Origin of the sequence: Methylobacterium sp. ap11 (assembly GCF_900110515.1) — a bacterium.
GTDB classification, from domain to species: domain Bacteria; phylum Pseudomonadota; class Alphaproteobacteria; order Rhizobiales; family Beijerinckiaceae; genus Methylobacterium; species Methylobacterium ajmalii.
Window position 1 is genome coordinate 1 of sequence record NZ_FOEB01000004.1, and the last position, 222,666, is coordinate 222,666.

Annotated in this window: 209 protein-coding genes, 2 tRNA genes and 5 pseudogenes (1 of these 216 only partly in view); 128 read left to right on the forward strand and 88 right to left on the reverse strand. The window is 72.3% G+C overall.

The genetic code is table 11. The features are described from left to right. Nucleotides 1-150: pseudogene (locus tag BMX97_RS31950) on the forward strand (IS66 family transposase); the annotation flags it as partial. A gap of 543 nt (nt 151-693) precedes the next feature. Here the strand turns inward: BMX97_RS31950 and BMX97_RS06625 are convergent. The 3 genes from BMX97_RS06625 to BMX97_RS06635 form a co-directional block, all read right to left on the reverse strand. After that, on the reverse strand, nt 694-1,395 hold the full coding sequence (locus BMX97_RS06625; RefSeq protein WP_091747073.1) for a tRNA (guanine(46)-N(7))-methyltransferase TrmB: 702 nt from the start codon (nt 1,393-1,395) through the stop codon (nt 694-696). A 119-nt stretch (nt 1,396-1,514) separates the two neighbouring features. Beyond that, nucleotides 1,515-2,693 (reverse strand): methionine adenosyltransferase, encoded by a 1,179-nt coding sequence (metK, locus tag BMX97_RS06630; RefSeq protein ID WP_091747076.1) that lies wholly within the window; start codon nt 2,691-2,693, stop codon nt 1,515-1,517. 98 nt (nt 2,694-2,791) lie between these two features. Beyond that, nucleotides 2,792-3,241 carry a helix-turn-helix domain-containing protein gene (locus tag BMX97_RS06635; RefSeq protein ID WP_091747078.1) on the reverse strand — a complete coding sequence of 150 codons (450 nt, stop codon included), beginning with the start codon at nt 3,239-3,241 and terminating at the stop codon, nt 2,792-2,794. Nucleotides 3,242-3,530: 289 nt separating this feature from the next. Here BMX97_RS06635 and BMX97_RS06640 point away from each other — a divergent pair, with 289 nt between their 5' ends. Further along, nucleotides 3,531-4,001 (forward strand): MgtC/SapB family protein, encoded by a 471-nt coding sequence (locus BMX97_RS06640; protein ID WP_091747081.1) that lies wholly within the window; start codon nt 3,531-3,533, stop codon nt 3,999-4,001. 91 nt (nt 4,002-4,092) lie between these two features. Here BMX97_RS06640 and BMX97_RS06645 read toward each other — a convergent pair whose 3' ends face one another. Next, entirely contained in the window at nt 4,093-4,326 is a 234-nt protein-coding gene (locus BMX97_RS06645; RefSeq protein WP_091747084.1) for a DUF6894 family protein, read from the reverse strand. Between the two features lie 245 nt (nt 4,327-4,571). On the opposite strand from BMX97_RS06645, the gene BMX97_RS06650 reads away from it, so the two are divergent. Next, nucleotides 4,572-4,946: a hypothetical protein gene (locus BMX97_RS06650; protein ID WP_091747086.1), complete on the forward strand. Its 375-nt coding sequence runs from the start codon at nt 4,572-4,574 to the stop codon at nt 4,944-4,946. 562 nt (nt 4,947-5,508) lie between these two features. Here BMX97_RS06650 and topA read toward each other — a convergent pair. Next, nucleotides 5,509-8,349, reverse strand: a complete 2,841-nt coding sequence (topA, locus tag BMX97_RS06655) for a type I DNA topoisomerase (RefSeq protein WP_091747088.1) — start codon at nt 8,347-8,349, stop codon at nt 5,509-5,511. 189 nt (nt 8,350-8,538) lie between these two features. On the opposite strand from topA, the gene BMX97_RS06660 reads away from it, so the two are divergent. The 5 genes from BMX97_RS06660 (at nt 8,539) to dprA (ending at nt 13,265) form a co-directional block, all read left to right on the forward strand. Then, nucleotides 8,539-9,486, forward strand: coding sequence for an aspartate carbamoyltransferase catalytic subunit (locus BMX97_RS06660; RefSeq protein ID WP_091747091.1), 948 nt, complete (start codon nt 8,539-8,541; stop codon nt 9,484-9,486). A 239-nt stretch (nt 9,487-9,725) separates the two neighbouring features. Further along, nucleotides 9,726-10,133, forward strand: coding sequence for an endonuclease domain-containing protein (locus BMX97_RS06665; protein ID WP_091747094.1), 408 nt, complete (start codon nt 9,726-9,728; stop codon nt 10,131-10,133). Next, complete coding sequence (locus BMX97_RS06670) at nt 10,130-11,425, forward strand: dihydroorotase (protein WP_091747096.1); 1,296 nt, start codon at nt 10,130-10,132, stop codon at nt 11,423-11,425. Before BMX97_RS06665 ends, BMX97_RS06670 begins: the two co-directional genes overlap by 4 nt. Continuing rightward, nucleotides 11,422-12,021 carry a glycerol-3-phosphate 1-O-acyltransferase PlsY gene (plsY, locus tag BMX97_RS06675; RefSeq protein WP_091747099.1) on the forward strand — a complete coding sequence of 200 codons (600 nt, stop codon included), beginning with the start codon at nt 11,422-11,424 and terminating at the stop codon, nt 12,019-12,021. The genes BMX97_RS06670 and plsY overlap by 4 nt, the downstream gene beginning before the upstream one ends. A 56-nt stretch (nt 12,022-12,077) precedes the next feature. Next, nucleotides 12,078-13,265, forward strand: coding sequence for a DNA-processing protein DprA (gene dprA / locus BMX97_RS06680; protein WP_091747102.1), 1,188 nt, complete (start codon nt 12,078-12,080; stop codon nt 13,263-13,265). On the opposite strand, the gene BMX97_RS06685 is transcribed toward dprA, so the two are convergent. Both BMX97_RS06685 and BMX97_RS06690 read right to left on the reverse strand, forming a co-directional pair. Further along, nucleotides 13,257-14,021 carry a tRNA1(Val) (adenine(37)-N6)-methyltransferase gene (locus BMX97_RS06685; RefSeq protein WP_091747105.1) on the reverse strand — a complete coding sequence of 255 codons (765 nt, stop codon included), beginning with the start codon at nt 14,019-14,021 and terminating at the stop codon, nt 13,257-13,259. The two genes, dprA and BMX97_RS06685, sit on opposite strands and share 9 nt — an antisense overlap. After that, nucleotides 14,005-14,238: a putative signal transducing protein gene (locus BMX97_RS06690; RefSeq protein WP_091747920.1), complete on the reverse strand. Its 234-nt coding sequence runs from the start codon at nt 14,236-14,238 to the stop codon at nt 14,005-14,007. Before BMX97_RS06690 ends, BMX97_RS06685 begins: the two co-directional genes overlap by 17 nt. 203 nt (nt 14,239-14,441) lie before the next feature. Between BMX97_RS06690 and BMX97_RS06695 the strand changes: the two genes are divergently transcribed. After that, the gene (locus BMX97_RS06695) at nt 14,442-15,470 is read left to right on the forward strand and encodes a polyprenyl synthetase family protein (protein WP_091747108.1); all 1,029 of its coding nucleotides are present in this window, start codon (nt 14,442-14,444) and stop codon (nt 15,468-15,470) included. A 112-nt stretch (nt 15,471-15,582) separates the two neighbouring features. Here BMX97_RS06695 and BMX97_RS06700 read toward each other — a convergent pair whose 3' ends face one another. Further along, the gene (locus BMX97_RS06700) at nt 15,583-16,470 is read right to left on the reverse strand and encodes a 4-(cytidine 5'-diphospho)-2-C-methyl-D-erythritol kinase (RefSeq protein ID WP_091747111.1); all 888 of its coding nucleotides are present in this window, start codon (nt 16,468-16,470) and stop codon (nt 15,583-15,585) included. Between the two features lie 101 nt (nt 16,471-16,571). Further along, nucleotides 16,572-18,437 (reverse strand): tetratricopeptide repeat protein, encoded by a 1,866-nt coding sequence (locus tag BMX97_RS06705; protein ID WP_244538309.1) that lies wholly within the window; start codon nt 18,435-18,437, stop codon nt 16,572-16,574. 260 nt (nt 18,438-18,697) lie between these two features. Between BMX97_RS06705 and BMX97_RS06710 the strand changes: the two genes are divergently transcribed. After that, entirely contained in the window at nt 18,698-20,755 is a 2,058-nt protein-coding gene (locus BMX97_RS06710; RefSeq protein WP_091747114.1) for a methyl-accepting chemotaxis protein, read from the forward strand. Between the two features lie 103 nt (nt 20,756-20,858). Here BMX97_RS06710 and BMX97_RS06715 read toward each other — a convergent pair whose 3' ends face one another. Beyond that, entirely contained in the window at nt 20,859-22,523 is a 1,665-nt protein-coding gene (locus BMX97_RS06715) for an electron transfer flavoprotein-ubiquinone oxidoreductase (protein ID WP_060850262.1), read from the reverse strand. 195 nt (nt 22,524-22,718) lie between these two features. On the opposite strand from BMX97_RS06715, the gene BMX97_RS06720 reads away from it, so the two are divergent. From BMX97_RS06720 to moaB, 3 genes are all read left to right on the forward strand, one after another. Beyond that, nucleotides 22,719-23,690 carry a uracil-DNA glycosylase gene (locus BMX97_RS06720; protein WP_091747117.1) on the forward strand — a complete coding sequence of 324 codons (972 nt, stop codon included), beginning with the start codon at nt 22,719-22,721 and terminating at the stop codon, nt 23,688-23,690. Nucleotides 23,691-23,810: 120 nt separating this feature from the next. Continuing rightward, entirely contained in the window at nt 23,811-24,725 is a 915-nt protein-coding gene (locus tag BMX97_RS06725; RefSeq protein ID WP_091747120.1) for a KPN_02809 family neutral zinc metallopeptidase, read from the forward strand. Then, nucleotides 24,725-25,351 (forward strand): molybdenum cofactor biosynthesis protein B, encoded by a 627-nt coding sequence (gene moaB, locus BMX97_RS06730; protein WP_091747123.1) that lies wholly within the window; start codon nt 24,725-24,727, stop codon nt 25,349-25,351. Before BMX97_RS06725 ends, moaB begins: the two co-directional genes overlap by 1 nt. Here the strand turns inward: moaB and BMX97_RS06735 are convergent. Continuing rightward, nucleotides 25,317-25,832, reverse strand: a complete 516-nt coding sequence (locus tag BMX97_RS06735) for a hypothetical protein (RefSeq protein WP_091747126.1) — start codon at nt 25,830-25,832, stop codon at nt 25,317-25,319. The two genes, moaB and BMX97_RS06735, sit on opposite strands and share 35 nt — an antisense overlap. Nucleotides 25,833-25,951: 119 nt before the next feature. On the opposite strand from BMX97_RS06735, the gene BMX97_RS06740 reads away from it, so the two are divergent. From BMX97_RS06740 to BMX97_RS06785, 10 genes and pseudogenes are all read left to right on the forward strand, one after another. Then, on the forward strand, nt 25,952-27,064 hold the full coding sequence (locus BMX97_RS06740) for a PA0069 family radical SAM protein (RefSeq protein WP_091747129.1): 1,113 nt from the start codon (nt 25,952-25,954) through the stop codon (nt 27,062-27,064). A gap of 527 nt (nt 27,065-27,591) precedes the next feature. Next, nucleotides 27,592-27,753: pseudogene (locus tag BMX97_RS32690) on the forward strand (IS5/IS1182 family transposase); the annotation flags it as partial. Nucleotides 27,754-28,186: 433 nt separating this feature from the next. Beyond that, nucleotides 28,187-28,579, forward strand: a pseudogene (locus BMX97_RS33535) (MaoC/PaaZ C-terminal domain-containing protein); the annotation flags it as partial. A 126-nt stretch (nt 28,580-28,705) separates the two neighbouring features. After that, nucleotides 28,706-29,617, forward strand: a complete 912-nt coding sequence (locus tag BMX97_RS06755; protein WP_244538311.1) for a PaaX family transcriptional regulator C-terminal domain-containing protein — start codon at nt 28,706-28,708, stop codon at nt 29,615-29,617. 244 nt (nt 29,618-29,861) lie between these two features. Then, a complete protein-coding gene (paaA, locus tag BMX97_RS06760) occupies nt 29,862-30,863 on the forward strand; it encodes a 1,2-phenylacetyl-CoA epoxidase subunit PaaA (RefSeq protein ID WP_091747135.1) in 1,002 nt (333 codons plus the stop codon). Between the two features lie 53 nt (nt 30,864-30,916). Next, on the forward strand, nt 30,917-31,201 hold the full coding sequence (paaB, locus tag BMX97_RS06765; RefSeq protein WP_060845437.1) for a 1,2-phenylacetyl-CoA epoxidase subunit PaaB: 285 nt from the start codon (nt 30,917-30,919) through the stop codon (nt 31,199-31,201). Continuing rightward, nucleotides 31,201-32,055 carry a 1,2-phenylacetyl-CoA epoxidase subunit PaaC gene (gene paaC / locus BMX97_RS06770; RefSeq protein ID WP_091747138.1) on the forward strand — a complete coding sequence of 285 codons (855 nt, stop codon included), beginning with the start codon at nt 31,201-31,203 and terminating at the stop codon, nt 32,053-32,055. The genes paaB and paaC overlap by 1 nt, the downstream gene beginning before the upstream one ends. Nucleotides 32,056-32,061: 6 nt before the next feature. Then, a complete protein-coding gene (gene paaD / locus BMX97_RS06775; RefSeq protein ID WP_091747141.1) occupies nt 32,062-32,586 on the forward strand; it encodes a 1,2-phenylacetyl-CoA epoxidase subunit PaaD in 525 nt (174 codons plus the stop codon). A gap of 209 nt (nt 32,587-32,795) precedes the next feature. Beyond that, nucleotides 32,796-33,872: a 1,2-phenylacetyl-CoA epoxidase subunit PaaE gene (gene paaE, locus BMX97_RS06780; RefSeq protein ID WP_091747143.1), complete on the forward strand. Its 1,077-nt coding sequence runs from the start codon at nt 32,796-32,798 to the stop codon at nt 33,870-33,872. A 144-nt stretch (nt 33,873-34,016) separates the two neighbouring features. Then, nucleotides 34,017-35,321: a PQQ-dependent sugar dehydrogenase gene (locus BMX97_RS06785; protein ID WP_091747146.1), complete on the forward strand. Its 1,305-nt coding sequence runs from the start codon at nt 34,017-34,019 to the stop codon at nt 35,319-35,321. A gap of 474 nt (nt 35,322-35,795) precedes the next feature. On the opposite strand, the gene BMX97_RS06790 is transcribed toward BMX97_RS06785, so the two are convergent. The 4 genes from BMX97_RS06790 to BMX97_RS06805 are packed head-to-tail and all read right to left on the reverse strand — an operon-like array spanning nt 35,796 to nt 40,376. Continuing rightward, nucleotides 35,796-36,773 (reverse strand): tripartite tricarboxylate transporter substrate binding protein, encoded by a 978-nt coding sequence (locus BMX97_RS06790; RefSeq protein WP_091747148.1) that lies wholly within the window; start codon nt 36,771-36,773, stop codon nt 35,796-35,798. After that, the gene (locus BMX97_RS06795) at nt 36,770-38,869 is read right to left on the reverse strand and encodes an acetate--CoA ligase family protein (protein WP_091747150.1); all 2,100 of its coding nucleotides are present in this window, start codon (nt 38,867-38,869) and stop codon (nt 36,770-36,772) included. Before BMX97_RS06795 ends, BMX97_RS06790 begins: the two co-directional genes overlap by 4 nt. Beyond that, on the reverse strand, nt 38,869-39,249 hold the full coding sequence (locus BMX97_RS06800; protein ID WP_091747153.1) for a Zn-ribbon domain-containing OB-fold protein: 381 nt from the start codon (nt 39,247-39,249) through the stop codon (nt 38,869-38,871). The genes BMX97_RS06795 and BMX97_RS06800 overlap by 1 nt, the downstream gene beginning before the upstream one ends. Next, on the reverse strand, nt 39,246-40,376 hold the full coding sequence (locus tag BMX97_RS06805) for a thiolase family protein (protein ID WP_091747929.1): 1,131 nt from the start codon (nt 40,374-40,376) through the stop codon (nt 39,246-39,248). Before BMX97_RS06805 ends, BMX97_RS06800 begins: the two co-directional genes overlap by 4 nt. Before the next feature lie 372 nt (nt 40,377-40,748). Here BMX97_RS06805 and BMX97_RS06810 point away from each other — a divergent pair, with 372 nt between their 5' ends. The 12 genes from BMX97_RS06810 to BMX97_RS06865 all read left to right on the forward strand — a co-directional run bounded on the left by BMX97_RS06810 (nt 40,749) and on the right by BMX97_RS06865 (nt 51,991). Further along, on the forward strand, nt 40,749-41,621 hold the full coding sequence (locus BMX97_RS06810; protein WP_177202139.1) for a tripartite tricarboxylate transporter substrate binding protein: 873 nt from the start codon (nt 40,749-40,751) through the stop codon (nt 41,619-41,621). 89 nt (nt 41,622-41,710) lie between these two features. Further along, nucleotides 41,711-43,066 (forward strand): acyclic terpene utilization AtuA family protein, encoded by a 1,356-nt coding sequence (locus tag BMX97_RS06815; RefSeq protein ID WP_091747159.1) that lies wholly within the window; start codon nt 41,711-41,713, stop codon nt 43,064-43,066. A 6-nt stretch (nt 43,067-43,072) separates the two neighbouring features. Then, a complete protein-coding gene (locus tag BMX97_RS06820) occupies nt 43,073-43,432 on the forward strand; it encodes an AtuA-related protein (RefSeq protein ID WP_091747162.1) in 360 nt (119 codons plus the stop codon). After that, the gene (locus BMX97_RS06825) at nt 43,429-44,376 is read left to right on the forward strand and encodes an SMP-30/gluconolactonase/LRE family protein (protein WP_091747165.1); all 948 of its coding nucleotides are present in this window, start codon (nt 43,429-43,431) and stop codon (nt 44,374-44,376) included. The genes BMX97_RS06820 and BMX97_RS06825 overlap by 4 nt, the downstream gene beginning before the upstream one ends. Before the next feature lie 2 nt (nt 44,377-44,378). After that, nucleotides 44,379-44,834: a tripartite tricarboxylate transporter TctB family protein gene (locus BMX97_RS06830; protein WP_091747168.1), complete on the forward strand. Its 456-nt coding sequence runs from the start codon at nt 44,379-44,381 to the stop codon at nt 44,832-44,834. A 4-nt stretch (nt 44,835-44,838) separates the two neighbouring features. Then, nucleotides 44,839-46,422, forward strand: coding sequence for a tripartite tricarboxylate transporter permease (locus tag BMX97_RS06835; RefSeq protein WP_091747171.1), 1,584 nt, complete (start codon nt 44,839-44,841; stop codon nt 46,420-46,422). 154 nt (nt 46,423-46,576) lie between these two features. Further along, nucleotides 46,577-47,746, forward strand: a complete 1,170-nt coding sequence (locus BMX97_RS06840) for an ABC transporter substrate-binding protein (protein WP_091747174.1) — start codon at nt 46,577-46,579, stop codon at nt 47,744-47,746. Nucleotides 47,747-47,768: 22 nt separating this feature from the next. Next, the gene (locus BMX97_RS06845; RefSeq protein ID WP_091747177.1) at nt 47,769-48,629 is read left to right on the forward strand and encodes a branched-chain amino acid ABC transporter permease; all 861 of its coding nucleotides are present in this window, start codon (nt 47,769-47,771) and stop codon (nt 48,627-48,629) included. Further along, on the forward strand, nt 48,629-49,681 hold the full coding sequence (locus tag BMX97_RS06850; protein ID WP_091747180.1) for a branched-chain amino acid ABC transporter permease: 1,053 nt from the start codon (nt 48,629-48,631) through the stop codon (nt 49,679-49,681). Before BMX97_RS06845 ends, BMX97_RS06850 begins: the two co-directional genes overlap by 1 nt. Then, nucleotides 49,678-50,448, forward strand: coding sequence for an ABC transporter ATP-binding protein (locus BMX97_RS06855; RefSeq protein ID WP_091747183.1), 771 nt, complete (start codon nt 49,678-49,680; stop codon nt 50,446-50,448). Before BMX97_RS06850 ends, BMX97_RS06855 begins: the two co-directional genes overlap by 4 nt. Nucleotides 50,449-50,450: 2 nt before the next feature. Next, the gene (locus BMX97_RS06860) at nt 50,451-51,185 is read left to right on the forward strand and encodes an ABC transporter ATP-binding protein (RefSeq protein ID WP_091747186.1); all 735 of its coding nucleotides are present in this window, start codon (nt 50,451-50,453) and stop codon (nt 51,183-51,185) included. 8 nt (nt 51,186-51,193) lie between these two features. Further along, a complete protein-coding gene (locus tag BMX97_RS06865) occupies nt 51,194-51,991 on the forward strand; it encodes an IclR family transcriptional regulator (protein ID WP_091747189.1) in 798 nt (265 codons plus the stop codon). A gap of 461 nt (nt 51,992-52,452) precedes the next feature. Here BMX97_RS06865 and BMX97_RS06870 read toward each other — a convergent pair whose 3' ends face one another. The 3 genes from BMX97_RS06870 to tsaD are packed head-to-tail and all read right to left on the reverse strand — an operon-like array spanning nt 52,453 to nt 55,387. After that, a complete protein-coding gene (locus tag BMX97_RS06870; protein ID WP_091747193.1) occupies nt 52,453-53,448 on the reverse strand; it encodes an NAD(P)H-dependent glycerol-3-phosphate dehydrogenase in 996 nt (331 codons plus the stop codon). After that, a complete protein-coding gene (locus BMX97_RS06875; protein WP_091747196.1) occupies nt 53,445-54,329 on the reverse strand; it encodes a GNAT family N-acetyltransferase in 885 nt (294 codons plus the stop codon). Before BMX97_RS06875 ends, BMX97_RS06870 begins: the two co-directional genes overlap by 4 nt. Next, the gene (tsaD, locus tag BMX97_RS06880; RefSeq protein WP_091747199.1) at nt 54,326-55,387 is read right to left on the reverse strand and encodes a tRNA (adenosine(37)-N6)-threonylcarbamoyltransferase complex transferase subunit TsaD; all 1,062 of its coding nucleotides are present in this window, start codon (nt 55,385-55,387) and stop codon (nt 54,326-54,328) included. Before tsaD ends, BMX97_RS06875 begins: the two co-directional genes overlap by 4 nt. 202 nt (nt 55,388-55,589) lie before the next feature. On the opposite strand from tsaD, the gene BMX97_RS06885 reads away from it, so the two are divergent. From BMX97_RS06885 to BMX97_RS06895, 3 genes are all read left to right on the forward strand, one after another. After that, nucleotides 55,590-56,345, forward strand: coding sequence for a uroporphyrinogen-III synthase (locus tag BMX97_RS06885; RefSeq protein ID WP_091747932.1), 756 nt, complete (start codon nt 55,590-55,592; stop codon nt 56,343-56,345). Between the two features lie 122 nt (nt 56,346-56,467). Next, nucleotides 56,468-58,723, forward strand: a complete 2,256-nt coding sequence (locus BMX97_RS34150; protein ID WP_091747202.1) for a COG4223 family protein — start codon at nt 56,468-56,470, stop codon at nt 58,721-58,723. Between the two features lie 119 nt (nt 58,724-58,842). After that, nucleotides 58,843-60,297: a heme biosynthesis protein HemY gene (locus BMX97_RS06895; protein WP_091747206.1), complete on the forward strand. Its 1,455-nt coding sequence runs from the start codon at nt 58,843-58,845 to the stop codon at nt 60,295-60,297. A 257-nt stretch (nt 60,298-60,554) separates the two neighbouring features. Here BMX97_RS06895 and BMX97_RS06900 read toward each other — a convergent pair whose 3' ends face one another. Beyond that, complete coding sequence (locus tag BMX97_RS06900; protein WP_244538312.1) at nt 60,555-61,370, reverse strand: alpha/beta hydrolase; 816 nt, start codon at nt 61,368-61,370, stop codon at nt 60,555-60,557. 243 nt (nt 61,371-61,613) lie between these two features. On the opposite strand from BMX97_RS06900, the gene BMX97_RS06905 reads away from it, so the two are divergent. Together BMX97_RS06905 and BMX97_RS06910 are read left to right on the forward strand one after the other, a co-directional pair. Beyond that, the gene (locus BMX97_RS06905; RefSeq protein ID WP_091747209.1) at nt 61,614-62,825 is read left to right on the forward strand and encodes a pyridoxal phosphate-dependent aminotransferase; all 1,212 of its coding nucleotides are present in this window, start codon (nt 61,614-61,616) and stop codon (nt 62,823-62,825) included. A gap of 13 nt (nt 62,826-62,838) precedes the next feature. Then, nucleotides 62,839-63,786, forward strand: coding sequence for a 2-hydroxyacid dehydrogenase (locus BMX97_RS06910; RefSeq protein WP_091747212.1), 948 nt, complete (start codon nt 62,839-62,841; stop codon nt 63,784-63,786). Between the two features lie 441 nt (nt 63,787-64,227). On the opposite strand, the gene BMX97_RS06915 is transcribed toward BMX97_RS06910, so the two are convergent. Next, the gene (locus BMX97_RS06915) at nt 64,228-64,725 is read right to left on the reverse strand and encodes a hypothetical protein (protein ID WP_091747216.1); all 498 of its coding nucleotides are present in this window, start codon (nt 64,723-64,725) and stop codon (nt 64,228-64,230) included. Between the two features lie 394 nt (nt 64,726-65,119). On the opposite strand from BMX97_RS06915, the gene BMX97_RS06920 reads away from it, so the two are divergent. The 3 genes and pseudogenes from BMX97_RS06920 to BMX97_RS06930 all read left to right on the forward strand — a co-directional run bounded on the left by BMX97_RS06920 (nt 65,120) and on the right by BMX97_RS06930 (nt 69,309). After that, nucleotides 65,120-65,482, forward strand: a complete 363-nt coding sequence (locus BMX97_RS06920; RefSeq protein ID WP_091747219.1) for a hypothetical protein — start codon at nt 65,120-65,122, stop codon at nt 65,480-65,482. A 45-nt stretch (nt 65,483-65,527) separates the two neighbouring features. Continuing rightward, the gene (locus tag BMX97_RS06925; RefSeq protein ID WP_091747222.1) at nt 65,528-66,928 is read left to right on the forward strand and encodes a PepSY-associated TM helix domain-containing protein; all 1,401 of its coding nucleotides are present in this window, start codon (nt 65,528-65,530) and stop codon (nt 66,926-66,928) included. Between the two features lie 57 nt (nt 66,929-66,985). Beyond that, nucleotides 66,986-69,309: pseudogene (locus tag BMX97_RS06930) on the forward strand (TonB-dependent receptor). 312 nt (nt 69,310-69,621) lie between these two features. Here the strand turns inward: BMX97_RS06930 and BMX97_RS06935 are convergent. The 4 genes from BMX97_RS06935 to BMX97_RS06950 form a co-directional block, all read right to left on the reverse strand. After that, nucleotides 69,622-71,472: an ABC transporter ATP-binding protein gene (locus BMX97_RS06935; RefSeq protein ID WP_091747225.1), complete on the reverse strand. Its 1,851-nt coding sequence runs from the start codon at nt 71,470-71,472 to the stop codon at nt 69,622-69,624. 241 nt (nt 71,473-71,713) lie between these two features. Further along, nucleotides 71,714-72,643, reverse strand: a complete 930-nt coding sequence (locus tag BMX97_RS06940) for an ABC transporter permease (RefSeq protein WP_091747228.1) — start codon at nt 72,641-72,643, stop codon at nt 71,714-71,716. Then, nucleotides 72,609-73,568 carry an ABC transporter permease gene (locus BMX97_RS06945; RefSeq protein ID WP_048426105.1) on the reverse strand — a complete coding sequence of 320 codons (960 nt, stop codon included), beginning with the start codon at nt 73,566-73,568 and terminating at the stop codon, nt 72,609-72,611. The genes BMX97_RS06940 and BMX97_RS06945 overlap by 35 nt, the downstream gene beginning before the upstream one ends. A 10-nt stretch (nt 73,569-73,578) precedes the next feature. Then, the gene (locus tag BMX97_RS06950; protein ID WP_091747231.1) at nt 73,579-75,372 is read right to left on the reverse strand and encodes a peptide ABC transporter substrate-binding protein; all 1,794 of its coding nucleotides are present in this window, start codon (nt 75,370-75,372) and stop codon (nt 73,579-73,581) included. A 276-nt stretch (nt 75,373-75,648) separates the two neighbouring features. On the opposite strand from BMX97_RS06950, the gene BMX97_RS06955 reads away from it, so the two are divergent. The 6 genes from BMX97_RS06955 to BMX97_RS33550 all read left to right on the forward strand — a co-directional run bounded on the left by BMX97_RS06955 (nt 75,649) and on the right by BMX97_RS33550 (nt 81,191). Next, nucleotides 75,649-77,067, forward strand: a complete 1,419-nt coding sequence (locus BMX97_RS06955; protein ID WP_091747234.1) for a M20 family metallopeptidase — start codon at nt 75,649-75,651, stop codon at nt 77,065-77,067. Nucleotides 77,068-77,132: 65 nt separating this feature from the next. Beyond that, nucleotides 77,133-77,489 carry a tRNA-binding protein gene (locus BMX97_RS06960; RefSeq protein ID WP_091747237.1) on the forward strand — a complete coding sequence of 119 codons (357 nt, stop codon included), beginning with the start codon at nt 77,133-77,135 and terminating at the stop codon, nt 77,487-77,489. A 23-nt stretch (nt 77,490-77,512) separates the two neighbouring features. Continuing rightward, nucleotides 77,513-78,124, forward strand: a complete 612-nt coding sequence (gene ureG, locus BMX97_RS06965; RefSeq protein WP_091747240.1) for an urease accessory protein UreG — start codon at nt 77,513-77,515, stop codon at nt 78,122-78,124. Continuing rightward, nucleotides 78,124-78,906, forward strand: a complete 783-nt coding sequence (locus BMX97_RS06970; RefSeq protein WP_091747243.1) for a hypothetical protein — start codon at nt 78,124-78,126, stop codon at nt 78,904-78,906. Before ureG ends, BMX97_RS06970 begins: the two co-directional genes overlap by 1 nt. Before the next feature lie 225 nt (nt 78,907-79,131). Next, nucleotides 79,132-80,355, forward strand: coding sequence for an MFS transporter (locus BMX97_RS33545; protein ID WP_244538313.1), 1,224 nt, complete (start codon nt 79,132-79,134; stop codon nt 80,353-80,355). Further along, nucleotides 80,352-81,191 (forward strand): alpha/beta fold hydrolase, encoded by an 840-nt coding sequence (locus BMX97_RS33550; RefSeq protein WP_244538314.1) that lies wholly within the window; start codon nt 80,352-80,354, stop codon nt 81,189-81,191. The genes BMX97_RS33545 and BMX97_RS33550 overlap by 4 nt, the downstream gene beginning before the upstream one ends. A 126-nt stretch (nt 81,192-81,317) precedes the next feature. On the opposite strand, the gene BMX97_RS06980 is transcribed toward BMX97_RS33550, so the two are convergent. From BMX97_RS06980 to BMX97_RS07010, 7 genes are all read right to left on the reverse strand, one after another. Next, nucleotides 81,318-82,307, reverse strand: coding sequence for a branched-chain amino acid ABC transporter permease (locus tag BMX97_RS06980; protein ID WP_091747247.1), 990 nt, complete (start codon nt 82,305-82,307; stop codon nt 81,318-81,320). A gap of 27 nt (nt 82,308-82,334) precedes the next feature. Then, on the reverse strand, nt 82,335-83,222 hold the full coding sequence (locus tag BMX97_RS06985; protein WP_048426114.1) for a branched-chain amino acid ABC transporter permease: 888 nt from the start codon (nt 83,220-83,222) through the stop codon (nt 82,335-82,337). A 79-nt stretch (nt 83,223-83,301) separates the two neighbouring features. After that, complete coding sequence (locus BMX97_RS06990; protein WP_091747250.1) at nt 83,302-84,507, reverse strand: ABC transporter substrate-binding protein; 1,206 nt, start codon at nt 84,505-84,507, stop codon at nt 83,302-83,304. A 118-nt stretch (nt 84,508-84,625) separates the two neighbouring features. Further along, entirely contained in the window at nt 84,626-85,885 is a 1,260-nt protein-coding gene (locus BMX97_RS06995) for an ABC transporter substrate-binding protein (RefSeq protein ID WP_091747253.1), read from the reverse strand. Next, nucleotides 85,885-86,634 carry an ABC transporter ATP-binding protein gene (locus tag BMX97_RS07000; protein WP_091747256.1) on the reverse strand — a complete coding sequence of 250 codons (750 nt, stop codon included), beginning with the start codon at nt 86,632-86,634 and terminating at the stop codon, nt 85,885-85,887. The genes BMX97_RS06995 and BMX97_RS07000 overlap by 1 nt, the downstream gene beginning before the upstream one ends. Further along, nucleotides 86,627-87,421 (reverse strand): ABC transporter ATP-binding protein, encoded by a 795-nt coding sequence (locus tag BMX97_RS07005; protein WP_091747259.1) that lies wholly within the window; start codon nt 87,419-87,421, stop codon nt 86,627-86,629. Before BMX97_RS07005 ends, BMX97_RS07000 begins: the two co-directional genes overlap by 8 nt. A 123-nt stretch (nt 87,422-87,544) precedes the next feature. Further along, nucleotides 87,545-88,645 (reverse strand): acyltransferase family protein, encoded by a 1,101-nt coding sequence (locus BMX97_RS07010; RefSeq protein ID WP_244538315.1) that lies wholly within the window; start codon nt 88,643-88,645, stop codon nt 87,545-87,547. Nucleotides 88,646-88,889: 244 nt separating this feature from the next. Between BMX97_RS07010 and BMX97_RS07015 the strand changes: the two genes are divergently transcribed. Further along, nucleotides 88,890-89,606 carry a DUF4142 domain-containing protein gene (locus BMX97_RS07015; RefSeq protein WP_091747262.1) on the forward strand — a complete coding sequence of 239 codons (717 nt, stop codon included), beginning with the start codon at nt 88,890-88,892 and terminating at the stop codon, nt 89,604-89,606. 88 nt (nt 89,607-89,694) lie between these two features. Here BMX97_RS07015 and glp read toward each other — a convergent pair whose 3' ends face one another. From glp to BMX97_RS07035, 4 genes are read right to left on the reverse strand one after another with little or no spacing between them, the layout of a single operon-like run. Beyond that, nucleotides 89,695-90,948 carry a molybdopterin molybdotransferase MoeA gene (gene glp, locus BMX97_RS07020; RefSeq protein WP_091747265.1) on the reverse strand — a complete coding sequence of 418 codons (1,254 nt, stop codon included), beginning with the start codon at nt 90,946-90,948 and terminating at the stop codon, nt 89,695-89,697. Beyond that, complete coding sequence (gene mobB / locus BMX97_RS07025; RefSeq protein ID WP_091747268.1) at nt 90,936-91,496, reverse strand: molybdopterin-guanine dinucleotide biosynthesis protein B; 561 nt, start codon at nt 91,494-91,496, stop codon at nt 90,936-90,938. The genes glp and mobB overlap by 13 nt, the downstream gene beginning before the upstream one ends. A 2-nt stretch (nt 91,497-91,498) precedes the next feature. After that, entirely contained in the window at nt 91,499-93,472 is a 1,974-nt protein-coding gene (locus BMX97_RS07030) for a molybdopterin biosynthesis protein (protein ID WP_091747271.1), read from the reverse strand. Then, the gene (locus BMX97_RS07035; RefSeq protein WP_177202140.1) at nt 93,469-94,557 is read right to left on the reverse strand and encodes a molybdopterin-binding protein; all 1,089 of its coding nucleotides are present in this window, start codon (nt 94,555-94,557) and stop codon (nt 93,469-93,471) included. Before BMX97_RS07035 ends, BMX97_RS07030 begins: the two co-directional genes overlap by 4 nt. Before the next feature lie 350 nt (nt 94,558-94,907). Here BMX97_RS07035 and BMX97_RS07040 point away from each other — a divergent pair, with 350 nt between their 5' ends. Further along, the gene (locus BMX97_RS07040) at nt 94,908-95,363 is read left to right on the forward strand and encodes a hypothetical protein (protein ID WP_091747277.1); all 456 of its coding nucleotides are present in this window, start codon (nt 94,908-94,910) and stop codon (nt 95,361-95,363) included. 23 nt (nt 95,364-95,386) lie between these two features. Here BMX97_RS07040 and BMX97_RS07045 read toward each other — a convergent pair whose 3' ends face one another. Together BMX97_RS07045 and zigA are read right to left on the reverse strand one after the other, a co-directional pair. Then, on the reverse strand, nt 95,387-95,671 hold the full coding sequence (locus BMX97_RS07045; protein WP_091747943.1) for a hypothetical protein: 285 nt from the start codon (nt 95,669-95,671) through the stop codon (nt 95,387-95,389). Continuing rightward, complete coding sequence (gene zigA / locus BMX97_RS07050) at nt 95,668-96,921, reverse strand: zinc metallochaperone GTPase ZigA (RefSeq protein WP_091747280.1); 1,254 nt, start codon at nt 96,919-96,921, stop codon at nt 95,668-95,670. The genes BMX97_RS07045 and zigA overlap by 4 nt, the downstream gene beginning before the upstream one ends. 136 nt (nt 96,922-97,057) lie before the next feature. Between zigA and BMX97_RS07055 the strand changes: the two genes are divergently transcribed. Then, nucleotides 97,058-98,326, forward strand: coding sequence for a c-type cytochrome (locus tag BMX97_RS07055; protein ID WP_091747283.1), 1,269 nt, complete (start codon nt 97,058-97,060; stop codon nt 98,324-98,326). Between the two features lie 3 nt (nt 98,327-98,329). Here the strand turns inward: BMX97_RS07055 and BMX97_RS07060 are convergent, their stop codons facing one another. Then, a complete protein-coding gene (locus BMX97_RS07060; protein ID WP_177202154.1) occupies nt 98,330-100,309 on the reverse strand; it encodes a 4Fe-4S binding protein in 1,980 nt (659 codons plus the stop codon). Nucleotides 100,310-100,510: 201 nt separating this feature from the next. Between BMX97_RS07060 and BMX97_RS07065 the strand changes: the two genes are divergently transcribed. The 12 genes from BMX97_RS07065 to BMX97_RS07120 all read left to right on the forward strand — a co-directional run bounded on the left by BMX97_RS07065 (nt 100,511) and on the right by BMX97_RS07120 (nt 110,700). After that, nucleotides 100,511-101,179, forward strand: a complete 669-nt coding sequence (locus BMX97_RS07065) for a biotin/lipoate--protein ligase family protein (RefSeq protein ID WP_091747286.1) — start codon at nt 100,511-100,513, stop codon at nt 101,177-101,179. Beyond that, nucleotides 101,176-101,748: a DUF6505 family protein gene (locus tag BMX97_RS07070; protein ID WP_091747289.1), complete on the forward strand. Its 573-nt coding sequence runs from the start codon at nt 101,176-101,178 to the stop codon at nt 101,746-101,748. The genes BMX97_RS07065 and BMX97_RS07070 overlap by 4 nt, the downstream gene beginning before the upstream one ends. Before the next feature lie 228 nt (nt 101,749-101,976). Beyond that, nucleotides 101,977-102,984, forward strand: a complete 1,008-nt coding sequence (locus tag BMX97_RS07075) for a DUF6352 family protein (RefSeq protein WP_091747292.1) — start codon at nt 101,977-101,979, stop codon at nt 102,982-102,984. Further along, a complete protein-coding gene (locus BMX97_RS07080) occupies nt 102,984-103,493 on the forward strand; it encodes a DUF3305 domain-containing protein (protein WP_091747295.1) in 510 nt (169 codons plus the stop codon). The genes BMX97_RS07075 and BMX97_RS07080 overlap by 1 nt, the downstream gene beginning before the upstream one ends. Further along, nucleotides 103,490-104,293 (forward strand): DUF3306 domain-containing protein, encoded by an 804-nt coding sequence (locus tag BMX97_RS07085; protein ID WP_091747298.1) that lies wholly within the window; start codon nt 103,490-103,492, stop codon nt 104,291-104,293. The genes BMX97_RS07080 and BMX97_RS07085 overlap by 4 nt, the downstream gene beginning before the upstream one ends. Nucleotides 104,294-104,422: 129 nt before the next feature. Then, nucleotides 104,423-105,019 (forward strand): TorD/DmsD family molecular chaperone, encoded by a 597-nt coding sequence (locus tag BMX97_RS07090; protein WP_091747301.1) that lies wholly within the window; start codon nt 104,423-104,425, stop codon nt 105,017-105,019. A 100-nt stretch (nt 105,020-105,119) separates the two neighbouring features. Further along, complete coding sequence (locus tag BMX97_RS07095; RefSeq protein ID WP_091747304.1) at nt 105,120-105,389, forward strand: formate dehydrogenase; 270 nt, start codon at nt 105,120-105,122, stop codon at nt 105,387-105,389. Nucleotides 105,390-105,397: 8 nt separating this feature from the next. Beyond that, nucleotides 105,398-108,340: a formate dehydrogenase subunit alpha gene (locus tag BMX97_RS07100; protein ID WP_091747307.1), complete on the forward strand. Its 2,943-nt coding sequence runs from the start codon at nt 105,398-105,400 to the stop codon at nt 108,338-108,340. 11 nt (nt 108,341-108,351) lie between these two features. Beyond that, nucleotides 108,352-108,948, forward strand: coding sequence for a formate dehydrogenase FDH3 subunit beta (fdh3B, locus tag BMX97_RS07105; RefSeq protein ID WP_048442646.1), 597 nt, complete (start codon nt 108,352-108,354; stop codon nt 108,946-108,948). A gap of 9 nt (nt 108,949-108,957) precedes the next feature. Further along, on the forward strand, nt 108,958-109,959 hold the full coding sequence (locus tag BMX97_RS07110) for a formate dehydrogenase subunit gamma (protein WP_177202141.1): 1,002 nt from the start codon (nt 108,958-108,960) through the stop codon (nt 109,957-109,959). 22 nt (nt 109,960-109,981) lie between these two features. Further along, nucleotides 109,982-110,197, forward strand: coding sequence for a hypothetical protein (locus tag BMX97_RS07115; RefSeq protein ID WP_091747313.1), 216 nt, complete (start codon nt 109,982-109,984; stop codon nt 110,195-110,197). Next, a complete protein-coding gene (locus BMX97_RS07120; protein ID WP_091747317.1) occupies nt 110,194-110,700 on the forward strand; it encodes a hypothetical protein in 507 nt (168 codons plus the stop codon). The genes BMX97_RS07115 and BMX97_RS07120 overlap by 4 nt, the downstream gene beginning before the upstream one ends. Nucleotides 110,701-110,761: 61 nt before the next feature. On the opposite strand, the gene BMX97_RS07125 is transcribed toward BMX97_RS07120, so the two are convergent. The 5 genes from BMX97_RS07125 to BMX97_RS07145 form a co-directional block, all read right to left on the reverse strand. Beyond that, the gene (locus tag BMX97_RS07125; RefSeq protein WP_091747320.1) at nt 110,762-111,844 is read right to left on the reverse strand and encodes a catalase family protein; all 1,083 of its coding nucleotides are present in this window, start codon (nt 111,842-111,844) and stop codon (nt 110,762-110,764) included. A gap of 63 nt (nt 111,845-111,907) precedes the next feature. After that, nucleotides 111,908-112,471 (reverse strand): pyridoxamine 5'-phosphate oxidase family protein, encoded by a 564-nt coding sequence (locus BMX97_RS07130; protein WP_091747323.1) that lies wholly within the window; start codon nt 112,469-112,471, stop codon nt 111,908-111,910. Between the two features lie 424 nt (nt 112,472-112,895). Beyond that, nucleotides 112,896-113,510 carry an alpha/beta hydrolase gene (locus tag BMX97_RS07135; protein ID WP_091747326.1) on the reverse strand — a complete coding sequence of 205 codons (615 nt, stop codon included), beginning with the start codon at nt 113,508-113,510 and terminating at the stop codon, nt 112,896-112,898. A 22-nt stretch (nt 113,511-113,532) separates the two neighbouring features. Further along, nucleotides 113,533-114,297, reverse strand: coding sequence for an HpcH/HpaI aldolase family protein (locus BMX97_RS07140; protein ID WP_091747328.1), 765 nt, complete (start codon nt 114,295-114,297; stop codon nt 113,533-113,535). 114 nt (nt 114,298-114,411) lie between these two features. Then, a complete protein-coding gene (locus BMX97_RS07145; protein WP_091747949.1) occupies nt 114,412-115,089 on the reverse strand; it encodes a glutathione S-transferase family protein in 678 nt (225 codons plus the stop codon). 153 nt (nt 115,090-115,242) lie between these two features. Here BMX97_RS07145 and modB point away from each other — a divergent pair, with 153 nt between their 5' ends. Both modB and modC read left to right on the forward strand, forming a co-directional pair. Then, complete coding sequence (modB, locus tag BMX97_RS07150) at nt 115,243-115,929, forward strand: molybdate ABC transporter permease subunit (RefSeq protein WP_091747331.1); 687 nt, start codon at nt 115,243-115,245, stop codon at nt 115,927-115,929. 13 nt (nt 115,930-115,942) lie between these two features. Continuing rightward, nucleotides 115,943-117,037 (forward strand): molybdenum ABC transporter ATP-binding protein, encoded by a 1,095-nt coding sequence (gene modC, locus BMX97_RS07155; RefSeq protein WP_091747334.1) that lies wholly within the window; start codon nt 115,943-115,945, stop codon nt 117,035-117,037. 76 nt (nt 117,038-117,113) lie between these two features. Here modC and BMX97_RS07160 read toward each other — a convergent pair whose 3' ends face one another. From BMX97_RS07160 to BMX97_RS07170, 3 genes are all read right to left on the reverse strand, one after another. Further along, a complete protein-coding gene (locus BMX97_RS07160) occupies nt 117,114-120,293 on the reverse strand; it encodes an efflux RND transporter permease subunit (RefSeq protein WP_091747336.1) in 3,180 nt (1,059 codons plus the stop codon). Between the two features lie 13 nt (nt 120,294-120,306). Next, entirely contained in the window at nt 120,307-121,500 is a 1,194-nt protein-coding gene (locus BMX97_RS07165) for an efflux RND transporter periplasmic adaptor subunit (protein WP_091747951.1), read from the reverse strand. Between the two features lie 220 nt (nt 121,501-121,720). Further along, complete coding sequence (locus BMX97_RS07170; RefSeq protein WP_091747339.1) at nt 121,721-122,095, reverse strand: hypothetical protein; 375 nt, start codon at nt 122,093-122,095, stop codon at nt 121,721-121,723. A gap of 152 nt (nt 122,096-122,247) precedes the next feature. Between BMX97_RS07170 and pcaF the strand changes: the two genes are divergently transcribed. The 4 genes from pcaF to BMX97_RS07185 all read left to right on the forward strand — a co-directional run bounded on the left by pcaF (nt 122,248) and on the right by BMX97_RS07185 (nt 125,848). After that, nucleotides 122,248-123,453 (forward strand): 3-oxoadipyl-CoA thiolase, encoded by a 1,206-nt coding sequence (gene pcaF / locus BMX97_RS07175; protein ID WP_177202156.1) that lies wholly within the window; start codon nt 122,248-122,250, stop codon nt 123,451-123,453. Between the two features lie 297 nt (nt 123,454-123,750). Further along, nucleotides 123,751-124,704 (forward strand): helix-turn-helix transcriptional regulator, encoded by a 954-nt coding sequence (locus BMX97_RS07180; RefSeq protein ID WP_091747344.1) that lies wholly within the window; start codon nt 123,751-123,753, stop codon nt 124,702-124,704. 77 nt (nt 124,705-124,781) lie between these two features. Beyond that, on the forward strand, nt 124,782-124,952 hold the full coding sequence (locus tag BMX97_RS34325; protein WP_348273114.1) for a hypothetical protein: 171 nt from the start codon (nt 124,782-124,784) through the stop codon (nt 124,950-124,952). After that, nucleotides 124,922-125,848 carry an SIS domain-containing protein gene (locus BMX97_RS07185; RefSeq protein ID WP_348273115.1) on the forward strand — a complete coding sequence of 309 codons (927 nt, stop codon included), beginning with the start codon at nt 124,922-124,924 and terminating at the stop codon, nt 125,846-125,848. The genes BMX97_RS34325 and BMX97_RS07185 overlap by 31 nt, the downstream gene beginning before the upstream one ends. A gap of 158 nt (nt 125,849-126,006) precedes the next feature. On the opposite strand, the gene BMX97_RS07190 is transcribed toward BMX97_RS07185, so the two are convergent. Genes BMX97_RS07190 through BMX97_RS07205 form a run of 4 tightly spaced genes read right to left on the reverse strand, consistent with a single transcriptional unit; the run spans nt 126,007 to nt 129,406 of the window. Next, nucleotides 126,007-126,585 (reverse strand): NADPH-dependent FMN reductase, encoded by a 579-nt coding sequence (locus BMX97_RS07190; protein ID WP_091747347.1) that lies wholly within the window; start codon nt 126,583-126,585, stop codon nt 126,007-126,009. Between the two features lie 57 nt (nt 126,586-126,642). Further along, complete coding sequence (locus BMX97_RS07195) at nt 126,643-127,968, reverse strand: TRAP transporter large permease (RefSeq protein ID WP_091747349.1); 1,326 nt, start codon at nt 127,966-127,968, stop codon at nt 126,643-126,645. Continuing rightward, nucleotides 127,965-128,564 (reverse strand): TRAP transporter small permease, encoded by a 600-nt coding sequence (locus BMX97_RS07200; RefSeq protein ID WP_091747352.1) that lies wholly within the window; start codon nt 128,562-128,564, stop codon nt 127,965-127,967. The genes BMX97_RS07195 and BMX97_RS07200 overlap by 4 nt, the downstream gene beginning before the upstream one ends. A gap of 50 nt (nt 128,565-128,614) precedes the next feature. After that, a complete protein-coding gene (locus BMX97_RS07205; RefSeq protein ID WP_091747355.1) occupies nt 128,615-129,406 on the reverse strand; it encodes a glutathione S-transferase family protein in 792 nt (263 codons plus the stop codon). Between the two features lie 204 nt (nt 129,407-129,610). Between BMX97_RS07205 and modA the strand changes: the two genes are divergently transcribed. Beyond that, the gene (gene modA / locus BMX97_RS07210; protein WP_091747954.1) at nt 129,611-130,399 is read left to right on the forward strand and encodes a molybdate ABC transporter substrate-binding protein; all 789 of its coding nucleotides are present in this window, start codon (nt 129,611-129,613) and stop codon (nt 130,397-130,399) included. Between the two features lie 16 nt (nt 130,400-130,415). Here modA and BMX97_RS07215 read toward each other — a convergent pair whose 3' ends face one another. Beyond that, the gene (locus tag BMX97_RS07215; RefSeq protein ID WP_091747358.1) at nt 130,416-131,417 is read right to left on the reverse strand and encodes a 4-hydroxyproline epimerase; all 1,002 of its coding nucleotides are present in this window, start codon (nt 131,415-131,417) and stop codon (nt 130,416-130,418) included. 387 nt (nt 131,418-131,804) lie between these two features. On the opposite strand from BMX97_RS07215, the gene BMX97_RS07220 reads away from it, so the two are divergent. Together BMX97_RS07220 and BMX97_RS07225 are read left to right on the forward strand one after the other, a co-directional pair. Continuing rightward, nucleotides 131,805-132,515: a carbonic anhydrase gene (locus tag BMX97_RS07220; protein WP_060849488.1), complete on the forward strand. Its 711-nt coding sequence runs from the start codon at nt 131,805-131,807 to the stop codon at nt 132,513-132,515. A 74-nt stretch (nt 132,516-132,589) separates the two neighbouring features. Continuing rightward, on the forward strand, nt 132,590-132,874 hold the full coding sequence (locus tag BMX97_RS07225; RefSeq protein WP_091747361.1) for a hypothetical protein: 285 nt from the start codon (nt 132,590-132,592) through the stop codon (nt 132,872-132,874). Nucleotides 132,875-132,923: 49 nt separating this feature from the next. On the opposite strand, the gene BMX97_RS07230 is transcribed toward BMX97_RS07225, so the two are convergent. Next, on the reverse strand, nt 132,924-134,165 hold the full coding sequence (locus tag BMX97_RS07230) for a GGDEF domain-containing protein (protein ID WP_091747363.1): 1,242 nt from the start codon (nt 134,163-134,165) through the stop codon (nt 132,924-132,926). Nucleotides 134,166-134,549: 384 nt separating this feature from the next. On the opposite strand from BMX97_RS07230, the gene BMX97_RS07235 reads away from it, so the two are divergent. Next, nucleotides 134,550-135,821 (forward strand): multidrug effflux MFS transporter, encoded by a 1,272-nt coding sequence (locus BMX97_RS07235; protein ID WP_091747368.1) that lies wholly within the window; start codon nt 134,550-134,552, stop codon nt 135,819-135,821. A gap of 57 nt (nt 135,822-135,878) precedes the next feature. Continuing rightward, nucleotides 135,879-136,406: a DoxX family membrane protein gene (locus tag BMX97_RS07240; protein WP_091747371.1), complete on the forward strand. Its 528-nt coding sequence runs from the start codon at nt 135,879-135,881 to the stop codon at nt 136,404-136,406. A 64-nt stretch (nt 136,407-136,470) separates the two neighbouring features. Here BMX97_RS07240 and BMX97_RS07245 read toward each other — a convergent pair whose 3' ends face one another. The 3 genes from BMX97_RS07245 to BMX97_RS31955 all read right to left on the reverse strand — a co-directional run bounded on the left by BMX97_RS07245 (nt 136,471) and on the right by BMX97_RS31955 (nt 139,282). Beyond that, a complete protein-coding gene (locus tag BMX97_RS07245; RefSeq protein ID WP_091747375.1) occupies nt 136,471-137,634 on the reverse strand; it encodes a PAS domain-containing protein in 1,164 nt (387 codons plus the stop codon). 492 nt (nt 137,635-138,126) lie between these two features. After that, a complete protein-coding gene (locus tag BMX97_RS07250) occupies nt 138,127-138,816 on the reverse strand; it encodes a LuxR C-terminal-related transcriptional regulator (protein WP_091747377.1) in 690 nt (229 codons plus the stop codon). Between the two features lie 157 nt (nt 138,817-138,973). Then, complete coding sequence (locus BMX97_RS31955) at nt 138,974-139,282, reverse strand: hypothetical protein (protein ID WP_143074568.1); 309 nt, start codon at nt 139,280-139,282, stop codon at nt 138,974-138,976. A 63-nt stretch (nt 139,283-139,345) separates the two neighbouring features. Here BMX97_RS31955 and BMX97_RS07255 point away from each other — a divergent pair, with 63 nt between their 5' ends. The 3 genes from BMX97_RS07255 to BMX97_RS07265 all read left to right on the forward strand — a co-directional run bounded on the left by BMX97_RS07255 (nt 139,346) and on the right by BMX97_RS07265 (nt 142,219). Then, nucleotides 139,346-140,260 carry an alginate O-acetyltransferase AlgX-related protein gene (locus BMX97_RS07255; protein WP_091747381.1) on the forward strand — a complete coding sequence of 305 codons (915 nt, stop codon included), beginning with the start codon at nt 139,346-139,348 and terminating at the stop codon, nt 140,258-140,260. Between the two features lie 117 nt (nt 140,261-140,377). Further along, nucleotides 140,378-141,760 carry an MATE family efflux transporter gene (locus BMX97_RS07260; protein ID WP_091747384.1) on the forward strand — a complete coding sequence of 461 codons (1,383 nt, stop codon included), beginning with the start codon at nt 140,378-140,380 and terminating at the stop codon, nt 141,758-141,760. A 3-nt stretch (nt 141,761-141,763) separates the two neighbouring features. Then, a complete protein-coding gene (locus tag BMX97_RS07265; RefSeq protein WP_091747387.1) occupies nt 141,764-142,219 on the forward strand; it encodes a MaoC family dehydratase in 456 nt (151 codons plus the stop codon). 22 nt (nt 142,220-142,241) lie between these two features. On the opposite strand, the gene BMX97_RS07270 is transcribed toward BMX97_RS07265, so the two are convergent. Continuing rightward, a complete protein-coding gene (locus BMX97_RS07270; RefSeq protein ID WP_091747390.1) occupies nt 142,242-142,802 on the reverse strand; it encodes a sugar O-acetyltransferase in 561 nt (186 codons plus the stop codon). Nucleotides 142,803-142,909: 107 nt separating this feature from the next. Between BMX97_RS07270 and BMX97_RS07275 the strand changes: the two genes are divergently transcribed. From BMX97_RS07275 to BMX97_RS07295, 5 genes are all read left to right on the forward strand, one after another. Beyond that, nucleotides 142,910-143,464, forward strand: coding sequence for a TetR/AcrR family transcriptional regulator (locus BMX97_RS07275; protein ID WP_091747393.1), 555 nt, complete (start codon nt 142,910-142,912; stop codon nt 143,462-143,464). A gap of 63 nt (nt 143,465-143,527) precedes the next feature. Beyond that, complete coding sequence (gene htpG, locus BMX97_RS07280; protein WP_091747395.1) at nt 143,528-145,375, forward strand: molecular chaperone HtpG; 1,848 nt, start codon at nt 143,528-143,530, stop codon at nt 145,373-145,375. 279 nt (nt 145,376-145,654) lie between these two features. Further along, on the forward strand, nt 145,655-146,392 hold the full coding sequence (locus BMX97_RS07285) for a Crp/Fnr family transcriptional regulator (RefSeq protein WP_060848031.1): 738 nt from the start codon (nt 145,655-145,657) through the stop codon (nt 146,390-146,392). Between the two features lie 231 nt (nt 146,393-146,623). After that, entirely contained in the window at nt 146,624-147,121 is a 498-nt protein-coding gene (locus BMX97_RS07290; protein ID WP_091747398.1) for a MarR family winged helix-turn-helix transcriptional regulator, read from the forward strand. A gap of 30 nt (nt 147,122-147,151) precedes the next feature. Next, on the forward strand, nt 147,152-148,813 hold the full coding sequence (locus tag BMX97_RS07295; protein WP_091747401.1) for an FAD-dependent monooxygenase: 1,662 nt from the start codon (nt 147,152-147,154) through the stop codon (nt 148,811-148,813). A 28-nt stretch (nt 148,814-148,841) separates the two neighbouring features. Here BMX97_RS07295 and BMX97_RS07300 read toward each other — a convergent pair whose 3' ends face one another. After that, the gene (locus BMX97_RS07300) at nt 148,842-151,154 is read right to left on the reverse strand and encodes a lytic transglycosylase domain-containing protein (RefSeq protein ID WP_091747404.1); all 2,313 of its coding nucleotides are present in this window, start codon (nt 151,152-151,154) and stop codon (nt 148,842-148,844) included. 393 nt (nt 151,155-151,547) lie between these two features. On the opposite strand from BMX97_RS07300, the gene dapA reads away from it, so the two are divergent. The 5 genes from dapA to BMX97_RS07325 all read left to right on the forward strand — a co-directional run bounded on the left by dapA (nt 151,548) and on the right by BMX97_RS07325 (nt 156,074). After that, on the forward strand, nt 151,548-152,450 hold the full coding sequence (gene dapA / locus BMX97_RS07305) for a 4-hydroxy-tetrahydrodipicolinate synthase (protein WP_091747407.1): 903 nt from the start codon (nt 151,548-151,550) through the stop codon (nt 152,448-152,450). Between the two features lie 69 nt (nt 152,451-152,519). Further along, complete coding sequence (gene smpB / locus BMX97_RS07310) at nt 152,520-152,993, forward strand: SsrA-binding protein SmpB (RefSeq protein ID WP_091747410.1); 474 nt, start codon at nt 152,520-152,522, stop codon at nt 152,991-152,993. 108 nt (nt 152,994-153,101) lie between these two features. Continuing rightward, a complete protein-coding gene (locus tag BMX97_RS07315; RefSeq protein ID WP_060848027.1) occupies nt 153,102-153,284 on the forward strand; it encodes a hypothetical protein in 183 nt (60 codons plus the stop codon). A 97-nt stretch (nt 153,285-153,381) separates the two neighbouring features. After that, the gene (locus BMX97_RS07320) at nt 153,382-155,169 is read left to right on the forward strand and encodes an ABC transporter ATP-binding protein (protein WP_091747413.1); all 1,788 of its coding nucleotides are present in this window, start codon (nt 153,382-153,384) and stop codon (nt 155,167-155,169) included. Further along, complete coding sequence (locus tag BMX97_RS07325) at nt 155,166-156,074, forward strand: DMT family transporter (RefSeq protein WP_091747416.1); 909 nt, start codon at nt 155,166-155,168, stop codon at nt 156,072-156,074. Before BMX97_RS07320 ends, BMX97_RS07325 begins: the two co-directional genes overlap by 4 nt. Before the next feature lie 3 nt (nt 156,075-156,077). On the opposite strand, the gene BMX97_RS07330 is transcribed toward BMX97_RS07325, so the two are convergent. Beyond that, on the reverse strand, nt 156,078-156,803 hold the full coding sequence (locus BMX97_RS07330) for a fused DSP-PTPase phosphatase/NAD kinase-like protein (RefSeq protein ID WP_091747419.1): 726 nt from the start codon (nt 156,801-156,803) through the stop codon (nt 156,078-156,080). 195 nt (nt 156,804-156,998) lie between these two features. Between BMX97_RS07330 and BMX97_RS07335 the strand changes: the two genes are divergently transcribed. Both BMX97_RS07335 and ppa read left to right on the forward strand, forming a co-directional pair. Then, nucleotides 156,999-157,505: a GNAT family N-acetyltransferase gene (locus BMX97_RS07335; protein ID WP_060848023.1), complete on the forward strand. Its 507-nt coding sequence runs from the start codon at nt 156,999-157,001 to the stop codon at nt 157,503-157,505. Nucleotides 157,506-157,746: 241 nt separating this feature from the next. Then, complete coding sequence (ppa, locus tag BMX97_RS07340) at nt 157,747-158,277, forward strand: inorganic diphosphatase (protein ID WP_091747422.1); 531 nt, start codon at nt 157,747-157,749, stop codon at nt 158,275-158,277. Between the two features lie 130 nt (nt 158,278-158,407). Here the strand turns inward: ppa and BMX97_RS07345 are convergent, their stop codons facing one another. The 3 genes from BMX97_RS07345 to BMX97_RS34155 form a co-directional block, all read right to left on the reverse strand. Next, nucleotides 158,408-158,605 (reverse strand): hypothetical protein, encoded by a 198-nt coding sequence (locus BMX97_RS07345; RefSeq protein WP_060849485.1) that lies wholly within the window; start codon nt 158,603-158,605, stop codon nt 158,408-158,410. Between the two features lie 146 nt (nt 158,606-158,751). Continuing rightward, a complete protein-coding gene (locus BMX97_RS07350) occupies nt 158,752-159,057 on the reverse strand; it encodes a hypothetical protein (RefSeq protein ID WP_143074569.1) in 306 nt (101 codons plus the stop codon). A 54-nt stretch (nt 159,058-159,111) separates the two neighbouring features. Next, nucleotides 159,112-159,909 carry a cold-shock protein gene (locus tag BMX97_RS34155; RefSeq protein ID WP_091747429.1) on the reverse strand — a complete coding sequence of 266 codons (798 nt, stop codon included), beginning with the start codon at nt 159,907-159,909 and terminating at the stop codon, nt 159,112-159,114. Between the two features lie 413 nt (nt 159,910-160,322). On the opposite strand from BMX97_RS34155, the gene BMX97_RS07360 reads away from it, so the two are divergent. Beyond that, complete coding sequence (locus BMX97_RS07360; RefSeq protein ID WP_091747432.1) at nt 160,323-161,756, forward strand: protein adenylyltransferase SelO; 1,434 nt, start codon at nt 160,323-160,325, stop codon at nt 161,754-161,756. Here the strand turns inward: BMX97_RS07360 and BMX97_RS07365 are convergent. The 5 genes from BMX97_RS07365 to BMX97_RS07385 form a co-directional block, all read right to left on the reverse strand. Continuing rightward, entirely contained in the window at nt 161,729-163,417 is a 1,689-nt protein-coding gene (locus tag BMX97_RS07365) for an ABC transporter substrate-binding protein (protein ID WP_244538317.1), read from the reverse strand. The genes BMX97_RS07360 and BMX97_RS07365 overlap by 28 nt on opposite strands. A gap of 204 nt (nt 163,418-163,621) precedes the next feature. Continuing rightward, the gene (locus tag BMX97_RS07370) at nt 163,622-166,099 is read right to left on the reverse strand and encodes a sensor histidine kinase (protein ID WP_091747438.1); all 2,478 of its coding nucleotides are present in this window, start codon (nt 166,097-166,099) and stop codon (nt 163,622-163,624) included. A 35-nt stretch (nt 166,100-166,134) separates the two neighbouring features. Continuing rightward, nucleotides 166,135-166,389, reverse strand: coding sequence for a hypothetical protein (locus BMX97_RS07375; protein ID WP_091747441.1), 255 nt, complete (start codon nt 166,387-166,389; stop codon nt 166,135-166,137). Between the two features lie 58 nt (nt 166,390-166,447). Next, nucleotides 166,448-166,753: a hypothetical protein gene (locus tag BMX97_RS07380; RefSeq protein ID WP_091747446.1), complete on the reverse strand. Its 306-nt coding sequence runs from the start codon at nt 166,751-166,753 to the stop codon at nt 166,448-166,450. 251 nt (nt 166,754-167,004) lie between these two features. Continuing rightward, entirely contained in the window at nt 167,005-167,214 is a 210-nt protein-coding gene (locus BMX97_RS07385; RefSeq protein WP_060848019.1) for a hypothetical protein, read from the reverse strand. A gap of 918 nt (nt 167,215-168,132) precedes the next feature. On the opposite strand from BMX97_RS07385, the gene BMX97_RS07390 reads away from it, so the two are divergent. After that, on the forward strand, nt 168,133-169,767 hold the full coding sequence (locus BMX97_RS07390) for a porin (RefSeq protein WP_091747451.1): 1,635 nt from the start codon (nt 168,133-168,135) through the stop codon (nt 169,765-169,767). A gap of 385 nt (nt 169,768-170,152) precedes the next feature. Here the strand turns inward: BMX97_RS07390 and BMX97_RS07395 are convergent, their stop codons facing one another. Next, nucleotides 170,153-170,440, reverse strand: coding sequence for a hypothetical protein (locus tag BMX97_RS07395; protein WP_091747454.1), 288 nt, complete (start codon nt 170,438-170,440; stop codon nt 170,153-170,155). Between the two features lie 293 nt (nt 170,441-170,733). Here BMX97_RS07395 and BMX97_RS07400 point away from each other — a divergent pair, with 293 nt between their 5' ends. Next, entirely contained in the window at nt 170,734-171,411 is a 678-nt protein-coding gene (locus BMX97_RS07400; RefSeq protein WP_091747457.1) for a glutathione S-transferase family protein, read from the forward strand. A 28-nt stretch (nt 171,412-171,439) separates the two neighbouring features. Here BMX97_RS07400 and BMX97_RS07405 read toward each other — a convergent pair whose 3' ends face one another. Then, nucleotides 171,440-171,943: a DUF2147 domain-containing protein gene (locus BMX97_RS07405; protein WP_091747460.1), complete on the reverse strand. Its 504-nt coding sequence runs from the start codon at nt 171,941-171,943 to the stop codon at nt 171,440-171,442. A gap of 368 nt (nt 171,944-172,311) precedes the next feature. Between BMX97_RS07405 and ndk the strand changes: the two genes are divergently transcribed. The 3 genes from ndk (at nt 172,312) to BMX97_RS07420 (ending at nt 175,380) form a co-directional block, all read left to right on the forward strand. Next, nucleotides 172,312-172,734 carry a nucleoside-diphosphate kinase gene (gene ndk / locus BMX97_RS07410; RefSeq protein WP_048429253.1) on the forward strand — a complete coding sequence of 141 codons (423 nt, stop codon included), beginning with the start codon at nt 172,312-172,314 and terminating at the stop codon, nt 172,732-172,734. 84 nt (nt 172,735-172,818) lie between these two features. Next, nucleotides 172,819-174,909 carry a molybdopterin-dependent oxidoreductase gene (locus BMX97_RS07415; protein WP_091747463.1) on the forward strand — a complete coding sequence of 697 codons (2,091 nt, stop codon included), beginning with the start codon at nt 172,819-172,821 and terminating at the stop codon, nt 174,907-174,909. 114 nt (nt 174,910-175,023) lie between these two features. Continuing rightward, nucleotides 175,024-175,380, forward strand: a complete 357-nt coding sequence (locus tag BMX97_RS07420; RefSeq protein WP_091747465.1) for a hypothetical protein — start codon at nt 175,024-175,026, stop codon at nt 175,378-175,380. A 115-nt stretch (nt 175,381-175,495) separates the two neighbouring features. Here the strand turns inward: BMX97_RS07420 and BMX97_RS07425 are convergent, their stop codons facing one another. Beyond that, nucleotides 175,496-175,933 carry an Lrp/AsnC family transcriptional regulator gene (locus BMX97_RS07425; RefSeq protein ID WP_091747468.1) on the reverse strand — a complete coding sequence of 146 codons (438 nt, stop codon included), beginning with the start codon at nt 175,931-175,933 and terminating at the stop codon, nt 175,496-175,498. A gap of 140 nt (nt 175,934-176,073) precedes the next feature. On the opposite strand from BMX97_RS07425, the gene rocF reads away from it, so the two are divergent. From rocF to BMX97_RS07450, 8 genes are all read left to right on the forward strand, one after another. Further along, nucleotides 176,074-177,006, forward strand: a complete 933-nt coding sequence (gene rocF / locus BMX97_RS07430) for an arginase (protein WP_210187623.1) — start codon at nt 176,074-176,076, stop codon at nt 177,004-177,006. After that, entirely contained in the window at nt 177,007-178,059 is a 1,053-nt protein-coding gene (locus BMX97_RS07435; protein WP_091747474.1) for an ornithine cyclodeaminase, read from the forward strand. A 433-nt stretch (nt 178,060-178,492) separates the two neighbouring features. Further along, nucleotides 178,493-178,636 carry a hypothetical protein gene (locus BMX97_RS32695; protein ID WP_167543931.1) on the forward strand — a complete coding sequence of 48 codons (144 nt, stop codon included), beginning with the start codon at nt 178,493-178,495 and terminating at the stop codon, nt 178,634-178,636. Between the two features lie 86 nt (nt 178,637-178,722). Further along, nucleotides 178,723-178,869, forward strand: coding sequence for a hypothetical protein (locus BMX97_RS32700; RefSeq protein ID WP_175539893.1), 147 nt, complete (start codon nt 178,723-178,725; stop codon nt 178,867-178,869). 82 nt (nt 178,870-178,951) lie between these two features. Then, nucleotides 178,952-179,098 (forward strand): hypothetical protein, encoded by a 147-nt coding sequence (locus tag BMX97_RS32705; protein ID WP_175539893.1) that lies wholly within the window; start codon nt 178,952-178,954, stop codon nt 179,096-179,098. A 55-nt stretch (nt 179,099-179,153) separates the two neighbouring features. Further along, nucleotides 179,154-180,110, forward strand: a complete 957-nt coding sequence (locus BMX97_RS07440) for an LpxL/LpxP family acyltransferase (protein ID WP_091747477.1) — start codon at nt 179,154-179,156, stop codon at nt 180,108-180,110. A gap of 21 nt (nt 180,111-180,131) precedes the next feature. Then, nucleotides 180,132-181,409, forward strand: a complete 1,278-nt coding sequence (locus BMX97_RS07445) for an HlyD family secretion protein (RefSeq protein ID WP_091747480.1) — start codon at nt 180,132-180,134, stop codon at nt 181,407-181,409. Between the two features lie 18 nt (nt 181,410-181,427). Continuing rightward, nucleotides 181,428-183,578 carry a peptidase domain-containing ABC transporter gene (locus BMX97_RS07450; protein WP_091747483.1) on the forward strand — a complete coding sequence of 717 codons (2,151 nt, stop codon included), beginning with the start codon at nt 181,428-181,430 and terminating at the stop codon, nt 183,576-183,578. 207 nt (nt 183,579-183,785) lie between these two features. Here BMX97_RS07450 and BMX97_RS07455 read toward each other — a convergent pair whose 3' ends face one another. Then, on the reverse strand, nt 183,786-185,315 hold the full coding sequence (locus BMX97_RS07455; RefSeq protein WP_143074570.1) for a TolC family protein: 1,530 nt from the start codon (nt 185,313-185,315) through the stop codon (nt 183,786-183,788). Nucleotides 185,316-185,972: 657 nt separating this feature from the next. Then, nucleotides 185,973-186,854 (reverse strand): annotated as a pseudogene (locus tag BMX97_RS07460) (GntR family transcriptional regulator); the annotation flags it as partial. Between the two features lie 201 nt (nt 186,855-187,055). Between BMX97_RS07460 and BMX97_RS07465 the strand changes: the two are divergent. The 6 genes from BMX97_RS07465 (at nt 187,056) to BMX97_RS07490 (ending at nt 192,339) form a co-directional block, all read left to right on the forward strand. Further along, the gene (locus tag BMX97_RS07465) at nt 187,056-188,207 is read left to right on the forward strand and encodes a mannitol dehydrogenase family protein (RefSeq protein ID WP_091747488.1); all 1,152 of its coding nucleotides are present in this window, start codon (nt 187,056-187,058) and stop codon (nt 188,205-188,207) included. Beyond that, nucleotides 188,204-188,887, forward strand: coding sequence for an amino acid ABC transporter permease (locus BMX97_RS07470; protein WP_091747491.1), 684 nt, complete (start codon nt 188,204-188,206; stop codon nt 188,885-188,887). The genes BMX97_RS07465 and BMX97_RS07470 overlap by 4 nt, the downstream gene beginning before the upstream one ends. Before the next feature lie 14 nt (nt 188,888-188,901). Continuing rightward, nucleotides 188,902-189,555 (forward strand): amino acid ABC transporter permease, encoded by a 654-nt coding sequence (locus BMX97_RS07475; protein ID WP_091747495.1) that lies wholly within the window; start codon nt 188,902-188,904, stop codon nt 189,553-189,555. After that, the gene (locus tag BMX97_RS07480; protein ID WP_091747500.1) at nt 189,539-190,267 is read left to right on the forward strand and encodes an amino acid ABC transporter ATP-binding protein; all 729 of its coding nucleotides are present in this window, start codon (nt 189,539-189,541) and stop codon (nt 190,265-190,267) included. The genes BMX97_RS07475 and BMX97_RS07480 overlap by 17 nt, the downstream gene beginning before the upstream one ends. Nucleotides 190,268-190,287: 20 nt before the next feature. Then, on the forward strand, nt 190,288-191,070 hold the full coding sequence (locus BMX97_RS07485) for a transporter substrate-binding domain-containing protein (RefSeq protein ID WP_091747503.1): 783 nt from the start codon (nt 190,288-190,290) through the stop codon (nt 191,068-191,070). A gap of 258 nt (nt 191,071-191,328) precedes the next feature. Next, nucleotides 191,329-192,339, forward strand: coding sequence for a zinc-binding alcohol dehydrogenase family protein (locus BMX97_RS07490; RefSeq protein WP_091747506.1), 1,011 nt, complete (start codon nt 191,329-191,331; stop codon nt 192,337-192,339). 208 nt (nt 192,340-192,547) lie between these two features. Here the strand turns inward: BMX97_RS07490 and BMX97_RS07495 are convergent, their stop codons facing one another. The 3 genes from BMX97_RS07495 to galE form a co-directional block, all read right to left on the reverse strand. Next, nucleotides 192,548-193,345, reverse strand: a complete 798-nt coding sequence (locus tag BMX97_RS07495) for an aldolase (RefSeq protein ID WP_091747509.1) — start codon at nt 193,343-193,345, stop codon at nt 192,548-192,550. Nucleotides 193,346-193,431: 86 nt separating this feature from the next. Next, entirely contained in the window at nt 193,432-194,613 is a 1,182-nt protein-coding gene (locus BMX97_RS07500; protein ID WP_091747512.1) for a lytic murein transglycosylase, read from the reverse strand. 4 nt (nt 194,614-194,617) lie between these two features. Further along, nucleotides 194,618-195,610 (reverse strand): UDP-glucose 4-epimerase GalE, encoded by a 993-nt coding sequence (gene galE / locus BMX97_RS07505; protein WP_091747515.1) that lies wholly within the window; start codon nt 195,608-195,610, stop codon nt 194,618-194,620. Between the two features lie 180 nt (nt 195,611-195,790). On the opposite strand from galE, the gene galU reads away from it, so the two are divergent. Continuing rightward, nucleotides 195,791-196,657 carry a UTP--glucose-1-phosphate uridylyltransferase GalU gene (gene galU / locus BMX97_RS07510; RefSeq protein ID WP_091747518.1) on the forward strand — a complete coding sequence of 289 codons (867 nt, stop codon included), beginning with the start codon at nt 195,791-195,793 and terminating at the stop codon, nt 196,655-196,657. 51 nt (nt 196,658-196,708) lie between these two features. Here galU and BMX97_RS07515 read toward each other — a convergent pair whose 3' ends face one another. From BMX97_RS07515 to BMX97_RS07525, 3 genes are all read right to left on the reverse strand, one after another. Beyond that, nucleotides 196,709-196,996 (reverse strand): hypothetical protein, encoded by a 288-nt coding sequence (locus BMX97_RS07515; protein ID WP_177202157.1) that lies wholly within the window; start codon nt 196,994-196,996, stop codon nt 196,709-196,711. Between the two features lie 93 nt (nt 196,997-197,089). Further along, nucleotides 197,090-198,304, reverse strand: a complete 1,215-nt coding sequence (locus BMX97_RS07520; RefSeq protein WP_091747524.1) for a type II secretion system F family protein — start codon at nt 198,302-198,304, stop codon at nt 197,090-197,092. A 243-nt stretch (nt 198,305-198,547) separates the two neighbouring features. After that, nucleotides 198,548-200,278 carry a GspE/PulE family protein gene (locus tag BMX97_RS07525; RefSeq protein ID WP_091747527.1) on the reverse strand — a complete coding sequence of 577 codons (1,731 nt, stop codon included), beginning with the start codon at nt 200,276-200,278 and terminating at the stop codon, nt 198,548-198,550. Nucleotides 200,279-200,418: 140 nt separating this feature from the next. Between BMX97_RS07525 and BMX97_RS31960 the strand changes: the two genes are divergently transcribed. Genes BMX97_RS31960 through BMX97_RS07535 form a run of 3 tightly spaced genes read left to right on the forward strand, consistent with a single transcriptional unit; the run spans nt 200,419 to nt 202,543 of the window. After that, nucleotides 200,419-201,486, forward strand: a complete 1,068-nt coding sequence (locus BMX97_RS31960; protein WP_143074571.1) for a hypothetical protein — start codon at nt 200,419-200,421, stop codon at nt 201,484-201,486. Further along, nucleotides 201,483-202,025: a GspMb/PilO family protein gene (locus tag BMX97_RS31965; protein WP_143074572.1), complete on the forward strand. Its 543-nt coding sequence runs from the start codon at nt 201,483-201,485 to the stop codon at nt 202,023-202,025. The genes BMX97_RS31960 and BMX97_RS31965 overlap by 4 nt, the downstream gene beginning before the upstream one ends. Next, nucleotides 202,022-202,543 (forward strand): hypothetical protein, encoded by a 522-nt coding sequence (locus BMX97_RS07535; protein ID WP_091747530.1) that lies wholly within the window; start codon nt 202,022-202,024, stop codon nt 202,541-202,543. Before BMX97_RS31965 ends, BMX97_RS07535 begins: the two co-directional genes overlap by 4 nt. A 44-nt stretch (nt 202,544-202,587) precedes the next feature. Here BMX97_RS07535 and gspD read toward each other — a convergent pair whose 3' ends face one another. Together gspD and gspG are read right to left on the reverse strand one after the other, a co-directional pair. Next, entirely contained in the window at nt 202,588-204,948 is a 2,361-nt protein-coding gene (gene gspD, locus BMX97_RS07540) for a type II secretion system secretin GspD (RefSeq protein ID WP_091747533.1), read from the reverse strand. Nucleotides 204,949-205,254: 306 nt separating this feature from the next. Beyond that, nucleotides 205,255-205,710: a type II secretion system major pseudopilin GspG gene (gspG, locus tag BMX97_RS07545; protein ID WP_060847990.1), complete on the reverse strand. Its 456-nt coding sequence runs from the start codon at nt 205,708-205,710 to the stop codon at nt 205,255-205,257. A gap of 186 nt (nt 205,711-205,896) precedes the next feature. On the opposite strand from gspG, the gene BMX97_RS33565 reads away from it, so the two are divergent. From BMX97_RS33565 to BMX97_RS07580, 7 genes are all read left to right on the forward strand, one after another. Further along, a complete protein-coding gene (locus tag BMX97_RS33565) occupies nt 205,897-206,934 on the forward strand; it encodes a hypothetical protein (protein ID WP_244538318.1) in 1,038 nt (345 codons plus the stop codon). After that, nucleotides 206,934-207,428 (forward strand): prepilin peptidase, encoded by a 495-nt coding sequence (locus BMX97_RS07555; protein WP_091747537.1) that lies wholly within the window; start codon nt 206,934-206,936, stop codon nt 207,426-207,428. The genes BMX97_RS33565 and BMX97_RS07555 overlap by 1 nt, the downstream gene beginning before the upstream one ends. After that, nucleotides 207,425-207,880, forward strand: coding sequence for a pilus assembly FimT family protein (locus BMX97_RS07560; RefSeq protein WP_244538319.1), 456 nt, complete (start codon nt 207,425-207,427; stop codon nt 207,878-207,880). Before BMX97_RS07555 ends, BMX97_RS07560 begins: the two co-directional genes overlap by 4 nt. Continuing rightward, complete coding sequence (locus tag BMX97_RS07565) at nt 207,877-208,275, forward strand: hypothetical protein (RefSeq protein ID WP_091747540.1); 399 nt, start codon at nt 207,877-207,879, stop codon at nt 208,273-208,275. Before BMX97_RS07560 ends, BMX97_RS07565 begins: the two co-directional genes overlap by 4 nt. Continuing rightward, complete coding sequence (locus BMX97_RS07570; protein ID WP_091747543.1) at nt 208,272-208,889, forward strand: prepilin-type N-terminal cleavage/methylation domain-containing protein; 618 nt, start codon at nt 208,272-208,274, stop codon at nt 208,887-208,889. Before BMX97_RS07565 ends, BMX97_RS07570 begins: the two co-directional genes overlap by 4 nt. Next, nucleotides 208,886-209,794: a type II secretion system minor pseudopilin gene (locus tag BMX97_RS07575; protein ID WP_091747545.1), complete on the forward strand. Its 909-nt coding sequence runs from the start codon at nt 208,886-208,888 to the stop codon at nt 209,792-209,794. The genes BMX97_RS07570 and BMX97_RS07575 overlap by 4 nt, the downstream gene beginning before the upstream one ends. Nucleotides 209,795-209,922: 128 nt before the next feature. Next, on the forward strand, nt 209,923-210,411 hold the full coding sequence (locus BMX97_RS07580; protein ID WP_091747548.1) for a hypothetical protein: 489 nt from the start codon (nt 209,923-209,925) through the stop codon (nt 210,409-210,411). A gap of 16 nt (nt 210,412-210,427) precedes the next feature. Here BMX97_RS07580 and BMX97_RS07585 read toward each other — a convergent pair whose 3' ends face one another. From BMX97_RS07585 to BMX97_RS07615, 7 genes are all read right to left on the reverse strand, one after another. Then, on the reverse strand, nt 210,428-211,378 hold the full coding sequence (locus tag BMX97_RS07585) for a class I SAM-dependent methyltransferase (protein ID WP_143074573.1): 951 nt from the start codon (nt 211,376-211,378) through the stop codon (nt 210,428-210,430). 9 nt (nt 211,379-211,387) lie between these two features. Further along, nucleotides 211,388-211,936 carry an RBBP9/YdeN family alpha/beta hydrolase gene (locus BMX97_RS07590; RefSeq protein ID WP_091747554.1) on the reverse strand — a complete coding sequence of 183 codons (549 nt, stop codon included), beginning with the start codon at nt 211,934-211,936 and terminating at the stop codon, nt 211,388-211,390. Nucleotides 211,937-211,992: 56 nt separating this feature from the next. Then, nucleotides 211,993-213,120: an apurinic/apyrimidinic endonuclease family protein gene (locus BMX97_RS07595; protein ID WP_091747557.1), complete on the reverse strand. Its 1,128-nt coding sequence runs from the start codon at nt 213,118-213,120 to the stop codon at nt 211,993-211,995. 194 nt (nt 213,121-213,314) lie between these two features. Continuing rightward, on the reverse strand, nt 213,315-214,145 hold the full coding sequence (locus BMX97_RS07600) for a hypothetical protein (RefSeq protein WP_244538320.1): 831 nt from the start codon (nt 214,143-214,145) through the stop codon (nt 213,315-213,317). 112 nt (nt 214,146-214,257) lie between these two features. Continuing rightward, nucleotides 214,258-214,656, reverse strand: coding sequence for a DUF3618 domain-containing protein (locus BMX97_RS07605; RefSeq protein ID WP_060847982.1), 399 nt, complete (start codon nt 214,654-214,656; stop codon nt 214,258-214,260). After that, the gene (locus BMX97_RS07610) at nt 214,653-215,081 is read right to left on the reverse strand and encodes a phage holin family protein (RefSeq protein WP_244538321.1); all 429 of its coding nucleotides are present in this window, start codon (nt 215,079-215,081) and stop codon (nt 214,653-214,655) included. Before BMX97_RS07610 ends, BMX97_RS07605 begins: the two co-directional genes overlap by 4 nt. A gap of 13 nt (nt 215,082-215,094) precedes the next feature. Further along, entirely contained in the window at nt 215,095-215,754 is a 660-nt protein-coding gene (locus BMX97_RS07615; protein ID WP_348273116.1) for a hypothetical protein, read from the reverse strand. A 338-nt stretch (nt 215,755-216,092) separates the two neighbouring features. Between BMX97_RS07615 and BMX97_RS07620 the strand changes: the two genes are divergently transcribed. Next, nucleotides 216,093-217,511 (forward strand): alpha,alpha-trehalose-phosphate synthase (UDP-forming), encoded by a 1,419-nt coding sequence (locus tag BMX97_RS07620; protein WP_060847981.1) that lies wholly within the window; start codon nt 216,093-216,095, stop codon nt 217,509-217,511. A gap of 136 nt (nt 217,512-217,647) precedes the next feature. On the opposite strand, the gene BMX97_RS07625 is transcribed toward BMX97_RS07620, so the two are convergent. Together BMX97_RS07625 and BMX97_RS07630 are read right to left on the reverse strand one after the other, a co-directional pair. Beyond that, a complete protein-coding gene (locus BMX97_RS07625; protein WP_091747559.1) occupies nt 217,648-218,730 on the reverse strand; it encodes a hypothetical protein in 1,083 nt (360 codons plus the stop codon). Continuing rightward, nucleotides 218,727-220,190 carry an FAD-binding oxidoreductase gene (locus tag BMX97_RS07630; protein WP_244538322.1) on the reverse strand — a complete coding sequence of 488 codons (1,464 nt, stop codon included), beginning with the start codon at nt 220,188-220,190 and terminating at the stop codon, nt 218,727-218,729. Before BMX97_RS07630 ends, BMX97_RS07625 begins: the two co-directional genes overlap by 4 nt. A gap of 137 nt (nt 220,191-220,327) precedes the next feature. On the opposite strand from BMX97_RS07630, the gene BMX97_RS07635 reads away from it, so the two are divergent. From BMX97_RS07635 to BMX97_RS07660, 6 genes are all read left to right on the forward strand, one after another. After that, entirely contained in the window at nt 220,328-221,026 is a 699-nt protein-coding gene (locus tag BMX97_RS07635) for a fumarylacetoacetate hydrolase family protein (protein ID WP_091747561.1), read from the forward strand. Nucleotides 221,027-221,043: 17 nt separating this feature from the next. Continuing rightward, nucleotides 221,044-221,514 (forward strand): NUDIX domain-containing protein, encoded by a 471-nt coding sequence (locus BMX97_RS07640; RefSeq protein ID WP_091747564.1) that lies wholly within the window; start codon nt 221,044-221,046, stop codon nt 221,512-221,514. A gap of 119 nt (nt 221,515-221,633) precedes the next feature. Next, nucleotides 221,634-221,708: transfer RNA gene (locus BMX97_RS07645), tRNA-Gly, on the forward strand. A 28-nt stretch (nt 221,709-221,736) separates the two neighbouring features. Then, nucleotides 221,737-221,811 (forward strand) — tRNA-Gly (locus BMX97_RS07650). A 167-nt stretch (nt 221,812-221,978) separates the two neighbouring features. After that, on the forward strand, nt 221,979-222,278 hold the full coding sequence (locus tag BMX97_RS07655) for a hypothetical protein (RefSeq protein WP_091747567.1): 300 nt from the start codon (nt 221,979-221,981) through the stop codon (nt 222,276-222,278). Beyond that, nucleotides 222,275-222,666 carry the 5' portion of a type II toxin-antitoxin system VapC family toxin gene (locus BMX97_RS07660; protein WP_091747571.1) on the forward strand. 43 nt of this gene lie beyond the right edge of the window, so the window shows 392 of its 435 coding nt (coding positions 1-392); the start codon lies at nt 222,275-222,277; the stop codon falls past the right edge of the window. The genes BMX97_RS07655 and BMX97_RS07660 overlap by 4 nt, the downstream gene beginning before the upstream one ends.

Genomic DNA, 222,666 nt, shown 5'->3' on the forward strand with positions numbered 1-222,666 from the left:
CGCCCGGCGGTGGTGCAGCGGAAAGTGACGAACGGCTATCGGGCCATGTGGGCGGCCGCAGGCGAGGCGGACGTGCGCACGGTCGTCGACACCGCGCGCCTCACGGGCGCCGACACCTTCGCCACCCTCCTCAAGACCATCCGCGCCTGATCGCTTCCCGGGTTCACCTCGTCCTCGACAAGGTCAGGCGGCTCGTGCACCGCGCCGAACCCCGTGGGTAATTACGCATCAGGATGAGGTTTTTCGTATGATAAAGTATATCAATCGGTAAAATAGAATATTATATCCGCACGGAAGGCTGCGAAACCGGTCTTCATTTTGGAGTAAACGGGTGCGAAATCGTTCCGAGTCTCGAACTTGAACGCCGCGACGTCCGACCGGACGGCCACCAACTCCGCTTTCATTTCGCAGCGGACGGCCGCAAACGCGTTCCGGGTCTCGACCCGGACCGCCGCCATTCCCGAGCGGATCGTCGCGAACTCGGCATGTGCCGAGCCTTCGAGGCTCTGCAGGTCGGCAGGCCGCCCTGGACCGCCTCGGCGAAGACCTACGACAGCCCCTCCGCCTGTTCGGCGGAGAGGTGCACGCGCTCGCGCTGCACCTTCGCCGATCCGAGGGTGTCGAAGCCGACCGTGGTCATGCCGCGATCCTGGCATCGGCCGGTGCGCCGCGACGGGGCCCGGCCGGAGCCGCTCACACCCGCACGAAGGTCAGGTAGGTCGGCCGGCGCCCCTCGGCGGTGGTCTTGGCCTCGTAGCGGGTGCCGGGCCATTCCGGCCAAGGGGTGGTCCAGTCGGCGCTGCGGGTCGCGGTCCAGCGCAGGGCGGCGCAGCCGGCGGCGCGCACCAGGGTCCAGCCGACGTAGTCGTCGATGTCGGAGGCGAAGCGGAACTCGCCGCCGGGCTTCAGCACCCGGGCGATCTCGGTCAGCGATTCCTCCGAGACGAAGCGGCGCTTGCGCTGCCGGCGCTTCGGCCAGGGATCGGGGTAGAGCAAAAACACGCGTCCGATGCTGGCATCGGGCAGGCGCGGCAGCAATTCCATCGCGTCGCGGTCCCAGAACCGGACGGTGTCGAGCTCCTCCTCGTCGACGGTGCGCAGAAGCTTCACCACACCGTTGACGAAGGGCTCGCAGCCGATGATGCCGGTGCCCGGATTGAGCCGGGCCTGGGCGGCGAGGTGCTCGCCGCCGCCGAAGCCGATCTCGAGCCAGGTCTCGGCGACCGGCCGCGGAAAGAGGGCGGCGGGGTCGAGGGGGCCGGCCTCGGGCAGGCGCAGGCGTGGCAGGAGGTCGGCGAGGCGCTCCTCCTGGCCCGGGCGCAGGCGCTTGCCCTTGCGCCGGCCGTAGAAGGCGCGGGCCCGCTCGGGCCCCGCGTCGGTGTCGTGGTCGTCCATGATGTCCCGATGCCGAGGAAGGGGCGTGCGTGTCGACGCCCCCTAAAGCATTTTCCGACGAAGTGGATACCGGTTCGTCGTAGAAAATGCGGCAAACACGGAACGAGAGCGGCGCCGGATCAGGCCAGGGCGCTCTTGAGCTGGCCGACGAGGTCGGTCCGCTCCCACGAGAAGCCGCCGTCGGCCTCGGGCTCGCGACCGAAATGGCCGTAGGCCGAGGTGCGGGCGTAGATCGGCTTGTTGAGGCCGAGATGGGTGCGGATGCCGCGGGGCGACAGGTCGACGAGCTGGCCCAGGACCGACTCGAGCTTGGCCTCGTCGACCTCGCCGGTGCCGTGCAGGTCGACGTAGATCGACAGCGGCTTGGCGACGCCGATGGCGTAGGCGAGCTGGATCGTGGCCTTGCGGGCGAGACCGGCGGCGACGACGTTCTTGGCGAGGTAGCGCGCCGCATAGGCCGCCGAGCGGTCAACCTTGGTCGGGTCCTTGCCCGAGAAGGCGCCGCCGCCGTGCGGCGCGGCACCACCGTAGGTGTCGACGATGATCTTGCGGCCGGTCAGGCCGGCATCGCCGTCGGGACCGCCGATCACGAACTTGCCGGTCGGGTTGACGTGCCACACCGTGCCGTCGGTGACCCAGTTCTCCGGCAGCGCGGCGCGGATGTAGGGCTCGACGATGGCGCGCACGGCGGCCGAGTCGAGCGACTCGTCGAGGTGCTGAGTCGAGAGCACGATCTGGGTCGCCTCGACCGGGCGGCCGTCGACGTAGCGCAAGGTGACCTGGCTCTTGGCGTCGGGTCCGAGCTTGGCGGCGTCGCCCGACTTCGCCCTGCGGGCGTCGGCGAGGTCCTTGAGGATCTTGTGGGCGTAGTAGATCGGCGCCGGCATCAGGGCGGGCGTCTCGTCGGACGCGTAGCCGAACATGATGCCCTGGTCGCCCGCGCCCTCGTCCTTGTTGCCGGCGGCGTCGACGCCCTGGGCGATGTCGGCCGACTGGGCATGCAGGTAGATGGCGACGTCGTTGTTCTTCCAGTGGAAGCCGTCCTGCTCGTAGCCGATGTCCTTCACGGCCGCGCGGGTCAGTTCCTCCAGGTCCTTGAAGGTCACGGAATCGGGGCCGCGCACCTCGCCGGCGATGACGATCCGGTTGGTGGTCGCCAGGGTCTCGACGCCGAGGCGGGCCTCCGGCATCACCGCCAGGTAGGCGTCGACGACGGTGTCGGAGATGCGGTCGCAGACCTTGTCCGGGTGGCCCTCGGAGACCGACTCGCTGGTGAACAGGTAGTTGGAACGCGGCATAGGATGCGAAGCCCTCAAGGTCCCGTCGAGCGCGGCGCACCGACCGACCCTGCCCGACACATCGATCCGCGAGGTTCTGGCAGCCGGAATGCCGAACGTCAATCCGATGGACCGAAGGCGTCCGGTTTATCGAACGGATGTTGCCCGGACAGCGCGTGGTCGATCGCCCGCACCAGGCTGCCGAGGGACTGGCGCCGCTCCTCGTCGAGATGGGTGTCGGCGGCGCGGGCCACGGCCTGGGCGAAGTCGGTCCATCCCGCCTGGGCCTCCAGCCGGGCCTGCGGTCGGTCGCTGAGCCCGGGGGAGAGCTGATCGCGGCCCGGCATCCCCTCGAAGAAGAAGCCGACCGGAACGCCGAGCACCCGCGCCACCACGTCGAGGTCGGTGGCGCTCAGGCGGTTGGCGCCCTTCAGGTATTTGCCGAGCTGCGACAGCGAGACGTCGAGGGGAGTGGCCAGGGCCTCGCGGCTCAGGCCGGCGCGCAGGCGCCTCTCCTCGATGAGGCTGCCGATATGGACGTCGCGGAGATCCGCGGGTTTCCCGGCCATCTGGCGGCTCGCAGGTCGGCCCGCGCGTCGCGGCGCGGCATGAAAGGCGACGCCGGATTGTTGATTCCCGACCATTGCCATCGGGTAAATGCCCGCGCTTTGGCCGAACGGTTCATCCGTCTTAGCGGATGACGGTGGGTGAACCGGACTGGGCGATCATGCCGACACCCGGCCTTAACCCGTCCCGACGGAAGGTGCGGGGGATGCCGCGCCGCACTCACGACATGCCCTCGCTCCCGACGCCTCCCGCAACCGCCGAGGCGGCCCCGGGCCCGCGCGGTCGCGGGCGATGATGGACCCCGCCGACATCTGCCTGCGCTTGGGCGCCGCGATCCTGGCCGGCGGCCTGGTCGGCGTGAACCGCGAGATGCATTCGAAGCCCGTCGGCGTGCGCACGCTCGGGCTCGTCGCCCTCGGTGCGGCCCTCGTGACCATGGCCGGGTCGGGTTTTTCCGGCGACGGCACCGACGCCAATGCGAGCCGGGCGATCCAGGGCACCATCACGGGAATCGGGTTCCTCGGCGCCGGCGTGATCGTGAAGGGCGAGGGCGACCGGGTCCACGGGCTGACCACCGCCGCGGCGATCTGGGTGACGGCGGCCCTCGGCATCCTGTGCGGGCTCGGCGCCTTCCTGCCGCTCGCGCTCGGCACCGTGTTCCTGCTGCTGACGCTGTTCGTCGGCGGTGTGATCGACCGGGCGATCGACCGGCGCCGTCGCGCCAGGCACGATCGGCCCGGGAGCGACCCGGTCCCCCGGTAGCGGCGCGCCGGACGCGACGGCCCTCCCACGGGGTGAGCGGCAAGCGGAGCCGGCCAGGTGAATGCCCAGCCGGCCAATGCCCGGTCGGGGGTCAGGCCGGTACGGTGAGGGTCAGCACCAGGGAGGCCGCCAAGACCTGCCGGCCCGAGGCGTCGCGGACGTTGGCGTGGCACCGAAAACCATCGTCCCCACACGGCTCAGCCGCGAGCATCTCGACCAGGGCGGACCGAACGTAGTCGCGGATCGCACTCGTGTCCGCAAGCTCAACTCCCACGTCGTCGAAGGTGGCGACACCATCGAACGTATCGACGTAGACGAGCGGCATTGCGTCAACCTTCGCAAGATCTAAACAGCGTCTACTACTGATCGCAACGCGAAAGGTTCCCCCGCAGGTCATGGTCGAGCGAGCGTCGGCGCCCCGGCCGCGCCTCCGGGTCGGCCGTCGCAGGCCCGCGACGCCGCGACGGCTTGCATGCCCGCGAACTTCGCACCGCGCCGAACGTAATCCCTCGGAACGCCGCGAGGCGCCGGACCGGCCGGCCTCGCCCCAACGACGAGAGAGACAGGATCATGGCCTACGACATCCCGCCCCACCTGTCGGCGCAGCGCGCCGACCCCCCGGCCCCGATCGACGCCGACAAGCCGAACACGGCGATGCTGAAGGGCGACATCGATTCCGGCCGCAGCGGCGACAAGGTCGAGGTGTTCGACCCCGGCATGGCGATGCTCGGCACCTGCGAGGAGGCGGGCGGCAACGCGCTGTCGCCGAAGGACATCGCCCGCGCCCGCCTCGCCGAGATCAAGGAGCGCTGGCGGCTGTCGCCGCGCAAGCCGGGCTACGCGCACGACCGCGCCGACCCGACGCTCGCGCTCTATGTCGGGTTCATCGGGGTCGCGGGGGTCGGGCTGTCGGCCGCGATCTGGCTCGCCAGGGCCGCCGCCTGACGGCGGATCGGTCCCGGCGGAGTGTTCAAAGATCCCGGCGGCGGAGCGTCGCCGGGGTCGGCCACCCGTGTCAGGCGCGGCGGAACGCCAGGGCGGCGCGGAACGGTGCCGCGACAAGGGTGCACAAGGCGCCGACCGTGAGGACGAGGGCCACCGAGAGGAGCGCCCCGAAGATGCCGATGAAACGCACGCTGCTGCCTCGCTGGGGTGGCTTGGGGCCGGGTCGAATCCGCGGCCTGGTCGAGGGGCAGGAGGCGCCGCAATCAAGGCAGGAGTGAGGACTCCGCATCACGCTCAAGCCGAAATCGCCTGCGGCGTCGGACCACGGATCATCCTGTGAATCTCGGGGGACGGCACCACTCGTCCGAGCGGCGGGGCACCGGCGAACGGGACCCGCCGCACGGCACCCGGGCAGCCGGCCCGGCCGCAAAAAAGCACGCCCGCCGGAGGGATAGGACCTCGGCGGGCGGACCGTCTTCGGCGAATGGGGAACCCGCCTTCGAGGAGAGAACGTGGCGCGAGCGGGGCGGTTCCCGGCGTCGCGCCACGCGTCCCGGAGGGCCTATTCCCCGGCGGCGCTCTTGGCCGCCTTGGTCGCAGGCTTGCCGGTCGCGGGCTTCTTGGCCGGCGCTTTCTTGACGGCCTTTGCCGTATCGCCCGCGTCCTCGGTGCCGGTCGCCTTGGCGGCCGCCTTCCGCGCGGCGGGCTTGGGCTCCACCTCGCCGTCCTCCGCGGCCGTGTCCTTCGCCGCGGCCTTGGCGCTCTTCGCGGTCGCCTTGCCGGCGGTCTTGGTCGCGGTCTTGGTCGCGGTCTTGGCCGTGCTCTTGGCCGGCGCCTTGCGGGCGCCCGCCTTCTTCTTCGTCCCACCGCCGGCCTCGCGCCGGGCCGCGATCAGGCGCAACGCCTCGTCGAGGGTCACGGCCTCGGCATCGGCACCCTTGGGCAGCGTGGCGTTGATCTCGCCGTCGGTGACGTAAGCGCCGTAGCGGCCGGCCTTGACGGTGACCGGCTTGCCGGTGTCGGGCGTGGTGCCGATCAGGCGGCCGGGATCCTGCGCCGGGCGGCCGCCGCCCTGCTCCTTCTGGACGATCAGGTCGATGGCGCGGTTGGCGCCGACCTCCAGCACGTCGTCGTCCTTGCCGAGATTGGCGTAGGTCTTGCCGTGCTGCACGTAAGGGCCATAGCGGCCGATATTGGCCAGGATCGGCTCGCCGGTCTCCGGGTGGCGAGCCACCTCGCGCGGCAGCGACAGGAGCTTCAGCGCCTTCTCGAGGTCGACCGCCGACGGGGCGAGCCCCTTGGGCAACGAGGAGCGCTTGGGCTTCTCCGCCCCCTTCTCGGCGGAAGCCTCGCCGAGCTGCAGGAACGGACCGAAGCGGCCGTCGCGCAGGGTCACGGGCAGGCCGGTCTCGGGATCGTCGCCGAGCACCCGCACGCCGGGCTGGCCTCCCTCGCCCGCCCCTTCGCCGTCTCCGTCGAGGCCGGTGGCGTTGAGCTGGCGGGTGTACTTGCACTCCGGGTAGTTCGAGCAGCCGACGAAGGCGCCGAACTTGCCGAGCTTGAGCGAGAGCTGGCCGCTGGCGCAGTTCGGGCAGGCGCGGGGATTGCCGCCGTCGGCCTTGGCCGGGAAGATGTGCTCGGCGAGGAGCCCGTTCAGCGCCTCCAGCACTTCCGTGGTGCGCAGCTCCTTGGTGCCGGCGATCGCCGCGGAGAAGTCGCGCCAGAAGTCGCGCAGCACCGCCCGCCAGTCGATCTCGGCATTGGAGACCCGGTCGAGCTGCGATTCGAGATCGGCGGTGAAGTCGTACTCGACGTAGCGCCGGAAGAAGCTCTCGAGGAAGCCGGTGACGATCCGGCCCTTGTCCTCCGGCACCAGGCGCTTCTTGTCGATCTTGACGTATTCGCGGTCGCGCAGCACCTGCAGCACGGCGGCATAGGTCGAGGGCCGGCCGATGCCGAGCTCCTCCATCCGCTTGACCAGGCTCGCCTCGGAGTAGCGCGGCGGCGGCTCGGTGAAGTGCTGGGTCGCGGCGATGCGCTCGCGGGCGAGGTTGTCGCCGGCCTTCATCGGCGGCAGGCGGCAGGATTCCTCGTCCTCCTCGTCGTCCTTGCCCTCCTGGTAAAGGGTGAGGAAGCCGTCGAACTTCACCACCTGGCCAGTGGCGCGCAACTCGATGCGGCGCGGGCCGACCTGGGCGGCGATCTCGACGGTGGTGCGCTCCAACTCGGCCGATTCCATCTGGCTCGCCACCGTGCGGATCCAGATCAGCTCATAGAGCTTGGCCTGCTCGGGCTCGAGGAAGCGCGCGACCTCCTTCGGCAGCCGGGCGAGGTCGGTCGGGCGCACCGCCTCGTGGGCTTCCTGCGCGTTCTTCGCCTTCACGCTGTACTTGCGCGGCGCACCCGGCACGTAGGCGTCGCCGTACTCGGCGCCGATCACCTGGCGGGCCTGGGCCACCGCCTCCGGCGCCATGTCGACGCCGTCGGTCCGCATGTAGGTGATGAGGCCGACGGTCTCGCCGCCGATCTCGATGCCCTCGTAGAGCCTCTGGGCCACCCGCATGGTCTGGGCCGGCGCCAGCCCGAGCTTGCGCGAGGCCTCCTGCTGCAGCGTCGAGGTGGTGAAGGGCGGCTGCGGGTGGCGCTTGGCGGGCTTGGCCTCGACCGAGGCGACCGTGAAGGTGGCGAGCTCCAGGTCGCGCCGGAAGGCCTCGGCCTCCTCCGCATTGCCGACGTCGAGGCGCTGGATCCGCTTGCCGTCGGCACCCACCAGCCGGGCCTCGAACACCGCGCCGCTCTCGGTCTTGAGCGTGGCGACGATCGACCAGTATTCGCGCGGCTTGAAGGTCTCGATCTCGCGCTCGCGGTCGCAGACGAGGCGGAGCGCCACCGATTGCACGCGCCCCGCCGAGCGGGCGCCCGGCAGCTTGCGCCAGAGCACCGGCGAGAGGTTGAAGCCGACGAGGTAGTCGAGGGCGCGGCGCGCCAGGTAGGCGTCGACGAGGGCCTGGTCGATCGCCCGCGGCTGGGCCATCGCGGTCGCGACCGCATCCTTGGTGATGGCGTTGAAGGTGACGCGCTCGACGGGCACGTCCTTGAGCACCTTCTTAGCGTGCAGCGCCTCGAGCACGTGCCAGGAGATCGCCTCGCCCTCGCGATCCGGGTCGGTCGCCAGGATCAGCTTGTCGGCGCCCTTCACGGCCTTCGCGATCTCGGCGACCCGTTTCGCCCCGCGATCCTCGAGCTCCCACAGCATATGGAAGTCCTGCTCGGGATCGACCGAGCCGTCTTTCGCCGGAAGGTCCCGGATATGCCCGAACGAGGCCAGCACCTCGTAGTCGCTGCCGAGGTACTTGTTGATCGTCTTGGCTTTGGCCGGCGACTCGACGACGACGACTTTCATGGACGGGCTGCCTCTTCGAAGAGCACACCGCGGCAGATCGGGCTTCAACTTGTGCGGGGCGGCCGGCGCGGGGTGTCGCGCGGCGAAGCGGACAAGTGGGTGATGAAGGAGCGGTTGTCAAATACCGGCGATGGTCCGCAGGCGATCCTTGCCGCGGGCCTGCGCCGCTCCTATAGCCCTGGTCCCAGGATGAGCACCCAGGCACCCCCCGGCTTCCCGCACCGCCACCTCCTCGGCATCGAGGGCCTCTCGCCCCTCGACATCGCGGCGCTTCTCGACCGTGCCGACGAGGCCGTCGAGATCAGCCGCCAGGTCGAGAAGAAGCGCACGACCCTGCGCGGGCGCACCCAGATCAACCTGTTCTTCGAGCCCTCGACGCGGACCCAGTCCTCGTTCGAGCTGGCCGGCAAGCGCCTCGGCGCCGACGTGATGAACATGTCGGTCGCCTCCTCGTCGGTGAAGAAGGGCGAGACCCTGATCGACACCGCCGCGACCCTGAACGCGATGCGCCCCGACATCATCGTGGTGCGCCACCACCAGGCCGGCGCGGTGCATCTCTTGGCCCGCAAGGTCGATTGTTCGGTGGTGAATGCCGGCGACGGCGCCCACGAGCACCCGACCCAGGCGCTCCTCGACGCGCTGACCATCCGCCGCAACAAGGGCCGGATCGAGGGGCTGACGGTGGCCATCTGCGGCGACGTCCTGCATTCGCGGGTGGCGCGCTCGAACATCATCCTGCTCATGGCGCTCGGCGCCCGGGTGCGGGTGATCGGCCCCTCGACCCTGCTGCCGCCGGGCCTGCCCCGCTTCGGCGTCGAGGTCTTCACCGACATGCGCAAGGGGCTCGACGGCGTCGACATCGTCATGATGCTGCGGCTCCAGCGCGAACGGATGAACGGCTCCTTCGTGCCTTCCGTGAAGGAATACTTCCGCTATTTCGGCCTCGACGGCGACAAGCTGAGCCACGCCAAGCCCGACGCCCTGGTGATGCATCCCGGCCCGATGAACCGCGGCGTCGAGATCTCCTCCGAGGTCGCCGACGGCGCGCAGTCGCTGATCAAGGAACAGGTCGAGATGGGGGTCGCGGTGCGGATGGCGGTGCTGGAAGCGCTGGCGACGCATCTGCCGAACGCGTGAGGGGTTGGGCGTAACCTTAGGGAAGGGCGCCACGACCTGAATCCTCCCCCCTCTGCGGGGGAGGGTGGCCTGCGGAGCAGGCCGGGAGAGGGGCAGCGCGACGCTGATCCAGTGAGCGCCCGTCACCACGGTCGCGACGTCTCCGGAAGCGGCGTCCCCTCTCCCGCACCACTTCGTTGGGGCACCCTCCCCCGCAGAGGGGGGAGGGGTTGAGCGGCGAGCTTTAAGAGGAGGAGTGGGTGGAGCAAGAGAAGCGAAATCCCGTCCCCGGCCGGCTCGGGGACTTTGCCAAGGATCAGCGCTCCCTTTCCACACGCGACGAAGCCCTGTTCTGGAGCCAAGTCCGCGCCGGCCGCCTCTCCGGCCACAAGTTCAAGCGGCAGGTCCCCATCACCCCGTACATCGTCGATTTTCTCTGCCCTTCCGCCCGCCTGATCGTCGAACTCGACGGGGAGCCGCACGAGACGGCCGAGCGCCGCAAGCGAGACGCCGACCGGGATGCCTGGCTCCGCCGCCAATCTTTCGAGATCATGCGGTTCACGAACGACGCCTTCCTCGGCAATCCCCAACTCGCGCTCGACACCATACTCGCCGTAGTCGAGCGACGCTCCACTACGGCCCCGCACTCCGAGCGGCTTGATCCATGACCACACTCCTCACCAACGCCCACCTGATCGACCCCGCGACCGGCCGCGAAGGCCCCGGCGCGGTCCTCGTCCGCGACGATCGCATCGCCGACGTCCACTGGGGCAAACCCGCATCCGTGCCCGAGGGCGCGGACGTGATCGAGTGCGGCGGGCAGGTGCTGACAGCCGGCCTCGTCGATCTGCGCGCCTTCGTGGGCGAGCCGGGGGCCGAGCACCGCGAGACCCTGGCGAGCGCCAGCGCGGCGGCCGCCGCGGGCGGCGTCACCACCCTGGTCTGCATGCCCGACACCAACCCGCCGATCGACGAGCCGGCGATCGTCGACTTCGTGCTGCGGCGGGCCCGCGACACCGCCAGCATCCACGTGCTGCCCGCCGCCGCCATCACCAAGGGCCTCGCCGGCCAGGTGATGACCGAGTTCGGGCTCCTGACCGAGGCCGGTGCCGTCGCCTTCACGGACGGGCTCAAGGCGGTCACCAACGCCCAGGTGATGCGTCGCGCGCTGACCTACGCCCGCGATTTCGGCGTGCTGCTGATGCAGCACGTCGAGGAGCCCACGCTCGTCGGCGACGGGGTGATGAACGAAGGCGAGATGGCCTCGCGGCTCGGGCTCCACGGCATTCCGCGGGAGGCCGAGACGATCCTGCTCGAGCGTGACATCCGCCTCGTGCGCCTCACCGGGGGGCGCTACCACGCCGCGATGATCTCCTGCGCCGATTCGGTCGAGATCGTGCGACGCGCCAAGGAGGCGGGACTTCCGGTCACCTGCGGCGTCTCGGTCAACAACCTGGTGCTGAACGAGAACGACATCGGCCACTACCGCACCTTCTGCAAGCTCTCGCCGCCGCTGCGGACCGAGCAGGACAGGCAGGCGGTGGTGGCGGCGTTGAACGAGGGCGTGATCGACGTGATCGTCTCCGATCACAACCCGCAGGATGTCGAGACCAAGCGCCTGCCCTTCGCCGAGGCCGCCGACGGGGCGCTCGGCATCGAGACGCTGCTCGCCGCCGCCCTCCGCCTGGTCCATGCCGGCGACGTCTCGCTGCCCCGCCTCCTCGCCGCCCTCTCGGCCGCGCCCTCGCGGGTGCTCGGCCGCGAGACCGGGCGCCTCGCGCCCGGCGCCCCCGCCGACCTCGTGCTGGTCGATCCGGACGCGCCCTACGTGCTCGACAAGCGCCGGCTGAAGTCGCGCTCGAAGAACTCGCCCTTCGACGAGGCGCGGCTGCAGGGCCAGGCCGCGCTGACCATGGTGGCCGGCCGCATCGTCCATCGCGGCGAGGAGGCGGGCCGATGACGCCGGACTGGACCCAGATCGCCCTCTGGCTCGCCGTCGGCTACCTGTTCGGCGCGATTCCCTTCGGGCTGATCCTGACGCGCCTGGCCGGCCTCGGCGACGTGCGGGCGATCGGCTCGGGCAATATCGGCGCCACCAACGTGCTGCGCACCGGCCGCAAGGGGCTGGCGGCCGCGACGCTCGTCGGCGACGCGCTCAAGGGCACCGCCGCGGTGCTCCTCGCCGCGCGCCTCGGCGGACCGGACGCGGCGCTCGCCGCCGGGCTCGGCGCGTTCCTCGGCCATCTCTTCCCGGTCTGGCTCGGCTTCAAGGGCGGCAAGGGCGTGGCCACCTTCATCGGCGTGCTGCTCGGGCTGTATCCCCTCGGGGTCCTGGTCTTCGCCGTGGTCTGGCTCGGCCTCGCCTTCCTGCTGCGCTACTCCTCGGCTTCGGCGCTCGCCGCCTCGGCCGCCACACCGCTCGCCCTGTGGGCGTTCGGGCAAGGGCGCCTCGCGGTGCTGTTCTGCGTGCTCGCCCTGCTGCTATGGTGGAAGCACGCGCCCAATATCCGCCGCCTCGCCGCAGGCACGGAGGGGCGCATCGGCCAGAAGGGCTGAAGGTCTGACACCGACCCTCACCCAAGGTTCGGCGGACCTTCGAGGGGAGTTGGGTCTTGCAGTTAAGCGACGCGCAGCGCCTCGACTGGCTCCGGCTGATCCGTTCCGAGGGGGTCGGCCCGCGCACCTTCCGGGGGCTGGTCAACCGCTTCGGCGGGGCGGGCGCCGCGCTGAAGGCCCTGCCGGACCTCGCCAAGGCCCGGGGCAAGCCGATCCGGGTGGCCACCAAGGCCGAGGCCGAGCGCGAGATCGCGGCGGCCGCCCGCCTCGGCGCCCGGTTCGTGGCGATGGGCGAGGCGGAGTACCCCCTGCCGCTCCAGGCCACGGCGGACGCGCCGCCGCTCATCTGCCTGCGCGGCGACGCCGCCTGCCTCAAGCGCCCCGCCGTCGCCGTCGTCGGCTCGCGCAACGCGTCCGCCGCCGGCCTCACCTTCACCGAGCGGCTGTCGCACGCCCTCGGCCACGAGGGACTGGTGATCGTCTCGGGGTTGGCCCGCGGCGTCGATGCAAGGGCCCACAAGGCGGCGCTCCAGAGTGGCACCGTCGCGGTGCTGGCCGGCGGGCACGACCGGATCTACCCGTCCGAGCACGAGGAGCTGGTCGCGCGCATCCTCGATTCCGGAGGCTCGATCGTCGCCGAGATGCCGATGGGCTGGGAACCGCGGGGCCGCGATTTTCCCCGCCGCAACCGCATCATCTCGGGGCTGTCCCTCGGCACGATCGTGGTCGAGGCGGCGCGCCGTTCCGGCTCGCTCATCACCGCCCGCTTCGCGCTGGAGCAGGGCCGCGAGGTCTTCGCCGTGCCGGGCTCGCCCCTCGATCCCCGGGCCGAGGGCACCAACGACCTGATCCGCGACGGCGCCACGCTGTGCGCCGCCCCCGAGCACGTCATGACGGTGCTGACGCCGCTGATCGGCGGGCCTGCGCCGGAGACCGGGGCCGAGGACGCGGCGGACCGGCCCGAGCCGGCGCTCTACTGGGACGAGATCGACTTCTCCGCCGAGCCGGTCACCGCCATGGCGGCCGAGCCGCCGCCGCCGCCCTTCGAGGAGGGCCCGCCGGAGCCGGCGCGGCGCGACGACCGGGCCATCCTGCTCGAACTGCTCGGCCCGTCACCGGTCCCGGTCGACGCCCTGGCCCGGCAGGCCGGTGTGTCGGCGCGGGTCGCCCAGAGCCTGCTGATGGAGCTCGAGCTCGACGGGAAGATCTGGCGGCATCCGGGCGGGGCGGTCTCGCTACGCTGACGCGGGCGGTGCCTCGCCCCGGTGCATCGCCTCGACCTCCGGCGTGAACCGCCCGTCCGGCCCGTGCAGCACCAGGGCCGGCGTCAGGACGAACGGGGCCCGGCTGCCGCGCACGCCCGCCACCAGCACCCGGATCGCCGCCGATTCCGCCCGGGCCTGGACCGGCGTGACCCGGATCCCTCCGAACCGACCCGCCATCGCGTCGAGGCAGGCCGGGAGCGCATCGGCGCGGTGGATCATCACCATGCGGCCGCCGGGGCGCACGAGATCGGCGCAGGTGCGCAGCCACGAGTCCAGGCCGCCGGACGCCGAGAAACCGTGGGCCGAGGCCTTCGCGGCGACCGGCGAGGCGCGGTGCCGGCCGGGCTCGAAGAACGGCGGGTTGCTGAGGAGCAGGTCGATCGTGTCGGGCAGGAGACCGGCGGCCCACCGCTCGCTACCCGGCGCCGTCACGTCGGCCTCGACCACCCCGACCCGGGCGGCGAGCCCGTTCGCCTCGGCGTTGATCCGGGCGAGGGCGGCGGCTGGCCCGTCCCGTTCCACCAGCATCACCCGCGCCTCCGGGCAGGCGAGAGCGACGGCGAGCCCGACCGCGCCGGTGCCGGCGCCGAGGTCGCACACGGTCTCGCCGGCCCGCGCGCCGGCCGACGCGGCGAGCAGCACCGCGTCGGTGCCGGCCCGGTGGCCGCCGCGCGCCGGCTGGCGCAGGGCGAGGCGGCCGCCGAGCCAGGGCTCGGGGTCAGGAACGGGGGTCATCGCGCAGCTCGTGGGCGAGGCCGGCCTCGACCAGGAGGCGCCTCGCCTGGCGGGCATGGTCCTCCGGCACCAGCAACCGGCGCGGGAAGGCGCCGATCATCCCCTCCATCACGCTGATGTGGTTGTCGGCGACGAGAACCGGGATGTCGGCCCCGGTCAGGAGCGATTCCGCGAAGCCGATCAGGACGAGGTCGTTGGTGCGGATGAGCTCGATCATGGTGCCGTGCGGGGTCCTGTCTCGGATCGCGGCGGCCATACCACACCTCCTGTCCGGTTGCGCCGCATCCCCAGCGCGCCGGGCCGGTTGCGGGCCTTGCGGCAGCTTGCGTGTTGCCGCCGGGGGCGCTCGCGTGCCAAAGGGGGCGGGAATGGACCGAGGTGCCCCGGCTTGTGGGGCGGCTCTCAGGAGATCGCGCGGGCGTGGGCGTCGTACTTCCCCTTCACGAGAGACCCTCCGATCCGGAGGCCAGCCTCGACGCCCTGGTGGGGCTGGTGGCGGGCGGGATGGAGCGCGTCAACGCGATGATCCTGTCGCGCACCGGCTCCGACGTCACGATGATCCCGGAGGTCGCCAACCACCTGATCTCCTCGGGCGGCAAGCGCCTGCGTCCGATCCTGACCCTCGCGACCGCGTCGCTGTCGGGCTACGACCCGGCGGGCGACGGCGACGTCAAGCTCGCCGCCAGCGTCGAGTTCATGCACACCGCGACGCTGCTCCACGACGACGTGGTCGACGAGAGCGACATGCGCCGCGGCAAGGTCGCGGCCCGGATCAAGTGGGGCAACGAGGCCAGCGTCCTCGTCGGCGACTTCCTCCTCGGCCAGGCCTTCAAGATGATGGTCGAGGTCGGCTCGCTGCGCGCCCTCGACATCCTGTCCTCCGCCGCCTCGGTGATCGCCGAGGGCGAGGTGATGCAGCTCACCGCCGCCCGCTCGACCGAGACCACCGAGGACGAATACCTCGCGGTCATCCGGGCGAAGACCGCCGAGCTGTTCGCCGCCGCCTGCGAGGTCGGCCCGGTCATCGCCGAGCGCCCGAAGGCCGAGATGGCCGCCTGCCGCAGCTACGGCATGAATCTCGGCATCGCCTTCCAGCTCGTCGACGACGCGCTCGATTACGGCGGCACCAGCGCCGACCTCGGCAAGAACGTCGGCGACGATTTCCGCGAGGGCAAGATCACCCTGCCGGTGGTGCTGTCGTTCCGCCGCGGCAGCGACGAGGAGCGGGCCTTCTGGCGCCGCACCCTGGAGCGCCAGGAGATCGAGGAGCCCCGCGACCTCGACGAGGCGATCGCGATCATGCGCCGCCACCGCGCCCTGGAGGACACGATCGAGCGTGCCCGCCATTACGGCGCCATGGCCAAGGACGCGCTGGCGCTCTTTCCGGACGCACCGATGAAGCGCGCGCTGCTCGAAGCGGTGGATTTCTGCATCGCGCGGGCGCGGTAGGCGCCCGCCTCCCGCTTGGAACGACCCCGCGACGCGGCGCGAGCCGGACGGCGAGGCTCGCCGCCTGCCGTCCCGGTCCGCCCGCTCCGCCGGCGGCGTGCGGATTCGGACTCTACCGCAGCAGCGTCGCCCGCACCCACCAGCCCGGCTGCGCCGCCGCGATGGTGCGCGCCGCCCGGACCGCCGCCGAGCGGTGGCCGAACAACCCGAACACCGTCGCCCCCGAGCCCGACATCCGGGCGAGCCGGCAATCCGCCTGGTCGCGCAGGGCCGCGAGCGTGTCGCCGATCACCGGCGCGACCGTGAGGGCCGGCGCTTCGAGGTCGTTGCGGGCCGGCGCGATGCGGGCGATCACGGCGTCGAGATCGGACAAGCCGTCGATCGCCGGATGGGTCTCGGCGGCCCGGGGATGCGCTTCGCCGACCCCGAGGCCGAGGGCGCGGAAGACCGGCGCCGTCTCGACCGGGACGCCCGGATTGATCAGCACCGCCGGCACCGGCGGCAGGGGGAGGGCGGGGCCCACCGCCTCGCCGGCGCCCCGCATCATCCGGGCCCGCGGATCGAGGCAGACCGGGACGTCGGCGCCGGTGCGGCGCGCCGCCGCCATCAGGGCAGGGTGGTCGGGCGAGAGGCCGTTGAGGCGGCCCAGCAGCCGCAGCGCCGCCGCCGCATCCGACGAGCCGCCGCCGATCCCCGCCGCCACCGGCAGTCGCTTGACGAGATGGAAGCGCCCGACCGTCAGGCCCGGCACCTCGGCGGCGAGGTGGCGGGCCGCCCGCACCACGAGGTTGTCGTCGAGCGGACCGGCCGGGCCCGCGGTCGGGCCGGTGACCGCGAGATCGAGCGCCGGTCCCGGCTCCAGGCTCAGGAGGTCGCCCGCGGAGGAGCCGGCGAAGACCACCAGGCTCTCCAGGGCGTGGTAGCCGTCGCCGGGGCGCCGGCCGAGGACGTGCAGGGTCAGGTTGATCTTGGCGGGCGCGCGGGTGGCGAGGGGCAGCACGGCGACGTCTCTCGAACGGCAGGTCTTCAACGGCGAAGGGGCGCGGTGCCTGTCCGGCACCGCGCCCGCGGTCGTACATCCGATGGAGGAGAGGGGGGGCGTCAGCCCCCGCTCTTCGTCTCGGTGCCCATCGCCGGCGGCTCGGTCGGCGCCGGGGCGCCCTTCGGCATCTCGGGCTGGGGCGCCGGGGCGGGCTGGCTCTCGGCGGTGGCGGCGGGTTTCTCCAGCTCCGGCAGCCCGTCCTTCAGCTTGGCCTCGATCTTCGCCAGGTCTTCCGGCTCGGGGTTCAGGTCCTTGGCGTGCTGCCACTGGAACTTGCCTTCGAGCCGCCGGCCGGAGCGCCAGTAGGCGTCCCCGAGGTGGTCGTTGATCGTGGGATCGCCCGGCTTCAGCTCGATCGCCTTCTCGAGCTCGCGCACCGCGTCGTCCCAGCGGCCGAGGCGGTAATAGGCCCAGCCAAGGCTGTCGATGATCATGCCGTCGCGCGGCTGGAGGTCGACCGCCTGCTTCAGCATGCGGAAGGCCTCGTCGATGTTGATGTTCTGGTCGACCCAGGAATAGGCGAGGTAGTTCAGCACCTGGGCGCGGCCGTTCGGCTGCGTCGCCGGCACCAGCTCCAGCGCCTTCTTCAGGTCGGCCTCGGCCTTCGGCCAGTCCTTGGCCCGCTCGTAAGACGTGCCGCGGAAGTAGTACAGGGTCCAGTAGTTGCGTGCCGGCTGGTCGCCGATCAGGTCGATCGCCTTGGTGTAGGTCTGGGTCGACTCGATGTACTTCTTGCGCGAGCGCTGGACGTTGCCGAGCGCCGAGATCACGTCGATGTCGTTCGGGTAGGTCTTGGCGACCTGGTCGAGATGGGCGAGCGCCTCCTCGCCCTTGCCCATCTGCTCGAGGTTGAGCCCGATCTGGATGTCGGCGTTGAGCTTGAGCGGCGAGCTCGCCGGCATGCGGGCGAAGACCTCGTTCGCCCGGTCGGGGGCCTTCATCCGCTCCAGCGTGTCGGCCAGCGTCAGCAGCGCCAGGGAATGCTCGGGCGCGAGGTAGAGGGCGAGGCGCAGGTACACCACCGCCGGCAGCTCGTCGCCCTGCGAGGTCCCGGCCGAGCCGAGCCCGTAGAGCACCTCGGCGGCGCCCTCCTGGGCCGAGTTGATCAGGGGGGTGAGCGGCTTTCCGGCCTTCAGCTTGTCGAGGGCGTCGCGCACGATCGGGTGGCGCGGCAGGACGTTGTCGAATTCCTGGTAGGCCGCCACCGCGAGGTCGGGCCGGCCCGACTCGGCCTCGAAGCGCCCGTAGGCGTCGACGATGCGCAGGGTGTTGCGGTCGGAATCGTAGGCCGATTTCAGGCGGCGCTCCGCCTCGACCTTGTCGCCGACGAGCGCGGCGATCAGGCCCGCGTGGTAGTCGCGGAAGACGTTGTAGTAGCGCTCGCCCTTGAGCTTGTTGATCGTCTCCTGCGCCTTCTTGCCCTCGCCGGCCCCGGCATAGGACCAGGCGGTCAGCAGCGTCGAGGTCAGGTCGGCGGCCGCGCCCTTGCCGCCGCGCTGCAGGTTCTGGCGCGCCGCGGCGAATTGCTTGGCCTTGATCTTCTGCACGCCGAGCGCGAGCTGGGCGAGGCCGTTGGCCCCGTCGCGCTGCGTCAGGCGCTCGGCGGCCCGGAACGCCTCCGGCAGCGAGCCGTCGGCGAGGAGCGCCACGAACGAGCGTTCGAGCAGCTCCGCGTTGCGCGGATCGCCCTTCACCGCCTCGCGGTAGAAGGTGGCGGCGGCGGCGGTGTCGCGGGAGGCGCCGGCGATGTAGGCGGCGAGGAAGTTGCCCTCCAGCGAATCGGCCGGCTCGTAGGATTGCGGCGCCGCCACCTCCCGCATCGGAAGCCGCGCGGCGTTGGCCGGCGCCGTCGAGGCGGCGAGAAGCAGGGCCAGCGCGGCGAGCGCATGTCCGCGGCGGGGGGCGGGGATTCGGGTCTTGAGCACCAAACTCGTGGCTCCGTGGTCGCGCCGGCCGCGGCGCCGGCACGCGAAATCGGCGCGACATTGGACCCTGCGCGGGGCAGCGGCAAGACCAAAGGGCGGCGGCGATGTGTCGGGGTGGGCGGCGCTGCCCGGCTCCCGCCGGTGCTCCCGCGCCTAACGGTGATCCCGGTTGCAGTGCAACCTGTAAGATCGATCTTAAGCATTCGAAGCCATAACACGGCACGGCATCAATCCAGGATGCCTTTCCGGAGCCGCCGGGCATGTCGTTGCGTGCACAAATTTTCCTCATCTTGGGTTCGGTCGGCTGCCTTCTGGTCTGGCTCTCCGGTTATCAGGTCGCCGAGGCGTGGCGGCAGGCCGACGTCATGCGGCAGGCGGCGGACGCCAACCGCGCGACCGACGGATTCTCCGCCGCCGCCGCGGCGCTCGCGGCCGAGCGCGGGCTGACGAACGGCTGGCTCGCCAAGCCGCCGGCCGCCGCGGAGCACCCGACGCTCGCCCGACTGCGGGAGGAGGGGGATCGCCAGCTCGCCGGCGCCCTCGATGGCCTGCACCGGGACGCGGCCGTGACCCGGGCCGTCGCCGCCCTCGACGAGGCGCGCCGCACCCTCGACGCCCTGCGCCGGCGGGTCGACCGCGTGCTCGCCGGCACGCCGGATGCCGACCTCGCCGCCGCCTGGTTCCCCGCCGCCACGGGCGTGATCACCCGCGAGCTCGCGCTGTTCGACGCGGTCCGGGCCGGCATCGCCGGCGCGCTGCCGGGCCCGATCCATCACGGCCTCGACGTGAAGCGGGCGCTGTGGGAGGCCGGCGAATATGCCGGGCGCGAGCGCGGGCGGCTCAACGGCGCGATCGCCGGGCGCCAGCCCCTCGCCGTCGACCAGATTCGCGGCCTGTCCGCCTTCGCCGGGCGCATCGAGGGTGCGCTCGCCGCCGCCCGCGCCTCCGGCGACGTGCTCGGCGATGGCGTCCGGGACGCGCTGTCGGCCGCTTCCCGCCGGGCCGAGGCGTTCGAGGCGACCCGCGCCGCCGTGTTCCGGGCCGGCGCCGCCCGCGAGCCCTATCCGGTGACCGCCGAGGAGTGGTTCCGCCAGGCGACCGAGGTGATTTCGGGCTTCGGCCAGGCCCGGGCCGCTGCCACTGCGGCGCTCGGCACCGTCGTTGCCGAGGAGATCCGGGCGAGCGAGGGACGGCTCGTCTCGGCCCTGGCGATCCTCGCCCTCGCGGTCGCCACGGTCGCCGGCGGCGCCCTGATGCTGGTGCGGGGCGTCACCGGCCCGCTCGCCCGGATGATCGAGGCGATGCGCCGCCTCACCGCCGGAGACCTCGCCATCGCGATCCCCTCTACCTCGTCCCGCAGCGAGATCGGCGCCATGGCGAGCGCGATGGCGCAGCTGCGCGACGGCCTCGCCCGCGCCGCTGGCCTGGAGCAGGAGGCGGTCCTGGCCCGGGCGGGCGCGGAGGCCCAGCGCCGCGCGGCCCTGCGCGACCTCGCCGACCGGTTCGAGGGTGCGGTCGGCGGCGTCCTCGTCGCGGTGACGGCGGCCTCCTCGGAGATGGAGGCCACGGCGCGCGGCATGACCGAGATCGCCGGGCGCACCGCCGGGCAGAGCACCGGCGTCGCGGCGGCCGCCGAAGAGGCCTCGTCCAACGTCGCCACCGTGGCGGCGGCGGCCGGCCAGCTCGGTGCCTCGGTGGACGAGATCGGCCGCCGGATCGGCGCCTCGGCCGAGATGGCCCGCACCGCCTCCGAGGCCGCCGGGGAGACGGCCCGCCTCGTCCACGACCTGCAGCAGGGCGCGGCCAGGATCGGCGACGTGCTCGGGCTGATCTCGTCGATCGCCGACCAGACCAACCTCCTGGCGCTGAACGCCACCATCGAGGCGGCACGGGCCGGGGCGGCCGGACGGGGCTTCGCGGTGGTGGCCGCCGAGGTGAAGGCGCTCGCCGGGCAGACCGGACGCGCCACCGCCGAGATCGCCGAGCAGGTGACCCGCATCCAGGGCTCGACCGAGAAGGCCGTGGCGGCGATCGGCGGCATCGCCGGCCGCATCGGCGAGATCAGCGACGCCTCGACCGCCGTTGCGGCCGCGGTGGAAGAGCAGGGCGCCGCGACCCAGGAGATCGTGCGCAACATCGCCGAGGCGGCCAAGGGCACCGGCGAGGTGACGGGCGGCGTCGTCCAGGTCGCGGGCGCCGCCGACGAGACCGGCGCTGCGGCGAGCCAGGTCCTCTCGGCCGCCAGCGAGCTGGCGCGCCAGTCCGAGCACCTGCGCGGTGAGGTCGGCCGGTTCCTCGCGACGGTCAGGGCGGCGTGACGATCAGGCGCTCGCCGAAAGAGAGAAGTCGCGGGCTCCCCTCTCCCGCACGGGAGAGGGGAGGTGCGCTTCGGTCGGAAGCGCGGGTGGCAGAGAACAGGGTCTACATGTTCACGTAGTTCGGACCGCCCGGGCCTTCCGGGGTGACCCAGTTGATGTTCTGGTTCGGGTCCTTGATGTCGCATGTCTTGCAGTGGACGCAGTTCTGCGCGTTGATCTGGTAGCGCGGCGCGCCGCCCTCCTCGACCCACTCGTAGACGCCGGCCGGGCAGTACCGACCGGACGGCCCACCAAACACGTCATGCTCGGAGGACTTCTGCAGGCCCATGTCTTTCACCTGGAGGTGGACCGGCTGGTCCTCCTCGTGGTTGGTGTTCGACAGGTAGACCGAGGAGAGCCGGTCGAAGGTCAGCACCCCGTCGGGCTTGGGGTACTTGATCGGCGTCACGTCCTTGAGCGGCTTGGTGCAGGCATAGTCCGGCTTGCCGTGCTTGAGCGTGCCGAACAGCGACACGCCGGCGAGCTCGTTGAGCCACATGTCGAGGCCGCCCAAGCCCACGCCCACCATCGTGCCGTACTTCGACCACAGCGGCTTGACGTTGCGCACCCGCTTCAGGTCGTGACCGATCGGGCTCGAGCGCCAGCCCTCCTCGTAGGAGGTCAGCTCGTCCTGGGCGCGGCCGGCGGCGAGCGCCTCGTGGATCGCGCCGGCGGCCTGCATGCCCGACAGGACCGCGTTGTGCGAGCCCTTGATGCGCGGCACGTTGACGAAGCCGGCCGAGTCGCCGACGAGGCAGCCGCCCGGGAAGACGAGCTTGGGCACCGACTGCCAGCCGCCCTCCATGATCGCCCGGGCACCGTAGCCGATGCGCTTGGCGCCCTCGAACACGTCCCGGATCATCGGGTGGGTCTTGAAGCGCTGGAACTCCTCGAACGGCGACAGGGTCGGGTTCTCGTAGTTCAGGTGCGTGACGAACCCGACCGAGACCAGGTGGTCGTCGAAGTGGTAGAGCCAGGAGCCGCCGCCGGCCTTGTTCGGCAGCGGCCAGCCCATCGAGTGCCGCACCAGCCCCGGCTGGAACTTCTCGGGCTTGACCTGCCACAGCTCCTTCACGCCGAGCCCGTACTTCTGGTGGTCGGAATGCTGGTTGAGGCGGTAGCGGTCGATCAGCTTCTTGGTCAGCGAGCCGCGGGCGCCCTCGCCGAACACCGTGTACTTGGCGCGCAGCTCCATGCCGCGGGTGAAGTCATCCCGCGCATCGCCCGAGCGGGCGATGCCGAGGTCGCCGGTGGCGATGCCCACGACCGCGCCCGCCTCGTCATAGAGAATCTCGGCGGCCGGGAAGCCCGGATAGATCTCGACGCCGAGCTCTTCCGCCTTGCGGCCGAGGAACTTGGTCACGTTGGAGAGCGAGCCGACGAAGTTGCCGTGGTTGCTCATCAGCTTTGGGAAGGCGATGTTCGGCAGCGAGAGGCCGCCCGCCGGCCCGAGGAACAGGAACTCGTCCTTCACCACCTCGGTCTTGAGGGGGCGGTCCGGATCCTCGCGCCAGCCGGGCGCCAGCGAGTCGAGCCCGCTCGGGTCGATCACCGCGCCCGACAGGATGTGGGCGCCGACCTCGCTGCCCTTCTCGACCACCACCACCGACACCTCGGTGCCGGCTTCCGCGGCGAGCTGCTTCAGCTGGATGGCGGCAGCCAGCCCGGCCGGGCCCGCTCCGACGATCACCACGTCGAAGTCCATCGCCTCGCGTTCCGGCAGCTCCATCCCGTCTCTCCCTCTGTCTGGTATTAGTTCACATATAAACTATCGTGGACCGCCTCAAGCGGTTCCGTCGGCGGGACCGTGCGACGGCATGTCCCCCGGTGCAAGCGCCCGGGTCCGGGGCCGGGCACGAGATTGCCTGTGCGCGTCCTGTCGCGCCGGTTGTCCACAGCCGGGCGACACGCCACATCTCTTCCCATGACGCCCGACGCTCCCGACAGCCGCGACCTGCTCTCCTTCCTCGACTTCCACGTCGAGGCCGGCGTCGACGTCGCGCTGGACGAGACGCCGCACGACCGCTTCGCCGAGCCCGAGGCCCCGCGCCGGCCCGTCCGGATGGCGGCCGCCGCCGAGGCAACGTCCGCCGAAACCGCACCGCCGCGCGAGATGGAGCGCCACGGGGCGCAGGGCCAGGAAGCCGTTCGCCAGGAAGACTTTCGGCCGGAGACCTTCCGGCAGGAGACCTTCCGACACGAGCCGGTCCGTCCGCCGCCGGCCCGGCCGGACGTTCCGCGGGCCGAACCGCAGACCACCTACGGCCGTTCCGCTGCCGCCGCCCCGGGCGAGGCGGCGGGCGATGCCCGGGAGCTCGCCGCCACCGCGGCGAGCCTGGAGGAGCTCGAAGGGCTGCTCGCCCGGTTCGAGAGCTGCGCCCTGCGCTTCACCGCCAAGAACCTCGTCTTCGCCGACGGCAACCCGCAGGCCCGGGTGATGTTCGTCGGCGAGGCGCCCGGCGCCGACGAGGACCGGATCGGCAAGCCGTTCATGGGCCGCTCGGGCCAGCTCCTCGACCGGATGATGGCAGCGGTCGGGCTCGACCGCACCAACGCCTATGTCGGCAACGTCGTGCCCTGGCGTCCGCCGGGCAACCGCAACCCGACCCCGCAGGAACTCGCGACCTGCAAGCCGTTCGTCGAGCGCCAGATCGCGCTCGCCGATCCCGACATCCTGGTCTGCCTCGGCGGCGTCGCCACCCAGGCGCTCGCCGGCACCAAGGACGGCATCCTGAAATCCCGCGGGCGCTGGTTCCCGTACCGGACCGCCAAGCGCGAGATCCGGCTGCTCGCCACCCTGCATCCCGCCTACCTGCTGCGCCAGCCGCTCCAGAAGCGCCTCGCCTGGCGCGACTTCCGGGCGCTGCGGGCCGCCCTCGACGAAGGCGGGCCGTAGGCGTTTGCGGCACGGCCGTCCAAAGCGGAACCGTGCCGGCTCCCGTTGATTACTCTTGAGCCTCAGGCCTGCGCCGCGTAGCCGTCGCGGCCAAGGTTCACGGGCCGACGGGACGCTGACATGCGCTGGGAAGATTTTCGCACCTCCGACAACGTCGAAGACCGCCGCGGCGAGGGTGGCGGCGGCGGTGGCGGATTCGGTTTCCCCGGGGGCGGCGCCGGGGGGCTCGGCATCGGCACCATCGTGATCCTGTGCATCATCGGCTGGGTCACCGGCATCAACCCGGCGATCCTGATCGGCGGCGCCGAGACCGTGACGCGCCAGCGCGCGCCCCAGGAGCAGGGACACCAGCAGGGCCAGCAGCCCGACCGGCGCACCGGCGCGCCCTCCGACCAGACCGGCAAGTTCGCCGCCGCCATCCTGGGCAACACCGAGGACGTGTGGAAGACGGTGCTGCCGAACCAGACCGGCCGCCAATACACCCCGACCACGATGGTGCTGTATACCGGCGGCACCCGTAGCGGCTGCGGCCAGGCCCGGGCCGCGATGGGGCCGTTCTACTGCCCGCTCGACAAGAAGGTCTATCTCGACACTTCCTTCTTCAAGGAGATGGAGCAGAAGTTCCACGTCAAGGGCGACTTCGCCTACGCCTACGTGATCGCCCACGAGGTCGGCCACCACGTCCAGGACGTGCTCGGCATCCTGCCCAAGGTGCAGCAGAAGCAGCAGCAGGTCGGCGAGCGCGAGTCGAACGCCCTGTCGGTGCGCGTCGAGCTGATGGCCGACTGCCTCGCCGGCGTCTGGGCCAAGAACTCGAACGACCGCTTCAACGCGCTGGAGCCGGGCGACATCGAGGAGGCGATGCAGGCGGCGAGCGCCATCGGCGACGACAAGCTGCAGAAGCAGAGCCAGGGCTACGTGGTGCCCGACTCCTTCACCCACGGCTCCTCGGCCCAGCGCATGCGCTGGTTCCAGACCGGCTACCGCAGCGGCCAGACCCAGTCCTGCGACACCTTCCGGGCCTCGCAGCTCTGATGGCAAGTGTCGACCAAGGCCGCGTCGACCAAGGCCGCGTCGACCAAGGCCGCCTCGACCAGTCCCGGGACTTCGTGCCGCTCGGCATCGCGGTGCTGACCGTCTCGGACACCCGCACGCCCGCCGACGACCGCTCCGGCGACACTTTGGCGGAGCGGCTGACCGCGGCGGGCCACCGGCTCGCCGACCGGGGGATCGTTCCGGACGAGGTCGAGGCGATCCGCGCCCGGGTCCGGGCCTGGGCGGCCGACCCGGCGGTGGACGTGGTGATCACCACCGGGGGCACCGGGTTCACCGGGCGCGACGTGACGCCCGAGGCGCTGGAGCCGCTGTTCGAGAAGCGGATGGACGGCTTCTCGGCGATCTTCCACCGCATCTCCTACGACAAGATCGGCACCTCGACCCTGCAGTCGCGGGCGACCGCCGGGGTCGTGAGCGCCACCTACGTGTTCGTGCTGCCGGGCTCGCCCGGGGCCTGCCGCGACGCCTGGGACGGGATCCTGGCGGCCCAGCTCGACTTCCGCCATCGGCCGTGCAACTTCGTCGAGATCATGCCGCGCCTCGACGAGCACCTGAAGCGCGGTGCGGGCGTCAGCCCCGCAGCAGCGTCCCCCGCAGGGGCCTGACCGGCAGGCGGGCACGGAGCGGCAGGCCGGCCCGCAGCGCCTCGACCCGCACGAGGTCGCCGGCCCGGACCTGCCGCGTGCCGGTCAGCGCCTCGCGCCGGCCGGCGATCCGCTCGAGGAGCGGCGCGTGCGGGCGCCGCAGGCGGCCGACCGAGTCCGGGCCCGTCGTCGCGCCGAACCGGTCGAGCATCCGGATCCAGCCCTCCGCCGGCACGTCGCCGGCCTCCAGGCACAGCATCCAGGGCCGGCGCGCCAGGCCGGCCGCCGCTACCCAGGGACTGCGTCCCCGCGCCACCAGCGCCGCTCCGGTGCTCTCCGCCATGGTGGCGACCTCCGGGTCCTCGGGATGCGCCGCCGCGATCACCGCATCCCCCACCACCCCCGCCGCGACCCCGGCCACCAGGGCCGCGAGGGTATCGGCGAGGACGTCGATGCGCTCGGGATCGATCGCGCCGGGGAGATGGATGGCTGCCGTGAACATGATCGCGCCATAGCGGATGGCGGACGGCGCGTCCTGCCTCGATCGACGGCATTCTTCCCCGCCCTTGCATTTGTTCTTGTTATGTTCGATTTTCCGGCACGGTTGCGGCGGAGGTTCGAATGGGAGCGGGATGCGGAGGGGAGGCGCGCCGTCTCGCCGGATCGACCCCGGCGGCCGAGACCCGCCGCGGACGCGGCGCCACCGCCAATCCGAGCGGCCGCTTCGAGCCCGCGGACCGGGAAGCCTTCGCGGATGGCTGGGACATCGACGAGAACCTGCCGCCCCTGCGCACCGAGGTGACCCTGGAGCGGGCACGCAGCATCATCACCCGCAACACGTCGCCCGATATCGGCTTCGACCGGTCGATCAACCCGTATCGCGGCTGCGAGCACGGCTGCGTCTACTGCTTCGCCCGGCCGAACCACGCCTATGCCGGCCTCTCGCCGGGCCTCGACTTCGAGACCAAGCTCTTCGCCAAGCCGGACGCGGCGCTCCTGCTGGAAACGGAACTCTCGGCCCGGGGCTACGCGCCCCGCACCATCGCGCTCGGCACCGCGACCGACCCGTACCAGCCGATCGAGCGGCGCTACCGACTGACGCGCCAGATCCTCGAGGTGCTGGCGCGCTTCCGCCATCCCGTCGGCCTCGTCACCAAGTCCGACCTCGTGCTGCGCGACCTCGACATCCTGGGCGACTTGGCGAAGGACGGGCTGGTCAAGGTTGCGCTCTCCGTCACCACCCTCGATCCCGTCCTCGCCCGCCGGATGGAGCCCCGCGCCCCGCACCCCGAGAAACGCCTCGCGGCGATCCGGACGCTGGCCGCGGCGGGCATCCCCGCGATGGTCCTGGTGGCGCCGCTGATCCCGGGCCTCAACGACCACGAGATCGAGGCGGTGCTGGCCCGCGCCCGGGAGGCCGGGGCGAGCGAGGCCGGCGGCGCATTGCTGCGCCTGCCGCACGAGCTCGCAGACCTGATGCGCGACTGGTTCGCCGAGCACTATCCCGACCGGGCCGGCCGGACCTTCTCGCTCCTCGCGCAGGCGCGCGGCGGCAAGGTCTACGACGCGACCTACGGACGGCGCTTCACCGGGACGGGCCCCTACGCCGATCTCCTGGACCGGCGGATGCGCGTGGCGATGGCCCGGCTCGGCTATCCGGCGGAGCGCCTGCGGTTGCGGACGGACCTGTTTCGGGTGCCGGTGCGGGTGGGCGGGCAGTACAGCCTGTTCTGAGGCACCCTTTTGATAAATGTCGCGCGTCGCCTGACGAGGAACATGGCAGGAGCGAGGACGGAGGAGGCGAGCGCGGAAGGGACGGTGGAATGAATCATCCCGGGTTTCCCGGAGGCTTCAATTTCCGCGTGGATGGTGCCGCGACGAAGTGAACAGCCCCGTTTTCCCCTGAGATGCGCGACCATGAGAGCGAGCACGGCTCGCAATGGTCGGCGATCCAGTCGATGGCCGCCAAGATCGGCTGCTTGGGTGAGACGTCGAGGAGTTGGTTGCGCTGGAGCGTTTCACGATCGCGTTGCAAGCGCGAAGCTCTCCAGGTTTTTGATTTCGCCGAAGTGGTTACCAGTTCGGCGTCGAAAATCTATGACAAAACAAGAACCTGAGCGGGCGAAGCGTTGGCCTGCCAACGCAAGTCTGCTTAGTGTCTCTCACAAAACTCCCGATCACCGCCTCGGCTCGCTGTGGTGGCGACATCGCGGCGGGAGTTTTGTGAGGTGCACTTAGTCAAAGCGTGATCGAGGTGTGGGAGCCGGGCAAGCGTCGACAGCGCGAGCGTGCCGGCGATGAAAGTGGTGTCTGCCGCCGGCCCGAACCCGACGGACCGGGGCAAGGCGGGGACCAGGCGCTACCTCGTCACCGATGCGCGCGGCACGCCGCCCGGCCTCGTCCTGACGGGCGCCAATTGCCACGGTGATGGTCTCCAGCAACCTCGACGACGCCGAGGCGCTGGTCGCCAAGAGGAGGGAGCCCCGTCGCCCCGGTGGGCGCCGCCGAAGCCGATCATGCCGACACCCTGGTCTTCGGAATCGCCACCCATCGCGGCCGGGTCCACAGGCTCGACCGCGACAGTGCGAAGTCGTCCACCGGACACGGCTCGCCGATACCGGGCCTCGTCCATGGTGAGCCGGGCCGGCGGCAGCGGCGGAGAGCTGGGCGGCCTGCGCGGCGTCTTCCACTCCCGGCAGCGTACCGCGACCCAGGGCTCGCCGCGGCACTAGTCGGCCCTGACCCGCATTTGGCTCCCGGGCGCCCCGGCCCCGGTCCCGGCCGGCAACCGTTCCGGCGCGACTTCGATGGCCTCGCGGTCGGCGACACGGTCGAGACGCCGTCGCGGACGATCCCCCCGCCGACATCGAGCACTTCGCGGCGTTGACCGGCGACACCTTGTACGCCCGCATGGACGAGGAGGCCGCGGCAGCCGACCCGTTCTTTCCTGGACAGGGCGCGCACGGGTACCTCATCCTGTCCTTCGCGGCGGGCCTGTACGTTGATCCGGTGCCGGGACCGCTCCTGGCGACTTACGGGCTCGGTCACTTGCGCCTCCTCGAGCCGGTCTCGCCGGGCGACGCGATCCGCGTCCGGCGAGGCCGGCTCGGGGGCAAGCAGCCGGTCCGGAAGCCGGAATACGGCGAGGTGCGCTGGGACGCGGAGGTGTTCGATCAGGACGACGAGACGGTCGCCCGCTACGACCTCCTCACGTTCAGCGCCCGGACCGCCGGGCCGGCGGCGGCTTGAGACCCGCCCGGCCGCCCGGTTGTGCGGCCGGGGCTTTCGCCTTAGGTCGCTGGATCCGCTCCGTTTCGATCGAGAACGTGGCGGCGGATGGCGGCCGGGCCGCTCTCGCCCGGGATGGGGGGCTTGGTGAGCGAGGCGGGCGGATCCTCGACGGGTCGCAACGGTGAGGCGCTGGTCTCGCGCCTCCTGGACACGCTGCCGCTGCGCGCCGGTGGCTTCATCGTCACCCTCTACGGCGACGTCGTCGAGCCGCGCGGCGGCCGGCTGTGGATGGGCAACATCGTCGAGACCTGCCGGATGGTCGGCATCAGCGAGACGTTGGTGCGGACCGCGGTGTCGCGACTCGTGGCCGCCGGTCAGCTCACCGGCGAGCGCCAGGGCCGGCGCAGCTTCTACCAGCTCACCGCGGCGGCGCGGCGCGAGTTCCTGTCGGCCGCCCGGACCCTGTTCGAGCCGCAGCCCGAGACCGGCTGGCTGCTCGTCTGGCTCGGGGCGGAGCCGGACGGCGAGGCAGGGCCGGCGCTGGAGCGGGCGGGCTTCGTCCGCCTCGGGCCGCAATGGCTGCTCGGGCCGGACCATCACCGGCCGGCGAATCCCGCCCTGGCGGTCTTCGAGGTCGGGCCGATGGCCGACCGGGCGGCGGGGCCGCGGCTCGCGGACCTCGTCGCCGCGCATTGGGACCTCGCCGCCTTCGAGGCCGCCTACGCGGCCTTCCTGGCGACCTTCGGGGACGTCGCCGAGGCGCTCGCGGCCGGGCTGCACCCGACCGACGCCGAGGCGCTGCAACTGCGGCTGCTCCTCGTCCACGCCTACCGCCACGCGGCGCTCAGGGATGCGCGCCTGCCCGCCGCGACCCTGCCGGCCGACTGGAGCGGGCACCGCGCCCGCCGGCTGTTCGCCGACCTCTACCTGCGCCTCTCGCCCGCCGCCGACCGCCATGTCGGGCAATACCTCCTGGCCGGCGACGGCCCGTTGCCCGCGCGGACGGCCGAGACCCTCGGGCGCACCGCCTCCCTGGCCCTGGTCCGCGACGCCTGACCGGTGCCCCGGCCGCCGCCCACCGAGGCCCGGACCGAGACATCACACAAAATCACTAAATCATCGTTGTCGTGTGATGCTTCCGGTGGTAGATACCGATGTAGACGATTGGATTCCATGGACCGACGACAAGGGCCGCCGCATCGCGCCCGGGAGGACGGCTCGAAGCCCGATCGCGTCGGAACACGCACCGGGCGGCGTTCGGAACCCCGTCACGGTCCACCACCGGCAGGAGGGTCACGGCATGTACGCGCAGCTGGTGAAGACCGACAGCACCCATGTCCGCGGCCGCGACGAGATGTCGGCCGAGGAGCGCGCCTTCCAGGAGCGGATCGACCGAGGCGAGAAGATCGAGCCGAAGGAGTGGATGCCCGAGGGCTACCGCAAGACCCTGATCCGGCAGATCGGCCAGCACGCCCATTCGGAGATCGTCGGGCAGTTGCCGGAGGGCAACTGGATCACCCGGGCGCCGACGCTGGAGCGCAAGGCGATCCTGCTCGCCAAGGTCCAGGACGAGGCCGGCCACGGCCTCTACCTCTACTGCGCCGCCGAGACGCTCGGCGTCAGCCGCGACGAGCTGATGGAACGGCTCCACGCCGGCACGATGAAGTACTCGTCGATCTTCAACTACCCGACCCTGACCTGGGCCGACATGGGCGCGGTGGGCTGGCTGGTCGACGGCGCGGCCATCATGAACCAAGTGCCGCTGCAGCGGACCTCCTACGGGCCCTACAGCCGGGCGATGATCCGGATCTGCAAGGAGGAGAGCTTCCACCAGCGCCAGGGCTACGACCTCATGACGAGGATGGCGCGCGGCACACCGGCCCAAAAGCACATGGCGCAGGATGCCCTCAACCGCTTCTGGTACCCGGCGCTGATGATGTTCGGACCGTCCGACAAGGACTCGGTCCACTCGGCCCAGTCGATGGCCTGGAAGATCAAGATGAACACCAACGACGAGCTGCGCCAGAAGTTCGTCGACCAGACCGTGCCGCAGGCCGAGCATCTCGGCCTGACGGTCCCGGACGAGGGACTGCGCTGGAACGAGGCGAAGGGCGGCTACGACTTCTCCGAACCGGACTGGAGCGAGTTCTACGAGGTCATCGCCGGCAACGGCCCGTGCAACCGCGAGCGGCTGGGCGCCCGGGTGAAGGCCTGGGAGGACGGCGCGTGGTTCCGCGACGGGCTCAAGGCCTATGCGGACAAGCAGGTGCGCCGCTCCTCCATGGCGGTGGCGGCCGAGTAGCCGGGCGCCCGGCACGAGCCGCCCCGCAACACGACATCCCGGAAGGATCGAGCATGTCCAGCGAATGGCCGTTATGGGAGATCTTCATCCGCGGTCAGCACGGCCTGAATCACCGCCATGTCGGCAGCCTGCACGCGCCCGACGCGGCGCTCGCCATCAAGAACGCCCGCGACGTCTACACGCGGCGCAACGAGGGCGTGAGCATCTGGGCGGTGCGGTCGAGCGACATCGTGGCGTCGAGCCCGAGCGACAAGGGCCCGCTGTTCGAGCCGGCCAACAGCAAGGTCTACCGGCACCCGACCTTCTACGACATCCCGGACGAAGTGGGGCATATGTGATGTCGTCCCTGCCCGACGTGATGACCAAGGACGCCGCCGCCCTCGCCGCGGCGGCCGCGGCCGGAACCCAACCCGTCCAGGAGGCGGAGACCGACGCGCCGGCCTGCGCCGCGCTGTTCGAGTTCCTGACCCGGATGGGCGACAACACCCTGGTCCTCGGCCACCGGCTGTCGGAATGGTGCGGCCACGGCCCGGTGCTGGAGGAAGATATCGGCGTCGCCAACATCGCCCTCGACCTGATCGGCCAGACCCAGTTCTGGCTCGGCCTTGCCGGCGAGGTCGAGGGGAGGGGGCGCAACGCCGACGACCTCGCCTTCCTGCGCGACGTCTGGGACTTCCGCAACGTCCTCATGGTCGAGCTGCCGAACGGCGATTTCGGCCAGACGATCATGCGCCAGTTCCTGTTCGACGCCTGGCACGTCGCGATGCTGCGGGCCCTGACCGCGTCGTCGGAGCCGCGCGTCGCCGAGATCGCCGTAAAGGCGATCAAGGAGGCGCATTACCACCTTGAGAAATCGGCCGACCTCGTCGTGCGGCTCGGCGACGGCACCGAGGAGAGCCATCGCCGGATGCAGGCCGCCCTCGACATCCTGTGGCCCTATGCGGGCGAGCTCTTCTCGAGCGGCGCCACGGACGCGACCCTCGCGGATGCCGGCATCGCCCCCGATCCGGCAAGCCTGCGCGCCGCCTTCGACGCCACGGTGTTGCCGGTCCTCGCCGAGGCGACGCTGGCGGTGCCGTCCGGGTCGTTCGCCCAGAAGGGCGGACGCCGGGGCGTCCACACCGAGCATCTCGGGCGCATGCTGGCCGAGATGCAGTTCCTGCAGCGCGCCTATCCCGGCGCGACCTGGTAGGGCGCCATGCAGGCTCACGCCCGGCCAGCGCCCGACGAGATCCGCGGCTGGCTCGCCGCGGTGCCCGACCCCGAGATCCCGGTGATCTCGGTGGTCGATCTCGGCATCGTCCGCGATCTGGCCTGGGACGGCGACACCCTGGTGGTCACGGTGACGCCGACCTATTCGGGCTGCCCCGCGACGACCGCGATCAACGTCGCGATCGAGGTGGCGCTGCACGAGCACGGGATCGCGCATGTACGCATCGAGCGGTCGCTGACGCCCCCGTGGACCAGCGACTGGATCGGCGAGGCCGCCCGGGAGAAGCTGCGGGCCTACGGCATCGCCCCGCCGATCGACGGGACGGCGGCGGACGGCCGGCTGCTCGGGCGGATCGGCCGCCTCGCCGGCGGCGGGAACCTCACGGTCGCCTGCCCGCGCTGCGGCTCGAACCGGACCGAGCGGGTCAGCCAGTTCGGCTCGACGCCCTGCAAGGCGAGCTGGCGCTGCACGGACTGCCTGGAGCCGTTCGACTACTTCAAGTGCATCTAAGCGGATTTCGCCGAAATGGTGACCGGTTCGGTGCCGAAAATCTGCGAAAAAACGAAAATATACGCGGGCGAAGCGTTGGCCTGCCAACGCAAGTCTGCGTGGAGCGGCGCGTTCGCGCGCCGTCCCCGACCTCGATTCGACGGCACGATCCGCGACGACACGGTCTCGACATCGGCGGACACTTCTCCAACCTGGGACGACCGGCGGTCATGGCACGCTTCTATCCCCTCGACGTCGCGGAGGTCCGGCGCGAAACCCGGGACGCGGTGGTCCTCACCCTCCGGCCCCGCGACGGCGATGCCGATGCCTTCGCGTTCACGCAAGGCCAGTACCTGACCTTCCGGCGCGCCTTCGACGGCGTCGAGCTGCGCCGCTCGTACTCGATCTGCGCCGGCCGGGACGAGGGGGCGCTCAAGGTCGGCATCAAGCGCGTCGAGGGCGGCGCGTTCTCGACCTGGGCCAACCAGAAGCTGAGGCCCGGCGACGTGCTCGAAGCGATGCCGCCGATGGGGACGTTCCACGCGCCGATCGAGCCGGAGGTCGCCAAGCACTATCTGGGATTTGCCGGCGGCAGCGGCATCACGCCCGTCCTGTCGATCTTGAAGACGGTGCTCGCCCGCGAGCCGCGCTCGCGCTTCACGCTGGTCTACGCCAACCGCCAGATCTCCTCGATCATGTTCCGCGAGGAGCTGGACGACCTCAAGAGCGCCCATCTCGGCCGGCTCTCGGTCGTCCACGTGCTCGAGAGCGAGACGCAGGAGATCGACCTCTTCACCGGGCGCATCGACGCCGACAAATGCGCCGCCCTGTTCCGCCTGTGGATTGATGTCGGGTCGGTCGACACCGCCTTCATCTGCGGGCCGGAGCCGATGATGCTGGCGATCGCCGCGTCCCTGCGCGAGCACGGCCTCTCGGATGCGCAGATCAAGTTCGAGCTCTTCGCCTCGGGCCAGCCGGGCCGGGCCAAGGCGCGGGAGGCCGGGACGGCGGCATCGGCCGCGGAGTCCCAATGCGAGGCGACCGTGACCCTCGACGGCGCGACGCGCACGTTCCGGATGCCCAAGCAGGGCGAGAGCCTCCTCGACGCGGCTCTGGCCAACAACCTGGACGCGCCCTACGCCTGCAAGGCCGGCGTCTGCTCGACCTGCCGCGCCAAGGTGCTGGAGGGCGAGGCCGAGATGATCACGAACCACGCGCTGGAGGATTACGAGGTGCGTCAGGGCTACGTCCTGACCTGCCAGTGCTACCCGACGACGGACAGGCTAGTCGTCAGCTACGACCAGTAATTCTCCATCATAACCTGCAAAATTAGGCAGTTATAAGGAGAATGCGGTGCCGGAGACGATCGGTATGGAAGACTATCTGATGCCGGACGGTGCTCAGACCAGGTGCGTCCGGCCGATCGAGCAACAATCCGTGGGAGAGTGTCGTTGAGCTTTTCGAGTGTCTTCGCACGTAGCGTGTCGTTGATCGGTGGTGGCGCGTCCACGCTGCGGCGGTTTCGCGATGGCAGCTACGAACCCGCCTGGGGCAGTGCACCCACCATTCCGACCGCAAAGCCGCAGGGCCGGATCATGACGCTGAAGATGCCCTCGGCACGCGGGTGGTCGCCGGGGCAGTTGCCGGTCGCCGCTCCAGGTCTGAAGGTCAATGCCTTCGCCACCGGGCTGGATCACCCGCGCTGGCTCCACGTGCTGCCGAACGGGGATGTGCTGGTCGCCGAATCGTCTAGCGAGCCGCGCAAGGTCATGCGCCACCTGTTCGACCACGCCATGACCGCGACCATGAAGCGCGCTCGCGCCGCGGGGGTGAGTGCAAACCGCATCACGCTGCTGCGCGACACGGATGGCGACGGCGTGGCGGAGACGTGCGAGCCGTTCCTGACGGACCTCAGCCAGCCGTTCGGCATGGCCCACGTGGAGGACAGGTTCTACGTCGGCAACACCGACGGTATCGTCGTGTTTGACTATACCGAAGGGACGACCGGGATCGCCGGGCCCGGCCGCAAGCTGGTCGATTTCAAGCCGGGCGGCCATTGGACCCGCAGCCTCTTGGCCAGCGCGGACGGGACGAAGCTGTATGCCGGCGTCGGCTCGCTGAGCAACATCGGCGACGATGGAATGGAGGTCGAAGAGGGCCGCGCGGCCGTCTACGAACTCGATCTCGCCAGCGGCACGAGCCGCATCTTCGCCTCGGGACTGCGCAATCCGGTCGGCCTCGCCTGGGAACCGGGCACGAACGTGCTGTGGACGGTGGTCAACGAGCGCGACGGCTTGGGCGACGAGACGCCGCCGGATTATCTCACGTCCGTGCAGGATGGTGGGTTCTATGGCTGGCCGTACTCGTACTGGGGGCAGACCGTGGATGACCGCGTGCCGCAGGACGCCGCCGCCGTCGCTCGTGCGATCACTCCGGACTACGCGCTGGGCGGCCATACCGCATCGCTGGGTCTCTGCTGGGTGCCCGCAGGGACGCTGCCCGGCTTCCCGGATGGCATCGCGATCGGGCAGCACGGCTCCTGGAACCGCAGCACGTTGAGCGGCTACAAGCTGGTCTTCGTGCCGTTCGAGAACGGACGCCCTTCCGGCCCGGCTCGCGACATCCTGTCCGGCTTCCTCGCGCCGGACGAGAGCGTCTCCTACGGCAGGCCGGTCGGCGTCGCGCTCGGCCCCGACAAGTCGCTGCTGATGGCCGACGACGTCGGCGACGTGATCTGGCGCGTGACCGGGGCCTGATACCGGCCTTGAGGCCGCCTGGTCGCGTGGCGTCGGGCTGGCAAGCGGCTCAACGCTCCGTAACGGCGGCTACGCCGCCGTTACGTAAAGGAAGGCGGGTATGGCACCAGGAGCGGTGGATCCGCCTCACGCCGGCGCGACCCGATTCCTTCCCGTCGCTCGGAGTGCCGGCCCCGCATGCTGTCGGATGTCGCAGACGGGATCTGGACGCGTCCTGCGTTGCCGATCGCCGGACCCGGGATGACGGTCACGCCATGATCTTGGAAGACATCGTCCTCCAGTTCGTGAGCTCACGGTGGCCGCGACCGTCTGTCTTCGGTCCTCCGCTTGTAACAGTTGAGCTTGCGTCGGATCGCGCTGCTCAGCCCTGCGTCTGTGCCCCCTGATCGTCACCCCGTACGTCGTTGCTGCCGACACGCGCGGCGGCGCGCCTTATCCGGTCTCGAACCAGTCTCCGGCCGGGGGACCGTATCCTCAGTCGAGCGTCGCTCCCGATTGCTTCACCACGGAGCCCCACTTGGCGATCTCGTCGGCGATGTAGGCGCCGAACGCCTCTGTCGAGAGCGGTCGGGTGGTGGCCCCGAGGGCTTCGAACTTCGCGACGATTCCCGGCTCCTGCAGCGCCCGGACGATCTCGGCGTTGAGGCGCTGGACCGTGTCGGCGGGGGTTCCCCGGGGCGCCACCAGCCCGTTCCAGGCAATGGCGACGTAGTCGGGCAGGGCGGCCTCGCGGATCGTCGGGATGTCCTTGGCCCGCGGCAGCCGCTCCGCCGAGGTGATGCCGAGCGCCCGCACGCGTCCGCCCTCCACGTGCGAGAGTACGGACTGGGTGGTGTCGAACATCAGATCGACCCGCCCCGCGATGACGTCGGTGATCGCGGGCGCGCTGCCCCGATAGGGGATGTGCGTGAGTTTGATTCCTGCCATGGCGGCGAAGAGTTCGGCGGCGAGATGCGTCGACTGGCCGACGCCCGATGAGGCGTAGTTGAGGGCGCCGGGCTTCTCCTTCGCCGCCGCGATGAGGGCGCGCACGTCGCGCCACGGCGCCGCCTCCGGCACCACCAGGACGAGCGGGTTCTCCGTGAGGAGTGCGACGGGGGCGAAGCTCTTGAGCGTGTCGTAGTTGAGCTTGCGGAACAACGTCATGTTGATGGCGTGCGCCGTCGTGGCGACGCCGAGCGTGTAGCCGTCCGGCGCCGCGCGGGCGACGACATCCATGCCGAGGTTGCCGCCGGCCCCCGACCGGTTGTCGATCACGAGAGGCTGACCGAGGGCCACGGACAGCCGTTCGCCGACGATCCGCGCGGTGATGTCCGTCGAGCCGCCGGGCGGATAGGGCACCACGACGCCGATGGGCCGCGCCGGCCAGGCGGCGGCGCGGGCGGGCCGCGGCGCCAGCGCGAGGGCGCCGGCTCCGGCGAGGCAGGCGACGAGGTCTCGGCGTCGGATCATGGCGTGTCGTCCTCCTCGTCGCTCTCGAACACGACCGCATCGAGGGCCGCGCAATCGTCCGGGGCATGGCCGACCACGACGGGGTTCACGTCGAGGCTCAGGATGCGGGGGTCTTGCGTCATCAGCTGGCCGACCGCGACCGCGGCGGTGAGGTAGCGGTCGAGGGCGAGCGGCGGCTCGCCCCGCGTGCCGGCGACCAGCGGCGCGATGCGCAGGCGCCCGATCGCCCGACGCACGTCGTCCTCGTCGAAGGGCGGCAGCAGCAGGGCGACGTCGGGCATCGCCTCGACGTATTGGCCGCCGTCACCCACCACCACGACCGGTCCGAAGAACGGGTCGCGGTGGGCGCCCAGCATCAATTCGCGCCGCCCGCGCCGCATCGCGGCGACGATCACCCCCGCGAAGGCGCCCCCGTGCCGCGCGAGCCCCGTCCGGCACGCCTCGAAGGCCGCCGCCACGGAAGCGGCGTCGCTCAAGCCCAGATGGACGAGGCCGAGCTCGCTCTTGTGCGCCACGTCCGGCGAGCAGCCCTTCACGGCGACGGGCCCGCCGAGGGCCGCGGCGGCCGCGACCGCCTCCCCGGGCGTGCGGCAGAGTTGATGCGGAACGACCGGGATGCCGGCGGCCGCGAGGCGCGCGAGGCTCCGCGCCTCGTCGAGGAGGCGGGGGGCGCGCGGGGAGGCGGGCGCGACCGCCGCGACCCGCGGGCGGGCGGCGGCCGCTTGCATCAACTCGTGGTGGAGGATGAACTGGTGCAGCGCCCGCACGGCGGCGGCCTCGCCGGGGAAGACCGGCAGGCCGCGCTCGCGGAACGGACGTGCGACGAGTTCCTGCGGCGCGACAATCACCACCGGCTTGCCGGTCTCGGCCGCGAAGGCCGCGGTGTCGCGGCCGAAGGCATCGACGTCGTAGGCCCGGCCCGCCACCGGAACGCCGATGAGGAAGGCATCCGCCGAGGGGTCGCGGGCGATCACCGGCAGGATCTGGCTGAACAGGGCGCTGTTCGTCATGAGCGCCGCCGTGATGTCGACGGGATTCCGCACCGAGGCGAAGCTCGGCAGGATCGTGCGCAGCTCCCCTTGCGTGTCCTCCGTCAGGGGCGCGAGGGCGAGGCCGGCCGCGGAGGCGGCATCCGCCGCCATGACGCAGGTCGCGCCCGAATTGCTGATGGCCACCATGCGGCGGCCCTCCGGGCGCCACCCCTTGAGGTAGAGCTCCGCCGCCTCGACGAGGTCGGCGGTGTCGCGCGCGCGCCAGATCCCGTGCTGCTCGAGGAAGGCGTCCACCACCCGGTCCTCGTTGGCGAGCGCGCCGGTATGGGAGAGCGCGGCGGCCTGCCCCGCCGCGGTACGGCCGGATTTCAGCGCGACGATCGGCAACCCGTGCGAGCGCGCGACTTCCGCGGCTTGCGCGAGGTGGTGCGGATCCGGGATGCTCTCCAGGTAGAGGAGGAGAAGCTTCAGCGCCCGGTCCTCGGCCACGGCGGCGGCGAGCTCGCAGACGGTGACGTCGGCGTCGTTGCCGGTGGCATGGGTGTGGCGCACCCCGATGCCGCGCCCGCGCAGCAGCCCGTACGGCACGACGCTCATCGCGCCGCTCTGGCTGACGATGCCGACCGGGCCGTCCAGCGGCGGGACCTCCAGGAACATGCTGGAGAAGCTCGCCACCGCCCCGGTGCCGAAATTCGCCAGCCCTTGCGAGTTGGGGCCGATCACCCGCATGCCGCGGGCCCGGGCGCGCGCCACCATGGCGCGCTCTGCCGCCTTGCCCTCCGGAGATTCCGTCTCGCCGAAGCCGGACGCCATCATGATGGCGACCTTGACGCCCATGGCGCCACACTCGTCGAGAGCCGCGACCGCCGCCTCGCCCGGGACGGCCACGATGGCGAGGTCCGGCGCCCGGGCGAGGTCGGAGAGGCGCGGCACCGTGCGCAGACCCTGCACCTCCTCCCGCCGCGGGTTGACCGGGATGACCTCACCGCGAAAGCCGAATTGCGAGAGGTAGAGGAGCGGCCGCCCGCCGATCTTGTCCGGGTTCTCCGAGGCGCCGATCACCGCGATGCTGCGCGGGTCGAGGACCGTTGCGAGATTCGACATCACTCACGCTCCTGCGGCAGGCAATAAGGGACGCGCACAGCCCCGAAGGCCCGGAAGGCGGTGTTCACGGGCGCGCCGATCGCCAGCCCCTCGGCCGCGTGGGCCATGAAGCGGAAGCCCTCCTCGGCGTCGACCAGCGCGACGACGTAGGGCGCGTGGGCGGCGAGTTCCCGCGATGGCGCCCGCGCCACGGTGGTCAGCGCGTAGACCCGGCCGCGGCCGGAGGCCTGCGCCACCGCGAGGTCACCGCCGCCGCAGGACGGGCAGAACGGGCGGCGAAAATACTGGATGTGCCCGCAGGCGCGGCAGCGCGCGAAGGCGAGGCCCTCGCCGCCCCGCGTCCAGTCCGCGGGCTCGCGGCTCGTGGGGTCCGGGCTCATCGGGCATTCTCCAGCACGAGGCTGACATGGGAGGACAGGACGCCGCCATCGCCATGCAGCAGCGCCAGGGCCGGCGGCGGGATCTGGCGAGGACCCGCCTCGCCGCGCATCTGACGCACGGTCTCGGCGAGGTGCGCCATGGCCCCCCCGACCCCGCAATGGCCGTAGCTCAGGAGGCCGCCATGGGTGTTGAGCGGCATGGCGCCGGCAGGATCGAAATGCCCCTCGGCGGCGAGCCGCCCGGCCCCGCCCCGCGGCGCGAGGCCGATCTCCTCCAGGAGGATCGCCAGGGTGATCGTGAAGCTGTCGTAGATCGCCGCGTAGCCGATGTCGGGCAGACCGACGCCCGCCGCGGCGAGCGCGCGGGCCGCGCAGTCCCCCGCCCCGAAGGCGGTGAGCGAGGGCGCGGCGCTGACGTGCTGATGGGTGTGGGCCTGGGCCGCCCCGCGGATGCGGGGTCCGCGCCGCCCCGCCTCGTCCCGGGCGATCACGAAGGCCGCACCGCCATCCGAGACCGGGCAGCAATCGAGCAGGCGCAGGGGTGAGGCGATGGGCTTCGAGGCCCGGACCTCCGCGGCGGTGATCGGATCGCGCAGGTGGGCGCCCGGCGTTCGGGCGGCATTGGCACGCATCAAGACCGCGAGCGTCGCGAGGTCCTGCTCGCCGTATTCGTGGGCGTAGCGGGCGGCGACGAGGCCGTAATAGGCGGGAATCGTCGGGCCGAGCGGCACCTCGTAGATGGGATGGCCGACCTGGGCGAGGGTCTGGATTGCGGCGTCGCGGGACTGGCCCGTGAGCCGGTTCTCTCCCGCCACCACCAGGATCCGCCGCGCCGCCCCGGCCTCGACCAGGAGGTGGGCGAGCATCACCAGCGCGAAGCCGGTGGCGCCGCCGAGCTGCACCGCGTGCGCGTAAGTCGGGCGTAAGCCGAAATGCTCGGCGAAGACGGTCGAGAGCATCAGGTGCGGGTGGGTGGTCGAGTAGCCGGTGATCAGCCCGTCGATGTCGCCCCGCTCAAGCTCCGCGTCCGTCAGCGCGTCGGCGGCCGCGAGGCTCATCAGGTCGAGCGTGGACCGCCCCTCGTGGCGCCCGAACGGCGTCAGCCCGACACCCGTGACGAGGCTCACCGGGAGACCGCCGGCACGGGCAGGGGCGTGCAGGTCCATCGAGCGGAACGAAGCATCGGGCGTCCTCCGGGTGGGCAGCTCGAAAATTCCGGGCGGCCTCTGTTGGGAAGATGGTTGCCTTCCCAGTTAGACCCTGTCAACACTGTTACGTCCGCAGGAACGATCTCGATCGCGGCGGGCGAGGGAGGAGCGAAGGCGACCGCATGAGTTCCGCTCGACGGAACTTACCCCGAAGGGGCGGCGCATTCGCGACACGCACGGAGAGGCACCGTGGACCGTCGGCTGTGCTTAGGGCTGTGCTTGGGCCTGCTTGCGTCGTTGGCCGTCCCCGGGACGGCTTTTACCGCCTATCCGGAGCGGATCCTCCGGATCGTGGTCCCGTTCCCGCCCGGCGGGACGACCGACATCCTGGCGCGCCTGGTCGCCGACCGGCTCGACAAGCGCTTCGGCCAGCACGCCATCGTGGACAACCGGCCGGGCGCCTCGGGCAACATCGGCACCAAGGCCGTCGCGGGCAGCGCGCCGGACGGCTACACGCTGGTGATGGCGACCATCAACACCCACGGCATCAACGCCGCGGTGTTCCGCAGCCTGCCCTACGATCCGGTGCGCGACTTCGCACCGATCACCGTCGTCGCCTCCACGCCGAACGTGCTGCTGGCCAATTCCTCGCTCGGAGTCGCCGACGTCGCGGGGCTGATCCGGCTCGCCCGCGCCACGCCCGGGGGCCTGGCCTTCGGCTCGACCTCGACGGGCGGCTCGCCGCACATGTCGGGCGAACTCCTCAAGGTGATGGCCGGGATCCCGCTCACCCATATCCCCTACCGGGGCGGCGGCCCGATGCTGAACGATCTCATCGCCGGCCACATCAAGCTCGGGTTCGACAACCTGCCCTCGGCGATCGGGCACGTGCGGGCCGGAACGCTGCGGGCGCTCGCCGTGACGACGGCGACCCGCTTCCCCGGACTCCCGGACGTGCCGACCATGGCGGAGGCCGGGGTGCCCGGCTACGAAGTCTCGGCCTGGTTCGGGCTGCTCGCGCCCGCCGGGACCCCGAGATCGGTCGTCGACCTGCTGCAATCGCGCATCGCCGCCGTGCTGGCGGAGCCGGACACCACGGCCCGCCTGCTCGAGCTCGGCGCGACGCCGGGCGGCATGACCCCCGACGCCTTCGGGCAGCTGGTGCGCAGCGAGGTTGCCCGGTGGCCGGAGATCGTCGCCAAGACCGGCGTCGCCGTCGAATAGTTTTTTTGAATCATCAGCCAAGTCGAAATTCCGGCGTCGCCGGCAAAACAAGAATTGCGGCGTCACCGTCGCGGACGGGGAGGATCGGGATGGCGGGATTGCGGATCGGATCGGGCTCGGCCTGGTGGGGCGACCGGCTGGAGCCGGCGCGCCTCAACGCCGAGCGGGGCGACCTCGACTATCTCTGCTTCGAGACCATGGCGGAGGCGACGATCTCGGCCGCGCAGGTGCGCAAGCGCCGCGATCCGGACTTTCCCGGCTACGACACCTACCTCGACGACCGGATGCAGCGGGTGCTGCCCGGCTGCCTGCGGCGGGGCACCCGGATCATCAGCAACCAGGGCTGGATCAACCCGGAGGGCGCGGCGAGGCGGATCGTCCATTGGCTGCGCGAATGCGGGGCGCCGAAGGGCACGAAGGTCGCGGCGATCTCCGGCAGCCTGATCACCGACCGGGTCCTCGACCTCACCGACACGCTGATGGAGGACGGACGGCCGAGCGCCTCGCTCGCCGGCTCGATCGTCTCGGCGGAGGCCTATATGGGCGCCGAGCCGATCGTCGCGGCCCTGCGGGAGGGAGCCCAGATCGTCGTCACCGGACGGGTCGCCGACCCGTCGATCTTCATGGCGCCGATGATGCACGAATTCGGCTGGGATCCCCTCGACCACGACCGCCTGGGGCCCGGCAACGGCATCGGCCACGTGCTCGAATGCGGCGCGCAGGCGACCGGCGGCTACTTCTGCGATCCCGGTTTCAAGGACGTGCCGGACCCCTGGGACCTCGCCTTCCCGATCGCCGAGGTCGAGAGCGACGGCTCGGCGGTGATCACCAAGGTCGCCGGGACGGGCGGGGCGGTCACCACGAGGACCCTGAAGGAGCAGCTGTTCTACGAGGTGCACGACCCGGCGAACTACATCACGCCGGACGTGGTGGTGGACTTCACCACGACCGAGCTCGAGGAGGTCGGCCACGACCGCGTGCGGGTGTCGCGCATCTCCGGTAAGCCGCGCACGCCGACCCTCAAGGTGTCGATCGCCTGCCAGGAGGGCTTCGTCGGCGAGGACATGTTCTTCTACGCCGGGCCGGGCGCCCTGCGCCGGGCGGAACTCGCCAAGCGCATCCTGGAGGAGCGCTTCCGGATCGTCGGCCTTCAGGCCGAGGAGATCCGCATCGACTTCGTCGGCCTCAACGCCATCCACGGCGGCAGTGCGGCGCGGACCGGCCCGGAGCCCTACGAGATCGCCGTGCGGGTCGCCGCCCGCACCCGGACCCGCGAGGAAGCGCTCAAGGTCGGCCGCGAGGTCGACGGCATGGCGGTGTCGGGCGTCGGTATGACCGGCAAGCGCGTGCCGCACCAGGACCGCACCCGCGAGGTGATCGGGGTGTGGTCGTCGCTCGTCCCGCGCGAGGCGCTGTCCCCCGTCATCACGTTCTACGAGAGCTGAGAGCCCATGCGCCTGCCCCTGCAGCACGTGGCCCATGTCCGCTCCGGCGACAAGGGCAACACCTCGAACATCACGGTCATCGCCTACGAGCCGGACCTCTACCCCTACCTCAAGGAGCAGCTCACCGCCGAGCGCTTCAAGGCGTTCTACGCCGGCATGGTGACGGGCCAGGTCACCCGCTACGCGGTCGACCGGCTGGGCGTGCTCAACTTCGTCGCCGAGGGAGCGCTCGGCGGCGGCGTGTCCCGCTCCCTCTGCCTCGACAATTACGGAAAGGCCCTCTCCGCCGCGATCCTCGGCTTCGAGATGGAGGTGCCGGACAAGGCCGCGAACCTCCTGCGCAACTACCACCCGGAGGTGGCATGATGGCCGCGATCCCATCGCTCACCGAACTCGCCCGGGGCCTGCGCTTCCCCGAGGGCCCGATCGCGATGCCGGACGGCTCGGTGCTCCTCGTCGAGATCGCCCGCGGCACGCTCACCCGGGTGGCGAGGGATGGCACCGTGACCCATCCGGCGCGGCCCGGGGGCGGCCCGAACGGGGCGGCGATCGGCCCGGACGGGCGCTGCTACATCTGCAACAACGGCGGCTTCCGCTGGACGCCGGAGGGCGACCCGAGCGGGCTGCGGCCGATCGGGCAGGCCGAAGACTACTCGGGCGGCCGGATCGAGGCGGTGGACCTCGCCACCGGCGCCGTCGAGGTGCTGTACCGGGAGTGCGACGGACGCCGGCTCAACGGGCCGAACGACCTCGTCTTCGACGGGCTGGGCGGCTTCTACTTCACCGACCTCGGCAAGGTGCGCGCGCGCGACCAGGACCGCGGCGCGGTCTACTACGCGCGCGCCGACGGCAGCGCGATCCGCGAGGTGGTCTTCCCGATCTTCACGCCGAACGGTGTCGGCCTGTCGCCGGACGGCGCCACCCTGTACGTGGCCGAGACCGAGACCGCCCGTCTCTGGGCCTTCGACCTCGTCGGCCCGGGCGAGATCCGGCGGCACCCGTTTCCCTCGCCCCATGGCGGGCGCCTTCTGGTCGGGCTGCCCGGCTATCACCGCTTCGATTCGCTCGCGGTCGACGCGGCCGGCAACATCTGCGTCGCCACCCTGGTGGAAGGCGGCATCACCGTGGTGTCGCCGGACGGGACCTCCGTGCGCCGCGTGCCGATGCCGGAGCGATGGGTCACCAACATCTGCTTCGGCGGCCCGGAGCTGCGGACCGCCTACGTCACCCTGTCGTCGACCGGGCGCCTCGTCTCCCTGCCCTGGGACGGGCCGGGCCTGCCCCTCCACCACCTGAACCCGCGGGGCTGAGCATGCACGCCTCCGCGTCCCTCGCCCGCCGTTACGGCGCGGGCGGCCTGATGCTCCTCCTGGGCCTCGCGGTGGTGCTGGAGGCCCGCACCCTCGGCCTCGGCACCCTGGCGCGGGTCGGCCCCGGCCTCTTCCCGATGCTCCTCGGCTGCGCCCTCGGTGCGGTCGGGCTGCTCATCGCCGCGACACCGGAGGCGGCGGAGCACGAGGCCGGGGAGGGGGGACGGCCGGACTGGCGCGGCTGGTTCTGCATCGTGCTCGGGATCGTGCTGTTCATGGTGCTCGGCGAGCATCTCGGCCTCGGGCCCGCGACCTTCGCCTGCGTCTTCGTCTCCGCGCTCGGCGACCGCAGCGGCAGCGTGCGCGCCGCCCTGGTCCTGGCGCTCGCGATGACCGTGGTGGCGGGGCTGGTCTTCACCCTGGCGTTGAAGTTCCAGATGCCGTTCTGGCGGGGATAGGGTCATGGACAGCACCGTCGCCAACCTGATCCACGGCTTCTCGATCGCGCTGCAGCCGCACAACTTCCTGTTCAGCCTGGTCGGCGTGCTGATCGGCAACCTCATCGGCGTACTGCCCGGGATGGGCATCATGGCGACGATCTCGATCCTGCTGCCGCTCACCTTCGGGATGCCGCCGGTCGCCGCGATCCTGATGCTGGCGGGGATCTATTACGGGGCGCAGTATGGCGGGGCGATCTGCTCGATCCTGCTCAACCTGCCCTGCCACCCCTCGCACGCGGTGACCTGCCTCGACGGCTATCCGATGACGCGCCAGGGCCGCGGCGGCGTGGCTTTGGGCATCACGATGCTGGCCTCGTTCTTCGGCGCCGCCTTCGGCATCGTGCAGATGATCCTGTTCGCGCCGCTCCTCGTGCGCATCGCCTTCCAGTTCGGCCCGGCCGAGATCAGCACCCTGATGCTGCTCGGGCTCCTCGCCGGGGCGACGCTGGCCCGGGGCTCGGCGCTCAAGGGCGTGGCGATGACGCTCGTCGGGCTGATCCTCGGCTGCGTCGGCAGCGACCTCGACACCGGGACGAGCCGGTTCACCTTCGGGGCGATGTCGCTCTACAACGGGATCGACCTCGTGGCGGTGGCGCTCGGGTTCTTCGGCATCGCCGAGTTCCTGAAGAGCATCAATCGGCTCACCGTCGGCGATCTGTCGGGCGTGAGGGTCCGGATGCGCGACATGCGTCCGAGCCGGGCCGACCTGCGCGAGGCCGCGCTGCCGATCCTGCGCGGGACCCTGGTCGGCAGCCTGTGCTCGCTGATCCCCGGAACGGGTCCGACCATCGCCTCCTTCATCGCCTACGCGGCCGAGAAGCGGGTGAGCCGCCATCCGGAGCGGTTCGGCCGCGGCGCGATCGGCGGCGTCGCGAGCCCGGAGGCCTCGACGCATTCCTCCGTCCAGGGCGATTTCGTGCCGACCATGAGCCTCGGCATCCCGGGCGACGCCGTGATGGCGCTGATCCTCGGCGCGCTGATCATCCAGGGCATCACCCCGGGCCCGCAGCTCATGACCGAGCATCCTGACGTGTTCTGGGGCCTCATCGCGAGCTTCTGGATCGGCAACATCCTCCTCGTCCTCCTCAACGTGCCGCTGATCGGGATCTGGGTGCGGTTGCTGCAGATCCCGTTCCGGTTCCTGTATCCGTGCGCCCTGTTCTTCATCTGCGTCGGCGTCTACAGCACGAACAACGAGATGTTCGGCGTCTTGCAGACGCTGGTGATCGGGATCGTCGGCTACGGGCTGATGCGGCTCGGCTTCCATCCGGCCCCGGTGCTGCTCGGCTTCGTGCTCGGCCCGCGGCTGGAGGAGAACTTCCGCCGCGCCCTGCTGCTCTCGCGGGGCGATCCGTGGACCTTCGTCGGCAGCCCGATCAGCGCGACCTTCGTGGCGCTGGGGCTGCTGCTCGTGGGCATGCAGGTGGTCCTCGCCTGGCGCGGCCGGCGGCGCTCCCGGGTGGATGCGGTGCTGGCCGGGGACGAGCGGGGCCGCCGGATGGCGCCGGCCGAGGCGCCCGCGGTGACCGGGTCGCTCGAGGTGTGAGGGGACGGGGAAACCGGCGCCACTCCTTTCCCGGGCAGCCCTGCGGCACCCGGAGAGGGAACGCAATGCAGCCGCCGTCTCCGGAAGTGGAGCGTCGTGTCGCGGCCGATCGTCGAGACAACGAGCCGGTCCGATCCGGCAGGGGAGGTGTGGGATGCGATCATCAGTATGGATCTGCGGGCTTGCCGCGTGCCTCGGCGTGCTCTCGTCGGGACCCGGCCGAGCCGCCGAGCCGATCCGCATCGGATGGCTCTCCTCGCTCACCGGCCCGCTCTCCTCGGCGGCCATCGCCGAGAACCAGGGCGTGCAGTTCGCCATCAAGGAGATCAACGCGGCCGGCGGCATCGACGGCCGCCCCCTCGAACTCCTCACCCGCGACACCGCGGGCGAGCCCACCAAGGCGGTGAACCTCGCCCAGCAGCTCCTGTTCAGCGACAAGGTGCAGTTCGTCATCGGGCCGGTGAATTCCGGCGAATCCCTCGCCACGGTGCCGATCGTCGCCCGGGCCGGCATCCCCAACATCGTCATCGGGACGATCGACGAACTCACCGATCCGAAGAAGTACCCGCTGGCGTTCCGGGCGATCAACACCAACCGGCAGTGGATCGAGGGCGGCAACGCCTACGCCCTCGACGTGCTCAAGCGCCGGAAGGTGGCGGTGATCGGCGACACCTCGGGCTACGGCACGTCCAGCGCCAAGACCGCGGCCGCGCTCCTGGAGCAGGCGGGGGTGAAGCCGGTCTACTCGGTGCTGGTCGATCCCAACAAGACCGATCTCACCGACGAGATGACCAAGGCGCGGGCGGCGGGGGCCGACGTGGTGATGCCCTGGACCGCCGCGACCGGCCTGATGGCCCGGATCCTCAACACCCGCGGCGACATGGGCTGGGACGTGCCGGTGGTGGGCCATCCCGCGATCATGGCGCTTCCGATCAAGGCCCTGCTCAACAAGCCGGATTACTGGCAGAACGCCTTCGCGGCCGGCTACCAGAGCACGACCTACGTCGACGGCAAGCTGCCGCCGCGGACCCAGGCCCTGATCGACAAGATCAAGCCGGCGCTCGGCGGCACCATCGACTTCACCTTCTGGTGGGTCGCCCTCGGCTACGACACCGTGAAGATCATCGAGCACGCCGTGAGGCAGGCCGGATCGACCGACCCGCAGAAGATCAAGGCGGTGCTCGAATCGACCCGGGACCTTCCCGGCGTCTACGCCAGCTACAGCTGGAGCCCGCAGGACCACAACGGCTTCCCGGACAAGAACATCGTCGCCGACATCGCCGCCTCGTTCCGGGACGGCTGCTACGAGGCGGCGCCCCGGTGATCGCGAGACAGAGGAGCCACCCATGCTGGCCGTGATCGTCTCGGGCCTCGCCATCGGCGCCGTCTACGCGGCGACGGCGCTCGCCTACAACGTGATGTACTCGACCTCGCGCGTGCTGAGCGTCACGACGGGGCACCTCTGCATGCTGGGCGGGGTGGTCGGCGCCTGGCTCATCGCCGGCCTCGGGCTGCCCGGGGTGCTCGGTCTCGCAGGCGCCGTGCTGGCCGGCGCGGCGGCCGGCGCCGTCACCGAGATCGTCGGCGTGCGCCGGGTTCTGGCGCGCTCCGACGAGCATCTCTGGCTCCTCTCCACCCTGGCGCTCGCCACCATGCTGCAACAGGCGGTCGGGCTGTGGTGGGGCACCGAACCGCGTCCCTTCCCGCGGGTGATCCCACAGGATTTTTCCGCCGGGCTCCTCGACCAGAAGTACTGGCTGCCGGTGGTCGCGGTCCTCGCCATGACGGCCGGGCTCGAAGCCTTCACGCGCCTGACCCTGTGGGGCAAGCTGTTCCAGGCCACCTCGGAGGACGCGTTCGCGGCGCGTGCCCGCGGCATCCCGACCGACCGGGTGCGCCTGACCTCCTACCTGCTGGCCGGTGGGCTCGGCGGGCTCGCGGGCTTCGCGGCCGGCCAGCTCACCTTCGCGTATTTCGCGCTCGGCCTGTCGCTGACCCTCAACGGCTTCATCGCGCTGGCGGTCGGCGGGCTCGGCAGCAACCTCGGGGCGCTGGTCGGTGGGGCCGGGCTCGGGCTGCTCTCGGCCTTCGCGACCTACTGGTTCGGCGGCGAGTACCAGCAGACGATCGCGGTCGGGCTGCTGATGCTGGTCCTGCTGCTGCGGCCCGAGGGGCTTCTCGGGAACAAGCGGGTGAGGCCTGTCTGATGTCCCACCCCAGCCTCCGCGTCGGCCTGACGCTCCTCGCCGTCCTCGCGCTCGCCTCCGTGCCGGCCTGGTCGGGCGACCTCTACCAGGTGCACCTCGCCTCCCTGATCGGCGCCTACTGGGTCCTGGTCGCGGGCCTCAACCTCGTGGTGGGCTTTGCCGGCCAGCTCTCGATCGGGCATGTCGGGCTCCTCGCCGTCGGCGCCTACGGCTTTGCCATCCTCGCCGGCACGATCGGCCTCGATCCCTTCCTGGCGCTGCCGCTCTGCGGCGCGCTCGGGGGCCTCGGCGGCCTCCTCCTCGGGCTGCCGTCCCTGCGGTTGCCGGGCTTCTACTTCGCCATGGTGACGATGGCCTTCGCGCTGATCGTCGGCGAGTTGTCCCTCGCCTGGGGCGGCCTCACCGGCGGCGGCACCGGCCTGTCGGTGCCGGGCTTCCCGGCGCCCTTCGACACGCCGCGGGGCCAGTATGCCCTCATCCTCGCGCTCGGTGCCGTCGTCACCGCCATGACCTGGAGCGTCGCGCGGTCGATGTGGGGGCGCGCCCTGATCGCGGTGCGCGACAGCGAGGTCGCGGCCGCCACGGTCGGCGTCAACCTGTTCCGGGCCAAGCTCACGGTGTTCGTGTTCTCGGGGATCACCGCCGGGGTCGCAGGCGCGCTGTTTGCCGCGCTCCAGACCTACATCACGCCGGACACGTTCGTGTTCGACATCGGCCTGTTCTTCTTCGTCTGCATCATCATCGGCGGGCGCGGCAGCATCCTAGGACCGTTGATCGGCACCGCCATGCTGACCGCCCTGCCCGAGATGGTGGCGCCGCTCGCCCGGCTCGGCAACTTCTTCTACGGCCTCGCCCTCCTGGTCGTGGTGCTGCTGGTGCCCGACGGCATCGGCCGCCTCGTCGCCACCCTCGCGAGCCGCCTGCGGCCCGAGCCCCATGGCAGCCACGAGGTCCGGCCCGATCTCGCCCGCCTGCGCCGGGCGCTCGGCGCGTCGCCCCGCGAGCCGGACGCGATCGCGCCGGCGCCGCTGGCCCGGGAGGCCCTGCCATGAGCGCGCACGCCACCGACGCCCTCGTCGCGCGGGCGATCACCAAGCGCTTCGGCGGCGTCACCGCCCTCGATCGCGTCACCCTCGACCTGCGCCCGGGGGAGATCCACGGGCTGATCGGCCCCAACGGCTCGGGCAAGACCACGCTCCTCAACCTCCTGTCCGGCTATTACCGCCCGGACGGCGGGGACGTGCAGCTCGACGGCGACTCGCTCGCTCGGCGCTCGGTGCAGAACCGGCCGCGGCTCGGCATCGCCCGCACCTTCCAGAAGCCGCGGCTGCTTCCCTCCCTCAGCGTGCTCGACAACGCGATGCTGGGCGCCTGGCGCGAGGTGCGCTCGGGCTTCCTCGCGGCGGCGCTCGCCTGGCCGGCGGCGCGGCGCGAGGAGCGCGCGATCCGCGCCCACGCCGCGGACCTCGTCCACGGCATCGGGCTCGGCCACGCGATCGGCCGGCGCGCGAGCCTTTTGGAGCACGCCGAGCAGCGTTTCCTCGAGATCGCCCGGGCGCTGGCGTTGCGCCCGCGCTTCCTCCTCCTCGACGAGCCGGCCGGCGGCCTCACCGGCGCCGAGATCGGCCATCTCGCCGCCATCCTCGGGGCGATCCGGGAGAGCGGCGTCGGCATCCTCCTCGTCGAGCATCACACCGACTTCGTGTTCCGCGTCTGCGACCGCGTCACCGCCCTGGACCGCGGCCGCCTGATCAAGCACGGTCGCCCCGACGAGGTCCGCGGCGACGCCGAGGTGGTCCGCGTCTATCTGGGAGCCTGACGATGTCCCGTACCGGTGCAGTCCTCCTGGAGGTCGAGGATCTCCACGTCGCCTACGGCAAGGCGCACGTCGTGCACGGGGTGAGCCTCGCCGTGCACGAGGGCGAGTTCGTGGTCGTGCTCGGGCGCAACGGCGCGGGCAAGAGCACGATCCTGCACGCCCTCTCGGGCCTGATCCCCAAGCAGCGCGGCCGCGTGCGCTTCGCGGGCGCCGACATCACCCGGGCGAGCCCGGGCGACATCGTGCGGGCCGGCCTGGTCCAGGTGCTCGAAGGCCACCGGGTCTTCACCACGCTCAGCGTCGAGGACAACCTGCGCGTCGGGACCTATGCGGGGCGCAACGGCGCCTCGCGGGAGACCCTGGAGCGCATCTACGCCGACTTCCCCGAACTGGCCGAGCGCCGCCACCAGCAGGCGTCGCGCCTGAGCGGCGGCCAGCAGCAGATCCTGGCGGTCGCTCAGGGCCTGATCGCCGGTCCGCGCCTCCTGATCCTCGACGAGCCCTCCGGGGGGCTCGCCCCGATCGTGGTCGACCGCATCCTCGACGTGGCGGCCCGCCTCGCCCGCGCCGGAACGGCCATCCTCCTCGTGGAGCAACTCGTCGAGAAAGCCCTGCGCCACGCCGGCCACGGCTATCTCCTCGATGCCGGGGCCATCGCCGGGGAGGGGAGCGCCGAGGCGCTGCAGGACAGCGCCCTCCTGCGCCGGATCTATCTCGGCGGGACCGAGGCGGCGTGAGCGGTCGCATGCCCGACGAGCCCCCGGGCAAGCCCTCCGCGCCCGGCGAGCCCAATGCCGTGCAGAAGGTCTGCGCGGTGATGCGCGCGCTCGCCGCCGCGACGCCGCGGCGGCTCACCGAGATCACGGCCGAGACCGGGCTCAACAAGGTCACGGCCCTGCGGATCCTCGACACGCTCGCCCAGGAGGGCTTCGCCGCCCGGGCGTCCGACGGGCGGCGCTGGCGCCCCGGCCCCGAACTGACCGCGCTCGCGGCGAGCCGCGGACGGCCCGACGACCTGCGGACCCTTGCCCGGCCGAGCCTGATGCGCCTGGCCGAGATGTCGGGCGACACCGTTCTGCTCTCGGTGCGCAGCGGCGTCGAGGCGGTCTGCATCGACCGCGAGGTCGGCTCCTACCCGATCCGGGCCAACTACCTCGACATCGGCAGCCGCCGCCCCCTCGGGGTGGGTGCAGGATCGATGGCGCTCCTCGCCTGGCTGCCCGACCGCGAGATCGACGCGATCCTCGGCATCGTCGCCCAGCGGCTCGGGCCTTATCCGCGGCTCGGGTTGCCCGAGATCCGGGACGCCGTCCAGGCCTCGCGGGCGCGCGGCTACGTCGTGCTGCTGGACCGGGTGGTCGACACGATGGGGGCCATCGGCGTGCAGGTTCGGGACGCCTCCGGCCGGCCGGTGGCCGCGCTCAGCATCGCGGCGTTGTCCACCCGCGTAAAGTCGCGGGAGGTGGCGCTGGCCGACGCGCTGCGACGCGAGGCCGACCTCATGGAGCGCGAGCGCGTCGACGGATCCGGCATCGGCCGGTAGAGGTGCCCCCGACCGGTCCACGCCGTTCTCATGATCGCCCGCCGTCTCGTACGTGGCGTGGCTGCCGCTCTCCGGAGATGTCGTCGCCTGTCTCGCGTCGGCCGACGATGACGTCCGTGATCGGAGATCGCACGCGATCAAGGATCGGCTCACCTCGAAGGAGGGCTCCAGACATCCCCGAAGTCACTGGATCCCTCTTTCGAGGCTCGCTGCGTTCGCACCTCAGGATAAGGTGGATAGCAGGATAGAAAAATCCCCTCGCGACTGTGACCGCGAAGGCTTGCGCTACGGTTGCCGGGTGGTCGGTTCGGCTTGTGTTTTGGCTTGGCCGGTTCGGGAAGCCCCTGGACGCTTGCGCGCGACCTGATGACGTCGGGCCGGTCGCTCAGGGTCGCGCACGGGTGCTCGATCACGCGTTCCGGTGCGGCCAGGCAAGCCGATCCAATCAGACGGATATCGGATCACACCTCCGCGCGCAGCGGCCGGCTGAGCAGGCCGCCGATGGCGTCGTCGAGCTGCAGCGTGCCGGCGACCAGACCGGCCACCGCCTCGGCCACCGGCATCTCGACCTCGCGGCGCCGGGCGAGCGCCACCAGCCCGGAGGCGGTCAGCGCGCCCTCGGCGAGCTTGCCGCCGGCGGCCTCCTCGAGGCTCGCGCCGCGCCCGAGGCGCTCGCCGAAGGCGAAGTTGCGCGACTGCGCCGAGGCCGCCGAGAGCACGAGGTCGCCGAGGCCCGACAGACCCATCAGGGTCTCGGGCCGGGCGCCCCAGGCGCGGGCAAAGCGCATCAGTTCGGCGAAGCTGCGGGCGACGAGGGCGGCGCGGGCGCTCTCGCCGAGGCCGCGCCCGATCGCCGCCCCGCAGGCGATGGCGAGCACGTTCTTGGCCGCCCCACCGATCTCGACGCCGCGCGGATCGTTGCCGTGATAGACCCGGAAGGTCGGGCCCGACAGGGCGGCGGCGAGCGCGGCCGCGAGCGGCCCGTCCCGGCTCGCGAGCGTCACGGCGGTGGGCAGCCCGCGGGCGACGTCCGCCGCGAAGCTCGGACCCGAGAGGACCGCGAGGCTGGCCCCGGGCGCGGCCTGCGCCGCCACGTCGGTCATGAAGGCGTCGGTGCCGCGCTCGATGCCCTTGGCGCACAGGATCAGGGCGGCGCCGGGTGCGAGATGCGGGCGCAAGGCCGTCAGCACCCCGCGCAGGGTCTGGGCCGGCGTCACCACCAGCACCGCCTCGGCCTCGGCGAGCGTCGTCGGGTCGGCCGTGGGGACGACGCCCGGATGGAGCGGCACCCCGGGCAGGTGGCGGGCATTCTCGCGCGTGCCGGCCATGGCGGCGGCGGCCCCCGCGTCGCGCATCCAGAGCGTCACCCGCCGCGGCGCGGAGGCTGCCGCCGCATTGGCGAGCGCCGTGCCCCAGGCGCCGCCGCCCAGGACCGCGACCGGCCCGATGGTGTTCATGCTGCGTCTCCGGCGAGAAAATCCGCCGCCGCCAGCCGGTAGAGGCGGTGGGGCCGCAGCGGGTGGCCCTCGGGCAGGGCCGGGTGGTCGAACCCGCCGACCGCCGCCATGCCGAGGCGCTCCATCACCCGCCAGGACGGCGCGTTGAGGTCGGCGGTATAGGCGACGATCTCCGGCAGGGCGCAGCGGGCGAAGGCGTCGGCGAGGGCGAGCCGCGCGCCGCGGATCGCGAAGCCCCGGCCCCAGGCCGGACGGGCGAGGCGCCAGCCGATCTCGACGAGGCCGGTCTCGCGGCCGAGGAGCGCGCCGAGCGGCAGCGGCCGGGCCGGGCGCCAGCAGCCGACGAAGCCGACGAAGCCCTCCGGCGCCTCGACCGCCCAGGGACCGAATCCGTCCTCGTCGAAGCGCCGCGCGAGCGCCCGCGCCTCGGTCTGGCTCTCCCGCGCGGTCTTCGCCGCGGGGAAGAACCGCATCACCGCGGGGTCGGCGCAGAGCGCCGCGAAGGGCGCGTCGTCGGCAAGCCGCCAGCGCCGCAGCGCGAACCCGTCGCCGGGCAGGCTGGCGGGGGGCTTGGGCACCGGGCGCTTGCGCCGCCACAGCAGCGAGCGGTGGTTGAGCACCGCGAGGTCCTGCCGGCCCTCCAGCACCGCCTCGCCGAGCGCCAGGGCGACATCGAGGCGCTCGGGCGGCATGTTGGCCCAGGCGGGCGGCGCCACGCTCTCGCGCCAGGGCCCGCCGCAGGCGTTGTCGAGCAGGATGCGGGCGAAGCAATGGTTGCGCGAGACCGGCCAGTCCGGTCGGCCGCTCGCCGCCTCGGGCAGGCGCTCGTCGACCAGGGCCCGCCAGCGGCGCCTCTGCACCTCGGCGTCGGCGGGGTTCATCCGGCCGCGGGGGATGGGGCGTCGGACCGGGCCTGCGCGAAGGGCCAGCGCGGGCGGGCCGGCGCCGTGATGTCGTCGGTGAGGCCGAGGCGCAGGCGCTCGATCCCCGCCCAGGCGATCATCGCGCCGTTGTCGCCGCACAGCGGCAGGGGCGGGGCGACGAGGGGCAGGCCGGCCTCGCCCGCCTGGTGGGTGAGGGCCCGGCGCAGGGCCCCGTTCGCCGCGACGCCGCCGGCGGCGACGAGCGCGGTCGGATGCCCGGCGACACTGCCGAAATCGCGCAAAGCGACCCGCACCCGGTCGACCACCACGTCGACCACCGCCGCCTGGAAGCCGGCGCAGAGATCGGCGACGTCCTGGTTGGTGAGCGGCGCGATCCGCTCGGCCTCGATCCGCAGGGCGGTCTTGAGGCCCGAGAGGGAAAAGTTCGGCTCGCGCCGGCCGAGCATCGGGCGCGGCAGGGCGAAGCGCTCGGGGTCGCCGCTCTCGGCGGCGCGCTCGACCTCGGGGCCGCCCGGATAGCCGAGGCCCAGGAGCTTGGCCACCTTGTCGAAGGCCTCGCCGATCGCGTCGTCGATGGTACCGCCCAGCCGCACGTAGTCGCCGACGCCCTTCACGGCGACGAGCTGGGTGTGGCCGCCGGAGGCGAGCAGGAGAAGGTAGGGGAAGGCGAGGTTGTCGGTCAGCCGGGCCGTCAGCGCGTGCGCCTCGAGATGGTTGACCGCGACGAGGGGCTTCCTCGCGACCAGCGCCAGGGTCTTGCCGGTGACGAGGCCGACGAGCACGCCGCCGATCAGCCCCGGCCCCGCCGCCACCGCGATCCCGTCGAGGTCGGCGAGGCGCAGGGAAGCGGTGTCGAGGGCCCGGGCGACCAGGCGGTCGAGCACCTCGACATGGGCGCGGGCGGCGATCTCCGGCACCACCCCGCCATAGGCGGCGTGCTCGGCGATCTGGCTCAGCACCTCGTTGGAGCGGATGACGGCGCGTCCATCCTCCTCCACCGCCACGATCGCGGCCGCGGTCTCGTCGCAGGTGGTCTCGATCCCGAGGACGTTCATGGCGTGGGGGTGGTCTCGCGAGGGGGCTGGCACGCCGCGCGGCGGCCGGTATGGTGCCACCAGATAACCCGCCGGCGCGGGGCCGGCCAAGGGGCGATCGCAACGACGGTGCGATCGGTCTACGGCCGCGCGGGCCGGAGGCGGGCAGGGGAGGCGGGAAGGGGAGGGTCGCGTGACGGGGCCGAGGGAAGGCGGGACCGCCCTGCGGGTCTGGGTCGCGCGGCCGCTGCCGGCCGGCCGGCGCACGGCCGAGCGCGTCGCCGCCCTCGGCCACCGGCCACTCCTCGCCCCGGTCCTCGACCTCGCCGCCAGCGGCGCCCCGCCGCCCGACGGCGCCTTCGACGCCCTTGTGCTGACGAGCGCGAGCGCGGTGGCGCCGGTGGCGGGCACGCGGTTCGCGGCACTCCCGGCCTATTGCGTCGGCGCGCGCACCGCGGCAGCCGCCCGGGCGGCGGGGCTCGGGCCGGTGCACGAGGCCGGGGGCGAGGCCGCGGCGCTCGCCGGGCTGATCGGCCGCGCCCTGCCGCCGGGCGCGCGCCTCCTCCACGCCGCCGGGCGCGAGCGCAAGGACGAGCCGGCCGCGACGCTGGGGCGGCGCGGCTTCCGCCTGACCGTCTGGGTCGCCTACGCGGCGACGCCCCTGCCAGCCCTGCCCGAGGCGGTGACGGCGGCGCTCGCCGAGGGCGGCCTCGACGCGGTCCTGCACTACTCGCGGCGCAGTGCCGCGACGGCGCTGGGCCTCGCCCGGGCGGCGGGGCGCGAGGGGGAGTTTCGGCGCCTCTTGCACCATTGCCTGTCGGCGGACGTGGCCGTGCCCCTGGTCGCGGCCGGCATCCTGTCCCATGTCGTCGCGGCACGGCCCGACGAGGACGCCCTGATGGCCGGGCTCGCCGCCGTCCACCCGGACTGTGACGCGGAGGCGTCGCCGGCCCTTCGCCCAGGCCGGGAGCGATGCTAAGGGACGATGAACCAGCGCGCGGCCCGGGCGGGATCCTGCCCCGCGGACGCGCTCCAGCCGAGCCGACGGGCCCGCCTTCGCGGCGGGCTCCCGGCCCGACCCACAGGTGAGGATCTTTCGCCGTGAACCCATCCGACAAGGACCAGAAGGATTCCCGCAACCGTCCCGGCGGGCGCGGCGGCAACCCGGCGGATGGGCCGATCATCGACCTGAAGGCCACCCGCGTCGCCGACGCGCCGAAGGCCGAGCCGGGCAAGCCCGACCCGGTCAAGTCGGAGCCGGGCAAGTCGGAGCCTGGCAAGCCGGCCTCGCCTGCCGCTGCCGCCGGACGCCCCGGCGAGCCGACGAAGGCCGCCGAGGTGAAGCCGGGCGCGACCGGGGCGACCGGCCAGGCCGCGGCCGCCGGCACGTCCGGCCCGACGGCGAAGCCGTTCGGCGGAGGGACGGGCCCGACGGGGTCGACCGGATCCTCCGGCCCGACCGGGGCCACGGGATCGGCCGCCGCGAAGCCGGGCGAGGCCGCCAGGACGGTCGAGGCCAAGCCCGGCCCGACCAGCGCCACCGGCCCGACCGGCGCCACCGGCTCGACGGGCGCCACCGGCTCGACGGGATCGACCGGACCCACGGCCTCGTCGCCGACCGGCGGACCCGCGAAGCCCGGCACCGCGACCCCGGTCGTCACCGGCCCCGGCAGCGGCCCGCTCAAGGTCGGCGACGCGAAGCCCGGCACCGGGCCGACCGGGGCGCCCGGCCTCAAGCCCTTGGCGACGGACGTGAAATCCCCGGCCGCCGGCACCGGCGCGACGACGGGCGCGGCCGCGGTCGGCTCCGGCCCGAACCCCGCGGGGGCGACCGGCGCCACCGGTGCGCGCCTCTCCACGGTGCCGAAGACCGGGCCGCAGGCCGGTCCCGCCGCCGGTACGACCGTGCTACCGAAGGACGCCCCGAAGGATCCGCCCAGGGCCACGACGACGACCCCGGTCGTCGCCCCGCAGGCCCGGTCGGGTGCGGGCTTCGGCTCGCTGCTCGCGGCCTCGCTGCTCGGCGGCGTGGTCGGCGCGGGCCTCCTCTACGGCGCCACCACCTACGGCCCGGCCTACGGCATCAACCTGCCGAAGCCCGCCGCCCCGCAGGCGCAGGACGCGGTGCCGCTCGAGCAGCGCCTCGCCGATCTCGCGCCGCGCGACAGCGTCCAGGCCCTCGACCGGCGCATCGGCTCGGTCGAGCAGACGCTGCGGCCGCTGCCCGACGCGGTGCGCGCGGCCGACGCCGCCGCCAAGGCCGCGAGCCAGCGCGCCGACGAGGCCCTGCGCAAGGCCGAGGCCGCGCCCGCCGGACAGGCGGCTCCTGCAACCCAGGCTCCTGCGGCTCAGGCCCCCGCGACGTCCGCGCCGGCGGCCGGCATCGATCCGGCCCGCCTCCAGGGCATCGAGAAGCAGCTCGCCGACCTCCAGGGCCGCAGCGGCGGCGATGCCGGCCTGCGCCAGCGCGTCGACGGCCTCGCCCAGACGGTGACGGCGCTCCAGGGCCGGAACGACGGCGCCGACCTGCGCGGGCGCCTGGACGGGCTCGACAAGGGCCTGAAGGCGCTCCAGGCCGATCTCGGCACCCGCACGGCCGCCGAGGAGCAGGCCGACAAGGCGCTGGGCCAGCGCATCGACGAGCTGCGCCAGGCCCTCGACACCTGGGCCAAGGCCGCCGACCAGCGGGCCGAGGGGCTGCAGCAGGCGCTCGACGCCCGCACCAAGACCGTCGACCTGCGCCTCGCCGACCTGGCGAAGTCGGTCGAGGGCCGGGCCGAGGCCGGCACCGTCCAGGCGGCCCTGCGGGTCGTCGCCGCCGACCGCATCGCCAGCGCGCTCGCCTCCGGGGCGCCCTATGCCGACGCGCTCGCCACCCTCAAGCAGCTCGATCCCGGCCAGGCCGGGGCGCTCGCGCCCCTCGAGCCTTTCGCCCAGAGCGGCGCTCCGACCGCGGCCTCGCTTGCCCAGAGCTTCCAGCCCGTCGCCGCCAAGCTGAACGCCGCGGCGCTCACCGCCCGGCAGAAGGCGGTGGCGGAGCGCGGCAGCATCACCGACCGGCTGACCAGCATGGCCGAGTCGATCGTCTCGGTGCGCAAGGTCGGCAGCGAGGGCGCGGCCCCGGCGGCGAGCACCCCCGCCGACCCGACCGAGGCCGGCGTGGCCAAGGTCCAGGACGCGCTCGCCCGCGGCGCGGTGGCGGAGGCCGCCAAGGCCTTCGACGCCTTGCCGGAGCAGACCCGCCAGGAGGCCGGCGATGTCGGCCAGCGCCTGAAGGCCCGGGCCGCCGCCGGCGAGGCCGCGCGGGCCCGGCTCGCCGCCGCCTTCGCGGCGATCCAGGGTCCGGCGACCCGCTGACCACCTGACGCAGTGCGGCCGCCTGCCCGGGCGGCCGCGGGAAGCAACCTCCCGGGGCTCGATCGACGCCCCCTCGCGCGCCCGGTGCGGCAGCGCGGCTTTCTGGAGTTGATGGACCGATGTGGCGCGCACTCGCCTTCTTGGCACTACTCGCCGTCGCCGCCTACGGGGCGGTCTGGCTCGCCGACCGGCCCGGCGTGGTCACCGTGACCTGGGGCGGCTACGAGCTGGCGACCAGCCTGGCGGCGGCCCTCGTCGGCGTCATGGTGCTCGCCGTGGTGCTCGGCTTCATCTGGGCCTTCGCCCGCGGCATCCTGAACCTGCCCGAGCGGCTGACCCTGTCGAGCCGGCGCCGGCGCCAGGCCCGCGGCTACAACGCGCTCTCGCGCGGCATGGTGGCGGTGGGTTCCGGCGATCCGGTGGCGGCGCGCCGCCACGCCGGCGAGGCCGAGCGCCTGCTCGGCAACGAGCCGCTCGCCCTGCTGCTGACCGCCCAGGCCGCCCAGATCTCGGGCGACCGCGCCGGGGCCGAGCGCGCCTTCCAGCGCATGGTCGACGATCCCGAGACCCGGGTGCTCGGCCTGCGCGGCCTGTTCGTCGAGGCCCGGCGCCAGGACGACGAGGCCACGGCCCGCGCCTACGCCATCGAGGCGTCGCGACTCGCCCCGAGCGTCACCTGGGCCAACGAGGCCGTGATGGAGAGCCAGTGCGCCGACCGCGACTGGTCCGGCGCCCTCGACACCGTGTCGCGCCGCGCCGCGCTCGGCCTCTCCGACAAGGCGGCGATGCGCCGCCAGCGCGCCGTGCTGCTGACCGCCAGCGCCCTCGACCTCGAGGCCGGCGACCCCGAGCGCGCGCTCGCCCAGGCCCGCGAGGCGGTGAAGCTCGCCCCCGACCTGGTGCCGGCCGCCGCCCTCGCCGGACGCCTCTTCGCCCGCCGCGGCGACCTCAAGCGCGGCGCCCGGGTGGTCGAGGCGGCCTGGCGCGCAGGCCCGCACCCGGACCTCGCCCGGGTCTATCTCGACCTGCGCACCGGCGATTCGAGCCGCGACCGCCTCGCCCGCGCCGAGACGCTGGCCCGGATCTCGTCCTGGCATCCGGAATCGCGCTTCGCCATCGCCCGCGCGGCGCTCGACGCCCGCGAGTTCGCCCGGGCCCGCGACGTGCTCAGCCCGCTGCTCGCCGACCAGCCGACCGCGCGCGCCTACGAGACGATGGCCGAGATCGAGGAGGCCGAGCACGGCGCGTCCTCCGGCAAGGCCCGCGAGTGGCAGGCCCGCGCGGCCCGTGCCGCCCGCGATCCGGCCTGGTGCGCCGACGGCCTGGTCACCGACCGCTGGGCCCCGGTCTCCCCGGTGAGCGGCCGCCTCGACGCCTTCGTGTGGCAGACCCCGCCGGACCTGCTCGGCCGCCCGTCCGCGGGCCCCGCCCACGAAGCCGCGCCCGGCGCGGCCAGCGCGACCGCCACGGCGCCGAAGACCGGCACGATCAACACCCTGGCCTCCGGCGCCTCGGGCCCGGCGGTGGTGGCGGTACCGGTGACGATGCCGGAAGTGGTCGGTCCGGGGCGCTGACCGCGCCCGCGGGATTCGCGCCCGTTCGCATCCGGGCGAGGGCGTCCGGATGCCCCTCATTGTGACGCGGAGGACCGCCCGGTCGACGGACCGGGCGAGACCTCCCTCCCGCCGGCCCCCGTGGGGACCCTCAACGCGAGGGGAGGGCCAGCGGCCATAGAGCATTGTCCGACGAAGTGGATACCGGTTCGTCGAAGAAAATGCGTAAAATCAAAGATCTAGAGAGCTTCGCGATTGCAACGCGATCGTGACGCTCTCTAGCCGATCCCCGCCAGGAGCTCGACGACCGTCTCGGGGTTCGGCACCTCGACGTCGTGCGGCACCGCCAGTTCGCGGTAGGTCCAGCCGGACTTGGCCTTGGCCCGCTGCCGGCTCGGCTCGATCGCGGAGAGCGCCGGGCTGGTGTAGGCGACGTAGGTCACCGGCAGGCCGGCGCCGGCGGGTTTCGCGAGGCGCACCGGGCTCTCGTAGGTGCCGATAGGGTGCGGCCGCAGCCGCTGCATGAACCAGTCCTTGGCCGGCCCCGCCGGAATCGGAAAGGCATCCGGGCCGGGCACCGGCAGGGCCACGCCCGCCCCCTGCTCCTGCGCCACCTTTCGCCGTGTCTCGGCCATGCCGGCGGGCAGGATCGTGAAGGCCGTGTCGCCGTTCTCCGGGATCAGCGCGTCGAGGTAGACGACGTGGCGGATGCGGTCGGTCAGGCGGTCGGCGACGCCGGTCACCGCCATGCCGCCGTAGGAATGCCCGACCAGCACGACGTCGCGCAGGTCCTCGAAGGCGAAGACGCTCGCCACGTCGTCGATGTGGGTGTCGACCGTGATCTGGCGCGACAGCAGGTGGCTGCGCTCGCCGAGCCCGGTCTGCGTCGGCGTGAAGACCCGGTGCCCGCGGCCGCGAAGGCCCGCCGCCACGTCGCGCCAGATCCAGCCGCCGCCATAGGCGCCGTGGACGAGGACGTAGGTCTTGGGAGCGTCGGCCTGGGGAGCCGTCCCCTGTGCCCGGGCGCCGCCCGGCGCGAGGGCCGCCGCCGCCAGGGAGACGCCCGCCAGGGCCGTTCTGCGATTGACCGCCACGCTGTGCTTCCTCCGTTGTTCGTTCTTGAAAGCGTTGTAGCGGCGGAACGGCCGAGGTCCACAGGCGATCTCCACGGACAGGAGATCCGCGGCGGAAGACACCCGCGGCGGACGCCCCCGGCGCCGGCGCCGGGGCGAGAGCGGCGCGACGTATGCGCCGGGCGCGGCTCGCGCGCCGCCGCGCCGGTGCTATGGAGGTATCCCCGAGACGCCTGCCAGACCACACGAGGGCCCGAGCCGCCGATGACCCATGCGGAGACCGCCACCCCGCCGGACCTCGCCGGTACCCTGTCGCCGCGGATGCAGGGCATCGGCACGAGCCAGATCGGCCTCGTCGCCGACCGGGGCCGGGACGACCCCGAGGTGGTCAAGCTGTGGATCGGCGAAGGGGATTTGCCGACGCCGCCCTTCATCGTCGAGGCCGCCCACAGGGCGATGCTGGCCGGGCACACCCGCTACGCCACCTCGCTCGGCCTGCCGCGCCTGCGCGAGGCGCTGAGCGCCTACCACGCCCGGCACTGGGGCGTGGACGTGCCGGCGGAGCGCTTCGCCGTGACGGCCGGCGGCATGAACGCCATCATGCAGGCGGCCCAGGCGCTGCTGGAGCCCGGCGACGAGATCGTCATTCCCTCGCCGGCCTGGCCGAACCTGGCCGAGGCCGTGCGCATCACCGGCGGCGTGCCGGTGACGGTGCCGTACCGGGTGCAAGCGGACGGGCGCTTCGCCCTGCCGCTCGCCGACATCGAGGCCGCCCTCACCCCGCGCACCCGCGCCGTCGTGGTCAACTCGCCCTCGAACCCGACCGGCTGGATCATGCCGCTCGACGAGATGAAGGCCCTTCGCGACCTCGCCCGGGCGCGGGGGCTGTGGATCGTCGCCGACGAGGTCTACGCCCACTTCGCCTACGGCAACGCCATCGCGCCGTCCTTCCTGCAGATCTGCACCGAGGACGACCGGCTGATCGTCACCAACACCTTCTCGAAGAACTGGGCGATGACCGGGTGGCGCGCCGGCTGGCTGATCGCCCCGCGCGGCCTCGCCCCCACCTTCGCCAAGCTCGGCCAGTACAACACCACCTCGATCCCGACCTTCATCCAGCACGCCGCCGTCACGGCGCTCGAGGAGGGCGACGGCTTCATCCGCCAGATGGTCGGCCGCTGCGCCGAGAGCCGCGAGATCCTGGTCGAGGGGCTGTCGCGGCTGCCCGGCGTCACCGTGTCGGTCCCGGAGGGCGCCTTCTACCTGATGGCCCGGGTCGCGGGTCCCGGCACCCCGCGGCCGGACGAGACCAGCCTCGCCATCGCGTTCCGGCTCCTGGCGGAGGCCAAGGTCGGCGTGGCGCCCGGCACCGCCTTCGGCCCGGAGGGCGAGGGCTTCATCCGCCTGTGCTTCGCCATCAGCCCCGGCCTCGCCCGGGAGGCGGTGGCCCGGCTCTCGGCCGTCCTCGGCCGCTGACGGAGGCCCCCCGATGTCCGAACCGATCGCCTTCCTGGGCAACCTCGATCCCGACGAGGAAGCCGAGTTCCTCGCCGCCCTCGCGGCCGCTCTTCCCGAAGAAACCTTCCGGCCGTTCCGCACCCTGACGCCGGACGAGCGCGCGGCGGTGCGGATCGCCGTGGTGGCCAATCCCGACCCGGCCGAGGTGGCGCAACTGCCGAACCTCGCCTGGATCCATAGCCTGTGGGCCGGGGTCGAGCGCCTGGTGCGCGACCTCGGGACCGGGAGCGCGCCGATAGTGCGGCTCATCGATCCCGAACTCGCCCGCACCATGGCGGAGGCGGTGCTGGCCTGGACCTACTACCTCCAGCGCGACATGCCGGCCTACCGGCGCCAGCAGGAGGCCGAGACCTGGCGCCAGCTGCCCTACCGGCCGCCGGGCGAGGTCGGGGTCGGGCTCCTCGGCTTCGGGGCGCTGGGGAGCGCGGCGGCGGAACGGCTGGTCGAGGCGGGGTTCCGTGTCGCGGCCTGGAGCCGGGCGCCCAAGGCGGTGCCGACGGGCGTGACGGCATTCTCCGGGCCGGACGGACTGACCGGCCTGCTCGCGGCGAGCGACATCGTCGTCTGCCTGCTGCCGCTCACCGAGGAGACGCGCGGCCTCCTCGATGCCGGGCGCCTCGCGGCGATGAAGCCCGGGGCGGGACTGATCAATTTCGGCCGCGGGGCGATCGTCGAGACCGAGGCGCTGATCGCCGCCCTCGATGCGGGCCGGGTTTCGCACGCGGTGCTGGACGTCTTCCCGGTCGAGCCGCTGCCGCCGGATTCGGCGCTGTGGCGCCATCCGGGCGTGACCGTCCTGCCGCACATCTCGGGGCCGACCACCCCGGGCAGCGCCGCGGCGGTCGTCGCTGGCAACGTGCGGGCCTATCGGGCGACCGGGCGGATCCCGGCGGCGGTCGACGTGGCGCGGGGGTACTAAGCGGCCTGCGCGCAAGATCTGCGACGAGACGATGGTTCGGGCGGACGAGAAGTCGGCCTGCCCACAACACGTGACACGGGACGCTGCATGGCCGCGGCCGCGGCGACCCCCGTGCATCAACCCTCTCCCCTCTGCGACAGGGCTGTCGGGGAAAAGTGGCGCAGGTTAGTCCCTCCCCCCTCTGCGGGGGAGGGTGGCTCCTGCGTCAGCAGGCGCCGGGAGAGGGGATGCCGCTTCCGGATAAGATCGAACCGTTTTGGCGGGCGCGACCTGGATCAGCGTCGCGCCGCCCCCTTTTGCGGGACTTCGTCCCGGCCCGGCCCCTGTCGACGCGGGCTCCATTCCTCCCCGCAGCGGAGGAGGGTTGGCGCGTCGGCGATCCTGGTGAACGCCACACCCTGCCGTGCCGCGCGATGCGTGGCAGGCCGACGCCTCGTCGGCTCAGCCGGGGCGACGGGCCCGGAGGACCGGCGGGGAGGCGCAAGCGGCCGTCTCGGGGCGGTTCGTGCGCTGCAGCCAAGCCAGGGCGCTGCGAGCCGCGTCCTCGGCCTGGTGCGCCCGCTCCTCGGCCGCCGCGATCAGGGCGGTGGCGCGGCTCTGGGCTGCCCGCGCCCGGTCCTCGGCCGCCGCGATGTGGAGCCGCGCCTCGTCGAGCCTTCTATGGGCGCTGCGCAGCAGGCTCCGGGCCTGGGCCTGGCGTCGCCGGATCTCCGCCTCGGTCGCCTCGGCCTCGTCGGCCGCGGCCCGCACATGGGCGATCAGCCGGTCCCAGTCCCGGGGCGGGGCGCCGGCATCGACCGGCGAGAGGCCGTCCCGCGCGGTTCGCTCGACGACCGACCGGACGAGGATCGCGAGGTGCGGATGGAGTTCCGGCACCGCGCCGTTCTCGAAGTCGCCCCGCCGCGCGGCGCGTTCGCTGGCGAAGAAATCGATCCCCATGACGTCCGTCCCGTCGTCCCAAGCCGGGTCGCCCCGCGATGATGCCCGGAAGCGTCGCAGATTATGGTTAATCCTGGATTAATATCGAGAGTTGTTATATCCAAGAGCCGCAAGGGAAGGCGCTTCGATCGGTAGACCTGGATCGATCACGAGCGGACCAATCGTGCCCCAACGACTGATGAACGGCACCTCGGCGGCGCTCGGAAACCGGGATCCCGTGACGGTGAAGGCGCCGGATTGGGAGGGCACGGCGCCCGAAACTCCGGAAATCCTGCCGCGCCGGAAGGCGTACGCCGACGCCGGCCCCGACCGGCACGCCCCCGCATCCCGAAATCCACGCCCGGCCCGACCTTCGCCATTGACGCCCCGGGGCTGCAGGGCCTAACCGACGATCATGCGCAGGTTTTCGCCGCAACGGTCGATCGTCCGCGCGACCATCGCGGTGGTCGCGCTCTACGCGCTGTGCCTGCACGTCCTGCTCGGCGCGCTCGCCCCGACCCCGGCCGTGGCCGCCCCGGGGGCCGTGATTTGCCAGCACGAGGCGGGCCACGGCGGCCCGCAGACGGCGGCGCATTGCGCCCTGGCCTGCTGCGTCGCGGCCCACCACGTCGCCCTCGCGGCCCCGGTCCTGCTGGCCTTCGGGTTCGCCTGGGACGGCCCGCCTCCGCCCGTCCGCGTCCCGCCCGCCGCCGACGAGAATCCGGTCCGGGCCCCGCCCGACCGCGCCGTAAGCCCGAGGGGACCGCCGCAGGCCTGATCGATCCGTCGTCATCGATTCTCAGCCTGTCCGGATTCCCGCCCCATGTCCGTTTCCTCCGCCGCCCCGGTCACGGAGCGCGCGCCCGCGCGCGGCGTGCCTCGTCCGGGCGCGCCCCTGCGCGACGCGCTCCATCGCGCGGTCTGGCGCTGGCACTTCTACGCCGGCCTCCTCTGCCTGCCGTTCCTGATCCTCCTGTCGGTCACCGGCTCGGTCTACCTGTTCAAGGACGAGATCAACCGCACGCTGTTCGCCTACCGAACGGTGGTGGCGGTGCGGGCGACGCCGCCGCTCTCGCCCGAGCGGCTGGTCTTCATCGCCGCCGAGGCGGTGCCGGATGCCGCCCCCAAGACCTATGCGAGCCCGGACGCCCCCGACCGGGCGGCGGTCGTCACGATGGCCGGGCCGCAGGGCAGGACGCTCGTCTACCTCGACCCCTATGACGGCGCGGTGCTCGACCGGGTGGCGCGCGACGCCGAGGCGATGATGGTGGTGCGCCGGCTGCACAGCCTCGCGTATTTCGGTCCGGTGGCGAACGCGCTGATCGAGGTCGTGGCCGGCTTCGCGGTGATCCTGGTCCTGAGCGGGATCTACCTGTGGTGGCCGCGCGGGCAGGGCGGCGGGGTCGTCAGCGTGCGCGGCACGCCGCGGCGGCGGGTGTGGTGGCGCGACCTGCACGCGGTCACGGGCTTCGTCGCCGGGGCGGGCCTGCTCTTCCTCGCCGCGACCGGCCTGCCGTGGTCGATCCTGTGGGGCGACCAGGTCCGGGCGATCTCGAACCGGGCCGGGCTCGGCCAGCCCGATGCGCTCTGGGCCGGGGTGCCGGTCTCGACGGTGCCGATGGGCGAGGTCCTCGACACGACCGGCTGGGCGCTGGAGGATGCGCCGCTGCCGCGCTCCCCTGCACAGGACGGGGTCCCGATCGGCATCGACCGGGCGACCGAGATCGTGACCGGGCTCGGGATGCCGGCGGGCTACGAGCTCGCCCTGCCGGAAGGCCCGACCGGGGTCTACGCGGCCGCCGCCTATCCCCGCGACGTCACGCGCCAGCGGATGATCACCCTCGACCAGTATAGCGGCAAGCCGCTGGTCGACGTGCGCTTCGACGATATCGGCCTCGTCGGGCGGGGCATCCAGTACGGGATCGGGCTGCACAAGGGCGAGTTCGCCGGGCGGGCCAACCAGCTCCTGATGCTGGCCTTCTGCCTCGCCACGCTCCTGCTCGCGGTGAGCGCCGCGGTGATGTGGTGGAAGCGCCGGCCCGCCGGGCGCCTCGGCGTGCCACCCTGGCCCGGGAATCGCCGTGTCGTCACCGGTGTCACCGGGATCGTCGTCGCGCTCGGGATCGTCTTCCCCCTCACCGGGCTGGCGATCCTGGCGATGATCGTCCTCGACGCCGCGCTCGCGGGCCTGCGCCGCACCCTCCGGCATCCCGCCGCCGCCTGATCCGACGCCGGCGCGACCGCGCCGCGCTCCCGCACCCGTTTCTTCGAGATCCCATCCATGCCGTACCGTCCCGGTGCCGGCCTGCGCCCCCGCGCGCTCGCCCTCCTGCTCGCCGCCGTCCCGGCGGCCGCCCATTCCCGCGCCGCCGCCGCCCAGGAAACCATCGCCCTCGACGAGATCTCGGTCGCCGGCGCGGCGCCGATCCCCGGTCAGGTCGCGAGGCCGGCCTTCGGGGTCGCGGCGCCGCCGGGCTCCGCCCCGAGCGTGATCGAGCGCCCGGTCGGCGAGGTCGTGACTGCCATCGGCCGGCAGGACGTGATCGCCAACCGGCCGGCGACCAGCGTCGCGCAGGTGCTCGTCAACAGCCCCGGCGTCACCGTGCGCCAGGGCAACGGTCCCCGCGACGTGGTGGTGTCGATCCGCGGCAACAACGCCCGCTCGACCGGCGTGATCAAGAACATGGTGGTCCTGGAGGACGGCTTCGTCGTCACCCAGCCCGACGGCGCCTCGCGCTTCGACATCACCGATCCGCGGGCCTATTCGCGCATCGACGTCTTCCGCGGGCCGCAATCGCCCCTGTTCGGCAACTACGCCACCGGCGGGGCGATCGCGTTCCGCACCCGCACCGGGCGCGAGATCGACGGCTACGAGGTCGGGGTCGATGCCGGCAGCTTCGGCACGCTGAGCCGGTACTTCACGGTCGGGGGCGTGAGCGGGCCCTACGAGGTCAGCCTGTTCGCCAGCGATTTCCGCAGCAACGGCTACCAGGACCATGCCGGCGCCGACACCCAGACGGTGAACCTCCTGGCGAGCTACACCCCCAGCCGGACAACCGCTTCACCCTCAAGGTGATCAACAACACGCTCGAGGCCGACCTTCCCGCCCGCTCGTCCCTGGCGCAGTACCGGATCAACCCCTACCAGTGCGGCTGCGCCAGCGCCGCCACGGCGGCGCCGGGCTGCACCACCGTCAACCTCCTGCAGAACGGCGCCTTCGGCGCCACCGTGCCGGTGACGCCCTCCGAGGGCGCCTTCGGCCGCAACGACCGGCGCACGATCATCGCGGCACGCTGGGAGCACGACATCGACGCAAACACGACCTGGCGCACGCAGGTCGGCTTCGACGAGCGCAACTTCAACCAGCCGTTCTACACGACCTCCTCGCGCGGCAGCTATCCGTCCTACAACGTCCTGTCGGACATCACCCATCGCGGCGACGTGTTCGGCCTGCCGGTGGTGGGCTACGCGGCGCTCTCCTACAGCGCCATCGACAACCACATCTCGCTGTTCAACCGGGCGCCCTATCTCGGGCCGCGCCTCGGCGCGCTCGCGAGCAACCAGGAGGCGGCGCAGTCGAATCTCGGCGGCCGGGCGCGGGCCGAGGTCGCGCTGTCGGAGCGGTGGACCGGCGTGCTCGGCGTCTCGGCCGAGAACACCTGGCTCACGGGCCGCACCCTGACCTACGCCTACTCGGCCGCCGGCACGACCCGGATGGCGGCCGACATCGACCGCAGCTTCCTCAACGTCGCGCCGGAACTGGCGCTGGTCTACCGGCCCGACGACACCCTGGCATTCCGCGGGCGGGTCGCCACCGGCTACGCCACCCCGGCGGCGAGCCAGCTCTTCGTCACCCCGGCCGGCGTGCCGGGCAACAACACCGACCTGCGCACCCAGACCAACCTCGGCATCGATCTCGGGGTCGACTGGTCGCCGCTGCCGGAGCTGCGCCTCAGCCTGACCGGCTTCTACGAGTTCTTCCGCAACGAGCTCGTCACCCAATCGCCGGGGGCGGGGCTCCTGAGCTACACCTTCAACGCCCCGGCCTCCGAGCATCGCGGCATCGAGGCGGGGGCCGAATGGGCGTTCTCGCCCGGCTGGCGGGCGACCGCGGCCTACGGCCTGAACGACCAGTTCTACACCCGCTACGTCGAGCAGCTGAGCGCCGGCAGCCTGACGGCGCGGTTCGACCGGGCCGGGCGCCTGATCCCCGGGGTGCCGGCCCACCAGCTCCTCGCCCGGATCGGCTACGACCAGCCGACGGGTCCGCTGAGGGGTCTCGGCGCCTTCGTCGAGGCCGTCTACCAGGACGGCTTCTTCCTCGACAACGCCAACCAGCTGAAGGCGCCGGGCTACGCGCTCCTCAACGCCAACGTCCACTACGACACCGATCTCGTCGGGTCCTACGCCAAGCGCCTCAGCCTCTACGTCGAGGTGCGCAACATCCTCGACACGGCGTACATCGCCTCGGCCCAGCCGCTGGCGAACTCGATCAGCGCGACGACCGGGCTGCAGAACGGGGCGGGGGTGCTCGCCACCACCACCGGCTCGATCTTCGCCGGCGCGCCGCGTAGCGTCGTCGGCGGGATGAAGCTGGCCTTTTAGGGCGGCACCCGATTGCGTCGCTCCTGTCGGAGGCGGGGAGGCGCAACCGTGCATTGGCGACTGACGGATGATAGTAGGCCCCGCCCTTTCCCGGACGACTGAAGCGTCAGCGGAAGGAGATCCGGGATCCAGCATGAGAAGCCGCGAAGCGACCGGCTCACTGCAAGGTTGCAGACTGCAGAACCGCTTCGCGGTCCTTCCTCCCCTGGTTCCCGGATCTCCTTCCGCTGGCGCTCCAGTCGTCCGGGAAAGGGGAGATCGCCGCGGCTCGCCGAACGGTATCGCGACCTGTCGCGACCCGTCGAGCGGGCGTCAGGCCACCGCCGCCATGGCGCCCGGGGCGTCCCATTCGGGGCCCCAGACCTGCACGACGTGGCCGGGCGAGACCTCGCGGTAGATCCGCTCGGGCGGCACGTAGTCGACCGGGCGGATCGGGCTCTTGATCTCGTCGCTGCGCACGGCGTGGAGCTGGCGGCGCCGGCCCGGATCGGGCACCGGCACGGCGGCCATCAGCTTCTTCGTGTAGGGGTGCTGGGGGGCGCCGAAAATCGCCGCCCGGGGGCCGATCTCGACGATCTCGCCGAGATACATCACGGCGACCCGGTGGCTCACCCGCTCCACCACCGCCATGTCGTGCGAGATGAACAGGTAGGCCAGCCCCAGGGAGGCCTGCAGGTCGAGCATCAGGTTCACCACCTGCGCCTTCACCGAGACGTCGAGGGCCGAGACCGATTCGTCGGCCACGATCAGCCGGGGTTCCAGCGCCAGCGTGCGGGCGATGCAGATGCGCTGGCGCTGGCCGCCGGAGAATTCGTGCGGGTAGCGGCCCGCCATCTCGGGCTTGAGGCCGACCCGGCGCAGCAGATCGGCGGCGCGCGCACGCGCTTCCGAACGCGAGCACAACCGGTTGATCAGCAGCGGCTCGGCGATGGCGGCGCCGACGCTCATCCGCGGGTCGAGGCTGGCGAAGGGATCCTGGAAGATCATCTGCATCCGCCGGCGGCAGGCCCGCAGGGCGGACGGCGACAGGCCGAGCACGTCCTCGCCGTCGAGGAGGACCGAGCCGGCGACCGGCTCGATCAGCCGCAGCACCGAGCGGCCGGTGGTGGACTTGCCGCAGCCCGATTCGCCGACGAGGGCCAGGGTCTCGCCCGCCCGCACCGCGAAGGAGACGTTTTCAACCGCGTGGACCCGGCCGCGCACCCGCGAGAGCAGGCCGCCGCGGATGTCGAAGCGGGTGGTGAGCCCCTTCACCTCCAGCACCGGGCGCTCGCCCTCGCGCACGGTGTTGGGGAGGGGGAGCGCCGCCTCGGGCTCGCCGGTGGCGCGATCGACGATCTCGAACCGGGCCGGCCGGGTGGTACCCTGCATCGCCCCGAGGCGGGGCACGGCGGCAAGCAGCGCCCGGCTGTAGGGATGGGCCGGGCGGCGGAAGATCTGCTCGGTGGCGCCGGTCTCGACGGCGCGGCCGTCGACCATCACCACGGTGCGGTCGGCGATCTCGGCCACCACCCCCATGTCGTGGGTGATGAACAGGACCGACATCCCTTCCTCCTCCTGGAGGAGCTTGATGAGGTCGAGGATCTGGGCCTGGATCGTCACGTCGAGCGCCGTCGTCGGCTCGTCGGCGATGAGGAGCTTGGGCCGGCAGGCGAGCGCCATCGCGATCATCACCCGCTGGCGCATGCCGCCGGAGAAGCGATGCGGGTAGTCGTGCACCCGCGAGGCGGCGGCCGGGATGCGGACCTTGTCGAACAGCCGCACGGTCTCGGCCTCGGCCTCCCCATGCGACATGCCGCGGTGGAGCCGCAGCGCCTCGCCGATCTGGAAGCCGACGGTGAGCACCGGGTTCAGGCTCGTCATCGGCTCCTGGAAGATCATCGCGACGTCGTCGCCGCGGATGCGCCGCATCTCGGCATCCGGCAGGCGCAGGAGGTCGCGGCCTTCGAGCAGCACCCGGCCGCCGGTGCGGGTCGCGTCGCGCGGCGTGAGCCGCATGATCGACATCGCCGTGACGCTCTTGCCCGAGCCCGATTCGCCCACCAAGGCGACCGTCTCCTTGGGGCCGATGTCGAACGAGACGCCGTGCACCACCGGGCGCCAGGCCTGCTCGGAGCGGAACGCGACGGTGAGGTCCTGGACCGAGAGGATCGGGGTGGTCATGGGTGTCCCCTCAATGGGTTTCGGTCGAAAGACGGGGTCGAGCCTTTACATACGCTCCCCCTTTCCCGGACGACTGGAACGAAGTGGAAGGAGATCCGGGATTCAGCAAAAAATGTGCTGCGAAGCAGCTCCGTATGCTGCACCGTGGCAGACATACGGACGCTTCGCGAATTCTCATGCTGGTTCCCGGATCTCCTTCTGCTTCGCTACAGTCGTCCGGGAAAGGGTGGGGGCGTGAGCACTACAGCACCCGCCGCGGATCGAGGGCGTCGCGCAGGCCGTCGCCGATGAAGTTGATCGACAGGACGGTCAGGAAGATCGCGGCGCCCGGAAACAGCGCCCAGTGCGGCGCCACGTCGAGGTGGTCCTTGGCGTCGTAGAGGAGCCGGCCCCAGGTCGGGATGTCGGGCGGGAAACCCAGCCCCAGGAACGACAGGGTCGATTCGGCGATGATCGCGGACGAGACCTCGATCGTCGCCGCGACGATCACCGGGCCGATGGCGTTCGGCAGGATGTGGCGGGTGACGAGGTGCCAGGCGGTCGCGCCCTGCGAGCGCGCCGCCTCGACGAACTCCTTCTCGCGCAAGCTCAGGAACTGCGCCCGCACGAGACGCGCCACCGGCATCCAGCGCAGGCCGCCGATCACCGCGACGATCATCACGAAGACGCCGCCCTCGACCCCGAAGACCTGCTTCAACTGATCGCGGAAGAGGTAGATGATGAGGAGGAGCAGCGGCAGCTGCGGCAGTGACAGAAAAAGGTCGGTCAGCCACATCAGGAACGGGTCGAGGAAGCGGCGCGACATGCCGGCAAGCGCGCCGACCACGACGCCGACCAGCGTCGCCACCACCATGGCGGCGAAGCCCACGGCGAGCGAGATCCGGCCGCCATAGATCATGCGGGCGAGCAGGTCCTGGCCGAGGTCGTCGGTGCCGAGCGGATGGGCCCAGGACGGGCCCTGGAGCGTCGCCGCGAAGTCGATCTCGTCGATCGCCACCGGCCAGACCCAGCCGCCGAGGACGACCGCCAGCACCAGGAAGCCCAGCACTCCGACGCTGACGACCGCGAGGCGGTGGCGGCGGAAGCGCCGCCAGGTGTCCCGCCCCGAGACCGCCGGCGGCGCCGGGGCGGCCGCCTCAGCGGTAGGAGATGCGAGGGTCGAGCCAGCCATAGAGGAGGTCCGCGACGAGGTTGAACAGGACGACGAGGCAGGCGAACACGAAGGTGACGGCCATCACCACCGGCGTGTCGTTGGCGAGCATCGCGTTGATGAGGAGCGAGCCGATCCCGGGAATCCGGAAGATCTGCTCGGTGACGATGGCGCCGCCGAACACCGCCGGGATCTGGAGCGCCACCAGCGTCACGACCGGGATCAGGGCGTTGCGGGCGATGTGGCGGACCGTGACGGTGCCGTCCGAGAGGCCCTTGGCCCGGGCGGTGGTGACGTAGTCGAGGCGTGCCACGTCGAGCACCGAGGCGCGGACGTAGCGGGTGTAGGAGGCCGCCTGGAAGAAGCCGAGCACGCAGACCGGCATGATCGCCTGCCGGACGTGCTCCCAGGCCCAGCGCCAGCCGGTGGCCGAGATGTCGGCCTGATAGACGAAGGGCAGCCAGTCCAGCGTCAGGCTGAACAGCAGGATGAACAGGAGCCCGGTGAAGAAGGTCGGCAGCGAGAAGCCGATGAAGGCGAGCGTGTTCGCCACCTGGTCGAAGACCGAGTAGGGCCGGATCGCCGCCAGGATGCCGACCGGCACGGCGATCAGCAGCGCCAGCACCTGCGACGAGCCGACCACGAACAGGGTCGTGGGCAGGCGTTGCAGGATCAATTCGTCGACGTCGACCCGGCTGGCGAACGAGAAACCCCAGTCGCCCTGGAGCATCGCCGTCAGCCAGTGCAGGTAGCGCACCAGGATCGGGTCATCGAGGCCGAATTTCAGCCGCAGGGCCTCGCGCACCTCCGGCGGCACGTTGGGGTTGGTGGCCAGCTCCCCGAACGGGTCGCCGGGCGCGAGCGCCAGGACGGTGAACAGGATGAGGCTGATCCCGAGCAGGCTCGGGATCGCGATCAGCAGGCGGCGGAGGAGATAGGCTCCCATCGGGGGTTCGTTACGCCTGCTTGTACCACTCGGCCAGGAAGGCCAGCGAGTTGTCCCACCCGCTCGCCGGCGCCTCGAGCTTGCCGTTGATCGCCGAGACCTGGGCGCGGTGGAGGAGCGGCAGGACGTAGTCGGCCACCACCAGGTCGTTCATCTTGACGAACAGGGCGGCGCGCTTGACGAGGTCGAGTTCGCTTTGCGCGGCCTTGTAGGCGGCGTCGACGTCCGGGTTCTGCATCCGGCAGATGTTGCGGCCCTGCCACTTGTTGGCCTTGGTGGCGGCCTCCCAGGAGACGTATTGGAGCGCGAACACCGCCGGATCGGCCTGCGTCATGTTCCAGGTATACATCTCCATGTCGGCATAGAAATGCGGATAGGTATCCGGGTTCGCGACATCCGAGGAGAAGAACACCGAGCCTGGAACCGACTTCAGCTCCATGTCGATGCCGGCCTTCTGGGCGGCCTGCTTGATGATCGCCTGGGTCTTCTGGCGCGGCGCGTTGATCGAGGTCTGGAAGACGAATTTGAGCTTCTTGCCGTCCTTGGCGCGGATGCCGTCGCCGCCCTTCTTCCAGCCGGCCTCTTCGAGGATCTGCGCCGCCTTGTCGGGCTCGAAGGCGAATGAGGTGCCCTTCGACACGAAGGGCGCCGGGCCGTTGAACACGTTGGCGGTGGCCCGACCGGTGCGGCCGTAGATGAATTGCTGGATCGCCGCCCGGTTGACGAGCAGGTTCATCGCCTTGCGCACCGCCGGATCCGAGAAGGCCGGGTGCTTGGTCTTGAGCGAGGCGCGCTCGCCGTCGACCTCGGTGTTCGGATCGGTGGCGTTGAGCAGCAGGAACTCGAGGTTGCCGCCGTAATCCATCTTGACCCGGCCCTTGCCCTCGGCCTCGAGCCGCTTGAGGATCTCGTCCTCGACCTGCATGTTCCAGGCATAGTCGTACTCGCCGGTCTGGAGCACGGCGCGGGCGGCCGAGACCGCGTCGCCGCCGCCCTTCATCTCGATCGAGTCGAAGAACGGCCGGTTCGGGACGTGATAGTCCGGGTTGCGCACGCCGCGCAGGATGTCGCCGGGGCGGAACTCGCTGAACTTGTAGGGACCGGTGCCGACCGGCGCGAGGTTGGCGGGCGCATCGCGGGACTTGTCGCCGTTGTAATCCGCGAAGACGTGCTTGGGGATGATCATCCCGGCGCTCGATACGAACGCGTCGGCCCAGAACGGGGTCGGCTCCTTGAAGGTGAGCTTCACCGTCAGATCGTCGACCTTCGTGACCTTGACGTTCATGTAGCTGCCGCCGGTCACCGCGGCGGTAGCCGGGTTGGCGGCGTACTCGGCGGTGAACACCACGTCGTCGGCGGTGAAGGGCTTGCCGTCGTGCCACTTCACGTTCGGCTTCAGTTTCCAGGTGACCGAGTAGCCGTCGGCCGCCACGCCGCCATTCTCCTTCGAGGGAATCTCGGCGGCCAGGATCGGGAAGAGGTTGCCGTCGGCGTCCCAGGCCGCCAGCGGCTCGTAGAAGATGCGCGAGCCCTCCTGGTCCTTGGTGCCGACCGCGAAATGGGGGTTGATCAGGGTGGCGGCCTGCCAGAACAGCAGCTTCAGCGGCCCGCCGCCGCCGGCTTTCGTCGGCTTGTAGGCGTCGCGCAAGGGGCTCGCCGCGAACGCGACGCCGTTCTGAGCGAGCATCATCCCGGCCATCGGGGCGGTGAGGCCGAGCGCCAGCATCCGGCCGACGAAGCTGCGCCGCGACAGGCTGCCGTCCTTTACCTCACCGATCAGCGCGCGCAGGTCCTGCTCGATCATGGACGGTCACCCTTCTGGCTGGCCTAGAAACTGACAGGCAGCATCGCGCCCGCCGCCCCGGTCCGCAAGCCACTGAAAACCTTTGCCCCAGTGCATTCGACGGTTGGTCCGTTAGACCCACCGGGGCTCCGAAGCGGCAGCCATTCGCAATTCGCGCGCCACGTCCGCTCCCGCCGCGCTTGAGCCGGCGCGCCGCCTGCATGAGGCTTCCCCGCAAGGCGGCCCCGCTTCGGGGCCGCATGGCCCCGCCGGGCCCGCAACGGGAGAGAACCACCCATGGACAACCGCAACGCCGTCTGGCGCCAGGTCGACACCCACAAGGCCCGGCTGATCGCCCTCTCGGACGAGGTCTGGGGCACGCCGGAGGTCTGCTACACGGAAGAACGCTCGGCCGCCGCGCACGCCGCCGAGTTGCGCCACCAGGGCTTTCGCGTGACGGACGGCGCGGCCGGCATCCCGACGGCGGTCGTCGGCGAGGCCGGGGAGGGCGGCCCCGTCATCGCGTTCCTCGGCGAGTACGATGCGCTGCCGGGCCTGAGCCAGGCGGCGGGCGTCGCCGCCCATACCCCCGTCGAGCAGGGCGGCCACGGCCACGGATGCGGGCACAACCTGCTCGGTTCGGCGGCACTGCTCGCCGCCACCGCCCTCAAGGACTGGCTCGCCGAGCAGGGGCTCCCCGGCCGCGTGCGCTACTACGGCTGCCCGGCCGAGGAGGGCGGCGCCGCCAAGGCGTTCATGGTCCGCGAGGGGCTGTTTTCGGATGCGGACGCCGCCGTCACCTGGCACCCGTCGAGCTTCTGGGAGGTCTCGCCGCCGCTCTCGCTCGCCAACACCCGGGCCGATTTCGTGTTCACCGGCCGCGCCTCGCACGCGGCGGCGGCTCCGCATCTCGGCCGCTCGGCTCTGGATGCGGTCGAGTTGATGAATGTCGGCGTGAACTACATGCGCGAGCACATGCCGAGCGACGCGCGGGTGCACTACGCCTACCTCGAGACCGGCGGCATCGCCCCCAACGTCGTCCAGGCCCATGCCCGGGTGCGCTACTCGATCCGCGCCCGCGACCTGCCCGGCATGCGCGACCTCGTCGCCCGGGTGCGCAAGATCGCCGAGGGCGCGGCCCTGATGACCGAGACCACGATGGAGATGCGCATCGTCAGCGCGGTCTCGAACCTCGTCGGCAACACCCCGTTGGAAGAGGCCCTGCACGGGGTGATGGAGGATCTGGGCGCCCCCCATTTCGACGAGGCCGACCGTGCCTTCGCCCGCGAGATCCAGGGCACGCTGACGCCGCAGGACATCGCAGCGGTCTACCGCACCATCGGGCTCCCCGTGACCGACGCGCCGCTGGCCGACTTCCTGGTGCCCCTCGACGCGAACCGCAACCCGGCGATCGGCTCGACCGATGTCGGCGACGTGAGCTGGGTGGTGCCGACCGTGCAGGCCCACGCCCCGACGGTGGCGGTCGGCACCCCGTTCCACACCTGGCAGGTGGTGGCGCAGGGCAAGACGCCCGCCGCCCACAAGGCGATGGTGCAGGTGGCCAAAGCCATGGCGGCGCTCGGCGCCCGGCTCGCCACCGATGCGTCCCTGCGCGAGGCCGCGAAGGCGGACCTGAAGGCCCGGACCGGGCCGGAGGGCTACGTCTCGCCGCTGCCGGTGGAGGTGCAGCCGCCACTCACGATGTCGGTGGGGTAAAGCGGCTCGCCGTGTCGCGTCCGCTGGGTTAGGGAAGCGAACCTTTTCAACAGTCCGGGCATCCCATGGACCAGACCCAGCCGCCGGACCCGATCGCCATCGACGACTTCCTGAAGCTCGACGTGCGGGTCGGCACCATCGTCGAGGCGGCGCCGATCCCGCAGGCGCGCCGCCCGGCCTACCGGCTCGTGATCGATCTCGGCCCGGCGCTCGGCCTGAAGAAGTCTTCCGCTCAGGTGACGGTGCGCTACACCCCCGAGACGCTCGTCGGCCGGCAGGTGCTCTGCGTCGTCAACCTGCCGCCGCGCCAGGTCGGCCCGGTCCGCTCCGAGGTCCTGACCCTCGGCGTGCCGGACGGGAAGGGCGCCGTGGTGCTGATCGCCCCAGAGCGGCCGGTACCGAACGGCGGGCGGCTGTATTGAATCTCACGGAGAGCGAGAGCCTCATGACTACCAGCCACGGCCCCCTGCGGGTCGGCATCGGCGGCCCGGTCGGGTCGGGCAAGACCGCCCTGATGGAGGGCCTGTGCAAGGCCCTGCGCGAGCGCTACGACCTCTGCGCCATCACCAACGACATCTACACCAAGGAGGATGCCCGCCTCCTCACCGTGGCCGGCGCCCTGCCGGAGGAGCGGATCATGGGCGTCGAGACCGGCGGCTGCCCGCACACCGCGATCCGCGAGGACGCCTCGATCAACCTCGCGGCGGTGGCCGAGATGCGCCGGCGCTTCCCCGCCCTCGATCTGGTGCTGCTCGAATCCGGCGGCGACAACCTCGCCGCCACCTTCTCGCCCGAGCTCGCCGACCTGACGATCTACGTCATCGACGTGGCCGGGGGCGAGAAGATCCCGCGCAAGGGCGGGCCCGGCATCACGCGGTCGGACCTCCTCGTGATCAACAAGACCGACCTCGCGCCGCTCGTCGGCGCCGATCTCGGGGTGATGGAGGAGGACACCAAGCGGATGCGGGGCCAGCGGCCCTACGTCTTCGCCTCCCTGCGCCACGGCGACGGCGTCGAGGCGGTGGCCCGCTTCGTGGTGGAGGCCGGGGGGCTTTAGTGCTCCTCGACCTCCTGCACTGGCTCGTCCAGCCGGCGACGCTCGCGGCGCGGCGCCTCGGCCATGCCGGCGACAGCGTGCGGCTCGCCTCGCGCTCCCGGCGCTGCCGCGCCGCCTGGGCGCCGCACCTCGCGGCGGCGAAGGATGCGGTGCGGACCGCGATGGCGGATCTGCCGCGCCGCGACACCGCCGTGGTGCTGGGCGCGGGCCTTCTCGACGACGTGCCGATCGACGCGCTCGCCGCCGCGTTCCGGCGGGTGGTGCTGGTCGACGCGGTGCATCCCTGGCGCGGCCGGTGGCGGGCGCGGCGCCACGCCAACGTCGTGCGGCTGACCTTCGACCTCAGCGGCACCGCCGACCTGCGGCTCGGGCGCGGCGAGACCTTCGGGCCGGTCCTGCCGCCAGTCTGCCGGGAGGCCGACCTCGTGATCTCGGCCAATCTCCTGTCGCAGCTGCCGATCCTGCCGGTCGCGCGGCTCGAGGCGGCGGGCCGGCTCGGGGCCTTCACCGATCCCGACGCCTTCGGGCAGCGCATCGTGGCGGCGCATCTCGCGGCGCTGGCCGCTCTCTCCGCCCGCATCTGCCTCGTCACCGACCGGGACGAGACCGAGCAGGACCGGGACGGCCGGGTGATCGAGCGCCTCGACCTCCTCTACGGCATCGATCCGGGCCCCGCGCCTCGGAACTGGGACTGGGTCCTGGCACCGTTCGGCGAGGAGGCGCGCGACCGGCGGCTGGTGCACCGCGTCTCGGCCTGGCCGGACTGGCGGAGGCCGGCATGACGGCATGTCATGCCGGGGCGCGTCCGAGGCGGGTTCGCGCGGGAGGGGGAGGGGCTAGAGCATTTTCCGACGAAGTGGATGCCGGTTCGTCGAAGAAAATGCAGCAAAATCAAAAACCTAGAGAGCTTCGCGATTGCAATGCGATCGTGAAGCGCTCTAGGGTCGTCCTCTCAGCCAAGATCGGGGCGCGCGAGCCCATCGGCCGCACGGGGGAGGACAGAGGCGATGACCCGCGACGGGGGCCCGGCGCCCGGGGAGGTGCCGGAGGATGCCTATTGGCGGCGCAACCTCGCGGTCTGCGTGTTCGGCTCGTTCACCACCCTCGTGGCGATGACGCTGCTGCTGCCCTTCCTTCCGCTCTACGTCGAGGAACTCGGGGTCAAGGACCAGGCGGCCATCGTGCAGTGGTCCGGCGTCGCCTTCGGGGCGACCTTCTTCAGCGCCGCCCTGGTGGCGCCGCTCTGGGGACGGCTGGCCGACCTCTACGGCCGCAAGCTGATGCTGATCCGCGCGAGCCTCGGCATGGCGGTGGCGATGTCGCTGATCGGGCTCGCCGGCGACGTCTGGCAGCTCGTCGGCCTGCGGCTGCTCGCGGGGCTGCTCGGCGGCTACGCCTCGGGCTCGACGGTGCTGGTGGCGACGCAGACCCCGAAGGACCGCTCGGCCTGGGCGCTCGGCATGCTCGGCTCCGGCATCATGGCGGGCAACCTCGTCGGACCGCTGGTCGGCGGGGTGCTGCCGCCGCTAATCGGCATCCGGGCGACGTTCTTCGCCGCCGGCGGGGTGATCTTCCTGGCCTTCCTGGCGACGCTTCTCCTGATCCGCGAGGCGCCGCGCCCGCCGCGGGCCGCGCGGGCATCGGCGGGCTTTGCCGCCATCCCCGACAAGCGCCCGGCGCTCGCCATGCTGGCGACCGGGATGCTCCTGATGCTGGCGGTGATGTCGATCGAGCCGATCATCACGGTCTACGTCGCCGAACTGACGCCGGACCCGGCCCGGGTCACCCTGGTCGCCGGGCTCGCCATGTCGGCGACCGCGCTCGGGAGCATCCTGTCGGCGCCGCGGCTCGGGCGGCTCGCCGACCGGATCGGCCCCTGGACGGTCATCACCGGCAGCCTCACGGTCTGCGCCCTGCTGCTCGTGCCCCAGGCCCTGGTGACGCGCGACTGGCAGCTCGTCGCCCTGCGCTTCCTGATGGGGCTGGCGCTCGGCGGGCTCCTGCCCTGCATCGCCAGCGTGATCCGGCACTCGGTGCCCGACCGGGTCGCCGGGACGGTCCTGGGCTACTCGACCTCGTCGCAATATGTCGGGCAGGTGGTCGGACCGCTGCTCGGCGGCTTCATCGGCGGGCATGTCGGCATGCGGGCGGTCTTCCTCGGCACCGCCGTGCTGATGGCTTTGGGCGCCGCCGGCACCGCGCTCGCCCGGCCCAAGGGAGTGAAGCAGTGACCGACGACGGCCTGGTGCGGCGCAGCCTCGCGACCGGCGACCCCTCCGGCGGCCATCTCGCCGCGCTCGCGTTCGGACCGGCGGATCGCCCGCCGGACGCGATCCTGCTCCACGCCAACGGCTTCAACGCCCGCACCTATCGCAGCCTCGTCGCGCCGCTCGCCGACCGGTCCATCCTGGCCTACGACCAGCGCGGCCACGGCCGCTCGACCCTGCCGGCCGAGCCCGCCGGGCGGACCGATTGGTGGGACGTCACGCGCGACCTGATCGCCGTGCTGGACCGGCTAGAGACCGGCCCGCTCGTGCTGATCGGCCATTCGATGGGCGGCACCGCCTCCCTGCTCGCCGCCGCCGAGCGGCCCGACCGGGTGCGCCGCCTCGTCCTGCTCGATCCGGTGATCCAGGCGCCCGAGCGGCGTGGCGAGGGCCACCACGGCCTCGCCGAGGGCGCGCTCCGGCGGCGCGGCGACTTCCCGTCCCGCGAGGCGGCGCTCGCGGCCTATCGCGGCCGGGGCGCCTTCCGTACCTGGCCGGAGGAGCCGCTCGCCGATTACGTCGCGGACGGTTTTCGCGAGGTCCCGGGCGGGGTGACGCTCGCCTGCACCGGTGCCTGGGAGGCCTCGAGCTACCTGGCGCAGGGCCACGACCCCTGGGCCGCCCTCGCCCGCCTGTCCTGCCCGGCGGAGATCCTGCGCGCCGAGAGCGGCAGCACCTGCGCCCTGGCGGACAGCCCCCGTCCGGGGATCACGATCGAGACAGTGCCGGGCACGACCCACTTCCTGCCCTTCGAGGCGCCCGAGCGGGTGCGGGCGGCGATCCGGCGGGCGCTGGCCTGAGGGCGCGTCGCCCGTCGGACGACGGTGACGCGCTGAAGCCGAACACCCCTCGACCGGGCTTCTGAAACGACGACGGCGCCGGCCCCTCCCGGGGACCGGCGCCGTCGCGTCATCGTCCGCGGCGGATCAGAGCGGCCGCTTCAGCATCCGGGCGATGAGGCCGAGGATGCCTTCGCGGAACACCAGCACGCAGACCACGAACACCACGCCCTGGATGATCGTCACCCAGGCGCCGAACTGCGCCAGGTAGTTCTCCATCGCGATGATCACGAAGGACCCGAGGATCGGGCCGAACACCGTGCCCATGCCGCCGACGAGCGTCATCAGCACCACCTCGCCCGACATCGACCAGTGCACGTCGGTGAGCGAGGCGAGCTGGAACACGATCGCCTTGGTCGAGCCGGCGAGCCCCGCGAGCGTCGTCGAGAGCACGAAGACGGCCAGCTTGTACTGGTTGGCGCGGTAGCCGAGCGAGATGGCGCGGGGCTCGTTGTCGCGGATCGCCTTCAGCACCTGGCCGAACGGCGAGTGGATGATGCGGTAGATCAGTAGGAGGCCGAGGAAGAAGATCGCGGCGACGAGGCCGTACAGCACCCGGTCGTCGGCGAGGCTGATGACGCCGAACAGGTGGCCGCGCGGTACCGCCTGGATGCCGTCCTCGCCGCCGGTGAACTTCGCCTGGAGCGAGAAGAAGAACACCATCTGGGCGAGCGCCAGGGTGATCATCGAGAAGTAGATGCCCTGGCGCCGGATGGCGAGCGCGCCGAAGACGAGGCCGAGCAAGGCGGCCACGACGGTGCCGCCGAGGATCGCGAGTTCCGGGGTCAGGCCCCAGTACTTGGCGGTGTAGGCGGTGACGTAGCTCGCCATGCCGAAATAGGCGGCGTGGCCGAAGGACAGGAGGCCGCCGTAGCCGAGCAGTAGGTTGAAGGCCAGCGCGAACAGCGCGAAGCACAACACCTTCATCAGGAAGACGGGATACAGGACGAAGGGCAGCACCGCGAGCAGGACCGCGATGATGACGAAGACGAGGCGGTGGAACGCCTTGGCATCCCGGCCCTCGGGCAGGGTGGTGGCGATCGGGGAGGCGTCGGTGGACGCCGCGGCGGAGGACATCGTGCGCGTTCCTTCAGGCGTGGCGGGTCAGGCGGTGCGGCCGAACAGGCCGGCGGGCTTCACCAGCAGCACCAGCACCATGATGACGAAGATCACCGTCGAGGAGGCTTCCGGGTAGAACACCTTGGTCAGGCCCTCGACCAGCCCGAGGCTGAAGCCGGTGATGATCGAGCCGAGGATCGACCCCATGCCGCCGATCACCACGACCGCGAACACCACGATGATGATGTCGGCGCCCATGTTCGGGTTCACCGAGTAGACGGGCGCGGCGAGCACGCCCGCGAAGGCGGCGAGCGCGACGCCGAAGCCGTAGGTCAGCGTCAGCAGCAGGGGCACGTTGACGCCGAAGGCCTGGACCAGGGTCGGGTTCTCGGTGGCTGCGCGCAGGTAGGCGCCGAGCTTGGTCTTCTCGATCACGAGCCAGGTGGCGATGCAGACCACGAGCGAGGCGACGACGACCCAGCCGCGGTAGTTCGGCAGGAACATGAAGGGCAGGCGCTGGCCGCCCGACAGCTCGGACGGAATCGCGTAGGGCAGGCCCGACACGCCGTACTCGTTGCGGAACAGGCCCTGGATGATCAGCGCGAGGCCGAAGGTCAGCAGCAGGCCGTAGAGGTGATCGAGCTTGTAGAGGCGCGAGATCAGCAGCCGCTCGAGGATCACCCCGAACAGGCCGACGATGATCGGCGCGAGCAGCAGCGCCCACCAGTAGCCGAGGCCGGCGTAATTCAGCAGCATCCAGGCGACGAAGGCGCCCATCATGTACTGCGCGCCGTGGGTGAAGTTGATGATGTTCAACAGCCCGAAGATGATCGCCAGCCCGAGCGACAGGATGGCGTAGAACGAGCCGTTGATGAGGCCGAGCAGGAGCTGGCCGAAGAGCGCCTGCATGGGGACGCCGAGGATCGTGGGCATGGGGTCTGGCGACTCGCGTGGGGACCGGGCCTGGTGCGGAAAGGGCCGGCGGCGCCGCGAGGCGCCGCCGGAAGGAGCGTCAGCTCTTGTTCACCAGCGGGCAGTTGCCCTGGTTGAGCGGGCGGAAGGCCTCGTTGCCGGGAATGGTCGCCAGGGTCTTGTAGAGGTCCCAGGGGCCCTTCGACTCGGCCGGCTTCTTCACCTCGAACAGGTACATGTCGTGGATGGTACGGCCGTCGGGGCGGATGGTGCCCTTGCCGAAGAGCGGATCGTCGGTCGGGATCTCCTTCATCTTGGCGACGACCTTGGACCCGTCGGAGGCCGACTTCACCGCCTCGACCGCCTTCAGGTAGTGCAGCACGCTGGCATAGACGCCGGCCTGCACGGCGGTCGGCTTCTTGCCGCCGGCGAGCTTGGCGAAGCGGTCCGAGAAGGCGCGGGTGCCGTCGTTGAGGTCCCAGTAGAACGGCTCGGTCAGCACCAGTCCCTGCGCCACCTTCGGGGTCAGCGCGTGGATGTCGGAGGAGAAGATCAGCAGGCCGGCGATGGCCTGGCCGCCCTCGGTGATGCCGAACTCGGCCGCCTGCTTGATGGCGTTGATGGTGTCGCCGCCGGCATTGGCGAGCCCGATCACCTTGGCGCCGGAGCCCTGCGCCTGGAGCAGGAAGGACGAGAAGTCGGCGGTCGGGAACGGGGTCTTGACCGCGCCGATCACCTTGCCGCCGTTCTTGTTCACCACCTCGGTGGTGTCGCGCTGCAGCGCCTGGCCGAAGGCGTAGTCGGCGGTGAGGAAGAACCAGGTGGTGCCGCCGCGCTTGACCATCGCGCCGCCGGTACCGTTGGCCAGCGCCACCGTGTCGTAGGTCCAGTGTACGGTGTTGGGCGAGCATTGCGGCCCGGTGAGGTCGGCGGTGCCGGCGCCCGAATTGACGAAAGCCTTGTTCTTCTCGCGGGTGACCTGGTTGATGGCGAGCGCCACCGAGGAGGTCGGCACGTCGAAGATCGCGTCGACGCCGTCCCGGTCGTACCATTGCCGGGCGATCGAGGCGCCGACATCGGGCTTGTTCTGGTGGTCGGCGGCGACGATCTCGACCTTCAGGCCCTTCTCGGCGGCCTTGAAGTCCTCGACCGCCATCCGGGCGGCGGCGACCGAGCCCTCGCCCGAGATGTCGGCATAGACGCCCGAGCGGTCGTTCAGCACGCCGATCTTCACCGGCGTCTGCGCGAGCGCCGGTGTCATGGCGGCGGCGCAGAGGGCGCTGGCGAGCAACAACCGTTTCAGCATCGTTCTTCCTCCCTGTGGATGCCGCCCGCACGCGGCAGCGTTTCGCTCGTGGTGTCGGCGGGCTCGGGGCGCTCGCGACGGCGCCGTGCCCGCTTCTCGTCTGGGTCGGCGAGGCCCGTCAGGGCCTCGTCCCGTCCGCCCGCGCGGCCTTGACGACCAGCGGGCATCCGCCCTGGTCGAGGGGCCGGAAGGCCTCCGCGCCCGGGATGGTCGCCAGCGTCCGGTAGAGGTCCCACTCGCCCTTCGACTCGGCGGGCTTCTTGACCTCGAACAGGTACATGTCGTGGATCTTGCGGCCGTCGGCCCGGATCGTACCCTTGCCGAAGAGCGGATCGTCGGTCGGGATCTCCTTCATCTTGGCGACGACATTGGATCCGTCGGCGGCCGAGCCCAGGGCCTCGACCGCCTTCAGGTAGTGCAGCACACCGGCATAGACCCCGGCCTGGGCCGCCGTCGGCTTCCTGCCGCCGGCGAACCTCGCGAAGCGGTCCGAGAAGGCGCGGGTGCCGTCGTTGAGGTCCCAGTAGAACGGCTCGGTCAGCACCAGCCCCTGCGCCACCTTCGGGGTCAGCGCGTGGATGTCGGAGGAGAAGATCAGGAGGCCGGCGAGCGCCTGACCGCCCTCGGCCAGCCGCAGCCGCGCCGCCTCGCGCACCGCCCCGATCGTGTCGCCGCCGGCATTGGCGAGCCCGATCACCTTGGCGCCGGACCCTTGAGCCTGCCGGAGCGCCGGCGCGAAGTCGAAGGCCGGGAACGGGGTCTTGACCGCGCCGAGCACCCGGCCGCCGCGGCGCTCGATCAGCGCCGTGGTGTCCCGCTGCACCGCCTCGCCGAAGGCGTAGTCGGCGGTGACGAAGAACCAGGTGTCGCCGCCGCGCCTGACCATGGCCCCGCCGGTGCCGTTCGCCAGCGCCACGGTGTCGAAGGTCCAGTGCACGGTGTTGGGCGAGCATTGCGGCCCGGTGAGGTCCGCGGTGCCGGCACCCGAATCGACGAAGACCTTGTTGGCCTCGCGGGCGACCTCGTGCACCGCCAGCGCGACCGAGGAGGTCGGCACGTCGAAGATCGCGTCCACCCCCTCGCGGGCGTACCAGGCCCGGGCGAGCCCGGCGCCGATCGCCGGCTTGTTCTGGTGGTCGCCGGACAGGACCTCGACGGCGAGGCCGTGTCCCTGCGGGCGGAAATCCTCCACGGCCATGCGGGCGGCGACGACCGAGCCCTCGCCCGAGATGTCGGCATAGACGCCCGAGCGGTCGTTCAGCACGCCGATCTTCACCGGCACGCCCCGCGCCGGGCTCGCCGCAAGCGCTGCCACGCCCAGGCCGAGGCCGAAGGCGGGCCCCGCCAGCAGGGCCGTGAGGAGGACCCGGGTCCGCATCAGACCCCGAGATAGGTGTGGAGCTTGTCGATGTTGGCGTCGAGCTCGGCGTTCGGGATCATGTCGATGACCCGCCCCTGCTCGACGACGAAGTGCCGGTCGGCCACGGTCTGGGCGAAGCGGAAGTTCTGCTCCACCAGGATGATCGTGTAGCCCTCGGACTTCAGCCGGGCGATGGTCCGGCCGATCTGCTGGACGATGACCGGGGCGAGGCCCTCGGTCGGCTCGTCGAGCAGGATCAGCTTGGCGCCGGTGCGCAGGATGCGGCCGATGGCGAGCATCTGCTGCTCGCCGCCCGAGAGCTTGGTGCCCTGGCTGCCCGAACGCTCCTTGAGGTTCGGGAACAGGGTGTAGATCTGCTCGACCGTCATGCCCCCGGGCTTCACCCGCGGCGGCAGCATCAGGTTCTCGTAGACCGACAGGCTCGAGAAGATGCCGCGCTCCTCCGGCACGTAGCCGAGGCCGAGCTTGGCGATGTTGCGCGAGGCCATGGCAATGGTCTCGGTGCCGTCGTAGCGGATCGAGCCCTTGCGCTTGCCGAGGATCCCGATGATGGCCCGCAGCGTCGTGGTCTTGCCGGCGCCGTTGCGGCCGAGCAGCGTCACCACCTCGCCGGGCTTCACGTCGAAGGTGATGCCGTGGAGAACGTGGCTCTCGCCGTACCAGCCCTCAAGGCCCTGCACGGAGAGGAGAGGGGCGGTGCCCGCGGCGGCCGCCGGGACCGGCTTCGTCATCACCGCCTCACCCATGACCGGCTCCGATATAGGCCTCGACCACGCGGGGATCCTTCGACACGGTGGCGTAGTCGCCCTCCGCCAGCACCTGGCCGCGCGCCAGCACGGTGATGCGGTCGGACAGCGAGGCGACGACCGACAGGTTGTGCTCGACCATCAGGATGGTGCGGTTCTTCGAGACGCGGCGGATCAGCGCCGCGGTCCGGTCGACGTCCTCGTGGCCCATGCCGGCCATCGGCTCGTCGAGGAGCAGCATCTCGGGCTCCAGCGCCAGCGTGGTGGCGATCTCGAGGGCGCGCTTGCGGCCGTAGGAGAGCTCCACCGCCGGGATGTCGGCGAATTCCGACAGGCCGACCGCCTCGACCAGCTGCAGGGCCTCCTGGTTGAGGGCGCGCAGCACCGTCTCGGAGCGCCAGAAGTCGAACGAGTCGCCGCGCTTGCGCCGCTGGAGCGCGATGCGGACGTTCTCCTTGACGGTGAGGTGGGGGAAGACCGCCGAGATCTGGAACGAGCGCACCAGGCCGAGCCGGGCCACGTCCGCGGGCTTCATGCCGGTGATGTCGCGGCCGTTGTACCGGATCGAGCCGGCCGACGGCGTCAGGAACTTCGTCAGCAGGTTGAAGCAGGTCGTCTTGCCGGCGCCGTTCGGGCCGATCAGCGCGTGGATCGTCCCGCGCTTGACCTCGAGCGTCACGCCGTTGACGGCGCGAAACCCCTTGAACTCCTTGGTCAGGCCCTCGGTCGACAGGACGATGTCCTGCCCCCTGGCGCCCGCCTCAGCGTGGGTTAACGGTTGGGCCATGTCGGCGCGTCACCCCTGCGTTTCCTCGCTCGCGCTTATGCGCGTATCGCATAGCGAAACAGCATGCCGCCGAATGAGTGTCAACGGGGCGGGACCGGCCTGCCGCAGGGGGATTCGGGCCCGTCAGAGCTTATTCACCGCTCGCTTCGGCTCCAGCAGCGCCCGGGCGGCGCGGGTCAGGGGCCGCTCGATCATGCGGTGCAGCACGATCGCCGCGAGGCCGGCGAGGGCCAGCATGGCGACCGCCACCGGGCCCGGCCCGAGGCGGGCGGCGAGCCCGGTCGCCTCGACGACGACCCGGACCCCGCGCACCACGAACGGATGCGCGAGGTAGAGCGCGTAGGAAGCATCCCCGAGGAGGATCGCGGGGCGCAGGAGGTGCGCCCGACGCGGATCGGCCGGCCCTGAGGGCCCGAGGGCGGCGGCCGCGACGAGGAGGACGGCCGGCCCGCCCCAGGCGAGGCAGCGGGGTAGGGAGGGACCCTCTCCGGCGAGCGACAGCAGCGCGAGGCCGGCGCCCGCCAGGGCGAGGCGCGGGAGAGCCTGAAGGCGCAGGCCCTCCTGGCGTGCGAGCGCCAGCCCGGCGCCGCAGGCGAATTCGAGGACGATCGGGTCGCTCCAGAACGCCAGCGGCACCGGCAGCGCCGCGCCGCCCCGCGCCGCGAGGGTCCCGACGAGCGCGAAGCCGGCGAAGATCGCCGCCACGCCGGCGACGGCGGGGCGCCGGCCCCACGGCAGCACGAGGGCGAAGACTACGTAGAACGCCATCTCGTAGTTCAGCGTCCAGCCGAGCGAGTAGAGCGGCTGCACCGTCCCGTCGGCCCGCGCCGTCGGCCAGAACAGGTAGGAGGCCGCGAGGTAGCCCGTGCCCTCGCCGCCGGCCCCGAGGAGGCCTGGGCGCAGCCAGGAGAGAGCGAGGTAGAGCGTGGTGGCGAGCCAGTAGAGCGGCACCACCCGGGCGATCCGGTGGGCGAGGAAGACCCGTCCGGCCCCCGGCCGGCCGTGCAGCGGGGCGGCTGCGTGCACGATGATGAACCCCGAGATGACGAAGAACACGTCGACGCCCGCCGGCCAGGGCAGCCAGGCGGCCGGCGCGAAGGGCAGGCCCGCCCGGGCGGCGAGGCCCGCGACCTCGAACTGCGCATGGCCGGCGGCGACCATCACGGCGGCCAGCGCCCGCAGGACCTGGATCAGCGGCAGGGACGTGGGACGGGCCTGGGACATCGCTCACCGGACACGGGTCCCCGGCCGGGACCCGGGCGCGGTCTTATCGGAGCCGGGGCGGGTTCGGCCAGGGCCGCCGAGCGGTGGATGCATGACGCCGGAGCGGGAACAATGCCGCCCCAACGTCGTTGTCCAGCCCGAAAGCGTCCTGTCAAGCCAACCACTGGCCGCGACCGAGCACATGCTTCGATGTCCGGCGGCTTCGGCACGATACGCTCAAGAACAGACTACCAGGAGTTGACCGATGAAGAAGCTCGTTGCCCTGACCGGCCTTGCCGTTGCTCTCGCCACCCCCGCCTTCGCGCAGCAGGTCGGCAACTTCAACGAGTTCCGCTCGATGGCGCTGATGTCGAATGCCTTCGAGGTGAAGTCGAGCCAGATCGCCCTCGACAAGTCGCGCAACCCGCGGATCCGCGAGTACGCCCGTGAGATGATCCGCGACCACCGCGCCGCCAACGTGGCGCTGCTCGGCGGCCGTGAGAACGTCGCCGACGGCGTCGGCTCCGGCATCGGCGGCCTGATCGAGGCGCCCTTCGCCATCGCGGGCGGCGCTGTCGGCGCGGCCACGGGCGCGGCGGCCGGCGTCGTCGGCGGCACGCTCCAGGGCGGCCCGGTCGGCGGCCTCGAGGGTCTCGGCAGCGGCGCGGCCCGTGGCGCCCGGATGGGTGCGAACGCGGTCGACCTCGACGGCGACGTGACCACCACTGCCGCCACCCGCGCCGTTCCGCTGAGCCCGCAGCAGCAGGCGATGCTCGCCGAGCTCGCCGACACCCCGGCCGGCCCGGCCTTCGACCGGACCTACGCCCGCATGCAGGTCCAGGCGCACGGGATGACCGTGTCGAGCTACCAGGCCTACGCCCAGTCGGGCCCGAACCCGGCGCTGCGCAACTACGTCCAGCAGGCCCTGCCGGTGATGCAGCAGCACCTGGCGATGGCCCAGCGCCTCCCGGGCGCCCGCTGAGCGCCCGACGCAGGTCTGAGGTAACGGAGCGGCGGGCCGAGAGGCCCGCCGTTTCCGCGTGCGGGGATCGTTGGGAGCAGATCGGCTCTCACCACAGGAGCGGGTGGCGGTACACCTCCACCAGGTCGCCCTCCGCGACCCCGGTCACCACCTCGGGCAGTTCGGCAAGCCCGTCGCTGCCGGTGAGCGAGGAGAGGAGCCCGGCACCGTCGCGGGGAAACTTCACCGCCTCGACGGTCCCATCCGGGCCGCGGCGCAGGGAGACGCGGACATATTCCCGGCGCCCGGCCTTCTTGGCGTACCGGAAGGCGGCGCGGACGGGCTCGCTCGGCGGGGCGTCGAGGATCGCGCCGCCGAGGCGGGCCAGCAGCGGACGGACGACGAAGAGCAGCGTGACGTAGACCGCGACCGGATTGCCCGGCAGGCCGACGAAGGCGGTGTCGCCGATGAGCCCCATCGCGACCGGCCGGCCGGGCTTGATCGCGAGGCGCCAGAACACCAGCCGGCCGACCGCCTCGACCGCCGCCTTGACGTGGTCCTCCTCGCCGGTCGAGACGCCGCCCGAGGTCACGATCAGGTCGTGGCCGGCGGCGGCCTCGTTCAGCCGCCCGGGCAGGGCCGCGGGGTCGTCGCGCAGGATGCCGAGATCCGCGACCTCGGCGCCGAGGCGGCGCAGGAGCGCCACCAGGAGGATCCGGTTCGAATCATGGATCGCGCCCGGCGGCAGCGGCGCCCCGGGCTCGGCGAGTTCGTCGCCGGTCGAGAACACCGCGATCCGCAGGCGCCGGCGCACCGCGAGGCTCGCATGGCCGGTGGCGGCGGCGATTGCGAGGTCGGGCGGGGTCAGCCGGCGGCCGGCCGGGATCACGACGCTGCCGCGGGCGACGTCCTCGCCGGAGAGCCGCCGGTTGGCGCCGGCCTTCAGGCCGGCCGGCAGCGCCACCGTCTCGCCGTCGCGCCGCACGTCCTCCTGCATGAAGACGGTGTCGGCGCCCGGCGGCATCGGCGCGCCGGTGAAGATCCGCACCGCCGCCCCCGTCGGCACGGCCGCCTCCGGCGCCGCCCCGGCGGGCAGGCGCCCGCGCACCGGCAGCACCGTCTCGGCGTCGCGTGCCAGGTCGGCGAAGCGCACGGCGTAGCCGTCGACCGCGGAATTGTCGAAGGGCGGCAGGTCGCGACCCGCCACCACGTCCGCGGCGGCGATGCGTCCATCGGCCTCGGCGAGGGGCACCGTCTCGGTGCCGGCCAGGACCGGCACCCGCTCGGCGATCAGGGACGCGGCCGCCTCGACGGAGAGGAGCGGCCCCCCGAAGGCGAAGCAGTCGTCGGTCAGCTGCGCCATGATCCCCGCTCTCCCGCTTCTCCGCCCTCCCGGGATTCCAGCCGCGCCAGCACCGCCACGAGGGGCTCGGCCCGTGCCATGACGATATCGGCGACCGCCTCCACCGCGTCGAGGGGCACGATCGGCGGGGTTGCGCCCGGAAAGGGGTGGTCGCTCGCCACCGCGACGATGCGGGGATCCTCGGGATGGAGCGGCGGCCGGCCGTTGGCGTGGCGGTAGACTTCGAGCTTGGGATGGGCCTCGCGCTTGAAGCCCTCGATCACGACGAGGTCGCAGGGGTCGAGCCGGCGCAGCAGGTCGGGCAGGCGCGCCTCCTCCTCGACCTCGCGGATCTGGACGGTGCGGCGGCTCGACGAGACGATCACCTCGCAGGCCCCGGCCTCGCGGTGGCGGAAGGAGTCCTTGCCGGGCTGGTCGACGTCGAAGGCGTGGTGGGCGTGCTTGACCGTCGCGACCCGCAGGCCCCGGGCCCGCAGCACCGGGATCAGCCGGACCAGCAGCGTGGTCTTGCCGGCGCCGCTCCAGCCGGCGAGGCCGATGACCCTCATCGTCACGCGTCCGGCCGGATGAAGCCGAGGCCGGCGAGGTCGGCAGCCAGCGCCGGATCGTCGAGCAGGGCGAGGAACGCCGCGAGCGCCGGCTCGTCCCGCCGGGCCGCCCGGTAGGCGAAGTCGTAATGCTCCTCGGTCAGCGGCAGGAAGCCGAGGCCGTAATCGCGCGCCACCGGGGCGATGGCGACGCCCCAATCGGCCCGGCCCTGCGCCACCGCGGCGGCGACCGCGTTGTGCGAGCGCGGCTGGTTCCAGTAGCCGGCGGGCCGGGCGCCGTTCAGCAGGCCCTCGACCAGAGCGCGCGTGCCGGCGCCCGTGTTGCGGTTGACCATCACGGCGTCGTCGTCGGCGAGGAGCCGCGTCACCGCCGCCTCGGCCGGAGCCTCGGCGAAGCGCGGATCGCCGGCGCGGAAGACCACCCCTTGCAGGCGGCGCCAGCCCGGGGCGAGGGCGAGGCCCTCGGTGAGGTAGGGGGCGTTGTAACGCCCCGTCTCGGGATCGAGGAGGTGCATGGCGGCGAGGTCGCACTCGCCCCGGCGCAGGGCGCCGAGCCCGCCGGCCGAGCCGACCCACAGGGTGCGGGCCGAGACGCCGCGGCCTGCGAGATGCCCGACCAGCCGGTCGAGGCCGAGGCAGTGGCTGCCGACGATTGTCAGGTCCGGCGAGCGGGCCGCCCGGCCGATCCGGGACACCGCGACGGTCTCGCCGGCCTCGAGCCCGGGCCGGCCCGCCGGCACCGCGAAGAACCCGTCGGCCTGCGAGAACGCCGTCACGGCGCCCGAGCCCTTGGCGAGCGGCAGGGCGACGAGGCCGTCGGCGCCGCGGGAGAGGGCCGCCATCACGTATTCGGTGCGGCCGAGCTCCGAGGACAGGCGCTGCGGCAGGTGCGCCGCCACGGTCTCCTCCTCGCGGGCGGGCAGCCCGGCGAGCGCGCGGATCAGCGGCACCACGAATTCGTGGAAAGTGAACATCGCCGAGGTCGGGAAGCCCGGCAGCACCACCACCGGCACGGTGCCGGCGAGCGCCAGGCAGAGCGGCTTGCCGGGTTTCAGCGCCACGCCGTGGACCAGGATGCCGGGTTCGCCCAATCGCGACAGGATGCGGTGCGAGACGTCGCCCGCGCCCTTCGAGGTGCCGCCGGACAGGACCACGAGGTCGGCCGAGGCCAGGGCCTGCGCGAGCGCGGCTTCGAGCGCCGCCTCGTCGTCCGGCACGATGCCGCCCGGCAGCGCGACGCCGCCGTTCTCGGTCACGCTCGCCGCCACGATGGCGCCGTTCGAATCGTAGAGCTGCGCCGGGCCGAGGGGCGAGCCCGGTCCCACCAGCTCGTCGCCGGTGGAGAGCACCGCCACGCGGGGCCGGCGCACCACCGGGACCGCGGCGAGGCCGCAGGCGGCCAGCATCCCGATCTCGCGCGCCGTGACCAGCGCGCCGCGGCGCAAGACCGTCTCGCCCCGCGCCATGTCGGCGCCGGCGTAGCCCACGAAGCGGCCCGGCCCGGCGGCCTGCGCCAGCGCGATCGCCGGGGCGGGACCCTCCTCGAACTCCGTCGCCTCGACCATCACCACCGCGTCGGCGCCCCGGGGCAGCACGCCGCCGGTGGCGATCGGGGTGGCGGTGCCGGGGCCGACGGTCAGGGCCGGGGCGACGCCGCAGGCCAGGATCTCGCGGTTGAGGAGGAGGCGGCAGGGCTCGGCCTCGCTCGCCCCCTCGGTGTCGGCGGCACGCACCGCGAAGCCGTCGACGAGGGCGCGGTCGAAGGGCGGCACGTCGATCGGCGAGGCGATGTCGGCAGCGAGCACCCGGCCGAGCGCCTCGGCGAGCGGCACGGTCTCGGCCGGCAGGGGGGCGTGCGGCACGGACCCGCGCCAGCGCGCCATCGCCTCGTCCCGGCTCACCACCGCCAGGAACTGCTCCTGGCGCGAGGCCGTGGCGAGGCGGATGGAGAAGTCGTCGGCGGGGGAAGCGGTCACAGCGGCAGAACCTCGACGGGGGTCCCTGCGGGATACCCCTCATGGGCCGGCGGCACCAGCAGGGCGGCGTCGGCCCGCGCCAGGCGGTGGAGCGGGGTCTCCGCCCCGCCGACCGGCTCCGCGCCGGAGGCGACCCGGCGCAGGAAGACCACGTCGGTGATGCCGATGACGGAGGAGACCTTGCGGGTCAGGGGCAGGACCAGGGGCGGGAGGGCGGCGGGTTCGGGCGCGGCGCCGGCCAGCGCCGCGACGAGCGGCCGACCGAGGACGAGCCAGGCGGCGAGCGCCGCATCCGGCCGGCCCGGCAGCAGCAGCACCGGCCGGCCGGCCGCCTCGCCGAAGCCCGCGCTCTCGCCGGGCCGCAGGGCGATGCCGTGGGCATCGAGCCGCCCGGCCTGCGCCAGGGCGTCGGCGCTCGCGTCGCACCGGCCCGGCCCGGTGCCGCCGACGACCAGCACGGCGTCGGCCCCGGGGGCGAGGAGCGCGGCGGCGAGATCCCGCCCGTCCGCCGGCCTGCCCTCGATGACGGCCGCGCCGCCGGCAGCGGCGATCCAGGCGCGGAGCAGCGGCGACAGCGCGTCGGGCGCACCCTCCGGGGCGGCGGCGAGGATCCTCAACGATGGGCGGCGCACGTCGAGCCCGGTGCACCCGGCCGCCGCGAGCGCGAGGCACTGGAGCGGGGTCACCCATTCGCCCGCGGCGACGAGACGCGCGCCCGCGGGCAATTCGGCGCCCGGGGCACGCGTGCCCTCGCCGGACGCGACCTCGGCCTCGATCCAGCGCGGGTCGTCGCCGATCGCGTCAGGCGCCAGCAGGGCGTCGGTGCCGGTAGGCAGCGGGGCGCCGGCCTCGACCCAGGCAGGGGCGCGGGCCACCAGGACGGGGGCGTACGGCGAGGCGCCGACGACCTCCGCCGCCTCCACCGCCCAGCCGTCCCGCAGGGCCGTGCGCCGCGCCGGCAGGCCGGCTCCGATCGCGACATCCCGGGCCGCCACGGCGCCGACCGCCTCGGCGAGTTCCACGCCGGCGGGGGTGACCGGGCGTGCGAGGCGAGCGAGCAGCTCCACCGCCTCGGCGACGGGCATCAGCGCGGTCGTGGGCGCCCGCGGCCTCACCGGCGGGCGCCCGGATGGTGGGGGGCGGCCATGCGCCTGTCCTCGAATCCGGTGCGGAGGGGAGCCGATGCGGCAAGCGCCCGCCGGGATCAAGGTTTCGGCGCCGGGGCGGGCGATCGGCGGAGAAAATGTCGCGGTGGGGATCCGCGGTGGCCGGATCGTCGGTGGCTGCGAGTCCTGCGCCGCTCGCGCGATGACGGCCCGCGGCGATAAAAGGGAACATCCGCCTCCTCTCCCGCCCGCGGGGAGACAAGAGACCCTGACTCCATCTCGTCCCGACCGTCGCTCCGGCCTGCCTCGAACGGCACGAGGATACGATCATGCCGGTGACCACCGTCGATCTCCCGCCCGGTCCGTCCGCCGACGCCGCCCGCGTCGCGCGGCACCTGCGGCGCCTCGAGGCGCTGGAGGCCCGGCATCGCCTGCGCCGGCGCGTCGTCCGGGCGGTGCGGGGCGGGCTCGGCGGGGGCGGCGCCTTCCTGGTGCTGGCGAAGGCCAAGCTCGTCGGCTCGCTCGCCGGCAAGCTCGTCGTCGCGGCCATCGTCGGGATCGGCTTCGCCTGGCCGCTCGCCACCTTCGTCGCCGTGACGATCGCGGTGGTGATCGCAGCCCTGTTCGACGGCGGATCGCTCGACCTCGATTGCTGCGACTGCCTCGGGCCCAACGCGCGCCGCGCCCGGCTGCGGGCGCTGATCGCGGAGCGGCGGACCTGGCTCGCCGCGCCGGGCGGCCCGGCGCCCCGCATCCGCCCGCAGCGGAGGCCGGCGCGGGCGTGAGGGCCGGGAGGCCCGCGAGAGCCCTACGACGTCTGCGCCCCGCAGGCAGCCGCCAGGACATCGATCTCGCTCACCGCCTCCATCGGCTTGGCGATCTTGATGGCCCGGGTCGGCTCGCCGGCGCGCATCAGCAGGATCACCGTCTCGGTGTCGGGGCAGCCGGGATCGGCGCAGGCGATCTCGTTGACCGAGAGCGCGTCCTCCTCGGCGAGCGCCAGGATCCGGCGGGTGCGCTCCGCCAGATCCTTGCGCGCGGCGGCCTGCGCGCTCGCTCGGGCGCGCAGGGCCTTGAGGCTCGGGAACATCAGGCCATGCCCGGCGTCCAGGCCGGGAACGGATCCGGCAGGGTCCGGTCGGCCGCGACCGGCCCGTCCTCCCCGCCGACGAGGCAGGCGTCGAGGGCCCGGCGGATCGCCGCCTCGTCGAGGCCGGCACCGATGAAGACGAGTTCCTGGCGCCGGTCGCCCCAGGTGTCGCTCCAGTGCCGCTCCAGTTCGGAGCGCCATTCGGGATGCTCGGGCCAGCGGGCGCGCGGCACCGCGGCCCACCAGCGGCCGAGGGGCGTCACCCGGGCGGTCGAGCCGGCGAGCGAGAACTCGCCGACCCAGTCCGGCCGGGTCGCGAGCCAGAAATGGCCCTTGGCGCGGATCAGCCCCGGCCAGGTTTCCTTGGTGAAGACGTCGAACCGCGCCGGGTGGAACGGGCGGCGGGCGCGGTAGACGAAGGAGCCGATGCCGTATTCCTCGGTCTCCGGAACGTGCTCGGCGGCGCCGTACAGCTCCTTGTACCAGAGCGGATGGGTCTGGGCCTTCTCCTCGCTGAACAGCCCGGTCTCCAGCACGATGGCGAGGGGCACCTGCCCGAACGCCGCCTCGACGATGCGGGCGTCGCCGTTGAGGCCGCGCACCACCTTGCGCACGAGGTCGCGCTGCTCGGCGCTCACGTCGTCGGCCTTGTTGATCACGATGACGTCGGCGAACTCGATCTGCTCGACCAGGAGGTCGACCAGGGTGCGGGTGTCCTCCTCGCCCGCGGTCTCGCCGCGGTCGCGCAGGAAGTCGTGCGAGCCGTAGTCGCGCAGGAGATTCACGGCGTCGACCACCGTCACCATCGTGTCGAGGCGGGCGACGTCGCACAACGCCAGGCCGTCCTCGTCGCGGAACGAGAAGGTGCTGGCGACCGGCAGCGGCTCGGCGATGCCGGTCCCCTCGATCAGCAGCGCGTCGAACCGGCCCTCCTCGGCGAGGCGGCGCACCTCCTGCATCAGGTCGTCGCGCAGGGTGCAGCAGATGCAGCCGTTGGTCATCTCGACCAGGCGCTCGTCGGTGCGCGACAGGCCGGCATCGCCGGCCCGCACGAGGTCGGCGTCGATGTTCACCTCGCTCATGTCGTTGACGATGACGGCGACGCGGCGGCCCTCGCGGTTGGCGAGCACGTGGTTGAGCAGGGTGGTCTTGCCCGCCCCGAGGAAGCCGGACAGCACCGTGACGGGCAGGCGGGAATCCGGGGCCGGGACCGGGGCATCGGGCGATCGGACAGGGGACACGACGTCGGGCATGGGCACCTCCTGTTTCGTAACAATATAACATTGCTTTCCCTGTCAAGGCGTCCGGCCCGTGGCACCGCGGCCCATTCCAGCCCGGGAAGGCGCGGCGTAGAGCCGGGGCGCCACCGCAAGGAAAATCCCGCGCCGCATGCGTCCCCTCCGCCTCGCCCTCCTCGCCCTCGCGGTCGCGCTGCCCGCGGCGTCCCGCGCCGAGATGCCGATGCGCGGGCATGGCGGCCCGGTGCGGGCGCTCGCGGTGACGCCGGACGGGGCACGGGCGCTCACCGGCAGCTTCGACCAGTCGGCGATCCTGTGGTCGCTCGACGACGGCACGGCCCTGCGCGTCCTGCGCTTCCACGAGGGGGCGGTGAACGCGGTGGCGTGGCTGGCCGACGGCGGGATGCTCACCGGCGCCGAGGACGGCCGCGTCGCCCTGTGGCGCGCCGGGCCCGAGCCGGAGCGGATCCTGACCCGCCATGCCGGTCCGGTGACGGGGCTGGCGGTGTCGCCGGACGGGCGGAGCGTCGCCTCCTCGGCCTGGGACGGCACCGCCCGGGTGACGCCGCTCGACGGCGGGCCGGTGCTGGTCCGGGAGCATGGCGGCAACGTCAACGCGGTGGCGTTCCTGCCCGACGGCTGCCTCGTCACCGGCGGCTACGACGCGACGGTGCGGATCTGGCCGGAGGCCGGGGAGGCCCGGGTCATCGCGCTGCCTGCGCCCGTCAACGCGCTCGCCGCCGCGCCGGACGGGGTGATCGCGGCGGCCGGCGCCGACGGGGCGGTCCACCTGCTCGCGCCCGGGGGCGGGATCCGGGGAAAGGTCGCGGTCGGCCCCCGCCCGGTGGTGGCTCTGGCGCTCTCGCCCGACGGGAAGCGGCTCGCCGCCGCGACGGTGGGCGGGGCGGTGGCGGTGATCGACCGGGAGGCGGCGCGGGTGCGCCTCACCCTGGTCGGGCCGGGCCTGCCGGTCTGGTCGCTGGCCTTCCGGGGCGACGACGAGCTCGTCACCGGCGGCGGCGACCGGCTGGTGCGGCGTTGGGACCTCGCCACCGGCGAGCCGATCGGGCCGCTCGCCATGCCGCGCCCGGCCGACGGGCTCGCGGCCTTCGCGGGCGACCGCGGCGCGGAGGTCTTCCGCGCCTGCGAGGCCTGCCACGCCCTGACGCCGGACGGCGGCAACCGCGCCGGGCCGACGCTCCACGGGGTGTTCGGCCGCCGCATCGCGACGGCGCCGGGCTACGCCTACTCGCCGGCCTTCCGGCAGCTCGACATCGTCTGGACCGCCGACACCATCGCGCGGCTGTTCGAGATCGGCCCCGCCCGGTTCACCCCCGGCACCAAGATGCCCGAGCAGGTCGTGCAGGACGCCGAGGACCGCGCCGCCCTGGTGCGGTTCCTGGAGAAGGCGACGCGGTGAGGCTCAGCCCTGCCGCGCCCGGATGTAGTCCTCCGAGGTCCGCGGCCGGTTCTCCTCCGCGGCATGGGGGTCGAAGCCCTCGGTGAGGACGTGCGAGACCCGGCAGGTGTCGCACATCATCAGCGCCTTGATCCGCTGCTCGCCGGCCGGGCCGGCGAACATCCAGTGGCGGTCGCGCAGGCGGCCGACGATCCGCTCGACCGTGCTGCGGGTGCCGAAGGCCTTGCCGCACGCGATGCACTCGAACGGCTCCTCCTCCTTCAGCACCCGGCGGGGCACCGCCCAGGCGGTAAAGTCGAGCTGCGGCACGAGGCCGATCACGTCCTCCGGGCAGGTCGCCGCGCACAGGCCGCACTGCACGCAGGCGCTCTCGGCAAAGGTCAGGCGCGGCCGGTCGGGATCGTCGGCGAGCGCGCCGGTCGGGCAGGCGCCGACGCAGGCGTGGCAGAGCGTGCAGGCCGCGGTGTCGAAGGACAGGCCGCCGAAGGGCGCGCCGGCATCGAGCGCCACCCGGTCGACGGGATGCGGCGCGGCATGGTGCAGCTCCGAGACCGCGAAGCGCAGGACGCCGCGCACGTCGCCGTCCGGCATGAAGCCCGACGGGACCGGGGCGGGGGTGCCGCGGGGCCCGGTCGCCAGGGCCTCGCCGAGCGCGTCGGGATCGTCGGTCTCGATCAGCGAGACCACGGCGCCGCCGGCCGGCGCGCCGTAGCCGAGAGCCTGCACGATCGTCTCGAGCCGGGCGGCGTTGCGCAGGAGCGGGGCGACGTCGTGCTTGGGCCGGGCGCGAACGAGGAACCGCACCGCGCCGGCGCCGTACGCAAAGGCCGCGGCCACGAGCTCTGGTCCGACCTGCGTCACTTCGTTGAGCGGGAACGGCAGCACGTCCGCCGGCAGCCCGTCGCCGAAGCGCGCGAGGGCGTCGATGAGCGGCGCGCCGTGCGCGTCGTCGTGGATCAGCAGCACCGGCGCGGTACCGCCGGCCTTGCGGAACGCGGCGAGCAGGGTGCGCAGGCGGCGCATCTGCGCGTCGGCCGGCGGCAGGGCGTAGGCGGCGGCCCCCGTCGGGCAGACCGAGGCGCAGGAGCCGCAGCCGGCGCAGACATGGGGATCGATCGCGACGTGGTCGCCGGCCGGCGCGATGGCGCCGGTCGGGCAGACGTCGAGGCAGCGGGTGCAGCCGGTGATGCGCGAGCGCGAATGGGCGCAGAGGTCGGCGTGAAAGTCGATGAAGCGCGGCTTGTCGAAGGTGCCGACGAGGTGGGAGGCCTCGAACAGCACCCGCTCCACGGCGGCCGGGTCGCGGGGATCGGCCCGGAGGTAGCCGCTGCGCACGTCGTGCGCCGGGAAGAGCGGCGTGCCGCCGGTGAGGTCGACGACGATGTCGCAGGTCGAGGTCGCCCCGTCCCGGGACGGCCCGAAGGCGAGCGCCCGGCGCGAGGAGGGCAGGGGCAGGGCGGTGTCGTCGACCGTGAGGGTGAAGGCGCCGAGATGGCCCTTGGCGGCGCGCACCGTGCCCTTCAGGACCGGGATCTCGCCGCTCGCCGGCACCGCGACCTCGCCGGGCCGCGAGAGCAGCACCGTCACGTCGAGATGGTCGGCGAGACGCCGCCCGGCCTCGATCGCCGCCTCGTCGCGGCCGTAGACCAGGGCGACGCCCTGGCTCTCGAAGCTCACGTTCGCGGGGGCCGGCATCGCCTCCGCGGCGGCGGCCAGCAAGGCGGCCATCTTGGGCCCGGCGGCGGGCCCTTGCGCCGACCACCCGGCCGTCTCGCGGATGTTGGCGAAGGCGACGCGGTCCTCCGCGCCCAGTTCCTCGGCCACCTCGCGAAAGAGCGGCGCCTTGAGGGTGCAGGACACGGTGACGGGAATGCCCGAGGCCAGGGCGGCCCGCACCCGCGGGAGTTCGCGGCCGCAGAACTGGTCGCCCGTCTCCAGCCTGCCCCCGCAGCCCTTGCCGATCGCCGCCGCATCGAGGGGCATGCTGCCCTCGCAGGAACAGGCGATCACGATCCGATCCGACACCGCGCGCGTCTCCGACCGGGCGCGGTCCCCGGCCTCGCCGGAGGCCGGGGCGCCTCGCGCCCCCTGGGGCGTCATGCCCCTTGTTCAGTGGTCCAGCCCTATATAGGAGCCGTTAAAAAGAACGATCCGACACGTGCGCGCAGGCCGCTCATCTCCCTCATGACCCTCGCGGATTCCCCCGGGCTGCTGCTGCCCCCCGCCTTCCGGGCCGTGCGCCTGCCGCCGGCCGCGCGCGAGACGGCGCACGAGCGGGCCTGCGCCCTCGCGGCCGCCGACGCGGAGGCCGCCGGTACCCTGGTGGTCGGCGCCCGGCCCGATCTCGTCGACGTCGCCGTGGTGCTGGCGCCGGAGGAGCCGCTCGCGGTCGCCCGCCTCGCCGGGCTCGTCGGCCTGACGGCGCTGGCCGAGACGGTCGGCAGCCACGGGCCGCCCGACAAGCCGGTGACGGTCGATGCGGCCGGGGCCCTGTTCTTCGACCGCGCCCGCCTCGGCGGCGGACGGCTCGCCTGGCCGGATTCCTGCGGCGAGGACGCGGTACCCGATTGGCTGGTGTTCTCCTGCATGCTGATCGCCTCGAAGCGCGAGGCGGGCGATCCCGGCCACACGCCGGATTCGACCTCGCTGGAGGAGGAGGGGTTCGCGACCACGGGCGTCGCCCTCGTCGAGAGCTTCGCCCGCCACCTCCTGCGCGGCCTCGCGCTCTGGGCCGAGGACGGGGCCGCCGGTGCCCGGGCCCGCGCCCGCGGGTTCCTCGGGACGGAGGCGGGCCCGCCCGCCCTCGACGGGGCCGGCTGGTTCGACCCGGCCCGGGGAGGACCGCGCCTGTGAGTCTCAAGCTTCCCCGGACCCTTCGCCTCGACCCCTCCGACACCCTGGTCTTTCCCGTGGCCGCCCCTCCCGGCGAGTGGGCGGTGAGCGGCAGCTTCCTGTTCCTCGACGAGGATCCGGCCCTGCTCGCCGGCAAGGCGCGGGCGGCGTTCCGGGCCGGTTTCGTCGGCATCGACTCGTTCGGCTTCTCGACCCTGGTGGTGGTGAGCCAGGCGAGCGAGGCCGAGCGCGAGGCCGCCACCGAGGCCCTGGCGACGCAGTTCCAGGCCCGCCTCGGCGCCCCGGACCGCGCGAGCGCGCTCGCGGCCGCCCGGGACGAGATCGGGATCGCCGAATCGCTCTGCGGCCCGCCGGTCGGCACGGTGCTGGCGCTGCACCGGACCCTGGAGGACGGCGAGATCCGCGAGCGCTTCCGCGCGTTGCGCCCCCGGGAGGGCGCCGTCCCCGGCACCGACCGGCGCCACGCCTATGCCCGCGCCTTCGACTTCTACGAAACCGACGACGAGCCGGAGGAGCGGGTCGACCTCGCGGGGTTGCTGGCCGGCAAGCCGGACGGCGATCCGCGATGACGGTTTCCTCGCTTCACGCCGCCGGCCGCGATCCCACCCGCGACCTCATCCTGAGGTGCTGCCGCTTGCGGCAGCCTCGAAGGAGGGCTCCAATGATCCCTGTGCCTTCTGGAGGCCTCCTTCGAGGCTCCCGTTGGTCGCGCCTCAGGATGAGGTCGCGGGTGGGATGCCAAGCCTCATCGTCCATCTTTGGCAACACTATTCTTCACCCGGTTCCGAATCCCCACCATGCCTGAATTCTGGGTCTCGAGCGGCCATCATCTCACCCGGCGCGACGCGGGCGGCGGGCTCGTCGTCACCGACGAGCTGCTGCTGGCCTATCTCGCGCGTCCCGAGCTGGTGCCGCCGGACGAGGCCTGCGACGCCGAGCGGGCGCTGTACGCCGCGCTCCTCGCCGATCCCCGCCGCAGGGTGGCACCCACCGAGGTCGCGGCCCTGGCCGACGCCGATGCCCGCGAGAACTGGGAGATGATCCTCGCCTTCCGCGACCGGCTGCTCGCCGCCCGCTCGGTCGAGGCGGCCTATCTCGATTTCGTGCGAAAGGGCGCGGCCGGCACGCCGCCGCTCTTCCTCAACCAGCTCGTCCACCTGATCCTGCGCAACGCGCTCGACGGCTGCAACGACCCCTACACCCTGCGGGCCGCCGAGCTGTTCTTCCGGCCGCAGCGGGCTTCGGTCAGCAACGGATCGCTGCTGCTCGCCGATGCCGAGCTGATCGACGAGGCCGAGGGGGCGGGGCGGTCATCGCCCCTCGTCGCGATGCTCGGGCGCGAGCCGGTCTCGGAGCTCGACGTTCTAACCGGCGACAACGCCTGGACCTACTGGAGCCGGTCGGACGCCTTCAGCATGGCGCTCAACCTCGGCTCGGATCCCAGGAGCCGCGAGGGGCTGGCGCGGGCGATCGAGGCCTTCCTGCGCCACCTGATGGCGGTCGAGGTGGCGGTCGCGCCGATCCCCGCGATCGAGGACAGGGACTGGCGTTGGTTCGTCGGCCTAGATGCCGAGGGGACGCGGATCGGCAACGCCCTGTGGCGCGGCGAAACGGTGGATTCCGCCGCGAGCGAACGGGTGCTGGCGCTGTTTCGCCTCGCGATCCTCGATCCCGCCCGGGCCGACCCGCGGCTCGACGGCCGGCCGGTCTACCTGCTCCTCGCCATGAGCCCGGACCGGCTGGTGACGATGAAGCCGCAGAACCTGATCGCCGGGCTCCCCCTCGTTGCGACCGGAGAGGCCTGATGGGCACGCAGCTGATCACCGTCGGGGTCGTCGTCGCCAAGCGTCGGCTGAAGGGTCCGTGGGCGAGCCATGCCTGGCTGCCCGTCGCGGTGCTGCCGGGGCTCCCCGGCACCGAGCCCTGGACCCGCCTGTCGGCCTCCGAGGAGGAAGAGACGTTCTACGCCGGGGCCTACGAGGTCGAGCTGCACCCGGCCGAGACGGCGCATTACGGCGACAACCTCGCGGCGGCGCAGCCCTCGCTCTGGGTGGCTTTGCGCGAGACCGGCCCGGAGACCTACGCGGTCGCGACCGTCACGGCGGATCCCTACGAGGGCGAATCGCTCGCCGAGGGTATCGGCGAGATCGTCGAGGCGGTGCCGATGCCGCCCGAGATCCAGGCCGAGATCGGCGCCTTCTACCGGGCGTTCCACGTCGAGCGGGTCTTCCACAAGCGCAAGCGCGACCGGGCCGACCCGGAGGCGCTGGCCCGCCAGGAAGCCGGCGCCCGGCGCCGGCCGGAGGAGCCGTGAGCGACGGCTTCCTCTCCCGCTGGTCGCGGCGCAAGCGCGACGAGGCGCGCCGGCCGGTCGAGGTGCCGGAGGCGCCCGCGACCGACGTCGCCGCGGAGCTGGCGGAGGAGGGGAGCCTCACCCCCGAGGAGCTGGCCGCGCTCCCCTCCCTCGACACCCTCACCGCCGCCACCGACCTCGCGCCGTTCCTGCGCGCCGGGGTGCCGCGGGTGCTGCGCAACGCGGCGCTGCGCCGGATGTGGTCGGTCGATCCCGCGATCCGCGACTTCGTCAGCGAGGCGCGGGAATACGCCTACGACTGGAACACCCCCGGCGGCGTGCCGGGCACCGGCGGCCTGATCCCGGCCGAGGAGGTGCGGGCGATGGTCGAGCGGGTGTTCGGGGGGGCCGAGAAGCCGTCTACCCCCGCCGTGAGCGACGATTCCGGGGAGGTCGCGCGTTCCCCCTCTCCCCGCGGGCGGGGAGAGGGCTCCGCCGACCTCGCAGTCGGCGGAGCGAGCGGCGAACCGGGGGTTCGCCGCGAGGGTGAGGGGGTGGCGCCGGACGAGGCTCCTTCCGAAACACCTCCTCACCCTCGCTCCGGCTATGCCTCCGCTCACGTCATCCCCGACGAGGGGGATGACGTCCTCTCCCGGCCCGCGGGGAGAGGGGACACCCCCGCCCTTCCGTTCGCCCGGACAGTCTTGTCGCCGCTCGGCGACGCGACCGCCCCGGATCGTCGTGGACCCGATCCCGAGACGCCTCCCGATCCCGCCGCTCCACCCCGCCTGCGACGCCATGGCGGGGCGAGTCCGATTTGAAGCGTTAGAAAGTAGAATTGCGCGCGACGGTTTCCCGGCTATGGTGCCGGCCCGGACCGCCCGATCCTCCACCAGAAACAGAGGGGAAACGGGTCCCGTCGGGAGGTCGAGTTTGCGTGGCGTGAGGTGATGGTGGGTCAGGGGACGGGTCCGGTCGAGGAGATCGACGCGCTGCGCGCGCAGGAATACGACCTCCTGGCGACCCTGCTCGGGCGTGCGCCGGCGCCGGACCTGCTCGCGGCGCTCCACGGCCTGACCGGCGACGGCTCGCCGATCGGCCGCGCGCACGAGGCGCTGGGTCGCGCCGCCCGCGAGGCGGATGCGCGCGAGGTCGGGCGCGACTACTTCGCGCTCTTCGTCGGCGTCGGCCGCGGGCTGATCATGCCATACGCCTCGTACTACCTCACCGGCTTCCTCAACGAGCGCCCGCTGGCGCGGGTGCGCCAGGACCTGGCCGCGCTCGGTCTCGAGCGCGATCCCTCGTCGAGCGAGCCGGAGGACCACGCCGCGACCCTGCTCGAGGTCATGGCGAGCCTCGCCTCGGGCCGCCTGGCGGCGGAGCCGGACACGGATCACCGCTTCTTCGAGCGGCATCTGAAGCCGTGGATCGGGCGCTTCTTCACCGACGTTGCCGCGCAGGCGACGACGCCGTTCTACCGTGCGGTCGGCGAGCTCGGCGAGGTGTTCACGACGATCGAGACGGAAGCCTTCGCCATGGAGGCGTAGGCCGACGACGGACGGAGACCGGGGCGTCAGCCCCTCACGACATCACGGCGCGCCGGTCGCGGCGGCGCCGAGCGAGACGGTTTCGAAGAGGAGAGCCGCGATGCGGCAGGACGACGACACCCGGAAGGACGACGGCTCGCGCAAGGACGACTCCCGCAAGGACGACTCGCGGCTCGGACGGCGCCAGTTCTTCCGCGCGCTCGGCGGCGGCACCGCCGCGGCGGCGGCCGCGGTCGCCTCCGTGCCGCTGACGCCCACAGAGGCGCAGGCCTACGACCCCGGCAATGACGAGACCCGATCGCGCTACCGCGAGACCGATCACGTCAAGGCCTTCTACCGCACCAACGGCTACGAGACGCTCAAGAAGTGAGACCGGCGATGCTGACCAAGCGCAGGAGCGGCGTTGCGGGCCGCGGCAGCCATCAGGCGCTGGCCGCGGGCCTGACCGCCCACACCCTCGACCGCCGCGGCTTCCTGCGGAAATCGGGACTCGCCGCCGGCGGCCTCGCGGCCCTCGGCACGGTGCGGCTCGGCGCGGTGCGTCCGGCCCAGGCCGCCGGCTCGTCCGCCGATCCCGCCCAGGCCGTGATCCGCAAGAACATCTGCACCCACTGCTCGGTCGGCTGCACGGTGACGGCAGAGGTCGTCAACGGCGTCTGGGTCGGCCAGGAGCCGTCCTGGGCGAGCCCGATCAACCGAGGCGCCCACTGCGCCAAGGGCGCGGCGATCCGTGAGCTGGTCCACAGCGACCGCCGCCTGCGCTACCCGATGAAGATCGTCAACGGCGAGTGGCAGCGGGTCTCCTGGGACCAGGCGATCACCGAGATCACCGACAAGCTCCAGGCGATCCGCGCCAAGAACGGCGCCGATTCGGTTTACTGGCTCGGCTCGGCCAAGTTCACCAACGAGGCCTCGTACCTGTTCCGCAAGTTCGCGGCGTACTGGGGCACCAACAACGTCGACCACCAGGCCCGCATCTGCCACTCGACCACGGTGGCGGGCGTCGCCAATACCTGGGGCTACGGCGCCCAGACGAATTCCTACAACGACATCCGCAACGCCAAGACGATGATCATCCTCGGCGGCAATCCCGCCGAGGCGCACCCGATCTCCATGCAGCACGTGCTGTCGGGCAAGGAGATCAACCGCGCCAACATGATCGTCATCGACCCGCGCTTCACCCGCACAGCGGCGCACGCGACCGAGTACGTCCGCATCCGCTCCGGCACCGACATCCCGGTGGTGTGGGGCATCCTCTGGCACATCTTCCAGAACGGCTGGGAGGATAAGGCCTTCATCGAGAGCCGCGTCTACGCGATGGACGACGTCCGCAAGGAGGTCGCCAAGTGGACGCCCGACGAGGTCGAGCGGGTGTCGGGCGTGCCCGGCGAGCAGCTCAAGCGCGTCGCCGAGCTCTTCGCCAAGGAGAAGCCCGCTACGCTGATCTGGTGCATGGGCGCGACCCAGCACACGGTCGGCACCGCCAACGTGCGGGCCTTGTGCATCCTGTGCCTGGCCACCGGCAACGTCGGCAAGCCGGGGACGGGGGCCAACATCTTCCGCGGCCACACCAACGTCCAGGGCGCGACGGATCTCGGCCTCGATGTCACGACGCTGCCGCTCTATTACGGCCTCGTCGAGGGCGGCTGGAAGCACTGGGCCCGGGTCTGGGAGGTCGAGTACGACTGGCTGCAGTCGCGCTTCGACGAGGTGCCCGCCAGCGCCGGCCGCAAGGCCCGCTCGCGCAAGGAGAACATGGAGACCCCCGGTCTCACCTCGACCCGGTGGTTCGACGCGGTGAGCTTGCCGCCCGAGCAGGTCGACCAGCGCACGCCGCTCAAGGCCATGATGGTGTTCGGCCACGGCGGCAACACCGTGACCCGGATGCCCGAGGCGGTGAAGGGCATGGCGGAGCTGGAGCTGCTGGTCGTCGCCGACCCGCACCCGACCACCTTCGCGGCGATGGATGCACGGCGCGACAACACCTACCTCCTGCCGATCTGCACCTCGCTGGAGATGGATGGATCGCGCACCGCCTCGAACCGCACGCTGCAGTGGGGCGAGCAGGTCGTGAAGCCGGCCTTCGAGTCGAAGAACGACTACGAGGTGATCTACCGGATGGCGGTGAAGCTCGGCTTCGCCGAGTCGCTGTTCAAGAACATCAAGGTCGTCGACGGCATCCCGGTGGCGGAGGACCTCCTGCGGGAGATCAACCGCGGCGGCTGGTCGACCGGCTACAGCGGCCAGAGCCCCGAGCGCCTCAAGGCGCACATGAAGAACCAGCACAAGTTCGACCTCGTGACGCTGCGCGCGCCGAAGGACGACCCGGAGGTCGGCGGCGACTATTACGGCCTGCCCTGGCCGTGCTGGGGCAAGCCGGAGCTGAAGCATCCGGGCACCCACATCCTCTACAACACGTCGCTTCACGTGAAGGAGGGTGGCAGCACCTTCCGGGCGCGGTTCGGCACCGAGCGCAACGGGCAGACGCTGCTGGCCGAGGATTCCTTCACCAAGGATTCCGACCTCACCGACGGCTACCCCGAGTTCACCTTCGGGGTGTTCCGCAAGCTCGGCTGGGACAAGGACCTGACCGAGACCGAGCTCGCCACGATCAAGCGGATCGGCGGGAACAACCCGGACGCGGTCAGCTGGGCCACCGACCTGTCGGGCGGCATCCAGCGGGTCTGCCTCGACCACGGCGTGATCCCGTTCGGCAACGGCAAGGCCCGGGCCAATGCCTGGAACCTCCCCGACCCGGTGCCGGTCCACCGCGAGCCGGTCTACTCGCCCCGGCCCGACCTCGTCGCCAAGTACCCGACGCGGCCCGACGAGCGGCAGTTCCGCATGCCCAATGTCGGCTTCTCGGTGCAGAAGGCGGCGGTCGATCGCGGCATCGCCAAGCAGTTCCCGATCATCCTCTCGTCCGGCCGCCTCGTCGAGTACGAGGGCGGCGGCGAGGAGACCCGGTCGAACCCGTGGCTCGCCGAATTGCAGCAGGACATGTTCGTCGAGGTCAACACGGCGGACGCCGCCGAGCGCGGCATCAAGGACGGCCAGTTCGTCTGGGTACACGGCCCCGAGAACTCGTCGAAGGCCAAGGTGAAGGCGCTGGTGACCGATCGCGTCGCCAAGGGCGTCGCCTGGATGCCGTTCCACTTCTCGGGGTGGTTCCAGGGCAAGGACATGCGCGACTTCTATCCGAAGGGCGCCGACCCGGTGGTGCTCGGCGAGAGCGTCAACACCGTCACCACCTACGGCTTCGATCCCGTCACGGGTATGCAGGAGACCAAGGTGACCCTCTGTCAGATCAGCGCGGCGTAAGGGGGATCCTCATGGCCAGAATGAAGTTCCTCTGCGACGCCGACCGCTGCATCGAGTGCAACGCCTGCGTCACCGCCTGTAAGAACGAGCACGAGGTGCCGTGGGGCATCAACCGTCGCCGGGTCATCACCCTCAACGACGGCAAGCCCGGCGAGCGCTCGGTCTCGATGGCCTGCATGCACTGCACCGACGCGCCCTGCGCGGCGGTGTGCCCGGTGAACTGCTTCTACACCACGGCGGATGCCGTGGTGCTGCACTCCAAGGACCTGTGCATCGGCTGCGGCTACTGCTTCTACGCCTGCCCGTTCGGGGCGCCGCAATATCCCCGCGTCGGCAACTTCGGCTCGCGGGGCAAGATGGACAAGTGCACCTACTGCTCGGGCGGCCCCGAGGTCGACCTCTCGGTCGCCGAGTACGAGAAGTACGGCTCGAACCGGCTCGCCGAGGGCAAGCTGCCGCTCTGCGCCGAGATGTGCTCGACCAAGTCGCTGCTCGCCGGCGACGGCGAGATGATCGCCCAGATCTACAAGGAGCGGGTGATCAAGCGCGGCTACGGCTCGGGCGCGTGGGGCTGGAAGACGGCCTACCGCGAGACGATCGCGATCTGAGGGATGTCGATGCGCAGGCTCACCTCCATCGCCCTCCTGGCGGCGACCCTGGCGCTGGCGGCTCCCGCCCTCGCCCAGGTCCGCGCGCCGGACGGCGCGCCCAACCCCACCGCCTCCTCGGTCAACGAGGAGATGCTGTTCAAGCAGGACCCGAAGATCCACGGCCGGATCTCGATCCCGAACGCCACCGCCGCCAACCTGATCCAGCCTCAGGGGCGGGAATGGCGGGCGTTCCGCGAATCCTGGATGCCGTGGATCGGGGCGCTCGCCGTGCTCGGCATGATCGCCGCGCTCGGCCTGTTCTACTTCACCCGCGGGCGCATCCGGCTCGAGCACAGCGAGGAATCGGGCAAGAAGATCCTGCGCTTCAACGGCTTCGAGCGCTTCTCGCACTGGATGACCGCATCCTGCTTCATCGTGCTGTCGCTGTCGGGCCTCAACTACATCTTCGGCAAGCGGCTGCTGATGCCGCTGATCGGGCCCGAGGCGTTCGCAACCCTGGCCCAGTACGGCAAGTACGCTCACATCTACCTCGCCTGGCCGTTCATGCTCGGCGTGCTGTTCATGCTGGTGCTGTGGGTGCGCGACAACATCCCCGGCAAGATCGACTGGATCTGGCTCAAGCAGGGCGGCGGCCTGATCGGCGACGCGCATCCGAGCGCCGGCCGCTTCAACGCCGGCCAGAAGATGGTGTTCTGGATGGTGGTCGGCTTCGGGCTGGCCATGAGCGCCACCGGCCTGATGATGATCTTCCCGTTCGCGGTCACGGACATCAACGGGATGCAGATCATGCAGGTGATCCACTCGCTGATCGGCGTGGTGTTCATCGCCGGCATCCTGGCCCACATCTATATCGGGTCGCTCGGCATGGAGGGCGCCTACGACGCGATGGGCAGCGGCGAGGTCGACCTGGCCTGGGCCAAGGTCCACCACGACCTCTGGGTGAAAGAGCAGCAGGCCAAGACCGCGAGCGGGCCGCAGCTCGGCCGCGGTCAGGTGCCGGCCGAGTGAACGGGCGGGGAGAGCAGCAGCGATGAAAGCCTTTCTGGTCGCCGTGGCGGCGGCCGTGGTCCTGGCCACCGCGGCGAGCTTCCTGCTCGCCGAGAACCAGCGTTTCGCCTACCAGGCCTTCGCCACCTCGGGCGCCCGGGTCTCGGACCCCGGCACCAACCTCGTCGGCCCGCGCTGGACCGGCGGCATCAGGGAGCCCGGCCAGGGCGGGCACCACAAGGCGGAGGCGGGCTCGTGAAGACAGGCCTGGTCCTCCTCGCCGCCGCCGGCCTCGCCGCGGGCGCGACCGCGGCGCAGGCCGGCGGCCCGCCGGCCAACCTGTGCCAGGAGCTCGTCGCCTTCGTGCACCCGAAGGCGCCGGACGCCCCGGCCCCGGCCCCGGCGCAGCCCGCCACCGCCGCCGTCCAGGCGCCCGACAAGGGCGCGGCGCAGCAGCCGAGCAACGGCGCCGGCGAGACGCAGCAGAAGTCGGGTCTGAGCGGCCCGGTGGCCCAGACCGGGCCGGGGGCCGCAGGCCCGCAGGGCCAGGCCCAGAGCCAGGCCGCGCCTGCGCCGGCCGCCGCACCGGCGCCGAAGGGCCCGAGCCCGGAACTGGTCGCGAAGGTCGATGCGGCGGCGGCGAGCGGCGACATCCAGGCCTGCCGCGCGGCGGCCCGGGCCATGCGGGTCGCCGGCGTGGTGATGCCGGCGCCGCTGCTCTCGCTCTCGGCGCTCGACCCGAAGTTCTTCTCGGCACAGTGAGCGGAACCCGTCTTCCCTCTCCCGCAGGCGAGAGGGAAGACGGTCCGTCACCGCGCGAGGCTCACGCCGGGATCTGCTCCACACCCGTCGGCTCCCGCTCCGCCACGCCGTTCTCCGCGTGCCGGAAAGCGCTCAGCGCCTTGTAGACCTGGAGCCGTGCCCGCATCACCGAGCCGAGCGGGCGATGGGCCGCCAGGCTGTGGGCCGGGCGGAAGGTCATCACCTCGTCGAAGTAGCGCACCCGCTCGGGGCCGTAGGCGTCCTGGCGCGGCAGCCGGATCGTCGCGACGGTGCGGTAGGGGCTGGTTCCCACCGGCCAGTCGACGGAGGCATCCTCGATCGGCTGCGTCTCGGCGTCGGACCAGAGCTGGGCCTTCAGCGTGAACACCGCCTCGCTCTCGCGGAAATACGCCACGGCGGCGTGGCGGAAACCGTCCTCGTCGGTCTTCGGGTCGAGGCGCCACGCAGCGAGCGCGGCTTGGGCCGCGGAATCCGGCACCGCCCCGAGCTTCGCCACGTAGTCGCCGAAGCGGATCGGCGCCTGGCTGAAATAGCTGTCGGCGAGCGGATGGCTGAAGGGATGGCCGAAGAAATCCGCCATGGCGCTCTCCGTGCCGAAGGCGTGCAGCACCTTGTTGAGGTTGCGCGCCACTGCCGCCGTCGCGCTCTTCACCCCCTCCGGCAAGCCGGCGCTCTTGCCGATCACCGCCCCGTCCCGCAGGAACCCGGCCGCCGTGCCGGACGGGAAGGTGGTGCCGGTCGCGAGCACGAAGTCCTGGGTGTCTTCGGCGTGGCCGGGCAGCTTCTCCCCGGTGACGCCGAACACCTTGATCGCCATGCCGCGATGGGTCGAGACCCGGTCGCCCAGGGTCTCGCCGGGTCCCTGCGCGAAGCGCACGGCCACCGGGTAGGTGCGGCCTTGCGCGAACAGGCCTTGCGCCAGCTCCGCCGGCAGATCGGGAGCGACGGTCAGTTCGCCGACGACGCAGGCCGAGCTCTTGGCGTGGCTCGCCCGGACGGCATGGTGCTCGCGCTTCTCGACCGTCTCCGATTGCTGCGTCATGCCCTTGATGATGCCGTCGATCGTCTCCTGCTCGTCCGGCGCCGGCGTCTCGATGTCGGGGGAATAGCGCAAGGGCGTCATGCCGATGTCCTTCGGTCGGGGGCTGTCGCGATTGATCCCCAACGTCGTCTCCCTGTCGCCGGTTCAGCCTTCTCGCGAGGCCCGCATCGCCGCCTCGATCTCGGGGGCGGTGAAGCGCGGCGTGATGTGCTGCGGGCAGTTCCAGTCGAAGCCCGCGACCCGCAGCACCGCGACCCGCTCGATCCGGGCCCGGTAGGGCGCGACGCTCACCGCCTCGACGAGGTCCGGCCGCTCCCGGGCCTCGTGGAAGGCGAGATGGCCGATCAGCTTCAGCCTTCGCCGGGCGGCATGGTCGAGAACGAACAAGGCCACCCGGTCGTCGCCCGCGACGTTGCCGAGGGTGAGGTATTGCCGGTTGCCGGAAAATTCCGCCCAGGCGATCGTGTCCGCGTCGAGGACACGGACGAACCCCGCCGGCCCGCCGCGGTGCTGGATGTAGGGCCAGCCGTCCGACGACACGCTCGAGAGGAAGAAGCTGTCGCGGGCCGCCAGGAACTCGGCCTCGTTCGGCCCGAGACGGGCGTCGAGGGCGGGGCCGGACACGTCGTGGCCGGCGAAGGGCGAATCGAGGCGGCTCTGCGCCGCCCGCACCGCCGGGGTGAACAGGATCTCGAAGAACCGCCGCATGACCGGCCTCCCATCGCGCCCGGCCGGATCGGATCCTGACCGGCGCCGTGGTCCGAGATAGTCTCCCGCGCGGCGCGGCAGAATGGTCGCGATCCGGCAGTCAGCATTCCGGAAACTGCAACGATCATCGACCGGATCGGGGCGCCGCGGGTCGTGCGGTTCGCGCCGCGCCTCCTCGCCGACGGCATCGAGGCCGCCCCAGGTTCGGCGAAGACGGGCGACGGCATCGTGCGCGGCTTCTCCTAGCGGATCGCCGAGGCAGTGCGTTGATCCTACTGCTCGCGCCGGCCGAGCCGCCCCGGTCGATCCACGTCGTCGCCCCGGGGAGGGGAGCAACGTTGTGCCCAAGGTGCGCGCCTTCGTGGGTTTCGCCCTGCCGCGGCTGCGGGAGGCGTTCGGGTGGCCGGCGCTGGCGTCGTGACGGCTACGCGCGTTCGCGGAGCCACGCCTTCGCCCGTACCAGGTCGGCCTGCGACAGGCCGTGGCCGGCGGGCAGCACCTCGTGGGTGACGGTGGCACCCGCCTGCCGCAGCATCGCGACGAGGCCGGCCGCGTTGTCGGCCGGCACGATCGGGTCCATCCGTCCCGACAGGATCAGCACCCTCTCACCGTCGAGGCGTCCGGCCGGCGGAGTTGCGAGCGGCACCATCGCCCGCAGCAGCACGGCGCCGGCGAGCACGCCCGGATGCAGCAGCATCAGGGCGGCGGCGATGTTGGCGCCGTTGGAGAAGCCGACGGCGAGCGGCGGCGCGAGGCCGTACTGGGCCCGCGCCGCCGCCACGAAGCCGGCGAGGTCGCCGGCCCGGCGCACCACGTCGGCCTCGTCGAACACGCCCTCGGCGAGGCGGCGAAAGAAGCGCGGCGCGCCGCCCTCCAGCACCTGGCCGCGGGGCGAGAGCAGGGCCGCCCCGGGCGCCAGCGCCCGGCCGAGGGGCAGGAGGTCGTCCTCGTCGCCGCCGGTGCCGTGCAGGAGCAGGAGCGGCGGGAGCGCCGGGTCGGCGGCGGGCTCGAAGCGGTGCTGGAACGACAGGGCGGCCATCGGGATCCTCCGGATGCGGCGCTCAGGCGCCGAAGAGCTTCGCGACCCGCTGGGTCTCGCGGGCAAGCAGCGCGGCGTCGCCCGCCACCGCCACGAAGCCGAACCCGGCCTCGAACTCGGCCTTCGCCCCGGCCTCGTCGAAGTTGAGGATGCCCGCCGCCTTGCGGGCCCGGCGGATCCGCGGCAGGGCGGCGGCGATCGCCGCCCGCACCGGCGCCGCGCCGGGCTGGCCGAGGTGACCCATGCTGGCGGCGAGGTCGTTGGGGCCGATGAACACGCCGTCGACGCCCTCCACCGCGGCGATCTCGCCGGCGGCCTCGAGCGCCTGCGCGGTCTCGATCTGCACCACGACGCAGACCTCCCCGGCCGAGCGTGCGTGGTAGTCCGGCCGCAACCCGTAGCCGGTCGCGCGCGAGGCCCCGGCGAAGCCCCGGATGCCGTGCGGCGGGTAGCGCGTCGCCGCGACCGCCCGGCGCGCCTCCTCGGCAGTCTGCACGAAGGGGAACATCAGCGAGCGGGCGCCCTGGTCGAGCAGGCGCTTGACCATCACGGGCTCGTTCCACGGCACCCGCACCACCGGCTCGGCGGTGCCGCCCTCGGCGGCGCGCAGGTGGTCGACGACCTGGATCAGGTCGTTGGGCGAGTGCTCCATGTCGATCAGCATCCAGGCGAAGCCGGCGCCGGCGGCGAGCTCGGTGATGCCGGCCGAGCCCGTGGTCATCCACAGGCCGGCGAGCCGGCGGTCCTCGGCAAGGCCGCGCTTGAACGGGTTGTCGAAGGATTTCATGGCGTGTCCTCCCGGCTTTTGTTGTCGGTCTTGTCGAATGTCCGTCGTCGTCCGTCCCAAACCGCGCCCCCGGACGAGGTCGCGAACGGGACGGACGCTATCATCCGTCCGAAATCACCCCGCCTTGGCCAGGTGCTTGAACATGTGACCGCGCGCCTCGGCGTCGAACTCCGCCTTGAAGGTGAAGCGGTCCTTGAGGGCGACGGCCTTGGCGGCGGCCGGGCGGGCCGCGATCGCGTCGACGTGGCGCTTCACGTTGGGGAGATCGGTATAGGCGTCCTCGCCCATCACGAAGGGCAGCATCCGGGCCCAGCCCCACACCGCCATGTCGACGATGCCGTAGGCCTCGCCCACCATCCATTCGTGCTCGGCGAGGTGCCGGTCGAGGACGCCGTAGTGGCGCTTCGCCTCGTACTGGTAGCGGTCGTTGGCGTAGGGCACCTTTTCCGGCGCGAAATTGCGGAAATGTACCGCCTGCCCGGAGAACGGGCCGATGCCGGTCGCCACGAACATCAGCCAGGACAGGAGGGCGGCCCGCTCGGAGGACGGGGGCAGGAAGCGGCCGGTCTTCTCGGCGAGGTAGAGCAGGATCGCGTTCGAATCGAACACCACCTGGCCGTCGTCGACGATCGCCGGCACCTTGCCGTTCGGATTGAGCTTCAGGAAGTCGGGGGCGAACTGCTCGCCCTTGCGGGTGTCGACCGCCACGGCCTCGTAGGGAAGCCCGGCCTCCTCGAGGAACAGCGCGACCTTGGTCGGGTTGGGTGAACCGTTGAAGTAGAAGGTGATCATCCGGGGCTCCATCGCGATCGGTCGCTCTCACACTCCCCAATTGCCGGCGCGGATCAACCGCTGCGGACTGAAACGCAGCGTTGCCGTGCGGGGCCTGGACTCCGGACGCCGATCCGCCATGGTGCGGGATCGTCCCACCGGGGAGTCCATGCCCTGTTCCTGACCCCCGACGAGTGGAGCGCGCTGCGGCTCAGCCTGCTGGTGGCGAGCATGGCGACGCTGGCGAGCCTGCTGCCGGGCCTCGCGGTCGCCTACCTGCTCGCCCGGCGCGAGTTCCGCGGCCGGGCGCTCCTCGACGGGCTGGTCCACCTGCCGCTGATCCTGCCGCCGGTGGTGACCGGCTACCTGCTGCTCCTCGCCTTCGGCCGCCGGGGCTGGTTCGGGCCGGCGCTCGCCGAGATCGGCATCGTGTTCTCGTTCCGCTGGACCGGGGCGGCGCTCGCCTGCGCGGTGATGGGCTTTCCCTTGATGGTGCGGGCGATGCGGCTGTCGTTCGAGGCGGTGGACACGAAGCTCGAACAGGCCGCCGGCACGCTGGGCGCCGCGCCGGCCGCGATCTTCCTCGTCGTCACGCTGCCACTCGCGCTGCCGGGCATCCTCGCCGGGGCGGTGCTGGCCTTCGCCAAGGCGATGGGGGAGTTCGGCGCCACCGTCACCTTCGTGTCGAACATCCCGGGCGAGACCCAGACCCTGCCGGCGGCGATCTACACCCTGACCCAGGTACCGGGCGGCGAGGCGGGGGCGCTGCGCCTCACCCTGGTCTCGGTCGCCCTGTCGATGGCGGCGCTCGTCGCATCGGAGTGGCTGGCCCGGCGAGCCAAGGCCCGGCTCGGGGCATGACGGGCGCCCCTGCATGATCGAAGTCTCGGTGCGGCATCGCCGCGGCGCCTTCGCGCTCGAGGCGGAGTTCGCGGCGGCGGGCCGGGTCACCGCCCTGTTCGGCCGCTCGGGCTCGGGCAAGTCGACCCTCGTCGACGTGATCGCCGGACTGGTGCGGCCGGATCACGGGCGCATCGTGGTCGACGGCGTCACGCTCCTCGACACCGCGGCGCGGATCCGCGTGCCGGTGCACCGGCGCCGGATCGGCTACGTCTTTCAGGAGGCGCGGCTGATGCCGCATCTCAGCGTGCGCCAGAACCTGCTGTTCGGGCGCTTCTTCGCCCGCACCCGCTCCGGCGGGCCGAGCCTCGACGCGGTCGCCGATCTCCTCGGCATCGCGCCCCTCCTGGAGCGCAGGCCCGCCGGGCTGTCGGGCGGCGAGCGCCAGCGGGTGGCGATCGGCCGGGCGCTGCTCGCCCGCCCGCGGCTCCTCCTGATGGACGAGCCGCTCTCGGCCCTCGACGCAGCGCGCAAGGCCGAGATCCTGCCCTACGTCGCGCGGCTGCGCGACGAGGCCCGGGTGCCGATCGTCTATGTCAGCCACGCGGTGGCCGAGGTGGCGCGTCTCGCCGATACCGTGGTGGTGCTGGATGAGGGGCGCGTCGCGGCCTGCGGCCCCGCCGCCGAGGTCTTGCGCCGGGCCGCCCTCTTCCCGGGCCGCGAGACGGCCGAGACCGGCGCCCTCCTGTCCCTGCGCGTCGCCGCCCACGACGACGCCTTCGGGCTGACCCACCTCGACGGTGCGCCGGGCCGGCTCACCGTGCCGCGCGTTCCCCTGCCGACCGGTTCAAGCCTCCGGGTCCGGGTGCGGGCCCGCGACGTGCTGGTGGCCCGCGAGGCGCCGCGCGGCTTGAGCGCCCGCAACGTCCTGCCCGGCACGGTCGTCGCCGTCGCGCCGGGGGAGGGCGCCCATGCCCGGGTCGAGATCGCCTGCGGCGACGCGGTGCTGGTCGCCGAGGTCACGCGGCTCGCCGCCCACGAGCTCGCCCTCGCGCCGGGGCTGCCGGTGCTGGCGATCGTGAAGAGCGTCGCCTTCGACGAGGAGACGATCGGGGTGCTGGAGGTCTGAAACGGAACGGCCCGGGACGCGGATCGCGTCCCGGGCCGTCGATGTCGTCACGATGCGCCGGACGGTCGCGCGCCCGTCAGTGCCCGTGGGCCGAGGCCGGCTCGCGGGCCGGCTCAGACGCGTGGACGGCGCCGGGTGCCGCCTCCAGGTTCTCCTCGCGCACGCGCTTCCTCTGGAAGAACCGCATCGCGACGACGAAGAACACCGGGACCAGGATCACCGCCAGCACGGTGGCGGAGATCATCCCGCCCATCACGCCGGTGCCGATCGCCTGCTGGCTCTTCGAGGCCGCGCCGGTCGCGATGGCGAGCGGCACGACGCCGAAGATGAAGGCGAGCGAGGTCATCACGATCGGGCGGAAGCGCAGGCGCGAGGCCTCGACCGTGGCCGGGACCAGCTTGGTACCGGGCTTCCAGAGCTCCCGCGCGAACTCGATGATCAGGATCGCGTTCTTGGCCGACAGGCCGATGATCGTGATGAGGCCGATCTTGAAGTACACGTCGTTCGGCATGTCGCGGATGAGCACGCCGGCGACCGAGCCGATCACGCCGAGCGGGATGACCAGCATCACCGCGAGCGGGATCGACCAGCTCTCGTAGAGCGCGGCGAGGCACAGGAACACGATCAGCACCGAGAGGGCGAGCAGCAGGGTCGCCTGCGAGCCGGCCTGCTTCTCCTGAAGCGACTGGCCGGTCCAGGTGTAGCCGAAGCCCTTCGGCAACTCCGTCATCAGCCGCTCCATCTCGGCGATGGCCTCGCCCGAGGTGAAGCCCGCCGCCGGCTCGCCGGTGATGCGGACCGACTGGTAGCCGTTGAAGCCGATGATCTGGGCGGGGCCGACGCTCCACTTAAGGCTGGCGAAGGACGACATCGGCACCATCGTCCCCTGCTGATTCTTGACGCCGTAATTCAGCAGATCGGTGGCGTTGAGGCGCTGGGAGTCGTCGGCCTGGACGATCACCCGCTGCATCTTGCCCCGGTTGGGGAAGTCGTTGGTGTAGACCGAGCCGAGATTGACCTGGATGGTGTCGTTGATGTCGGAGAAGTTGACGCCGAGCGCCGCCGCCTTCTCGCGGTCGATCACCAGTTCCGCCTGCGGCGCGGGCGGCAAGCCCTCGACGTAGACGTTCTTGAGGATCGGGCTCTTGCGGGCGAGCGCCAGCAACTGCTCCTGGGCCGCCATCAGGGCCGCGTAGCCCTTCTGGGCCCGGTCCTGGAGGCGGAAGCTGAAGCCGGAGGCGTTGCCGAGGTTGTCGATCGGCGGCGGCTCCAGCGCCTGGATCACCGCGTCGCGGTAGCTCGCCATCGCCTTGTTGGTGGCGGCGACGAGGGCGGCCGCCGACTGGTCCTTGCCGCGCTCCGACCAGGGCTTCAGCGTCACGAAGGCCTGCGAGGTCATCTGGCCTTGCCCCGAGAACGAGAAGCCGTTGACGATCGTCACGGTCGCCACGCCCGGCTGGGCCAGCAGGTGCTCCTCGGTCTTCTTCACCGCGGCGAGCGTGCGGTTGAAAGAGGAGCCCGGCGGGGTCTGGATGTCGACGGTGAAGAAGCCCTGATCCTCGACCGGCAGGAAGCCCTCCGGCAGGCGCGCGAAGGCGTAGGCCACGCCCGCGACCAGGATCAGGTAGACCACCATCATCCGGCCGGACTTCTTCACCGCCCAGGCGACGCCGCGGCCGTAGCGTGCGGTCTCGCGGTCGACGATGCGGTTGAACCAGCCGAAGAAACCCTTCTTGGCGTGGCCGTGGCCGGCCTCGACGGGCTTCAACAGCGTGGCGCAGAGCGCCGGGGTCAGCGACAGCGCCAGGAAGGCCGAGAAGGCGATCGAGGTCACCATCGCGATCGAGAACTGGCGGTAGATGATGCCGACCGAGCCGGGGAAGAACGCCATCGGGATGAACACCGCGACGAGCACCAGCGTGATGCCGATGATCGCGCCGGTGATCTGGGTCATCGCCTTGCGGGTCGCCTCCTTGGGAGACAGTCCTTCCTCGGACATGATCCGCTCGACGTTCTCGACGACCACGATGGCGTCGTCGACCAGGATGCCGATCGCCAGCACCATGCCGAACATGGTGAGGACGTTGATCGAGAAACCGGCGAGCAGCATGATCGTGCAGGTGCCGAGCAAGGCGATCGGCACCACGATCGTCGGGATCAGGGTGTAGCGGATGTTCTGCAGGAACAGGAACATCACGATGAACACCAGCACCACCGCCTCGACGAGGGTGTGGAGCACCTTCTCGATCGAGGCCTCGACGGCCGGGGTGATGTCGTAGGGGATGTCCCACTTCACCGTGTCGGGGAAGAACTGGGACAGCTCGACCATCTTGGCGCGGATCGCCTTGGCGGTGTCGAGCGCGTTGCCGTCGGGAGCGAGCGTCACCGAGATGCCGGCGGCCGGGCCGCCGTTGAGGCGGGTGGTGAACTTGTAGTCCTCGCCGCCGAGCTCGATTCGGGCGACGTCGCGCAGCCGCACGGTCGAGCCGTCGGGATTGGCCCGCAGCACCACTGCGCCGAACTCCTCAGGGGCCCGCATCTGGCCCTTGACGGTGATCGGGTAGTTGACCGCGTTGGTCTCCGGGCTCGGCTGGGCGCCGACGGCGCCCGACGCGATCTGGACGTTCTGGCGGGTGATCGCCTGGGTCACGTCGGCGGCGTTGAGCGACAGGCCGCGCAGCTTGTCGGGGTCGATCCAGACCCGCAACGAGCGCTCGGTCGAGTACAGGGTGGCACGCCCGACGCCCGGGATGCGGCGGATCTCGTTGATGACGTTGCGGATGAGGAAGTCGCCGAGCGCGACCTCGTCCATCGACCCGTCCTTGGAGACCAGCGTGATGATGTTGAGGGTCGCGGCCGAGGCTTCCTCGACCAGGATACCCTGCTGGCGCACCTCCGCGGGAAGGCGGGCCTCGACGCGCTTGAGGCGGTTCTGCACCTCGACGCCGGCATAGCCCGGATCGGTGCCCGGCTCGAAGTTCGCCGTGATCTCGACGACGCCGAACGAGTCGCTCGCCGATTCGAAGCTCTGGATGTTGGCCGCCCCGTTCAGCTCATCCTCGATGAGGCGGGTCGTGCCGGTATAGAGGTCCTCCACCGAGGCGCCCGGGAAGGCGGTGGAGAGGGCGATCGAGGGCGGCGCGATGATCGGGTACTGCGCCACCGGCAGCATCGGGATCGTAAGCACGCCGCCCAGGCAGATGAACAGCGCGACGACCCAGGCGAAGATCGGCCGGTCGATGAAGAAGCTCGCCAAGGTGGTGTCCTCCTCAGCGCTGTTCGGTCGAGGCGGGGGCGGGGTGCGAGCCCGCCGACGCCACCGTGGTGGTCTCGAACGGCACCGCCGCTACCTGGGTGCCGGCGACGATCTTCTGGAAGCCCTCGGCGACGACCCGGTCGCCCTCCTTCAACCCGTCGCGGATCACCCACTGGCCCTCGACCACCGGGCCGACCTCGACCGGCTGGAGCATCACCTTCTGGTCGGGACCGACGAGCCAGACCTGGGCGCGGCCGTCGTTGGAGCGGTGGACCGCCTGCTGCGGCACCGCGATGGCGTCGGAATCGATGCCCTGCTTGATGCGCGCGCGGACATACATGCCGGGGAAGAGCTCGCCGTGGGGGTTCGGCACCACGGCGCGCAGCGTCACCTGGCCGGTGCTCGGATCGGCGGTCACGTCGGAGAAGAGCAGGCGGCCGGGCTCGGGGTAGAGCGAGCCGTCGTCCATGATGACCCGCACGCTCGCGACGTCGGCGGCGAGGCGGTCGAGCTCGCCGCTGGCGAGATCCCGGCGCAGCTTGTTCAACTCGCCGACCGACTGGGTGATGTCGACGTAGATCGGGTCGAGCTGCTGGATCGTCGCCAAGTTGCTGGCGCCGCCCTGCTCGACGAGCGCGCCCTCGGTGACGAGCGCCCGGCCGATGCGGCCCGAGATCGGCGCCCGCACGTCCGTGTAGCCGAGGTTGAGCTGGGCCCGGTCGCGGGCCGCCTTGGCGCCGGCGACCTCGGCCTCGGCCTGCTTCTGCGCCGCGAAGGCGGCGTCGTACTGGGCCTGGCTCGCGGTCTGGCGCGACAGCAGGGTCTCCAGGCGCTCGGCCTGCTGGCGGGTCAGCACGAGGGCGGCCTCGGCCTTGGCGAGCGCCGCCTCGGCGCTGGCGAGGTCGGCGCGGAACGGCATCGGGTCGATCTTGTAGAGGATGTCGCCCTCCTTGACCTGGCTGCCCTGCTCGAAGGTGCGCTTGGTGACGAGGCCGGCGACCCGGGCCCGAACCTCGGCGATGCGGGTCGGCGCGGCGCGGCCCGGCAGGTCGCGCTCGTAGGGAATCGGCTGGTGCTTGACCGTCACGATCGAGACCTCCGGCGGCGCGGCCGGCGCCGTGGGCGCGGCGGCCTGCTGGGCCGGCTTGCAGGCGGCGAGCCCGAGGAGGAGGGCGGTCGCTCCGAGGAGGAGGCGGCGGCTTTGGATCACGGGCGGTCTTTCCTGCGCGGTTTGCGGAAGCGGCCGGGGCGCGTCGCGCCGCCGGGCGTCCGGGCATAGGGTCGGGCGGGGCTCGCGGTGGCGCGAGCCTCGGATGCGCGCGTCGGCGCGGCCGCCGGGCGGCGGCAGCGGGCCTCAGGCTCGCAAGATTCCGAGGCGGAGATGTGACGATGCATCGGCTTCCGTTAAGGAAGACGAAGGAGGCCCGTCAGGCGCCGGCTTTCGGCGGGCGCTCGGGCAGGGCGGCGCGGGCCCGGACCAGGGCGCCGAGGCGCCGCGGCGGCAGCAGCGTGGCGGCACCCGCCGCCGGGTTCTCGGCCGGGCAGGCGAGGTTCGTGCTCGCCGCGCCGCCGTCGTCCGGGCGGGGATTGTCGACGCCACTCGCCGTGAGCGTGCAGGCCGGGCTCTTCACCCAATGCGCGTGGAGCGCCGCCATCGGCGAGGCGCCGTGGCTGGCGCGCAGGACCGGCTCGGGGCGGCCGGCCGCGGCATCCGCCGCGGACATCGCCAGGAGGGCGAGGCCGAGGCCGAGGAAGGCGGTCGCGCAGCAACGCGCGAGAGATGTCCAGAGACGAACGGTCACAGAGCGAGACAGTGGGGGTTCCGGCCGCACCGCACAAGATGCCGCGACATTCTGTCAGGCCCGGGCTCCGGCCCGACGGGGGCTTGATCGATCCGGCGCGCCGCCGTACCGCTTTTTCGAAATCACGACCCGGGAGAGAGACCATGAGCGCGGTGCGGGACGTCTACATCTGCGATTACGTGCGCACGCCGATCGGCCGCTACGGCGGCGCGCTCGCCCGCGTGCGGGCCGACGACCTCGCCGCCGTGCCGCTCGCCGAGCTCGCGCGCCGCACCCCCTCGCTCAAGGAGGCTGTCGAGGAAGTGTTTCTCGGCTGCGCCAACCAGGCCGGCGAGGACAACCGCAACGTCGCCCGCATGGCGCTCCTGCTCGCCGACTATCCCGAGCGGGTGGCCGGCCTGACGCTCAACCGGCTCTGCGCCTCCGGCCTCGACGCGGTGGGTGCGGCGGCGCGGGCGATCCGGTCCGGCGACCTCGACCTCGCGGTGGCGGGCGGCGTCGAATCGATGACCCGGGCGCCCTTCGTGATGGGCAAGAGCGAGGGCGCGTTCCAGCGCCAGGCCGAGATCCACGACACCACGATCGGCTGGCGCTTCGTCAATCCGGTCCTCAAGCACCAGTACGGCGTCGATTCGATGCCGGAGACCGCCGAGAACGTCGCCGAGGACTACCGGATCGGCCGCGAGGACCAGGACGCCTTCGCGCTGCGCTCGCAACAGCGGGCGACCCGGGCGCAAGCCGACGGCACCTTCGCGGCAGAGATCGTCGCGGTCGAGATTCCCGACCGCAAGGGCGGCCACGTCAAGGTCGAGCGCGACGAGCATCCCCGGGCCGACACCACCGCGGACGGCCTCGCCAAGCTGAAGCCCTTCGTGAGGAAGGACGGCACGGTGACCGCCGGCAACGCGTCGGGCGTCAACGACGGCGCCGCCGCCCTGGTGCTGGCGACCCGGGAGGCGGCCGAGCGCCACGGCCTGACTCCGATCGCCCGTGTGCTGGGCCTCGCCTCGGCCGGCGTGCCGCCCCGCGTGATGGGTATCGGCCCGATCCCCGCCGTCGAGCGCTTGTGCGCGCGCCTCGGCCTCAAGCCGTCCGACTTCGACGCGGTCGAGCTCAACGAGGCCTTCGCCTCGCAGGCGCTCGCCTGCCTGCGCGGCCTCGGCCTGCCGGACGACGCCGACCACGTGAACCCGCATGGCGGCGCCATCGCGCTCGGCCATCCGCTCGGCATGTCGGGGGCGCGGATCGCCGGCAGCGTCGCGTTCCAGCTCGCCCGCAGCGGCGGCCGGCTCGGCCTCGCCACGATGTGCGTCGGCGTCGGCCAGGGCGTCGCGCTGGCGGTCGAACGGGTCGGCTGACCTTCCGTCCTCCGCGGCGGGGCGCCGCAGGCCGCCCCGCCGCCCCTCGGGACGGGCGGACCGCCCCCTCGAAATCCCGGCGCCCATCTCGCACTGCACCATGGCGGGGCCGGGCGGCATGGGATAAGCATGGGCGTTCTCGCTTGTCCCAAGGAACCGCCCGGACGCCGCGCCCTGCTTGGTGCGCCGCCGGGGCGCCAACGATCGCATGAGCCGCCACATCCTCCTTCCCGGCCCCGCCCTCCCGTCTCCCGGACGAAGCCGACGCTTCGCCCTCCGGTCCCGGTGAGGTCCGCGATGCCGAACAGAACCGGATCGCGCTCCGGCCCCGACGCGGCCGCCACCGACTCCGACGAGCCCGAGGCGGGCGACGCCGAGGCCGAGTTCCTGACCGTCCTCGGCCAGCGGGTGCGCACCATGCGCGCCGTGCGGGCGATGTCGCGCAAGGTGCTGTCGCAGACCTCCGGCCTGTCCGAGCGCTACATCGCGCAGCTCGAGGGCGGGCAGGGCAACGTCTCGATCATCCTGTTGCGCCGCGTCGCCATCGCGATGGGCGTGCGGCTCGAGGACCTGATCGCGGCGGTCGAGAGCCCGCCGGACTGGCCGGTGGTGCGCGACCTCCTGGAGAAGGCGGGGGCCGAACAGATCTCCGAGGCCAAGCGCGTCCTGTCGGGCGCGGCCGCCCCGGGGGAGGGCCCGACGCAGCGCGTGGCGCTCATCGGCCTGCGCGGGGCCGGCAAGTCGACCCTCGGGCGCATCCTCGCCGAGCGGATGGGCTGGACGTTCGTCGAGCTCAACCGCGAGATCGAGCGCGAGAACGGCCTGTCGGTGGCGGAGATCTTCGCGATCTACGGCCAGGAGACCTATCGCCGGCTCGAGCAGGGTGCCCTGCGCCAGCTCGCCGAGCGGCCGGGCCCGATGGTGCTGGCGACCGGCGGCGGCATCGTCGCCGAGCCGGTCACCTACGACCTGCTGCTGTCCTCGTTCTTCACCGTCTGGCTCAAGGCGCGGCCCGAGGAGCACATCCACCGGGTGCGCGAGCAGGCGGCCAAGGGCCTCGCCCAGGCCCGGATGCCCGACAGCGACAACGCCCTGCGGGAGATCCGGGCGGTGCTGATGAGCCGCGAGCCGCTCTACGCCCGTGCCCGGGCGGTAATCGACACCGCCGACCACACCGTGGCCGAGACCGCCGGCGAGCTGACCGGCCTGGTCGAGGGCTATCTCGGCGGGACCGCGCGGCGCGGGATCTGAGGCGCCCGCGAGACCGGCCGCCACAGGCATTCTGGCCGCAAACGAGTCGACAGGGTCGCCGTGACGCACGAGAGATCATGGCGGGGTCGTGGAGCACGATGGAGAGCTCGAACCGGGCCGGGAGCGACGACGCGCCGGAGAGCGCGGCGGGCCAGGTGGTCGAGGCGGCGCATTTCTCCGCCACCCGCAGCATCCGCACCGAGGCCGAGGCGCTCCGATGCTGGCCCGCGCCCTCGACCACGAGCTGAAGGCCGGGTTCGGCGCCGCCGTCGCGGCGATCCACGACATCCCGGGCCGGGTGATCGTGTCGGGCATCGGCAAGAGCGGCCATATCGGCCGCAAGATCGCCTCGACGCTCGCCTCGACCGGCACGGCGGCCTCGTTCATTTATCCGAGCGAGGCCAGCCACGGCGACCTCGGCATGATCACCCAGCAGGACATCGTCATCGCCCTGTCCTGGTCGGGCGAGACGACCGAACTCGGCGACCTGATCAGCTTCTCGAAGCGCTTCGCCGTGACGCTGATCGGCATGACCTCCAACCCCGACAGCACGCTCGCGGCCCGGCTCGAGACCGTGGCCCAGCTGATGCACGCGGGCGAAGAGATGCCGCTGGAGCCCCGCGGGGTCCGGGTCTCCGAGGCGCTGATCGCCGTGATGGGCAAGCGCTTCGGCTGTGCCGGCATCGTGGACGAGGGCGGTCGGCTCGTCGGCATGTTCACCGACGGCGACATGCGCCGCCACATGAGCCGGGGCGTCGGCCACGGCGACCTCCTCGACCGCCGCGTCGAGGAGATCATGACGCCAAAGCCGATCACCACCACCCCCGGCACCTTCGCCAGCGCCGCCCTGGAGTTGATGAACCGGACCCAGATCACCGCCCTGTCGCCGTGGATCGCGGGCGCCCGGTCGGCATCCTGCACATCCACGACATTCTTCGGGCCGGGGTGGTCTGAGGCCATCGGCCGGCCACACACCTGGACGGCGCGCCGTGTCATCCGGGACTCGACGAGGTCGGGCCCGGCATACGTCACGGCGGGGGCGCAGTGCGGGAGCGACGGCCGTGCGCGAGAACCCTCCCCCCAAGACGCCCTTTCCACCCAAGAACCCTCCCCCCTCTGCGGGGGAGGGTGGCGAACGAAGTGAGCCGGGAGAGGGGCAGCGCGACGCTGCTTGGTATGGCGCCCTTCAGAGCGGCTCCGTTTTATCCGGCGGCGTGGTTCCCCTCTCCCGACCCCTGCTGACGCAGGGGCCACCCTCCCCCGCAGAGGGGGGAGGGTTCTCGCGCGCAACCGTCGCTCCCCTCAATACGGCACCCCACCCCGCCGCTTCTCCCGCAACGCCTCGGCGTACCACGTCAGTTCGTCGAGGAAGCGCCCGGTCGGGCGTTCCAGCCACGGCTGGAGCGGGCGGCCGTCCTCGTCGAGGGCCTTGTGCACCTCGGGGATCGGCAGGAGCGAGGGGATGCTCGGGGTGCCGAGCTCGCCCAGCATGGCGCGCAGCTGCATCGCCGCCCGCACGCCGCCATAGCGGCCGGCCGAGTAGCAGACGATCGCCGAGGGCTTCCAGAAATACTCTTCCAGGAAGTGGTCGAGGGTGTTCGACAGGGCCGGCGGGATACTGTGGTTGTACTCCGCCGACACGACGACGAGCCCGTCCGCGCGGCGATGGAGGGCGGCGAGCCGCTCCAGCGGCTCCGGCGCCTCGCCCTTCGGGTATTCCTTGTACATCCGCTCCAGGAGCGGCAGGCCGAGCTCGGCCGGGTCGACCAGCGGCGCCTCGTGGCCGCGGGATTCGAGGGCCCGGACGAGGTAGCGGGCGGCGCGCAGGCCGTTGCGTCCCTGGCGCACCGAACCGAGGACGACCGGGAACACGAGCGACATGGCGGGACTCCGGGAAGCGAGAACGCTCCCCGGAGCCTACACCGTCTCGGCAGGATCTCACATCATGCCGAGCATCCGCGGCAGCCACAGCGAGATCGCCGGGACGTAGGTGACGACCACGAGGAAGATCAGCATCGTGAGGAGCCACGGCCAGACCGCGATGGTCAGCTCCGTGATGCCCATGCGGGTGATGCCGGACGCCACGTAGAGGTTGAGGCCGACCGGCGGGTGGCACATGCCGACCTCCATGTTGACCACCATCATGATGCCGAAATGCACCGGGTCGATGCCGAGCTTGGCGGCGATCGGAAACAGGATCGGCGCCATGATCAGCACGATGGAGGACGGCTCCATCACGTTGCCGGCGACGAGCAGCAGGATGTTGACGATCAGCAGGAAGACGACCCAGTTGAGGCCCGCCCCGGTGATCCAGCTCGCCATCGCCTGCGGGATCTGCTCGCTCGTCATCAGGAACGAGAACAGCACCGCGTTGGTGATGATGTAGAGCAGCATCGCGCTCATGTTGGCCGAATCGAGCAGCACCCGCGGCACGTCTTTCCAGGTGAGGTCGCGGTAGACGAACAGCGCGATGACGAAGGCGTAGACCGCGCTGACCGCCGCCGCCTCGGTCGGCGTGAAGGCGCCGCTGTAGATGCCGCCCAGCACCAGCACGATCAGCAGGAGGCCCCAGACCGACTTGCGGAACGCGACCCAGCGCTCGCGCCAGCTCGCCTTCGGCATCCGTGGGTAGCCGAACTTGCGCGCCCGGTACCAGGTGGTGAAGCCGAGGAGCGCCGCCAGCATCAGGCCCGGGATCACGCCTGCGACGAACAGGGTCGAGATCGACGCCGAGGAGACGCGCTGGCCGTCGGGCCCGGTCACCACCGCGCCGCTGGTGGCCACCGAGTACATCACCATGACGATCGAGGGCGGGATCAGGATCCCGAGCGCCCCCGAGGTGGTGATGACGCCGGCGCCGAAGCGCTTGGGGAACCCCTGCGCCACCATGGCGGGCAGGATGATCGAGCCGATCGCCACGACGGTGGCCGGGCTCGAGCCCGAGATGGCGGCAAACAGCGCGCAGGCCATGACGCCGGCGAGCCCGAGGCCCCCGTGCCAGTGGCCGACCATCGAGGTCGCGAAGTTGATCATCCGCCGGGCGACGCCGCCATGGGTGAGGAAGTTGCCCGACAGGATGAAGAACGGGATCGCCATGATCTCGAAGTTCTCGATTCCCGTGAACAGCTTGAGCGCCACCGCCTCGATCGGCACGGTGGTCATGGTGAACAGGAAGGTGAGCACCGAGAGGCCGAGCGCGATCGAGATCGGCATGCCGGTGAGCATCAGGGCGATGAGCAGCCCGAAGATGATGGCGGCGTTCATCGGGCGGTGCCTCCGGTGCGGGCTTCATCGGCCAGGTCCTGCGCCGCGTGCGGGCTCTCGACCACGCCCTCGACGTGGCCGGGATCGTGGTGGGGCAGCTCGCCGGTGCGCCAGAAGCTCCAGGCGACCTGCAGGAAGCGGAAGCACATCAGGTAGGAGCCGAGCGGGATCGCCAGGTAGACGACCCAGCTCGGGATCTCGAGGTCCGGCGTGGTCTGGTCGGTGTCGACGAGGCCGTAGACGAAGCGGGCGCCCATCGTGCCGACGATCACCGTGAACAGCGCGCCGCAAAGCAGGCCGAACAGCACGATCCGGTCGCGCCAGGCGGGAGGCAGCTGGTTCACCGCCACGTCGACGCCGACATGGATGCCGGTGCGCACCCCGTAGGCGGCGCCGAACTTCGCCATCCAGACGAACATGTAGATGCACAGCTCCTGGGCCCAGGAGAGGTGGATCGCCGTGGTGATCGGATACAGCGCGTCGATGCCGGAGGCGTAGCGGTGGACCACCGCGACGAAGATCAGCAGCGTCGCGCCCGCCATCAGGCTCGCGATCAGGATCTCCTCGAGACGGTCGAGGATGCGCAGGGGGTGCATGGGGTCTCCCGGAGGCGGCAGGGGCGCGAGGAGCGGCGCGGGACGGGGCGTCAGGACTGGCCGGCGCCCGGCCAGGGGAAGCGGATGTTGCCGTCGCGCAGGCCCGCCAGCACGACCTCGACCCCGCCGGACTTCACCATCCATTCGAGGCGGTGGTCGCGGTATTCCCGGCGTCGCCCGCCGGTGGTGTAGAGCTCGGAGGCCTCCGCCATCCGGGCCGCCGCCGCGTCGAACTCCCGGAAGGTCTCGGCGACCGAGGGGCGCTCGCGGATCCGGGCATGCCAGCGCCCGAGCGGGCTGCCGTCGGCGGGTCCTAGGCCGTAATGGACCGAACGGTTGACCATCGGGGCCGCCGCCGCGTCGGCCCAGCCGAAGACCTCGCCCCCGAACCACGGCGCGTCGCCGAGGCGGGCGGCGAGCCAGTCCTGCAGCACCGCCGTCTGCGCCGCGGCCTCCGCCCGCAGGCGCTCGGCCAGCGCTCCGGTGGCGCGGCGGAACCACAGGATCTCGCCGAACCCCCAGTTCACCGCCTCGTACTGGGTGTCGCAGATCTCCTCGGTCATGCGGGCGAGGGCGCGCTTTGCCGGGTCTTGCGGCAGCAGGGCCGGCTCGGGCCAGCGCTCCTCGATGTATTCGAGGATCACGGTCGATTCGAAGATGCTCAGCGCGCCGTCGACCAGCACCGGCACCTCGGTGCGCGGGTTGGCCTGCGCGAAGGGACCGTCGCTGCGGCCGGTGCCGAAGCTCTCGGGCAGTTCGGCGGTGAAGGCCACGCCCTTCTCGCGCAGGGCGATCTTGACCTTCTGCGCATAGGACGAGAGCGGGTGCTCGTAGAGCAGCATGACGTCGGTTCCCCCCGGAGCCGTTTCGTTCGTTTGCGCCACCTTCGCACACGGCAGCGTGGCAGGTGAAGCAGACGGGATCGGCCGAGGCGGAAAAACTTGGACACACGGCGCCGCCCGGGCTGGCCGGCGCCAGGTTTGCCTGCATATGACCGGGTGGCCGCGCCGGCCGAGATGCACGAGAACCGCGCCGAGGACGATTCCATGCGACTTCCCCGCACCCTCCGGGCCGCCTGCCTCCTCCTCGTCGCCGCGTCCGCCGTCCCGGCCGCGGCGGCGGAGCCCATGACGGTGTTCGCGGCGGCGAGCCTGAGGAACGCCCTCGACGAGGCCGGCAAGGCGTTCACGGCCGAGAGCGGCATCCCGGTGCGGGCGAGCTACGCCGCCTCATCGGCCCTGGCGCGCCAGATCGAGCAGGGTGCGCCGGCCGACCTCTTCGCCTCGGCCGACCTCGAATGGATGGACTACCTCGCCGCCCGCAGGCTGATCCGGCCCGAGACCCGGGTGGACCTCCTCGGCAACCGCCTGGTCGTGGTGGCGCCGAAGGACGCGACGGTCGCCGAGGCCGCGTTCACGCCGGACTGGTTCGCCCGGGCGCTCGGTCCCGACGGGCGGCTCGCGACGGGAGAGGTCAGCTCGGTGCCGATCGGCAAGTACGCCAAGGCGGCGTTCGAGACGCTTGGGCTCTGGACGCAGCTCCAGCCGCGGCTCGCCCAGGCCGACAACGTCCGGGCGGCCCTGGCGCTGGTCTCGCGCGGCGAGGCGCCGCTCGGCGTCGTCTACGAGAGCGATGCGCGGTCGGATCCCGGCGTGAAGGTGGTGGGCGTGTTCCCGAAGGACAGCCACAAGCCGGTGATCTACCCCTTCGCGGTGACCGCCGAGGCGAAGGGCGAGGGCGGCGCGCGCTTCCTCGGCTACCTGCGCAGCAAGGCCGCCCGGCGCTTCTTCGAGGCGCAGGGGTTCACGGTGATCGGGGAGGGGGCGTCGCAATAGGACGCCCCGCGCGCGGTCACGCGAGCTGGAAGCCGAAGGCCAGGGGATCGCGCTCGTCGACCAGGATGGTGTTGTGCCCGATCACCCGGGCCCAGCCGCCGATGCTCGGGCGGATGGCGGCATGCCCGCCGACCTCGGCGGTTCCCTCGACCCGGCCGTGGAACAGCGTGCCGATGATGCTCTCGTGCACGAAGTCGTCGCCGACCTTCAGGAGCCCCTTGGCGGTCCTCTGCGCCATCCGGGCCGAGGTGCCGGTGCCGCAGGGCGAGCGGTCGATGCCCTTGTCGCCGTAGAACACCGCGTTGCGGGCGTGCGCCTGCGGGTGCTTGGCCCGGTCGGCCCACATGACGTGGCTGAGGCCCTGGATGCGCGGATCCTCCGGGTGGACCGGCGCCACCGCCTTCTGCACCGCCTGGCGCACGAGCGGGCTCAGCGTCAGGATCTCCGCCGAGGTCGTGCCGTCGAGCCCGGCCCATCCCGGTTGCGGCTCGACGATGGCGTAGAAGTTGCCCCCGTACGAGACGTCGACGGTGAGCGGCCCGAGGCCCGGCACCTCCACCCGCACGTCCGCCGCGTGCAGGTAGCTCGGGATGTTGTAGAGGCGGACCTCCTCGACGAAGCGGCCGTCGCGGCGGTACTCGACCTCGATCCGGCCGGCCGGCACCTCGAGGGCGAGGCGCCCCTCGGTGCGGGGCACGACGAAGCCCTGCTCCAGCGCCACCGTGACGGTGCCGATCGTGCCGTGGCCGCACATCGGCAGGCAGCCCGAGACCTCGATGAACAGGACCCCGAGATCGCAATCCTCCCGCGACGGCGGATAGAGGATCGAACCCGACATCGCGTCGTGGCCGCGCGGCTCGAACATCAGGGCCCGGCGCACCCAGTCGTGCTCGGCGACGAAGATCTGCCGCTTCTCGCCCATCGACACGTTGGGCAGGACCGGTGCCCCGCCGGCGACCACCCGCACCGGGTTGCCGCAGGTATGGGCGTCGACGCACAGGAAGGTGTGGGGGTGCATGACGGGGCGGTCTCCGGGATTCGGCTCCAGGCGCGAAGGCTCCTTCGTCGCAGAAATCGCCCCGGCGGCCTAGCGGGCTTTTTCCCGAGGCCTCGGGGATCGGGCCGTCACCGAAAGATCAGCTGGAACAGCGGCTTGGCGCCGAGAGGGGCGCCCGCAGGATCGCAGGGCGCTCGCGCGTGGGAACCGCCACGGTCGAGGACCAAAATCTCATCCCGCCACGCCGGCGGGCCAGATGACGCACGGGTAGAGGGGCGACCTAGGGCAACCCGGCGGCGGCTGCGACGTTCTCGGCTTCGTGGCGCGGCCCCTGAGCGGGCCCGCAGCGTCGTGGTCGACGTGACGTCGACCGGCGCAGTCTCGGCCAGCGAAAGGAGGTCGCCGATGATGGACAATATCGTTCAGGGGTTCACCCAGTTCCGTGAGCAGGTGTTTCCGAGCCAGCGCTCGGTCTACCAGCGCCTCGTCCATGACGGCCAGAAGCCGAAGGCCCTGGTGATCTCCTGCGCCGATTCCCGCGTCGTGCCCGAGCTGATCACTCAGGCCGGGCCGGGCGAGCTGTTCGTCACCCGCAACGTCGGCAACATCGTGCCGCCCTTCGCCACCATGATGGGCGGCGTGACCGCGGCGGTCGAGTACGCCGTGATGGCGCTGAACGTGCGCGACATCGTGGTCTGCGGCCACTCGGATTGCGGCGCCATGAAGGGCCTGCTCACCCCGGGCCTCGGCGAGAAGATGCCGAGCGTCGCCGCCTGGCTGCGCCACGGCGAGGCCGCCCGCAAGATCGTCTGCGACGCCTACCCGGACGACATCGACGACAAGCGCCGCCTGCACGCCCTCGCCATGGAGAACGTGCTGGTGCAGCTCAACCACCTGCGCACCCACCCGGCGGTGGCGAGCGCGCTCGCCTCGGGCCAGCTCACCCTGCACGGCTGGCTGTTCGAGATCGAGACCGGCCACCTGCTGGTCTATGACGGCGAGGCCGGCCGCTTCGTGGTCCTGGCCGAGGAGGACGAGCTTCCGGTTGCCGAGGCCGCTGCCTCGCCGCGCCTCGCCGCCGCCGGCGTCGGCGCGCCCGAGGCCCGGGCGGCCGAGTAGCGGGCCTCCCGCCCGTCGCCTCTCCACAGGCGGGCGGATTGACAGGCGCAGAGGGGCGGGTGACGACGGCCGGCATGGCAGACCTCCCGGCAGACCCCCGACCCGACCGCTCCCGCGACGCCCGCTTCGCGTGGATCGCCGCCAGCGCGACCCTGGCGACGATCCTGATCGCCAACTTCGCGCCGGCCTCCGGGCCGGCGCCGCTTCCCCGGCCGGCGGCGGTCTCGCCGGCCGAGGATCCAGGCTGCCGCGAATGGACCGATTCCTGCCGCGTCTGCACCCGCGGGGCCGACGGGGTCCATTGCTCGACCCCGGGTTTCGCCTGCCAGCGCGAGGCCCTGCGCTGCACCGGGCGGTGAGCGCGGCCCGGGCGGGCGGCGCGCGGAAGGCGGCGGCGAGACGACCCGATCAGGCCGGTCGCGCGCCCAGGGACACCGCAACGCCGGCGCACCCGTCCGCGAGGGCGTAACCGTTCCGACCCCGGTGCTTGGCCCGGTAGAGGGCCCGGTCGGCCTCCTCGAACAAGGCGTCCCTGGCATCCCCGGCGCGGGGAAGCCCCGCCGGCTCGAGGGCAACGCCGACGCTGATCGTGACGACGCCGACCCCGTCCGGCCGCGCGGGATGGGATATGCCGAGATTCTCGACGGCGGAGACCAGGGCGGCGGCGAGCCGGGCGGCCTCCGGCGCGCCCGCATCTCGCACCACGAAGGCGAATTCCTCTCCGCCGAACCGGGCCGCCAGGACATCGGGATCGGGGAACCCGGGATCCGGCACGAAGGTCTCGAACAGGGCCGCCACCCGGCGCAAGCACGCATCGCCCTCCGGATGCCCCAGGGCGTCGTTGAACGGCTTGAAATGGTCGACGTCGATCATCAGCAGCGCGACGGCGCGGTCCTCGGCGAACCACGCTGCCACGGTCTCGTCGAGGAGGCGACGGTTCGGCAGCCCGGTGAGGGGGTCTGTGTGCGACAGGCCCTGGAACCGCTGCCGGGCCGCCTCCGCCGCCTCGGAGGCGAGCAGGGCCTTGAGCGTGCGCCGGTAATCGCGGCACCGCTGCCGCTCCATGCGGAAGTTGGCGTAGAGGCTGAAGGCGCAGCCGGTGGCGTATTGCACCGGCAGGGCGTACCGCAGGTCGGGATCGAGCCCCGCCTTCGTGAACACGGCCAGCGTGGCGCACAGGAAGGCGACGGCCGTGAAGACCAGGGCGTGGCGAAACCGCAGCGCCAGCAGCAGGTTGCCGTAGATCACGACTAGGATCGACTCGCCGAACGTGAACACGCCGAGCGGAGCCGTGGTCAACCAGAACAGTAGCATCGGCAGCGCCATCGACCCAATCATGCCGCCGAGCACGAGACCCTCGCGGGCCGCCGGCCCGACCCGCGACAGCATCCAGGCCAGGGCGAGGGAGCCGGGCGTCACGACGAGCAGCCGCATCGCGACGCTCAGATCGAGGATGTCCGGCATCAGCCAGACGCTGGTGAAATTGTAGACGTTGTAGAAGATCAGCCCGACCAGGATCAGTTGCCGCAGGCCCGCGACCCTCTGGGGGCCATGCTCCGCCTCGTAGCGGGCTTCGGTGCGGGGATGGAGGCGCAGCAGCCGATCGAGGCGGCCGAGGGTATCGGGCTCCAGCGGAGCGACGGCGGTCACGGCTACTCTCCTACCGGCGTCCCGGCACCGGCCGATACCCTGGGGCAGAACCGCTACGCGACTGTTAATGTGGTGCGTCGAACCTCCCGGATCGCTGCTGCCGATAGGATGACCGATGCGGCACGTGCGGCCGCCGGTCCGGCGAGCGGGGTCGATCGGGCCGCCGGCTGCCACGCAGCCCCGATACCGCGCGGCCCCGTCGCATCGCAGCCATGACGCCGCCTCCCTTGCGGGCGGCGCGGGCCTTCGCCAAGACGGACCCGCAAGAACGGACACCGGTCGACAAGGACCCCGTTCGGGACGACCCCGGTCCCGTGCCGCCCGCTTCGCGCGGGCCCGCCGGGTCGTTTCCTCCCTCCACGGGCCGGCCCCTTCAGGATGACCATGGCGAGCAGCGCGAGCGGCGAGGCGACCTCCGTCGAGACCACCCGGACCGAGCCGGGCTGGGCCGGGCCCGGCTTCGTCGAGTTCGTGGCCCTGATGGCCCTGATGATGGGCCTGACCGCGATCACGATCGACAGCTTCCTGCCGGCCTTCCCGGCGATCCAGGGCGACTTCGCGGTCCAGGATCCCAACCGGCTGCAGCTTCTCGTCTACGTCTACATGCTGGGCTTCGGCATCGCCCAGCTGTTCTACGGTCCGGTCTCGGACGGGACCGGGCGGCGGCCGGCGCTGATCGCCGGCATCGGGATCTACCTCGCCGGGACCGTGCTCGCCATGCTGGCGCCGAGCTTCGAGATGCTGCTCCTCGCCCGCGCCATCCAGGGCATCGGCGGGGCCGCCGGCCGGGTTCTGGCGGTGGCGATCGTGCGCGACCGCTACGAGGGCCGCGACATGGCCCGGGTGATGTCGTTCTGCATGATGGTCTTCCTCATCGTGCCGATCCTCGCTCCCTCGATGGGGGGTGCGATCCTGGTGTTCGGCAACTGGCGGCTGATCTTCGGCGCCATGCTGGCGCTCGCCCTCGTCACCCTGGCCTGGTTCGGCACCCGCCTGCCCGAGACCCTGCACCCGGCCTTCCGCCGGCCGGTCTCGGCCCGGGCGATCGGGTCGGGCATCGCCGTCACGGTCGGCACCCGGACCTCACTCGGCTACGCCACGGCGCTCGGGCTCACCACCGGCTGCATCATGGGCTATGTCGGCTCGGCGCAGGCGATCTTCGACACCGGCCTCTATCACCTGGGCGCCCTGTTTCCGGTCGCCTTCGCGCTCATCGCCGGGGCGATGGGCGTCGCCACCCTGATCAATGCCCGTTTCGTGCGCCGCCTCGGCATGCGGCGGCTGGCGCATATGGGCACGGTCGGGCTGTTCGCGGTCGCCTGCCTGCAGCTCGTCCTGATGCTGGCCTTCGGCGGCAAGCCGCCGGTCTGGGTGCTGATCGCCACCCTGTCGGCCTGCCAGTTCCTGATGAGCTTCGCGATGCCGAACTTCAACGCCCTGGCGATGGAGCCGCTGGCGGCCATCGCCGGCACCGCCTCCTCGTTCATCGGCTTCTACACCACTCTCCTCGCCGCCTTCTGCGGCCTCATCGTCGGCCAGTCCTTCGACGGCACCGTGACGCCGCTCGCGGTCGGCTACTGCGCGCTCAGCGGGCTCGCCCTCGCGACGGTGCTGTGGACCGAGCGCGGCCGGCTGTTCGGCGCGGGCGCCCGGTAGAGCCCCCTTAACCCCTCGGGCGCCACCGTCCGGCCATCACGACGGGAGTGTCTCGGGATGGCTGCGCGCAACGACGGAATCCTGCTCGCCGGGCGGCTGCTCCTGGCCTCGGCGCTGCTGCCGGCGGCGATCGGGCGGGCGCTCAATCCCTCGGGCTTCGCCCTCACGCTCGCGGCCACCGGCATGCCCTACCCGAACGCCGTCGCGACGGTGTCGGTGGTGATCGGGCTGTTCGGGCCGCTGCTCCTGCTGCTCGGGGTGCTGCCGCGCGTCGTCGGCCTCGGGCTCGCCGTCCACGCGGTGGTGGCGGGGCTGCTGCTGCACCGGTTCTGGGACTTTTCCGGCGCGGGCGCGCGGGTCGAGCAGGAGCTGTTCCTCGCTCAGCTCGGCCTCGCCGCGGGCTTCGTGCTCTATGCCGTCACCGGCCCCGGCGGCTGGAGCTGGCAGGGCTGGTGGCACGGCGGCGAGCGACCGGCCGAGCGCGCGCCCGTTCGCGCCCCGGCGCCTGCCGCCCCGGCGGCCAAGCCGCCGCGCAAGCGCGCCGCGCCGCCCCGGGGACCGCGCCCGGCCAAGGCTGCCGCATAGGAGGGCTGCGGCGTAGGGGAGACGTCGACGATCCGGCCCAGCGGGAGGACGCCCGTTGAGGCCGTCAGGCCGTCAGGCGTTGGCGCTCGATCACGACCGGGTCGGGATAGCGCCGGGTCACGTCGCAGGCCACGCCGATGAGCCGGGCGCCCCCGCCGGGCGTCCGCACCAGGCTGCCGCGGGCGGACAGCCAGCGCAGGCGCCCCTCGTGGTCGGTGATGCGGTATTGCGCGTCGTAAGCTCCCTCGCCGCGCAGAGCCGGCTCCAGGCTGGCGAGAACGACCGGCAGGTCCTCCGGCAGGATCATCGCCAGGAACTCGTCGAGCGGCCCCCGGGTCACGCCCATCAGGCTCTCGCCGATCTCCGAGCAGCTGACCTCGCGGGTCGCCGCGTCGATGTCCCAGGTCATCATCTCGGCCGCCGACATGGCGAGGCGCAGCCGCTCCTCGCTGGTGCGCAGGGCCTCCTGCGCGCGGACCTGCTCGTCGATGTCGGCCATGGTGCCGACCCATTCGCGGATCGCGCCGTCGGCGCTCTCGATCGGGATCGCCCGGCCGAGCATCCAGCGGTACTGCCCGTCGCGGTGGCGTACCCGGTAGGTCGCGTCGAGCGGCGTGCCGCTCTGGCAGCAGGCCCGCCACAGGACCTCGGTGCCGCCGCGGTCGTGCGGGTGCAGGGCGTCGAGCCAGCCGAACCCCTGGAGCTCGGCCTCGCTCAGGCCGGTCCGGGCGCTCAGGCCGAAGGTCTGGACCAGCCCGCCATCCGGCCCGGTGCGCCACTCCACCGCGGCGCTCGCCTCGACCAGGGCGCGGTAGCGCTGCTCGCTCTCCCGCACGCCGTCGGGCTCGTCCTCGGCCCGCACCGGCGCAGCGCCGGGCGGCGGGGGGGCGACGTGACGGAAGCTCGGCTCGTAGCGGCCCAGCGGCAGGTCGATGCGCACGCCGATCGGGCAGGTCGGGTCGGCGTAGATCTGCTGCAGCACCTGGCGCAGGCGCCGCGCCTCGACCCGCACGATGGCGTCCGTCGCCGGATCGAAGCTGGTCGAGCGGCCGAGCGCGTCGGTCGCGATGGTGTAGGACTTGAGCAGGCTGCCGCGCCCGGCCAGGCTCTCGCGCACGACGTAGGACAGGAACGCCGAGAGCTGCGGCGATTTTTTCAACGGCGGCAGGTTCAGCAGGGCGTCCAGGGCAGCGTGGATGTTCTCGCTTCCGATCGCTTCCCGATCCATGTCCGTTCCCGTCACCTTCCGCCCCGCCCGGCGCAAGCGGCCGTGCTGGTCACGCGCCGCGATTCGTCTCGCCGCGCTCCTGTATTCGGCCGATGATGCGACGCCGTGCATCGTCCGCCTCGCACCACCGCAAGGTGATACGGCAGACGGTCACAGTGTCAAGCGACCAGCGCAGGCGCTCGATTGACCATGCGTCACAACGGGGAAATCGACCCGCGACCTTCGTCTAATAATGAGAGACCATCGGGCTGGAATTCCGCGACGATGGACGAAATCGGAGGAGGCGAAGCAAGATCGAGCATACCGGTCAATTGCGACTGGATTGCCGAAACGGCTTGCCAAGGAGTGAGCCGGCGCCGGATCGACGCAGTGCTTGCCGCAATCAGGCACTTGCCGAATTATCCCGTCACCGGGATCGCGATTCCGGCACGAATGCCTGCCGCCGGGCCGGCTCCGACTGGAACGAGGGTGTTCGAAGCCCGCCGGCCGGCGTCACTCCGCCAGCAGCCGGGCCCCGACCACCGCCGCCGCGGCCCGGTTCTGGACCCCGAGGCTGCGCAGCAGCGCCGCCATGTGGACCTTGACGGTCCCCTCGCCGAGCTGGAGCCGCCTGGCGATCTCCTTGTTCGAGCGTCCCTCGACCAGGAGGGCCAGGACGTCGCGCTGGCGCGGCGTCAGGTCGGGGATGCGCAGCGGGCGCCCGTCGCCGCGGCCGTCCGGGCCGGGGATCCGCGCCTCGAAGGATGGGCGCGGGCCCGCACCGTCGAGCACCGCCAGGGACGCCGGCACGAAGATATGCCCGTCGAGGATCATGCCGACCGCGCGGGTCAGCTCGGCCGAGCCGATCCCCTTCGGCACGTAGCCGTGGACGCCGACCTCGAGGGCGGTGAGGATCTTGTTGCGCTCGGTCGAGGCCGAGACGACCGCCACCTTCACGGCCGGGAAGCATTCCCGCACCGCGCTCAGGCTGCCGGGGCCTTCCATGCCGGGCATCGCGAGGTCGAACAGCGCCAGGGTCACGGCCCCGCGCCGGGTCGAGAGCTGGTCGACGGCCGCGTCGAGGGAGCCGGTCTCGATCACCTCGGTGAACCCGAAGTTGCGCGTCAGAATCGCCACCACGGCGAGGCGGAAGAAATCGTCGTCATCCGCGATCAGGGCGACTGGCGGAGTCGGTTGGGTCATACCGTGGCGTCTCTGGATACGGTCCGTGCCCGATCCTAGAGCATGTCGGGGCCGCGTGGGTACCCTCCCGTTGGGGAATAACCGGCAATATCAACGACCTATCCCCGGCGCGGCGTCATTTGGCGCACCGTGTGGCCCCCCTGCGGCGGCGTCACCGTCAAGTTTTGAACGCACCACTCCCCTGCGGCGCCTCACCGCATGACAACGTTTTCATCGACGTCGGCTCCCCCGGCCGGCGAATCACCGCCGCCGCGTCGGGCGCGTGCGGACGATGGCGCGCGAGGACCTGCACCGGGAAGCCGGCGGTCGGGGCGGTGGTGCCGGAGCGCGGGATTGCGTGGCTTTGCGGGGCTCGACCGGGGTCGCCGCCGACCCGGATGCCGACCCCGCTCGACCGGCGGGCGGACCGGACCGCCGCGCCGGTCACCTTTATTTTTCCATCCTGCGGTATCAGATCGCCCGGCAACTGATCGCTCAGGCGGGGCCGCGCCCCGCCCGTGCCGCGGCGGGACCGCGGGCAGGGAACCGGATGTATCACGCGGGCAAGGACGGCTGGCTGTTCCTCACCGGGGGCACCAACGAGGTCGCGGACCAGTACCGCCGCGTGCGCCCGATGGAGCGGGTCCTGCGCCAGTGGCGCCGGCGGATCGTGCAGCGCGTGCAGCGTTGCCGCGGCCTCGGCACCCGCTACCTGCACCTCGTGGTGCCGGAGAAGCTCAGCGTCTACGAGGACCGCTTCGACGGGCTGACCCTCGATCCGCGCCTCGCCCCGGCCCGCCGCCTCGGCGACCTGATGCGCTGGTCGCTGACCGGGCGCCGGGCCTGGATCGAGCTCCTGGAGCCGATGCGGGCGCGGCGGAACGAGCGCGACCTGCACTACCGCACCGACACGCACTGGAACATCCACGGCTGCCTGCTCGCCTACCGGCTGGTCTGCCGGGCCTGCGGCGCGACGCCCCGCACCGACTTCCTCGACCGGCCGCACCAGCGCTTCGAGGCGGTGCTCGACATCGGCAACAAGCTCGAGGCCCAGCCCCTCGAGACCGTCCACAACTACCAGCTCTTCCGGGACGCCGTGCGGGTCTCGGGCGGCACCCTCATCGACGCCTACACGGCCGCCGGGCGCCTGGGCGAGCTTCATACCGGGGCGCACGCGGTCTACCGCAACGCCTCGCCGGAGGCCGACCCCCGCACCCTGGTGCTGTTCGGCGATTCCTGCGCCAACTTCTCCGGCAACGGCCTGACCGCGATGCTGGCCGAGACCTTTCGCGAGGTCCACTTCATCTGGTCGGCCAACCTCGACTGGGCCTATATCGAGCGGATCCTGCCCGACCTCGTGCTGTGCGAGCAGGTCGAGCGCTTCCTGCCCCGCGTCCCCGACGACGACCTCGACCTCACGGCCGTCGAGGCCGAGCGGCTGGAGGCCCTGGAAACCGCGGCCTGACGCGCATGTTCCGCGAAGGGGATTGCCGCGTCGCGCAACCCGCTTGACGAAAAACCGGCATATGCCACTAAATCGCCGGCGCCGGGATCGCCGGTTCCAGCCGAGGAGCGCCGCCCGATGGATGCGCGCACCCACCGCCTTCTCCACGCCCCGATCGGGCCGACGCTCCTGCGGCTCGCCGCGCCCAACGTCGTCGTGATGCTGGTCCAGGCGCTCGTCGGCCTGATCGAGACCGCCTTCGTCGCCGGGCTCGGTACCGACGCGCTGGCCGGCATGGCGCTGGTCTTCCCCGTGCTGATGCTGGTGCAGATGATCTCCGCCGGCGCCATGGGAGGCGGCATCCTGTCGGCGGTGGCGCGCAGCCTCGGGGGCGGGCGGCGGGCGCAGGCCGACGCGCTGCCGTGGTACGCCGCCGCCATCGGGCTGGGTCTCGGCCTCCTCACCACGCTCCTCGCCCTCGGCTTCGGCCCGGCGCTCTACCGGATCATGGGCGGGGAGGGCGCCTCGCTGGCGGCGGCCTCCACCTACGGCGGCGTGGTGTTCTCCGGCGCGGTGCTGGTCTGGCTGTTCAACGCGCTGGCGGCGGTGATCCGCGGCACCGGCAACATGGCGCTGCCGGCGATCGTGACGAGCGTCGGCGCCGCCGTGCTGGTCCCGCTCTCGCCGGCGCTGATCTACGGCGTCGGGCCGCTCCCGGGCCTCGGCATCGTCGGGGGCGGCGTCGCGGTGCTGGCCTACTACGCGGCCGGCGCGGTCGTGTTCGCCCACCACCTCTGGGCCGGGCGCGGCCTGCTGCGGCCCGCCTCGCGCCCGCCGCGCCTCGAATGGGCGCCGCTGCGCGACATCCTGCGGATCGGCGCCGTCTCGTCGATCGTCAGCGCCACCACCAACGCGACGATCGCCGCCGCCACCGCCTTCGCGGGGGCCGCCGGCCCCGCCGCGGTCGCGGGCTACGGCACCGGCGCGCGGCTCGAATACCTGCTGGTGCCCCTGGTCTTCGGCCTCGGCGCGCCGATCGGCGCCATGGTCGGCACCTGCATCGGGGCCGGCGACCGGGCCCGGGCGCTCCGGGTCGCCTGGACCGGGGCCGCCATCGCGGGGGCGCTGACCGAGGCGATCGGCCTTGCCGCCGCCCTGTGGCCGCTGCCGTTCCTGCGCCTGTTCGGCCACGACCCGCAGATGCTCGCGGTCGGCGCGCGCTACCTCCACCTCGTCGGACCGTTCTACGGCTTCGCCGGCATCGGGCTGGCGCTCTATTTCGCCTCTCAGGGCGCCGGACGGGTCGGGTGGCCCCTCGTCGCGGGGCTTGCCCGCATGGCGGTGTCGATCGGCGGCGGCCTCCTCGCCCTGCGCCTCGGGCTGTCGCTCGACGGGGTCTTCCTGGCGCTCGGCCTCGGGCTCGCCGCGCTCGGGTTGATCAATACCGGCGCAGTCGCGACCGGCGCGTGGTTTCGCGGCGAGCGGGCATCGCCCGCCCTCGTCGCGGCGGGAGGGAAATAGGCGATGACACGCGAACTCTACCTCGACGATCTGGCCGCGGGCCAGGTCTATCGCTCCGGCGAGAGGACCGTGAGCGAGGCCGAGATCGTCCGCTTCGCCGGCGAGTTCGACCCGCAGCCCTTCCACCTCGACGCCGAGGCGGCGCGCACGACGTTCTTCGGCGGCCTCGCGGCGAGCGGCTGGCACACCGCGGCCCTCACCATGCGGCTCCTCGTCGACAGCGAGATGCGGATCGCCGGGGGCATCGTCGGGGCGGGCATGGACGAGGTGCGCTGGCCCAAGCCCCTGCGCCCCGGCGACACGATCCGGCTGGAGAGCGAGGTGCTGGAGGTGCGGCCCTCGCGCTCGCGCCCGAGCCAGGGCCTCGCCAAGGTGCGCACCACGACCCTCAACCAGCACGGCGAGGCGGTGCAGGTGCTGGTTGCCAACCTCCTGGTGGTACGCCGGCCGGCGGGGTGACGCCGCCTTCTCCGGTGGGCGCCTATCCGGGAACCCGTAACCGCGCGGGATTGCCCACGACGGTCCCGCCCGCCGGCACGTCGCGGGTCACCACGCTGCCCGCCCCGACGATCGCATCGTCGCCGATGGTGACGCCGGGCAGGATCTGGGCACCGCCGCCGATCCAGACATTCGCCCCGATCGCGACCGGCCGGCCGAACTCGAGCATCTGCCGGCGCTGGGCCGGATCGCGCGGGTGGTCGGCGGTCATGATCTGCACGCCCGGCCCGATCTGGGTCATGTCGCCGATCGTCACCTGCACCACGTCGAGGATGCAGCAATTGAAATTCAGGAAGACGCCGCGCCCGAGGCTGATGTTGTAGCCGTAGTCGCAGAAGAACGGCGGGCGGATGTTGCAGCCCTCGCCGACCCGGGCGAAGGCCTCGGCGAGGAGGGCCTGGCGCTCCGGCTGGGTCAGGGTGCTGCGGGCGTTGTAGCGGTCCATCCAGGCCGAGATGCGCCGGTTGTCGGCGTCGAGTTCCGGGTCGTCGGCGACGTAGAGCGCGCCGGAGAGCATCCGCTGCTTCTGGCTCGTCGGGGTCATGCAATCCTCGCTGTCGGTTGGTATTGGGCCGCGATGCGTACATATGTACACATAGCCAACGGAAGCCAACCCGCCCCGGCCTCCGACATGCCCCGCGAGACCTCCGCTTGACCGCCTCCCCGCGCCGTCACGATCCCGACCGCCGCGCCCGCCTGATCCGGGTCACCCTCGACGTGATCGCCGCGCACGGCGTCGCCGGCACCACGCACCGGCGCATCGCCGCGGCGGCGGACGTGCCACTCGGCTCGCTGACCTACCATTTCGCCGGCCTCGACGACCTCCTGACCGAGGCCTTCACGCTGCTCGCCGACACGGTCTCGGCCCGCTTCGAAGCGCGGCTCGACGCGGCGACGACCCGAGCCGAGGCCTGCGAGGCGGTGGTCGACCTCGTCGTCGAGGAGGACTGGGCGACGCCCCGCACGATGCTCCTGAGCTACGAGCTCTACGCCTACGCCGCCCGGGTGCCGGCCCTGGCCGAGGTGATGCGCGCCTGGATGGGCAAGAGCCGGACGGCGCTGGAGCGCCACTTCTCGCCCGAGGAAGCGCGGGCCCTCGACGCGATGATCGAGGGGCTGACGATCCACCGCTCGGTCGACCCCCGGCCGGCCGGCCGCGACGAGGTGCGGGCGATCGTCGCCCGGCTCGCCGCCCCGCTTCCTTGAAAAGCCCGCCTCCGGCCCGCATATCCGCCCGCGACGAATTGTTCCCATGCGGAGAACCGAGACGTGAGCGAGACTGTGGAGCGGCATTCCTTCGGCGCCGAGGTCGGGCGCCTCCTGGACCTCGTGGTCCACGCCCTCTACTCCGAGCGCGAGATCTTCCTGCGCGAGCTGGTCGCCAACGCCGCCGACGCGGTCGACCGGCGCCGGTTCGGGGCGCTGACGGATTCCGCCCTGGCGCTGCCCGCGGACGCCAAGGTGCGGATCAACCCCGACAAGGCGGCCCGCACCCTGACCCTGTCCGATCCCGGCATCGGCATGACGAAGGACGAGCTGGCGCAGAATCTCGGCACCATCGCGCGCTCCGGCACCCGGGCCTTCAGCCAGTCGCTGGCCGACGCCAAGCCCGAGGAGCGCCCGAGCCTGATCGGCCAGTTCGGCGTCGGATTCTACTCCGCCTTCATGGTCGCCGACCGGGTCGAGGTCACCTCGCGCAAGGCCGGCTCCGACGAGGCCTGGACCTGGGCCTCGGAAGGGCAGGGCGAGTACACGCTCGCGCCCGCGACCCGGGCCGAGCCCGGAACCGATATCGTCCTGCACATGAAGGCCGATGCCGAGGAGTACCTCGAGGGCATCCGGCTCGAGACCATCCTGCGCAAGTGGGCCGACCACATCACCGTGCCGGTGACGCTGGTGCGCGATGGCGAGGAGGTCGCCGGGACCAAGGGCACGGCGCTCTGGCGCAAGCCGAAGTCCGAGGTGAGCGAGGAGGAGTATACCGAGTTCTATCGCCAGGTGGCGCACGCGTTCGACAAGCCGTGGGCGACCCTGCACTGGCGGGCGGAAGGCCAGCTCGAGTTCAACGCGCTGCTGTTCGTGCCGGGCATGAAGCCCTTCATGGCGATCGAGGAGCAGCGCGAGAGCAAGGTGCGCCTGCACGTGCGCCGGATGTTCATCACCGACGAGGCCGGGCTGCTGCCGTCCTGGCTGCGCTTCGTCCAGGGCGTGGTCGACACCGAGGACCTGCCGCTCAACGTCTCGCGCGAGATGCTGCAGGCGACCCCCGTGCTCGCCCGCATCCGCCGGGCGGTGACCGCCAAGGTCGTGTCCGAGCTGAAGAGCCGGTCGAAGGACGCGGACTCCTACGCCACCTTCTGGCAGGCCTTCGGGCCGGTGCTGAAGGAGGGGCTGTGGGAGGATGCCGACCACCGCCAGGACATCGCCGGTCTGCTGCGCTTCCGCTCCTCGACCACCGAGGGCTGGGTCTCGCTCGCCGACTACGTGTCGCGGATGAAGCCGAACCAGGAGGCGATCTACATCCTGGTCGGCGACGACGTCGACGCGCTCAAGCGCTCGGCTCAGATCGAGGGGTTCTCCGCCCGCGGCATCGAGGTGCTGCTGCTCTCCGACCACGTCGATGCGTTCTGGCCCGAGCGCTACGACAGCCACGACGGCAAGCCGATCCGCAGCATCACGCAGGGCAGCGACGACCTCTCGGCCTTCGAGCCCGAGGTGGCGGAGGGCGACGCCCCGGCCGACCTCGCCGACCTGCTGCCGAAGCTGAAGGAGGCGCTGAAGGACGACGTCTCCGACGTGAAGGCGAGCCAGCGCCTCGTCGACAGCGCGGTGCTGCTCTCGGCCCCGGCCTTCGGGCCCGACCTGCAGATGCAGCGCCTGCTGCGCCGGGCCGGCCGCGGCGCCGGCATGGGAGCCGGGATGGGCGGCCAGCCGGTGCTGGAGCTGAACCCGCGCCACCCGCTGATCCGCCGCATCGCCGAGCGGGCGGCGGCCGGGGAGGATGTCGGCGAGGCGGCCCAGACCCTCGTCGACCTCGCCCACGTCCAGGGCGGCGACCCGCCGCGCGATCCCGTCGCCTTCGCCCGCCGGGTGGCGAGCGCGCTCGCGCAGGGCTGACCCCGCCGGGGCGTCGCCGCCCCGCGACGCCGGACGCGCGGGCCTCCTGCGCGTCCGGCCCGTTTCCGGAAGAACCGAAAGACGTCGCCGTCCCCGGAGGGCCCGCCGGCACGGCGGCGGGTACCCGGCGAACGATCGGCGCGACGCGGGCGGCGTCCGGCGGAGCCCCGGGCCGGGACGTGCCGCCTCCCGCTTTACTGTCGCGCCACCGGCGCTAATTTCCGCTCCGTCATGACGGCAGCCCGCGCTGGCGAACCGCGGGTGGAGGGCCCGGAGACGATGAACCCGCTGATCCGCAAGCTCGAACGGTTCACCCGCCTGAGCGATGCCGACAAGCGCCTGCTGCAGCAGGCCGCCTCGGCGCGGATCGTCAACTACGACACCCACCAGGACATCATCGCCGAGGGCGAGGAGCCCTGCGACGTCAACCTGATCCTCGCCGGCTGGGTCTGCCGCTACAAGCAGCTCGCCGACGGCAGCCGCCAGATCATGTCGTTCCTGCTGCCGGGCGACCTGTGCGACCTGAACATCTTCCTGCTGAGCCGGATGGACCACGCGCTCGGCACCCTGACCCCGGTGACGGTCGCCAAGATCTCCCGCGACCTCCTCGACCGGATGCTGAACGCCGACCCGCGCCTGACCCGGGCCCTGTGGTGGGAGGTGCTGGTCACGGCGGCGATCCACCGGGAATGGCTCGTCAACATCGGCCGGCGCAGCGCCCTCGAACGGGTGGCGCACCTGCTGTGCGAGATCTTCGTCCGCCAGCAGGCCGTGGGCCGGGTGAAGGACGACCGCTGCGAGCTGCCCGTCACCCAGGCGGAGCTCGCCGACGCGCTCGGCCTCTCGGCGGTCCACGTCAACCGCACCCTGCGCGAGCTGCGCCAGTCCGGGCTGATCGACTGGCGCGACAAGTCCCTCGTCCTCCCGGACCTCGACGCCCTCACGGCGCTCGCCCGGTTCGATCCGGACTACCTGCACCTCGACCACGAGGGCGAGCGGTTCGAGGCCGGCGCCTGACCGGCGGCCGCGCGGGGCTGCCTGCGCGTCGGCCGGACCCCGAAAGCTCTCCCTAGATCCCGCCAGCCGCGCCCGACCGGATCGGCGCGCCCTTCCTCGTCGCGCGGCACACCCGAGACGATACTCGCGACGCGGCGCTCCCGCGCAAGTGGGAACCAAGCGCCCGATCCGGCGGTTCTCCGCCCAAGATGACAGTACGCTGTCATATCGACAGCCAGTAGCGAAGCGACCGTGCCCGAGCCGACGACTCCTTCCGCATCGCCGCCGGGGACCGACCCGGACGGCGGCCGTCCCGCCCTCACCGAGCTGGTCCTGGCGGTGTTCCGTCTCAACGGCGACCTGCTCGCCGCGGGCGACGCGCTCGTCCACGATCTCGGCCTGACCAGCGCCCGCTGGCAGGTGCTGGGCGCGGTCGCGCTCTCGCCGGTCCCGCTGCCGGTGGCGCACATCGCCCGCAACATGGGCCTGACCCGCCAGGCGGTGCAGCGCGTCGTCGACGACCTCCATGCGGCCGGGTTCCTGCGGGTCGAGCCGAACCCGCACCACCGGCGCGCCCACCTGATCGCCCTGACCGGGACCGGCGAGAGCGCCTACCGCGAGGCCATCGCCCGCAAGGACGTCTGGTTCGCCGACCTGTGCGCCGGCCTGCCCCCCGACGGCATCGCGGCCGCCGCGGGCCTGCTGCGCGAGATCCAGCGCCGGATCGGCGCGGCCGCGCAGGACGACTGATCCCTTCCCCGAATCCGATGCGAGGTTGCCATGTCCCCGACGTCCTCTTCCGCCTTCGACGCCGAGGTCATCGTCGTCGGCGCCGGCCCGATCGGCCTGACCACGGCCTGCGCGCTGCGCCACCATGGGATCGACTGCCTGGTCCTGGAGGAGCGGACCGAGGTGCGGGCCTATTCCCGCGCCAACAACCTCTGGGCGCGGCCGCAGGAACTCCTGGCCGGGATCGGCTTGCGCGACGCCCTGGCGGAGCGGGCCTACCCGATCCGGCTCGTCAACTTCCTCCTGAACGGCACGCCGACGACCCCGATCGCCATCGACGACGTCGAGAGCCCGTATCCGCGGGTGCTCTACAGCGGCCAGGACGTGATCGAGACCACGCTGACCGCGACGCTCGAGGAGCGCGGCGGCCGGCTGGCGCGCGGGCGCGAGGTCGTGGCGGCGGCGCAGGACGCGGACGGCGTGACCGTCACGGTGCGGCGCGACGGGGCCGAGGAGCGGTTGCGCGCCCGCTACGTCGTGGCCGCCGACGGCGCGAAGAGCACGCTGCGTCCGCTGCTCGGCCTCGACTTCGAACCCGAGCGGTTCGAGGGCTGCATGAACCGGCAGGTCGACGCGAAACTGTCCTGGCGGCGCTCGCGGGAGCCCGACCAGCTCTGGTTCTTCTACTACGAGCGCGGCTTCTGCGGCGTGATGCCGGTCTGGGGCGGCTACCACCGCCTGTTCTTCCTCGCCGACGATACCGGCGTGCCCGACCGCGACCCGACGCTCGACGAGATGCAGGTGGTGGCGCGCGAGGTCACGGGCGACGAGACCCTGACCCTGACCGATCCGCAATGGCTGACCCACAGCCGCTTCCAGTACGGCGTGTCCCCGGCCTATGCCCGGGGCCGGGTCCTGCTCGCGGGCGATGCCGGCCACCTGTCGCTGCCGATCGGCGGGCAGGGGATGAATGCCGGCCTGCACGACGCGGTCGAGGTCGCCTGGCGGCTCGCCATGACCCTGCGGGGCGAGGCCGCGCCGGTCGTGCTCGAGTCCTACGACGCCGAGCGAGGGAGCGAGCACGCCCGGCTGAGCGCGCAGCAGGCGAAGGGGTTTCGCCGCACCGTCTATCGCGGGCCGGTCGCCGACGCGGCGCTCGGCCTCGCCGCCAAGGCGATTCCCGGCATCGGGGCGCTGCTCCAGGGCACCGACGACCTCCAGCAGCTCTCCGTGTGCTACCCGAAGAGCCCGCTGAACGAGGACCATCTCTCGGGCCTCGCCCACCTGTTCCGGCGCGGGCCCGGGCCCGGCGAGCGCGCGCCCGACGCGGAGGTCGTGCGGGACGGCGAGACGACCTCGCTGTTTCGCTTCCTCGCCAACCCGGACGGGCGGACGACCGGCTGGGCGCTGCTCTGCTTCGATGGCCGCGACCCGGCGTCCGCCGACGCCCTGCGCGCGACGATCGCGGCGGTGGCGCCCTGGCCGGTCGTACGGCCGCGCCTCGTGCTCGCCGGCCCGGCGTTCGAGATCGGGGACGCGCCGGTACTCTCCGACCTCGACGGCAAGGCGCACGGCGCCTACGGCCTGGAGGGACGGCCGGCCGTGATCCTGGTCCGGCCGGACGGGCACATCGCCTTCCGCGACGCCGCCGACCGGCCCGAGCGGCTCGCCGCCTATTGCCGGCGGGTCTTCGGGGCGGGCGCCGGAGCCTGAGGCGGGTCGCCCGCGGCCCGGGCCCGCCTCACCGCGCGCCGCGCTTCAGGTCGTCGGCGATCAGCAGCGCGCTGCGCCCGTCGCCGGCCTCCGCCAGGCGGTTGCGGTAGACCTGGAGGTTCTCGGTCACCCGCTGGACGTAGTTGCGGGTCTCGGTGAAGGGGATGCGCTCGACCCAGTCGACCGGGTCGACGGCCGCGCTGCGGGGATCGCCGTAGGCGTCGATCCACTTCTTCACGTTGCCGCCGCCCGCATTGTAGGCCGCGAAGGCGAGGATGTAGGAGCCGCGCCAATCCTCCATCAGCTCGCCGAGATGGGCCTGGCCGAGGCGGGCGTTGTAGGCCGGGTCGCTGGTCAGGCGGTCTGTGTCGAAGGCGGCGCTGACCCGGCGCGCGGTACGTTGCGCGGTCGCCGGCATCATCTGCATCAGGCCGCGCGCCCCGACGCTCGACTGCGCCCGGGGATCGAACTGGCTCTCCTGCCGGGCGATGGCGAAGACCATCGCACGCTCGACCTGCGGCACGGCGGCGGACGCCTCGTAGGTCGGGATGCCGTTGGTCGGGTAGGCGTGCCGGTCGAGCGGCAGGCCGCGCTGCACCGCGGTCTTGCCGATCGCCACGAGCGCCCGGGGATCGTTGAGCGCCATCGCGACGTCGCCGAGCGCGTTGAGCTCCGCCGGGTCGGTCAGGCGCTGGGCGAAGTCCATGTAGAGCGGGAGCATCAACTCCTTGAGGCCGGCCCCAGCGAGCAGGCGCAGCGCCCGCACGGCGTTGCGGTTCTCGAAGGCGGTGCGGGCGGCCTCGTCCAGGATCTGGCACGGCCGCAGGGCGAGGGAGGCCTGGCCGAGCTTCGCCCGGGCGAGCTGGCCGTAATAGGCGATCGGCTGGGCGCTCGCGCGCTCGTAGAAGGTCCGGGCCTCGGCGGCCTGGCCCATCGCGTCCGCGGCGCGGCCCTGCCAGTAGGCGGCGCGGGCGACCGAGATCGGCGTCTCGGCGATCGCCGCGGCGTTGGCGAAGTGCCTGGCGCCGAGGGCCGCGTCGTCGAGGAAGCGCAGCGCGATCCAGCCGGCGTGGAACTCGGCCTCGATCCGCTTCTCGACCGAGCGGGCGCTGTGTCCGGCGGCGACCGCGTAGGCGGTCTTGGCGTCACCGGAATCCAGGAGCTTGCGGGCCACGATGCGGCGCTCGACCCACCATTCGTCGGGATCGGCCAGGACCTCGGGGTTGCGGGGCGCTTGAGCCATCACGGCGGCGGCCTCCGCCGGCTTGTCGAGGCGGCGCAGGTACTGGGCGCGGGAGAAGAGGTAGGAGGAATCCTGGCGCAGGCTCGGCGGCACGGCGTCGAGGGCCGCGCCCGCATTCGCGGCCTTGGCCTCGACGGCGCGGCGCGCCCGCACCAGGGTGCCGTAGGCCTTGCCGGCATAGGCGGCCGCGCGGCCGGCGGTCTCCCAGTCCTCCTTCATCAGCGCCCGCTCCATGCGGTAGCGGTGATCGATCTCGGTGATCGTGCCCGGGAAGGCGTCGAGGACCTTGAGCTCCAGGGTGCGGCCGAACGTGTCCTCGCGCCACAGGTCGCGGGCGAGGGACGCGGCATCCTCGGGCAGCCCGTCGGCCTTGAAGGCGAGGGCCAGGGCGAACTTGCCCGGCGCGCTCTGCGGCTTGCGGGCGGCGAAATAGGCCCGCACGAGGGCCGGCGCCTTGCGCTGGGAGAGCAGGGCTTCCTCGGCGCGCCGGCGCACCAGGCCGCCCACCGGCCAGTCCGGGTTGTCGCGGATGAACGAGACCGTGCGCTCGAAGCCGATGCCGGCCCCAGCCCGGATCGCCACCCAGTCGAGGAGGGCGCGGGCGGCCGGGTCCTTGAGCCCGTCGCGCAGGCGGTCGCCCTCGCTCACCTGGCCGCGCCGGTAGGCCTCGACCGCGCTGCGCAGGGCCGGGCCGTCGACCTCGGTGCCGAGCGCCGGGCGGCCCGGATCGGGCACCGGCGGCACCGGGGCCGGGGGGGCGATCGCCGCATCCGGGATCGGGAAGGGGATCGGTGCCTCGGTGTCGGCGGAGGCGAACGCCGCGGCGGCAGCCGGCAGCCGGCTCCCGCCCTCGGCGCCCCGGCGCAGGCCGTCGGCGGGCGCGAAGCCCTCCGCCTGGGGCAGGCCGTCGCCCTGGACGAAGCCCTCCTCGGCCGCCCGCTCGACCACGCGGGCGGGAACCGCCGCATCCACGGGCGCGGGCGTGAGCGTCGAGCCGCCGAGGGCGGTGCCCCCGAGGGAGGCCAGGGAGGTCAGCGCGGCGCCCGACACCGTGAGGGCGAGGACCGCGAGGCGGCGCCGACGAGGCGAGAGCAGCATGGATCCCGTTCCCCTTGAGCAGTGTCCGGCGGAGTGGAGACTGGTTCGACTGAGAAAATGCGGCAAACAGAAGACCTGATGGCCCCGTTCGACCGCGGAGCGATCGAGCGAGGACTCGAGAGTTCGGCCGATCGGAGCCCGAACGACCGGACGCCCCATGGTGGAAGCGCCACGTTAAGAAGCGATTAACCCTGGCACCCGGTCGGGCCGGAACGCCGGGGGACATCGGAGCGTTTGCGCGCGGCCCGGCGAGGGCATATGTGTCGAACGCCGGACGGCCGAGGTGTCCACCCTGCTGCTTCCCGCATCGGACCCGGTGGCGGTCCGCCTGCGGGCCGGCCTCCCAACCAGACATCCCGGGGGCGCCGCCCCGACCGGGCGAGGAACGCCAGCATGACGTCGACGCAGATCTCGCAGCGCCTGAGGGGCTCGCTCACCGCCCTGGTGACGCCGTTCCGCGACGGCGCCTTCGACGAGCGCGCCTTCCGGGCCTTCGTGGCCTGGCAGATCGAGAACGGCACCCACGGCCTGGTGCCGGTCGGCACCACCGGCGAGAGCCCGACGCTGAGCCACGCCGAGCACGACCGGGTGGTCGAGGCCTGCATCGACGAGGCCGCCGGCAAGGTGCCGGTGGTGGCCGGCGCCGGCTCCAACTCCACCGCCGAGGCGGTCGAGCGCTCGCGTCATGCCGAGAAGGCCGGGGCGGACGCCCTGCTCATCGTCACGCCCTACTACAACAAGCCGACGCAGGAGGGGCTGTACCAGCACTTCAAGGCGGTGAACGACGCGGTCGGCATTCCGATCCTGATCTACAACATTCCCGGCCGGTCGGTGATCGACATGAGCGTCGACACCATGGCCCGGCTCTACGAGCTGCCGAACATCGCCGGGGTGAAGGACGCCACCGCCAACGTCGCCCGGGTCAGCCTGCAGCGCCAGGCGATGGGCGAGGACTTCATCCAGCTCTCGGGCGAGGATGCGACGGCGCTGGGCTTCATGGCGCATGGCGGCCACGGCACCATCTCGGTCTCCTCCAACGTCGCGCCGCGCCTGTGCGCCGACTTCCAGGAGGCCTGCCTGTCCGGCGACTTCCGCACCGCGCTCGCGCTCCAGGACCGGCTGATGCCGCTCCACACCCACCTCTTCGCCGAGACCAACCCGTCGCCGACGAAGTACGCGCTCGCCCGCCTCGGCCTGATGGGCGACGAGGTGCGGCTGCCGATGGTGCCGGTGGGGGAGGGCACCCGCGCCCTCGTCGACGGCGCCCTGCGCCACGCCGGCCTCACCAACGGCTGAGCCGCACCCTACATACGACGGGAGCCCCCGGGGCTCCCGTCGCCCGCTTCCCAGGACCTCCGCCGCCCGATGGCCAAGAAACCCGAGCCGAAGAACCGCGTCGTCGCCGACAACCGGAAGGCCCGCTTCAACTACGAGATCACCGACACGGTCGAGGCGGGCATCGCGCTCACGGGCACCGAGGTGAAGTCCCTGCGCGGCGGCAAGGCGACGATCGGCGAGGCCTTCGCCGGGCCGTCGGGCAACGACCTGCTGCTGTTCAACGCCTACATCCCCGAATACCTCGAGGCGAACCGCTTCAACCACGACACCAAGCGCCCCCGCCGCCTGCTGCTGCACCGGCGCCAGATCGACAAGTTCATCGGCGCGACCCAGCGCGAGGGCTACACGGTGGTGCCGTTGAAGATCTACTTCAACGAGCGCGGCCGGGCGAAGGTCGAGCTGGGGCTGGGCCGCGGCAAGAAGCTCCACGACAAGCGCGAGACCGCCAAGGAGCGCGACTGGCAGCGAGACAAGGCCCGGCTCCTGCGCGACAAGGGCTGAGCCCGGCACGGCACGAGGGCACGGCGCGCCGGTACGACACGCCGCACTGTCGCCGCCGCCGCGGCCTCCTAGCTCCCTTGGCCTTCAGGCCGGCACGGGGAGGCTCCGATGTTCGTCGAGGGAGGATGGCGTCCGTCCTGGGAGCCGCCGCCGCGCCCGCCGCAGCCCCGGCTCACCGGGCGCCAGGAGCGCACGCTGGTCTGGATCATCCTCGTCAACGTGCTGCTGTGGTTCATGGCGCCGATCGGCGGCGCGACGCTGATCCATGCCGTCCTGGCGCTGATGCGGTAGGGTCCCGCAGCCCAGCCCCGCGCCGCCCCGAATTGCCGCCCGCCCGACCCGCGTGCTAGCGCCACCGTCCACACCCCACGGACGAAGCGAAGCATCAATGGCGCGGCGCCCCCTCCTCTCCGGCGACATGCTGCCGTTGCTCACCCGGCTCTGGCGCGACTGGCTGCGGCCGCATGCCGGGACGCTCGCGGTCGTGCTGGTGCTGATCGCGGTCATCGGTGCCGCCACCGGCTTCTACCCGACCCTGATCAAGGCCGCCTTCGACGCCTTCGACGCCAAGGATGCCGGGGCGCTGGCCTACGGTCCCGTCCTGGTGATCGCGGTGACGGCGGTGCGGGGCTTCGCGCTGCTCGGCCAGACGGTGCTGACCAACCGGGTCGTCACCCGGGTCGAGGCCGACATGCAGGCGGCGCTCTACGGCCACATGATCGACCAGGACCTGGCCCAGCTCGGCCGGGAGAGCCCGGCGAGCCTCACGCAGCGCTTCACCACCGACTTCGCCTTCATCAAGGAGGCGCTGACGCGCATCTCCACCGTGCTCCTGCGCGACGTGGCGATGCTGGTGGCGCTCGTCTGCGCCATGGTGTGGATGGACCCGTGGCTGACGCTCGTCGCCGGGGTCACCGTGCCGTTCGTCGCCGGGCCGATCGCCCGGATCGGCAAGAAGCTGCGCCGGGTCTCGACATCGACGCAGGAACAGGTCGGGCTCACCGCGAGCCTGATCAGCGAGAGCCTGGCCGGCGCCCGGGTCGCCAAGACCTACGGGCTCGAGGGCTACCTCAAGGGCCGCACCCGCGACGCCCTCGACGAGGTGCGCCGGCTCAAGATGAAGGCCGCCAATGCCCGCGGCCGGCTCGACCCGCTGCTCGAGATCGGCGGCGGCCTCGCGGTCGCCGGGGTGCTGGCCTTCATCGGCCACCGTATCCTGTCGGGCGAGAAGACCGTCGGGGACTTCACCGGCTACGTTGCGGCGCTGCTGCTGGCCGCCCAGCCGGCCCGCGCGCTCGGCAACCTCAACGCCATCCTGCAGGAGGCCCTGGCCGCCTTGTCGCGCACCTTCGCGCTGATGGACGAGGCGCCGACGATCCGGGAGAAGCCCGGGGCGCCGGCGCTCGCCGTCGCCGGCGGCGAGGTCCGGTTCGAGGGGGTGCGCTTCCGCTACCGCGACGATGCCCCGGCGCTGGAGGGCATCGATCTCACCGTCCCGGCCGGACGCACCACCGCGCTCGTCGGCCGGTCGGGATCGGGCAAGTCGACGCTCCTGTCCCTGGTGCCGCGGCTCTACGACGTCACCGAGGGCCGGGTCGTCATCGACGGGCAGGACGTGCGCGACGTGACGCTGGATTCGCTGCGCCGGGCCGTCGCGGTGGTGTCGCAGGAGGTCGTCCTGTTCGACGACACCATCGCGCGAAACATCGCCTTCGGCCGCGAGGGCGCGAGCCGGGCCGAGATCGAGGCGGCCGCGCGCAACGCCGCCGCGCACGACTTCATCGCCGCCCGGTCCGAGGGGTACGAGTTCCGCGTCGGGCCGGCCGGCAACCGGCTGTCGGGCGGCGAGCGCCAGCGCATCGCGCTCGCCCGCGCCTTCCTGCGCGACGCGCCGATCCTGCTCCTCGACGAGGCGACCTCGGCGCTCGACGCCGAATCCGAGCAGCTCGTCCAGGCGGCGCTGACCCGGCTGATGCGGGGCCGCACCACGCTCGTCATCGCCCACCGCCTCTCGACCGTGCGCGACGCCGACCTGATCGTCGCGATGGAGGCCGGCCGGGTCGCCGAGACCGGCAGCCACGCCGCCCTGATCGCCCGGGGCGGCACCTATGCGCGCCTGCACCGGCTCCAGCTCGCCGACGACCGGGAGTCCGCCGCGGCGGCGCAGGCGTCGTGAGGCCGGAGGACGGGCAAGCGCCCGCCGAGGCGCCGTCCGGACACCGCCTCGCCGAGGGGGTCGCCTTCGCGCTCCTCGCCGTCAGCCTGTGGGGCGGCTGGTTCGTCATCACCCGCCGCGCGGTGGGGGCGGGGGGCGTGCTCGGCCCCGCCGACCTCGTGGCGCTCCGCTTCGGCATCGGCGGCCTCGTGCTGCTGCCGGTGCTGCTGCTGCGCCTGCGCGGCCTGCGGCCCGACCGCAAGACCGTTCTCGACGGGACGGTGCTGTTCGTCGCCCAGGGCGCGCCGTTCGCGCTGCTGATCTCGACCGCCCTGCGCTTCGCCCCCGCGGGCCACGGGGCGGCGTTGACGCCCGGCACGATGCCTCTCTTCGCCGCGCTCCTCGGTGCGCTGGTGCTGCGCGACCGGCCGGGACGCCTGGCGCTGGCCGGTCTCGGGCTGATCGCCGCCGGGGCGCTCACCCTGGCGGGCGGGTTTCGCGATGCCGACGAGCTCCTCGGCTACGCCATCTTCCTGACCGCGGCGCTGATCTGGGCCGCCGGCACGGTGCGGATGCGCCGCTCGGGCCTGTCGGCCATCGACGCCACGGCGCTGATCTGCGTCAGCTCGCTTCTCACCTACATCCCGGTCTACCTGCTCTCGGGCGTGTCGCGGCTCGCGCAGGCGCCGATGGCGGAGGTCGCGATCCAGGCCCTCTACCAGGGGGTGCTGGTGAGCGTGGTGGCGCTCATCGCCTTCAACCGCTCGCTGGCGCTGATCGGCCGGCGCACCCCGGCCTTCACGGCCTTGGTGCCGGTGATCGCGACGCTCCTGGCGATTCCGGTGCTCGGGGAGGTGCCGGACCCGCTCCATGTCGGCGCCATCCTGGCGATCGGCGCGGGCGTGCTGCTGACGACGCGGGGGTGAGCCTCACTCCCGCCGCAGCAGGCGGTCCACCAGCAGGTCCGACCACACCCCGGTGCGGAAGTCGCGCTTGAGCGCCTCGGGATCGTAGTGGTGCTCGACCCAGTCGAGGAAGCTCAGGCCCTTCGGCTCGCCCTCGGTGAGGTAGCGCTCGAAGAACGCGTCGAGGATGCCGGTCTTGGCGAAGCGGAAATGGCCGAACTTCGCCGAGAGCTGGCGCGCCGCCTCGCGCACCGGCCGGCCCTCGTGCAGGATCAGGTAGAGGGCGGCGGCCAGCCCCGCCCGGTCGGCGCCGGACTTGCAGTGCAGCACCGCCGGATAGGCGAGGCCGGCGAAGAAGTCCCTGGCGGCCAGCAGCGTCGCCCTGTCGGGCGCCTCGCGCGAGCGCATCACGAACTCGACCAGCGCCAGCCCCTCGCGCTCGCAGGCCTCGCGCTGGAGCTGCCAGGAGCCGTGCTCGCGCCCGCCGCGCAGCGAGATGATGGTGCGCACGCCCTGGCGCCGGAACCAGGCGAGGTCGTGCGGGCCGGGCTGGGCCGAGCGCCAGACCATCCCGCGGCCGATCCGGTGGCGGTTGAGATAGGCCAGGCGGAACACGCCGTGATCGACGAGCAGCATGTTCGCCCAGGCGCGCAGGCGCCCGCCCGGTCCGGCGATCGGCTGCTCCCAGCGGGCGATCCGGGCCATGCGGCGGGCGTAGCGGGTCTCGGGCGGGAGGAAGCGGTTGAGCACGAAGGGACGGGCGCCTGGCTGGGACGGGAGAACGCGATTCGCGTGGAGGACAGTAGGCCGCTCTACCAGCCGCGTGACCCGGCCGCAACGACCGGCCGTTCGATGAGCCGGCGCACGAGCGTGGCATTGCGCTTGCGAAGTCTCCCCCGCATCGTGGGGACGCGATCCGTCGGCTAACAATCGAGGGGGTAGACCGTGAGCACTCAGGTCGTCAGCATGCGCAGGGCCCGGGAGCAGGATGCCGGGATGCTGTCGGAGATCTTCGACGCCGCGTGGCGCGAGGCCTACCAGGGCATCATCCCGGGCGTCGCCCTCGACCGGATGCTCGCCCGGCGCGGACCGCGCTGGTGGCGCTCCACCATCGGGCGCAGCCGGCCGCTGGTGGTGCTGGAGATCGGCGAGAGCGTGATCGGCTACGTGTCCTACGGGCGTTGCCGCGACCGGGCCCTCAAGGCCGAGGGCGAGATCGACGAGATCTACCTGGCGCCGAACTACCAGGGCCTCGGCTACGGCACCCGCCTGTTCCGGGCGGTGCGCAACGACCTCGCCGACCGGGACGTGCGCCGGATCGCCGTCTGGTCGCTCGCCGAGAACGACCGGGCGCGGGACTTCTACGAGCGGATGGGCGGGCGCGTCGTCGCCGAGGCCTGCGACCGGATCGCCGGCGCCGACCTGCCCAAGGTCGCCTACCTGTTCGGTTGAGGGCCGGGGCGGGAGGCATCCTGCCTCCCGTTTGGTCGCCGGCGCGCCGTCATCTGCTCAACGCGTGCTCATCGGCAGCAAACGGACCGTCCACGCCGGTTTTCGCGCGAAGCGTGGCCGGACGGGACCTTGTCCTCGACTGTCATGGTCACCGTGGCGCGCAGGCGCTTGTGCCGGCGCCTGCGGCCCTCTAAGGACCGCGCCATTCAGGGGCGCGTCCGCCCTTGCAGGGAGTTCGCTCATGCGCCTCGACGCCATCTCCATCGGCAAGAACCCGCCCGAGGACGTCAACGTCGTCATCGAGGTCCCGGTCGGCGGCGAGCCGATCAAGTACGAGATGGACAAGGAGGCCGGGACGCTGATCGTCGACCGGTTCCTCTACACCGCGATGCACTACCCGGGGAACTACGGCTTCATTCCCCACACCCTGTCGGGCGACGGCGACCCGTGCGACGTGCTCGTCGCCAACACCCGGGCGATCGTCCCCGGCGCCGTGATGAGCGTGCGCCCGGTCGGCGTGCTGGTGATGGAGGACAATGCCGGCGAGGACGAGAAGATCATCGCCGTCCCGTCGCGCAACCTGACCAAGCGCTACGACCGGATCGAGAACTACACCGACCTGCCCGACATCACGATCCACCAGATCCAGCACTTCTTCGAGCACTACAAGGATCTCGAGCCCGGCAAGTGGGTGAAGATCGTGCGCTGGGGCGACAAGGCCGAGGCACAGCGCCTGATCCTCGAGGGCATCGAGCGCGCCAAGAAGGCGTGACGCCGGCGCGGGCGCCGACCGCGCCCGCCTCGCCCCTGGCGGGCCGCCACGCGACCCCTCCCTCCTGTGCGGGGGGAGGGTTTCTGCGTACCGACCGGCGCGGATCACGTCCCCGGTCGAGGCGCCGTCCTCAGACCGCCCGCGCCTGCGCGGCGCGCGGCTTCTTCACCGCATCGTTGTAGGGCGCGTTGTAGGCCCGGCGCACCGAGGCCCAGTAGGCCTCGCGCTCGTGGGCCGGGAGGCGGCCGAGCGCGGCATTGAGCGCGGCCTCGCCGGCGGCTTCCAGCCCGCGCAGCTGGTCCGGGGTGACGTCGTGAACGGTGGTCATCGTGAAGGGGTCCCGAGCCCGGTTGGGTTCGAGCGCCACCATGCCACAAGCGCTGCCGTTCCGCACGTCCGACCCTGGTCGTACCGGGAGGCCGCGCTACGGCTGTCCCCGCTGTTTCGGTGTCCTGCCCGAGGACGGGCGCCTCCTCAGCGCCCGGCTCGCTCGCCGGCTCCCTTGGCGGCTTCCTTGCCGGTCAGGAACGGGTTGCGGTCGGCGGCGCGGGTCGCGCTCGGCGGCAGGGCGTCGGCCTCCGGCGTCCCGCCCCAGGCGGGAAGGGAGGAACCGGAGCGGATATCGGGCCGCTTGTGCCATCCGTAGCCGGCATTGATGCCGGCGTAGAAGCCGGTGAAATCCTCGGCCGCGGCACGGCCCGGCAGGGCCAGGACCGCCAGGAATCCGAGCAGCGCGAGCCCCGCCGGGACGACGCGCAAACGGAAAGGAGCGGTGGCCATGGGCCACCGCTCCGTCCGTATCAGTCGATCATCCGTGCTGGAATGCACCGAGGATCAGTCGACGCTGATGCTCTGAGCCTCGCGGCCCTTCATGCCCTCGACCACGCCCATGGTTACGGGCTGGCCCTCGGCGAGGGACTCGAGGCCGGCGCGGGCGAGCGCCGAGCGGTGGATGAAGACATCCTTGCCGCCGTCGTTCACCGACACGAAGCCGAAGCCCTTGGCGGGATCGTACCACTTCACGGTGCCGGTCATCTCGGTCGAGGGACCGGAGGCGAAGCGGCCACCGCCGCCGGCGCCACGCTCGGGACGGTCGCCGTAGCCACCACCACCGAAACCGCCGCCGCCGAAGCCGCCGCTGCGCGGCGGACGGGGATCGCGACGGACCGGGGCCTCGGCCGTGCTGGTGTCCACGCTGGTGATGTTGGTCACCTGCGGGCCCTTCTGGCCCTGCGCGGTCTGCACGCTCAGGCGGGTGCCCGGCATCAGATCGGCGTGGCCGGCCGCCTCGACGGCGCGAATGTGGAGGAAGGCGTCGCCCGAGCCGTCGCCGAGCTCGACGAAGCCGAAGCCCTTCTCCTTGTTGAACCACTTGACCGTCGCGTCACGCTCCGGCCCCGAGGGGGCAGCGCTGCGCGGGCCGCCGCGGTCGAAGCCACCGCCGCCGCCGCCGAAGCCGCCGCCGCCGTAACCACCACCACCGCCGCCACCGTAGCCGCCGCCACCACCGCCGCCGCCATAGCCACCGCCGTAGCTGCTGCCCTGCGGGGCCTGGTCAGGCCACCGCGGCTCGCCACCACCCTCGTCGAAGCCGCGACGGCGCGGCTCCCTGAAATCACGACCACGTCCCATTAGAAGCTCGCCAAAACGTAAAAACCGCCGACCACCCTTGTACCCCGGTGCGTTCTGTACCTGACAGCGGACGCCTCGAGATCGTTCCATTCCCGGTTGCGGTGACCAAGATGACCGCCACACTCCTGACGCAACTCAGACCGTCCCGCAAGGCGGATCTGCCACGTGTGGCGATGACGAGGGACACTTTCTCACGTCGCGAAGCGGATTGACAGCCCGATTCGCACCCTTTTCCGCGTGTCGTTGACGCATCACTGTGACATGCATGCACCCGCCGCGGCGATGCCGGAACGGGTGCCCGAGGGGCATCCGGGACCCGGGATCGCGGGCGGCGCGTTGCGCCACCGACCCCGCCCGACCGATTCGCCTCCCGTCGATCGGCCCGGCCACCCCGCTCCTTCGTCGAGGTCCCGATGCCGGCCACTCCGTTCCGTCCCTCGCGCCGCCACGCCGATCTCGGGCCCGACTTCTACGACGTCGTGGCGGCCGCCCGCTTCCCGGCCCACATCCTGCGCCACCGCAACCGGCCCTGGGCGGCGCGGGTGGGGCTCGATTCGCTCACCGACGAGGAGTGGGTCGCGCATTTCGGCCGCTTCGCGCCGCTGCCCGGCAGCTTTCCCGAGCCGCTGGCCCTGCGCTACCACGGCCACCAGTTCCGCAACTACAACCCCGAGATCGGCGACGGCCGCGGCTTCCTGTTCGCGCAACTCCACGATCTCGCCGACGGGCGCCTGCTCGACCTCGCCACCAAGGGCAGCGGGCGCACCCCCTGGTCGCGCACCGCCGACGGCCGCCTGACCCTGAAGGGCGGGGTGCGCGAGGTGCTGGCCACCACGATGCTGGAGGCGCTCGGCGTCGAGACATCGAAGTCGTTCAGCCTGATCGAGACCGGGGAGGCGCTTATACGCGGCGACGAGCCGTCGCCGACGCGATCGGCGGTGCTGGTGCGGCTCAGCCACTCGCACATCCGCATCGGCACGTTCCAGCGCTTCCGCGCCTACGACGACCGGGACAACCTGCTGCGCCTGCTCGACCACGCGGTCGCGACCTACCGGCCGGAGGCGTGGCGCGACGACCCGGCCGACCGGGCGGCGGCCTTCCTCGCCGACGTCTGCCGGCGCGTCGCCCGGATGGGCGCGCAATGGATGGCGGCGGGGTTCGTCCACGGGGTGCTCAACACCGACAACATCAACGTGACCGGCGAGAGCTTCGATTACGGTCCGTGGCGCTTCGCGCCGGTCAACGACCCGGCCTTCACCGCCGCCTATTTCGACGAGTACGGCCTCTACGCCTTCGGGCGCCAGCCGGAGGCCCTGGGCTGGAACCTCGCGCGGCTCGCCGAGTGCCTGCTGCCGCTCTCCGACGAGGCGAGGCTCGGCGCGGCCATGGACGTCTACGGCCCGGCGCTGCAGGAGGCCTTCGCGGAGGCGATCCTGCGCCGGCTCGGCCTCGCGATGCCGGCGGACGAGGCGGCGATGCACGCCCTCGTGGGCGCGTTCTGGGCCTTCCTGCAGACGAGCCGGGCGCCGTTCGAGCAGGTCTTCTTCGACTGGTACGGCGGCCTGGCGAGCCAGGACCGCGCCGCCCGCAGCCCGGCCGCCGCGCACTACGCCGGCGAGGGTTTTTCGCGGGTGCGCCAAGCGCTCGGCGCCCTCTCGCCCGATCCGGCGGCCCGGCTCGACCATCCGTATTTCGCGCAGGCCACGCCGTGCACGATGCTGATCGACGAGGTCGAGGCCCTGTGGGCGCCGATCGCGGAGGGCGACGACTGGTCGGCCTACCACGCCAAGCTCGCGGCGATCGACGCCATGGCGGGGGCCTACGGCACTCGGCCGGCGGCGCCCTGAGGACCGGCGCCGGCATTCGTGCCGGGTCCGGGGTCCGGACCGCGCAGGCCGACGCCGCGGAAGAGGTGGCGGCCGAGCGGATCCATGCGGTAGCCGGTGACCTCCCGGCGCGCCGCCACGAACACCGCCGAATGGGCGATCGGCACCCACGGCACCTCGCGCCGCACGATTCCCTGCGCCTCCCGGTAGAGCGCGGCCCGGGCCTCCTGGTCCGGCAGGCGCCGGGCCCGGGTCACCAGGGAATCGAAGGCGGGGTCGCACCAGCGGGCGACGTTGCTGCCGCCGGGCCGGGCCGGCGCGCAGGCGAGCAGGACACCCAGGAAGTTGTCGGGGTCGCCGTTGTCGGCGGTCCAGCCGAACAGGGCCATCGCCGGCACGCCGGCCAGCATCTTGGCCCGGTAGGCGGCCCACTCGTCGGTGACGAGCCGCAGCCGCACGCCGATCCGGGCGAGGTCGGCCTGGATCATGTCGGCGACGCGCCGGCCGTTCGGGTTGTAGGCCCGGCTCACCGGCGGGTACCACAGCTCGGCCTCGAAGCCGGAGGGGAAGCCGGCCTCGGCCAGCAGCCTCTGGGCCGCCGGCCGGTCGAGGGGCGGGTCGGCGAGGCCGGGATCGTGCCCCCACAGGTTCGGCGGCAGGGGCGAGCGGGCGACCGTGCCGCCCGGCCCGTACACGCCCGCGACGATCGCCGCCTTGTCGATCGCCATCGCGACGGCCCGGCGCACCCGCAGGTCGTCGAAGGGCGGGCGCGTGACGTTGAGGGCGAGGTAGCCGACGTTCAGCTCCTCCTCGCGCATCAGGGTCAGTCCCGGATCGGCCATTATCGCGTCGAGGTCGGCCGGGTTGGGGAACGGCATCAGGTGGCATTCGCCGGCCCGGACCTTGGCGAGCCGCACCGCCGCGTTCGGGGTGATCGAGAAGACCAGGCTGTCGACGGGCGGACGCCCGCCCCAATGGTCCGGGAAGGCGCGGTAGCGCAGGGCCACGTCGGGCTGGAACGCCACGAAGCTGAAGGGTCCGGTGCCGATCGGCTCGCGGTCGAAGCGCTCCGCCTCGCCGGCCGCCGCGAGGAATGCCGCGTATTCCGCCGATTGCACGGCGCCGAGCGTCATGGCGATGTTCGGCAGGAAGGTCGCGTCGGCCTCGCGCAGGCGCACCCGCACCGTGCGGGCATCCACGGCCTCCACCGCCTCGATCAGCTCGGGCAGGCCGAGATCGCGGAAATAGGCGTATTGCCCGCCCGAGACGCGGTGGAACGGGTGGTCGTCCCGCCACTGCCGGGAGAGCGAGAACACCACGTCCTCGGCGGCAAGCGGCCGGGTCGGCCGGAACCGGGCGTTGCCGTGGAAGGGCACGCCGGCGCGCAGGGCGAAGGTGTAGCTGCGCCCGTCCGGCGAGACCGTCCAGGATTCGGCGAGGCTCGGGCGGATCGTGGTGGTGCCGGGCTCGAACGCCACCAAGGTGTCGAAGACCGGCCAGGCCGCGTCCATCCCGGTCGTCGTGGTGACGATCTGCGGGTTGAGCGATTCCGGGTTGCCCTCGGAGCAGAAGACCAGCGTTCGGGCCGCGGCGGGCGCGGCGAGGAGCAGGAGGGCGGCGCATCCGGCCGCCCGGCGAAGAATCGCCGCGCGCGGGCCGCGTCCGTTTCGTCGATCGGTCACGGGCATCATCCCTCGCAAGCGGCGGCCCGCCGTCCTGTCAGTTCATTCCGGCCAGTACACACCGAACGGCGAAACTTCGGAAGTGTCGCGCGGCGGCTTTACTCCTGAAGAAGCGCCGTGGGGCGGGCCTGCACTTGCCCGGAGCATGGGCCCGCGGCGCCCTGCCCGGAGCAGCGTCCGATCGCGCGGCTACCGGGCCCCGCTCTAAATACTTGATCTTGCTACATTCTCTTTCGCCGATCCGGCGCCCGCTTCGTCGGACAGCGATCGAGCGGCCGGTGCGGCTTCCGGCGCAAGGCGGGCCGGGAACTCGACCCGCACCACGGTGCCGCGTCCGGGCTCGCTCTCCACGGCGATGCGGCCCTGGAGCTGCGCGGTGACGAGGTTGTAGACGATGTGCAGGCCGAGCCCCGAGCTGCCGCGGTGGCGGGCGGTGGTGAAGAACGGGTCGAAGATCCGCTCCCGGTCCGCGGCCGCGATGCCCCCGCCGTCGTCGCGCACCTCGAGGCGCAGCCAGGGCTCGTCGCGCGTGCCGTCGCGGGAGAGGGCCACGACGATGCGGCCCGGGGCATCTGCCGGGAAGGCATGGACCACCGCGTTCTTGACGAGGTTGGTGATGACCTGGGCGAGCGCGCCCGGATAGGTGTCGACCTCGATCTCGCCCTCGTCGAGGTCGATCTCGAGATCGAGGCCGTGGCCGCCGCGGCGCAGGAGCGGCCCGAGGCTGCGCAGCAGCTCGGCGAGCCAGGCGCGCAGGAGGAAGCGGCGGTGCTCGTCGCTCACCCGGTCGACCGCGACCTGCTTGAAGCTCTGGACGAGGTCCGCCGCCCGGGTGAGGTTGGCGGTGAGCAGGTGCGAGCCCTCCCGCATCCGGTCGACGAAGCGGGTCAGGCGCGAGCGCGAGAGCTGGCCCGCCGCGGCGAGCGCGCCGAAATCCCGCGCCTCGTCCCCCACCAGGGTGGCGGTGGTGAGCGCGATGCCGAGCGGCGTGTTGATCTCGTGCGCCACCCCGGCGACGAGCTGGCCGAGCGAGGCGAGCTTCTCGGCCTGGATCAGGTCGGACTGGGTCTGGCGCAGTTCGGCGAGGGTCCGGTCGGCCTCCTCCTTGGCCCGCCGCAGCGCGCGCTCGCGCCGGCCGATCTCGTAGACGAACATCGCGGTGGCGCGCGCCATGTCGCCGAGCTCGTCGCGGCGGCGCTCGACCTCGCCGGCAAGGACCCCGCCGGCAAGAACCCCGCCGGCAAGTACCCCGCTGCCGAGCACCCGCCCGCCCGGATCGGCGGCGAGGGACAGCATGCTGCGCTGGAGCTGGCGCAGGGGCCCGGTGATCGAGGCGGCCGCCGCGAGGCCCACCGTCGAGCCGAGAACCAGGCCGGCCCCGGCGCCGATCACCAGGACGCGCACCAGGAAGGCGCCGAGGCGGTCGGCATCGTCGATGAAGACCTGGTTGAGGCTGCGGGCGGTCTCGCCGATCACCGCGGCAAGGCCGTCCATCGCCGCCAGGCCCTCGTTCTGCCGCCGCAGGCCCTCGACCGTGGTGCCGAGGCGCTCGCGCCAGCCGTCGATCGCTTCGATCATCTCGCCCTGGATCAGCGGCGAGATCGGCAGGGCGGCGGCGGTCTCGGACAGACGCCGCCCGTCCTCCAGCATCGCGGCCGCCGCCGGGATGTCGCGCCGGCGCAGGGCTTCGGCGGTGCGCTGGCCGAGCTTGAGGGTGGCGAGCGCGATGTTCTGCGTCGCCTGCTCGGTCTCGTTGGCACGGACCGCGTAGGCGAGGAGCTGCGTGACCTCGTCGTGCAGGGAGCGCTGGGCCGAGCCGTCGATCTTGAGGATCCGCTCGCACCACTCGTCGAGGACGTTGACCGGCGAGGGCAGGAACGCGGGCGAAGGCGGGGAGGCGCGCTCCGGGGCCGGTCCGCCGAGGACGACGAAGCGCGGCTCCTCGGTCTCGCGCCAAGCCTCGTAGGCGGCGGTGAGGATCAGGAGCTCCTCGGCTTCGGCCGGGCGCCGGTCGTCCTTGAGCGCGAGCGCGAGGTCGCGGGCGGCGTTGCGGACCTGGACCATCGCGGCCCGGACCGCCGGCAGGCCGGCGCTCCCTCCGCGCAGGGCCTCGATCTCGGCCTGCGCCACCAGGGCCCGCAGGGCGTTGACGGCACCCAGCACGTCGCGGACCTGGCGTAGGGTCGCGGCCTTGTCGGTCAGGGAGGCGACGAGGTCGGCGTTGGCGGCGCGCTGGCGGTCGCGGGCCTGGTCGGCGAGGCCCACCAGGGCGTCGGCGCGGGCGGCCATCTCGGCGATGAGCCCGTCATTCTCCCGGGTGATCCGCACAAGCGCCTGCATCTGGTCGATCGAATCCTTCAGGGCGGCCCGGGCCGCCTCGATCCGGGCGGCCTGGTCGGGCGTGCGGGCGTAGCGGCGCAGGTCGTCGAGGGAGCCGGCGGATTCGGCGGTCAGCCGGGCGAAGCGCTCGGCATGGTCGGTGCGCTCGACCGGGCGCGCCGCCAAGAACTCGTCGCGCACCGTCATCGACAGGGTCAGGGTGCGGTAGATCGCGCCGGCCAGCACCGCCCCGTCGCGCGCCGTTCCGGCCTGGGCCAGGAGGAGCCAGCCGGCGAGCGCGATCAGGGCCGCGATGGTGATCGGCAGGCCGCCGACCAGGAAGATCTTGTGGCCGACGCGCATCCTGGCCCCGCTCCGCCGCGGGCGACGACTATGCATCAATTCTCGGGCGTCGCCAGGACCCGCGCGGCCCGGATCGTGGCGTGCCCCGGACGGTGGCCCGCGACCGGGCCATCCGCGGGCTCGCAGTCCTCGGGCGGGTCCGTGCGGGCCGGACGGCGCGCGGGAGGGCGGGCGGGACGGCGTGCGATCCTGCCCTCCGGCGGGACGCCGATCAGCGCGCGCAGGTCGCCGAGCCGCTCGGGGTCGCCGTCGAGGAGCGCGGTTAGGCGATCGGCGCTGAAATCCGGCATCGGGACCTCCCGCGGCTGGGGCTGAGGGTGGCGCGCGCGGATGCTGAGGGACACCGCATCACCCGACCGAGACCCGGTTCGGCCGCCGGGCCGGAGCGGCGGGACGCTGCTCCTCGATCACCCGCACCGGCCGGCGGGGTGCGCCGTCCCGGGCGGGGGTCTCGGAGGACAGGCAGGCGCCGGGGACGTAGGGCCAGGCGGCACCGGCGCAGGCCGGATCGACGGCGGGCACCGTGGAGACCGGGACCGCCGCAGGGACGGCCTCCACCGGGCGCGGCATCGCCGTCTTCGTCGTCTCCACGATGCCGGCCGTCAGCAACGCACTCACCAGGATCATCCGCGCCACGATCATCGTCGCCTCCACCGCCGCCCTTTGTCTCCGGGCTCTTGTGACGGGGGGTATAGGCGCGACGCGTGTCGTGGATTTTGCGTCGCGGGGCCATTCCGGCCGCTTCGACGCCAATCATGTTTCGTCCGCGCCATCGGACGAAACATTCGCCGGTGCGCAACCGCAAAACGAAAGTCCCCCGCTCGACAAAGAGCGGGGGACGAAACCTTCAGCGAAAGTGGTCGATCACTCGGCAACCGTCACAGGCAACGGTCGCCCGGAGGCCGTCACTCGGCGGCGGTCTGCTCGGCGGTGAAGTGGCCGCACCAATCCTGCCCGGCGACGACCGGCCACAGGCCGTGGCCCTGCGGGTCCGGCTGGCTCACCGGCGGGTTGAAGCGGCACAGGCCGGCATCGGCCGAGGCGGCGGCGCCGTTGAGCTTGTGGTCGTCGAAGTAGCGGCAGCTGTTGCAGGCCGCGCCCTGGGTGGTCGCCATGGTGGTGTCTCCCGGTCGTGGGCCGCCTCTGGCCCGGTCAGTTGCTAATTAGAACAACTAAAAACTGATGGCAAGGGGGTGAGGTGCGGTGCTCCCCGGCGGCCGAGGGGCGCGACCGCTCCGCCTCGCGCCTCGGCGCGGGACGCGGGCTCCGCTCGAAGGACGGGCGAGACGGTGTCGAGAGGGGAGAAGGACCGGCGACCGGCGCCGACCGCGCGGATGCGCCGGGTGGCCCGGGGACGCCGCATGGCGAGACGAAGTACCGGTCCAGCCCACGATGTCGCTCCCGGAGGCTCGATTCGCCCTGCGAACGGCGGCTGCCGAGACAGACGGCGAGGGACGATGGAGCGTCCGACGCCCCGCCGCCAGCGGGAGGCGGCGCTGCACCGAAGCGCCGGACGAGAGGGATCGCCATCCATGCCTGGACACTCGACGCCCATTTATGACGGGTTTTACTACAAAATAACAGGTATATATCTCTATATATCGATTTCAAATTATAATTGCCTAACAAATATTGCCTTTTATGTGAAATATATCCAGAATATGTACGGGTTTTTCTATTTTGTTAGCGCATAATTTTGCGCCCAGATGGCCGCAAGTATATTTTTGTTAGTTCTTGAGTATTTTGTTAGCGCTACCGTACAGACGGCGCATTCCGTCAGTTCAAATGTGGTGATTCTGCCACATTCGGGCAGCAAGGCTTCCAAGGCCGCTTGTTAGATCTTGAGAACGATTGATCAACTCGGCCGTATGAAAGATTGTTCCGACCGCACCAAACGAAGTCAGGTGTGGTTCGGCCATGTCCCTGCGGCGGTCGAATCTTCGGGGGCATAAGAGGGACATGGTCTCGAGGCCGAAAAGGTCTTCGGAACAGAGTCGTTCACCCCAATCGGGTCCGAAATCTTGGAGGTCTCCATGAAGCTCTTTAAGAGCCTTCTGCTCGGTTCGGCTGCTGGCCTGACCGTCGTTGCCGGTGCGCACGCCGCCGATCTGCCGATCAAGAAGGCTGCGCCCGTCGAGTACGTCCGCGTCTGCTCCACGCACGGCGCCGGCTTCTTCTACATCCCGGGTACCGACACCTGCCTGCGCGTCTCGGGCCGCGCCCGGTTCCAGGCCACCTACCTGCAGGCCTACAGCCGCGCCGGTGACCTGACCGGCTACCAGGGCCTCGGCCGTCTGAACCTCGATGCCCGCACGGCGACCGGCTACGGCACCCTGCGCGCCTTCGTGCGCTTCGACCTCGCCTACGGCACCGGTCCGTTCCTCGCGTCCGGCACGCAGCGTCTCGCCGGCACCGGCTTCCCGGGCCAGGGCGTCGACACCTTCGGCCGCTCCATCACCACGGTGAACGTCGACAAGGCCTTCATCCAGTTCGCCGGCTTCACCGCCGGTCGCGCGGCCTCGTTCTTCGACTTCTACGCCCACGACCTCGAGTTCGTGGCGTCGTCGCTCGGCTCCGACATCTCCTCGACCAACCTGCTCGCCTACACCGCCACCTTCGGGAACGGCTTCTCGGCGACGCTGTCGGTCGAAGACCCGCTGCTGCGCAAGACCCCGATCTTCGGCAGCGGCACCGCTGGCGGCAACTTCGTCAACTACCAGGTGTTCACCGCCGGCGCTGGCAACTTCGCCCCGGTTCTCGGCACGAACGCCTTCGGCCAGCCGGTCATCGCCGACTACGACGTCGTCCAGCGCCAGCGCATGCCCGACTTCGTCGGCGCGCTCCGCTACGACGCGGCCTGGGGTTCGGCGCAGGTCTCGGCCGCCGTGCACGAGCTCAACACCGGCAACGCCTCGCAGGTCCGCAGCTTCGGCGGCTTCTCGACCGTCGGCGGCGTCGCTCCGCGTCCGACCACCGAGTACGGCTGGGCGGTCCAGGGCGGCCTGAAGATCAACCTGCCGTTCATCGCCGCCGGCGACCTGCTCTACCTGCAGGGTTCGTACGGCGAGGGCGCGCTGCGCTACACCGGCTACAACTCCTGGCTCGGCGGCTACACCGCTTCGGCCTCGCTCGCCACCGGCACCACGCTCGCCACCTCGCTCGTCGATGCGGTCGTGAACCCGGTCAACGGCAAGCTCGACCTGTCGACCTCGTGGACCGTCTCGGCGGCCTACCTGCACTACTGGGCGCCGGAGTGGCGTTCGTCGGTGTTCGGCAGCTACGGCGAAGTCGCCTATGGCAAGGCCAGCCGCGCCAACCTGGGTCTCGTGAACCAGCTCGGCGGCTTCAACACCTCGACCCTGCCGAGCCCGTTCGCGGCCGGTTACGGCTTCTCGAGCGTGCTGCGCGACACCAACCAGGTGGTCGCGGGTGCCAGCATCATCTGGTCGCCGGTGCGTGACCTCGACATCGGCCTCGAGGGCAACTACGCCCGCCTCGCGCTGCAGAGCGGCCGCGTGATCGACCAGAACAAGGCCCCGGGCCTCGGCGGCGCCAACGTCGCCGGCGTGGTGAACGGCGTGCCGGTCACGGCGGCGGGCGTCGCCCTGCCGACCACCAGCGCGACCGACACGTTCCAGATCCGCATGCGCGTCCAGCGCGACTTCTAAGACCAGTCTTAGTCGAATGGGGGGTCCCGGCGCGAGCCGGGGCCCCTTTTTTTGTGCCCGAACGTCGACACAAGAAAAAAGGCGCACTCGGAGAGTGCGCCTTGCAGGTGCCCTGGGTCTCGAAACTCAGGATGCTCAACATATAACAGGACGATCAGGTCGATTCAACTATCGGCGCCACATTTTCTCGAAGGCGCAAATAAAAATCGCCGGCTGCTTGGGTGCCGGCAAGATTCCTCGGGAGCGGCCAAGATCCCTCGGGAACGGCCAAGTTTCCTCGAGAAAGGAGAGGCGCCGGGCGGGCGACGGCCGCCCGAGGGTGCGACCGGCTGCGCCCCGCCTGATCCCGGCCCTTCGCCGCGCCTGCGCGGGCGGGCGCGGATCCTCAGGCCTTCTGCTCCTTCAGGCGGCGGACGCACTTGCTGTAATATTGCGGCCAGCGTGGCCCCTGCGCCGCCTTCTCGGACGGCGCGAGGGCGCGCCACTCGGCACCGCACTTGCGCTGGCGCTCGCGGGCGGCGAGGGCGCGGATGCCGGGCTCGCGGCGGGGCGCCGCTTCGGCGCCCGGACCGGTCTGGCTGAGGGCGGCCGCGGGCGCGGCGACGACCAGGACCGCCAGGGTGGCACGGAGGAGGGCAGGGCGGAGTCGGGCGGGGTTCACAGCGAAGGTCATGTCGGGGCTCGCGGGAAGGACAGGCGGTGCGGACCGCGGATCGACGCGCCGCGAAACCGAGACTGCCACAACCTGACGTAAGGGCAAGAGGGCAGGGCGGTTGCGCCGGCCCGTCGCGCGCCCCGGGAGCGGCCCGGTCGGACGATCGGCCTTCGGGGAAAACAGCCCTGCATGACCGCCGGTTGAGACAACCTTCACCCTGTACAGCGCAGGCCCGGCCCTGTTTACCTGACGGGGAAGCCCGATGCGCGACGGACGCGACCCGTCCCCGCCGTGCGAGAAGGACCAGCCGCATGTCGGCCGTGACGACGCCGCCGATCGACCTCTATTACTGGACGACGCCGAACGGCTGGAAAGCCTCGATCATGCTCGAGGAATGCGGCCTGCCGTACCGGATGATCCCGGTCAACATCGGCAAGGGCGCCCAGACGGCCCCGGAGTTCCTGGCGGTGGCCCCGCTCGGCAAGATCCCGGTCATCGTCGATCCGGACGGGCCCGGGGGCACACCGATCACGGTGTTCGAATCGAACGCGATCCTGCAGTATCTCGGCCGCAAGACCGGGCTCCTCTACCCCGCCGAGGAACGGGCCCGCATCGCGGTCGACATCTGGCTGTCCTGGCAGGCGGCGAATTTCGGCCCGACCCTGGGCCAGACCCATCATTTCCGCATCTACGCCTCGGACAAGATCCCGTACGCGATCGAGCGCTTCACGGCCGCGACGACGAAGCTCTACGCCGCCCTCGACGCCCAGCTCGGCCGCCACGCCCACGTCGCCGGCGAGGCGTACAGCATCGCCGACATCGCGATCCTGCCCTGGGCCAAGATGTGGGAGCGCCAGGGCCAGGACATCGCCGATTTTCCGAACGTCGCCGCCTGGATCGAGCGGCTGAAGGCCCGCCCGGCGGTCCAGCGCGGGTTCCGGCTCAAGCCGGACGCCGACGAGCCGCCGGGGACCGGACCCCGCGGCTGAGACGCGGGCTTGTCCCTCGGCGGGCTGATTACTCGGCAGGCTTGGTGGCCGGCTTCGCCTTGGCGGACGCCGGGGCGACCTGGGCGAATTCCTCGGGCGCCTTGGTCCAGGTCTGCGAGCCGCACAGGATCTTCAGCATGCAACCCGAGATCGCGAGCTCGCTGGCGCTCTCGCGGCTGACCGAGACGTCGTAGATCTTGCCTTCCTCGGCATTGTAGATCTGGCCCTTGTAGCCGCCGTCCTCGGGCTTCAGCCCGTCCATCAGCGTGAGGCCGATCACCGGGCGGCTGCGCTTCTTCGGGTCGGGATTCTTGATGTCGGTGCGCGGCTGGCCCTGGTCGTTCAGCGGCGTCTTCAGCCACACGACCTTGCCGCAGGCATGGGCGGCACCCGGGCCGCACTTCTCGATCTTGATCTTGGCCCGGCCGTCCTCGGTGAGCCAGGTGCCCGACGGATCGCCGGCGGCGGCCGCGGCGGTGACGCCGGCCGAGAGCAGGGAGGCGGCGAGGGTCGGGATCAGGATCGAGCGCATGCAGGAAGCTCCTGGCTGTCCGCCACGGCAGCCCGGACGGGCCTGCGCGGGGCGGAAGGGGCGAGGGACGCCGCCGCGGACGAGCCGGGCAGCGTGGCCGAAAGGTCACGTCGAAGCCAGGAAGCACGAGCTTTGGGGCGATTTTTCGGCCGCGTTGCGGCAAGGTCTCAATGGGTGGCTCGGCGGGCCGCCGCGTCACCTTCCGTGCTTGAGGGGCGCCGGGCCCGCGGCTATAAGCCCGGCGCCGGGCGTCCGCATGGCCCCGGCGCGCGGGCGCTCGCGCCCGGCTCACGCCGGACCGTCAGGGTCCGGTGCCGCGCGGCCTCCCACCGCCCCCGCCACCGCTTTTCTTCTGAACGGACCGTCCCATGGCCACCGAGCGCACCTTCTCCATCCTGAAGCCCGACGCCACCGCCCGGAACCTCACCGGCGCGGTCAACGCCGTGATCGAGGAGGCGGGCCTGCGCATCGTCGCCCAGCGCCGCATCCGCATGTCGGACGCCCAGGCCAAGAAGTTCTACGAGGTCCACGCCGAGCGTCCGTTCTACGGCGAGCTCGTCGAGTTCATGACGTCGGGCCCGGTCGTGGTCCAGGTGCTCGAGGGCGAGAACGCCGTCGCCAAGTACCGTGAGGTGATGGGCGCCACCAATCCGGCCCAGGCCGCCGAGGGCACCATCCGCCAGAAGTTCGCGAAGTCGGTCGGCGAGAACACCGTCCACGGCTCCGACAGCCTCGAGAACGCCGGCATCGAGATCAAGCAGTTCTTCGACGACAAGGACATCGTCGGCTAAGGTTTCCCTGACCGGGAAACACCGATAGGTTCAGAGCCCCTGCCGCCCCGCGGCGGGGGCTTTTTTCATTGGGGGAGCGACACGGTGACGGTGCAGCCTCGGATCGAGCGGACGACCTCCACCTGCCCGCATGACTGCCCGTCGGTCTGCGCCCTCGAGGTCGAGGTGATCGACGGCTCGACCATCGGCCGCGTGCGCGGCAACCCGCGCCACAGCTACACGGCCGGCGTCGTCTGCGCCAAGGTCGCCCGCTACGCCGAGCGCATCCACCATCCCGACCGGCTGACGCAGCCGCTGATCCGCACCGGGCCGAAGGGCTCGGGCGCGTTCGCGCCGATCGGCTGGGACGAAGCGCTCGACCGCGTCGCGGAGGAATTCCGCAAGGCGGAGGCCGCGCACGGGCCGGAGGCGGTCTGGCCCTACTACTATGCCGGCACGATGGGGCTGGTGATGCGCGACGGCATCAACCGCCTGCGCCACGCCAAGGGCTATTCGGGCCAGTTCTCGACCATCTGCACCACGCTCGCCTGGTCGGGCTACATCGCCGGCACCGGCCGCCTCGGCGGGGTCGACCCGCGCGAGATCGCCGAGAGCGACTGTGTGGTGATCTGGGGCACCAACCCGGTGCACACCCAGGTCAACCTGATGACTCACGTCCAGGCCGCCCGCAAGAACCGCGGCGCCAAGGTGGTCGTGGTCGACATCTACGACAACCCGACCATGAAGCAGGCCGATCTCGCGCTCCTGCTGCGGCCGGGCACCGACGGGGCGCTCGCCTGCGCGGTGATGCACGTCCTGTTCCGCGATGGTCTCGCCGACCGCGACTACATGGCCCGCTACACCGACTGCCCGGACGAGTTGGAGGCGCACCTCGCGACCCGCGACCCCGCATGGGCCGCCGCGATCACGGGCCTCACGGTGGAGGAGATCGAGCGTTTCGCCCACCTCGTGGGGACCACGAAGAACACGTTCTTCCGCCTCGGCTACGGATTCGCCCGCAGCCGCAACGGCGCCGCCAACATGCACGCCGCGCTCTGCATCCCGGCGGTGACGGGCGCCTGGCAGCATCGGGGCGGCGGCGCCTTCCATTCGAACAGCGGCGTGTTCGGCCTCGACAAGCGCCTGATCGAGGGGCTCGACGCGGTCCGGCCCGGCACCCGCATGCTCGACCAGTCGCAGATCGGCCGCGTGCTGACCGGCGACGCGGAAGCCCTGCGCCACGGCCCGCCGGTGACCGCGATGCTGATCCAGAACACCAACCCGGTCTCGGTCGCCCCCGAGCAGGACCTGGTGAAGCGGGGCTTTGCCCGCGAGGACCTGTTCGTCTGCGTCCACGAGCAGTTCATGACCGAGACCGCCCGGATGGCCGATCTCGTCCTGCCCGCCACGATGTTCCTCGAGCACGACGACCTCTATACCGGCGGCGGCCAGCAGCACATCCAGCTCGGCCTCAAGCGCATCGACCCGCCGGCCCTGTGCCGCTCGAACCACGAGGTGATCGTGGGCCTCGCCGAGCGGCTCGGCGCCGCGCATCCGGGCTTTTCCATGAGCCCGCGCGAATTGATCGACGCGGCGCTCAAGGCCTCGCGCCGCGGCAGCCTGGCGGAGATGGAGGGAGACGGCTTCCTCGACGTGCAACCCGCTTACGAGCGCGCCCACTTCCTCGACGGCTTCGCCTATCCCGACCGGCGCTTCCGCTTCAAGCCGGACTGGGGCTCCGTGCCTGTGGCCAAGGACGGCCCGCGCGGGCCGGCGATGCCGCCGCTCCCCGACCATTGGGAGGCGCCCCTGATGGCCGCCACGCCCGACCACCCGTTCCGCCTCGCCACCAGCCCGGCGCGCAACTTCCTCAATTCGAGCTTCACCGAGACCCCGACCTCGCTCGCCAAGGAGCGCCATCCGACGGTGATGATCCATCCGGAGGATGCCGGCCCGCTCGGGATCGGGGAGGGGGCCTGGGTGCGGCTCTCCAACGAGCGCGGCGCCGTCACCCTACGGGCGACGCTGTTTGCCGGCCTGCGCCGCGGCGTGCTGATCGCCGAATCGATCTGGCCGAACGACGCCTATCCGGATGGGCGCGGCATCAACACCCTGACGGGAGCGGACGCGGCCGCCCCCTTCGGCGGCGCCGCCTTCCACGACAACCACGTCGCGATCGCGCCCCTGCCGCAGTAGCGCGCGCCCGGCTTTTCGTGCCCCGGTGTGGCCCGCCCGCCCTTGTGCGGGCGGGGAGTTTCGGCGTCCAACGGTCCAGCTTGACGACAAGCAGCCCAACGGACCTCCCCTCCCATGCGTCTCCGCACCCTCCTCGCCGCCGGCTTCCTCGCGCTCGGTGCCACCGCCGCTTTCGCCGGCGCGTCCTCGTCGCAGCTCGAGGCCTACCAGCCGGATCCGGCCCTGCGCACCGCGCCCAAGGCGGACCTTGAGAGCCGGGTGCGCCGCGCCTGCGCGGTCGTCCAGGCCCGGCTGCAGAACACCGCCGAGACCGGCTTCGAGCGCCCCTGCGGCTGCTACGCCAAGACCACCCTGCGCTCGCTCGACGCCTCCGAGATCGAGGCCTACCGGGCCACCGGCTACTTCAACGATTCGGCCCGCGCCAAGGCGCTCAACGCCATCGACGCCTGCAAGCTGCAGCGCCCGGTCTGAGCGGGACGACGCCGATCGTCGATTGACTGCCATCACGTCACCCCGGGGCCGCGACAGCGGAGCCCGGGAGGACGGATTCCGTGTCCGGCCCGTCGTGTGACCCGAGCCCGGGCGACTACAGCCTCGCCCGCGCGCTGCGCGGCGTCGCGAGCAGCAGGTGGGTCTCCGAGGTGGTGACGCCCGGGACCAGGCGCACCCGGCGCAGCATCTCGTCGAGTTCCGGCAGGCTGCCGGCCGACACCTCCACGATGATGTCCCAGCGGCCGACCGTGGTGTGGACCGAGGTGATCTCGGCAAATCCCTTGAGCGCGTCGATCACGTCGCCGGCCCGGCGCCCCTCGACGGCGATCAGGGTGATCGCCCGCACCGGGGCCGGCTGGGCATCCGCCCGCAGGACCACCGTGTAGCCGATGATCTCGCCGGCGCGCTCGAGCCGGTCGATCCGCGCCCGCACCGTGGCGCGCGAGACCTTGAGCAGCACCGCCAGTTCCGAGACCGGCCGCCGGCAATCGTGCCGCAGCAGGGTGACGAGGGCCTGATCGAGATCGTCCATTCCGCCACTCTGCGCAAGGTGGGTTGCCAGAATGCGCGATCGGCCCGGAAAATCGACCGGTTTCCCGTGTTCGGAGTGACGCATCCCCTTGGTACCGTCGAGGTCGTTCGATGGTCCGGGACGGAGGCGGGACAGTGGGTATGGGACATCCGGAACGGTGCGTCCTCGTCGGGGCACCGGTGCAGTCGGGCACCGACCGGCTCGGTTGCGACATGGGGCCGAGCGCCTACCGGGCGGCGGGCCTGCCGGGGGCGCTGCGCGATCTCGGCCTCCCGGTCGAGGATGCCGGCACGGTCGTCCCGAAGCCCTTCGACGCGCCAGCGCACCCCAACCGCGCGATCCACCACCTCGCGGAGACCGCGGGCTGGACGCTGGCCCTGACCGAGACCGCCTTCCGGGCGAGCGAGGCGGCACGGCCGATCTTCCTCGGCGGCGACCACAGCCTCTCGGCCGGCACCGTGGCGGGCATGGCGCTGAGGGCGCAGGCCGAGGGACGCCCGCTCTTCTTGCTCTGGCTCGACGCGCATGCCGACCTGCACACCCTCGACACCACGACGAGCGGCAACCTGCACGGCGTGCCGCTGGCCTACCTCACCGGGCGGCCGGGCTTTGCCGGCTACTTCCCGCCGCTCCAAGCCGCCCTCGATCCGGCCCGGATCTGCATGGTCGGCCTGCGCAGCGTCGATCCGGCGGAGCGCGCCGCCCTGACGGGCAGCGGCGCCCGGGTGCACGACATGCGCGACATCGACGAGACCGGGATCGTCGCCCCGTTGCGCGACTTCCTGGGCGACGTCGCGGCGGCGGAGGGTCTCCTCCACGTCAGCCTCGACGTCGATTTCCTCGATCCCGGCATCGCGCCGGGGGTCGGCACGACGGTGCCGGGCGGGGCCACCTTCCGGGAGGCCCACCTGATCATGGAGCTGCTGCACGATTCCGGGCTGGTGCGCAGCCTAGACCTCGTGGAGCTCAACCCCTTCCTCGACGAGCGCGGCCGCACCGCCCTGCTGATGGCCGACCTCGCCGCCAGCCTGTTCGGCCGGCGCATCCTCGACCGCCCGACCCGGAGCTTCTAGATGGCCGCGCTCAACATCGTCCCCTTCGTCAGCGTCGACAACATGATGCGGCTCGTCCACGCGGTCGGCATCGAGGCGATGCTGGTCCGCCTCGCCGCGGCGATCGCCGGGGACTTTTCGCGGTGGGAGGCGTTCCACAAGACCCCGCGGGTCGCCGCCCACAGCGCCGACGGCGTCATCGAGCTGATGCCGACGAGCGACGGCACGACCTACGGCTTCAAGTACGTCAACGGCCATCCCAAGAACGCCGCCGGCGGGCGCCAGACCGTCACCGCCTTCGGGGTCCTGGCCGATGTCGGCAGCGGCTATCCGGTGCTCGTCACCGAGATGACGCTGCTCACGGCGCTGCGCACCGCCGCGACCTCGGCGCTCGCCGCGCGGCACCTCGCCCGGCCGGGTTCGCGCACCATGGCGCTGGTCGGCAACGGCGCCCAGGCCGAGTTCCAGGCCCTGGCCTTCCGGGCGCTCATGGGGATCGACACGCTGCGCCTCCACGACATCGACCCGGCGGCGACCGAGAAGTGCCGGCGCAACCTCGCGCGGTTCGGCTTCCACCTCACGGCCTGCGCCAGCACGGAGGAGGCGGTGCGGGGCGCCGACATCGTCACCACGGTGACGGCGGACAAGCGCAACGCCGTGATCCTCGGCGACAACGTCGTCGGCGAGGGCGTGCACGTCAACGCCGTCGGCGGCGACTGCCCGGGCAAGACCGAACTGGCGCCGGAGATCCTGCGCCGGGCCGGGATCTTCGTCGAGTACGAGCCCCAGACCCGGATCGAGGGCGAGATCCAGCAGCTCGCCCCGGACCACCCGGTGACCGAGCTGTGGCGGGTCCTGTCCGGGGAGATGCCCGGACGCAGGGACGCGCGCCAGATCACGGTGTTCGACTCGGTCGGCTTCGCGATCGAGGATTTCTCCGCCCTACGCACCGTGCGCGACATGCTGGCCGAGCGGCCGTTCTACGACGACCTCGACCTCCTGGCCGATCCGGACGACCCGCGCGACCTGTTCGGCATGCTGATGCGGGCGGGTCCGCCGCGCCTCGCGGCCTGACGCGGCCGGTATGCGGAGCGGCGAATACTGTCCTCGACTGTTCGCCGGGGCGGCGCGCGGGCCGTGGCCCGCCGGCCGGTCGCGCGCCAACGTATCGGGCGCGGCGGGCAGCCCCTGACCCGCCGCGCAGCAGGGCAGTATCGCGAAGTCCCGGCCTTGTAGTTAACGCGCCTCCGCAGGTGGCCGCCAAGAGCAGATCCCTCCTCCACCAATGCCGCGTCGGCCCTCCATGCACAGGCCTTCCCCGGCGAGATTACCTACGCAGTCGGGCAGCGGCGGACGTAAGGCATTGGAGTCGGTCCACTTTCCAAAACCGCTTTGGTAAACGGCTCCACAAGTATCCAGCCATGTCTATCGACACGTTTCGGCACATCTGGCATCCCAAGACTGCGAACGGGACGCGACGGCAATCCCGGACTTGAGGATGGCACCGATGAAGACGCTCGACCTGAAGACCCTCGGCACCGTCACCGGCGGCACGATCTGCGCCCCCGTCTGCGCCCCGGCCTGCCCGCCGCCGGCCCCGGTCTGCCCGCCCCCGAGCTGCGGCAGCACCAAGTCGAAGAAGGGCTGCTGAGCCCGCGCTCACGCAGGGGGACGGAAGCAGCCTCGCCGCCCGGCCCCGCTCCAACGACAGCGTTCGACGATCCTCGGAGGAACACCATGAAGAAGCTCGATCTCAAGACCCTCGGCACCGTCGCCGGCGGCACCCTCGGCATCTGCGTCGGCGTCGGCGTCTCGGTCGGCTGCGCCCCGGCCTGCCCGCCGGCCCCGACCTGCGGCAGCACCAAGTCCAAGAAGGGCTGCTGAGGCCGCGCCGACGCGCGGGGAAGCGGACCACCGCCCCGGCGACGCCGTTTTCCACAACCACGACACCATCAGGAGAGACATCATGAAGAAGCTCGACCTCAAGACCCTCGGCACCGTCGCCGGCGGCACCCTCGGCATCTGCGTCGGCGTCGGCGTCTCGGTCGGCTGCGCCCCGGCCTGCCCGCCGGCTCCGACCTGCGGCAGCACCAAGTCCAAGAAGGGCTGCTGACGGCAGCCCCGGACCGGGATGGGCGGGCGCGGCGGCAGGAGGAGACACGGATCCGATGACCACCGCCCCGCACATCCCCTGGACCTACGCCCGCCTCGCCGGCCTGCCGCTGGCTTGGCGCCGGCGGGTACTGAGATCGGTCCTGGCGGCGCGCGGCCTCGCCGCCCGCCTGCGGGGCCGGACCGACGAAGCCGGCTTCGCCGCCACCTTCGAGAGCGTCCTGCGCCTGCCGCGGCGCGAGGCCCTGCGCCTCTCGCGCGAGGCCGCCCGGCACGACGTCGCCTCCGAGATCGAGTGGTGCGCGCTGCACCGGCGCCCGGTCGCCGCGATCCTGCGCGACGTCGCCCGCGTCTCGGTCGCCGAGCCCGCCGTAATGGAGCGCGTCGCCGCCTCCGGCCGGCCGGTGATCCTCGCGCCCCTGCACATGGGCGCCTACGTGCTGGGGCTCGCCGCCCTGATGGTGCGCTACTTCCCGGGCCGGCCGATGCTGGTGCTGCGCCAGCGCGACGACATGGTGATGGAGACGCAGGTCATCGAGCGCCTGCGCGAGATCGACGTCGACGTGCGCTTCCTGAACGTGACCGAGCGGGGCGACTTCCTCTCGGCGATCCGCTTCGCCCAGAAGGGCGCGGTGATCGTGGTCTTCTGCGACCTCGACCCGTCCTACGGCGCGCCGGCCGAGATGCCGATGTTCGGCCGCCCCTTCCGCTTCGCCTTCGGCACCGACACCCTGGCGCGGCTCACCGGCGCCACCGTGGTGCCGCTCGCCACCACCATGGACGACGACGGCGACACCGTCGGCATCGGGCGGCCCTTCGAGGTGCGCGGCAGCGCCCCCGAGGAGCGGGCGGCGGTGGCCGACATCATGCGCCGGCACCTCCAGGCCGCGATCGCGGCCCGGCCGGAACAGTGGCACCTCTGGCCGATGCTCGCCGATTATTTACCATCTTCTGGGACGGTGCAGGACAACTCTCCGGAGGACGGAGGGGCGCCGCAGACCCTCGCGGCGTAGAGCCTCGCGAGCGGACGATCGATGAGCGAACCCGCGGCGCCTCCCCCCGCGGAGGCCACGTTCCAGCGCCGGCGGATCAACGGCACCGTCCACCTCCAGCACGACCGCGGCGCCGTCTGGATGGCGTGGTTCTTCGGCGCGATCATCGTGGCGATCGTGGCGAGCCTCTTCCTCGGCCGGCTCGCCCGGTCGGAGGCGGTGCGGGGCTACGTCTCGGCCGCGTCGGGCCTCACCCGCCTCGACGCCCAGGCCGCCGGCATCGTCCGCGAGATCGCCGTCAAGCAGGGCGACACCGTCAAGCGCGGCGCGCGCCTGATGCAGATCCAGCTGCGCGAGCAGACGACCGGGGGCGTCTCGACCGTCGGGGCGACGCTGCGCAGCCTGCAGGAGCGCCGGACCGGCCTCGCCGCCGAGGAGGCGCGCCTCTCGGTCTACCTCGATTCGACCCGCGGCGACCGCGCCGAGACCGAGCGCAACGTCACGGCGGTGCTGCGCGCCCTGGACGAGCAGGAGCGTACGCTCAAGGAAGGCCTGGCCCAGCAGGAGGAGATGGTCGCGCGCGTCGAGGCCTACCTGCGCCAGGGCTACGCCACCCGCGAGACCCTCAACGGCCAGCGCCGCGCCGCCCTCGACTACGCCCGCCAGATCGCCGAACTGCGCGCCCGCCGGGCCGAGCTGCGCCAGAGCACCTCCGAGCGCCTGCGCGCGCAACGCACCGGCGACACCGAGAAGGCGGCCCAGCTCGCCACCACCCGCAACGAATTGAGCGCCATCGAGGCGCAGATCACCGCGCTCGGCGCCCAGTCGCGCATCGACGTGGTGGCGCCCACCGACGGAGAGGTCGCGGGCCTCTACGTCCAGCCCGGCGATTCGGTCACCGCCGACCAGGTGGTGGCGATCCTCGGCGACACAAGGGCCGATCCGCTGGTCGTGCTCGAGGTGCCGGCCCGCGCCATCGGGCTCGCCAAGGTCGGCCAGGAGGTGGTGCTGAAATACGACGCCTTCCCGTTCAAGACCTTCGGCATCGCCAAGGGCGCGATCGCGGTGATCTCCGGCACGCCGCTGCGCAACCCGATGCTGGCCTCCGCCGACGACGGCAGCGGCGACGCGGCGGCCGCCGCGGCGCGCCAATCCGTCTACCGGGTCGAGGTGCGGCCCGAGTCGCGCACCATGCGGGCCTATGGGACCGACGAGCCGATCCGCATCGGCTCGACGCTGTCGGCCGACATCGTGGTCGAGCGCCGCCGGCTGATCGACTGGATGCTCGATCCGATCCGGGCGATGCGCGGGCGTGGGTGAGCGCGAGAGGATGATCCGATGACCGACTGGCTCACGCGCGTGCTCAGCCCGCGCCGGCGGGTGCGCTCGATCCTCCAGAACGAGGCCAACGAGTGCGGGCTCGCGGCGCTCGCGATGGTGGCGAACTTTCACCGCCACGACATCGACCTCGCCTACCTGCGCGCGCTCTTCCCGCTCTCGCGCCGCGGCATGACGCTCGCCAGCATCGTCACGCTCGCCGACAGCCTCGACCTCGACGCCAGCGGCTACGCCCTCGACGGGGTGGCCGAGCTGGAGCAGGTGGCCCTGCCGGCGATCCTGCACTGGCGCGGCAACCACTTCGTGGTTCTGGAGAAGGTGGCGCGCGGGCGCTACCACGTCCACGATCCGGAATTCGGCCTGCGGATCTACGAGCGGGCCGACATGGAGCGGTTCTTCGCCGGGATCGTGCTCGAATTCGCGCCCCGGATGGACTTCCGCGCCATCAAGGCCGGCGACCGGCTCAAGCTGCTCGACATCCTGCGCACCACCCGGGGCCTCGGCGGCACGGTGTGGCAGATCACGCTGGTCTCGGTGGCGATCTCGCTCCTCGGCCTCACCACCCCGGTGCTACTCCAGATCGCCCTCGACGTGGTGATTCCGCAGGTCGACCTCGACCTGATGCAGATGCTGGCCGCCGGCCTGATCCTGATGATGCTGTTCGAGGCGTTCGGGCAGTGGCTGCGCGGCTACATCGCGCTTCGCGCCTCGACGCTGCTGCAGCTCCAGTTCACCCGCAACGTCGTCGGCCACGCGCTCAGGCTGCCGCTGAGCTACTTCGAGTTGCGCCATCCGGGCGACTTCGTCACCCGGATCCAGTCGATCGACACGGTGCGCAACTTCCTGGTCGGCGGCCTCGTGACGTCGTTTGCCGATATCGGCACGTCGTTCCTGCTCGTTGGGCTGATGTTCTACTACTCCGCTCCGATGGCGGCGATCACGCTGGCGACGCTCGCCGCGGTGCTGGCGATGCGCTTCGTCACCTTCCCGACGCTCGACCGCGCCACCGCGGGCTCGCTCGAGGCGCGCTCGCAGGAGCAGGCGAGTCTGATCGACGGCCTGCAGCGCATCGGCAGCCTGAAGGCGCACAACAGCACCGAGCTCTTCGCCATGAACTGGTTCGAGAGCTTCGCGCGCTTCGCCAACCTCGACTTCCGCGCGAAGAAGGCCGGGCTCGACGCCGAGTTCCTGATGCACGCGGTCATCGCGGTCAGCACCGTGACGACACTCTATCTCGGCATCACCGGGGTCATCAAGAACACGCTCACGATCGGCACGCTCTACGCCTTCATCGCGCTGCGCACCGACTTCTTCGACCGGGTCAACCACCTGACCTCGAGCCTGCTGCAGCTCGCCGCCCTCAAGGTCCACGTCGCCCGCCTCGACGACGTGATCGGGCAGGCGCCCGAGGAGGGCTTGCACGAGGCGACCTTCCACCGGGCGATCCGCAAGGAGATCCGGATCGAGGACGTGACGATCCAGTTCGGCCGCGGCGACGAGCCGATCCTGACCGGCGCCTCGCTTGCGATCGACGTCGGCCGCTGCGAGACCATCGCGATCGTCGGCGCCTCGGGCTCGGGCAAGTCGTCCTTGATGCGGGTGCTGGCAAGCCTCACCGAGCCGGCCTCCGGCTCGGTCACGGTGGACGGCGTCGCGCTCGGCCAGTTCGGCAAGCGCGAGTACCGGGCCAATCTCGGCGTCGTCTTCGCCGATGACGGGCTCTTTGCCGGCACCGTCGCCGACAACCTGTCGCTGTTCGACCCCGCCGTGTCCCACGCCGAGATGGAGGCGGCGCTCGTCCGGGTCAGCTTGCGCGACGAGGTCGAGCGGCTGCCGCAGGGCTACGCCACCCACGTCTCGGAGGAGGGCAGCGTGCTCTCCACCGGGCAGCGCCGGCGTCTGCTCCTCGCCCGCGCCCTCTGCCGCCGGCCGCGGCTGCTGCTCCTCGACGAGGTGACGGCGAACCTCGATCCGGCAACGGAAGTCGCCCTCGTCGAGAGCCTGAAGGGCGTGAAGGCCGCCAAGGTGTTCATCACCCACTCCGAGCGCCTGCTCGATCAGGTCGACCGGGTGTTTCGCATCGAGAACGGGCGCCTGACCGAGGACCCGCGCCCGCCGGCCAAGCCCGGGCCGGTGACGGAGGCGGCGTGAGAGGACGGTCCGGCGCCGTACGCTGCCGCACCTTCGAACGGATGCGTTCGAAAGGGCGAGATCCGGGAAAGGGGGCGAGCCCTGACGCGACACTGGCGTGTCGGCATGCACCGGCGTCGGGACCGTGAGCGCCCCACGGAGCCGGTCCGACCTCGAAGACCGAAGTTCGCGAGCGGACGATAACCCCGGACCGAGACAGGCCGGCCCTCAGCGGGCCTCCGCGTCCGCCAGCGAGACCCGCAGAGCCGGCTCCGGGAGCGGCAAGGCCGGGATCGCCGCCCGGCGCGGCCTGACGCCCGGCTCCGGCGCCACGCCGCTGCGCAGGGCGGGCCGCGCCTCGGCGGGCGGCGGCTCGGCCGGCAGGGAGGCGAAGGAGCGGCGCAGGGCCGGCAGCGGCGGGGGCGCGAGGGAGTCGAAGCGCCCGCCCGGTCCGCCCGGGGCGGCGTCGAGGAGGGCGGCGGCCGCGGCGAGTTGCAGCGACTGGCCGTCGCGCTCGTTCAAGACGATCTCGGCCGCCACCTCGGCATTGGCGAGCTCGCCGCGGATATTCAGCTCGTCGAGCACCGTGCGAAACCCTGCCGCCCGCTCGACCCCGAAACCCCGCATCGTCTCGCGCAACTCGCGGATCCGGGCCACCAGCTGCGTGTACTGCTCGGCGGTGGCCTGGCGGCGCGCGAAGGCGATGCGGGCCGAGGTGAGGGTCGCGAGTTCCTTGTCCTGCGCCTCGTAGCCGCGCTGGCGGGCGAAGGCCGAGGCCTCGCCGATGCGGGGCAGGGTGCCGGGCTCGTAGATCGGCACGGTCGCCACGATCCGGGTCGTGGTGTCGGTGATCCGGTCGAGGACCGGGCTGTAGCCGAGCTGCGCGACCTTCGAGAATTGCAGGTTGACCTTGGGCAGGAGGTCGGCGACCGCCGCCTTGGCCTGGTAGCCCGCGGCCTCGGCCTCGAGCTGGAAGGCCGCGATGTCGGGATTGGCCCTGCGCACCAGATCGGCGAAGGCGTCGGCGCTGCGCGGCAGCCCGTCGGGCAGGCGCGGCGGGCGCATCCGCTCCGGCGCCATCCGGGTCAGGCGGGTGAAGTCGAGCCGCGAGGCGGTGAGGTCGGCCTGGGCGCGCAGGCGCAGGGCCTCGGCCTCCTGCACCCGCGAACGGGCGAGCGCCGTGTCGGTGCGGGTGGCGTCGTTGAGCTCGAACTGCTTGTCGGTGAAGGCGGCGATGCGCTGGATCGCGGCGAGCTGCGCCTCGCGGGCGGCGAGGATGCGGGTGTCGCGCAGGACCGCGATGTAGGCCAGCGCGGTGTCGAGCAGCACCTGCTGGCGCCGGCCGATCAGCAGCATCCGGCCCGATTCGGCCAGCGTGCGGGCCGACTGGAAGCCGTGCCAGCGCCGGAACCCGTCGAAGAGCGGCAGGCTGGCGGAGATGCCGACGACGCTCGGCGCGCGCCGGGGCGTCGCGTCGAGCCCGACCACCGGCGGGGCGGCGTCGGGCGCGTAGGTGATGCGGCTGCGCAAGGGGCGGTCGGCGGTGAAGGCCACGCTCGGCATGAAGGCGTCGATGGCGCCGCGCAGCCGCTCCTCAGCCCCATCCTGGCGGGCGCGCTCGGCCCGCAGCACGAAGCTCGATTCGAGTGCGGCGGCGGAGGCTTCCTCCAGGCTTTGCCCCCGGGCAGCACCGGGTGAGCCCGCCAGGATCGCGAGGATGCAAGCCAGCCTCTCAACCCTCGCGCGCCGCACCGGCATCTGATCTCCGACAGTGAGTGGAACCGGGAACCAGGCTCGGCGACCGTCCTTCGCGCGGTTGCTTTCTTCTTCGCGCAACAGGGTAAATGAAGCCTTACCCCCAAGTGCCGAGACTTACGGGCCGCGGCTGCGCAGGACAACAATAACGAATTCATCGGGATGGACCGCTTCCGATCTGAGTACAATGATGCCATACGCATTTAAAAACGAATGATGATTGCAAGTAATTTTTGTAAAAAATCGGTCGATAGTCGAAAAATTCGCCACTAACTGCGCTCGCGGCTTGTCATCTGGCGTCCGCAGGGCTGTCCGGGGAAAGGACAATGCGCGGGCTCTCCTCTCTCCCCGCGGGCGGGGAGAGGGCCGGCGACACCTTGTCGTGTCGTCGGCAAGCGCAGGCGCAGCCGGAGCGAGGGTGAGGGGGTCTCGACGAGTGAGGCCCCTCCGGAAATACCCCTTCACCCTCGCGGCGAACCTACGGTTCGCTGCGCGGGCTTGCCGCTCCCCCTGGACGGGGGATCAGCCCTCTCCCCGCCCGCGGGGAGAGGGGGACAATCCAGCGCCATTCCTTTCGCCGGACAACTCCGCGGCGAAGGGATGCGCTTCGTCGGCCTCCGGCTCGCCCCCCGGCGCCGGCACACCGCCGAGCGGTCCGACCGCGATCGAGCGCAGCAGCGTCGCGCGGGCGGTGCGCAGGTGCGCCCGGCAGGTCTGGTCGATCAACCGCAGGTCGCGGGAGCGCAGCGCGTCGATGTAGTCGAGGTGCTCGAGCAGGGCGACGCGGTTGCGCTCCTTCTCGTCCGACTTGTCCCACTGGTAGTGGTAGTGGAAGATGATCGAGATCACGTCGTAGAAGTCGCGGATGAACCGGTTGCGCGACGCGTCGTGGATCAGCCGGTGCAGGCGCTCGTCGAGGCGCGAGAAGTCGCGGTAGCGACCGTCGATCTCGGCCAGCAGCGCATGGTGTTCGCCCGCGATGGCGTCGAGCTCGGCCCAGGCCGGGGCGTCCGGCGCCAGTTCGACGAAGCGCCGGGCCGAGCGCAGCTCGAACATCTCGCGGATCTCGTAGATCTCGGCGGCGAAGTCCGGCGTCACCCCGGCGAAGATCCAGCCGCTGTTCTCGCGCCGCTTGAGGAGCCCGACCTGGCTGAACCGGGTCAGGTATTCCCGCACCGCCGTGGTCGAGGTGCCGAACAGGCGCGCCAGCTCGGAGGTGTTGACCGCCTGGCCCGGGCGGCAATCGCCCTGCAGCACCCATTGCATGAACTTGCGCTCGACGGCCTCGGCCACCGTCTCGGTCTCGAGATCGGGAAAGTAGTCGGCCGGACCGGGAGGGCGCAGGAGGCGGCGCCGGCCGCCCTCGGTCCCGACGAGGCCGGCCGCCGCGAGCCCCGACAGCACCGCCCGCACCGTGGTGCGGCTGACCTCCAGCGCCCCGGACAGCTCGGCCTCGGAGGCCCCCCAGGGCCCGGGCGGCCGGGCCGCCAGCAGCGTCAGGCACCGGTTGTAGGCCCGCTTGTGGACCGTGTTCGCCCGCATTCCACCCCTCCCGACGACCGCCACTGCAGCACGGCCGCGCGAGCGCGTCCATCGGCACTCGGACCGGATCTTTGCGCATAAAAAACCGTTTGACAGCGCCTGATCGTCGGTCCTTTATGCACGATAATACATAAGACCACCCGGTGAGGACACGCCCTTGGCCCAGTTCGGCAGCATCTCCGCCTGCGCGGTCCCGCGCGCATGAGTGCCGCCCGCCCGACCCGGCGCGTGGTCCAGTTCGGGACCAGCCGCTTCCTGCAGGCCCATGCCGACCTGTTCATCCACGAGGCGCGCGCGGCGGGCCAGGAGGCCGGGCCGGTGACCGTGGTGCAGACCTCGGGCAGCGCCGCCCGGGCCGGGCGCGTCGCCGCCTTCGGATCTCCCGGCGGCTACCCGGTGATCGTCCGCGGCATCGCGGACGGCGCCCCGGTCGAGCGGCGGATCACCGTCACCAGCATCGACCGCGGCCTGTCGGCCGCGACCGACTGGGACGCCGTGACCGCCCTCGTCGTCGAGGAGGCCGACATCCTCCTCTCGAATACCGGCGATACCGGCTACGCGATCCCCGAGTCCGACCGCGGCACCGGCTGGCTGGACGCGCATCCGCCGGCCTCGTTCCCGGGCAAGCTCGCCCAGCTCCTCCATCGCCGCTGGCAGGCGGGCGGGCGCCCGCTCACGGTGCTGCCCTGCGAGCTGGTCCACCGCAACGGCCGGGTGCTGCAGGGCCTGGTGCTCGACCTCGCCGCCGAGGCCGGCCTGCCGGAGGCCTTTTCCGCCTGGCTGCGCGAGGGCGCGACCTTCACCGACACGCTGGTCGACCGCATCGTCTCCGAGCCGATCGAGCCGGTCGGCGCCGTCGCCGAGCCCTACGCCATCTGGGCGATCGAGCGCCGGCCGGGGCTGACCGTGCCGTGCGAGCACCCGTGCATCGTGCTCGCCGACGACCTCGAACCCTACGAGCGGCTGAAGATCCACATCCTCAATCTCGGCCACACCTTCCTGGCCGAGATCTGGCAGCGCGAGGGCCGCCCGGCGGACGAGACCGTGCGGGAGATCCTGGCCGATCCGGCGGTGCGGGCGCGGCTCGACGCGCTCTACCGCGACGAGGTGGTGCCGGGATTCTCCGCCCGCGGGATGGAGGCGCAGGCCCGCGACTACGTGGCGGCCACCCTCGACCGCTTCCTCAACCCGTACCTGAACCACCGCATCGCCGACATCGCCCAGAACCACGTCCAGAAGGTCGAGCGCCGGGTCGACGCCTTCCTGGCCTGGGTCGCGGAGACCGGCGCCGCGCTACCGGCGCCGGTGCTCCGGGCGCTCGCCGCCGCCTACCCGGCCCCGCCCGCGGCATGACCTACCAGTTCGATTTCGCCGCCCTGCTGCCGTACTGGCGCGAGTTCGCGGCCGGCGTCTGGCTGACGCTGCAGCTCTCGGGCGTCGCCACCGTGCTCGGCTTCGTCGGCGGCGCGCTCTGCGCCATCGCCCGGGCCGACGGGCCGCCCTGGCTCAAGCGCCTCGTCGGCGCCTATGTCGAGGTGATCCGCAATACGCCGCTGCTGGTGCAGATCTTCCTGGTCTATTTCGGCATCGCGGTGCTCGGGATCCGGGTCGACGCCAACGTCGCGGCGGTGCTGGCGCTCGTCGTCAATGTGGTCGCCTATACCTGCGAGATCATGCGCGCCGGGATCGAAAGCATCCACAAGGCGCAAATCGAGGCCGGGGAGTGCCTGGGGCTCAACCGCCGCCAGATCTACTGGTACGTGGTCCTGCGCCCGGCGATCGAGCGGGTCTACCCGGCGCTCGTCAGCCAGTACGTGCTGCTGATGCTCGCCTCTTCCATCTGCTCGCAGATCTCGGCCGAGGAGCTGACGGCGGTGGCGAACCGCATCCAGTCCGACACCTTCCGCAGCTTCGAGACCTACATCGTCGTCGGCCTCGTCTACCTCGCCCTGTCGTTCGTCGTGCGCTGGGCCTTCTGGGGCTTCGGCCTCCTCGTCTTCACCCGCCGGCGCAAGCTCGGCACGGCGCTTTAGCGGGGAGGGGAGCGATGCCCACTTTCGGACCCCAGCACCTCTGGTTCCTGCTCACCGCCGCCGGCTGGACCCTGGCGCTCTCGGCCATCGCCTTCATCGGCGGCGGCCTCCTCGGCTTCGGCGTGGCGCTCGCGCGCATCTCGCCGAACCGGTTCGTGCGCGGGCTCGCCTCGGCCTACGTGCAGGTGGTCCAGGGCACGCCGCTCCTGATCCTCCTGTTCATGATCTATTTCGGCCTCGCCATCGCGGGCTTCGACCAGTTGCCGGCGCTGATCGCGGCGGGCGCCGGGCTCACTATCTACGCCTCGGGCTTCCTCGGCGAGATCTGGCGCGGCTGCATCGAGGCGGTGCCGAGGACCCAGTGGGAGGCGGCCGAGTGCCTGGCCCTGTCGCCCTGGCAGCGGCTCACCCGGGTCGTGCTGCCGCAGGCCATGCGGCTCGCCACCGCGCCGACGGTCGGCTTCCTGGTCCAGATCATCAAGAACACCTCGCTCGCCTCGGTGGTCGGCTTCGTGGAATTGTCGCAGGCCGGCAAGCTCATCAACAACTCGATCTTCCAGCCCTTCATCATCTTCGTGACCGTGGCGCTGTTCTACTTCGCCATCTGCTATCCGCTGTCGGCCTGGAGCCGCGGGCTGGAGAGGAGGCTCAATGTCGGCCGTCGTTAAGCTTGCCAACGTCCACAAGAGCTTCGGCCCGCTGAAGGTGCTGGACGGCGTCTCGTTCGAGGTCGGCCGCGGCGAGGTGGTGGCGCTGATCGGCCAGTCCGGCTCCGGCAAGTCCACCGCGCTCCGCTGCATCAACGCGCTCGAGACGATCGAGGAGGGCGCGATCGAGGTCTGCGGCCACGCGATCCATTCGCCCGCCCTCGACAAGCGGGCCCTGCGGCTCTCCGTCGGCATCGTCTTCCAGAGCTACAACCTCTTCCCGCACCTCACCGCGCTCCAGAACATCATGCTGGCGCCGACCTGCGTGAAGGGGATCAGGCGCGGGCAAGCCCGCGAGCTCGCCATGGACTGCCTGACCCGGGTCGGCCTCGCCGAGAAGGCCGAGCACTATCCCGAGCAGCTGTCGGGCGGGCAGCAGCAGCGCGTCGCCATCGCCCGCTCCCTCGCCATGCAGCCGCAGGTGATGCTGTTCGACGAGGTCACCTCGGCGCTGGACCCGCAGCTGACCTCGGAAGTGCTGCGCGTCATGGAGGATCTCGCCCGCGGCGGCATGACCATGATCCTGGTCACCCACGAGATGGGCTTTGCCCGTCGGGTCGCCGGCACCGTCATCTACATGCGCCAGGGCCGGGTCTGGGAGACCCTGGCCGGCCGCGACCTCGACACCCCACGCACGCCCGAGCTGCGCGACTTCGTCGGCAGCGGATTGTGACATCAGAAGGAGATACGGGGATGAAGCGCAGGACCTTCCTGGCCGGCGGCCTCGCGGCCGCCTCCACCCTGGCGATGCCGGCCCTCGCCGACACGCTCGACACGATCAAGAGCCGCAAGAAGCTGCTCGTGGCCCTCGATCTCGGCTCGCCGCCCTTCGGCATGACCGATGCCGCGATGCAGCCGACCGGCTCGGACGTCGAGACCGCGCGGCTGCTTGCCGCCGACTGGGAGCTGCCGCTCGAGATCGTGCAGGTCACGAGCCCGAACCGGGTGCCGTTCCTGCTCACCGGCAAGGCCGACATGGTCATCGCCTCGTTCAGCGTGAACGAGGAGCGCCAGAAGGTCATCGACTTCTCGGACCCCTACGGGGTGATCCAGGCAGTGATCGCCGGGCCGAAGGACCGCGAGGTCAAGGACTACGCGGCCGTCGTCGGCAAGCGCCTCGGCACCACCCGCGGCAGCACCAACGACAAGGAGGCGACCGCGCGCGCCCAGGGCGCCCAGATGGTGCGCTACGACGACGACGCCACGCTGATCACCGCGATGGTCTCGGGCCAGGTCGACATGGTGGCGACCTCGCCGCAGGTGATGAACACCGCCAACGCCCGCAAGCCCCCGGCGCCGTTCGAGACCAAGATCGTGATGCGGACGTTCCCGTACGCGATCGGCATCCGCAAGGGTGAGACCAAGCTTCAGGTGACGCTCAACGAGTGGGTGCGCAAGAACCTGCGCAACGGCAAGCTCAACACGATCTACAAGACGTATCACGGCAGCGACCTGCCGCCCGAGATGCTGGCGTAGTCAGGATAAGGCGCAGCCTTTTTCCCTCCCCCCTCTGCGGGGGAGGGTACCCGGCGGAGCCGGGTGGGAGAGGGGCAGCGCGACGCTGCTTCAGCTGGCGCCCTTCACAACGGTTCGGCCATCTCCGGAAGCGTGGTTCCCCTCTCCCGGCTCGCTCCGCTCGCCACCCTCCCCCGCAGAGGGGGGAGGGGAAGGCCCGCGCTTCATCTTCTCACCACCACCCCTCTCTCGATCGATCCTCCTGAAAGACTTGATCCCATGAAGGTGCTCCTCTGCGACGAGCCGGGCCGGCTGCGGCTGACCGAACGGCCGGAGCCGGTGCCGGCCGAGGGCGAGGCGCTGGTGCGCATCCGCCGGGTCGGCATCTGCGGCACGGATTTCCACATCTACCAGGGCAAGCACCCGTTCCTGCAATATCCGCGGGTGATGGGGCACGAGCTCTCCGGCACGATCGAGCGGGCGCCGGCCGGCAGCGGGCTCGAGGCGGGCCAGAACTGCTACATCGTGCCGTACCTGTCCTGCGGTCACTGCGTCGCCTGCCGCAAGGGCGTGACCAACGCCTGCCAGAACATCTCCGTGCTCGGCGTCCATTGCGACGGCGGCATGGCCGAGCTGATCAGCGTACCGGCGCGGAACGTGGTGCCGGTGGGCGACACCCCGCTCGACGACGCCGCGATGATCGAGTTCCTGGCGATCGGCGCCCACGGCGTGAAGCGCGGCGGCATCGGAGCCGAGGACCGCGTGCTGGTGGTCGGCTCCGGCCCGATCGGCATGTCGGCGGTGATCTTCGCCAAGGCGCGGGGCGCCCACGTCACCGTCATGGACCTGCGCGAGGACCGGCTGGCTTTCACGCAGGACGCGCTCGGCGCCGACGCGCTGCTGCGCGCCGACGACGAGGCCGAGGCGGCGGCGGGCGCCGCCACCTCCGGCGACTACTACGATTGCGTGATCGACTGCACCGGCAACCGCGCCGCGATGCAGCGCGGCTTCGGCTTCGTCGGCCATGGCGGGCGCTACGTGCTGGTGAGCGTGGTGCGCGACGACATCGTGTTCTCGGACCCCGAGTTCCACAAGCGCGAGACCACGCTGTTCGCCAGCCGCAACGCCCAACCGGACGACTTCGCCGAGGTCGTGCGCCAGATGCAGGCCGGCCGCGTGCCGACCCGGGCGCTCCGCACCCATCGCGGCGCGCTGGCAGACGGGCCCGAGCTCTTTCGCGACTGGCTGCGGCCGGAGGCGGGGGTGATCAAGGCGATCCTGGAACTCTGACCAACCTGCGCCGGAGGGGATTTTTCCTCCCTCGCTCGACCTCATCTTGAGGTGCTGCAAAGCAGCCTCGGAGGAGGGATCCAGATGCCGCTGCGTTCCCTGGAGCCCTTCTTCGAGGTCAGGCCCTCTTCGATGGAGCGCGATCTGCGATCGCCAACACCTCAGGATGGATGCTGGCGCTCACCGCCCTCCGGCTCGTCCGCCGCGGTCACGCCGCGTAGTCCGGCTCCTCCCGGTCGAGCCGGCGGCGGATGGCCGCGAGGTGGAGGCGGGCCGATTCCGGGTCTCCCTCGCGCATCTGGCGATAGGCCGCCTCCGCGATGGCGGGATCGACCGGCAGGACCGGACGGCCGGTCGAGAGGGCGAGCACCTGCACCTCGGCGGCGCGCTCCAGGTAGTAGAGGTCGTCCCAGGCCTCGGCGATGGTCGGCCCGAGCACCATCACGCCGTGGTTCTTCATGAACACGATGTCGGCCTCGCCGACGCTGTCGGCGATGCGGTCGCCCTCCCGCTCGTCGAGGGCGAGCCCGTTGTAGTTCCGGTCGAAGACGGTGCGGCCGTAGAACTTGAGCGAGGTCTGCCCGGCGAAGATCAGGGGATCGCCCTCGGTCATCGACAGGGCGGTGGCGTAGGGCATGTGGGTGTGGAAGGCCACGCGGGCCCGCGGGATGCGCTTGTGCAGGCGGGCATGGATGTAGAAGGCGGTGGCCTCCGGCTGGCCTTCGCCCGAGACGACGTTGCCGTGGAAGTCGCAGACCAGGAGCTTCGAAGCGGTGAGCTCCGCGAAGGCGTAGCCGTAGGGATTGACGAGGAAGAGGTCGTCGTAGCCCGGCACCATCGCCGAGAAGTGGTTGCAGATGCCCTCTTCCAGGCCGTGGCGCGCCGCCATGCGGAAGCAGGCCGCCAGGTCCTCCTTGGCGCGGCGCACCTCGGGCCCGGCGAGGTCGGGCTGGTTGAGGCCGTCGGGAATCCGCTCGCCGGCCGGGGCGCCCAATGCGTGAGCCATGATGTCCGTGTCTCCTTCGCCGCCGCCGCGGCCTCGATGGCGAATCCTGGCGGAAGCCGGACACGCTTGTCCATGGCCTCGCGATCTCAGCGCGCCTTCACGTGCTCCAGCAGGGCAGGGGTGGCGTAGCCGTCCGCCGGCAGGCCCGCCGCGATCTGGTAGCGCCGCACCGCCTCGCGCAGTTTCGGGCCGGCGCGACCGTCGAACGGGCCCTCGTAGAGTGAGCGGGCGGCAAGGCCGCGCTGGAGCGCGGTGATTCCGGCCTGGTCGAGGCGCGGCCCGGTCGGCCAGGGGGCGGCCAGCGGCGGCCCGCCGGCGATCCGGTCGGAGAAGTGGCCCACCGCCAGCGCGTAGGAATCCGAGGTGTTGTAGGCGCGGATCGCCTCGAAATTGGCGGTGATCAGGAAGGCCGGCCCGCCCGCCCCGCCGGGCAGGAAGAGGCTCGCCTCGCCGGCCGCCGGCAGTGCCGCGCCGTCGAGGGACCGCACCCCGCGCCGGGCGAAATCGGCGAACGGGCCGCGGTAGCGCGCGAGGTCGAACTCCGCCGGCAGCGTGACGGCGACGCCCCAGGGCAGGTCGCGGCGCCAGCCGGCCTGTGCGAGGAAATTCGCGATCGAGGCGAGCGCGTCCGGCGCCGAATCCCAGATGTCGCGCCGCCCGTCGCCGTCGAAATCGACCGCCGCCCGCAGGTAGGCCGAGGGCAGGAACTGCGTCTGCCCCATGGCGCCGGCCCAGGAGCCGCGCATCCGCTCGGGCTTCACGTCGTGATGCTCGAGGATCTCGAGCGCCGCCAGCAATTCGTCGCGAAACAGCTCGCCGCGGTGGCGCGCCTCGGCCAGGGTGGCGAGCGCCCGGATCACCGGCATCGTGCCGGCGCTGGCGCCGAAATCCGATTCGATGCCCCAGAACGCGAGCAGGACGGGGCCGGGCACGCCGTAAGCCGCCTCGATCGCCGCCAGGGTCTCGGCGCGGCGCGCGGCCTCCGCCCGCCCGCGGGCGATGCGGCCGGCGGAAACCGCCCCGGTCAGGTACTCCCAGACCGGACGACCGAATTCGCCCTGGCGGCGCAGGCGCGCCAGCACCGCCGGGTCCGGGGTGATACCCCGGAACGCGGCCTCGAAGGTGGCGCGCGAAACCCTTCGCGCTTGGGCCGCCGGCCACAGCTCCTCGACGAAGGCCCGGAAATCGCCCGCGCCCACGGGCGCGGCGAGGACCAGGACGGCGCCGAGCGCCAGCGCGGCGCGCAGGGCGAACCGGGTGCGGCGCATCGGATCAGACCCGGTTGCGCCGGCCGAGCGCCTCTTCCCAGGCGAGCGCCTGGGTGACGATCCCGCGCAGGTCGTCGTGCTGGGGCACCCAGCCGAGCTCGGCCCGGATCCGGTCGGCCCCGGCGACGATCCGCGACGGGTCGCCGGCCCGGCGCGGCGACAGCTTGACCGGGAAGTCGACACCGGAGACCGACTTCACCACGTCGATCACCTCCAGCACCGAGTAGCCGCGGCCGTAGCCGCAATTGAGCGTCATGCTTGCCCCCCCGCCGCGCAGGTGGTCGAGCGCGACGAGGTGGGCGGCGGCCAGGTCCGAGACCTGGATGTAGTCGCGCAGGCACGAGCCGTCCGGCGTCGGGTAGTCGGTACCGAAGACTTCGAGATGGCTCCGCTTGCCGAGCGCGGCCTGCGTGGCGACCTTGATCAGGTGGGTGGCGTTGGGGGTCGACTGGCCCGAGCGTCCGCGTGGATCGGCGCCCGCCACGTTGAAGTAGCGCAGGACCACGTAGCCGATGCCGTGGGCGCGGGCGGCGTCCTCCAGCATCCACTCGGTCATCAGCTTCGAGCGGCCGTAGGGGTTGATCGGGTTCGGCGTCAGGTCCTCGGGCACCGGCACCACCGCCGGCTCGCCGTAGACCGCGGCGGTCGAGGAGAAGATGACGTGGCGCACGCCCGCGCCGATCGCCGCCTCGATCAGGGCGCGCGACTTGACCGTGTTGGCGAGGTAGTAGCCGAGGGGGTCCGAGACCGAATCCGGCACCACGATCTTGGCGGCGAAATGGGCGAGCGCGTCGATCTTGTGCCTGCGGATGGTCTCGGCCACCAGGGCCTGGTCGGCGACGTCGCCGCGCACCAGGGTGACTTCCGGCGGCAACGCCCAGTCGAACCCGGTCGAGAGATCGTCGATGACCACGACCTCGTCGTGTCCGGCGTCGATGAGGGCGAGCACCATGTGGCTGCCGATATAGCCGGCCCCGCCCGTGACAAGTACCGCCATTCCGTCCGCTCCCCGGCGTGATGCGGGTTGATCCATACCCTGCAATGCTTCAGCGTCAATTAAGCTGTCGGGTGGCAAGGCTGCTCGCGGGGAGGAGGTCCGGCGGGCGCGTGGCGTCCGGTCGCGCCGATTCCCGCCGGGCGGTCCGGCAGCTTCTCGGTGTTCACTGGATCACGCACGATGAAACGCATTCGCAAAGCCGTCCTCCCGGTCGCGGGCCTCGGCACCCGTTTCCTGCCGGCGACCAAGGCGGTTCCCAAGGAGATGCTGACGGTCGTCGACCGGCCGGTGGTCCAGCACGTCGTCGACGAGGCCCGCGAGGCCGGGATCGAGCACTTCATCTTCGTCACCGGCCGCGGCAAGGCGGTGATCGAGGATCACTTCGACATCTCCTACGAGCTCGAGCGCACCCTGCAGGAGCGCAACAAGACCGAGGCCTACGAGACCCTGAGGAAGGACCTGCCGGCCGCCGGGCAGACCAGCTTCACCCGCCAGCAGGAGCCGCTGGGGCTGGGCCACGCGGTGTGGTGCGCCCGCGAGATCGTCGGCGACGAGCCCTTCGCGGTGATCCTGCCCGACATGCTCAGCCGCGGCAGCATGGTGCAGATGCTCGAGGCCTACGAGCAGCACGGCGGCAACATCATCGCGGTGGAGGAGGTCGCCCCCGACCAGACGCACCAGTACGGCATCGTCAGCGTCGGCGAGCAGTTCGGCGACACCTTCGAGATCACCGGGATGGTCGAGAAGCCGCCGAAGGGCACCGCGCCGTCGAACTACATCATCTCGGGCCGCTACATCCTGCAGCCGGAGATCTTCTCGATCCTGGAGCGCGGCGAGCGCGGCGCAGGCGGCGAGATCCAGCTCACCGACGGCATGAAGCGCCTGTCGGAGACGCAGAAGTTCTACGGCATGCACTATCGCGGCAAGACCTACGACACCGGCTCGAAGCTCGGCTTCCTCGTCGCCAACCTCGCCTACGGCCTGGAGCGGCCCGAGCTGCGCGACGCGCTCAAGCAGGAGATCGAGGCGCTGCTGGCGAAGGGCTGACGGCCGCTACGCCCTCCCGCCCGGTCTTCGGGGCCGGGCGCGGAGGGCGCCCTATTCGTCGTCGAACCAGTTGCGCCCGGGCTCGATGCAGCGGTAGCCGACGAAGCATTCCGGCGTGTCGCGGGCCGGCACGACGGCGTTCCGGGTGACCTCCGTCGGCTCGCAGAAGCTGCGGTCGCGCACGAAGCGGTCGTAGGTGTAGCCGCCGGTGCCGAGAACCGCGGCGCCTCGCGCGGCGAGGAAGCTGCGCGCCTGGCCGCAGGTCATGGCGAGGGTGGAGGGGCGGCCCTGGGCGAGGGCGGCCGTGGGGATCGTCGCCAGAGCGGCGAGCAGGGCCAAAAACCCGGACTTCCAATATCTTGCGGACACGGCGGGGCTCCCGGCATCAGGAGCCGTGCCAACGCCTGCCGCCGCCGGTCGGATCCCCCGCCGCTACTGCGTCAATTGCCCCACACTCAGGATCGCTCCCATCACCGAGATGATCAGTCCGCCGATCAGGCCGCCGATCGCCACGGTCACCAGGGGGGTGAGGAGCGCGAGCAGGCGGTCGATGCGCTGGCGGGTCTCGGTCTCGTGCATCTCGGCGGCGTGGATCAGGACGCTGCCGAGGCGGTTCACCTGCTCGCCGCTGGCGATGAGGTTGAGGGTCGAGGCGGCGTAGGGCTTGAGCGAGGACAGCCCCGAGGCGAGGCTGCCGCCCTCGGCGAGCCGCCGCCCCGCCTCGTCGAAGGCGCGGCGGAACACCCGGTTGCCGGCGAGCGGCCGCGTCGCCGCCACCGCGTCGGGGATAGGCACCTGGGCGGCCAGCAGCGTGCCGAGCACCCGGCAGAACCGGCCGCACTCGATGCCGACCACGATCTCGCGCACCAGCGGCAGGCGCAGCGCCAGCCGCGCCCGCGCCGCCGCGAAGCCGGGCACCCGCCAGGCCCGGGCGAGCGCCAGGATCGCGAGCGCGAGGCCGCCCAGCAGCATCGGCCAGGTCGCCGCGAGCGTGTCGCCGAACCAGGACGCGGCGCGGATCGCGAAGGGCGGTGCCTGGCCGCTGCCCTCGAAGAGCGGGCCGAGCGCCGGCACCAGGACCCCGACGATCATCGCCACGGTGCCGATCGCCATCGCGATCAGCAGCGCCGGGTAGATCATCGCCGAGACGAGGTGGCGCCGGACCGCGTCGCGCCGCTCGATCGAGGCGGTGAGCGAGCCAACCACGTCGACCAGCGTGCCGGTGGCCTCGCCGGCCCGCACGATGTCGACCATGTCGCGCGGGAAGGCCTGGGGGTGGGCCGCCATCGCCCGCGACAGGGAGGCACCGGCCACCACCCGCTCCAGCAGGTCGGCCAGCACCGGCTTCAGGGCCGGCCCGGCCTGGCGCTCGACGAGGCGCAAGGCCCGGTCGACGGTGAGCCCGGCGCCGACCAGCGTGCCGAACTCGCGCAGGAAGGCGATCCGGGCGGCGTCGTTGACCCGGTCGCGGCCGAGAAGGTCGCGGCGCCAGAACGGGGCCGGGCCGGCGGCCGCCTGGGCGATCTCGTAGACCTGCAGCCCGTCGGTGCGGAGGCGCGCCACGGCGCGCTGGCGGGTCTCCGCCTCGATCGTGCCGGTCCGCGCCCGTCCGTCCGCACCATAGGCCTTGTAGGCGAAGCGGGGCATGTCAGCGGGCCTCGCAAAGCTGAAAACGGCTCGGCTGGGTCATGCGGTCGATCCTTCCCGCGACCTCATCCTGAGGTGCGACCGACGGGAGCCTCGAAGGAGGGCTCCAGAAGGCTCCGTGATCCCTGGAGCCCTCCTTCGAGGCTCAGCGATCTTCGATCGCCCGCACCTCGGGATGAGGTCGCGGGTGGGAGAGGACGGGACGCCTGCCTCCATCCCCGTCGAACCGGCACCGGGCGACATTCAGAGCGTCCCTTCCAGCACCCGCCCGACCTCGTCGAGGGTGGTGTCGCCGTCGAGCACCCGCGCACGGGCGCTGTCGGCGAGCGTCGTCATGCCGGCAGCCCGGGCCCGGGCGGTCAGGGTCTGCTCGTCGGCGCGATGGGCGATCAGGCCGCGCAACTCCCCGTCGAGAGTCATGATCTCGGACGCGACCATCCGGCCGCGATAGCCGGTGCCGTTGCAGGCCGGGCAGCCGCGGGCGCGCTTGAGGCTCAACGGGGCCTCGTCCGGGATGCCGAGGCGCAGGCGCTCCTGCGGCGTCGCGGGCGTGGCCTCGGCGCAGGCCCCGCAGAGGCGCCGCACCAGGCGCTGGGCCACCACGCCGTTGAGGGTCGCGGCGATGAGGTAGGGCTCGATGCCCATGTCCATCAGGCGCGTCACGGTGGCGGGGGCGGAGTTGGTGTGGAGCGTCGAGACGACGAGGTGGCCGGTCAGCGCCGCCTGCACGGCGATGCGGGCGGTCTCGCCGTCGCGGATCTCGCCGACCATCACCACGTCCGGGTCCTGGCGCAGGATCGAGCGGAGCGCGGCCGCGAAGTCGAGGCCGATGCCCGGATGGGCCTGGACCTGGTTCACCCCGGCCATCCGGTACTCGACCGGGTCCTCGACGGTGACGACCTTGAGGTGGGGGCCGTTGATCCGGCGCAAAGCCGCGTAGAGCGTCGTGGTCTTGCCCGATCCGGTCGGGCCGGTGACGAGGACGAGGCCGTTCGGCCGGCTCGTCATCGCGGCGATCTCCCGGATCGCCGCCGCGTCGAAGCCGAGCGCGGAAAAGTCCTCGACTCGTCGCGAGCCGTCGAGGACGCGCAGGACCACGCTCTCGCCGTGGGCCGTCGGCAGGGTCGAGACGCGGATGTCGACCTCCTGGCCGCGGTCGGGCGCCTGCATCCGCCCGTCCTGGGGCAGGCGCCGCTCGGCGATGTTGAGGCCGGCCTGGATCTTGATGCGGGTGGTGAGCGCGAGCTGGACCGATTTCGGCAGCCGCTCGGATTCGACCAGCACGCCGTCGACCCGGTAGCGCACCCGCATGTCGGCTTCCTCCGCCTCCAGGTGGATGTCGGAGGCCGACAGCTCGAAGGCCTTGCGCACCAGGCGCGCCGAGAGCCGCACGATCGGCGCCTGGCTCGCCACGTCGGCGAGCCGCGCGAGGTCGTCGTCGGACCCCGCCTCGCCCTCCTCGGCGACGTCGCCGTAGACGGCGCGGTGCGCCCGCTCGAAGCTGCCGGGCCCGACGAGCCGGGGGGCGACCGCGCGCTCGACGAGGTGCTCCAGCGCCCGGGTCGTGTCCGTGTCGAACGGATCGACCAGGGCGACGACGAGGCGCTCGGCCTCGATCGCCAGCGGCAGCACCCGGGCGCGGGCGCAGTAATCGGGCGAGAGGAGATCGGGCAGGACCGGCTCGCCCGGCAGGTCGTCCTGGCGCAGGATCGGCAGGCCGGTCGCCTCCGACAGGGCGGTGACGAGCGTCGCCTCGTGGACGAGGCCGAGTTCGGTGAGCAGCAGGGGGAGGGGGCGCCGGCCGGGCCCGTCGAGGGCGGCGAGCGCCCGCTCGTGGCCGGCGGGGTCGAGCACCTCGCTCTCGGCGAGGCGGTCGACGAAGGCGCGCAGGTCGTCGGCGCGGGCGCGGGCGACGTCGCGCCGGTCCGCCCGCGCGCGCCGCGGCCGGGTCTTGCCGCCCCAGATGCTCAGCATCGTCCTGCCCCAGAGAAAGCCGGCCGGGCGCGACCCGCCGGCGGGACATTCTCGCGCGACGTCCTTAAGCGGACGGAAATGTCGGGGCGCTAGACCGGGGGCACCGCTCCGGCTGGTATCCGGGCGCCGGAGCCGACCCGTTGCGCGCGCCCCCGATCCACTCGCAGGTTATGCTGTCCTCGGCCCGGGCGTCGCTCCGCCGGGGTATCGACGCCGCCTCGCACCTCCTCGGCTTCGCCGAGGTGCGGACCGACCGCGCGCCGGCGCTGCTGACGCTCGGGCTCGGGACGCCGGGCGACACCGGGCTGACGGTGACCGACCGGCGCGACGGCCAGGACCGGACCTACCGCCTCGACCTCGGGGCCGACGACCTCGCCGAGCGACTAGCGGCGATCCGGGGCGGCCGGGCGGAGGCGCGGGCGAAGGTCGTGGTCGATCCCGCCGCCTGCTTCATCCGCACCCTGGAGCTGCCGAGCGCCGCCCTGCCGCGGATGCGTGCGGTGCTGGCCCAGGAACTCGAGGCCGCGACGCCGTTCCGCGCCGACCAGGTGTTCAGCGACTGGTACGTCGAGGGCGAGGATCCCGAGACCCGCACCCTGCGGGTGCGCCACGTCGTGCTCAAGCGCGCCCGCCTCGCCCCCGTGCTGGCGGCGCTCGCCGGGGCCGGGCTGAACCCCGGCATCGTCGCGGTCGGCCCGGCGGAGGACCGGACGATGCCGGTCGACCTCCTGTCGAGCGGGCACCACGCCCTGCCGGGGCTGCTGCGGGGCTCGGGCAACCTCGTGCTCGCGGCGGCGACCGGGCTGTTCCTGCTCGCGGCGTTCGTGGGCCTGCGCCAGCACCAGGCGGCGGCGCTGGCAGCCCTCGACGACGCCTTCGCGGCGGCCCGACGGGCGGCCGCCGCGGGCCGGCCTCCGGCGGTCCAGGCCGGCACGGCGCAGATCCTGGCCGAGCGCGGGATGCCGCTCGCCCAGACCTGGGACGCGGTCGCCGCCGCCCTGCCGGGCACGGTCTCGGCCGAGACCCTGCGGTTCACCGGGGCCGGGCTGGAGCTGACGCTGCGCGCACCCGACCCGGCGGCCTCGCTGGCCGCGCTCGCCCACCTGCCGGGCTACGGCGCGCCGGCCCTGCAGCGGGCCGAGCCCGTCGAGGGCGGGCAGCGCGTCGTCGTCGCCCTGCCGCGCCGGGCCGCCGGGGGCCGCCCGTGAGCGTCGCCCTTCCGCCCGCGGGCCGGCCGCTCCTCCTCGGCCTCTGCGCGATCGGCCTCGCCCTCGCGCTCGCCACCGGGCCGGTGCTCGACGCGCTCGGCGCCGCCGACGACATCGCCGCCGCCCGCGACCGCCTCGCCCGGGCGCAGGCCGCCGCGGGCGCCGCCCCGGTGCCGGCGCCGCTCTCGGCCGCCGACGAGACCTCGCTCGCCGTCGCCTTCCGGGCCCGCCTCGACGCCCTGGCGGCGGGGCGGAGCGCCACGGTGGACGGGGCCGGGCTCCAGCCGGATCCGGCCCGCCCGACCCTGCCGCGCCTGTCGGCCTCGCTGCGCGGCACCGTCGAGGGCCTGCACGGGCTGCTGGCGGCGCTGGAGTCCGAGGCGCCCCTGATCGTGCCCGAGGAGGCCGTGCTGAGCGTCGAGCGGCCGGCCGATCCCGAGATCGGCCGCGCCACGGTGATGCGCCTCACCCTGACGGTCCGGGGCGTGCTCCTGCCCGCGCCGGCGACCGGCCGGACCGGCCCGGGAGGCACGCCGTGACGCCGATCCTCCGGGCGGCCGGAACTGCGCTCGCCGCGACCGGGCTCAGGGCTCGGCTCGCCTGCGGGCTCTCGGCGGGCCTGATGCTCGCCGCCTTCGCCTGGCCGGTCGACGGCGGGCCGACGCCGGCGCCGCACCGCGCCCCGGCCCTGCCGCCGCCACCGGACGAGACGGCCCTGGCGCGCCCGCTCTTCGATCCCGGCCGGCGGCCCTGGACCGCCCGCGGCCCCCGCGAGATCCTCGACGGCGACCCGCCGCGGCAAGTGCTGGTGGTGCGCGGCATCCTCCTCGACGGGCCCGCCGCCCGCGTGCTGATCGACGACGGCAGCGGCGCCCAGGCCTGGCTCGCCCGCGGCGAGGGCCGCGGCGACTGGCGCGTGGCGGAGGTCGGGCGCGACCGGGTGACCGTGGTGCAGGGCGAGCGCCGCTACGTCGCGACCTTCCTGGGGCCTGCCGCGACGCTGAGGCCGGTCGGTGCCCGGCCGGTGGTCGAGGCGGAGCCGGCCTTGCGGCGCTGAGCCGGGGGCTGCAAGCCGCGGGCGGCGATGGCGCCGCAGCCCCGTCAGTCCAGCATCCGCCGCAGGATCCCCTGCTGGCCCTCGTAGGCCGTCGGCAGGGGCGGGGGCGGCAGGACCGGGCGCACCGGCATCATGGCGCGGAACTGCTGGCGGAAATCCTCGGCGATACGGTCGGCCTCGACGGTGCCGCGGATCACCCGGGGGCGGATGAACACCAGGAGCTCGGTGCGCACCCGCTGGTCGATGCGGTTGCGGAAGGCCGGGCCGATCACCGGCAGTTCGCTCAGGATCGGCAGGTTCTCGTTGGAGATCTGCGCCTTCTCCTGCACCATGCCGCCAATGGCGAGGCTGTGGCCGTCGTTTACCGCGACGCTGGTCGCGACCCGGCGCTGGCGGATCGTCGGCGAGTCGATCGCCGAGGTCGTGGTCGGGACGACGTCGCTGACCTCCTGGTTGATGTCGAGCACGACGAGGCCGTTCTTGTTCACCCGCGGCGTGACCGAGAGGATCACGCCGGTATCCTTCATCTCGATCTGGTTGAGGATCGGGGCGCCCGCGGTGAGCGCGCTCTGGCCGGATTGCTTGATGATCGGCACTTGGTCGCCGACCTGGAGCTTGGCGGTGCGGTTGTCGAGCACCGTGATGTTGGGCGACGAGATGACGTTGACCCGGGTCACGCCCTGCAGGGCGTTGAGCACCACGTTGAAGTCGGAGCCGGCGAGCAGGTAGTTGAAGCCCGGCACGCCGCGGATCGCCGAGGTGATCAGGCCGGCGGTGCCGCTCGTCGCTGCCGCCTTGTCGGTGTCGGTGCTGGCGAGGTTGAAGCGGCTGCCGCGGTTCTTGAGGAACCACTGCACGCCGAAGGCGAGGTTGTCGTTGAGCGTGACCTCGGCGATCACGGTCTCGAGCAGCACCTGGGTCGGCATCGCGTCGAGGCGGCCGAGGATGCGCAGGATCTTGTCGTACTGGTTGCGCGTGGCCGAGACCACCAGGCTGTTGTTGGCCTCGTCCGCGACGATGCCGATGGCGTCGCGCCGCATCCCGGCCCCGCCGCCGGCATAGCCCGCGTCGAACCCGCCCCCGTAGCCCCCGTAGCCGCCGCCACCGCCATACCCGCCGAGCGCGCCGCCATAGCCGCCCCCGCCGGCGAGCGGCGAGGCGGGAAGCCCGCCCGCCGCCCCCGACGGCCCGCCGAGCCCGCCGCCGACGCCGGCGCCGCCCGTGTCCCAGCCGGGGCCCGCCGCGGCACCGGGCCCGCCGCCTGCGCCCGGCCCGCCGGCCGCCGGGTTCGCGCCGCCCAACGCCCCGCTGCCCAACCCCCCGCCGCCGAGGCCGCTGCCGGCGAGCCCACCGCCACCCAGGCCGCCCGCGCCGGCATAGCCGCCGTAACCTCCGCCGCCGTAACCGCCCCCCATGGCGCCGCCGATGCCCGACTGGCCGTAGCCGCCGCCCATCTCGGCCATCACCACGCCCTGCAGCACGGCGGCGAGTTCCTTGGCCGAGCGGTTCTGGATCCGGTAGACGAAGAGCTGGCGCTCGCGGTCGGCGGCCAGCGTCTCGAGCTGGTCGAGCAGCCCCCGGGCCCGGTCGAGATAGGCGGCGCGCGAGGAGACGATCAGGATCGCGTTCAGCGCCTCGTTGGGGATGAAGCGGATCACGTCGCCGGTACCGGCGGTCTCGCCGCCGAAGATCTGGGTCAGGTCGCGGGCGAGCACCACCGGGTTGGTGCTGCGCACCGGCACCATCGCGGTCGACATGCCGCGCATCCAGTCGACGTCGAACATCGCGATGGTCTGGCGCAGCACCCGGATCTGGGCCGCGTCGCCGGACAGGATCAGGAGGTTGCGCGCCCGGTCGGCCCGCAGCACCACCTCGCGCGGGGCGACCGAGGAGAGGATCGCCTGCATCTCGGCGGCCGAGATCCAGCGCAGCGGCACCGCGACCGCGCCCGCCTCGGCCCCCGCCCCCTGGACCGGCCGGATCTCCGGGCCGGCGCCCGAGGGCACGATCTGGACGCTGCGGCCGTGGCGGCGCAACGACAGGCCGCGGCTCGACAGCGCGGCCTCGAACATCCGCAGCAGGGCCTCGCGGCTCACCGGCCCGCCGGTCTGCAGGGTGATGGTGCCGGACGCTCGCTCGTCGAGGCTGTAGCCCCAGCCGAGGGTGTCGGCGAACACCGCCTTGGCGGCGACCGGCAGCGGCACCTCGACAAGGTTCAGGCTCACCGGCCCGCCCGCGACCGGGGCCTCGGCCGGCACCTCGCCGCCGATCAGCCGGTCGTTGCCGCGCAGCACCAGGGCACCGGGCTCGCGCGATCCGGCATACCCGATCGGTTCCGCGGCGCCGGCGGCGAGCGGCCAGAGGCAGGCGAGCGCCAGGGCGAGGACAGGCGCACCTCTCGTCATTCCCCCGCAATCCCCGTGCCCGCTCGTCGCTGGACCGAACGTTAGGGGAGTTATGGTTAACGAGGCGTTGAGAGACGCCGGAGCGCCGGTGTCCCGCAGTCGCCGCGCGCAGGAAATACAGCCTGAGCGTGCGATCGGCCCGAATGCTCGCCGGAGCGAAATCTGCCGATCGGGGGAGGGACGGCAATGGAGCAGGGGCGGATCGGCGGCACCGGTCCGCCCTGACGACCGGAATACGCGAGGGCCGGCCGGGACTTTACTGTAAGGACCGGCGGATCGACCGCCGGACCGGGGCGCCCGCGCGCCTCAGTTGCTCGCGACGTCGGACTGATCGCCGCTGCCGCCGGCCTTGCCGTCGGCGCCGAGGCTGTAGACCTCGAACGGCGTGCCGCCGCTGCCGGGCGCGCGGTACAGGTAGGCGTGGCCCCACGGATCGACGAGGCCGCGGGCGTCGCGCACGTAGGGCCCGCGCCAGGCCGGCCCGCTCGCCTGCACCAGCGCCTGGAGGCCCTGCTGGGTCGTCGGGTAGGCGCCGAGGTCGAGATAGTAGAGCTCGACCGCCTGGGCGATGTTCTTGACCTGGATGCGCGCCGTCTCGCCCTTCGCCCGGCCGAGATAGCCCAGCACCTGCGGCGTCACCATGGTGGCGATCATGCCGATGATCGCCAGGACGACCAGCAACTCGACGAGCGAGAATCCGGCCTGGTTCGCGGATGGGTTCCGTTGCGGCGCCCGGGGGTCCTGCATGGTCGTGGTGAGCATCCGGCAGCCTCGGCGCGGGGAACAATACGGCCGGGAGCGTGCCGTCTCTTCGTAAAGAAGCCCTCACTGCCAACGCGGACCCGCGGGCCGGTCCCCAGGCGAGTCGGGATTTATTATCGACTCTGCGGACAGGATCGCGCCGCGAGGCGGCGAGGGCCAGGGACGACCGTGGACGGAATGCACGCGATGAGACGGATGGACCGCGCCGCCGGACGCCCGCACCGGACCGGACGGAGCGGCCGGGCCCTGGGGGTACTCTCCCTGGCGGCGCTCTCCCTGGCGGGCTGCGTCCTCCTCGGCGGGGCCGCGCTCGCCGCGCCGCTCGCGGTGCCGCTGCCGGCGCCGTTCCCGCCGGTGCGGGTGCTGACGCTCCTCGTCGGCCTCCACCTGATCGGCCTGTGCTTCGGGCTCGGCGGCGCCACGATGCTCGATTTCTGGATCCTGCGCTGGATGCGTTGGGGCAGCCTGCCGCCCGAGATCGCCCGGATCTTCCTGTTCGTCAGCAAGGTGGTGACGGTCGGGCTCGGCCTGCTCTGGCTCTCGGGGCTCGGCTTCCTCGCGGTCTACGCGGTCGAATCGCCGGAGAAGCTCGCCAACCCGAAGCTCTGGGCCAAGCTCGTCGTGGTGCTGGCGCTCACCGTCAACGGGCTCCTGATCCACGCGGTCGTGCTGCCGGGCGTCCTGCGCGACATCGGCCGGCCGATGCTCGACGGGGTGTCGGGCGTGCGCACCGGAATCTTCCTGGTGTCGGGCGCGGTCTCCGGCGTGTCCTGGTACGCGGCCTTCGCGCTGGGGCTGATGCGCGAGCTCAACGGCGTCGTCCCGACCGGGCTGCTGCTCTCGCTATGGCTCGCCGGGGTGCTGGCGGCCTCGCTCGCGGCCTACTTCTACTGGCTGCACCTGCGCGAATGGACCCTGCGCCACGGCGCCCGCCCGGTCTGGGCCGGGGCGCCGGCCGGAGAGGCGGCGAAGCCGCCCGCCGGTGCCATGCCGATGCAAGATCCCCGGCTACAAGACCTCTCCCTGCGAGACCTCTCGCTGCAGGACATCTCATCGCCCGCGGCGGTGCCGGAGGCGCCTCCCACCGCACCACCCGCCGATGCTGCCGCGGCGCTCCCGTCCGTCGTGGCCCCGCCGGCCGCCCCGGCCCGGATCCCGCAGGACCGCATCCTCGCCCTGAACCCGTCGGCGCCCGCCCGCGCCCGGCCGTCGCGGCGGGCGTGATGTCGGGCCTCCTCCTCGTTCTGCTGCCGCTGCCGCTGACGCTGCCGGCGAGCCTGATCGACCTGCGCCGCCGCATCATCCCGGACGCGCTCACGCTGGCGCTCCTCGGCCTCGGCCTCGGCCTCGCGGCGTGGCGGGAGGGGGCGGAGGCGGCGCTCCTCGCCCTCGCGCAAGCGGTCGTCGCCTACGGGCTGTTCTACGGCCTGCGCGCGCTCCACGCACGGGCGACCGGGCGGATCGGGCTCGGGCTCGGCGACGTCAAGTTCATCGCCGCCGCCACCGCCTGGACGGGGCTCGCCGGCCTGCCGGTGCTCGTCCTGGCGGCGAGCCTGTCGGCGCTCGCGGCCGTCGCCGCCATGGCGCTCGCCGGCCGGCCGGTCGGGCGCGACACCGCCCTGCCGTTCGGCCCGTTCCTGGCGCTCGGCCTGCATGCCGGCCTCGCGGTCGCGGCCTTGGGCCTCGATGCGGATCTCTTCGTCGGAGCCGCCGGGTGAGGGCGGGCGCGAAGGGGCGGGAGGACGGCTTCACCCTCGTCGAGATGCTGGTGACGATGGCGATCCTGGCTCTGGCCAGCGGCGTCGCGTTCCGGTCCCTCGGCCCCGGCGCCCTCGACCGGCGCATCGTGCTGGTCGCCGAGACGATCGCGGCCGAGATCGGCCGGCTGCGGGCCGAGGCGATCCGCTCGGGCCGGGCCGGGCGCCTCGCCTACGAGCCGCAGGCCGCCCGCTTCGTCAGCTCCCGCCCGGGGGCGCCGCCGATCCCGGTCGGAGCGCTCGCGGTCGCGGTCGAGCCCGGCCCGGTCGGCCGGCCGGTGCCGGGGGAGCTGCGCCTCCTGCCCGACGGCAGCGCGACCGGCGGGCGGATCCTGCTCGCGGCCGGCGCCTCGCGCCGGATCCTGTCGGTGAGCGCCCTGACCGGTCGGGTGCGGCGGGAGGACGGGCCGTGAGGCCGCGGCGCGCCCGCGGGGACGAGGACGGCTTCACCACCGTCGAGGTGCTGGTGGCCTTCGCGATCGCCGCTGCCGCCACCGTCATGGCGTTCGAGATCGCCGGCACGGCGGCCGGCGCGGTGCGGCGACTCGAGACCCGGCGGATCGCCGCCGACGAGGCGGAGGGCGTCGTCCTGCGCCGCCTCGCCGAGGGTCCGCTGCGGCCGGGCCTCGTGCAGGGGCGGTTCTCGGACGGCACGCCCTGGACGCTGGCGATCCTCGACCTGCGCCCGGTCCTCGGGCTCGGTCGCGCGCCGCCGCTGTGGCAGGTCAGGGTCACGGCCGGCGGGCCCGGGGCGCAGCCCCTCTACGCCACCCTCATGCCCGGCAGGCCCGGGGAGACGCCCGAATGAGCCGGCGCGGCGAGGACGAGGCGCGGCAGGCCGGCTTCACCCTGGTCGAGACGCTGGTCTGCCTCGCGCTCGCCGGGCTGATCGGGGTGCTGCTGCTCAACGCCGTGAGGATCGCCGGCGGCGCCTCGGCGGCGGCCTCGCGGGCGGCCGGGGCCGAGGAGGTGCAGTCGGTGCGCGACCACCTGCGGCGCACCCTCGGCAGCCTGGCGCAACGCCGCCCCGACGGGAGCCGGCCGACCCTCGGCGGCGGCCCGGACCGGCTCGTCGCGGTGCTGGCCCCCGACCGCACCCTGGAGCGCCCGACCGAGGTCGCCGCGACCCTCGCGCTGGCGCCGGGCCTCGCCGGCGGCCTCGACCTGCGGGAGGACCGGAGCGAGCGCGAGGGGACCGGCGGGGCGATCGGAGAAGTGATCGGAGAAGTGATCCTCGGGCGAATCGCCGGGCTTGCGATCCGCTACTACGGCGCGCCCTCCGACGGCGCCCGGCCGCTCTGGCAGCAGAGCTGGTCGCGGGCCGACCGGGCGCCGCTCCTCGTCGAGATCCAGGTCGCCTTCCTCCCCCGGGACCGCCGCCGCTGGCCGCCGCTGCTGATCGCCCTCGAGGCCGGCCCGTGAACGCGCCCGCGCGTGCGCCCGGGACCGGTCCCGCGGACGCGGGCGAGGGCGGCTTCGTCCTGCTCTCGGTGCTGGCGATCTTCATCGTCGTCGGCGCGGTGCTGGCCGGGGCGCTGCTCCAGGTCCGCTCCGCCACCGGCCTCGCCCAGGCCCGGGCCGACGCAGTGCGGCTCCAGGGAGCGGCGGACGGGATCGCCCGCCTGATCGCCTACGAGCTCCAGCTCGGGCGGATCTACCGCCGCACCGAGGCCGGCCTGCCGGAGGACGGCACCGTCGCCGCCTGCCCGCTGGCCCCGGGGCGGGTCGCCCTGGTGTCGCTCCAGGACCAGGGCGGCCTGATCGACCTCAACGCCACGCCGCGCCCGGCGATGGAGGAGGCGTTCCGGCTCCTCGGCGTGCCGGACCGGGACGCGATGGCGCTTGGCGCCGAGATCGTCGACTACCGCGACGCCGACGACGCGCCCGAGCCGAACGGCGGGGCGGAGCTGGCGCAATACCACGCCCGCGGCCTCGCCTGGGGGCCCCGCAACGGCCCCTTCGCCAGCGCCGACGAGATCGGCCGCCTGCCCTCGATGACCCCGGCGCTCGCGGTCCGCCTCGCGCCGGTGCTGACGGTCTACAATGCAGGGGGCCGCTTCGACCTCGCCGCGCTGGTGCGGCGGGTGAACCCGGGGGCGGTCCGGTCGCTGCCGGGCTCCGCCGGCCCGGTCCCGTCGCCCCGGCAGGCCTTCCGCCTCTCCGTCGTCGTCGCGGAGGGCCGCGCCCGGGCCGGGCGGTCGGCGATCCTCGACCTCGGCGGCGGCGGCTTCCTGGTCTGGCAGCAGACGGTCGCGCCCGACCTCGCGGACGGGGTGGGGCACCCGGCCTGCGCGATGCTGGCGGCCGCCCTTTCGGGGGGGTCGTGAGCCCCGCGCCTGTCGGAGAGGAAGCGACCGAGCACGCCGCGCGTCATGCCGGATCTCCCGGCCGGCCGGCCGAGTTGATTCGAACCGAGCGACGGGACAGTCTCGCGGAGGAGAAGGAGCGCGGCGCGATGATGGAAGCCCTGACGGTTCCCCGGTGCCCCGACGTGGTGCTGTCGGATTTCGGCGCCTTCTTCGAGGAGCAGCGCCGGCGCCGCGAGGCGAGCCCGGTCTCGGAGGCACAGCCCGACGCCGCGCTCTCGGACGAGGATGCGCGGCGCGTGGCGCTCCTGCGCGACATCGCCGCCGAGGTGCTGGAGGCGGCCTCCGCGCAGCTGGCGCCCCACGGCGTGCTGGTGGAGCGCGGGCCGTCCCTGCGCGGGCGGCCCGATTTCGAGCAGGCCTACACCCAGTTCATGCTGATCAACCGGCAGACCGGCCGGGCCTCGGACGTCTACGTGATGAGCATCACGGATGCGGGCTACTTCCTGGCGAGCGCCTGCGACCCGCGCCTCGACCACGACCACAACGACCGGCAGGTCACCCACTGCGCCGCGAGCGCGCTCACCTGCGACGTCGTCGCCCGGGTGATGAAGGATGCGATCCTGCACGTCGCCTGAGCGCCAAAGCCGCCCGCTACTCCTTGTGGGCGAACAGGTAGGTGCCGCTCGCCAGCTCCATGTTCTTGTCGTCGCCGAGCTGCGTCACGTAGGGCTCGTTCAGGAGCGACAGCGGGTCGGCGGTGAAGTCTGAGAGACGGCGCGAGAGGAAGCGCTTGCGCACGTCCGGCGGCAGGCCGGCGGCCCAGGACTGGACGATCCAGGTCAGGGTCCAGATCGGCAGGAGCGAGGTCGGGACGTACTGGTGGTCGACGGCGAGCCGGCCGGCGAACAGGTTGCGCAGGCCCTCGCCGGTCATGTTGTAGTAGTGGTGCGGGTAACCGTGCAGCGGCTGCAGGAACGGCACCGCGCAGACCAGCTTGCCGCCGGGCTTGAGCACCCGGGCGATCTCGCGGGCGCAGGCGAAGGGATCGCGGACATGCTCCAGCACCGCGATCGAGATCACCCCGTCGAAGCTCGCGTCGCGGAACGGCAGCACCTCGCCGATGCCGAGCACGTCGGTGGTGTCGTAATCGGCGATCTCGAGGTTGACGACGTTGGCGTAGTAGCGGTCGCGCCGGCCGGCGCCGCAATCGAGGACCAGCCCGTCGGGATTCGCGTCGATCAGTTCCAGGACGTGGGCGTCGTAGGCGTTCTGCGAGACGTTGGGGCTGTCCTCGGCGCCCGAGAGCGCCCGCAGCTCGTCGCTGAGGTAGTCGTACTTACCCCCGGGGCGGCGGTGGGGCAGGTCGTCCCGCATCAGGGGGGCGAGGCGCGCCAGCTTGTCGGCCCGCATGGCCTCCAGCCCTTCGGGCAGGCGGCTCTGGCGCCGGCCCTGGCGCAGGCCGTGGCGATCGAAGTGCGCCCGGCCGCTGGCGAGCCGCCCCTCGCGCACCGCGAGGTGGATGTCGGGGTTGGCCGCCAGGTAGTCGGCCTCGCGGAAGGTCGCCGCCGTCGCCGGCTCGACCATGTCGAGATGAGGGATCACGGGGGCGGCCTAGAGGGTGCGCAGGAAGCCGGCGAAGCGCATCAGCCCCTCCGGCCAGGGCCCGTGCCCGCTCTCGCCGTTGAGGTGGCCGGACTCGCCGGCATCGACCAGCTCCGCTCCCCAATCCGCCGCGAACGCGCCCGCGCGGTCGTAGGCGGTGTAGGGGTCGGTCCGGCTCGCGACCAGCACCGAGGTGAAGGGCAGGGGCTCGCGCGGGATCGGCGCGAAGTGGCGCAGGACCGCCGGCGTGTCCGGCCGCTCGATGTCGGGCAGCGCCACCAGGAAGGCGCCAGCGACCGCGCCCCGGGGAAGGTATGGCGCCGCCTGAACGCAGGCGATCACCCCGAGGCTGTGGGCGACCAGCACCACGGGCCGGCTCGCCGCCTGCACGGCCGCGATCACGGCGTCGCGCCAGGCGTCCGGCTCGGGATGGTCCCAGCTCGCCTGGTCCACCCGGCGGGCGGTCGAGAGCCGCTCCTGCCAGCGGCTCTGCCAGTGGTCGGGCCCGGAATTGGTGTAGCCCGGGACGACGAGGATGTCGCAATCGGCCGATTTCATGCCGCACCGTTACAGGCACGGCGCCCCAGCGTCGAGACCATCCCTGCCCGCCCGCCCTACTCGGCCGCCAGGGCCGGCACGGCCGGCGCGGTGCCGAGGAGGATCGGGCCGACCTGCAGCGCCAGCCCGGTCGAGGCGAGGTTCTTGTGCTTGGCCTCGACCTCGATGTCGCACCAGGCGAGGTGGCGGGCGATGTGGTCGTTGAGCGCCCGGTTCCACATCAGGTCGGAATGGGCGGCGAGGTCCCGGCCCTTGAGGCCGGCCTCGGTCAGGGCCGCGAAGTCGGGCAGCGCGTCGGGGTCGTGGCCCGGCAGCACGTCCTCGCGCGAGACGCTGACATGGCCGACCGGGCGCACCCCGCGCCAGGAGTCGATCACCCGGGCGATGCGCGGATCGTCCGGCTCGAGATAGCCGCCGCGGCTGTGGATCCAGTGGTGGTGCAGGTCGAGGACCACCGGCACCCGGTCGGCGAGGCGCAGCACCTCGTCGAGGCCGAAGGCGGATTCGTCGTTCTCGACCGTGACGAGGTCGCGGGCGACCTGCGAGACCCTGTCGAGATTCTCCCGGTACGCCTCGACGCCGGGATCGCGGGCGCCGACATGGATGTTGATGTGGGCGCCGTGCGGGTGCCAGCCGCCGCCATAGCCCATCATCGCCATCACCTCGGCGTGGTAGTCGAGCTCGGCGATGCCGTTCGCGAGCGCCGCAGGGTTGCGGCTGGCCAGGATGCAGAACGGGCCCGGATGCATGCTGAGCCGCACCCCGCCGGCCCGCGCCGCCTCGCCCACCGCCGCGAGGCCGTCCTCGATCGTGCGGCGAAACTCCGGGTCGGCGTAGAGGTCGCGCACCTCCGGGTGGGTGTAGCCCGGCAGGATCGAACTCGCGAGGCGCAGAAGCCGCTCCAGCGGCGGCCTGTCCGCCACCCAGGCGACCTGGCGTCCCATCGCCGCGAGGTTGTGGGTCACCACCGCGACGAGCTTCTCGCGGGCGGCCGTCGGGGCGAGCCGGCGCAGATGCGCGATCGTCACCGTGGTGACGTTCATCACCAGCGCGGCGTCCTTGGCGGCCTTCAGCGTCTTGTGCCGACCGGGCTCCTCGTCCGGGATGAACTTGCAGCAGAAGCCGAGGCGGGGCCCGGAATCGGGGGAGGGACCGGAATCGGGGGAGGGGGCGGCGGAGGTCATTGCCGACAACGCGGCGCCTGCCGCCGCGGGTCCCGGAATACCGCCGGGAAGTACGGAAGGCGGACATGAAAAAGCCGGCCCCGAAGGACCGGCCGATTTCTACGGAGAACCTCGTCCGGCTCGCGCTCCCGGTCGAACCCGCTGCATCGTCCCGGACCGCGGAGGGCCCGGGACGATGCAGCCGAGTTGGACGGTCAGTGCGTCTGCCGGCCCGGCTCGGAGGTGCCCGCAGGGGCCTCTCCGGATTGGTTCTGGCCGGGCTGGTTCTGACCAGGTTGGTTCTTGCGCAGTTCGTCCGAGGCGGCGTGGGCGGCCGCGACGGCGGCGTCCTGGGCCTGGTCGAGGGCGGTCTCGACGAATTGCCGGCCGCGCTCGGTCGCCTCGTGGGCGTAGCGCAGGCCCTGGTCGCGGACCTCGTCGGCCCAGGGACCGACCACCTTGTCCTCCTGGCGGGTGCGCGGCAGCAGCGCGCCGAGCAGCATGCCGGCGGCGAGGCCGACGACGCCGACGAGAACCGGGTTCTCGGTCACGAAGCGCTCGACGGTGTTCTGGCCCTGCGCCAGCCGGTCGCTGCCGCGGTCGCGCAGGTCGGCGTAGCGGCGCGAGCCGGTCTCGATCCGGTCGTTCGCCCAGTCGCGGGCGCGGTCGATCGTGTCGGAGCCGCGGCCGCCGACGGCGCCGTAGGTCCGGCTCGCCTCGGCATGCGCGCGGTCGACCGCGTCGCTGGCGCCGCGCTTCAGCCGGTCGGCCGCCGCGTCGGCCTTGGCGCGCAGCTGGTCGGCGGTCTCGCCGATGCGCTCGCCGATCGCCGAGACGGTCTCGCTCACGCGCTCGGACATGCCGGCGGCAGCGTCCTTGGCGGCCTCGCTGGCGTGGCGGGCGGCGTCGCCGGCCGAGTCCTGCGCGGCGTCGAGGTTGCGGCGCACGGTGTCGTGGTCCTGGTGCAGATTGCGCTCGGGACCGGTCGCGGGGGTGTGGGCCGACGGGGCGCCCGGATTGGCCGGGTTGATGGTGTGCTCTGCCATGACTCGGGTACTCCCTGGCAGGCGGGGGACGGGGAAGCCCGCGCCCGCTCCGGCCTGCAACGAAACGAGGATTCTATGAAACGGGCGCCAGCCCTCGGGGCCGGCGCCGGGATCACATCCGCAGGCTCTCGGCGACGCGGTCGGCGGCCGGGTGGGCGGTCGGGCGGTCGGGGTCGTAGACCCGGGCCGTTCCGGTGTTCAGGACCGGCACCGATTCGGCCCCGGCCATCGTGGCGTCGAGCTCACGGCGCCGCTCGGATTCCCGGGCGACGCGGTGGACGAGCCAGCCCACCCCGGCGACGATGAGCATGACCGGCACGGGGTTGCGCCGCACCGCGGCCAGCGCCCCGTCGTAGAGGCCGGCCATCGCCGGCGTCTGCCGCGCGGTGCCGAGCATCTCGTCGACGATGCTGGCCGGGGAGAGCCGGCCCTGGATCTGGTCGATCGTCCGGTCGAGGCGGGCGCGGGTCTGCTCGATGTCGTGCTCGAGGTCGTTGATCGACTGGCTCATCCCGACACCCTCTCGGACAGGACCCGGGCGTCCTGGCGTACCTGCCGCGTCGTGCGGGTCGGCGTCAGGGTCGACAGGGACATGGCGCTGCGGCCCCACAGGGCGAGACCGATGGCGACGGCGAGGAACGCCGCCCCGACGATCAGCGCGGCGAGCGCCTCGGAGTGAACCACCGTGGCGAGCCACTTCACCAGGGCGTCGGTGAGCACCAGGAGGGCGACGACGGCGAAGACCGCCGCCCCCACCATCATGCCGAGCCCGAGGAACAGCGACCTCAGGTTGTTCGACATCTCGGTGCGGAAGAGGGCGATCTCCTTGCGGGCGAGATCGGTCGTCTCCCGCAGGGCGTCGCCGAGCAGCCCCTGGATGCTCCCGGGGGCGCCGGTGCCCCCGAGGGGGCGGTTGTCGGTCATGGGGTCGGCCATGGCGGCGCCTCCGTCAGGCCGAGTAGCGCGGGCCGGACGCGCCGGTGCGGTAGGGATCGGGCCGGGCGGTCTCCGGCTCGCTGTGGGCGCCCGGCACCTCGCGGGCGCCGTAGGACGGCGCGCGGTAGGACGACGACCCGGCGCCGTAGCCCTCGCGGGAGGAATCGCGACGGGTTTCGGACCCGCGCCCGAAGGCCTCTCGGCCGTCGAGGACGTGGGCGGGATGGGCCGAGGAGCGGATGAAGCGGGCGGCCAGGAACCCGGTCAGGAAGGTCGCCACCGCGACGGCGGCCGGACGGCGGCGGGCCACCGACTCGATCTCGCTGTAGAAATCCTCAAAGCTGCGCTCGCGGATCGAGCCCGAGAGCTGCTCGAGGCCTTCCGCCGCGCTGTCGAAGAACGCCTTCACGTTGGGCTGCTGGTCGAGCTTGCCGCCCGAGTCGCGCAGGGCCTGGGCGAGGTCGGAGACCGACTGGGCGGCGTCGCCCTTGCGGCGGTCGACGTAGCCGTGGACCTGCTCGCGGGCCGAGTCGACCAGGCTGAAGCCGCGCTCCATCGCGACGTCGCCGAGCTGGCGCACGTCCTGGCGCAGGTCGTTCCAATCCGCCGGCCGCTCGCCGGCGGCACCCCGGTCCTCGGCCCGGTGCTGTCCGTTATCGTAACCCGCGCTCATTGGGGGGAACTCCGTTCTTCCGCGGCACGGCATCCGGCCGCGCCGGCCGCCGCGCCGCACACATGCGACGTTATTGCGAGTAACAGCAGCCAAGGCGCCCGGTTCCGGTTCCGCCGCGAGCGGTCTTGCCTAAGCCTTGCCCCATGTGAATCGCGGCGGGATTCCTGTGGAGCGCCGGGCACAGCCGGTCCGGGTGTCGCACGGTCAGGATTCGCCTGGAGGGTTGACCAAACCTCGCGGATCGCGCTTGCTCACCGCGCGTTTTCTCCGTCGGGGGCGGATGGACGCGGCGACGTTCCCGCCCCACAAGGTCCGTGCAGCCGGAGTCCATACCCGCCGTGTCACGCCTCATCATCGTGTCGAATCGCGTCGCCGTCCCGGATGCGGGATCCAAGGCGGTCGCGGCCGGCGGGCTTGCCGTCGCCCTCAAGGAGGCCTTCACGGCCTACAAGGGGCTGTGGTTCGGCTGGAGCGGCAAGATCACCGACAACCCGTCCTCCGAGCCGGTGATCGCCGACCGGGGCCGGGTGCAATACGCGGTGATGGACCTCTCGCCCCAGGACCACCGCGAGTACTACAGTGGCTTCGCCAACCGGGCGCTCTGGCCGATCATGCATTACCGCCTCGGCCTGGCGGCGTTCTCCCGGGCCGACTACGCCGGCTACCAGCGCGTCAACCGGATCTTCGCCCAGGCGCTCGCCGGGCTGATCGAGCCGGGCGACCTGATCTGGGTCCACGACTACCACCTGATCCCGCTCGCCTCGGAGCTCAGGGGTCTGGGCGTCTCGAACCCGATCGGCTACTTCCACCACATCCCGTGGCCGTCGGGCGAGGTGTTCAACACCCTGCCGGCCTCGACCGAGCTCCTGCGCGCCGTCTCCGACTACGACCTGATCGGTCTCCAGACCGACAGCGACGTGCACAACCTCTCGCGCAACCTCGTCGACGAATTGCGGGCGATCCCGCTCGGCGGCGGCTCGCTGATGGTCGACGGGCGCCGCACCCGCATCCGCAGCTTCCCGATCGGCATCGACGTCGACGGCTTCCGCCAGGCCGCCGAGCGCGCCGGCATGAACCGCACCGTGCGCGACACGGTGGCGGGCCTGCGCACCCGCAAGCTCCTCATCGGCGTCGACCGGCTCGACTACTCGAAGGGCGTGCCCGAGCGGATGGAGGCGGTGGAGCGCTTCTTCGCCTCCAACCCCGACCAGCGCGGCAACGTCGTCTTCCTGCAGATCGCCCCGAAGTCGCGCACCGAGGTGCCGGAATACGAGCAGCTCAGCCGCGACGTGAACGAGGTTCTGGGCAATATCAACGGGTCGCTCGGCGAGCCGTCCTGGACCCCGATCCAGTACGTCACCAAGGCCTATCCCCGCGCGGTGCTGGCGGGGCTCTACCGCGCGGCGCGGGTCGGCGTGGTGACCCCGATGCGCGACGGCATGAACCTCGTCGCCAAGGAATACGTCGCCGCCCAGAGCGAGGACGATCCGGGCGTGCTGGTGCTGTCGAAGTTCGCCGGCGCCGCCCGCCAGATGCCCGAGGCGCTGCTGGTCAACCCCTACGACCGGTTCGAGGTGGCGGAGGCGATCCGCGCCGCCCTCTACATGCCCAAGGCCGAGCGGGTCGAGCGCTGGAAGCCGATGTTCGAGCGCATGGCGCGCGAGGACGTGGATTGGTGGGCCCGCAGCTACCTCGGCGAACTCGAAGGCTTCCGCACCGTCGAGCGCGAGCCGCCGGCGGAGGCGGAGGCGCGGTAGGAGCGTCCCCGGAAAAAGGAGACGGGACCTCTCGTCCCCCGGCGGGCCGGGAGGAGGGAGCCCGCTCACGTCCTTGCACGCGGGGCCGTCGCTTCGGCGAAGCCTGGCCGCACGGCTCCGCTCGGGTCCTTCGGCCTCACGCCACCCCCGGCAGGCATCCCTCCGCCACCCGCCAGTCCCGCATCTCGACCGTGGTCCCGGCCGGGCCTGCCAGCATCAGGCCGATCGTGGCCTCGCTCTGGCGCTTGCGGGTGCGGGTGGCGGCGTAGACCGTCTGCCAGGTGCCGCGGCGGGCGGGATCGGCGTCGCGGCGGGCGTGCAGCGCCCCGTCCGCGATCGTGACGGCGGCGCGGGTACCCGAAAAGTCCTCGGGCAGCCGGATCTCCGCCGAGACGACGTGGAGGCGGTTCGGCCGCAGGCCGGCGACCGGGTGCTCACCGAGAAGCGTGCCGGGCGCCGGCGCGGCGGTGGGCAGGACGTGGCGGGTCTCCTCGGGTGCCGAGAAGACCGGCGGGCCGGACGGCGCGAGCGGCGGGGCCTCGACGAGGCTGTGGCGCAGCGCGTAGGCCCGACCGCAGACCGCGAGCCAGCCGGCGAGGTCGGCATCGGTCGCCGCCGCGTAGGGGGCGAAATGCGGCAGCGTACCCTGCATCAGCCCCTCGCCGCGCCAGACGACGCGGCCGGGCCCGATCCCGCCATCCTCCGGACCGGCCGCGCAGACCCGCAGCAGCGTCGCCGGGCCGATCGCCCGCAGGGCGGCGAGCAGGCGCCGCACCGCGGCCTCGCTCTCCCCCGGCGGGCCCTTCCGGACCAGGATCTTGTCGCCCGCCGCGAGGTCGGCGAGCAGGCGCTCCTTCAGGTAGGCGACCCGGCGGATCTCGCGGTCGAGGATGGCGGCCGGCGCCGTGCGGGGCGCCGTGTCGCCGGTATGATAGGCGAAGCCGTAACGGCGGCTGTGGCAGAAGAGGTAGCCGCCGGCCCCGACCCGAACCTCGATGTCGTCGGGCCCGCCATAGTGCGAGAACCGGGTCTCGACCGCGTGGGTGAGGTCGGCGACCGGCGCCGAGGAGAGGCGGAAGAGCCCGAGCGGATCGATGCCCGCGTAGCGCTGGGCGATGCCGAACTCGCAATTGTCGCCCAGGCTCTCGAAGGTGCCGAGGAGCGCCGCCGCGGTGAGGCCGGCCGGCGTCGGAGAGGCCTGGCGAAACAGCGAGATCATGCGGCCGTGCCGGAGCGGGCCGCCGCGCCGCCCTTGGCCGGGAACGCCTCCGGCGCGCCCTCCGCCGCCAGCACCTTGCCGGGGTTGAGCAGGCCATGCGGGTCGAGGGCGCCCTTGAGGCGGCGCATCAGGTCGAGGGCGACCGGGTCCTTGTAGCGGGGCAGCTCGTCGCGCTTGATCAGGCCGACGCCGTGCTCGGCGGCGATCGAGCCGTCCATGGCGTGCACGATGTCGTGGACGATGCGGTTGAAGCGCGGCCACTCGGAGAGGAAGGCGGCCTTCTCGGCCCCGACCGGCTGGGTCAGGTTGAAGTGGATGTTGCCGTCGCCGAAATGGCCGAAGGGGCAGACCCGCACCCCCGGCATCGCCGCCTCGCAGGCCTCGGTCGCCCGCTCCAGGAACTCTGCCACCCGGGAGACCGGCACCGAGACGTCGTGCTTGATCGAGCCGCCCTCGTGGCCCTGCATCTCCGACAGGCTCTCGCGCAGGCGCCACAGGGCCGCCGCTTGCGCCTCGCTCCGGGCCAGGGTCGCGTCCGCGACGAGACCGGATTCGATCAGCTCGCCCAAGCGCGCCTCCAGTTCCTCGTCGGCGTCGGGGGCCGGCGAGGAGACCTCGACGAGGGCGTAGGACGGGTGGTCGCCCTCGAGCGGCCGTACGGCACCGGGCAGGTGGCGCAGGACCACCTCGAGGGGGAAGCGCGGCACGTACTCGAACGCGGTGAGGCGGGGCCCGAGCCGGGCGCGCAGGGCCCCGAAGGCGTCGAGCGCCGCGCGGGCCGAGGCGAGGCCCAGGAAGGCGGTCGCCTTCGAGGCGGGCTTGGGGTGCAGCCGCAGCACGGCGGCGGTGATGATGCCGAGCGTCCCCTCCGAGCCGACGAAGAGGTTCTTGAGGTCGTAGCCGGAATTGTCCTTGCGCAGGGCGCGCAGGCCGTTCCAGACCTGCCCGTCGGCCAGCACCACCTCGAGCCCGAGCGTCAGCTCGCGGGCGTTGCCGTAGGCGAGCACCGCGGTGCCGCCGGCATTGGTGGCGAGGTTGCCGCCGATGCGGCACGAGCCCTCGGAGGCGAGCGAGAGCGGAAACAGCATCCCGGCCGCGTCGGCCGCAGCCTGGACGTTGGCGAGGACGCAGCCGGCCTCGACCGTGATGGTGGCGTCGAGCGGGTCGATCGCCCGCACCCGGTCGAGCCGGGCGAGCGAGATCACCACGCCGCCGAACGGCACGCCGCCGCCGACGAGTCCGGTATTGCCGCCCTGGGCCACGACCGGCACCCGCGCCTCGGCGCAGGCCCGGACCGCGAAGGCGACCTCCGCGGTGTCGCGCGGGCGCAGGACCGCGAGCGCTTCGCCGCGATAGAGGCCGCGGGTCTCGGCGAGGTGGGGGGCGACGTCGGTCGCGTCGGTGAGGACGTGCGGGGGCCCGAGGCGGGCCGCCAGGGTGGCGATGAGGCTGTGGGTCACGGGGGGCGCATCACGAAGGAGGGGGTTGCGGCGGGGCGGGATGGCGCACCACGGAACCACTCTCTAGATAACGGTCGGCCGGCGCTTTTTCCAAGATGCGCGGCCCATCGCGAAACTTCGCCCGAGACAGCAGCCCCATGCTCTCCGTGATCCCGAACCCGGCGCGCACCGCGCTCCCGATCCAAGGCACCGACGACCTGTTTCCCGTGCGCCGGGTCTACTGCGTCGGGCGCAACTTCGCCGCCCATGCCCGGGAGATGGGCGCCGACCCGACCCGCGAGCCGCCGTTCTTCTTCATGAAACCCGCCGACGCCCTCCAGGTGGTGCCGGACGGCGAGACGGTCGAGCACCCCTATCCGCCCAAGACCGAGAACTACCACCACGAGGTCGAGCTGGTGGTGGCGATCGCCAAGGGCGGGCGCGACATCCCGGTGGAGGAAGCCCTCGACCACGTCTACGGCTACGGCGTCGGCCTCGACATGACCCGGCGCGACCTCCAGGACGACGCCAAGGCCCTGCGCCGCTCCTGGGAGCTCGGCAAGGCCTCGGACCTCTCGGGGCCCGTCGGCACCCTGAAGCCGGCCTCGGTCATCGGGCATCCGGCCAGGGGCGCCATCACCCTGTCGGTCGACGGCGCGGTGCGCCAGAAGGGCGACCTCTCCGACATGATCTGGTCGGTGGCCGAGCAGATCGCCTACCTGTCGACCTACTTCGCGCTCGAGCCCGGCGACGTGATCTTCGCCGGCACGCCGGAGGGCGTCGGCGCGGTCACCCGCGGCCAGACCATGGTCGGGGCGATCGAGGGCGTCGGCGAGATCCGCCTGACCGTCGTCTAGGACAGGGACATTCCGGGATGACGCGCCGACAGGCCCTGATGATGCGGGCCGCCCACCTCGTCTGGCGCGTCACCCGGGGGATGACCCTCGGCGTGCGCGGGGCTGCGATCGACGCGCAGAACCGCGTCTGCCTCGTGCGCCACACCTACATGCCCGGCTGGCACCTGCCGGGGGGCGGCATCGAGCCGGGCGAGACGGCCCTCGACGCCGTGACCCGGGAATTCCGCGAGGAGACCGGCATCGTCCTCGATCCGGGCACGCCGCCGATCCTGCACGGCTTCTACCTCAACCGGATCGGCGCGGGGCGCGACCACGTCGCGCTCTACGTCGCCCGTGCCTTCACGGTGCCGGAGCCCAAGCGCCCCGACCGCGAGATCGCCGAGAGCGGCTTCTTCCCCCTCGACGCCCTGCCGCCGGAGACCACTACGGCGACCCGGGCGCGCCTCGCCGAGATCCGCGACGGCCTGCCGCCGGCCTCGACCTGGTAGGGAAGGGGCTGCCGGGAGGACACCGCGGAGCCGGCTCCGCAACCTCTTGCGCTCCCCGGCGGAATGGTGTTTATGCCGCTCATCGGCGCCGCCACGGTGACGCCGACGGAAAACAGCGAGCGGGTGTAGCTCAGGGGTAGAGCACAACCTTGCCAAGGTTGGGGTCGAGGGTTCGAATCCCTTCGCCCGCTCCAGTTTTTCCACGAGGCCGAACGAGTTTGGGCGGGTGTAGCTCAGGGGTAGAGCACAACCTTGCCAAGGTTGGGGTCGAGGGTTCGAATCCCTTCGCCCGCTCCATTTCAGTGCAAATTTTCGTTGAAGATACGCCGCCGGCGTCAGCATTCTCGGCGCCCTACCGAACTCGGCATGACCGCCGTCGACCGACGCATCGCTCCTGCGCGAAGCCGAGCTTGTGCACCCTGCCCGACATAGTCACATTACATGCCCTGATCGGGAGAGCGACCGTGAGTGATCCTTGCAAGCCGGCGCGCCAGAATGTGCGGGCCGCCCGCGATCCGCAGGGCATCGCCCGTTTCGAGGTACGTGGGCGCGATGCGGATCGCGACCTCATCCGGACTTTGGCGCGGCGACTGGCCGAGGACGGGCCGGAGGCCGAACGACTGCGCGCGCTCGTCGATCGTGCGATCACGCAGGAGCGGTCGAAGCGCGGCGGAATCCTCGCGGCGCTGCGCCGGTCCCCGCTCGTCGGTGCCGATCTCGATCTCGATCGGCCACGCGAAGAGGGGCGGATCGTCGACCTGTGATCCGCTACCTGCTCGACACCAACATCATCAGCAACCTCGTCAAGCCGACCCCGTCCGCAAGCCTGCTCACCTGGATGGCCACGCAGCACGACGACGACCTTTTCATCGCCTCGATGACGATTGCCGAAATCCAGCGCGGCATCCTCGAGAAGCCGCCAGGTCGGAAGCGCGACGCCCTCGCCCAATGGTTCGCCGGTGCGGAAGGACCGTGGGCATTGTTTGCGGGCCGCATCCTGCCCTTCGACGCGAGAGCGGGGTTGATATGGGCGCGCATGATGGCAGACGGCAAGACTGCCGGACGGCCGCGCAGTGCACTCGACACCATCATTGCCGCTGTCGCCGAAGCGAATGGGTGTGTCGTCGTCACCGATAACGAGAGGGATTTCGC

What these genes read in the sequence shown, in the direction of transcription:
- modC (WP_091747334.1), top strand. Translation starts at nt 115,943, where the DNA reads ATGATCGAAGTCTCGGTGCGGCATCGCCGCGGCGCCTTCGCGCTCGAG.
- BMX97_RS07625 (WP_091747559.1), bottom strand. Translation starts at nt 218,730, where the DNA reads ATGATCTCGCTGTTTCGCCAGGCCTCTCCGACGCCGGCCGGCCTCACC.
- BMX97_RS07205 (WP_091747355.1), bottom strand. Translation starts at nt 129,406, where the DNA reads ATGCTGCTCTACGAGCACCCGCTCTCGTCCTATGCGCAGAAGGTCAAG.
- BMX97_RS07315 (WP_060848027.1), top strand. Translation starts at nt 153,102, where the DNA reads ATGTTCGTCGAGGGAGGATGGCGTCCGTCCTGGGAGCCGCCGCCGCGC.
- BMX97_RS07080 (WP_091747295.1), top strand. Translation starts at nt 102,984, where the DNA reads ATGGGCACGCAGCTGATCACCGTCGGGGTCGTCGTCGCCAAGCGTCGG.
- BMX97_RS07580 (WP_091747548.1), top strand. Translation starts at nt 209,923, where the DNA reads ATGATGGAAGCCCTGACGGTTCCCCGGTGCCCCGACGTGGTGCTGTCG.
- BMX97_RS32695 (WP_167543931.1), top strand. Translation starts at nt 178,493, where the DNA reads ATGAAGACGCTCGACCTGAAGACCCTCGGCACCGTCACCGGCGGCACG.
- BMX97_RS07130 (WP_091747323.1), bottom strand. Translation starts at nt 112,471, where the DNA reads ATGCGGCGGTTCTTCGAGATCCTGTTCACCCCGGCGGTGCGGGCGGCG.
- BMX97_RS06830 (WP_091747168.1), top strand. Translation starts at nt 44,379, where the DNA reads ATGCACGCCTCCGCGTCCCTCGCCCGCCGTTACGGCGCGGGCGGCCTG.
- BMX97_RS07040 (WP_091747277.1), top strand. Translation starts at nt 94,908, where the DNA reads ATGCCGGTGACCACCGTCGATCTCCCGCCCGGTCCGTCCGCCGACGCC.
- BMX97_RS07475 (WP_091747495.1), top strand. Translation starts at nt 188,902, where the DNA reads ATGCCCACTTTCGGACCCCAGCACCTCTGGTTCCTGCTCACCGCCGCC.
- BMX97_RS06815 (WP_091747159.1), top strand. Translation starts at nt 41,711, where the DNA reads ATGGCGGGATTGCGGATCGGATCGGGCTCGGCCTGGTGGGGCGACCGG.
- BMX97_RS07075 (WP_091747292.1), top strand. Translation starts at nt 101,977, where the DNA reads ATGCCTGAATTCTGGGTCTCGAGCGGCCATCATCTCACCCGGCGCGAC.
- BMX97_RS07500 (WP_091747512.1), bottom strand. Translation starts at nt 194,613, where the DNA reads ATGCGCCGCACCCGGTTCGCCCTGCGCGCCGCGCTGGCGCTCGGCGCC.
- BMX97_RS07570 (WP_091747543.1), top strand. Translation starts at nt 208,272, where the DNA reads ATGAGCCGGCGCGGCGAGGACGAGGCGCGGCAGGCCGGCTTCACCCTG.
- ppa (WP_091747422.1), top strand. Translation starts at nt 157,747, where the DNA reads ATGCGCCTCGACGCCATCTCCATCGGCAAGAACCCGCCCGAGGACGTC.
- metK (WP_091747076.1), bottom strand. Translation starts at nt 2,693, where the DNA reads ATGCCGCGTTCCAACTACCTGTTCACCAGCGAGTCGGTCTCCGAGGGC.
- BMX97_RS07520 (WP_091747524.1), bottom strand. Translation starts at nt 198,304, where the DNA reads ATGCCCCGCTTCGCCTACAAGGCCTATGGTGCGGACGGACGGGCGCGG.
- BMX97_RS07640 (WP_091747564.1), top strand. Translation starts at nt 221,044, where the DNA reads ATGACGCGCCGACAGGCCCTGATGATGCGGGCCGCCCACCTCGTCTGG.
- BMX97_RS07600 (WP_244538320.1), bottom strand. Translation starts at nt 214,145, where the DNA reads ATGGCAGAGCACACCATCAACCCGGCCAATCCGGGCGCCCCGTCGGCC.
- BMX97_RS06910 (WP_091747212.1), top strand. Translation starts at nt 62,839, where the DNA reads ATGTCCGAACCGATCGCCTTCCTGGGCAACCTCGATCCCGACGAGGAA.
- BMX97_RS07440 (WP_091747477.1), top strand. Translation starts at nt 179,154, where the DNA reads ATGACCACCGCCCCGCACATCCCCTGGACCTACGCCCGCCTCGCCGGC.
- BMX97_RS07270 (WP_091747390.1), bottom strand. Translation starts at nt 142,802, where the DNA reads ATGACCCCGACGAGCCAGAAGCAGCGGATGCTCTCCGGCGCGCTCTAC.
- gspG (WP_060847990.1), bottom strand. Translation starts at nt 205,710, where the DNA reads ATGCTCACCACGACCATGCAGGACCCCCGGGCGCCGCAACGGAACCCA.
- BMX97_RS07115 (WP_091747313.1), top strand. Translation starts at nt 109,982, where the DNA reads ATGAAAGCCTTTCTGGTCGCCGTGGCGGCGGCCGTGGTCCTGGCCACC.
- gspD (WP_091747533.1), bottom strand. Translation starts at nt 204,948, where the DNA reads ATGACGAGAGGTGCGCCTGTCCTCGCCCTGGCGCTCGCCTGCCTCTGG.
- BMX97_RS07465 (WP_091747488.1), top strand. Translation starts at nt 187,056, where the DNA reads ATGAGTGCCGCCCGCCCGACCCGGCGCGTGGTCCAGTTCGGGACCAGC.
- BMX97_RS07200 (WP_091747352.1), bottom strand. Translation starts at nt 128,564, where the DNA reads ATGCACCCCCTGCGCATCCTCGACCGTCTCGAGGAGATCCTGATCGCG.
- BMX97_RS07490 (WP_091747506.1), top strand. Translation starts at nt 191,329, where the DNA reads ATGAAGGTGCTCCTCTGCGACGAGCCGGGCCGGCTGCGGCTGACCGAA.
- modA (WP_091747954.1), top strand. Translation starts at nt 129,611, where the DNA reads ATGCGACTTCCCCGCACCCTCCGGGCCGCCTGCCTCCTCCTCGTCGCC.
- BMX97_RS07295 (WP_091747401.1), top strand. Translation starts at nt 147,152, where the DNA reads ATGTCCCCGACGTCCTCTTCCGCCTTCGACGCCGAGGTCATCGTCGTC.
- glp (WP_091747265.1), bottom strand. Translation starts at nt 90,948, where the DNA reads ATGGCGCAGCTGACCGACGACTGCTTCGCCTTCGGGGGGCCGCTCCTC.
- BMX97_RS07525 (WP_091747527.1), bottom strand. Translation starts at nt 200,278, where the DNA reads ATGCTGAGCATCTGGGGCGGCAAGACCCGGCCGCGGCGCGCGCGGGCG.
- BMX97_RS06645 (WP_091747084.1), bottom strand. Translation starts at nt 4,326, where the DNA reads ATGCCGCTCGTCTACGTCGATACGTTCGATGGTGTCGCCACCTTCGAC.
- BMX97_RS06635 (WP_091747078.1), bottom strand. Translation starts at nt 3,241, where the DNA reads ATGGCCGGGAAACCCGCGGATCTCCGCGACGTCCATATCGGCAGCCTC.
- BMX97_RS07065 (WP_091747286.1), top strand. Translation starts at nt 100,511, where the DNA reads ATGACCCTCGCGGATTCCCCCGGGCTGCTGCTGCCCCCCGCCTTCCGG.
- BMX97_RS06850 (WP_091747180.1), top strand. Translation starts at nt 48,629, where the DNA reads ATGTCCCACCCCAGCCTCCGCGTCGGCCTGACGCTCCTCGCCGTCCTC.
- BMX97_RS07285 (WP_060848031.1), top strand. Translation starts at nt 145,655, where the DNA reads ATGAACCCGCTGATCCGCAAGCTCGAACGGTTCACCCGCCTGAGCGAT.
- BMX97_RS07350 (WP_143074569.1), bottom strand. Translation starts at nt 159,057, where the DNA reads ATGGCCACCGCTCCTTTCCGTTTGCGCGTCGTCCCGGCGGGGCTCGCG.
- BMX97_RS07245 (WP_091747375.1), bottom strand. Translation starts at nt 137,634, where the DNA reads ATGGATCGGGAAGCGATCGGAAGCGAGAACATCCACGCTGCCCTGGAC.
- BMX97_RS07100 (WP_091747307.1), top strand. Translation starts at nt 105,398, where the DNA reads ATGCTGACCAAGCGCAGGAGCGGCGTTGCGGGCCGCGGCAGCCATCAG.
- BMX97_RS06955 (WP_091747234.1), top strand. Translation starts at nt 75,649, where the DNA reads ATGGACAACCGCAACGCCGTCTGGCGCCAGGTCGACACCCACAAGGCC.
- ureG (WP_091747240.1), top strand. Translation starts at nt 77,513, where the DNA reads ATGACTACCAGCCACGGCCCCCTGCGGGTCGGCATCGGCGGCCCGGTC.
- BMX97_RS07485 (WP_091747503.1), top strand. Translation starts at nt 190,288, where the DNA reads ATGAAGCGCAGGACCTTCCTGGCCGGCGGCCTCGCGGCCGCCTCCACC.
- smpB (WP_091747410.1), top strand. Translation starts at nt 152,520, where the DNA reads ATGGCCAAGAAACCCGAGCCGAAGAACCGCGTCGTCGCCGACAACCGG.
- BMX97_RS06795 (WP_091747150.1), bottom strand. Translation starts at nt 38,869, where the DNA reads ATGTCGAATCTCGCAACGGTCCTCGACCCGCGCAGCATCGCGGTGATC.
- BMX97_RS07055 (WP_091747283.1), top strand. Translation starts at nt 97,058, where the DNA reads ATGCGTCCCCTCCGCCTCGCCCTCCTCGCCCTCGCGGTCGCGCTGCCC.
- BMX97_RS07110 (WP_177202141.1), top strand. Translation starts at nt 108,958, where the DNA reads ATGCGCAGGCTCACCTCCATCGCCCTCCTGGCGGCGACCCTGGCGCTG.
- BMX97_RS33565 (WP_244538318.1), top strand. Translation starts at nt 205,897, where the DNA reads ATGAGACGGATGGACCGCGCCGCCGGACGCCCGCACCGGACCGGACGG.
- BMX97_RS07255 (WP_091747381.1), top strand. Translation starts at nt 139,346, where the DNA reads ATGTATCACGCGGGCAAGGACGGCTGGCTGTTCCTCACCGGGGGCACC.
- BMX97_RS06640 (WP_091747081.1), top strand. Translation starts at nt 3,531, where the DNA reads ATGATGGACCCCGCCGACATCTGCCTGCGCTTGGGCGCCGCGATCCTG.
- BMX97_RS07450 (WP_091747483.1), top strand. Translation starts at nt 181,428, where the DNA reads ATGACCGACTGGCTCACGCGCGTGCTCAGCCCGCGCCGGCGGGTGCGC.
- BMX97_RS06725 (WP_091747120.1), top strand. Translation starts at nt 23,811, where the DNA reads ATGCGCTGGGAAGATTTTCGCACCTCCGACAACGTCGAAGACCGCCGC.
- BMX97_RS06950 (WP_091747231.1), bottom strand. Translation starts at nt 75,372, where the DNA reads ATGATCGAGCAGGACCTGCGCGCGCTGATCGGTGAGGTAAAGGACGGC.
- BMX97_RS06960 (WP_091747237.1), top strand. Translation starts at nt 77,133, where the DNA reads ATGGACCAGACCCAGCCGCCGGACCCGATCGCCATCGACGACTTCCTG.
- tsaD (WP_091747199.1), bottom strand. Translation starts at nt 55,387, where the DNA reads ATGAACGTCCTCGGGATCGAGACCACCTGCGACGAGACCGCGGCCGCG.
- BMX97_RS06625 (WP_091747073.1), bottom strand. Translation starts at nt 1,395, where the DNA reads ATGGACGACCACGACACCGACGCGGGGCCCGAGCGGGCCCGCGCCTTC.
- BMX97_RS06690 (WP_091747920.1), bottom strand. Translation starts at nt 14,238, where the DNA reads ATGATCGAGCTCATCCGCACCAACGACCTCGTCCTGATCGGCTTCGCG.
- BMX97_RS07480 (WP_091747500.1), top strand. Translation starts at nt 189,539, where the DNA reads ATGTCGGCCGTCGTTAAGCTTGCCAACGTCCACAAGAGCTTCGGCCCG.
- BMX97_RS07195 (WP_091747349.1), bottom strand. Translation starts at nt 127,968, where the DNA reads ATGAACGCCGCCATCATCTTCGGGCTGCTCATCGCCCTGATGCTCACC.
- BMX97_RS33545 (WP_244538313.1), top strand. Translation starts at nt 79,132, where the DNA reads ATGACCCGCGACGGGGGCCCGGCGCCCGGGGAGGTGCCGGAGGATGCC.
- BMX97_RS07135 (WP_091747326.1), bottom strand. Translation starts at nt 113,510, where the DNA reads ATGGCCGCCCTGTCGTTCCAGCACCGCTTCGAGCCCGCCGCCGACCCG.
- BMX97_RS06660 (WP_091747091.1), top strand. Translation starts at nt 8,539, where the DNA reads ATGAGCACCCAGGCACCCCCCGGCTTCCCGCACCGCCACCTCCTCGGC.
- BMX97_RS06835 (WP_091747171.1), top strand. Translation starts at nt 44,839, where the DNA reads ATGGACAGCACCGTCGCCAACCTGATCCACGGCTTCTCGATCGCGCTG.
- paaD (WP_091747141.1), top strand. Translation starts at nt 32,062, where the DNA reads ATGCAGGCTCACGCCCGGCCAGCGCCCGACGAGATCCGCGGCTGGCTC.
- BMX97_RS07220 (WP_060849488.1), top strand. Translation starts at nt 131,805, where the DNA reads ATGGACAATATCGTTCAGGGGTTCACCCAGTTCCGTGAGCAGGTGTTT.
- BMX97_RS07435 (WP_091747474.1), top strand. Translation starts at nt 177,007, where the DNA reads ATGGCCGCGCTCAACATCGTCCCCTTCGTCAGCGTCGACAACATGATG.
- BMX97_RS06915 (WP_091747216.1), bottom strand. Translation starts at nt 64,725, where the DNA reads ATGGGGATCGATTTCTTCGCCAGCGAACGCGCCGCGCGGCGGGGCGAC.
- BMX97_RS07240 (WP_091747371.1), top strand. Translation starts at nt 135,879, where the DNA reads ATGGCTGCGCGCAACGACGGAATCCTGCTCGCCGGGCGGCTGCTCCTG.
- BMX97_RS06995 (WP_091747253.1), bottom strand. Translation starts at nt 85,885, where the DNA reads ATGCGGACCCGGGTCCTCCTCACGGCCCTGCTGGCGGGGCCCGCCTTC.
- BMX97_RS07125 (WP_091747320.1), bottom strand. Translation starts at nt 111,844, where the DNA reads ATGACGCCCTTGCGCTATTCCCCCGACATCGAGACGCCGGCGCCGGAC.
- BMX97_RS07420 (WP_091747465.1), top strand. Translation starts at nt 175,024, where the DNA reads ATGCGTCTCCGCACCCTCCTCGCCGCCGGCTTCCTCGCGCTCGGTGCC.
- BMX97_RS32700 (WP_175539893.1), top strand. Translation starts at nt 178,723, where the DNA reads ATGAAGAAGCTCGATCTCAAGACCCTCGGCACCGTCGCCGGCGGCACC.
- BMX97_RS07145 (WP_091747949.1), bottom strand. Translation starts at nt 115,089, where the DNA reads ATGATCACCTTCTACTTCAACGGTTCACCCAACCCGACCAAGGTCGCG.
- BMX97_RS06710 (WP_091747114.1), top strand. Translation starts at nt 18,698, where the DNA reads ATGTCGTTGCGTGCACAAATTTTCCTCATCTTGGGTTCGGTCGGCTGC.
- BMX97_RS07185 (WP_348273115.1), top strand. Translation starts at nt 124,922, where the DNA reads ATGCTGGCCCGCGCCCTCGACCACGAGCTGAAGGCCGGGTTCGGCGCC.
- BMX97_RS07360 (WP_091747432.1), top strand. Translation starts at nt 160,323, where the DNA reads ATGCCGGCCACTCCGTTCCGTCCCTCGCGCCGCCACGCCGATCTCGGG.
- BMX97_RS06870 (WP_091747193.1), bottom strand. Translation starts at nt 53,448, where the DNA reads ATGAACACCATCGGGCCGGTCGCGGTCCTGGGCGGCGGCGCCTGGGGC.
- BMX97_RS07590 (WP_091747554.1), bottom strand. Translation starts at nt 211,936, where the DNA reads ATGAAATCGGCCGATTGCGACATCCTCGTCGTCCCGGGCTACACCAAT.
- BMX97_RS06720 (WP_091747117.1), top strand. Translation starts at nt 22,719, where the DNA reads ATGACGCCCGACGCTCCCGACAGCCGCGACCTGCTCTCCTTCCTCGAC.
- BMX97_RS07250 (WP_091747377.1), bottom strand. Translation starts at nt 138,816, where the DNA reads ATGACCCAACCGACTCCGCCAGTCGCCCTGATCGCGGATGACGACGAT.
- BMX97_RS07235 (WP_091747368.1), top strand. Translation starts at nt 134,550, where the DNA reads ATGGCGAGCAGCGCGAGCGGCGAGGCGACCTCCGTCGAGACCACCCGG.
- BMX97_RS06825 (WP_091747165.1), top strand. Translation starts at nt 43,429, where the DNA reads ATGATGGCCGCGATCCCATCGCTCACCGAACTCGCCCGGGGCCTGCGC.
- BMX97_RS07190 (WP_091747347.1), bottom strand. Translation starts at nt 126,585, where the DNA reads ATGTCGCTCGTGTTCCCGGTCGTCCTCGGTTCGGTGCGCCAGGGACGC.
- paaB (WP_060845437.1), top strand. Translation starts at nt 30,917, where the DNA reads ATGTCCAGCGAATGGCCGTTATGGGAGATCTTCATCCGCGGTCAGCAC.
- BMX97_RS06925 (WP_091747222.1), top strand. Translation starts at nt 65,528, where the DNA reads ATGTCCGTTTCCTCCGCCGCCCCGGTCACGGAGCGCGCGCCCGCGCGC.
- BMX97_RS07610 (WP_244538321.1), bottom strand. Translation starts at nt 215,081, where the DNA reads ATGGCCGACCCCATGACCGACAACCGCCCCCTCGGGGGCACCGGCGCC.
- BMX97_RS06945 (WP_048426105.1), bottom strand. Translation starts at nt 73,568, where the DNA reads ATGGGAGCCTATCTCCTCCGCCGCCTGCTGATCGCGATCCCGAGCCTG.
- BMX97_RS32705 (WP_175539893.1), top strand. Translation starts at nt 178,952, where the DNA reads ATGAAGAAGCTCGACCTCAAGACCCTCGGCACCGTCGCCGGCGGCACC.
- BMX97_RS07375 (WP_091747441.1), bottom strand. Translation starts at nt 166,389, where the DNA reads ATGCCGGATTTCAGCGCCGATCGCCTAACCGCGCTCCTCGACGGCGAC.
- BMX97_RS06800 (WP_091747153.1), bottom strand. Translation starts at nt 39,249, where the DNA reads ATGAGCCCGGACCCCACGAGCCGCGAGCCCGCGGACTGGACGCGGGGC.
- BMX97_RS07010 (WP_244538315.1), bottom strand. Translation starts at nt 88,645, where the DNA reads ATGTCCCAGGCCCGTCCCACGTCCCTGCCGCTGATCCAGGTCCTGCGG.
- BMX97_RS07000 (WP_091747256.1), bottom strand. Translation starts at nt 86,634, where the DNA reads ATGGGTGAGGCGGTGATGACGAAGCCGGTCCCGGCGGCCGCCGCGGGC.
- BMX97_RS06855 (WP_091747183.1), top strand. Translation starts at nt 49,678, where the DNA reads ATGAGCGCGCACGCCACCGACGCCCTCGTCGCGCGGGCGATCACCAAG.
- BMX97_RS07265 (WP_091747387.1), top strand. Translation starts at nt 141,764, where the DNA reads ATGACACGCGAACTCTACCTCGACGATCTGGCCGCGGGCCAGGTCTAT.
- BMX97_RS06905 (WP_091747209.1), top strand. Translation starts at nt 61,614, where the DNA reads ATGACCCATGCGGAGACCGCCACCCCGCCGGACCTCGCCGGTACCCTG.
- BMX97_RS06735 (WP_091747126.1), bottom strand. Translation starts at nt 25,832, where the DNA reads ATGTTCACGGCAGCCATCCATCTCCCCGGCGCGATCGATCCCGAGCGC.
- BMX97_RS07595 (WP_091747557.1), bottom strand. Translation starts at nt 213,120, where the DNA reads ATGACCTCCGCCGCCCCCTCCCCCGATTCCGGTCCCTCCCCCGATTCC.
- galU (WP_091747518.1), top strand. Translation starts at nt 195,791, where the DNA reads ATGAAACGCATTCGCAAAGCCGTCCTCCCGGTCGCGGGCCTCGGCACC.
- rocF (WP_210187623.1), top strand. Translation starts at nt 176,074, where the DNA reads ATGGGACATCCGGAACGGTGCGTCCTCGTCGGGGCACCGGTGCAGTCG.
- BMX97_RS07260 (WP_091747384.1), top strand. Translation starts at nt 140,378, where the DNA reads ATGGATGCGCGCACCCACCGCCTTCTCCACGCCCCGATCGGGCCGACG.
- BMX97_RS06990 (WP_091747250.1), bottom strand. Translation starts at nt 84,507, where the DNA reads ATGCTGAAACGGTTGTTGCTCGCCAGCGCCCTCTGCGCCGCCGCCATG.
- dapA (WP_091747407.1), top strand. Translation starts at nt 151,548, where the DNA reads ATGACGTCGACGCAGATCTCGCAGCGCCTGAGGGGCTCGCTCACCGCC.
- BMX97_RS06715 (WP_060850262.1), bottom strand. Translation starts at nt 22,523, where the DNA reads ATGGAGCTGCCGGAACGCGAGGCGATGGACTTCGACGTGGTGATCGTC.
- BMX97_RS34155 (WP_091747429.1), bottom strand. Translation starts at nt 159,909, where the DNA reads ATGGGACGTGGTCGTGATTTCAGGGAGCCGCGCCGTCGCGGCTTCGAC.
- BMX97_RS07400 (WP_091747457.1), top strand. Translation starts at nt 170,734, where the DNA reads ATGTCGGCCGTGACGACGCCGCCGATCGACCTCTATTACTGGACGACG.
- BMX97_RS06940 (WP_091747228.1), bottom strand. Translation starts at nt 72,643, where the DNA reads ATGGCTGGCTCGACCCTCGCATCTCCTACCGCTGAGGCGGCCGCCCCG.
- BMX97_RS06920 (WP_091747219.1), top strand. Translation starts at nt 65,120, where the DNA reads ATGCGCAGGTTTTCGCCGCAACGGTCGATCGTCCGCGCGACCATCGCG.
- BMX97_RS07180 (WP_091747344.1), top strand. Translation starts at nt 123,751, where the DNA reads ATGCCGAACAGAACCGGATCGCGCTCCGGCCCCGACGCGGCCGCCACC.
- BMX97_RS06845 (WP_091747177.1), top strand. Translation starts at nt 47,769, where the DNA reads ATGCTGGCCGTGATCGTCTCGGGCCTCGCCATCGGCGCCGTCTACGCG.
- BMX97_RS07345 (WP_060849485.1), bottom strand. Translation starts at nt 158,605, where the DNA reads ATGACCACCGTTCACGACGTCACCCCGGACCAGCTGCGCGGGCTGGAA.
- BMX97_RS06670 (WP_091747096.1), top strand. Translation starts at nt 10,130, where the DNA reads ATGACCACACTCCTCACCAACGCCCACCTGATCGACCCCGCGACCGGC.
- BMX97_RS07215 (WP_091747358.1), bottom strand. Translation starts at nt 131,417, where the DNA reads ATGCACCCCCACACCTTCCTGTGCGTCGACGCCCATACCTGCGGCAAC.
- BMX97_RS07615 (WP_348273116.1), bottom strand. Translation starts at nt 215,754, where the DNA reads ATGAGCGCGGGTTACGATAACGGACAGCACCGGGCCGAGGACCGGGGT.
- BMX97_RS07370 (WP_091747438.1), bottom strand. Translation starts at nt 166,099, where the DNA reads ATGCGCGTCGGCCACAAGATCTTCCTGGTCGGCGGCCTGCCGATCACC.
- BMX97_RS07385 (WP_060848019.1), bottom strand. Translation starts at nt 167,214, where the DNA reads ATGGCGACCACCCAGGGCGCGGCCTGCAACAGCTGCCGCTACTTCGAC.
- BMX97_RS07455 (WP_143074570.1), bottom strand. Translation starts at nt 185,315, where the DNA reads ATGCCGGTGCGGCGCGCGAGGGTTGAGAGGCTGGCTTGCATCCTCGCG.
- BMX97_RS07090 (WP_091747301.1), top strand. Translation starts at nt 104,423, where the DNA reads ATGGTGGGTCAGGGGACGGGTCCGGTCGAGGAGATCGACGCGCTGCGC.
- BMX97_RS34325 (WP_348273114.1), top strand. Translation starts at nt 124,782, where the DNA reads ATGGCGGGGTCGTGGAGCACGATGGAGAGCTCGAACCGGGCCGGGAGC.
- BMX97_RS07635 (WP_091747561.1), top strand. Translation starts at nt 220,328, where the DNA reads ATGCTCTCCGTGATCCCGAACCCGGCGCGCACCGCGCTCCCGATCCAA.
- zigA (WP_091747280.1), bottom strand. Translation starts at nt 96,921, where the DNA reads ATGCCCGACGTCGTGTCCCCTGTCCGATCGCCCGATGCCCCGGTCCCG.
- BMX97_RS07405 (WP_091747460.1), bottom strand. Translation starts at nt 171,943, where the DNA reads ATGCGCTCGATCCTGATCCCGACCCTCGCCGCCTCCCTGCTCTCGGCC.
- galE (WP_091747515.1), bottom strand. Translation starts at nt 195,610, where the DNA reads ATGGCGGTACTTGTCACGGGCGGGGCCGGCTATATCGGCAGCCACATG.
- BMX97_RS07060 (WP_177202154.1), bottom strand. Translation starts at nt 100,309, where the DNA reads ATGCCCCTCGATGCGGCGGCGATCGGCAAGGGCTGCGGGGGCAGGCTG.
- paaC (WP_091747138.1), top strand. Translation starts at nt 31,201, where the DNA reads ATGTCGTCCCTGCCCGACGTGATGACCAAGGACGCCGCCGCCCTCGCC.
- BMX97_RS07390 (WP_091747451.1), top strand. Translation starts at nt 168,133, where the DNA reads ATGAAGCTCTTTAAGAGCCTTCTGCTCGGTTCGGCTGCTGGCCTGACC.
- BMX97_RS07095 (WP_091747304.1), top strand. Translation starts at nt 105,120, where the DNA reads ATGCGGCAGGACGACGACACCCGGAAGGACGACGGCTCGCGCAAGGAC.
- BMX97_RS07005 (WP_091747259.1), bottom strand. Translation starts at nt 87,421, where the DNA reads ATGGCCCAACCGTTAACCCACGCTGAGGCGGGCGCCAGGGGGCAGGAC.
- paaE (WP_091747143.1), top strand. Translation starts at nt 32,796, where the DNA reads ATGGCACGCTTCTATCCCCTCGACGTCGCGGAGGTCCGGCGCGAAACC.
- BMX97_RS07035 (WP_177202140.1), bottom strand. Translation starts at nt 94,557, where the DNA reads ATGCCCGTCGCCGAGGCGGTGGAGCTGCTCGCTCGCCTCGCACGCCCG.
- plsY (WP_091747099.1), top strand. Translation starts at nt 11,422, where the DNA reads ATGACGCCGGACTGGACCCAGATCGCCCTCTGGCTCGCCGTCGGCTAC.
- BMX97_RS07015 (WP_091747262.1), top strand. Translation starts at nt 88,890, where the DNA reads ATGAAGAAGCTCGTTGCCCTGACCGGCCTTGCCGTTGCTCTCGCCACC.
- BMX97_RS06980 (WP_091747247.1), bottom strand. Translation starts at nt 82,307, where the DNA reads ATGTCCTCCGCCGCGGCGTCCACCGACGCCTCCCCGATCGCCACCACC.
- BMX97_RS07555 (WP_091747537.1), top strand. Translation starts at nt 206,934, where the DNA reads ATGTCGGGCCTCCTCCTCGTTCTGCTGCCGCTGCCGCTGACGCTGCCG.
- BMX97_RS06685 (WP_091747105.1), bottom strand. Translation starts at nt 14,021, where the DNA reads ATGACCCCCGTTCCTGACCCCGAGCCCTGGCTCGGCGGCCGCCTCGCC.
- BMX97_RS06985 (WP_048426114.1), bottom strand. Translation starts at nt 83,222, where the DNA reads ATGCCCACGATCCTCGGCGTCCCCATGCAGGCGCTCTTCGGCCAGCTC.
- BMX97_RS06860 (WP_091747186.1), top strand. Translation starts at nt 50,451, where the DNA reads ATGTCCCGTACCGGTGCAGTCCTCCTGGAGGTCGAGGATCTCCACGTC.
- BMX97_RS07300 (WP_091747404.1), bottom strand. Translation starts at nt 151,154, where the DNA reads ATGCTGCTCTCGCCTCGTCGGCGCCGCCTCGCGGTCCTCGCCCTCACG.
- BMX97_RS07605 (WP_060847982.1), bottom strand. Translation starts at nt 214,656, where the DNA reads ATGAGCCAGTCGATCAACGACCTCGAGCACGACATCGAGCAGACCCGC.
- BMX97_RS07225 (WP_091747361.1), top strand. Translation starts at nt 132,590, where the DNA reads ATGGCAGACCTCCCGGCAGACCCCCGACCCGACCGCTCCCGCGACGCC.
- BMX97_RS06820 (WP_091747162.1), top strand. Translation starts at nt 43,073, where the DNA reads ATGCGCCTGCCCCTGCAGCACGTGGCCCATGTCCGCTCCGGCGACAAG.
- BMX97_RS06875 (WP_091747196.1), bottom strand. Translation starts at nt 54,329, where the DNA reads ATGAACCCCGCCGACGCCGAGGTGCAGAGGCGCCGCTGGCGGGCCCTG.
- BMX97_RS06790 (WP_091747148.1), bottom strand. Translation starts at nt 36,773, where the DNA reads ATGATCCGACGCCGAGACCTCGTCGCCTGCCTCGCCGGAGCCGGCGCC.
- mobB (WP_091747268.1), bottom strand. Translation starts at nt 91,496, where the DNA reads ATGAGGGTCATCGGCCTCGCCGGCTGGAGCGGCGCCGGCAAGACCACG.
- BMX97_RS06840 (WP_091747174.1), top strand. Translation starts at nt 46,577, where the DNA reads ATGCGATCATCAGTATGGATCTGCGGGCTTGCCGCGTGCCTCGGCGTG.
- BMX97_RS07140 (WP_091747328.1), bottom strand. Translation starts at nt 114,297, where the DNA reads ATGAAATCCTTCGACAACCCGTTCAAGCGCGGCCTTGCCGAGGACCGC.
- BMX97_RS07425 (WP_091747468.1), bottom strand. Translation starts at nt 175,933, where the DNA reads ATGGACGATCTCGATCAGGCCCTCGTCACCCTGCTGCGGCACGATTGC.
- BMX97_RS06650 (WP_091747086.1), top strand. Translation starts at nt 4,572, where the DNA reads ATGGCCTACGACATCCCGCCCCACCTGTCGGCGCAGCGCGCCGACCCC.
- BMX97_RS07320 (WP_091747413.1), top strand. Translation starts at nt 153,382, where the DNA reads ATGGCGCGGCGCCCCCTCCTCTCCGGCGACATGCTGCCGTTGCTCACC.
- fdh3B (WP_048442646.1), top strand. Translation starts at nt 108,352, where the DNA reads ATGGCCAGAATGAAGTTCCTCTGCGACGCCGACCGCTGCATCGAGTGC.
- BMX97_RS06740 (WP_091747129.1), top strand. Translation starts at nt 25,952, where the DNA reads ATGGGAGCGGGATGCGGAGGGGAGGCGCGCCGTCTCGCCGGATCGACC.
- ndk (WP_048429253.1), top strand. Translation starts at nt 172,312, where the DNA reads ATGGCCACCGAGCGCACCTTCTCCATCCTGAAGCCCGACGCCACCGCC.
- BMX97_RS07445 (WP_091747480.1), top strand. Translation starts at nt 180,132, where the DNA reads ATGAGCGAACCCGCGGCGCCTCCCCCCGCGGAGGCCACGTTCCAGCGC.
- BMX97_RS06935 (WP_091747225.1), bottom strand. Translation starts at nt 71,472, where the DNA reads ATGACCACCCCGATCCTCTCGGTCCAGGACCTCACCGTCGCGTTCCGC.
- BMX97_RS07470 (WP_091747491.1), top strand. Translation starts at nt 188,204, where the DNA reads ATGACCTACCAGTTCGATTTCGCCGCCCTGCTGCCGTACTGGCGCGAG.
- BMX97_RS06865 (WP_091747189.1), top strand. Translation starts at nt 51,194, where the DNA reads ATGCCCGACGAGCCCCCGGGCAAGCCCTCCGCGCCCGGCGAGCCCAAT.
- BMX97_RS06895 (WP_091747206.1), top strand. Translation starts at nt 58,843, where the DNA reads ATGTGGCGCGCACTCGCCTTCTTGGCACTACTCGCCGTCGCCGCCTAC.
- moaB (WP_091747123.1), top strand. Translation starts at nt 24,725, where the DNA reads ATGGCAAGTGTCGACCAAGGCCGCGTCGACCAAGGCCGCGTCGACCAA.
- paaA (WP_091747135.1), top strand. Translation starts at nt 29,862, where the DNA reads ATGTACGCGCAGCTGGTGAAGACCGACAGCACCCATGTCCGCGGCCGC.
- BMX97_RS07495 (WP_091747509.1), bottom strand. Translation starts at nt 193,345, where the DNA reads ATGGCTCACGCATTGGGCGCCCCGGCCGGCGAGCGGATTCCCGACGGC.
- topA (WP_091747088.1), bottom strand. Translation starts at nt 8,349, where the DNA reads ATGAAAGTCGTCGTCGTCGAGTCGCCGGCCAAAGCCAAGACGATCAAC.
- BMX97_RS07395 (WP_091747454.1), bottom strand. Translation starts at nt 170,440, where the DNA reads ATGACCTTCGCTGTGAACCCCGCCCGACTCCGCCCTGCCCTCCTCCGT.